Annotated in this window: 189 protein-coding genes, 5 tRNA genes, 1 other RNA gene, 4 pseudogenes and 1 riboswitch; of the genes and pseudogenes, 71 read left to right on the top strand and 128 right to left on the bottom strand. The window is 72.9% G+C overall.

Annotation, left to right across the window (positions count from 1 at the left end; all coding sequences use genetic code 11):
- Nucleotides 1-142 precede the first annotated feature (142 nt).
- Both pgi and ABT048_RS15665 read right to left on the bottom strand, forming a co-directional pair.
- On the bottom strand, nucleotides 143-1,804 hold the full coding sequence (gene pgi, locus ABT048_RS15670; protein ID WP_350521909.1) for a glucose-6-phosphate isomerase: 1,662 nt from the start codon (nucleotides 1,802-1,804) through the stop codon (nucleotides 143-145).
- A gap of 199 nt (nucleotides 1,805-2,003) precedes the next feature.
- Nucleotides 2,004-3,587, bottom strand: coding sequence for a Na+/H+ antiporter (locus ABT048_RS15665; protein ID WP_350521908.1), 1,584 nt, complete (start codon nucleotides 3,585-3,587; stop codon nucleotides 2,004-2,006).
- Nucleotides 3,588-3,756: 169 nt separating this feature from the next.
- Here ABT048_RS15665 and ABT048_RS15660 point away from each other — a divergent pair, with 169 nt between their 5' ends.
- The 4 genes from ABT048_RS15660 (at nucleotide 3,757) to ABT048_RS15645 (ending at nucleotide 6,562) form a co-directional block, all read left to right on the top strand.
- Nucleotides 3,757-4,665 (top strand): NADP-dependent oxidoreductase, encoded by a 909-nt coding sequence (locus ABT048_RS15660; protein ID WP_350521907.1) that lies wholly within the window; start codon nucleotides 3,757-3,759, stop codon nucleotides 4,663-4,665.
- 66 nt (nucleotides 4,666-4,731) lie between these two features.
- Nucleotides 4,732-4,805: transfer RNA gene (locus tag ABT048_RS15655), tRNA-Lys, on the top strand.
- 150 nt (nucleotides 4,806-4,955) lie between these two features.
- Nucleotides 4,956-5,927, top strand: a complete 972-nt coding sequence (locus tag ABT048_RS15650) for a GlxA family transcriptional regulator (RefSeq protein WP_350521906.1) — start codon at nucleotides 4,956-4,958, stop codon at nucleotides 5,925-5,927.
- Nucleotides 5,927-6,562: a DJ-1/PfpI family protein gene (locus ABT048_RS15645; protein ID WP_350521905.1), complete on the top strand. Its 636-nt coding sequence runs from the start codon at nucleotides 5,927-5,929 to the stop codon at nucleotides 6,560-6,562. Before ABT048_RS15650 ends, ABT048_RS15645 begins: the two co-directional genes overlap by 1 nt.
- Nucleotides 6,563-6,636: 74 nt before the next feature.
- On the opposite strand, the gene ABT048_RS15640 is transcribed toward ABT048_RS15645, so the two are convergent.
- The gene (locus ABT048_RS15640) at nucleotides 6,637-7,824 is read right to left on the bottom strand and encodes an MFS transporter (RefSeq protein ID WP_350521904.1); all 1,188 of its coding nucleotides are present in this window, start codon (nucleotides 7,822-7,824) and stop codon (nucleotides 6,637-6,639) included.
- Between the two features lie 111 nt (nucleotides 7,825-7,935).
- Nucleotides 7,936-9,591, bottom strand: a complete 1,656-nt coding sequence (locus ABT048_RS15635; protein ID WP_350521903.1) for a chitinase — start codon at nucleotides 9,589-9,591, stop codon at nucleotides 7,936-7,938.
- A 213-nt stretch (nucleotides 9,592-9,804) separates the two neighbouring features.
- On the opposite strand from ABT048_RS15635, the gene ABT048_RS15630 reads away from it, so the two are divergent.
- Entirely contained in the window at nucleotides 9,805-13,014 is a 3,210-nt protein-coding gene (locus ABT048_RS15630) for a S41 family peptidase (protein WP_350521902.1), read from the top strand.
- 82 nt (nucleotides 13,015-13,096) lie between these two features.
- Here the strand turns inward: ABT048_RS15630 and ABT048_RS15625 are convergent, their stop codons facing one another.
- Nucleotides 13,097-13,327 carry a hypothetical protein gene (locus tag ABT048_RS15625; RefSeq protein ID WP_350521901.1) on the bottom strand — a complete coding sequence of 77 codons (231 nt, stop codon included), beginning with the start codon at nucleotides 13,325-13,327 and terminating at the stop codon, nucleotides 13,097-13,099.
- A gap of 194 nt (nucleotides 13,328-13,521) precedes the next feature.
- Here ABT048_RS15625 and ABT048_RS15620 point away from each other — a divergent pair, with 194 nt between their 5' ends.
- Nucleotides 13,522-14,328, top strand: coding sequence for a phosphoribosyl-dephospho-CoA transferase MdcG domain-containing protein (locus ABT048_RS15620; protein ID WP_350521900.1), 807 nt, complete (start codon nucleotides 13,522-13,524; stop codon nucleotides 14,326-14,328).
- Between the two features lie 122 nt (nucleotides 14,329-14,450).
- The gene (locus ABT048_RS15615) at nucleotides 14,451-15,095 is read left to right on the top strand and encodes a dihydrofolate reductase family protein (RefSeq protein ID WP_350521899.1); all 645 of its coding nucleotides are present in this window, start codon (nucleotides 14,451-14,453) and stop codon (nucleotides 15,093-15,095) included.
- Nucleotides 15,096-15,158: 63 nt separating this feature from the next.
- Here ABT048_RS15615 and ABT048_RS15610 read toward each other — a convergent pair whose 3' ends face one another.
- The 4 genes from ABT048_RS15610 to snpA (ABT048_RS15595) form a co-directional block, all read right to left on the bottom strand.
- A complete protein-coding gene (locus ABT048_RS15610; RefSeq protein WP_350521898.1) occupies nucleotides 15,159-17,240 on the bottom strand; it encodes a phosphocholine-specific phospholipase C in 2,082 nt (693 codons plus the stop codon).
- Between the two features lie 212 nt (nucleotides 17,241-17,452).
- Nucleotides 17,453-18,112, bottom strand: coding sequence for a pentapeptide repeat-containing protein (locus ABT048_RS15605; protein WP_350521897.1), 660 nt, complete (start codon nucleotides 18,110-18,112; stop codon nucleotides 17,453-17,455).
- A gap of 182 nt (nucleotides 18,113-18,294) precedes the next feature.
- Nucleotides 18,295-18,918 carry a snapalysin gene (gene snpA, locus ABT048_RS15600; protein ID WP_350521896.1) on the bottom strand — a complete coding sequence of 208 codons (624 nt, stop codon included), beginning with the start codon at nucleotides 18,916-18,918 and terminating at the stop codon, nucleotides 18,295-18,297.
- 302 nt (nucleotides 18,919-19,220) lie between these two features.
- Nucleotides 19,221-19,880, bottom strand: a complete 660-nt coding sequence (snpA, locus tag ABT048_RS15595; protein ID WP_350521895.1) for a snapalysin — start codon at nucleotides 19,878-19,880, stop codon at nucleotides 19,221-19,223.
- Nucleotides 19,881-20,149: 269 nt separating this feature from the next.
- On the opposite strand from snpA (ABT048_RS15595), the gene ABT048_RS15590 reads away from it, so the two are divergent.
- Nucleotides 20,150-21,124 carry a LysR family transcriptional regulator gene (locus tag ABT048_RS15590; protein ID WP_350521894.1) on the top strand — a complete coding sequence of 325 codons (975 nt, stop codon included), beginning with the start codon at nucleotides 20,150-20,152 and terminating at the stop codon, nucleotides 21,122-21,124.
- 62 nt (nucleotides 21,125-21,186) lie between these two features.
- Here ABT048_RS15590 and ABT048_RS15585 read toward each other — a convergent pair whose 3' ends face one another.
- Complete coding sequence (locus tag ABT048_RS15585) at nucleotides 21,187-22,401, bottom strand: low temperature requirement protein A (protein ID WP_350521893.1); 1,215 nt, start codon at nucleotides 22,399-22,401, stop codon at nucleotides 21,187-21,189.
- A 468-nt stretch (nucleotides 22,402-22,869) separates the two neighbouring features.
- Nucleotides 22,870-24,573: an ABC transporter family substrate-binding protein gene (locus tag ABT048_RS15580; RefSeq protein WP_350521892.1), complete on the bottom strand. Its 1,704-nt coding sequence runs from the start codon at nucleotides 24,571-24,573 to the stop codon at nucleotides 22,870-22,872.
- Between the two features lie 334 nt (nucleotides 24,574-24,907).
- On the opposite strand from ABT048_RS15580, the gene ABT048_RS15575 reads away from it, so the two are divergent.
- The 5 genes from ABT048_RS15575 (at nucleotide 24,908) to ABT048_RS15555 (ending at nucleotide 29,478) form a co-directional block, all read left to right on the top strand.
- Nucleotides 24,908-25,888, top strand: a complete 981-nt coding sequence (locus ABT048_RS15575; RefSeq protein WP_350521891.1) for an ABC transporter permease — start codon at nucleotides 24,908-24,910, stop codon at nucleotides 25,886-25,888.
- Between the two features lie 16 nt (nucleotides 25,889-25,904).
- On the top strand, nucleotides 25,905-26,945 hold the full coding sequence (locus ABT048_RS15570) for an ABC transporter permease (protein ID WP_350521890.1): 1,041 nt from the start codon (nucleotides 25,905-25,907) through the stop codon (nucleotides 26,943-26,945).
- Nucleotides 26,942-29,026, top strand: coding sequence for an ABC transporter ATP-binding protein (locus ABT048_RS15565; RefSeq protein WP_350521889.1), 2,085 nt, complete (start codon nucleotides 26,942-26,944; stop codon nucleotides 29,024-29,026). The genes ABT048_RS15570 and ABT048_RS15565 overlap by 4 nt, the downstream gene beginning before the upstream one ends.
- 60 nt (nucleotides 29,027-29,086) lie before the next feature.
- Nucleotides 29,087-29,160: transfer RNA gene (locus ABT048_RS15560), tRNA-Lys, on the top strand.
- Nucleotides 29,161-29,232: 72 nt separating this feature from the next.
- Entirely contained in the window at nucleotides 29,233-29,478 is a 246-nt protein-coding gene (locus ABT048_RS15555) for a hypothetical protein (RefSeq protein ID WP_350521888.1), read from the top strand.
- A gap of 111 nt (nucleotides 29,479-29,589) precedes the next feature.
- Here the strand turns inward: ABT048_RS15555 and ABT048_RS15550 are convergent, their stop codons facing one another.
- A complete protein-coding gene (locus ABT048_RS15550; protein ID WP_350521887.1) occupies nucleotides 29,590-30,570 on the bottom strand; it encodes an alpha/beta fold hydrolase in 981 nt (326 codons plus the stop codon).
- On the bottom strand, nucleotides 30,567-31,421 hold the full coding sequence (locus ABT048_RS15545) for a DUF998 domain-containing protein (RefSeq protein ID WP_350521886.1): 855 nt from the start codon (nucleotides 31,419-31,421) through the stop codon (nucleotides 30,567-30,569). Before ABT048_RS15545 ends, ABT048_RS15550 begins: the two co-directional genes overlap by 4 nt.
- A 123-nt stretch (nucleotides 31,422-31,544) precedes the next feature.
- On the opposite strand from ABT048_RS15545, the gene ABT048_RS15540 reads away from it, so the two are divergent.
- The 3 genes from ABT048_RS15540 (at nucleotide 31,545) to ABT048_RS15530 (ending at nucleotide 35,528) form a co-directional block, all read left to right on the top strand.
- A tRNA-Lys gene (locus ABT048_RS15540) sits at nucleotides 31,545-31,618 on the top strand.
- Nucleotides 31,619-31,842: 224 nt separating this feature from the next.
- Nucleotides 31,843-34,275, top strand: coding sequence for a transglycosylase domain-containing protein (locus tag ABT048_RS15535; protein WP_350521885.1), 2,433 nt, complete (start codon nucleotides 31,843-31,845; stop codon nucleotides 34,273-34,275).
- A 203-nt stretch (nucleotides 34,276-34,478) separates the two neighbouring features.
- A complete protein-coding gene (locus tag ABT048_RS15530) occupies nucleotides 34,479-35,528 on the top strand; it encodes an EamA family transporter (protein ID WP_350521884.1) in 1,050 nt (349 codons plus the stop codon).
- A gap of 171 nt (nucleotides 35,529-35,699) precedes the next feature.
- On the opposite strand, the gene lepB is transcribed toward ABT048_RS15530, so the two are convergent.
- A complete protein-coding gene (gene lepB / locus ABT048_RS15525) occupies nucleotides 35,700-36,521 on the bottom strand; it encodes a signal peptidase I (protein WP_350521883.1) in 822 nt (273 codons plus the stop codon).
- Between the two features lie 198 nt (nucleotides 36,522-36,719).
- The gene (locus tag ABT048_RS15520; protein ID WP_030060240.1) at nucleotides 36,720-37,055 is read right to left on the bottom strand and encodes a chorismate mutase; all 336 of its coding nucleotides are present in this window, start codon (nucleotides 37,053-37,055) and stop codon (nucleotides 36,720-36,722) included.
- 283 nt (nucleotides 37,056-37,338) lie between these two features.
- Between ABT048_RS15520 and ABT048_RS15515 the strand changes: the two genes are divergently transcribed.
- A complete protein-coding gene (locus ABT048_RS15515; RefSeq protein ID WP_350521882.1) occupies nucleotides 37,339-37,764 on the top strand; it encodes an OsmC family protein in 426 nt (141 codons plus the stop codon).
- A gap of 724 nt (nucleotides 37,765-38,488) precedes the next feature.
- Nucleotides 38,489-40,366 carry a putative bifunctional diguanylate cyclase/phosphodiesterase gene (locus ABT048_RS15510; protein WP_402806400.1) on the top strand — a complete coding sequence of 626 codons (1,878 nt, stop codon included), beginning with the start codon at nucleotides 38,489-38,491 and terminating at the stop codon, nucleotides 40,364-40,366.
- Nucleotides 40,367-40,497: 131 nt separating this feature from the next.
- On the opposite strand, the gene ABT048_RS15505 is transcribed toward ABT048_RS15510, so the two are convergent.
- Nucleotides 40,498-41,589 (bottom strand): LLM class flavin-dependent oxidoreductase, encoded by a 1,092-nt coding sequence (locus tag ABT048_RS15505; RefSeq protein WP_350521880.1) that lies wholly within the window; start codon nucleotides 41,587-41,589, stop codon nucleotides 40,498-40,500.
- 636 nt (nucleotides 41,590-42,225) lie between these two features.
- Between ABT048_RS15505 and ABT048_RS15500 the strand changes: the two genes are divergently transcribed.
- Together ABT048_RS15500 and ABT048_RS15495 are read left to right on the top strand one after the other, a co-directional pair.
- Nucleotides 42,226-42,813: a DedA family protein gene (locus tag ABT048_RS15500; protein ID WP_350521922.1), complete on the top strand. Its 588-nt coding sequence runs from the start codon at nucleotides 42,226-42,228 to the stop codon at nucleotides 42,811-42,813.
- A 478-nt stretch (nucleotides 42,814-43,291) separates the two neighbouring features.
- A complete protein-coding gene (locus ABT048_RS15495) occupies nucleotides 43,292-44,572 on the top strand; it encodes a polysaccharide deacetylase family protein (protein WP_350521879.1) in 1,281 nt (426 codons plus the stop codon).
- A gap of 160 nt (nucleotides 44,573-44,732) precedes the next feature.
- Here ABT048_RS15495 and ABT048_RS15490 read toward each other — a convergent pair whose 3' ends face one another.
- The 6 genes from ABT048_RS15490 to ABT048_RS15465 form a co-directional block, all read right to left on the bottom strand.
- The gene (locus tag ABT048_RS15490; protein ID WP_350521878.1) at nucleotides 44,733-45,638 is read right to left on the bottom strand and encodes an alpha/beta fold hydrolase; all 906 of its coding nucleotides are present in this window, start codon (nucleotides 45,636-45,638) and stop codon (nucleotides 44,733-44,735) included.
- Entirely contained in the window at nucleotides 45,635-46,765 is a 1,131-nt protein-coding gene (locus ABT048_RS15485; RefSeq protein ID WP_502894014.1) for a branched-chain amino acid ABC transporter permease, read from the bottom strand. The genes ABT048_RS15490 and ABT048_RS15485 overlap by 4 nt, the downstream gene beginning before the upstream one ends.
- Nucleotides 46,766-46,884: 119 nt before the next feature.
- The gene (locus tag ABT048_RS15480) at nucleotides 46,885-47,751 is read right to left on the bottom strand and encodes a branched-chain amino acid ABC transporter permease (RefSeq protein ID WP_350521876.1); all 867 of its coding nucleotides are present in this window, start codon (nucleotides 47,749-47,751) and stop codon (nucleotides 46,885-46,887) included.
- Nucleotides 47,751-48,554, bottom strand: a complete 804-nt coding sequence (locus tag ABT048_RS15475; protein ID WP_350521921.1) for an ABC transporter ATP-binding protein — start codon at nucleotides 48,552-48,554, stop codon at nucleotides 47,751-47,753. Before ABT048_RS15475 ends, ABT048_RS15480 begins: the two co-directional genes overlap by 1 nt.
- 56 nt (nucleotides 48,555-48,610) lie before the next feature.
- Nucleotides 48,611-49,408 carry an ABC transporter ATP-binding protein gene (locus tag ABT048_RS15470; RefSeq protein WP_350521875.1) on the bottom strand — a complete coding sequence of 266 codons (798 nt, stop codon included), beginning with the start codon at nucleotides 49,406-49,408 and terminating at the stop codon, nucleotides 48,611-48,613.
- 5 nt (nucleotides 49,409-49,413) lie between these two features.
- Nucleotides 49,414-50,685, bottom strand: a complete 1,272-nt coding sequence (locus ABT048_RS15465; RefSeq protein ID WP_350521874.1) for a substrate-binding domain-containing protein — start codon at nucleotides 50,683-50,685, stop codon at nucleotides 49,414-49,416.
- Between the two features lie 335 nt (nucleotides 50,686-51,020).
- Here ABT048_RS15465 and ABT048_RS15460 point away from each other — a divergent pair, with 335 nt between their 5' ends.
- From ABT048_RS15460 to glxA, 4 genes are all read left to right on the top strand, one after another.
- Entirely contained in the window at nucleotides 51,021-51,671 is a 651-nt protein-coding gene (locus ABT048_RS15460) for a CoA transferase subunit A (RefSeq protein ID WP_350521873.1), read from the top strand.
- A gap of 4 nt (nucleotides 51,672-51,675) precedes the next feature.
- On the top strand, nucleotides 51,676-52,458 hold the full coding sequence (locus ABT048_RS15455; protein WP_350521872.1) for a 3-oxoacid CoA-transferase subunit B: 783 nt from the start codon (nucleotides 51,676-51,678) through the stop codon (nucleotides 52,456-52,458).
- Nucleotides 52,459-52,849: 391 nt separating this feature from the next.
- Nucleotides 52,850-55,087 (top strand): glycosyltransferase family 2 protein, encoded by a 2,238-nt coding sequence (locus tag ABT048_RS15450; protein WP_350521871.1) that lies wholly within the window; start codon nucleotides 52,850-52,852, stop codon nucleotides 55,085-55,087.
- A 16-nt stretch (nucleotides 55,088-55,103) separates the two neighbouring features.
- Nucleotides 55,104-57,035 (top strand): radical copper oxidase GlxA, encoded by a 1,932-nt coding sequence (gene glxA, locus ABT048_RS15445; RefSeq protein ID WP_502894013.1) that lies wholly within the window; start codon nucleotides 55,104-55,106, stop codon nucleotides 57,033-57,035.
- Nucleotides 57,036-57,137: 102 nt separating this feature from the next.
- Here the strand turns inward: glxA and ABT048_RS15440 are convergent, their stop codons facing one another.
- The 6 genes from ABT048_RS15440 to ABT048_RS15415 all read right to left on the bottom strand — a co-directional run bounded on the left by ABT048_RS15440 (nucleotide 57,138) and on the right by ABT048_RS15415 (nucleotide 62,828).
- Entirely contained in the window at nucleotides 57,138-58,190 is a 1,053-nt protein-coding gene (locus ABT048_RS15440; protein WP_350521870.1) for a glycoside hydrolase family 6 protein, read from the bottom strand.
- Nucleotides 58,191-58,404: 214 nt separating this feature from the next.
- Complete coding sequence (locus ABT048_RS15435) at nucleotides 58,405-59,133, bottom strand: uracil-DNA glycosylase (protein ID WP_350521869.1); 729 nt, start codon at nucleotides 59,131-59,133, stop codon at nucleotides 58,405-58,407.
- 78 nt (nucleotides 59,134-59,211) lie between these two features.
- A complete protein-coding gene (locus ABT048_RS15430; RefSeq protein WP_350521868.1) occupies nucleotides 59,212-60,480 on the bottom strand; it encodes a low temperature requirement protein A in 1,269 nt (422 codons plus the stop codon).
- Between the two features lie 91 nt (nucleotides 60,481-60,571).
- Nucleotides 60,572-61,351 carry an HAD-IIA family hydrolase gene (locus ABT048_RS15425; RefSeq protein WP_350521867.1) on the bottom strand — a complete coding sequence of 260 codons (780 nt, stop codon included), beginning with the start codon at nucleotides 61,349-61,351 and terminating at the stop codon, nucleotides 60,572-60,574.
- 194 nt (nucleotides 61,352-61,545) lie between these two features.
- Nucleotides 61,546-62,091 carry a hypothetical protein gene (locus ABT048_RS15420; RefSeq protein ID WP_350521866.1) on the bottom strand — a complete coding sequence of 182 codons (546 nt, stop codon included), beginning with the start codon at nucleotides 62,089-62,091 and terminating at the stop codon, nucleotides 61,546-61,548.
- A 179-nt stretch (nucleotides 62,092-62,270) separates the two neighbouring features.
- Nucleotides 62,271-62,828, bottom strand: a complete 558-nt coding sequence (locus ABT048_RS15415) for a carboxymuconolactone decarboxylase family protein (RefSeq protein WP_350521865.1) — start codon at nucleotides 62,826-62,828, stop codon at nucleotides 62,271-62,273.
- 228 nt (nucleotides 62,829-63,056) lie between these two features.
- Here ABT048_RS15415 and ABT048_RS15410 point away from each other — a divergent pair, with 228 nt between their 5' ends.
- The 3 genes from ABT048_RS15410 (at nucleotide 63,057) to ABT048_RS15400 (ending at nucleotide 65,593) form a co-directional block, all read left to right on the top strand.
- Complete coding sequence (locus ABT048_RS15410) at nucleotides 63,057-63,806, top strand: MarR family winged helix-turn-helix transcriptional regulator (RefSeq protein WP_350521864.1); 750 nt, start codon at nucleotides 63,057-63,059, stop codon at nucleotides 63,804-63,806.
- A 9-nt stretch (nucleotides 63,807-63,815) separates the two neighbouring features.
- On the top strand, nucleotides 63,816-64,904 hold the full coding sequence (locus tag ABT048_RS15405) for a Gfo/Idh/MocA family oxidoreductase (protein ID WP_350521863.1): 1,089 nt from the start codon (nucleotides 63,816-63,818) through the stop codon (nucleotides 64,902-64,904).
- 83 nt (nucleotides 64,905-64,987) lie between these two features.
- A complete protein-coding gene (locus ABT048_RS15400) occupies nucleotides 64,988-65,593 on the top strand; it encodes a hypothetical protein (RefSeq protein WP_350521862.1) in 606 nt (201 codons plus the stop codon).
- On the opposite strand, the gene ABT048_RS15395 is transcribed toward ABT048_RS15400, so the two are convergent.
- Complete coding sequence (locus tag ABT048_RS15395) at nucleotides 65,580-66,002, bottom strand: type II toxin-antitoxin system VapC family toxin (protein ID WP_350521861.1); 423 nt, start codon at nucleotides 66,000-66,002, stop codon at nucleotides 65,580-65,582. The two genes, ABT048_RS15400 and ABT048_RS15395, sit on opposite strands and share 14 nt — an antisense overlap.
- Nucleotides 65,995-66,279: a type II toxin-antitoxin system Phd/YefM family antitoxin gene (locus ABT048_RS15390; protein WP_063349249.1), complete on the bottom strand. Its 285-nt coding sequence runs from the start codon at nucleotides 66,277-66,279 to the stop codon at nucleotides 65,995-65,997. The genes ABT048_RS15395 and ABT048_RS15390 overlap by 8 nt, the downstream gene beginning before the upstream one ends.
- A 368-nt stretch (nucleotides 66,280-66,647) precedes the next feature.
- Here ABT048_RS15390 and ABT048_RS15385 point away from each other — a divergent pair, with 368 nt between their 5' ends.
- Both ABT048_RS15385 and ABT048_RS15380 read left to right on the top strand, forming a co-directional pair.
- Nucleotides 66,648-66,941 (top strand): DUF6412 domain-containing protein, encoded by a 294-nt coding sequence (locus ABT048_RS15385; RefSeq protein ID WP_350521860.1) that lies wholly within the window; start codon nucleotides 66,648-66,650, stop codon nucleotides 66,939-66,941.
- A gap of 80 nt (nucleotides 66,942-67,021) precedes the next feature.
- On the top strand, nucleotides 67,022-67,723 hold the full coding sequence (locus ABT048_RS15380; protein ID WP_350521859.1) for a YidC/Oxa1 family membrane protein insertase: 702 nt from the start codon (nucleotides 67,022-67,024) through the stop codon (nucleotides 67,721-67,723).
- A 48-nt stretch (nucleotides 67,724-67,771) separates the two neighbouring features.
- Here the strand turns inward: ABT048_RS15380 and ABT048_RS15375 are convergent, their stop codons facing one another.
- Complete coding sequence (locus tag ABT048_RS15375; protein WP_350521858.1) at nucleotides 67,772-68,455, bottom strand: HAD family hydrolase; 684 nt, start codon at nucleotides 68,453-68,455, stop codon at nucleotides 67,772-67,774.
- Nucleotides 68,456-68,557: 102 nt separating this feature from the next.
- Nucleotides 68,558-69,133 carry an NUDIX hydrolase gene (locus tag ABT048_RS15370; protein WP_350521857.1) on the bottom strand — a complete coding sequence of 192 codons (576 nt, stop codon included), beginning with the start codon at nucleotides 69,131-69,133 and terminating at the stop codon, nucleotides 68,558-68,560.
- A gap of 450 nt (nucleotides 69,134-69,583) precedes the next feature.
- On the opposite strand from ABT048_RS15370, the gene ABT048_RS15365 reads away from it, so the two are divergent.
- Together ABT048_RS15365 and ABT048_RS15360 are read left to right on the top strand one after the other, a co-directional pair.
- Complete coding sequence (locus ABT048_RS15365; RefSeq protein WP_350521856.1) at nucleotides 69,584-70,351, top strand: CDP-alcohol phosphatidyltransferase family protein; 768 nt, start codon at nucleotides 69,584-69,586, stop codon at nucleotides 70,349-70,351.
- Between the two features lie 208 nt (nucleotides 70,352-70,559).
- A complete protein-coding gene (locus ABT048_RS15360) occupies nucleotides 70,560-71,141 on the top strand; it encodes a hypothetical protein (RefSeq protein ID WP_350521855.1) in 582 nt (193 codons plus the stop codon).
- Between the two features lie 142 nt (nucleotides 71,142-71,283).
- On the opposite strand, the gene ABT048_RS15355 is transcribed toward ABT048_RS15360, so the two are convergent.
- Nucleotides 71,284-71,694, bottom strand: a complete 411-nt coding sequence (locus ABT048_RS15355) for an ArsR/SmtB family transcription factor (protein WP_350521854.1) — start codon at nucleotides 71,692-71,694, stop codon at nucleotides 71,284-71,286.
- Between the two features lie 109 nt (nucleotides 71,695-71,803).
- On the opposite strand from ABT048_RS15355, the gene ABT048_RS15350 reads away from it, so the two are divergent.
- Together ABT048_RS15350 and ABT048_RS15345 are read left to right on the top strand one after the other, a co-directional pair.
- A complete protein-coding gene (locus ABT048_RS15350; RefSeq protein WP_350521853.1) occupies nucleotides 71,804-72,790 on the top strand; it encodes a quinone oxidoreductase family protein in 987 nt (328 codons plus the stop codon).
- A 225-nt stretch (nucleotides 72,791-73,015) separates the two neighbouring features.
- On the top strand, nucleotides 73,016-73,852 hold the full coding sequence (locus tag ABT048_RS15345) for an NmrA family NAD(P)-binding protein (protein ID WP_350521852.1): 837 nt from the start codon (nucleotides 73,016-73,018) through the stop codon (nucleotides 73,850-73,852).
- A gap of 43 nt (nucleotides 73,853-73,895) precedes the next feature.
- Here the strand turns inward: ABT048_RS15345 and ABT048_RS15340 are convergent, their stop codons facing one another.
- Nucleotides 73,896-74,561, bottom strand: coding sequence for a TetR/AcrR family transcriptional regulator (locus ABT048_RS15340; protein ID WP_350521851.1), 666 nt, complete (start codon nucleotides 74,559-74,561; stop codon nucleotides 73,896-73,898).
- Between the two features lie 84 nt (nucleotides 74,562-74,645).
- Here ABT048_RS15340 and ABT048_RS15335 point away from each other — a divergent pair, with 84 nt between their 5' ends.
- Nucleotides 74,646-75,491, top strand: coding sequence for an SDR family oxidoreductase (locus ABT048_RS15335; RefSeq protein WP_350521850.1), 846 nt, complete (start codon nucleotides 74,646-74,648; stop codon nucleotides 75,489-75,491).
- Nucleotides 75,492-75,700: 209 nt separating this feature from the next.
- On the opposite strand, the gene ABT048_RS15330 is transcribed toward ABT048_RS15335, so the two are convergent.
- The 12 genes from ABT048_RS15330 to ABT048_RS15275 all read right to left on the bottom strand — a co-directional run bounded on the left by ABT048_RS15330 (nucleotide 75,701) and on the right by ABT048_RS15275 (nucleotide 86,469).
- Nucleotides 75,701-76,405 carry a DUF5995 family protein gene (locus tag ABT048_RS15330; protein ID WP_350521849.1) on the bottom strand — a complete coding sequence of 235 codons (705 nt, stop codon included), beginning with the start codon at nucleotides 76,403-76,405 and terminating at the stop codon, nucleotides 75,701-75,703.
- A 230-nt stretch (nucleotides 76,406-76,635) separates the two neighbouring features.
- Nucleotides 76,636-76,980, bottom strand: coding sequence for a hypothetical protein (locus ABT048_RS15325; RefSeq protein ID WP_350521848.1), 345 nt, complete (start codon nucleotides 76,978-76,980; stop codon nucleotides 76,636-76,638).
- Nucleotides 76,981-77,090: 110 nt separating this feature from the next.
- Nucleotides 77,091-77,678 (bottom strand): hypothetical protein, encoded by a 588-nt coding sequence (locus ABT048_RS15320; RefSeq protein ID WP_350521847.1) that lies wholly within the window; start codon nucleotides 77,676-77,678, stop codon nucleotides 77,091-77,093.
- 107 nt (nucleotides 77,679-77,785) lie between these two features.
- Nucleotides 77,786-78,556, bottom strand: a complete 771-nt coding sequence (locus ABT048_RS15315; protein ID WP_350521846.1) for an ABC transporter permease — start codon at nucleotides 78,554-78,556, stop codon at nucleotides 77,786-77,788.
- Nucleotides 78,553-79,479 carry an ATP-binding cassette domain-containing protein gene (locus tag ABT048_RS15310; RefSeq protein WP_350521845.1) on the bottom strand — a complete coding sequence of 309 codons (927 nt, stop codon included), beginning with the start codon at nucleotides 79,477-79,479 and terminating at the stop codon, nucleotides 78,553-78,555. The genes ABT048_RS15315 and ABT048_RS15310 overlap by 4 nt, the downstream gene beginning before the upstream one ends.
- A complete protein-coding gene (locus ABT048_RS15305) occupies nucleotides 79,479-80,318 on the bottom strand; it encodes a DUF4097 family beta strand repeat-containing protein (RefSeq protein WP_350521844.1) in 840 nt (279 codons plus the stop codon). Before ABT048_RS15305 ends, ABT048_RS15310 begins: the two co-directional genes overlap by 1 nt.
- A 92-nt stretch (nucleotides 80,319-80,410) precedes the next feature.
- Complete coding sequence (locus ABT048_RS15300) at nucleotides 80,411-80,968, bottom strand: YlcI/YnfO family protein (RefSeq protein WP_350521843.1); 558 nt, start codon at nucleotides 80,966-80,968, stop codon at nucleotides 80,411-80,413.
- Between the two features lie 195 nt (nucleotides 80,969-81,163).
- Entirely contained in the window at nucleotides 81,164-82,303 is a 1,140-nt protein-coding gene (locus ABT048_RS15295) for an adenosine deaminase (RefSeq protein WP_402805108.1), read from the bottom strand.
- Nucleotides 82,304-82,318: 15 nt separating this feature from the next.
- Nucleotides 82,319-83,614: a DUF445 domain-containing protein gene (locus ABT048_RS15290; RefSeq protein WP_350521842.1), complete on the bottom strand. Its 1,296-nt coding sequence runs from the start codon at nucleotides 83,612-83,614 to the stop codon at nucleotides 82,319-82,321.
- Nucleotides 83,615-83,735: 121 nt separating this feature from the next.
- Nucleotides 83,736-84,695 carry an ABC transporter ATP-binding protein gene (locus ABT048_RS15285; RefSeq protein ID WP_350521841.1) on the bottom strand — a complete coding sequence of 320 codons (960 nt, stop codon included), beginning with the start codon at nucleotides 84,693-84,695 and terminating at the stop codon, nucleotides 83,736-83,738.
- A 27-nt stretch (nucleotides 84,696-84,722) separates the two neighbouring features.
- On the bottom strand, nucleotides 84,723-85,613 hold the full coding sequence (locus ABT048_RS15280; RefSeq protein ID WP_350521840.1) for an ABC transporter permease: 891 nt from the start codon (nucleotides 85,611-85,613) through the stop codon (nucleotides 84,723-84,725).
- Nucleotides 85,606-86,469, bottom strand: coding sequence for an ABC transporter permease (locus tag ABT048_RS15275; protein WP_350521839.1), 864 nt, complete (start codon nucleotides 86,467-86,469; stop codon nucleotides 85,606-85,608). Before ABT048_RS15275 ends, ABT048_RS15280 begins: the two co-directional genes overlap by 8 nt.
- A 325-nt stretch (nucleotides 86,470-86,794) precedes the next feature.
- Here ABT048_RS15275 and ABT048_RS15270 point away from each other — a divergent pair, with 325 nt between their 5' ends.
- The gene (locus ABT048_RS15270; protein ID WP_350521838.1) at nucleotides 86,795-89,134 is read left to right on the top strand and encodes a transglycosylase domain-containing protein; all 2,340 of its coding nucleotides are present in this window, start codon (nucleotides 86,795-86,797) and stop codon (nucleotides 89,132-89,134) included.
- A gap of 10 nt (nucleotides 89,135-89,144) precedes the next feature.
- On the opposite strand, the gene ABT048_RS15265 is transcribed toward ABT048_RS15270, so the two are convergent.
- Nucleotides 89,145-90,326, bottom strand: coding sequence for a winged helix DNA-binding domain-containing protein (locus ABT048_RS15265; protein ID WP_350521837.1), 1,182 nt, complete (start codon nucleotides 90,324-90,326; stop codon nucleotides 89,145-89,147).
- A 242-nt stretch (nucleotides 90,327-90,568) separates the two neighbouring features.
- Nucleotides 90,569-90,793: pseudogene (locus ABT048_RS15260) on the bottom strand (co-chaperone GroES); the annotation flags it as partial.
- A 41-nt stretch (nucleotides 90,794-90,834) separates the two neighbouring features.
- Between ABT048_RS15260 and ABT048_RS15255 the strand changes: the two are divergent.
- Nucleotides 90,835-92,439, top strand: a complete 1,605-nt coding sequence (locus tag ABT048_RS15255; RefSeq protein ID WP_350521836.1) for a recombinase family protein — start codon at nucleotides 90,835-90,837, stop codon at nucleotides 92,437-92,439.
- A gap of 142 nt (nucleotides 92,440-92,581) precedes the next feature.
- Here ABT048_RS15255 and ABT048_RS15250 read toward each other — a convergent pair whose 3' ends face one another.
- From ABT048_RS15250 to ABT048_RS15230, 5 genes are all read right to left on the bottom strand, one after another.
- Nucleotides 92,582-94,015, bottom strand: coding sequence for a replication initiator (locus ABT048_RS15250; protein ID WP_350521835.1), 1,434 nt, complete (start codon nucleotides 94,013-94,015; stop codon nucleotides 92,582-92,584).
- A 157-nt stretch (nucleotides 94,016-94,172) separates the two neighbouring features.
- Entirely contained in the window at nucleotides 94,173-94,361 is a 189-nt protein-coding gene (locus tag ABT048_RS15245; RefSeq protein WP_350521834.1) for a hypothetical protein, read from the bottom strand.
- Nucleotides 94,358-95,665, bottom strand: coding sequence for an FtsK/SpoIIIE domain-containing protein (locus ABT048_RS15240; protein ID WP_350521833.1), 1,308 nt, complete (start codon nucleotides 95,663-95,665; stop codon nucleotides 94,358-94,360). The genes ABT048_RS15245 and ABT048_RS15240 overlap by 4 nt, the downstream gene beginning before the upstream one ends.
- On the bottom strand, nucleotides 95,662-95,868 hold the full coding sequence (locus ABT048_RS15235) for a hypothetical protein (protein ID WP_350521832.1): 207 nt from the start codon (nucleotides 95,866-95,868) through the stop codon (nucleotides 95,662-95,664). The genes ABT048_RS15240 and ABT048_RS15235 overlap by 4 nt, the downstream gene beginning before the upstream one ends.
- Nucleotides 95,868-96,215, bottom strand: coding sequence for an SCO3933 family regulatory protein (locus ABT048_RS15230; protein WP_350521831.1), 348 nt, complete (start codon nucleotides 96,213-96,215; stop codon nucleotides 95,868-95,870). Before ABT048_RS15230 ends, ABT048_RS15235 begins: the two co-directional genes overlap by 1 nt.
- A gap of 249 nt (nucleotides 96,216-96,464) precedes the next feature.
- On the opposite strand from ABT048_RS15230, the gene ABT048_RS15225 reads away from it, so the two are divergent.
- A complete protein-coding gene (locus ABT048_RS15225) occupies nucleotides 96,465-97,253 on the top strand; it encodes a GntR family transcriptional regulator (RefSeq protein ID WP_350521830.1) in 789 nt (262 codons plus the stop codon).
- 861 nt (nucleotides 97,254-98,114) lie between these two features.
- On the opposite strand, the gene ABT048_RS15220 is transcribed toward ABT048_RS15225, so the two are convergent.
- The 6 genes from ABT048_RS15220 to ABT048_RS15195 all read right to left on the bottom strand — a co-directional run bounded on the left by ABT048_RS15220 (nucleotide 98,115) and on the right by ABT048_RS15195 (nucleotide 101,245).
- A complete protein-coding gene (locus ABT048_RS15220; protein WP_350521829.1) occupies nucleotides 98,115-98,681 on the bottom strand; it encodes a hypothetical protein in 567 nt (188 codons plus the stop codon).
- On the bottom strand, nucleotides 98,678-99,472 hold the full coding sequence (locus ABT048_RS15215) for a TIGR04255 family protein (RefSeq protein WP_350521828.1): 795 nt from the start codon (nucleotides 99,470-99,472) through the stop codon (nucleotides 98,678-98,680). Before ABT048_RS15215 ends, ABT048_RS15220 begins: the two co-directional genes overlap by 4 nt.
- A gap of 515 nt (nucleotides 99,473-99,987) precedes the next feature.
- Nucleotides 99,988-100,281: a hypothetical protein gene (locus ABT048_RS15210; protein ID WP_350521827.1), complete on the bottom strand. Its 294-nt coding sequence runs from the start codon at nucleotides 100,279-100,281 to the stop codon at nucleotides 99,988-99,990.
- 174 nt (nucleotides 100,282-100,455) lie between these two features.
- Nucleotides 100,456-100,737: a hypothetical protein gene (locus ABT048_RS15205; RefSeq protein WP_350521826.1), complete on the bottom strand. Its 282-nt coding sequence runs from the start codon at nucleotides 100,735-100,737 to the stop codon at nucleotides 100,456-100,458.
- Nucleotides 100,734-100,997 (bottom strand): hypothetical protein, encoded by a 264-nt coding sequence (locus ABT048_RS15200; RefSeq protein ID WP_350521825.1) that lies wholly within the window; start codon nucleotides 100,995-100,997, stop codon nucleotides 100,734-100,736. Before ABT048_RS15200 ends, ABT048_RS15205 begins: the two co-directional genes overlap by 4 nt.
- A gap of 92 nt (nucleotides 100,998-101,089) precedes the next feature.
- On the bottom strand, nucleotides 101,090-101,245 hold the full coding sequence (locus tag ABT048_RS15195) for a hypothetical protein (RefSeq protein WP_350521824.1): 156 nt from the start codon (nucleotides 101,243-101,245) through the stop codon (nucleotides 101,090-101,092).
- A gap of 351 nt (nucleotides 101,246-101,596) precedes the next feature.
- On the opposite strand from ABT048_RS15195, the gene ABT048_RS15190 reads away from it, so the two are divergent.
- The gene (locus tag ABT048_RS15190; RefSeq protein ID WP_350521823.1) at nucleotides 101,597-102,340 is read left to right on the top strand and encodes a DUF5919 domain-containing protein; all 744 of its coding nucleotides are present in this window, start codon (nucleotides 101,597-101,599) and stop codon (nucleotides 102,338-102,340) included.
- A 2-nt stretch (nucleotides 102,341-102,342) separates the two neighbouring features.
- Entirely contained in the window at nucleotides 102,343-102,813 is a 471-nt protein-coding gene (locus ABT048_RS15185; protein WP_350521822.1) for an NUDIX domain-containing protein, read from the top strand.
- A 92-nt stretch (nucleotides 102,814-102,905) separates the two neighbouring features.
- Here ABT048_RS15185 and ABT048_RS15180 read toward each other — a convergent pair whose 3' ends face one another.
- The 3 genes from ABT048_RS15180 to ABT048_RS15170 form a co-directional block, all read right to left on the bottom strand.
- Nucleotides 102,906-103,220, bottom strand: a complete 315-nt coding sequence (locus ABT048_RS15180; RefSeq protein WP_350521821.1) for an immunity protein CdiI family protein — start codon at nucleotides 103,218-103,220, stop codon at nucleotides 102,906-102,908.
- Between the two features lie 2 nt (nucleotides 103,221-103,222).
- On the bottom strand, nucleotides 103,223-103,525 hold the full coding sequence (locus ABT048_RS15175) for a GroES family chaperonin (RefSeq protein WP_350521918.1): 303 nt from the start codon (nucleotides 103,523-103,525) through the stop codon (nucleotides 103,223-103,225).
- Nucleotides 103,526-103,714: 189 nt separating this feature from the next.
- Nucleotides 103,715-104,056, bottom strand: a complete 342-nt coding sequence (locus tag ABT048_RS15170; protein ID WP_350521820.1) for a DUF3618 domain-containing protein — start codon at nucleotides 104,054-104,056, stop codon at nucleotides 103,715-103,717.
- A 173-nt stretch (nucleotides 104,057-104,229) separates the two neighbouring features.
- Between ABT048_RS15170 and bcp the strand changes: the two genes are divergently transcribed.
- On the top strand, nucleotides 104,230-104,703 hold the full coding sequence (gene bcp, locus ABT048_RS15165) for a thioredoxin-dependent thiol peroxidase (protein WP_350521819.1): 474 nt from the start codon (nucleotides 104,230-104,232) through the stop codon (nucleotides 104,701-104,703).
- Between the two features lie 109 nt (nucleotides 104,704-104,812).
- Here bcp and ABT048_RS15160 read toward each other — a convergent pair whose 3' ends face one another.
- A complete protein-coding gene (locus ABT048_RS15160) occupies nucleotides 104,813-107,245 on the bottom strand; it encodes a chitinase C-terminal domain-containing protein (protein WP_502894012.1) in 2,433 nt (810 codons plus the stop codon).
- Nucleotides 107,246-107,509: 264 nt separating this feature from the next.
- On the opposite strand from ABT048_RS15160, the gene ABT048_RS15155 reads away from it, so the two are divergent.
- Together ABT048_RS15155 and ABT048_RS15150 are read left to right on the top strand one after the other, a co-directional pair.
- Nucleotides 107,510-108,373, top strand: a complete 864-nt coding sequence (locus tag ABT048_RS15155) for an HNH endonuclease signature motif containing protein (RefSeq protein ID WP_350521818.1) — start codon at nucleotides 107,510-107,512, stop codon at nucleotides 108,371-108,373.
- A 12-nt stretch (nucleotides 108,374-108,385) separates the two neighbouring features.
- A tRNA-Leu gene (locus ABT048_RS15150) sits at nucleotides 108,386-108,469 on the top strand.
- A gap of 80 nt (nucleotides 108,470-108,549) precedes the next feature.
- Here ABT048_RS15150 and rdgB read toward each other — a convergent pair.
- From rdgB to ABT048_RS15130, 4 genes are all read right to left on the bottom strand, one after another.
- Nucleotides 108,550-109,155, bottom strand: a complete 606-nt coding sequence (rdgB, locus tag ABT048_RS15145; RefSeq protein ID WP_350521817.1) for an RdgB/HAM1 family non-canonical purine NTP pyrophosphatase — start codon at nucleotides 109,153-109,155, stop codon at nucleotides 108,550-108,552.
- A gap of 31 nt (nucleotides 109,156-109,186) precedes the next feature.
- A complete protein-coding gene (locus ABT048_RS15140; RefSeq protein WP_350521816.1) occupies nucleotides 109,187-109,576 on the bottom strand; it encodes a hypothetical protein in 390 nt (129 codons plus the stop codon).
- A 276-nt stretch (nucleotides 109,577-109,852) separates the two neighbouring features.
- Nucleotides 109,853-110,578, bottom strand: coding sequence for a ribonuclease PH (gene rph / locus ABT048_RS15135; protein ID WP_350521815.1), 726 nt, complete (start codon nucleotides 110,576-110,578; stop codon nucleotides 109,853-109,855).
- Between the two features lie 164 nt (nucleotides 110,579-110,742).
- Entirely contained in the window at nucleotides 110,743-110,976 is a 234-nt protein-coding gene (locus ABT048_RS15130) for a PTS sugar transporter subunit IIB (RefSeq protein ID WP_030060521.1), read from the bottom strand.
- 405 nt (nucleotides 110,977-111,381) lie between these two features.
- On the opposite strand from ABT048_RS15130, the gene ABT048_RS15125 reads away from it, so the two are divergent.
- The 4 genes and pseudogenes from ABT048_RS15125 to ABT048_RS15110 form a co-directional block, all read left to right on the top strand.
- Nucleotides 111,382-112,671: a PTS transporter subunit EIIC gene (locus ABT048_RS15125; protein WP_350521814.1), complete on the top strand. Its 1,290-nt coding sequence runs from the start codon at nucleotides 111,382-111,384 to the stop codon at nucleotides 112,669-112,671.
- A 534-nt stretch (nucleotides 112,672-113,205) separates the two neighbouring features.
- Nucleotides 113,206-114,483 carry a PTS transporter subunit EIIC gene (locus ABT048_RS15120; protein ID WP_350521813.1) on the top strand — a complete coding sequence of 426 codons (1,278 nt, stop codon included), beginning with the start codon at nucleotides 113,206-113,208 and terminating at the stop codon, nucleotides 114,481-114,483.
- Between the two features lie 75 nt (nucleotides 114,484-114,558).
- Nucleotides 114,559-114,915, top strand: a pseudogene (locus tag ABT048_RS15115) (LLM class flavin-dependent oxidoreductase); the annotation flags it as partial.
- A pseudogene (locus ABT048_RS15110) lies at nucleotides 114,870-115,988 on the top strand (LLM class flavin-dependent oxidoreductase); the annotation flags it as partial. The pseudogenes ABT048_RS15115 and ABT048_RS15110, both read left to right, overlap by 46 nt.
- Nucleotides 115,989-116,016: 28 nt before the next feature.
- Here ABT048_RS15110 and ABT048_RS15105 read toward each other — a convergent pair.
- On the bottom strand, nucleotides 116,017-116,763 hold the full coding sequence (locus tag ABT048_RS15105) for an MBL fold metallo-hydrolase (protein ID WP_350521812.1): 747 nt from the start codon (nucleotides 116,761-116,763) through the stop codon (nucleotides 116,017-116,019).
- 208 nt (nucleotides 116,764-116,971) lie between these two features.
- Complete coding sequence (locus ABT048_RS15100) at nucleotides 116,972-117,163, bottom strand: MerR family transcriptional regulator (protein ID WP_350521811.1); 192 nt, start codon at nucleotides 117,161-117,163, stop codon at nucleotides 116,972-116,974.
- Between the two features lie 260 nt (nucleotides 117,164-117,423).
- Between ABT048_RS15100 and ABT048_RS15095 the strand changes: the two genes are divergently transcribed.
- Nucleotides 117,424-117,885: a type II toxin-antitoxin system PemK/MazF family toxin gene (locus ABT048_RS15095; protein ID WP_402805127.1), complete on the top strand. Its 462-nt coding sequence runs from the start codon at nucleotides 117,424-117,426 to the stop codon at nucleotides 117,883-117,885.
- A gap of 37 nt (nucleotides 117,886-117,922) precedes the next feature.
- Here ABT048_RS15095 and ABT048_RS15090 read toward each other — a convergent pair whose 3' ends face one another.
- The 7 genes from ABT048_RS15090 to clpS form a co-directional block, all read right to left on the bottom strand.
- On the bottom strand, nucleotides 117,923-118,891 hold the full coding sequence (locus tag ABT048_RS15090; protein WP_189919141.1) for a PLP-dependent cysteine synthase family protein: 969 nt from the start codon (nucleotides 118,889-118,891) through the stop codon (nucleotides 117,923-117,925).
- 88 nt (nucleotides 118,892-118,979) lie between these two features.
- Nucleotides 118,980-119,258 (bottom strand): MoaD/ThiS family protein, encoded by a 279-nt coding sequence (locus tag ABT048_RS15085; RefSeq protein WP_030242903.1) that lies wholly within the window; start codon nucleotides 119,256-119,258, stop codon nucleotides 118,980-118,982.
- Between the two features lie 120 nt (nucleotides 119,259-119,378).
- Nucleotides 119,379-119,498: a putative leader peptide gene (locus tag ABT048_RS15080; RefSeq protein WP_317621128.1), complete on the bottom strand. Its 120-nt coding sequence runs from the start codon at nucleotides 119,496-119,498 to the stop codon at nucleotides 119,379-119,381.
- A 138-nt stretch (nucleotides 119,499-119,636) separates the two neighbouring features.
- Nucleotides 119,637-120,068, bottom strand: coding sequence for a M67 family metallopeptidase (locus ABT048_RS15075; protein WP_350521810.1), 432 nt, complete (start codon nucleotides 120,066-120,068; stop codon nucleotides 119,637-119,639).
- A 146-nt stretch (nucleotides 120,069-120,214) separates the two neighbouring features.
- Nucleotides 120,215-121,669, bottom strand: coding sequence for an amino acid permease (locus ABT048_RS15070; RefSeq protein ID WP_350521809.1), 1,455 nt, complete (start codon nucleotides 121,667-121,669; stop codon nucleotides 120,215-120,217).
- 298 nt (nucleotides 121,670-121,967) lie between these two features.
- The gene (locus ABT048_RS15065) at nucleotides 121,968-122,540 is read right to left on the bottom strand and encodes a DUF2017 domain-containing protein (protein ID WP_350521808.1); all 573 of its coding nucleotides are present in this window, start codon (nucleotides 122,538-122,540) and stop codon (nucleotides 121,968-121,970) included.
- Nucleotides 122,541-122,638: 98 nt separating this feature from the next.
- Nucleotides 122,639-122,932, bottom strand: coding sequence for an ATP-dependent Clp protease adapter ClpS (gene clpS / locus ABT048_RS15060; RefSeq protein ID WP_350521807.1), 294 nt, complete (start codon nucleotides 122,930-122,932; stop codon nucleotides 122,639-122,641).
- 140 nt (nucleotides 122,933-123,072) lie between these two features.
- On the opposite strand from clpS, the gene ABT048_RS15055 reads away from it, so the two are divergent.
- Together ABT048_RS15055 and ABT048_RS15050 are read left to right on the top strand one after the other, a co-directional pair.
- Nucleotides 123,073-124,407, top strand: coding sequence for a nicotinate phosphoribosyltransferase (locus ABT048_RS15055; RefSeq protein ID WP_350521806.1), 1,335 nt, complete (start codon nucleotides 123,073-123,075; stop codon nucleotides 124,405-124,407).
- Between the two features lie 363 nt (nucleotides 124,408-124,770).
- Nucleotides 124,771-125,361 (top strand): isochorismatase family protein, encoded by a 591-nt coding sequence (locus ABT048_RS15050; RefSeq protein ID WP_350521805.1) that lies wholly within the window; start codon nucleotides 124,771-124,773, stop codon nucleotides 125,359-125,361.
- A 28-nt stretch (nucleotides 125,362-125,389) separates the two neighbouring features.
- Here the strand turns inward: ABT048_RS15050 and ABT048_RS15045 are convergent, their stop codons facing one another.
- On the bottom strand, nucleotides 125,390-126,394 hold the full coding sequence (locus ABT048_RS15045) for a hypothetical protein (protein WP_350521804.1): 1,005 nt from the start codon (nucleotides 126,392-126,394) through the stop codon (nucleotides 125,390-125,392).
- A 256-nt stretch (nucleotides 126,395-126,650) separates the two neighbouring features.
- Here ABT048_RS15045 and ABT048_RS15040 point away from each other — a divergent pair, with 256 nt between their 5' ends.
- Complete coding sequence (locus tag ABT048_RS15040; RefSeq protein WP_350521803.1) at nucleotides 126,651-127,310, top strand: hypothetical protein; 660 nt, start codon at nucleotides 126,651-126,653, stop codon at nucleotides 127,308-127,310.
- Between the two features lie 685 nt (nucleotides 127,311-127,995).
- Entirely contained in the window at nucleotides 127,996-128,436 is a 441-nt protein-coding gene (locus ABT048_RS15035; protein WP_350521802.1) for an RNA polymerase sigma factor, read from the top strand.
- A gap of 70 nt (nucleotides 128,437-128,506) precedes the next feature.
- On the opposite strand, the gene ABT048_RS15030 is transcribed toward ABT048_RS15035, so the two are convergent.
- Nucleotides 128,507-129,121 carry a DinB family protein gene (locus ABT048_RS15030; protein ID WP_350521801.1) on the bottom strand — a complete coding sequence of 205 codons (615 nt, stop codon included), beginning with the start codon at nucleotides 129,119-129,121 and terminating at the stop codon, nucleotides 128,507-128,509.
- 224 nt (nucleotides 129,122-129,345) lie between these two features.
- On the opposite strand from ABT048_RS15030, the gene ABT048_RS15025 reads away from it, so the two are divergent.
- Nucleotides 129,346-129,918 carry a GNAT family N-acetyltransferase gene (locus ABT048_RS15025; RefSeq protein WP_350521800.1) on the top strand — a complete coding sequence of 191 codons (573 nt, stop codon included), beginning with the start codon at nucleotides 129,346-129,348 and terminating at the stop codon, nucleotides 129,916-129,918.
- Here the strand turns inward: ABT048_RS15025 and mycP are convergent.
- The 4 genes from mycP to ABT048_RS15005 form a co-directional block, all read right to left on the bottom strand.
- Nucleotides 129,912-131,126 carry a type VII secretion-associated serine protease mycosin gene (mycP, locus tag ABT048_RS15020; RefSeq protein ID WP_350521799.1) on the bottom strand — a complete coding sequence of 405 codons (1,215 nt, stop codon included), beginning with the start codon at nucleotides 131,124-131,126 and terminating at the stop codon, nucleotides 129,912-129,914. The genes ABT048_RS15025 and mycP overlap by 7 nt on opposite strands.
- Before the next feature lie 134 nt (nucleotides 131,127-131,260).
- The gene (locus ABT048_RS15015; RefSeq protein ID WP_350521798.1) at nucleotides 131,261-132,697 is read right to left on the bottom strand and encodes a hypothetical protein; all 1,437 of its coding nucleotides are present in this window, start codon (nucleotides 132,695-132,697) and stop codon (nucleotides 131,261-131,263) included.
- 38 nt (nucleotides 132,698-132,735) lie between these two features.
- Nucleotides 132,736-133,188: a DUF2563 family protein gene (locus tag ABT048_RS15010; RefSeq protein ID WP_350521797.1), complete on the bottom strand. Its 453-nt coding sequence runs from the start codon at nucleotides 133,186-133,188 to the stop codon at nucleotides 132,736-132,738.
- 97 nt (nucleotides 133,189-133,285) lie between these two features.
- Nucleotides 133,286-133,987 (bottom strand): endonuclease V, encoded by a 702-nt coding sequence (locus ABT048_RS15005; protein ID WP_350521796.1) that lies wholly within the window; start codon nucleotides 133,985-133,987, stop codon nucleotides 133,286-133,288.
- Between the two features lie 246 nt (nucleotides 133,988-134,233).
- Here ABT048_RS15005 and ABT048_RS15000 point away from each other — a divergent pair, with 246 nt between their 5' ends.
- Entirely contained in the window at nucleotides 134,234-134,527 is a 294-nt protein-coding gene (locus ABT048_RS15000) for a hypothetical protein (protein ID WP_350521795.1), read from the top strand.
- Nucleotides 134,528-134,563: 36 nt separating this feature from the next.
- On the opposite strand, the gene ABT048_RS14995 is transcribed toward ABT048_RS15000, so the two are convergent.
- Nucleotides 134,564-135,316 carry an RDD family protein gene (locus ABT048_RS14995; RefSeq protein ID WP_350521794.1) on the bottom strand — a complete coding sequence of 251 codons (753 nt, stop codon included), beginning with the start codon at nucleotides 135,314-135,316 and terminating at the stop codon, nucleotides 134,564-134,566.
- Between the two features lie 91 nt (nucleotides 135,317-135,407).
- Nucleotides 135,408-137,027: an RDD family protein gene (locus tag ABT048_RS14990; RefSeq protein ID WP_350521793.1), complete on the bottom strand. Its 1,620-nt coding sequence runs from the start codon at nucleotides 137,025-137,027 to the stop codon at nucleotides 135,408-135,410.
- A 513-nt stretch (nucleotides 137,028-137,540) separates the two neighbouring features.
- Between ABT048_RS14990 and ABT048_RS14985 the strand changes: the two genes are divergently transcribed.
- The gene (locus ABT048_RS14985) at nucleotides 137,541-137,957 is read left to right on the top strand and encodes an SsgA family sporulation/cell division regulator (RefSeq protein ID WP_350521792.1); all 417 of its coding nucleotides are present in this window, start codon (nucleotides 137,541-137,543) and stop codon (nucleotides 137,955-137,957) included.
- Nucleotides 137,958-138,031: 74 nt separating this feature from the next.
- On the opposite strand, the gene ABT048_RS14980 is transcribed toward ABT048_RS14985, so the two are convergent.
- The 4 genes from ABT048_RS14980 to ABT048_RS14965 all read right to left on the bottom strand — a co-directional run bounded on the left by ABT048_RS14980 (nucleotide 138,032) and on the right by ABT048_RS14965 (nucleotide 143,672).
- Nucleotides 138,032-139,423 (bottom strand): glycosyltransferase 87 family protein, encoded by a 1,392-nt coding sequence (locus ABT048_RS14980; protein WP_350521791.1) that lies wholly within the window; start codon nucleotides 139,421-139,423, stop codon nucleotides 138,032-138,034.
- A gap of 221 nt (nucleotides 139,424-139,644) precedes the next feature.
- Nucleotides 139,645-141,225, bottom strand: a complete 1,581-nt coding sequence (locus ABT048_RS14975) for a cellulose binding domain-containing protein (RefSeq protein ID WP_350521790.1) — start codon at nucleotides 141,223-141,225, stop codon at nucleotides 139,645-139,647.
- Nucleotides 141,226-141,525: 300 nt separating this feature from the next.
- Nucleotides 141,526-142,971 carry a sensor histidine kinase gene (locus ABT048_RS14970; protein ID WP_350521789.1) on the bottom strand — a complete coding sequence of 482 codons (1,446 nt, stop codon included), beginning with the start codon at nucleotides 142,969-142,971 and terminating at the stop codon, nucleotides 141,526-141,528.
- On the bottom strand, nucleotides 142,968-143,672 hold the full coding sequence (locus tag ABT048_RS14965) for a response regulator transcription factor (RefSeq protein WP_350521788.1): 705 nt from the start codon (nucleotides 143,670-143,672) through the stop codon (nucleotides 142,968-142,970). The genes ABT048_RS14970 and ABT048_RS14965 overlap by 4 nt, the downstream gene beginning before the upstream one ends.
- Nucleotides 143,673-143,806: 134 nt before the next feature.
- Between ABT048_RS14965 and ABT048_RS14960 the strand changes: the two genes are divergently transcribed.
- The gene (locus tag ABT048_RS14960; protein WP_350521787.1) at nucleotides 143,807-144,349 is read left to right on the top strand and encodes a hypothetical protein; all 543 of its coding nucleotides are present in this window, start codon (nucleotides 143,807-143,809) and stop codon (nucleotides 144,347-144,349) included.
- Nucleotides 144,350-144,399: 50 nt separating this feature from the next.
- Here the strand turns inward: ABT048_RS14960 and ABT048_RS14955 are convergent, their stop codons facing one another.
- A complete protein-coding gene (locus tag ABT048_RS14955) occupies nucleotides 144,400-144,942 on the bottom strand; it encodes a VOC family protein (protein WP_350521786.1) in 543 nt (180 codons plus the stop codon).
- 270 nt (nucleotides 144,943-145,212) lie between these two features.
- On the opposite strand from ABT048_RS14955, the gene ABT048_RS14950 reads away from it, so the two are divergent.
- Nucleotides 145,213-145,695, top strand: a complete 483-nt coding sequence (locus tag ABT048_RS14950; RefSeq protein ID WP_350521785.1) for an Lrp/AsnC family transcriptional regulator — start codon at nucleotides 145,213-145,215, stop codon at nucleotides 145,693-145,695.
- A 113-nt stretch (nucleotides 145,696-145,808) separates the two neighbouring features.
- Here ABT048_RS14950 and ABT048_RS14945 read toward each other — a convergent pair whose 3' ends face one another.
- From ABT048_RS14945 to ABT048_RS14935, 3 genes are all read right to left on the bottom strand, one after another.
- On the bottom strand, nucleotides 145,809-146,615 hold the full coding sequence (locus ABT048_RS14945; RefSeq protein ID WP_350521784.1) for a S16 family serine protease: 807 nt from the start codon (nucleotides 146,613-146,615) through the stop codon (nucleotides 145,809-145,811).
- A 38-nt stretch (nucleotides 146,616-146,653) separates the two neighbouring features.
- A complete protein-coding gene (locus ABT048_RS14940) occupies nucleotides 146,654-147,304 on the bottom strand; it encodes an IclR family transcriptional regulator (protein ID WP_350521783.1) in 651 nt (216 codons plus the stop codon).
- A gap of 401 nt (nucleotides 147,305-147,705) precedes the next feature.
- Nucleotides 147,706-149,538 (bottom strand): DEAD/DEAH box helicase, encoded by a 1,833-nt coding sequence (locus ABT048_RS14935; RefSeq protein WP_350521915.1) that lies wholly within the window; start codon nucleotides 149,536-149,538, stop codon nucleotides 147,706-147,708.
- Nucleotides 149,539-149,847: 309 nt separating this feature from the next.
- On the opposite strand from ABT048_RS14935, the gene ABT048_RS14930 reads away from it, so the two are divergent.
- On the top strand, nucleotides 149,848-150,273 hold the full coding sequence (locus ABT048_RS14930; RefSeq protein WP_350521782.1) for an SsgA family sporulation/cell division regulator: 426 nt from the start codon (nucleotides 149,848-149,850) through the stop codon (nucleotides 150,271-150,273).
- Between the two features lie 130 nt (nucleotides 150,274-150,403).
- Here the strand turns inward: ABT048_RS14930 and ABT048_RS14925 are convergent, their stop codons facing one another.
- Genes ABT048_RS14925 through ABT048_RS14915 form a run of 3 tightly spaced genes read right to left on the bottom strand, consistent with a single transcriptional unit; the run spans nucleotide 150,404 to nucleotide 154,943 of the window.
- Nucleotides 150,404-152,983 carry a bifunctional lysylphosphatidylglycerol flippase/synthetase MprF gene (locus tag ABT048_RS14925; protein WP_350521781.1) on the bottom strand — a complete coding sequence of 860 codons (2,580 nt, stop codon included), beginning with the start codon at nucleotides 152,981-152,983 and terminating at the stop codon, nucleotides 150,404-150,406.
- Complete coding sequence (locus ABT048_RS14920; RefSeq protein ID WP_350521780.1) at nucleotides 152,980-154,302, bottom strand: alpha/beta hydrolase; 1,323 nt, start codon at nucleotides 154,300-154,302, stop codon at nucleotides 152,980-152,982. Before ABT048_RS14920 ends, ABT048_RS14925 begins: the two co-directional genes overlap by 4 nt.
- Nucleotides 154,299-154,943 (bottom strand): class F sortase, encoded by a 645-nt coding sequence (locus ABT048_RS14915; protein ID WP_350521779.1) that lies wholly within the window; start codon nucleotides 154,941-154,943, stop codon nucleotides 154,299-154,301. Before ABT048_RS14915 ends, ABT048_RS14920 begins: the two co-directional genes overlap by 4 nt.
- 403 nt (nucleotides 154,944-155,346) lie before the next feature.
- Between ABT048_RS14915 and ABT048_RS14910 the strand changes: the two genes are divergently transcribed.
- Nucleotides 155,347-156,705: a polysaccharide deacetylase family protein gene (locus ABT048_RS14910; protein WP_350521778.1), complete on the top strand. Its 1,359-nt coding sequence runs from the start codon at nucleotides 155,347-155,349 to the stop codon at nucleotides 156,703-156,705.
- Between the two features lie 3 nt (nucleotides 156,706-156,708).
- Here ABT048_RS14910 and ABT048_RS14905 read toward each other — a convergent pair whose 3' ends face one another.
- Complete coding sequence (locus tag ABT048_RS14905; protein ID WP_350521777.1) at nucleotides 156,709-158,148, bottom strand: MFS transporter; 1,440 nt, start codon at nucleotides 158,146-158,148, stop codon at nucleotides 156,709-156,711.
- 91 nt (nucleotides 158,149-158,239) lie between these two features.
- The gene (locus ABT048_RS14900) at nucleotides 158,240-158,554 is read right to left on the bottom strand and encodes a DMT family transporter (protein WP_350521776.1); all 315 of its coding nucleotides are present in this window, start codon (nucleotides 158,552-158,554) and stop codon (nucleotides 158,240-158,242) included.
- Between the two features lie 44 nt (nucleotides 158,555-158,598).
- Nucleotides 158,599-158,664: riboswitch (guanidine-III (ykkC-III) riboswitch) on the bottom strand.
- Between the two features lie 84 nt (nucleotides 158,665-158,748).
- Here ABT048_RS14900 and ABT048_RS14895 point away from each other — a divergent pair.
- Nucleotides 158,749-158,823: transfer RNA gene (locus ABT048_RS14895), tRNA-Cys, on the top strand.
- Between the two features lie 63 nt (nucleotides 158,824-158,886).
- On the opposite strand, the gene ABT048_RS14890 is transcribed toward ABT048_RS14895, so the two are convergent.
- The 6 genes and pseudogenes from ABT048_RS14890 to ABT048_RS14865 all read right to left on the bottom strand — a co-directional run bounded on the left by ABT048_RS14890 (nucleotide 158,887) and on the right by ABT048_RS14865 (nucleotide 166,381).
- Nucleotides 158,887-161,214 (bottom strand): xanthine dehydrogenase family protein molybdopterin-binding subunit, encoded by a 2,328-nt coding sequence (locus tag ABT048_RS14890; RefSeq protein WP_350521775.1) that lies wholly within the window; start codon nucleotides 161,212-161,214, stop codon nucleotides 158,887-158,889.
- A 695-nt stretch (nucleotides 161,215-161,909) separates the two neighbouring features.
- Nucleotides 161,910-162,461: pseudogene (locus ABT048_RS14885) on the bottom strand ((2Fe-2S)-binding protein); the annotation flags it as partial.
- A gap of 71 nt (nucleotides 162,462-162,532) precedes the next feature.
- Entirely contained in the window at nucleotides 162,533-163,399 is an 867-nt protein-coding gene (locus ABT048_RS14880; RefSeq protein ID WP_350521914.1) for an FAD binding domain-containing protein, read from the bottom strand.
- 358 nt (nucleotides 163,400-163,757) lie between these two features.
- Nucleotides 163,758-165,368 carry a beta-N-acetylhexosaminidase gene (locus ABT048_RS14875; RefSeq protein ID WP_350521774.1) on the bottom strand — a complete coding sequence of 537 codons (1,611 nt, stop codon included), beginning with the start codon at nucleotides 165,366-165,368 and terminating at the stop codon, nucleotides 163,758-163,760.
- Between the two features lie 87 nt (nucleotides 165,369-165,455).
- The gene (locus tag ABT048_RS14870) at nucleotides 165,456-165,734 is read right to left on the bottom strand and encodes a DUF3039 domain-containing protein (RefSeq protein WP_350521773.1); all 279 of its coding nucleotides are present in this window, start codon (nucleotides 165,732-165,734) and stop codon (nucleotides 165,456-165,458) included.
- A 62-nt stretch (nucleotides 165,735-165,796) separates the two neighbouring features.
- A complete protein-coding gene (locus ABT048_RS14865; protein ID WP_350521772.1) occupies nucleotides 165,797-166,381 on the bottom strand; it encodes a YqgE/AlgH family protein in 585 nt (194 codons plus the stop codon).
- A 300-nt stretch (nucleotides 166,382-166,681) separates the two neighbouring features.
- Here ABT048_RS14865 and murA point away from each other — a divergent pair, with 300 nt between their 5' ends.
- On the top strand, nucleotides 166,682-168,022 hold the full coding sequence (murA, locus tag ABT048_RS14860; RefSeq protein WP_350521771.1) for a UDP-N-acetylglucosamine 1-carboxyvinyltransferase: 1,341 nt from the start codon (nucleotides 166,682-166,684) through the stop codon (nucleotides 168,020-168,022).
- A 76-nt stretch (nucleotides 168,023-168,098) separates the two neighbouring features.
- Here murA and ABT048_RS14855 read toward each other — a convergent pair whose 3' ends face one another.
- From ABT048_RS14855 to ftsE, 8 genes are all read right to left on the bottom strand, one after another.
- Nucleotides 168,099-168,383 carry an HU family DNA-binding protein gene (locus ABT048_RS14855; RefSeq protein ID WP_030242980.1) on the bottom strand — a complete coding sequence of 95 codons (285 nt, stop codon included), beginning with the start codon at nucleotides 168,381-168,383 and terminating at the stop codon, nucleotides 168,099-168,101.
- A gap of 508 nt (nucleotides 168,384-168,891) precedes the next feature.
- Nucleotides 168,892-170,364: an NAD-dependent malic enzyme gene (locus ABT048_RS14850; RefSeq protein ID WP_350521770.1), complete on the bottom strand. Its 1,473-nt coding sequence runs from the start codon at nucleotides 170,362-170,364 to the stop codon at nucleotides 168,892-168,894.
- Between the two features lie 369 nt (nucleotides 170,365-170,733).
- A complete protein-coding gene (locus tag ABT048_RS14845; RefSeq protein WP_350521769.1) occupies nucleotides 170,734-173,046 on the bottom strand; it encodes a HelD family protein in 2,313 nt (770 codons plus the stop codon).
- Nucleotides 173,047-173,197: 151 nt separating this feature from the next.
- Nucleotides 173,198-173,579: a transfer-messenger RNA gene (gene ssrA, locus ABT048_RS14840) on the bottom strand.
- Nucleotides 173,580-173,665: 86 nt separating this feature from the next.
- Nucleotides 173,666-174,142 (bottom strand): SsrA-binding protein SmpB, encoded by a 477-nt coding sequence (smpB, locus tag ABT048_RS14835; RefSeq protein ID WP_350521768.1) that lies wholly within the window; start codon nucleotides 174,140-174,142, stop codon nucleotides 173,666-173,668.
- Between the two features lie 64 nt (nucleotides 174,143-174,206).
- Nucleotides 174,207-175,343, bottom strand: a complete 1,137-nt coding sequence (locus ABT048_RS14830) for a S41 family peptidase (RefSeq protein ID WP_350521767.1) — start codon at nucleotides 175,341-175,343, stop codon at nucleotides 174,207-174,209.
- A 111-nt stretch (nucleotides 175,344-175,454) separates the two neighbouring features.
- Complete coding sequence (gene ftsX / locus ABT048_RS14825) at nucleotides 175,455-176,366, bottom strand: permease-like cell division protein FtsX (RefSeq protein WP_350521766.1); 912 nt, start codon at nucleotides 176,364-176,366, stop codon at nucleotides 175,455-175,457.
- 78 nt (nucleotides 176,367-176,444) lie between these two features.
- Nucleotides 176,445-177,134: a cell division ATP-binding protein FtsE gene (ftsE, locus tag ABT048_RS14820; RefSeq protein ID WP_030059730.1), complete on the bottom strand. Its 690-nt coding sequence runs from the start codon at nucleotides 177,132-177,134 to the stop codon at nucleotides 176,445-176,447.
- Between the two features lie 350 nt (nucleotides 177,135-177,484).
- On the opposite strand from ftsE, the gene ABT048_RS14815 reads away from it, so the two are divergent.
- Complete coding sequence (locus ABT048_RS14815) at nucleotides 177,485-177,679, top strand: hypothetical protein (protein ID WP_350521765.1); 195 nt, start codon at nucleotides 177,485-177,487, stop codon at nucleotides 177,677-177,679.
- Between the two features lie 161 nt (nucleotides 177,680-177,840).
- On the opposite strand, the gene prfB is transcribed toward ABT048_RS14815, so the two are convergent.
- The 3 genes from prfB to ABT048_RS14800 all read right to left on the bottom strand — a co-directional run bounded on the left by prfB (nucleotide 177,841) and on the right by ABT048_RS14800 (nucleotide 182,407).
- Nucleotides 177,841-178,956, bottom strand: coding sequence for a peptide chain release factor 2 (gene prfB / locus ABT048_RS14810; protein WP_350521764.1), 1,116 nt, complete (start codon nucleotides 178,954-178,956; stop codon nucleotides 177,841-177,843).
- 58 nt (nucleotides 178,957-179,014) lie between these two features.
- The gene (locus ABT048_RS14805; RefSeq protein ID WP_350521763.1) at nucleotides 179,015-180,268 is read right to left on the bottom strand and encodes a serine/threonine-protein kinase; all 1,254 of its coding nucleotides are present in this window, start codon (nucleotides 180,266-180,268) and stop codon (nucleotides 179,015-179,017) included.
- Nucleotides 180,269-180,556: 288 nt separating this feature from the next.
- Nucleotides 180,557-182,407: a serine/threonine-protein kinase gene (locus ABT048_RS14800; RefSeq protein WP_350521762.1), complete on the bottom strand. Its 1,851-nt coding sequence runs from the start codon at nucleotides 182,405-182,407 to the stop codon at nucleotides 180,557-180,559.
- Nucleotides 182,408-182,818: 411 nt separating this feature from the next.
- Here ABT048_RS14800 and ABT048_RS14795 point away from each other — a divergent pair, with 411 nt between their 5' ends.
- Nucleotides 182,819-185,674 (top strand): FtsK/SpoIIIE domain-containing protein, encoded by a 2,856-nt coding sequence (locus ABT048_RS14795; RefSeq protein ID WP_350521761.1) that lies wholly within the window; start codon nucleotides 182,819-182,821, stop codon nucleotides 185,672-185,674.
- A 147-nt stretch (nucleotides 185,675-185,821) separates the two neighbouring features.
- Here the strand turns inward: ABT048_RS14795 and ABT048_RS14790 are convergent, their stop codons facing one another.
- From ABT048_RS14790 to ABT048_RS14765, 6 genes are all read right to left on the bottom strand, one after another.
- Complete coding sequence (locus ABT048_RS14790) at nucleotides 185,822-186,670, bottom strand: hypothetical protein (RefSeq protein WP_350521760.1); 849 nt, start codon at nucleotides 186,668-186,670, stop codon at nucleotides 185,822-185,824.
- A 204-nt stretch (nucleotides 186,671-186,874) separates the two neighbouring features.
- Nucleotides 186,875-191,821, bottom strand: a complete 4,947-nt coding sequence (locus tag ABT048_RS14785) for an NAD-glutamate dehydrogenase (RefSeq protein ID WP_350521759.1) — start codon at nucleotides 191,819-191,821, stop codon at nucleotides 186,875-186,877.
- Nucleotides 191,822-192,107: 286 nt separating this feature from the next.
- The gene (gene pruA, locus ABT048_RS14780; protein ID WP_350521913.1) at nucleotides 192,108-193,733 is read right to left on the bottom strand and encodes an L-glutamate gamma-semialdehyde dehydrogenase; all 1,626 of its coding nucleotides are present in this window, start codon (nucleotides 193,731-193,733) and stop codon (nucleotides 192,108-192,110) included.
- Between the two features lie 130 nt (nucleotides 193,734-193,863).
- The gene (locus ABT048_RS14775; protein ID WP_350521758.1) at nucleotides 193,864-194,520 is read right to left on the bottom strand and encodes an HAD family hydrolase; all 657 of its coding nucleotides are present in this window, start codon (nucleotides 194,518-194,520) and stop codon (nucleotides 193,864-193,866) included.
- A 111-nt stretch (nucleotides 194,521-194,631) separates the two neighbouring features.
- The gene (locus ABT048_RS14770; RefSeq protein ID WP_350521757.1) at nucleotides 194,632-195,141 is read right to left on the bottom strand and encodes a DUF6912 family protein; all 510 of its coding nucleotides are present in this window, start codon (nucleotides 195,139-195,141) and stop codon (nucleotides 194,632-194,634) included.
- A gap of 117 nt (nucleotides 195,142-195,258) precedes the next feature.
- Entirely contained in the window at nucleotides 195,259-196,437 is a 1,179-nt protein-coding gene (locus ABT048_RS14765) for a patatin-like phospholipase family protein (RefSeq protein WP_350521756.1), read from the bottom strand.
- A gap of 344 nt (nucleotides 196,438-196,781) precedes the next feature.
- On the opposite strand from ABT048_RS14765, the gene ABT048_RS14760 reads away from it, so the two are divergent.
- Nucleotides 196,782-197,264: an Rv3235 family protein gene (locus tag ABT048_RS14760; protein ID WP_350521755.1), complete on the top strand. Its 483-nt coding sequence runs from the start codon at nucleotides 196,782-196,784 to the stop codon at nucleotides 197,262-197,264.
- A gap of 77 nt (nucleotides 197,265-197,341) precedes the next feature.
- Here ABT048_RS14760 and secA read toward each other — a convergent pair whose 3' ends face one another.
- Nucleotides 197,342-200,104, bottom strand: a complete 2,763-nt coding sequence (gene secA, locus ABT048_RS14755; RefSeq protein WP_350521754.1) for a preprotein translocase subunit SecA — start codon at nucleotides 200,102-200,104, stop codon at nucleotides 197,342-197,344.
- A 242-nt stretch (nucleotides 200,105-200,346) separates the two neighbouring features.
- Here secA and ABT048_RS14750 point away from each other — a divergent pair, with 242 nt between their 5' ends.
- Complete coding sequence (locus ABT048_RS14750) at nucleotides 200,347-200,904, top strand: GNAT family N-acetyltransferase (RefSeq protein ID WP_350521753.1); 558 nt, start codon at nucleotides 200,347-200,349, stop codon at nucleotides 200,902-200,904.
- Between the two features lie 65 nt (nucleotides 200,905-200,969).
- Nucleotides 200,970-202,181 (top strand): winged helix-turn-helix domain-containing protein, encoded by a 1,212-nt coding sequence (locus ABT048_RS14745; RefSeq protein WP_350521752.1) that lies wholly within the window; start codon nucleotides 200,970-200,972, stop codon nucleotides 202,179-202,181.
- A gap of 52 nt (nucleotides 202,182-202,233) precedes the next feature.
- On the opposite strand, the gene ABT048_RS14740 is transcribed toward ABT048_RS14745, so the two are convergent.
- Nucleotides 202,234-202,986, bottom strand: coding sequence for a response regulator (locus tag ABT048_RS14740; RefSeq protein ID WP_350521751.1), 753 nt, complete (start codon nucleotides 202,984-202,986; stop codon nucleotides 202,234-202,236).
- Between the two features lie 202 nt (nucleotides 202,987-203,188).
- The gene (gene hpf / locus ABT048_RS14735; protein ID WP_350521750.1) at nucleotides 203,189-203,881 is read right to left on the bottom strand and encodes a ribosome hibernation-promoting factor, HPF/YfiA family; all 693 of its coding nucleotides are present in this window, start codon (nucleotides 203,879-203,881) and stop codon (nucleotides 203,189-203,191) included.
- Between the two features lie 369 nt (nucleotides 203,882-204,250).
- Between hpf and ABT048_RS14730 the strand changes: the two genes are divergently transcribed.
- Nucleotides 204,251-204,973 (top strand): ComF family protein, encoded by a 723-nt coding sequence (locus ABT048_RS14730; protein WP_350521749.1) that lies wholly within the window; start codon nucleotides 204,251-204,253, stop codon nucleotides 204,971-204,973.
- A 138-nt stretch (nucleotides 204,974-205,111) separates the two neighbouring features.
- Here the strand turns inward: ABT048_RS14730 and ABT048_RS14725 are convergent, their stop codons facing one another.
- From ABT048_RS14725 to mtrA, 3 genes are read right to left on the bottom strand one after another with little or no spacing between them, the layout of a single operon-like run.
- Complete coding sequence (locus ABT048_RS14725) at nucleotides 205,112-207,004, bottom strand: LpqB family beta-propeller domain-containing protein (protein ID WP_350521748.1); 1,893 nt, start codon at nucleotides 207,002-207,004, stop codon at nucleotides 205,112-205,114.
- Nucleotides 206,979-209,090, bottom strand: a complete 2,112-nt coding sequence (gene mtrB / locus ABT048_RS14720) for an MtrAB system histidine kinase MtrB (protein WP_502894011.1) — start codon at nucleotides 209,088-209,090, stop codon at nucleotides 206,979-206,981. Before mtrB ends, ABT048_RS14725 begins: the two co-directional genes overlap by 26 nt.
- A gap of 1 nt (nucleotide 209,091) precedes the next feature.
- Nucleotides 209,092-209,769, bottom strand: coding sequence for an MtrAB system response regulator MtrA (gene mtrA / locus ABT048_RS14715; RefSeq protein WP_030061806.1), 678 nt, complete (start codon nucleotides 209,767-209,769; stop codon nucleotides 209,092-209,094).
- A 288-nt stretch (nucleotides 209,770-210,057) separates the two neighbouring features.
- On the opposite strand from mtrA, the gene ABT048_RS14710 reads away from it, so the two are divergent.
- The 5 genes from ABT048_RS14710 to ABT048_RS14690 all read left to right on the top strand — a co-directional run bounded on the left by ABT048_RS14710 (nucleotide 210,058) and on the right by ABT048_RS14690 (nucleotide 215,602).
- Nucleotides 210,058-211,230, top strand: coding sequence for a DUF7847 domain-containing protein (locus ABT048_RS14710; RefSeq protein ID WP_350521747.1), 1,173 nt, complete (start codon nucleotides 210,058-210,060; stop codon nucleotides 211,228-211,230).
- A 5-nt stretch (nucleotides 211,231-211,235) separates the two neighbouring features.
- Nucleotides 211,236-211,943 (top strand): DUF4129 domain-containing protein, encoded by a 708-nt coding sequence (locus ABT048_RS14705; RefSeq protein WP_350521746.1) that lies wholly within the window; start codon nucleotides 211,236-211,238, stop codon nucleotides 211,941-211,943.
- Nucleotides 211,940-213,160 carry a DUF4350 domain-containing protein gene (locus tag ABT048_RS14700; RefSeq protein ID WP_350521745.1) on the top strand — a complete coding sequence of 407 codons (1,221 nt, stop codon included), beginning with the start codon at nucleotides 211,940-211,942 and terminating at the stop codon, nucleotides 213,158-213,160. Before ABT048_RS14705 ends, ABT048_RS14700 begins: the two co-directional genes overlap by 4 nt.
- A complete protein-coding gene (locus tag ABT048_RS14695) occupies nucleotides 213,157-214,170 on the top strand; it encodes an AAA family ATPase (protein ID WP_402805224.1) in 1,014 nt (337 codons plus the stop codon). Before ABT048_RS14700 ends, ABT048_RS14695 begins: the two co-directional genes overlap by 4 nt.
- A gap of 121 nt (nucleotides 214,171-214,291) precedes the next feature.
- Nucleotides 214,292-215,602, top strand: coding sequence for a DUF58 domain-containing protein (locus tag ABT048_RS14690; RefSeq protein WP_350521744.1), 1,311 nt, complete (start codon nucleotides 214,292-214,294; stop codon nucleotides 215,600-215,602).
- 18 nt (nucleotides 215,603-215,620) lie between these two features.
- Here the strand turns inward: ABT048_RS14690 and ABT048_RS14685 are convergent, their stop codons facing one another.
- Complete coding sequence (locus ABT048_RS14685) at nucleotides 215,621-216,778, bottom strand: RNA polymerase sigma factor (protein WP_350521910.1); 1,158 nt, start codon at nucleotides 216,776-216,778, stop codon at nucleotides 215,621-215,623.
- 8 nt (nucleotides 216,779-216,786) lie between these two features.
- Nucleotides 216,787-217,194: a YciI family protein gene (locus ABT048_RS14680; RefSeq protein ID WP_350521743.1), complete on the bottom strand. Its 408-nt coding sequence runs from the start codon at nucleotides 217,192-217,194 to the stop codon at nucleotides 216,787-216,789.
- Between the last annotated feature and the right edge of the window lie 234 nt (nucleotides 217,195-217,428).

Genomic DNA, 217,428 nt, shown 5'->3' with positions numbered 1-217,428 from the left:
CCCTTCGCGAAAGCGAAGGGCCTTCCGGCGTTTCCGGGCCCGTTGCCGGTTCCGGGCCCGTTACCGGTTCCGTTGCCGTTTCCGGGGCCCCGGGAAGCAGGTCGGCCGGGCAGCCCGCCGGAGCGGACGGCCCGGCCGGGGCTCAGCGGCCGCGCAGCGAGCGGTAGCGGGCGACCAGCTCGGCCGTGGAGCTGTCGAGCTGCTCGGCGCCCTCACCGGTGAGCAGCACCGGCTCGATCCGCTTGGCGAGCACCTTGCCCAGCTCGACGCCCCACTGGTCGAAGGAGTCGATGTTCCAGATCGCGCCCTGGACGAACACCTTGTGCTCGTACAGCGCGACCAGCTGGCCGAGCACCGACGGGGTCAGTTCGCCGGCCAGGATCGTGGTGGTCGGGTGGTTGCCCTTGAAGGTCTTGTGCGGGACGAGTTCGGCGGGCACGCCCTCGGCCGCGACCTCCTCGGGGGTCTTGCCGAAGGCCAGCGCCTGGGTCTGGGCGAAGAAGTTGGCCAGCAGCAGGTCGTGCTGGGCGACCAGGCCCGGGAGCAGGTCGGCGACCGGCTTCGCGAAGCCGATGAAGTCGGCCGGGATCACCTTGGTGCCCTGGTGCAGCAGCTGGTAGTAGGCGTGCTGGCCGTTGGTGCCGGGGGTGCCCCAGACCACCGGGCCGGTCTGCCAGTCCACCGGGGTGCCGTCGCGGGTCACCGACTTGCCGTTGGACTCCATGTCCAGCTGCTGCAGGTAGGCGGTGAACTTGGACAGGTAGTGCGAGTACGGCAGCACCGCGTGCGCCTGGGCGTCGAAGAACGCGCCGTACCAGACGCCCAGCAGGCCGAGCAGCAGCGGGACGTTCTGCTCCGCCGGGGCGGTGCGGAAGTGCTCGTCGACCAGGTGGAAGCCGTCCAGCATCTCGCGGAAGGCGTCCGGTCCGATGGCGATCATCAGCGAGAGGCCGATCGCCGAGTCGTAGGAGTAGCGGCCGCCGACCCAGTCCCAGAACTCGAACATGTTGGCGGTGTCGATGCCGAAGTCCTGCACGCCCTGGGCGTTGGTGGACAGCGCGACGAAGTGCTTGGCCACCGCCGCGGGGTCGCCGCCCAGGCCGCCGAGCAGCCAGTCGCGGGCGGAGACCGCGTTGGTGATGGTCTCGATGGTGGTGAAGGTCTTCGAGGCGACGATGAACAGCGTCTCGGCCGGGTCGAGGTCGCGGACGGCCTCGTGCAGGTCGGCGCCGTCCACGTTGGAGACGAAGCGGACGTCGAGGTCGCGCTCGGTGTACGAGCGGAGCACCTCGTAGGCCATCGCCGGGCCGAGGTCGGAGCCGCCGATGCCGATGTTGACGACGGCGCGGATCGGCTTGCCGGTGAAGCCCTTCCACTCGCCGCTGCGGACCCGCTCGGCGAAGGCGGCCATCTTGTCGAGGACGGCGTGCACGGTGGGCACCACGTTCTCGCCGTCGACCTCGATCACGGCGCCGCGCGGGGCGCGCAGGGCGGTGTGCAGGACGGCGCGGTGCTCGGTGTTGTTGATCTTCTCGCCGCGGAACATCGCGTCCCGCAGCTCGGCGACGCCGGTGGCCGCGGCGAGGTCGCGCAGCAGCTCCAGCGTCTCGTCGGTGACCAGGTGCTTGGCGTAGTCCACGTGCAGGTCGCCGACCTGCAGGGTGAGGCGGCGGCCGCGCTCCGGGTCGGCGGCGAACAGCTCGCGCAGGTGGGTGTCGCCCAGTTCGGCCCGGTGCTTGGCCAGGGCGCCCCACTGCGGGGTGCGGTCCAGCGGGGTGCGGGCGTCGGCGCGGGTCTCCGACATCGGTGGGTCCTCGATTCATCTGGGTGCAGAAACCGGCAGGGCCAGGCGTGAGGGTTCTTCGCGAGGTCGTGCGGGTACTGGTGGTGCGCCGACTCCGTTGACGGCCTGCCCGGGCTCAGCCTATGCAACCTCGGGGGCGGTCGCGCACATTCCGCCCGGCGGCGGACAACCCGTCACCTCGGAGCGGCCCGGCCCGCCGTCACTTCCGTTCCGAGCGCAGGTCGAGCCCGCGCAGCACCTGGTCGACCAGCTCCGGGTCGGCACCCAGCTCGCTGCGGGCGACGAGCATCTCGCGGCGGGACGCGGCGATCATCTCCTGCTCGACCTCCCGGGCGGCCCGCCACTGGGACAGGCGCAGCTTGGCCTCGGCGGCCTCCTCCTCGGCGTAGTTCTCCGGGCAGAGCCGGGCCAGCCGGTCGTGCTGACGGTCCCGCAGCCGGTCGGCGACCTCGGCGGGCAGCCGGTCCTGCTCCTCCAGTTCGCCGAGCCGGGTGAGCCCGGCCTTGGCGGCCCGCCACCAGAGCTGACGGACGGCCTGCTCGTGCTTGTCCTGGTCGATGTCCAGCCGGAGCCGCTTGGCCACCCAGGGCAGGGTCAGACCCTGCACCAGCAGGGTGAAGAGCACCACGCTGAAGGCGATGAAGACGAGCCGTCCGCGCTCGGGGAAGTCCGCGCCGGAGTGCAGGGTGAGCGGGATGGCGAGCGCCAGCGCGACGGTGGCCACGCCGCGCATGCCGGACCACCAGAGGACCACGCTCTCCTTCCAGCTGAACGGGGTGTCCTCGTCGTCGCCGCTGCGCACCCGCCGGGACACCCAGCCGGCCGGCAGCAGCCACAGCAGCCGGACCACCACGACGACCGCGATCACCACGGCGGCGTCGCCGATGAAGCCGGTCCAGCCGCGGCCCGCCTCCTTGAGCACGGTGGCCAGCTCCAGGCCGATCAGCCCGAAGGCGACGCCGGTGATCAGGATCTCGACCACCTCCCAGAAGGCGTTGCCGACCAGCCGGTAGGAGACGGCGTCGGCGTCGGAGGCCCGCTCGGCGAGGTAGAGCGCGCAGACCACGACGGCGAGCACGCCGGAGCCGTGGATCTCCTCGGCGATGGTGTAGGCGGCGAACGGGACCAGCAGGTTGAGCGCGACCTGCTGGGTCGGGTCGTCCAGGCGCTCGGCGAGCTTGGCGTTGATCCAGCCGAGCGCGACGCCGACGACCACGGCCAGCACCGCGGACAGGACGAAGCGCAGCACCGCGTGGCCGACCGAGAAGTCGCCGCTGACCACGGCCTCGATGGCCAGCGAGTAGATGACGATCGCGGTGACGTCGTTGAACAGGCCTTCGCTCTCCAGGATCGACACCAGGCGGCGGGGCAGGCCGACGCTGCCGGCCACCGCGACGGCGGCGACCGGGTCGGGCGGGGAGACCAGCGCGCCGACCGCGATCGCGGCGGCGATCGGCAGGGCGGGCAGCAGCCAGTGGACCGTACTGGCCACCACGGCGGTGGTGACCACCACCAGGGCGACGGCCAGCAGCAGGATCGAGCGGATGTTGGCCTTGAAGTAGCGCACCGAGGAGCGCCGGGCGACGGCGAAGATCAGCGGCGGCAGGACCAGCGGGAGGATCAGCTCGGGCTCGATGGTGACGTCCGGGATCTGCGGGACGAGCGCCATGACGATGCCGAGCAGCGTCATCAGGACCGGCTGCGGCACGCCCGTCCTGCGTCCGAGCGGCATGGTGACCACGGAGGCGAGCAGCACCAGGAAGAACAGGGGCAGCTGGCCCACGGGAAGGTTCCTCTCGACGGCGGACGGCTGAGCGCCGCCAGGATAAATCTGACAATGCGCCCATCCGTGAAGACACACCGGACGACGGCTTGACCTCAAGCACGCTTCAGGTTGAAGGATCGGGACCGGTCGGCGAGAGCGGTCGAACGGTCGAGGGGCGGGAGCAGACATGAAGGCGGTCGTCGTCACGGAGTCCGGCGGTCCGGAGGTCCTGCGGGTCCGGGTGGTGCCCGATCCGGAGCCGGGCCCGGGCGAGGTGCGGGTGCGGGTGTACGCGGCCGGGGTGCAGCCGGTGGACCTGGCGGTCCGGGAGGGCTTCCGGCCGCCGGGGCTGACGGTCGAACCGCCGTTCGTCCTCGGCAACGAGTTCGCCGGGGTGGTGGACCGGCTGGGGCCCGACAGCGGGGACTGGCGGGTCGGCGACGAGGTGCTGGGGTTCCGGCTGCTGGACAGCCACGCCGAACTGGTCACGGTGGCCGCCGACCAGCTGGTGGCCAAGCCCGCGGGGATGCCCTGGGAGCAGGCCGGCTCCCTCTCCGCCTCCGGTCAGACCGCGCACACGGCGCTCACCCTGCTCGGGGTCGGCCCCGGCGACACCGTCCTGGTGCACGGCGCCTCGGGCGGGGTCGGCACGGTGGCCGTCCAGCTGGCCCGCACCTGGGGCGCCACCGTGGTCGGCACCGCGAGCGAGCGCAACCACGGGTACCTGCGCGAGCTGGGCGCGATCCCGGTCGCGTACGGCGAGGGGCTGGTCGAGCGGGTCCGGGCGGTCGCGCCGCAGGGGGTGACCGCCGCCTTCGACGCCGCCGGACGGGGCGCGCTGGAGGCCTCGGTCGAGCTGGTCGCCGACCGGGACCGGATCGGGACGGTGGTCGACTTCGAGGGCGCCGGGCGGCTGGGCGTCCGGCCGCTGCGCACCAAGCGCACGGCCGCCCGGCTGGCCGAACTGGTCCGGCTGTGGGAGGCGGGCGGGCTGCGGCTGGAGATCGCCGAGGCGCTCCCGCTGGAGAAGGCCGCCGAGGCCCACCGGCTGGTCGGCACCGGCCACGTCCGGGGCAAGGTGGTGCTGACCGCCTGAGCGGGGGCCGTCCGGGCCGATTGTGTGTTTCGGCCGCTGACCAGGTAATGTTCTCCACGTCAGCAAGCGCCGCTAGCTCAGTTGGTTAGAGCAGCTGACTCTTAATCAGCGGGTCCGGGGTTCGAGTCCCTGGCGGCGCACAGACAGCCGGAAGGCCCTTCGCGAAAGCGGAGGGCCTTCCGGCGTTTCCGGGTCCGGGTCCGTTTCCGGGCCCGGGCCCCGCGAGCGGTGGCAGGAAAGGTGGGAATCAGGTCATTGCTGCCACCACGGCCCGCTGACAGGCTGGCCGCATGAGAGCGCGCAGTGTGCTGGTCCTCCTCTACGAGGGCGTGCAGAGCCTCGACGTGACCGGCCCCGTGGAGGTGTTCACGGGCGCCGGCGCCGCCTCCGGGCAGCCGGGCGCGTACCGGGTGCTCACCGCCTCGCCGGGCGGGCAGCCGGTGCGCAGCACCGGCGGGCTACGGCTGCTGCCGGACGCGGACCTCGCCGAGGTCGGGCCGGTGCACACCCTGCTGGTCCCCGGCGGGACGGGCGCCGAGCACCCGGACGGCGCACTGGTGGCGCGGATCCGGGAGCTGGCCGGACGGGCCGAACGGGTGGTGTCGGTGTGCACCGGGGCCTTCCTGCTCGCCGAGGCCGGACTGCTGGCCGGGCGCCGGGCGACCACGCACTGGGCGTACTGCGAGGAACTCGCCCGGCGCTTCCCGGACGTCGAGGTGGACCCGGACCCGATCCACGTCCGGGACGGGCGCATCGCCACCTCGGCCGGCGTCACCGCCGGGATCGACCTGGCGCTCGCCCTGGTCGAGGAGGACCTCGGGCGGGAGACGGCGCTGCTGATCGCCCGTCACCTGGTGGTCTTCCTGCGCCGCCCGGGCAACCAGGCCCAGTTCAGTACCCAGCTGGCCGCCCAGGTGGCGGCCCGGCAGCCGCTGCGCGAGGTCCAGCGCTGGATCGCCGAGCACCCGGAGGCCGACCTGTCGGTCGACGCGCTGGCCCGCCGCTCGGCGCTGTCGCCGCGGCACTTCGCCCGCGCCTTCACCGCCGAGGTCGGGGTGACCCCGGGCCGGTACGTGGACGGCGTCCGGCTGGAGGCCGCCCGGCGCCGACTGGAGGACACCGACGACGGCATCGAGGAGATCGCCCGCCGCTGCGGTTACGGCACCCCGGAGGCGATGCGGCGCGCCTTCGTCCGGGTGCTGGCCGCCCCGCCCGCCGAGTACCGACGCCGCTTCCACCCGAGTCACCACGGAGGACACTGATGCGCACCGCCATCCTGCTGTACGACGACTTCACCGCGCTGGACGCGGTCGGCCCGTACGAGGTGCTGTCCCGGATCCCCGGCTCCGAGGTGGTGTTCACCGCCGCCCGGCGCGGGCCGGTGCGCACCGACATGCAGAGCCTGGCGCTCACCGCCGACGCCGCACTGGACGAGGTGGACTCGGCCGACGTGCTGCTCGTGCCCGGCGGGCCCGGAACCGAGGCCCGGCTGACCGATCCCGCCGTGCTGGAGTGGGTGCGCGCCGTGGACGCGACCACCACCTGGACCACCTCGGTCTGCTCGGGCTCGCTGATCCTGGCCGCCGCCGGGCTGCTGGAGGGGCGCCGGGCCACCTCGCACTGGTGCTGCCTGGACCAGCTGCCGCGCTTCGGTGCGGAGCCGACCGGGACGGAGCGGGTCGTGGTCGACGGCAAGTACGCGACCGCGGCCGGCGTCTCCGCCGGGATCGACCTGGCACTGACCCTGACCGGCCGGCTGGCCGGCGACCGGGCGGCGGAGGCGATCCAGCTGGTCATCGAGTACGACCCGCAGCCGCCGTACGCGATGGGCTCGACGGCCTCGGCCCCGCCCGAGCTGGTGGCCGAGCTGCTGTCGAACCGGCTGCTGCTCCGTTAGGGTCCGTCCTCGCTGGGGTCCGTCCTCGCTGGGGTCCGTCCTCGAACCCGCGTCTGTGGGGCGCCGCCGGGGGCCTACCGGACCGGCGGGAAGGCGTGGCGGCGGGCGCCGACGACCACGGCGAGGACGGGGAGCATCAGCGCGAGGACCGTCCAGGCCAGGGCGGCGGTGCCGAGTGCGCCCAGGACGACGCCGCCGACCACCCCGCCGGCCGCCATCGCGACGTTCCAGAGGGTCACCAGCACGGACTGGGCGGCGTCCGCGTGCTCCCCTCCCGCGTCGCCGAGGGCGGTCTGCAGCAGGGTCGGGGCGCCGCCCCAGCCCAGGCCCCAGAGCAGCGCCGCGAGGTACACCGCCGGCGCGCTGCCGGACCGCACCGCGAGGACGCCCGCCGTCACCGCGACCAGCAGCGCGCCGCCGATCGTCAACTGCCGCAGCCGGCGGTGGATGTGGGCACCGGTGAGCCAGATGCTCGCCAGCGAGGCCAGCCCGAAGACCAGCAGCACGGTGCCGGTGGCGCCGCCGAGGCCGGCCCGGTCGAGGAGGGGCGCGATGTAGGTGAACAGGACGGTGTGCGCGAGCACGAAGAGCACCGTGACGGTGAGCACCGGCGCCACGCCGGGCACGGTGAGCGCGCGCCGGACGGGCGCACGCTCACCGTCCGGCTGTCCGGGCTGGTCGGGCAGCAGCGCCGCGATCCAGCCGACCACGCCCACCGCCAGTGCCGTCATGGCCAGGAACGGCACCCACCAGGCGGATATCCGGCCGACGAAGGTGCCGATCGGCACTCCGAGCGACAGCGCCACCGGCACACCCGCCATCGCGACGGCCATCGCCCGGCCCTGCTGCCCGACCGGCACCAGCCGGCGGGCGTACCCGGCCAGCACCGCCCAGGCGAGGCCGGCCGCGACGCCCGCGAGGAAGCGGGCGGCCAGGGTGAGCGGGTAGCTGCCGGAGACCGCGGTCACCGTGTTGGCCAGGGCGAAGCCGCCCATCGCGGTGAGCAGCAGCCGCTTGCGGCCGGAGCCGGCGGTGGCCGCGGTCAGCGGGATCGCGGTGACGGCGGAGCCGATCGCGTACACGGTGACGGTCTGCCCGGCCGCCGACTCGCCGACGCCGAGGGACTCCCCCATGCCGGGCAGCACCCCGGCGGGCAGGGTCTCGGTGAGCGCGGTGACGAAGACGGCGGTGGCCAGGGCGAGCAGGGAGGGGAGCGGGAAGGGCCGGTGGGGTGCGGGAGCCGGGAGCTGTGTGGTCGCCATGGGGACCATGCTCGAACCTCACACGGGTGTCAGGTTCAAGCACGGTCCCGCGGCCCTCGGGTCAGCGGCCGACCGCGGCCCTCGGGTCAGCGGCCGACCGTGGCCCTCGGATCAGCGGCCGAAGTAGCCGTCGAAGTTCCTGGAGAACTCCCCGCCGCCGAACCGGTCCCAGTTGATCGACCAGGTCATCAGCCCGCGCAGGTTCGGCTGGGCACCCGAACGCGGCACGTACGGGCCGCAGTTGGCGAGCCTGGTGAGGCAGTCCAGCGCCTTGTCCACCTCGGCGGGGGCGACGTAGCCGTTGCCCGCGTTGGTGGTGGCCGGCATGCCGATGGCGACCTTTGAGGCGGGCAGCGGCGGGAACACGTTGTTCGCGTTGCCCGCCACCGGGAAGCCCTTGAGCAGCATGTCGGTCATCGCGACGTGGAAGTCGGCGCCGCCCATGGAGTGGTACTGGTTGTCCAGACCCATGACGGAGCCCGAGTTGTAGTCCTGGACCTGCAGCAGGGTGAGGTCGTCGCGCAGCGCGTGGATGACCGGCAGGTACGCCCCGGCCCGCGGGTCCTGGCCGCCCCAGGGCCCGGATCCGTAGTACTGGTAGCCGAGTTGGACGAAGAAGGTCTCCGGCGCCATGGTCAGCACGAAGCCGGGGCCGTACTTGGCCTTCAGGGTCCTCAGCGCGGAGATCAGGTTGACGATGACCGGGGTGGTCGGGTTCCTGAAGTCGGTGTCGCCGGTGTTGAGGGAGAGCGAGTGGCCCTCGAAGTCGATGTCCAGGCCGTCCAGGCCCCACTTGTCGATGATCGCCGAGACCGAGCTGACGAAGGTGTCCCGGGCGGCGGCGGTGGTCAGCTGGACCTGGCCGTTCTGGCCGCCGATCGAGATCAGCACCTTCTTGCCCTGGGCGCGCTTGGCGGCGATGGCGGCCTTGAAGTCGGCGTCGGACTCGACGGTCGGGCACTCGGTGACCGGGCAGCGGTTGAACCGGATGTCGCCGGAGGTGACGGAGGTGGGCTCGCCGAAGGAGAGGTCGATGAAGTCCCAGGAGTTCGGGACGTCCGCCATCCGGGTGTAGCCGGCACCGTTGGCGAAGCCGGCGTGCAGGTAGCCGACCAGGGCGTGGCTGCCGGCGGGCGGGCTGGTCGGCGTGCCCGTGGGGGTACCGGTGGGCGTGCCCGTGGGGGTACCGGTCGGCGTGCCCGTCGGCGTCGCGGTCGGCGAGGCGGTCGCGGTCGGTGTCGGGGTCGGCGTCGGGCTGGGGGCGCCCGGGCCGTCGAGCGACACGTCGTCCGCGTAGTAGGTGCCCTGGCCGTACCAGCCGTGGGTGTAGACGGTGGCGCTGGTCTGGGTGGCACCGGCGGTGAAGCTGAGGCTGAGCTTCTGGTACGAGCCGCCGGTGCCGGGCGTCCAGGTGCTGGGGCCGCCGCCGTCGACGCCCAGGTAGACGTACGAGCCGTTGACGTACGCGCTGAGCGTGTAGGTGGTGCCGGGGGTGACGGTGACGGTCTGGCTGCACTGGGCGGTGTCGCCGGCCGTGGCCACGCCGGCGAGCGCGCGGCTGCCGCCGTGCACCGGGCCGGAGACGACGCTGCCGGTGCCGCCGGAGCAGCTCCAGGGGCCGAGCGAGCCGGACTCGAAACCGCCGTTGACCAGGAACTCGCCGGCCGAGGCGGTGGGCGCCAGGCCCAGGGTGACGCCGACCAGGGTGGCTGCGGCGACGGCGGAGGCGGTGCCGGCGGCGAGGCCGTTTCTCAGGGTTCTGCGCATGCGGGTGCTCCTGCGATGGCGCGGTCGTGGGGGACGTCCGAGGGCACGCCGGAGCACGCGCCAGTGGGGGGAGCGGCCCGGCCTGGCACCCTAGTTGGACTAGACCACTGAAGTGGATCCGCCGATGCCCTGTCAATGGTCCAGACCGGTCTCGACGCCTTCCCCGGTCCCCTTCCGGTTGCCGGGTGTGACACCCCGTCGAAGGATGGAGGGGTGACCCCGCCCGGCTACCTCCGCCACCCCCACCTGCACGGCGGCCTGCTCACCTTCACCGCCGAGGACGACGTCTGGATCGCCCCGCTGGACACCGACGGCGCCGTCACCGGCCGGGCCTGGCGGGTCACCTGCGACCGCACCCGGGTCAGCCACCCCCGCTTCTCCCCCGACGGCACCACCCTCGCCTGGACCAGCTGGCTGAGCCTCACCCCCGAGGTGTGGACCGCACCCGTCGACGGCGGCGAGTCCCGCCGGCTCAGCTTCTGGGGCAGCCAGGACACCCGGGTGCGCGGCTGGCTGCCGGACGGCGAGGTGCTCGCCGTCACCTCCTTCCACGAGCCCTTCGGGCACTACACCTGGGCCCACGCCCTGCCGCCGGACGGCTCCCCAGGCCGCCGGATGCCCTGGGGCCCGGTCGGCGACGCCCAGATGAGCCGCGCGCGGACCGTCCTGCTCACCGGCGCCGCCCCGCACGACCCGGCCGCCTGGAAGCGCTACCGGGGCGGCGCCGTCGGCCGGCTCTGGGCGGACGGCGAGCAGATCCTGCCCGCCCACACCGGGCACCTCGCCGCCCCGATGCCGGTCGCCGGGCGGGTGGCCTTCCTCTCCGACCACGAGGGCATCGGCAACCTCTACTCCTGCCGCCCGGACGGCACCGACCTGCGCCGGCACACCGACCACGCCTCCTACTACGCCCGCGAGGCCGCCACCGACGGCACCCGCATCGTCTACCAGCACGCCGGCGACCTCTGGCTGCTGGACGACCTGGACGCCCCCGCCCCGCGCCGGCTGCACGTCCCGCTCGGCGGCGCCCGGGCCGGCCGCCGCCCGTACCAGGTCGGCGCCGCCTCCCAGGTCAAGGACCTCGCCTGCGACCAGACCGGCCGGGCCGGGGTGATCACCGTGCGCGGCAGCCAGTACTGGCTCACCCACAAGGACGGCCCGGCCCGCGCACTCGCCGACACCCCGGGGGTGCGGACCCGGCTGCCGGTGGTGCTCGGGCACACCGGCGAGGCGGCCTGGGTCACCGACGCGAAGGGCGCCGACGCGATCGAGGTGATGCCGCTGCCCGGGCACGAGGGCGCGGAGAAGCACCGCCACCGGATCCTCGCCTCCGGCCGGCTCGGCCGCGTCCTGGAGCTCACCGCCTCCCCCGACGGCAGCCGCCTCGCCGCCGTCGCCTCGGACGGGCGGCTGCTGCTGGTCTCCGCCGCCGACGGCGAGGTGCGCGAGCTGGCCGCCTCCGAGTACGGGCCGGTCTCCAGCGCCCGCTTCTCCCCCGACTCGCACTGGATCACCTGGTCCCAACCGGTCGCCGGGCGCTCGCTGCGCCGGATCCGGCTCACCCGCACCGAGGCGCCCGCCCCCGTCACCGAGGTCACCGACGGCCGCTTCGAGGACGAGCAGCCGGTGTTCACCCGGGACGGCCGCTACCTGGCCTTCCTCTCCTGGCGCGGCTTCGACCCGGTCCACGACGTGCACACCGGCGACCTCTCCTTCCCGGTCGGCTGCCGCCCGTACCTCGTCCCGCTCACCGCCGACACGCCCTCGCCGTTCTCGGCACCGGTCGAGGACGGCGCCCCGCGCGGGGACGGCGGCGGCGACGGCACCGTCCGGGTCGAGCCCGCGGGCATCGGCGACCGGCTGCTGCAGTTCCCGGTGATCGCCTCCAAGTACTCGGCCACCGACGCGGTGCGGGGCGGCCTGGTCTGGCTGCGCTGGCCGATCGCCGGCACCCTCGGGCAGACCTTCGCCAGCCCGGAGGACACCTCGGGCCGCCCCTCGCTGGAGTACTTCGACCTGGCCCGGGGCAGCCGCAGCACGTTGGCGGACAAGCTCGACGGCTACGCGGTCTCCGGCGACGGCGGCTCGATCGCCGTCTACTCGGCCGGAACGCTGCGGGTCATCCCGGTCACCGCCCCCTCCGCCGGCACCGCCGTCGACCTGCGCCGGATCACCCACACCGTGCACCCGGCCGCCGAATGGCGCCAGGCCTACCACGAGGCCGCCCGGATCGTCCGGGACCAGTTCTGGGACGAGCGGATGTCCGGCCTGGACTGGCCCGCGCTGGTCGCCCAGTACGAGCCGCTGCTGGACCGCGTCTGCTCACCCGACGACTTCGCCGACCTGCTGCGCGAACTCCTCGGCGAACTGGGCACCTCGCACGCCTACGTCACCCCGTCGAGGCGCGCCGAGGGGCCCTCGCTCGGCCAGCAGCCGCTCGGCCTGCTCGGCGCCAACGCCCACCGCACCCCCGACGGGCGCTGGCTGGTCGACCGAGTGCTGCCCGGCGAGTCCTCCGACCCGCGCGCCCGCGCCCCACTGGCCGCCCAGGGCGTGCGCGACGGCGACGAACTGCTCTCGATCGGCGGACGCCCGCTGGACCCGGTACGCGGACCGCTCCCGCTGCTGGCCGGCACCGGCGGCACCACCGTGGAACTGGCACTGCGCAGCGGCCCGGACGGCCCGGTGCGGCGGATCGCGGTCACCCCGCTGACCGACGAACGGCCCATCCGCTACCAGGACTGGGTGGCCAAACGCCGTTCCCTGGTACGGGAGTTCAGCGACGGGCGGTGCGGCTACCTGCACATCCCGGACCTCGGCGGCTCCGGCTGGGCGCAGTTCAACCGGGACCTGCGGCGCGAACTGGACAAGCCCGCGCTGGTGCTGGACGTCCGCGGCAACGCCGGCGGCAACGTCTCCGAACTGGTCCTGGAGAAGCTCACCCGACACGTCCTGGCCTGGGACTTCACCCGGGACCGTCAACCGGTCCGGTGGCCGCGGCACGCCCTGCGCGGCCCGCTGGTGGCCCTCGCGGACGAGGCGACCAGCTCGGACGGGGACGTCATCATCGCGGCGATCAAGCTGCTCGGGCTCGGCCCGGTGATCGGCAACCGCACCTGGGGCGGCGTGGTCGGGATGTCCGGGCGGCACACCCTCGGCGACGGCACGCAGATCTCGGTGCCGAAGAACGCCTCCTGGTTCGACGGCGGCCTCGGCTGGTCGGTGGAGAACCGCGGCGTCGAACCGGACGTGCACGTGCTGCGCACCCCGCGGGACTGGGCCCGGGGGCGCCACCCCGAGCTGGTCACCGCCGTCCAGCTGGCCCTGGACCTGCTGGAGGACGCGCCCGCAGCGGTGCCCCCGCCGGAGTCCACGGCCCGGCCGGACCTGCGGCGCCCGCCGCTGCCACCGCGGGAGCGGTGACCAGCGGGGGCGGCAGTGCTTGGCACGTGGGCGGTGGCCGGCGGGGGCAGTGACCGGCGGGGGCGGTGACCGGCGGGCGGTCTCAGTCCCAGGGGTCGCCTTCGGCCGTCATGTTCTCGGCGGCGCGCCGGTCGGCCTCCTCCTGGGAGATCCGTTCCTGGGCCATCCGCTCCTGCGTGTCCCTGCTCCGCTCGACGTCGTCACCGAACGCGTCCGCGGCCTCGTCGTGGGCGAGGGCGGCCCGCTGGGCGGCGCCCTCGCCGGTGGCCTCGTGGTGCGGCGGCCGGTGGAACAACCTGTCGAAGATGCCCATGACTCCTCCTCCGGAGGGGAACGTCGGACTACCGGGCTGCCCCCACTCTCACACCGTGACCGGGCCGACGCACCTCGGGCCCCGGTTGAGCCCTTGGTCCCTGGTGAACGCGCCCAACGGCCGTAGCGGGGCGGTGCGCGCCGGGCGGAGGGTGGAGCCGTCGGCCGAACTGACGCCACCGTCTGGAGCCCGCTGTGACCGTCGTACATTCCGGAAGCCACGCCCGGCGCCCCGCCGAGGACCCGCACGACGGACCGCGCCGGCGGGTCGGCCCGCTGGCCGCGCTGGACGGGCGACTGCCCGGCGCGCACGACCTGTTGCTGATGCAGTGCCCCAGCTCGCTGCGGCCCCTCGCGGGCGGCGAACTGCCGGACTGGGCGCGCGCGGTGCTGCGGGCGCACCCCTGGGTGACGGTCGGCCGGGCACCGGCCGTGGTCGGCGACCCGGCGGACCTGCCGCACCCGCAGCGCTGCACCCGGGACCCCGAGGCCGCGCCCGAACTCTGGTTCCCGGTCACCGTGCGCGGCCCGCGCCACGGGCAGCGGCTGGACGCACTGGCGCCCTGGGCGGCAGTGGCCCGGACGCTGCGGCCCGAGCAGCTGGCCGAGCGGCGCGAGCGGCTGTCCCCCGAACGGCTCACCGGGATCCCGGCGCTGGCGCTGCTGCCGGAGGTCGGCCGGCTGGTGGCGGACCACCGGATGCCCTGGGGCCCGATCGGCGCGGTCGGCTACGAACTGGGCAGCGGGGTGCCGGTGTCCGGCCCGTTGAGCCCGCTCCGGCTGGTGCTGCGCTCCCCGCAGCCGATCAGCCGGCGCGACGCGCTGCAGCTGCGGCGGGCGCTCACCAAGCTGCCGGTGCCCGTGCAGGCCGAGCTGGAGACCCGGCACGGATCGGTGCAGCTGGCCGAGTACGCGGCGGGCGTGCACACCCTCACCCTGCTGACGCCGTACGGGCCCCGGGAGGTCCACGACCCGTGGTTCCCCCGGGGCCCGTACGCCTGACCCGCTCCGGAAGAGCCGGAAAAAAGTCGCGGCCCGGTGTCAAGACGGCCGCGTCCGCTCCGACGACACGGCGTGCGGCGCCCCGCCGCACGAGGACGCGACCGGACCTGGCGAGGACACCCGTGGACCAACTGCTCAGAGTGATGAACTTCAACGTCTCCCGTGACGGCATCGGCGCCGGTGAGCATCAGAGCCTGGAGCAGCCGTTCGGCCTCGACCACCCCGAGAGGCTGTTCGCCTGGGCCGGAGCCACCGCGAGCTGGCCGATGCGCACGGATCCCGGGGGGAGCCGGGGCCTCGACGACTACTTCACCCGGGACTTCGCACGCGGCATCGGTGCCGAGATCATGGGCCGCAACAAGTTCGGGCCGCAGCGCGGGCCCTGGCAGGACCACGAGTGGCGCGGCTGGTGGGGCGACGAGCCCCCGTTCCGCACTCCGGTGTTCGTCATGACCCACCACGGGCGGCCGTCGATCACGCTCTCCGACACCGCGTTCCACTTCGTCGACGGCGACCCGGCCGCGGTCCTCGAACGGGCGCGGGCGGCGGCGGGGGGCAAGGACGTCCGGCTCGGCGGCGGCGTCACCACGATCCGGCAGTTCCTCGCGGCCGACCTCGTCGACACCCTGCACGTGGCGGTCTCACCGGTGGAGCTCGGGTCCGGCCTGAAGCTCTGGGAGTCCCCCGACGAGCTGCTCGACCGGTTCCACCTGGAGGTGGTGCCCAGCCCGAGCGGCGTCACGCACCACCTGTTCTGGCGGAGGTGACGCGGGGCCCCACCACCCGACGGCGGGTGGTGGGGCCCGTGTGCCGTGCGCGGGGAGCGCCCGTCAGCCGCTGATGCTGGCCGCGCCGGTCTCCAGGTGGCCGGTGAAGCGCTGCGACCAACTGGCGTCGGCGTCCACCGTGACGGTGAAGTCGTACCAGCCGTTGGTGTAGGCGACGGCGTTGAAGTAGTCGCTGACGTTGCCGCCGGCCGGGACCTGGTACGTCCAGGGGCCGTCCGTCCGGTAGTTGTTGGGGGCGATGGTGAAGGTCATCGGCGTGCTGCCGCTGTTGGCCAGCTTGAAGTAGACCGCGAGCTTGCCGGTGCCCGGTTCGACCGCGTACGAGGCGGTGACCGCCGCGTTCTTGCCCGCCTTGGTGGCGTCGCCCTTGAAGCGGCGCAGGAAGCGGTTGGGGCCGACCACCGTGAGGTCGTAGGGGCCGCCGCCGAAGTTGGTGCCGCAGTTGAAGAAGTCGCTGGTCCGGCCGCCCGGGTCCACCGTGTACTGCCAGGGGCCGCCGCTGCGGTAGGCGTTGGCGTACGCGGCGAAGTGCGCGGACTTGGACGCCGCGGTGCCGGTGTTCTCCATCGCGATCCAGACCTTCATCACCCCGCCCGAGCCGAACTCCAGGTGGTCCAGGTTGGCGTTCGGCTGGTACGGCAGGGCGCGGGCCGGGCGGGTGCCGGACTCCTGCAGCGGCAGCTGGTTGTTCACCGGGGCCGGGTTGGGCAGCGGGCCGCAGGCGGACAGGCCGATGGTCTGCGAGGTGTCGGGCAGCGCCGGCAGGCCGTACACCGGGTTGGCGAAGTCGAACACGCTCGTGAGGTCGCCGCAGACGCGGCGGCGCCAGTCGCTGATGTTGACGCAGTTCGCCGGGGTCCCGAGGGCGGCCGTCCAGACCTCCAGGAAGCGCAGCACCGAGGTGTGGTCGAAGGTCTCGGAGTTGACCCAGCCGCCACGGGTCCAGGGCGAGATCGCGATCAGCGGGACGCGGAAGCCGAGGCCGATGTTGGTGCCGCTGTAGAACTCGCCCGGGGTGCCGGACGGGGCGACCGGCGGCGGGACGTGGTCGAAGAAGCCGTCGTTCTCGTCGTAGTTGATGAACAGGATGGTGGAGTCGGAGACGTTCGGGTCCGCGTTGAGCGCGTCGATCACCATGTGGACGAAGTGCGCGCCGTCGGCCGGGGTGGCGTACGGGTGCTCGGAGGAGGCCTGGTCGGGGACGATCCAGGAGACCTGCGGCAGGGTGCCGGCCAGCACGTCGGCCTTGATCGCGGCGGCGATGTCGTCCGGGGTCTTCCCGGTGACCTTGGGCACCGAGCCCATGCCCTTGGTCGCGAGGGCGCTGCCGGCCGGGGCGCCGGAGAACTGGCTGAAGTAGGCCAACGCGTTGTCGCCGTAGTTGTCGGCGGCGTTCTGGTAGACCTTCCAGCTCACCCCGGCGGCTTCGAGGGCCTCGGCGTAGGTCTGCCAGCGCAGGCCCTTCTCGTCGCCGCCGTCATAGGCCGGGCCGCCCGCGGCGCCGGACGGGTCGATCTGGCCGGACCAGTGGAAGGTGCGGTTGGGGCCGGTCGCGCTGAGCACCGAGCAGTGGTACGCGTCGCAGACGGTCCAGTTCTCGGCCAGGGCGTAGTGGAACGGGATGTCCTGGCGGGTCAGGAAGCCGAGCGTGCGGACGTTGCCCTTGGCGGCGACCCAGGAGTCCATCTTGCCGCCGTTCCACGCCTTGTGCTGGTCGCTCCAGCCGTGGCTGAGGTCGCCGTTGCACTGGGCGAGGCGCTCGGGGTCGGCGCCGCCGGCCGGCTTGGTCTGGCTGAACTGCCACGGGTACTGGCGGGAGAGCAGGCCGTTGGGCTGGTTGAAGACGCTGTAGCCGCCGGCGATCTGGATCGCGCTGCGGTCGGCGAAGCCGCGCACCCCGCGCAGCGTGCCGAAGTAGTGGTCGAAGCTGCGGTTCTCCTGCATCAGGATCACCACGTGCTGCGCGTCGGTGATGGTGCCGGTCGCGGCGAGCGCGGCGGCGGAGGCGGGGGCGCTGCCCGCGGCACCCGGGGCGGCGCCCGCGGCGCCGGTACCCGCCACGGCGAGACCGGCCGCGGCGGCGCCGGACAGCGTGACGAACTTCCTACGACTCAGCTCGGCCATCAGCCCAGCCCGTCCCTTCACTGGCGATGTTGTGTACACAAGTCGGGCTCATCGATCGCGGAGAAGTCTCCACCGCGCGGGAAGCGGGCCACCAGATGCGTGCACCAGGGTTGGCGGACTGTTCGTCGAAGGGTCACCGGCGTTCGTCCCGGCGTCACCGAGCGACGCCCGGACGAACGGGGAGCCGAGTCGGTGCGGAGGAACCGGGGTGGTCAGCGGTCCTTGACGTCGATCCCCAGCGCCTGGGCGAACTGCGGCGCCAGCTCCAGCAGCTGGGTGGAGCTGATCACCGCGCCCCGCAGCCCCTGGTGCCCGTCGGCCAGCCCGAGCCGGACGGCCCCGCGCAGGTCGGTCTTGCTCAGCGTCGCCCCGCGCAGCCGGACCTCCTCCAGCGTCGAGCCGGGGAAGGACACCGAGGTCAGCTTCGCCTCGCCGAAGTCCACGTCGCGCAGCAGGCAGTCCTCGAAGACGACGTCCCGCAGCACGGCCGACCGCAGGTTGACCGCCTCCAGCTTGCAGCCTCGGAAGACCACCCGGCGCAGCGCCGAACCGTACCCGGCGACCCCGGCCAGCACGCCGCCGACGAACGAGCTGTCCTGCCACTCGGAGTCGCTGAGGTCGCAGGCCACCCAGCGGCCGGCCTGCACCCAGACCTCGTTGAACCGGGCCTGGCGCAGCTTGACCCCGCTGAGCGCGACGCCGGTGAAGGCGCATTCCAGGAAGGCCGCCCCGGCGACCGACTCGTCGGTGTGCTCGCCGCCGTCGAAGTGCACGGTGTCGTACCGCTCGTCGCTGCGCAGCGGCCCGGTGTGCGGGCGCAGCAGTTCGGCGTACGGGAGGTCGTCGAGCCGGTCGGGGACGGAGCGGGTCATGGCGGCACCTTGCGATCGGGGGCGGAGGGGTCTCGCCCGCATGCTCGCACGCGGCACCGACAGTCCCGCCGCCACACGCCACCGCGGCCACCGCCGCCGTCAGTGGCAGCGGCGGCAGCGGGACGCGCGACGCCCCGGGCCGGCCGCAGCGGTGTGCGGCCGGCCCGGGGGTGTCCGGTGGATCAGCCGCGCGCCCAGAGGGAGTTGACGCGGCTGCGCTCGGTGCTGTTCGGGTAGGGGTTGGTGCAGGAGGTGCCGGGGCCGCCGCCCGACATCAGCTCGCTGCACGGGCCGGAGTAGTGGTCCGGCAGGCCGAGCACGTGCCCGGTCTCGTGGGCGGTCACCCGCACCGAGTTGTACTGCCGGTTCTGCTGGTAGTCGAGGAAGACGTAGCCGCGCCCGTGCCCGTCGGTGCTGGCGTAGGAGCCCCGGCTGTCGTTGCCCTCGTAGTAGCGGAAGTCGGCGGCCGAGCCGGACCGCAGCTGGACGTTGCTGACCGAGCTGTTCCAGATCTGCGCGGCCTGGGATATCTGGTTGCGGAAGGACGGGGCCGAGCTGGCGTCGTAGGTCACCACGACGGTCGCCAGGCCCGGGTTGGCGGCCTGCTTGGCCTTCGCGGAGGCCATCACGGCCTGGAAGAAGGCCTGGTTGTCCGCGGCCTCGGCGGCCGAACCGGCGTACGTCGAGGCGGTGTAGCCCTGCGTGGCCGGGGCGGCCGGGGCGGCGGCCGCGGCGGTGGCGGGCAGCACGGCGAGGCCGGCCGCGAGGGCCAGGCCGAGGGTGGCGGACAGCACGGATCGCTTCATGTGGGGGTCTCCGGTTCCTGTGGTGTCGTGGCCGGTTGGGGGCCGGCCCTGGGGGACACCTGGTCAACGGGTGATGTCCCCAGAGCTTCGGACAGCCCGGCGGGCGCGCGGATGATGTCAACCCGCGATAGCTCGGTGCAATACCCCTGGGGCACGGCCGATTTGAGCCGTCTTTCCCTCGTCTTGACCCAACCGTGCCCCTGGCATTCCGTTCCGGTGGCGGCTAGGCTCCGAGGCGGGGAAGTACCCGGAGCGGCGGGCCGCTTGATTCCGGCCGAGCGGCCCGCCGCGCCCGAACTCCCCTACCGGGCCGCCTTGTTCGCCGCCGCAAGACCGTTCGCCCAGAGGTCGTCGACCTGGCTGCGCTCGTTGCCGTCGGGGTAGGGGTTGGTGCAGGACGGGCCGGGGCCGCCGCCCGACATCAGCTCGCTGCACGGGCCGGAGTAGTCGTCGGGCAGGCCGAGCACGTGCCCGGTCTCGTGGGCGGTCACCCGCAGCGAGTCGTACTCCTGGTTCTGCTGGTAGTCGAGGAAGACGTAGCCGTGGCCGTGGCCGTCGGTGCTGGCGTAGGAGCCCCGGCTGTCGCTGCCCTCGTAGTAGGAGAAGTCGCCGTTGCCGCCGGTCTCCTGGAGCTGCACGTTGCGCACCGAGCCGTTCCAGATCCGTGCGGCGCCGGCTATCTGGTCGGCGAAGGAGGGCGCGTTGGCGGTGTCGTAGGTGACGGTGACGGTCCGCAGCCAGGGGTTCGCGGCCCGCTTGGCCTCGACCGAGGCCACCACGGCCCGGAAGAAGGCCCGGTTGTTCGCGGCCTCCGCGGCCGAACCGGCGTACGTGGCCGGGGTGTAGCCCTGGACGGCCGGGGCAGCGGGTGCGGCCGACGCGGCGACGGCGGCGGCGGGCAGGGTCGCGAGGCCGGCCGCGAGGGCGAGGCCCAGGGCGGCGGACAGCACGGATCGCTTCATGTGGGGGCTCCGGGTTCGCGGCGCGCCGCCCCGCCGGGACCGGTGGGGGCCGGGCACGGCGGCGGCGCGCGGTGGGGGACCGCCGGGGCGGTGGCCGCGGCGGGTTGCTGCCCCCGAGCTTCGGACAGCCCGGGCCCGGCGCGGATGATGTCAACCGGCGATAGCACCGCCGCATACCGGCAGGGCCCCGTCACACGTTCCGTCGAGGCACCTTTGACTGCCTGTCATGTCCTTGGCGATCTGGCGCGGAGGCGTCTATGCTCCGGAACGTGGAGCTCGACGTGAGACACCTCCGGGTGCTGTGCGCGATCGCCGACAGCGGCAGCCTCCGCAAGGCCGCGCTCCAGCTCGGCATGACCCAGCCCTCCCTCACCACCCAGCTGCACCGCATCGAACGGGCCATCGGCGGAACCCTGTTCACCCGCGAGCAGACCGGCAGCAGGCCCACCCCGCTCGGCCACTCGGTGCTCTCCCGGGCCAGGCCGGTGATCACCGAGATGGCCGCGCTGGTGGCCGCCGCCCGCCAGGAGGCCCGCGACGCGACGGGGTCCGGCCGGCACCGGCGACTGCGCATCGGCAGCGTCGGCAGCCGCGCGGTCGCGGCCTGGCTGCGCCGGGTGCACGAGCGGCTGCCGGACACCGACACCACGATCCACGTCGACGTCTCGGCCAGCGCGCTGCTGCGGATGGTCGCCGCCGACCAGCTGGACGTGGCCTTCGTGCACGAGAGCGAGGGCTTCCCACTGCGGGTGCCGCCGGACGCCGAGCAGCGGGTGCTGATGGCGCGCGAGCCGCAGTACGTCGAGCTCGCCGCGGGGCACCCGGCCGCGGCCCGCCAGGTCGTCCGCCTCACCGACCTCGCCGAGGACACCTGGATGGTCGACCCGACCGCCGACCACGAGTACGCGGCGATGCGCCGGGTGTTCAGCGGGGCCGGGCTCAACCCCCGCGTGCTGCAGGTGCGGGACAACGCCACCGCCGCCGAGCTGGTCGCCTCCGGCGAGGCCGTCCGCCCCTGTCAGCCGACCTCCCCACCGGGGCCCGGCACGGTCGTCCGCCCGGTGCACGGGGACCCGTTGGCCGTCCGGCTGCTGTTCACCTGGCGTCCGCGCGCGCTGAGCCCGCCCGCGCTGGACGCGCTGTACGGCGAACTGCGCGCCGCCTACCTGGACCTGGCCAAGGTCAACCCGGCCTACCTGGCCTGGCTGTCGCGGCACGAACCCGTCCTGCTGGGGCGGAGCTAGGACACGCCCGCGGCGGAGCCGGGACGCCCCCGGGTCCGGGCCGGGATTCCGCCGCGGCGGGGTCAGGACACGCCGGCGATCCTGCTCTCCCGGCCGTGGATCAGCACGCCCGCCGCCACCATCAGCGCGCAGACCAGGCCCGCCGCGAGCACTCCCGGGCCGCCGAACGCGGTGCAGGCCAGCACCAGCGCGGCCCCGACCGGCGCCACCGCCTGGGCGACCGCGCCGCGCTTGGTGTGCCGGGAGTGCAGGAACCAGACCGTGACCAGGTAGACCGCGGTGGGCACGGTGACCGTCGCGGTCGCGGCGGTGTCGGAGATCTCCGCCTTGTGCACCGCCGACTCCACCGCCACCTCCAGCCCGGCACCGATCGCCGCCGCCGAGGCGAACACCACGTAGTGCCCGTAACCCCAGGCGAAGGCCTGCCGGTTGGAACGCAGGTGCTCGTGGACGGGCCGGGCGAAGTAGATCCACCAGGCGGCGAAGCAGATCAGCAGGCCGCCGGCCGCCACCGGCACCAGCCGGCCCAGCTCCTCGTGCTCGTCCACCGCCGACTGGACCGCGACGGTCGCCGCCGCGACCGTCTCGCCGAGCACGATGAGGGTGAACAGCCCGTACCGCTCGGAGATGTGGTGCGGGTGCCAGGAGGTCTGCATCCGCAGCTCCGCGATCACCGGGACCGCCAGCTCGCACAGCACGCCGATCGGGATGACGTACGGGCGGACGTCCTGCGGCAGGAACACCACCACCACCCAGCCGATCTGGCAGATCGTGATCCCCACCGCGTACCGCAGCGCGACCCGGCGGGCCTCCCCCTGCTCGCCGGCCGCCGCGCGCAGCCACTGCGTGACCATCGCGAGGCGCATCACCACGTACCCGGTGATCGCCAGGGTCAGGTCCTGAGTGGCGAACAGCCGCGGCACCCCGGCGGCGAGGATCAGCACCCCGGCGATCTGGACCAGTGTGGTGATCCGGTACGGCACGTCGTCGCAGTCGTACGCCGAGGCGAACCAGGTGAAGTTCATCCAGGCCCACCAGATCGCGAAGAAGGCGAGGGTGTAACCGCGCAGGCCGTCGCCGTAGTGCCCGGCCGCGAGGTAGTGGGCCAGTTCGCGCCCGGCCTGGCCGACCGCGACCACGAAGCAGAGGTCGAAGAAGAGCTCCAGCGGGGTGGCGACCCGGTGCGGCTCGTGGCGGTCGCGCGGGACCATCCGGCGCACCGGCGGCGGGTCGACGTGGTGCGCGCGGGGTGCCGGGGCGGCGGGATCACTGGCCATCGGGGCTGCTCCGGGGTCGGGAGGGGCGGATCGTCCCCGCGCATCCTGACAGCGCCCCGGGCCCGGCGCACGCACCGGCACGGCGCGTGCGCCGGGTGGTGCGCCCCTGCCGGGACCCGCCGCACCCCGTCGGCGAAGAACCCGAATGTCCCTTTCTTCCCTTGCCGTCAGCCGTAGTTGACGCACCGGTGCGCGAAGTGGGTGACAGCTCGGCGGGTTTCCGGACGCGCCCCGCGTGATGCACCGCGAGGGGCCGGGGCGCCGCTAGATTCATCCCCGGTCGGAAGAGCGCGGGCCCTGCGGGGCCCATGAGACGGGCGGTCTGCGGGCAACGCGGAAGGTCAAGGCGGGTGGCGGGACAGCGGGGGCGGCAGAGCCGACCTTCCCGTGTCCGCACCACCGGCCTCGTGATCACCGCGCTGCTCGCCAGCGCCTGCCGTGCGGCCCGCGTCGCCGTGTCCGCGGCGGCTACTTCTCCCAGCCGACCTTGCTGTAGTCCTCCGCCGCGAGACCGAACGCGCCGTAGTTGGCGAGGCCCTTGCGCGCCGCCACGACCGTGGGCCGCTGGTAGAGCTCGACGGTGTGGCCGAGCTCCCAGATCTTCGCGTCCGCCTGGTTGTAGAGCTTCGCGGCCTCCACCGGGTCGACCGTCCCGGCCGCCTTCTTCAGCAGGCCGTCGATCTCCGGGGTGCCCAGCCGGGAGGGGTTGCTGAAGGTGTTGTCGCCCACCGGCAGCCGGAAGTTGGCCAGGCTCTTGGAGTCGGGGAAGGAGTCGGTGTTGCGCCAGCTCGCGATGTCGAACTTGCCCGGGGTGACGTACTTGGCGAAGTAGTCGTTGGCGGCCACCTTGTCCAGGTCGACCTTGACCCCGACCGTCTGCCACATCGCCGCCGCCGCGGTGGCGAGGTCGAGCTGGGCCTGGGTGGAGCCGTCGCTGAGCACCCAGTGCAGCTCCAGCGACTGCCCGTCCTTGGTGCGCGGGCCGCCGCCGGACTCCTTCCAACCGGCCTCGTCCAGCAGCTTCTTGGCCGCGACCTGGTCGAACTTCGCCCAGTCGCCGGAGTTGTCCTGGTAGCCGGTCTGGTTGGGCATGATGATGTGGTTGCCGAGCGGCTTGAACTCCACCGGCACCCCGTTGTTGGCGATCTTGATCAGCGCCGAGCGGTCGATGGCCCTGCCGAGCGCCTGGCGGACCCTCTGGTCCGCCAGCGCGCCGGTGCCGCCGAAGGAGATGTGCACCTCGTCCCACGGGCTGGCGGCCCGGATCACGGTGTCCTTGGCGCCCTTGAGCTGGCCGTACGCGGTGGCCGTGCCGGCCGAGGCGAAGTCGATCTCGTTGTTGAGGTACGCCTGGATGCTCGCCGACTTGTCCATCACCCGGAAGGTGATCTTGTCGAGCTTGGCCCGGGTGCCCCACCAGGCCGGGTCCGGGACGAGGCTGATGGTCTGCGCGGTCTTGTCCGCCACGCCGATCTTCAGCGGGCCCGCGGTGATCGGGATCTTCTCCACCCAGCCCTTGTTGAAGTCGTCCGGGGTGGCGATGCCGGCCGCCGGCACCAGCGGACGGAACAGGTTCTGCCAGTCCGCGTACGGCTCCGAGAAGGTGACCTTCACCTCGGACGGGTCGGCGCCCTGCTCGACAGCGGAGATCAGCTCGTAGCCGGACGGGTCGTAGCCGTTGTACGCCGGGTCCTTGCCGTTGCTCGCCTGCCAGTCGGCCTTGAAGTCCAGGTAGCTCAGCGGCTTGCCGTCCGACCACTTGGCCTTGGGGTTGAGCTTGTAGGTGATCACCTGCGGCGAGGTCGAGGTGACCTTGGCCTCCACCAGGTAGTTCGGGTTCGCCTGGAAGGCCCCGGAGGCGTCGGTGCCGAAGAGCGTCGGCTCCAGGGCCCGGATCAGGTCCACCGTGTCGGTGTACGAGCCGCCGTCCACCTGCAGCGGGTTCCACTGGCTGATCCACTGGTCCAGCGCGAAGCGCACCTCGCCGCCGTCCTTGATCTGGTCCAGCGGCTTGGCGTTGATGTCCTGGGAGTCCTGCCTCGGCGGCTCGCTCTTGGCCACGTCGCCGGACGAGCCGCCCCCGCCCGAGGTGCACGCGGTGACCGCGAGCGCGACGGCGACGGCCGCGGCGGCCGCCCGGCCGAGACGGCGGGCCGTGGTGGAAGCGTCCATGGGGGTCCCCCTGGTGGCGTGGGTCGGAACGTGAATCGGGCGCGAGAGGCATGACTGGGCTTGAGCGTGGGCACTCAATCCGGCATCGAGCCAGAGGAACGTAACAGCGGATCAGATCCGCCACCAGGGGGAGGAACGCACGCCTGATCCAAACGTCACGGGGGGCAACACCGCCGCAACACCGCCGCCGTCCCCGAATGCTTCACTCTGACCTGCGGTTTCCCAACTGCCGCTCCGAATACGCCACCTGACGGCCCGACCGGGCCCCGACCGAAGGCCGAGACCCGATGCCCACCAGACGCGTCGGCCCCGCCCCCACCCCGGGCGGCCGCTGATGCTCCGCTACCTGGCGAAGCGGCTGAGCTACTACGCGGTGCTGCTGATCGCCGCCGTCTTCCTGGCGTACGCGATCTCCGCGACGGCCCTGCAGCCGCGCGCCTACTTCGACGCCAAGGTCCCCCGCCCGTCCGCCGCATCGGTCGAACGCCAGCTCACCGCCCTCAACCTGAACGACCGCACCCCGGTGCTCGACCGCTTCGGCCACTGGGCCGGCGGGCTGCTGCACGGCGACCTCGGCCGGACCATCCACGACACCCCGGTCACCGACGACTTCGGCCGCCGGGTCTGGGTGTCCCTGCGGCTGCTGCTGATCGGCAGCCTGCTCGGCATCCTCCTCGGCATCGCCGCCGGGGCGTGGAGCGCCGTCCGCCAGTACCGGATCTCCGACCGGCTGCTGACCGTGCTGTCCTTCGTCCTGCTCTCCACACCGGTCTTCCTGGTCGCGCTGTTCCTCAAGAACGGCGCGATCGCCGCCAAGGACGCCGCCGGCCACGAGGTGATCCCGTTCACCGGCTACGAGACCCCCGGGCTCACCGGCGGCCTCGGCGCCCACCTGTCCGACTGGGCGCTGCACCTGCTGCTGCCCACCATCTCGCTGGCCCTCGGCGGCCTCGCCACCTACAGCCGCTACCAGCGCGGCACCATGCTCGACGTGCTCGGCTCCGACTACCTGCGCACCGCCGAGGCCAAGGGCCTCACCCGCGGACGGGCGCTGCTGAAGCACGGGCTGCGCACCGCCGTGATCCCGATGTCGACCATGTTCGCGTACAGCTTCCTGGGCATCTTCACCGGCGCGATCTTCACCGAGACGATCTTCGGCTGGCACGGCATGGGCGAGTGGCTGATCCAGTCGATCAACGAACAGGACGTCAACTCGGTGGTGGCGATCAACCTGTTCACCGCGGTCGTCGTCCTCGTCTCCGGTTTCCTCGCCGACACCCTGCACGCCGCCCTCGACCCGCGCGTGCGGTCCTGACCGGAGGAAACCCGAGATGACCACCCTCTCCGCCCAGCCGGCCGAACCCACCGGGCCCGCCGGGCCGACCGGACTCCCGCTGTCCGCCGGCACCCCCCGGGCCGCCGGCCGCGGCCGGCTCGTCCTGGCCCGGCTGCTCGCCGCGCGCGGGGCGCTCGTCGGAGCCGCCGTCGTCCTGCTGCTGTTCGCGCTCGCCTTCGGCGGGCCGTTCCTCACGCCCTGGGACTACGCCACCCCCGACTTCTCCGCGCTGCACCAACCCCCGTCCGCCGAGCACTGGTTCGGCACCAACGGGGTCGGCCAGGACGTGTTCGCGCAGACCCTCCGCGGGCTGCAGAAGTCGCTCGTCATCGGCCTGCTGGTGGCGCTCCTGTCCACCGTGCTGGCCTCCGTGGTCGGCGCCTGCGCCGGCTACTTCGGCGGCTGGGCGGACCGGGCGCTGATGTTCCTGGTCGACCTGCTGCTGGTCTTCCCCGCCTTCCTGATCATCACCATCGTCTCGTCGCGGCTGAAGAGCGCCGGCTGGATCGCCTTCGTCCTGCTGCTCGCGCTGTTCAACTGGATGATCACCGCCCGGGTGGTCCGCTCGATGACCATCTCCCTGCGCGAGCGCGAATTCGTCCGCGCCGCACGGTTCATGGGCGTACGGCCGCTGCGGATCATCAGCCGGCACATCCTGCCGAACGTCGCCTCCTTCCTCATCATCGACGCCACCATCGCGGTCGGCGGCGCCGTGATGAGCGAGACCGCCCTCTCCTACTTCGGCTTCGGCGTCAAGGCGCCGGACGTCTCCCTCGGCACCCTGCTCGCCGCCGGGACCAGCGAGGCGCCGGTGTTCCCCTGGCTGTTCTACTTCGCCGCCGGGCTGCTGGTGCTGTTCGTGCTCGCCGTCAACCTGGTCGGGGACGGGCTGCGCGACGCCCTCGACCCCACCTCCGGGGCCGCGCCCCGCCGTTCCCGCCGCCGCGGCCGCCCACCGCGGCCCGACCGCTCCCGCCGTTCCGCCGGCGGTCCGCTCGGCAGCAGCCGTTCCGACAGCCGTAGGAAGCGCCCGTGACCACCACCGTCGAAACCCCGCTGCTCGCCGTCCGGGACCTGCGGGTGGACTTCGCCGGGCCGCACGGCCCGGTCCCCGCCGTCCGCGGGGTGGACCTCACGCTGCGGCGCGGCGAGACCCTCGGCATCGTCGGCGAGTCCGGCTCCGGCAAGTCCGTCACCGCACTGTCCGTACTCGGCCTGCTGCCCGGGACGGCACGGGTCAGCGGATCGGTGCGACTGGACGGACGGGAGCTGGTCGGACTGCCCGGCAAGGAGCTGGCGGCGATCCGGGGCCGCCGGGTCGCGATGGTCTTCCAGGACCCGCTCTCCGCCTTCACCCCGGTCTACCGGATCGGCGACCAGATCGCCGAGGCGGTCCGCGTCCACCAGCGGGTGGACAAGGCCACGGCACGGCGCCGGGCCGCCGAACTCCTCGACCTGGTCGGCATCCCGGCGCCCGACCGGGCCCTGGACAGCTTCCCGCACGAGTTCTCCGGCGGCATGCGCCAGCGCGCGATGATCGCCATGGCCGTCGCCAACGAGCCCGACATCCTGCTCGCCGACGAACCCACCACCGCGCTCGACGTCACCATCCAGGCCCAGGTGCTGGACGTGCTGCGCACCGCCCGCCGGGAGACCGGCGCCGCGCTCGTCCTGGTCAGCCACGACCTCGGGGTGATCGCCGGAACGGCCGACCGGGTCGCGGTGATGTACGCGGGGCGGGTGGTCGAGACGGCCGGCGTGGACGAGCTGTTCGCGGCCCCGCACCACCCGTACTCGCTCGGGCTGATCGGCGCGCTGCCCCGGCTGGACGGGCGCGGCGGTCCGCTGGTGCCGATCCCCGGCGCTCCCGCGCCGATGGCCGAGCTGCCGCCGGGCTGTCCGTTCGCGGCGCGCTGTCCGCTGGCGGAGGAGCGCTGCTCGGTGTCGGAGCCGGTCCTGGAGGGCCCGGACGACCACCTGTCGGCGTGTGTGCGGTCGGCAGAACTCGCCGAGCGGCGGCCCGCGCCGGCCGAGGTCTACCCCTTACCGGAGCTGCCGGCCGCCTCCGCTCCCGGGGACCGCGCCGACCTGGCGCCGGTGCTGGCGGTGAGCGGCCTCGGAAAAACGTTTCCGCTCCTCAAGGGCACGGTGTTCAAGCGCAAGGTCGGCGAGGTCTACGCGGTGGACGGCGTCGACCTCGACCTGCGCGAGGGCGAGACCCTCGGCCTGGTCGGGGAGTCCGGCTCCGGCAAGTCCACCACGCTGTTCGAACTGCTGCGGCTCGGCGCCCCGGAGACCGGCCGGATCGAACTGCTCGGCCACGACACCGCGAAGCTCACCCGGGCCGAGGCCCACCGGCTCCGGGGCGAACTGCAGATCGTCTTCCAGGACCCGATGGCGAGCCTCGACCCCCGGATGCCGATCGGCGACATCATCGCGGAACCCCTGCTCGCCCAGCGCTCCCCCCGCGCGGAGATCGCCCGCCGGGTGCCCGAACTGCTCCGCCAGGTCGGCCTCGACCCCGACCACGCCGTCCGCTACCCGCACCAGTTCTCCGGCGGCCAGCGTCAGCGCGTCTCGATCGCCCGGGCACTCGCCGTCCGCCCCAGGCTGCTGGTGCTGGACGAACCGGTCTCCGCGCTGGACGTCTCCATCCAGGCCGGGGTGCTCAACCTACTGCAGGCGCTCAAGGCCGAACTCGGGCTCTCCTACCTGTTCGTCTCGCACGACCTCTCGGTGATCAGGCACCTCGCCGACCGGGTCAGCGTGATGTACCTCGGCCGGACGGTCGAACAGGGCGAGGTCTCCGCCGTCTTCGACCGCCCCCGCCACCCGTACACCCGCGCCCTGCTCTCCGCCGTCCCGTTCCCCGACCCCGCCGCGGAACGCGCCCGCGACCGCATCCTGCTCGCCGGCGACCCGCCCTCCCCCACCGAGCGCCGCACCGGCTGCCCTTTCCGCACCCGCTGCCCGCGCTACACCGCGCTCACCACCCCGGCCGACCGGACCCGCTGCGAGCAGGAACGGCCCGCCCTGACCGGCGGCCCGCCGGGCACGGACCACCAGGCGGCCTGCCACCACCCGGAGGGGCCGCCCGCGGACGGTCACGCCAAGTGACCACCCGCGCACGATTCGGTGGATCGGGCCCGCGCCGTGTAATGTCTTCGACGTCAGCAAGCGCCGCTAGCTCAGTTGGTTAGAGCAGCTGACTCTTAATCAGCGGGTCCGGGGTTCGAGTCCCTGGCGGCGCACATGGCAAGGTCTCAGGCCGCTCACTTCGGTGGGCGGCCTGATTCGTTTCCGAGTGGGGTACGGCTGTTCCCGTGACGCCTTCCGATTCCCGTCCTCTCCCCGAGGAACTGTTACTGCTGTGCGCCCACCCGGACCACGGGCGCTTCCGGGCCCCGGTCAGCGAGTTCCACCACGCGGTCGCCCTGATCGGCGTCAGCGGCCTGGAACACCGCCTCTACCCCGGGCGGCCAGGCGCCCCGATCAGACGCGCCGTACGGAAACCGGCCCGGGACCTGCCCATACCGCAGGCGGTCCGGCGGGTCGGCTCCAGCGACTGAGCCCGGAGCGGGGCCCGGTCCTCCGGCGGCCCGCTCGGCCCCGGTCGATTCCTCTTGCCGGTGCCCCGGCCGGCCCTCCGGCGGCTTCCCGTCGGAGTGCCGGTCCGCACGTCAGCGGGTGTCGAGCACGGCCGAGGCCACCGCGTCCGGGCGGTCGAACATCACCAGGTGCCCGGCCGGGGCCGTGGTGCGGAAGTCGGCGCCGAGCAGTGCAGCGAGTTCCCGCTGCTCGGCCAGCCAGGCCTCGGTCCGGCGGTTCCGGCAGCCGTCGTCGGCGGCCAGCACGGTGATCGGCAGGTCCTCCGGCAGCGGCCGGGTGCGGCGCAGCCCGTCCAGCTCGGCCGCCGTGTCCAGGTAGCGCGCGTTCTCCCGCAGCAGCGCGCGCAGCGCCCGGCCGGTGCGGTAGCAGTGCCGGACCAGCGGTTCCGGGGCGAGGTCCTCGCGCCGGACGGTGGACAGCCGGGCCACCGTCCGGCGGACGGTCGGGCCCAGCAGGTAGGGCACGGCGAGGGCGGTGGCGGCGCCGGCCACCGCCCGGGCCGCCAGGTCTCGGGCGGCGGGCGCCGGGTACGGCCGGGCCGCCGGTTCGACGCTGCCGTCGACCAGGACCAGCCCGGCGGTCCGCTCGGGGTGCAGCCGGGCGAAGGCCTCGACGTGGAAGCCGGCGAGCGAGTGGCCGACGACGGTGCAGGGCTCCCGCAGCCCGAGGCCGTCCAGCACCGCCAGGATCCGCCCGGCCTCGCCGGCCGCCGTCGGAGCGGGCCGACCGGTGGCGGGCTCGCCGGCACTCAGCCCGTAACCGGGGCGGTCGTAGCGGACCACGGTGCGGTAGGGGGTGAGGAACGGGACGACGAGGTCCCAGTCGAACCAGCTGCTGCCGAGGCCACCGCTGAGCAAGCAGACCGGGCCGCTGCCCTCGGTGCGGACGTGCAGCGGCACGCCGTCGATGCGCAGGAAGCGCGCCCGGGTGCCGGGGCCACTCGGACGGCCGGGGCCGCCGGGGCCGCTCTGGCCGCCGGGATCGCTCGGACCGCCGGGGCCGCCAGGGGTTCGGGGGCCGCCGGGCTGTCGGGGGTCGCCGGGTCCGGTCATGCCGGCCTCCGTGCCGGGAGCGGCCGGGCCGGGTCGTGCCGCTCCGGCCGGTCCCGCCGGGCGGACCGGGCGACGCCCACGGCCAGGACGGCCAGCCAGAGCGCGACCAGCAGCACCTGCAGCCGCTGGCCGGCCCCGAGCGCCCAGGTGCCGCGCCCGGCCTGGAAGGCGGCGATCGCGGCGAGGCTCCAGCCGGTGGCGAGCAGTTCGGCGCCCAGCAGCCAGGGCCCGATCCGGCCCACCGGCGGCCACCAGCCGTGACGACGGGCGGCGACGGTGAGCGCGACCAGTGCGGTGAGCGCGCCGAGCACCGCGAGGCTGCTGGTGACGGCGTGCGCGGTGTGGGTCGCGGGGACGAGCCCGGCGGTCTCGCGGGCGGCGCACATCTCGTCGCTGGTCGGGGTGCAGCTGAGCGGCAGCCGGGAGTCGGCGGCGGTCGCGGCGCCGAAGACGGCCAGAGCGGACCAGCCGACGAGCGCCCAGCGGCGGCGCCGGGAGCCCCCGGTCCGCCCGGTAGCCCGCCCGGCCGTCCGTCCGGTGGTCTCCCCGGTGGCCTCCCCGGAGGCCTCCCCGGGGGCCTTCTCCTCGGCCGTCCCGCTCGCGAGTCCGTTCGCGAGGGCGGTACCGGCGGCGGCGAGCAGGCAGAGCCCGGCGACCAGGTCGGTGGCCCGGAACAGGCCGCCCAGCGGCTGGTCCTCGGCGGCGAGTTCGCTGATGTACGCCTGCACCGGGTCGAGACCGGTGCTCAGCACGACCTCCAGCACCCAGGCGGTGTACGCCACGGCACTGAGCAGCAGCAGGACGGCGACCGTCGTCCGCCCGGCACGGTGTCCTGGCTGGGGGCTGGGCACGGTTCCACCCTAACCAGCGGCGAACTCCAACCCAACCCGGAGGAAACGGACGGTTCGGACGGCTGCCACCGAAAGTGGTTCGAGGCACCCCTCCGGACCGTGTATTGTTCTCCAGGTCAGCAGGCGCCGCTAGCTCAGTTGGTTAGAGCAGCTGACTCTTAATCAGCGGGTCCGGGGTTCGAGTCCCTGGCGGCGCACAGACAGTTGGGGAGCCTCTCGCAGCAGCGAGGGGCTCCCCGATTTTTTGGCCCTCGAAGTCCGATTTGCGTGTGATGTCGGTCTCGATTGGTGCCCCGACGGAGCCATCAGGCCCGTCCTGCTCGTCAGGGCAGTAAAACCGGAATCGGGACAAAGGTCCCCGACCGCCGATGTCCCCCGCCCGTGCAGGCTGCTTCGGTCCGCCCGCAGGAAAGGCCGCGCTTTGTCCCGAAACGCCCAGAGCGGCCGTCGCACGCCGCCGATCAGTCTCCGGCCGGTCAAGCGCTTCGTGCGCTCCACCGGCGCGGCCGGCTTCTCCGGCGGACCCGGTGGGTCCGGTGGGTCCGGTGGGTCCGGCGGCGGCAAGCCGCGTCGGCCGAAGCGCACCGGCTGGCGCCGGCTGATACCCACCTGGCGGATGACCCTGCTCGGCTTCGCCTCGGCGCTGCTGCTCGGCATCGGCCTGTTCGTGCTGGGGATCACGCTGGTGAAGGTCCCGGACGCGCACGCCGCCGCGACCGCGCAGAGCAACACCTGGCTCTACTCGGACGGCTCGGTGATCACCCGCACCGGCCAGACCAACCGGCAGAACGTCGCCCTGGACAAGGTCTCCCCCGCCGCCCAGCACGCCGCGCTGGCCGCCGAGGACCGCAACTTCTACAACGAGGGCGCGGTCAACATCCAGGGCCTGGTCCGGGCCGCGGTCAACACCGCCAAGGGCGAGGGCACCCAGGGCGGGTCCACCATCACCCAGCAGTACGTGAAGAACACGTATCTGAACCAGAAGCAGTCGATCACCCGCAAGGTGAAGGAACTCTTCATCGCCATCAAGGTGGACGCCACCGAGAGCAAGGACGACGTCCTCTCCGGCTACCTGAACACCTCCTACTACGGCCGCGGCGCCTACGGCATCCAGGCCGCGGCCCAGGCCTACTTCGGCGTCGACGCCTCCGCGCTCAACCCGGCGCAGGGCGCCTACCTGGCCACCCTGCTGAACGCGCCGAGCGCCTACGACGTGGCCACCGCGACGGCCGCGGGCAAGCAGAACGCCGTCAACCGCTGGAACTACGTGCTCGACGGCATGGTCAAGGAGGGCTGGCTCCCCGCCGAGGAGCGGGCCGCCACCACCTTCCCGGACGTCCGGGACCCGCAGCCCAACCCGGGCCTGTCCGGCCAGGCCGGCTACCTGGTCGACGCGGCCACCCAGTACCTGACCTCGACCAACGTCATCAGCGAGACCGAGCTGGCCAAGGGCGGCTACACGATCAAGCTGAGCATCGACCCGGGCCGCCAGCAGGCCCTCCAGGACTCGGTCCAGGCGCAGCTGCGCGACACCCTGAACCCGGACAAGCGGAAGAAGGACGCCTCCGCCCAGGCCGGCGCCGTCTCGGTGGACCCGAAGACCGGCGCGGTCGTCGCCCTGTACGGCGGTGTCGACTACGTGAAGCACTACGTGGACAACGCGACCCGGCGCGACTACCAGGCCGGTTCGACCTTCAAGGCGATCGCGCTGGCCGCCGCCTTCGAGAACGACGCCAAGACCCAGGACGGCCGCACCGTCACCCCGCGCACGGTCTACGACGGCACCAGCGGCCGGAAGGTCCGCGGCGGCAAGGGCACCCCGTACGCGCCGCCGAACGAGGGCGACAAGAGCTACGGCCAGATCACCCTGCAGCAGGCCACCGACTGGTCGGTCAACTCGGCGTTCGCGCAGCTCGCGCAGGACACCGGGCTGCAGAAGGTCAAGGACACCGGCATCGCCCTGGGCCTGCCCGGCAACACCCCGGGCCTCGACCCGGTGCCCTCCATCCCGCTGGGCGCGGCCACCCCGAGCGTGCTCGACATGGCCGGCGCGTACGCCACCCTGGACAACGGCGGCAAGCAGATCACCCCGTGGCTGGTGCAGTCCGTGGACCGCGAGGGCGAGGCCGTGCCGCTGCCCGCGCACAAGACCACGCAGGCGATCAGCGCGGACACCGCCAACCAGGTCACCTCGATGCTCCAGGGCGTGGTGAGCGACCCGGGCGGCACCGGCTGGCGAGCAAAGGGGCTGGGTCGCCCGGTGGCGGGCAAGACCGGCACCACCGACGACCAGAAGTCGGTCTGGTTCGTCGGCTACACCCCCGAGCTGGTCACCTCGGTCGCCCTGTTCGGCCAGGACCCGGGCACCGGCGCCCAGGTCAGCCTGAGCGGCGTCGGCGGGATCGACGGCGCGGCGGGCGGCCAGTACCCGGCGCAGATCTGGACGGCCTACATGAAGGCCGCGCTCAAGGGCCAGCCGGTCAGCGACTTCCCGACCCCGGCCGACGACTACTCGGGCGCCGACGACCTGCCGACCGCGCCGAGCACGCCGAGCGGCACCCCGTCGACGGTCGCCCCCACCGGCGGCCCGACCAGCGGCCCCACCCCCTCGGGCTCCGGCTCGAAGGCGCCGTCGGACGGAACCGGCGGGGCCACCACGGCGCCGACGGATCCCCCGACCGACCAGCCGACCGGTCAGCCCACCACCCGGCCGACCGGACGACCCACCACGCGGCCGACGCCGACCACGCAGCCGACCACGGACCCGACCTCTCAGCCGACCACCCAGCCCACGGGCGGGACGGACGCGCTCGTCGGGGCGGGCACGGCGGCCTCGTCGCGGTCCGGGGGCTGACCTCAGCCGGTCCGGGGGCCGGCTTCGGGGCTGACCTGCTGGGGGGCTGACCTCGGGGGAAGCGAGTGATCGACTGATCGGGCTCGGCCGACCGGGCCCGATCGGTCGACTCGGTGATTGCGCCAGTGCGCACAGTTGAGTGCAGGACCAAATGCCGAAATGGCGCCTTACCGAACTATCGGTATGACTGTCACAATGCGGCGGTGCACAGATCAACGGCCTCCCCCACCCTCCCCTCGGGCCGAACCCTCGGCCTCGGTCTCGCGCTGGTCTCCGCCTTCGCCTTCGGCGGCTCCGGCACTGCGGCCAAGCCGCTGATCGAGGCCGGCCTCTCCCCACTGCACGTGGTGTGGCTACGGGTCACCGGCGCCGCCGTGGCGCTCCTCCCGATCGCCTACCGGCACCGGGACGCCGTCCTGCGCCGTCCCGGCCTGCTGCTCGGCTTCGGCCTGCTCGCCGTGGCGGGCGTCCAGGCCTGCTACTTCGCGGCGATCTCCCGCATCCCGGTCGGCGTCGCCCTGCTCATCGAGTACCTCGGGCCGCCGCTGCTCATCAGCTACGTCAAGTTCGTCCAGCGCAGGCCGATCAGCCGGGGCTCGGCCATCGGCGCCGGCATCGCGGTGGCCGGACTGGCCTGCGTGGTCGAGGTCTGGAACGGCCTGAGCTTCGACGCCCTCGGCGTGCTGTTCGCGCTCGGCGCCGCCTGCTGCCAGGTCGGCTACTTCGTGCTCGCCGACGCCGGCCGCCGGGGCGAGCGCCCGGTCGACCCGCTGGCCGTCAGCGCGTACGGGCTCCTCATCGGCGCCGTCCTGCTCACCGCCGCCGCCCGGCCCTGGCAGGCCGACTGGAGCCCGCTCGGCGGCGACGTGGTGATGAACGGGCACACCCTGCCCGCGTTCGTCCCGGCCGTGTGGATGGTCCTGATCGCGACCGTGCTCGCCTACCTGACCGGTGTGATCTCCGTCGGGTACCTCTCGCCACCGGTCGCCGGGGTGGTGGCCAACCTGGAGGCCGTGGTCGCCACCGTGCTGGCCTGGGTGCTGCTCGGCGAACACCTGGGGCTGCCGCAGATCGCGGGCGGCCTGCTGGTGCTGGCCGGGGCCTTCGCGGCGCAGGTCAGCACGCCCGGGGCGGAGGAGAAGGCGGCGGTGGCACCGGACGCGACTGCCGCCGTGGCCGGGGCGGCCACCGACCCGGATCCGGAGGACCGAGCGGCCACGACCGCTCGGACGGGATCCGCGACGGCTTCGTAGGAACCGGCGGCGGCCACCGGCTCCCGCCGCCAGCGGGGCCGGCGGGTCGCCGCCGAGCATGAGACCGACGGGGCCGCCGCCGAACGCGGGGCCGACCGGCCCTCCGCCGAACGCGGGGTCAGCGGGCTCACCGCCGGACGTGGGCCGACAGTGCCGCCGCCGAGCGTGGGCTCAGCGGCCGGTCCAGCCGAACCAGTCGAAGTGGTTGATCGGCCAGACGACGGCCGACACCGGCCCGACCACGTTGCTCACCGGCACGGCGCCGCCGCCGGGGCCGCGCTGGTGGTAGCGGGAGTCGGCCGAGTCGCTGCGGTGGTCGCCCTCGACCCAGACGTAGCCCGACGGCACCTTCACCGGACCGAAGTCCAGGCCCGCGCAGGAGTCGTCGCCCGGGTGCAGGTACGGCTCGTCCACCTTCCGTCCGTCGACGCTCAGGGTGGTCCCCTCGCACTGGACGGTCTGGCCGCCGGTCGCGATGACCCGCTTGACCAGGTAGTTGTCGTCCTTCGGCGGCACCAGCCCGACGAAGCTGAGCGCCGAGCTCACGCCGTCGGTGAGCGGGTTCGGGTCGGTGGGCTGGGGCGGCAGCCAGCCCCCCGGGTCCTTGAACACCACCGGCTGCCCCGGCTGCGGCTCCCAGCCGGTCAGCGGCGCCAGCTTGTTCACGCCGACCCGGTCGCCGATCCGCAGGGTGTTCTCCATCGAGCCGGACGGGATGGAGAACACCTGGAACAGGCAGGTCTTGATCAGCAGCGCGACCGCCAGGCCGACCACGATCATCGCCGGCAGCTCGATCCACCACGGGCGGGGACGACGGCCCGAACGGCCTGTCCCGTCACCGCCACCCGGACGGGTGCCCCGGCGCCCGCGCGAGCCACGGGCCCTGCGGCGCGCCTCGGCACGGCCGCCGGACACCCCGTGGGTGTGCGGGGCGTCCTGGGCGGCGGAATCGCCGGGGGCTCCGCTGGGCGTATCGGGCAGGTTCACCGCCATCGTCGCTGCTCCACCTCTCCGGCCGGGGAACCTGCACGGTACGCCAACCGCGGAGCCTGGCGAAATCGGGCATTTAGCCGTCACCGACATCCCGGGGCGCCTCCGTCCCGCCCTGCGCGGGCTGCGGACGGATGCCGGCGGCGCCCCCGGGGCCCCTCCTTCCTGCGGTTCTCCCCCTCAGGAGCCGCAGTTCCCCCTTCAGGCGCGGGCGATGGCCTCGTGGTGCCGGATGACCTCGGCGATGATGAAGTTCAGGAACTTCTCAGCGAAGACCGGGTCCAGCTTCGCGCCGGCGGCCAGCTCGCGGAGCCGCTTGATCTGGTCGCGCTCGCGTGCCGGATCGGCCGGCGGCAGCTTGTGCTCGGCCTTGAGCCGGCCGACCCTCTGGGTCGCCTTGAAGCGCTCGGCCAGCATGTGGACCACCGCGGCGTCGATGTTGTCGATGCTCTCGCGCAGGCTGGTCAGCTCAGCCCGTACGGCGTCGTCGATCCCCTCGGACAGGCCGGCGTCGGGGGTCGTGGAGTGGTCCGTCATCGGGGCGGCTCCCGGTGTCTGGGTGGGCGCCCGACCGTACGGCGGCCGGGCTCGGGCCCGGGCAAATCTAACAGGGCCCCCGCTCACGCCAGGCACCGCTGAGCGGATCCGTCCACGATCCGGACAGCCGTCCGGACCCCCGGAACGCCCCCGGGCGACCGGCACCGCCCGGCCCTGCCGACGCGGCGTGACACGCCGGGCCGGGCACCGGGCTGCCCGTAGGCTGGTGCGTGCATGACCGGAAGTGACCGCTGAGCAGTCCCCTGTAGTGGAGGTACCGATCGTGGCAACCACTCGCACCGCTCGTACGGCCTGGGAGGGCAACCTCCTCCAAGGAAAGGGCCAGACGACCTTCGTCTCGTCCGGGATCGGCACGTACCCGGTGTCCTGGCCGGCCCGCGCCGAGCAGCCCAACGGCATGACCAGCCCGGAGGAGCTCATCGCGGCCGCCCACTCGGCGTGCTTCTCGATGGCCCTCTCGCACGGCCTGGCCAACGCCGGGAACCCGCCCCGCACGCTGGACACCCAGGCCGACGTCACCTTCCAGCCGGGTGAGGGCATCACCGGTATCCACCTGACCGTCACCGGCGACGTGCCGGGCCTGGACGAGGCCGGCTTCGTCAAGGCCGCCGAGGACGCCAAGGCCAACTGCCCGGTCAGCCAGGCCCTGACCGGCACCACCATCACCCTGACGGCGAAGCTGGCCTGACGGACCGACGACTGACGGACCGACGACTGACGGACCGGCGGCTGACGGACCGGCGGCTTCCTCCGCCACTTCGTCCGCTCGTCCGCCCCAGGTGCCACCCCGGCGCGCAACCGGCGCCCGGGGGCGTGACTTCGGCGCACGCGCCCCTGGTGCACATCATGTGATGTGCACCAGGGGCGTCTGCACGTACCGCCACCCATGATCACAAAGCGGGCGAATCACCCTCGCGGCGGTCACCGCGCGTTGCCGTCGCGGCCTATGATCGGCCGAAGCGCCCTGTTCTTCACGCGGGTCCCCGTGCGACAGCGCCCCACGGCGGGCGCGCCGCAGCGGACCGACTCCGAGGACCGCGACAGAGTGCGGAGCCGGCCGCCGGAATCCCGACTGACCGGCCTGACCATCGTCAAGCGTCAGCAGCGGACGGGAGCATGCCGTGCCGGGCCAGAACGAGGGGGCCGACGCACACCACCCGGGCGTGCGGCACGAGGAATCACCACACCACCGCCGCCTCGCCGCGCCGTTCCTCGATCCGGCCGCCGCGCCGGTCCCCGGCGCCGCAGTCGGACCCGTCGCAGGGGTCGGACCCGTCGGCGGAGCCGCGACCGGGCCCGCAGTGGGGCCTGCGGGAGGGCCGGTGGGAGGGTCGGCCGCAGGATCCGGCGCCAGGCCGTCCACCGGAGCGCTCGCCCCGCCCGGTGCCTGCGGGACGCTGGAGGAACCCGAGGTGCTGCTCTGCCCCACCTGCTCGGCCCCGCTCACCGACGGCACCCACCGCGCCGGGGCCGACGGGGCCGACCGGGCGAACGGCGGCGACCGGCTGCTGGCCGCACTGCGGGCCAGCGAGTCCCGGTTCCGGGCAGCCTTCTGCGACGCGGTCATCGGGATGGCCCTGATCGACCCCGAGGACCGGATCATCGAGGTCAACCCCGCCTTCGCCACCCTGATCGGACAGGGTGTCGGCGACCTGGTCCGCACCCACCTGCACGAGATCATCGACCCGGAGGGCATGCCGGCCAGGCTGTTCTCCGAGCTCGTCCACGGGGAGCGGGAACGGTTCCGCGTGGAGAAGCAGCTCAAGCACCGCGAGGGCCACGACGTCTGGAGCAAGGTCACCGTCTCGCTGATCCGGGACGGCGCCGGGGAGCCGCTCTACACCCTCGCGCTGGTGGAGGACATCTCCGAACAGCGCCGGCTCGGCGACCGCCTGGAGTACCAGGCCCTGCACGACCCGCTGACCCGGCTGCCCAACCGGGCCTACTTCTTCGAACGGCTCGACGCCGCCTGCGTCACGGCCGCCGAGGAGCCCGCTCCGGGCCCGACCGACGACGAAGGCCGCCGGGTCGGCGTCTGCTACCTGGACCTCGACGGCTTCGCGGCGATCAACGAGGCCCTCGGCCACCACATCGGCGACCAGCTGCTGATCGCCGTCGCCACCCGGCTGCGGCGCGGGTTCGACGGGTACGACACCCACCTGGTGGCCCGGATGGGCGGCGACGAGTTCGCCGTCCTGGTCACCGACAGCCTGGGCAGCGAGCAGCTGACCGAGCTGGCCGGCCGGATCCTGGAGGTGCTGGAACGTCCCTTCGACGTCGCCGGGCACCGGCTGGTGATCACCGCCAGCGTGGGCGTGGTCGAACGGTCCGTGCACGAGACCACCCCGACCGACCTGGTCAAGGACGCCGACGCCACCCTCTACTGGTCCAAGGCCGACGGCCGCGCCCGCTGGACCCTCTACGACCCGGACCGCGGCGCCCACCAGCTCACCCGCCAGCTGCTCGCCACCGCGCTGCGGCCGGCCCTGGAACGCGGCGAGTTCACCATCGAGTACCAGCCGCTGGTCGGCCTGGCCGACGGCGCCGTGCACGGAGCCGAGGCCCTGGTCCGCTGGCGCCACCCCCGCTACGGGACGCTCTCCCCGGACCGGTTCATCCCGCTCGCCGAGGAGTCCGGCGCGATCGTGCCGCTCGGGAAGTGGGTGCTGGAGGAGTCCTGCCGCCAGGCCCGCCAGTGGCTCACCGAGTTCCCGGACACCGAGACCTTCGTGAGCGTCAACCTGGCCGCCCGCCAGATCTGGGACTCCGACGTCGTCGCCGACGTCGCCCGCGCCCTCGAACGCACCGGCCTGCCCGCCCGGCTGCTCCAGCTGGAGATCACCGAGAGCGCCCTGCTCGGCCCCGGCGGACGTCCGCTGCAGGCCCTCCAGGCCCTCGCGGACATGGGCGTGCGGATCGCCATTGACGACTTCGGCACGGGCTACTCCAACCTGGCCTACCTCTCCAGGCTCCCCGTCCACGTACTGAAGCTGGACGGCACCTTCATCGAGGGCTTCCGCGACCCGGCCCCCGCCGACCGCCCCGGCCTCCCCGAGCTCGGCACCCGCCGCAGCGACGCCGACGAGCAGATCGTCGGCGCAATGGTGCAGCTGGCCCACACCCTCGGTCTGACCGTCACCGCCGAGGGCATCGAGAGCGCGGCCCAGGCCGAGCGGCTGCGGCTGACCGGCTGCGACACCGCCCAGGGCTGGTACTTCGCCCGACCGGGCGAGGCCGCGCTGGTCGCGGCCATACTCCGCGACGGCCGCCCCGCCCTGGACGGGCGGTAGCGGCAGCAGGACGCGGAGGCGGGGCGGCGGGCAGCCGCCGCCCCGGGGCGGTCAGGCGTGCACAGCGGCGGTCGGGGTGGTCAGGCGTGCACAGCGGCGGTCGGGCCCCTGCCGTCAGGCGGCTCCTGCCGTCAGGCGTCTGCCGTCAGGCCGTACGCCTCGGCGATCAGGCCGTAGGAGCGGAGGCGGGCCTCGTGGCCGTGGATGTGCGAGGTGACCATCAGCTCGTCCACTCCGGTCCGCTTGCGCAGGGCCTCCAGTCCGTCGGCGACCCGGCCCGGGTCGCCGAGCACGACGTTGTCGAGCCAGCTGTCGATGAAGTCCGCCTCGGCCGGGCTGTACGGGTACTGCTCGGCCTCCTCCGGGGTGGGGATCGGGCCGGGGTTGCCCCGCCGCAGCCGGAGCATGCCGAGCGCGGCGGAGCGGGCCAGCCGGCGGGCCGAGGGCTCGTCGTCGGCGGCGACCGCGCTCACGCCGATCAGGGCGTACGGCTCGGTGAGCACGGCGGAGGGGCGGAAGGACGACCGGTAGAGGTCCAGGGCCGGGAGGGTGTTGGCGCTGCTGAAGTGGTGGGCGAAGGCGAACGGGAGGCCGAGGCGGCCCGCGAGTCGGGCGCTGAACCCGGAGGACCCGAGCAGCCAGACCGGCGGGCGGCCCTCGCCCCGGGGAACGGCGGTGAGCTGGGCGTACGGGTGCCCGGCGGGGAAGTCGCCGTCGAGGAAGTGGGTCAGCTCGGCGAGCTGCTGGGGGAAGTCGTCCGCGCCCTCGGCCTGGCCGCGGCGCAGCGCGCGGGCGGTCGCCGGGTCGGTGCCGGGGGCGCGGCCGAGCCCGAGGTCGATCCGGCCGGGGTGCAGGGCCTCCAGCAGGCCGAACTGCTCGGCGATGGCCAGCGGGGCGTGGTTGGGGAGCATCACGCCGCCCGAACCGAGCCGGAGCGTCGTGGTGTTCGCCCCGAGGTGGGCGAGCAGGACGGCCGGGGTCGAGCTGGCCACGCCGGGCATGCCGTGGTGCTCCGCGACCCAGAACCGGTGGTAGCCCCACTGCTCGGCCTTGCGGGCCAGCGTCGTGGTGGCCGCCAGCGCCTCGGCGGGCGTGTGGCCGGCGCCGACGGTCGCCAGGTCGAGGATCGAGAGCGGAGCGGGCGCCGTGCCGCGGGCGGTGCCCCGGATCGCTGCGCCGGCCACCGGCCCGGTCCCGTGCTCCTGCTGGTCCTCGCTGGTCATGCCGTCCGCCCTCCTGGCTGTCGTGAGCCGTCCTCCGTGTGGCGACGTGCCGGTCCCGGACGGCCCGGCGGTCGCTGTTGCCGACCGGGGTCAACCACGGCGGGCGGCTCGCTGTTCCCGTGGTCGGGGCACCGTTCGCCCCCGGTCCGAACACGTTTCGGCCATTCCTCCAGGGGCCGCCGACCACTCGTGCAACTGACGGAGAGCCAGCGCACGGACACGGTTGGCGACTTCACGCCAGCGCCGGAAGTCGCCAGGGCCAGGGCTCGCGACGACGGCCGACATCCGGCAGGCTGGTGATCAGGAGCGGATCGCTGAGCGGGATCCGCGCTCCACCAGCAAGATCGTCGGGCTGGACCAGTTCCGGACGATCACTGCGAGCCCTCGGCGCGGCACCCCGCCCCGGGGGCTCGTTCGGTTCCTGGCGGCGACGACGGCAGCCTTCCCCGACGGAGGCTCGTCCTCCGCCCCGCCCGGTGCGCACGGCCCGGCACCCGGCGGAGCGGCCGGAACCGGCGGTCGTGATCTGCGGCATACCGGGGTGCTTCATGCCATGAAAAGTCGAGGCGCTAGCGTTGACCCCTACAGCCACCTGCTCGCTCGGGCGGCGTGGAGGGAGTAAGGGCCTTGAACTTCGTGGCGGCGATCGGATCCTCGTGGATCTGCGCCCTGGCTCTGTTCGCCGTGCTCGGCGACGCCCTCCTCCCCTTCATCCCCAGCGGGACGCTGGTCATCCTGGCCGTGCTCAAGACGGCACAGATCAACGGGGCTCCGCTGATGCTCGGCCTGGGCGTGGCGGTGGCCTCCTTCCTGGGTGATCTGCTGTTGCTCCACCTGGCACGGCGCGGCGCCCCGATGCTGCACCGCCGGCTCGCCCGGCGCCCCAAACTGGCGGCCAGCGTGGCCCGGGTCCAGGAAGCCCTGGTCGAACGCCCGCACGGCGCGGCCGCCGCCATGGTGGTGATCGCACGGTTCGTCCCGGCCGGCCGGACCGTCCTCGACGTGGCGATCGGCCACTCCCCCGCCCATCCGCACCGCTTCCTGCACTGGTCGGCGCTGGCCGCACTGATCTGGGCCGCCTACATCGTCACGCTGGGCTGGCTGAACAGCCACTGGTTCAACACCGCCTGGCTGAGCCTCGTGGTCTCCTGCGCGGCGGCCACCGCCATCAGCACCGCGATCGCGCGGATCGTGCGCCGCAACCGGCGGCTCGCCGCGCTCTGATCGGCCCACCCGGGGTGGCCGGCGCTCGCCGCCCCTGCCGGCCTCGACCCCCACCCTCGGCCCTGCCCTCGGCCGCCGACCTCAGCGGGGCGACCTCCGACCTGCGACCTCCGCGGGGCGCTGTCCGCGCTGGAACGACTGCCCTGGGGGCACACTGCCCATCAAGGGGCAAAAATTTCCCCAAAAGGGCGATCAAACGGGCCGAACGCTGACGAACCGCCACCAACCCCGGACGGACCGGCGGTACCGTACTGCGCGGGCCGCGAGGAATGCGAAGCGTCACAGGACGGCAACAGATACCGGATCCCTGCAGCCCGGCCGGACGCACCCGACGTGTTGAGAGTCGTCGGAGCCCGGCGGCCTTGGAGGCCGTTGCGGCGACATGACATGCTAGCGGCGGAATAATCATCAATTGCCCGATTTGACCGGTGCGGCCGCGGACCGCCCTCACCACCGGTATCGGTACCCAGGGGAGACCATGACCAGCATCTCGCGCAGGACGGTGCTCAGTGCGACCGCTGCGACCGCGGCCCTCGGCGCGGTCTCGGCCTGCTCCAGCGGCGGATCCGGGTCGGGTCAGGGCTCCGCCTCCCCCGGCTCCGGCGGCGCGAGTGGCGCCCAGGACGGCGGCGCCGGCGGTCAGGCCCAGCCGGTGGTGCCCAAGGGCACCCCGATCGGCGACGGCTCCAATGCGGACACCGGCCCGCAGCCCAACCAGCCCAAGCCCGAGAAGCTCAAGCCGGGCGAGCGGCCGCCGCAGTTCGTGGTCTTCTCCTGGGACGGTGCCGGCGGCACCGAGGACGGCCAGTTCCCCCGCTTCCTGAAGCTGGCGGAGCAGTACAAGGCCACGATGACCTTCTTCCTCTCCGGGATCTACGCCCTGCCCAAGGGCAAGGCCGACCTGTACCACCCGCCGAAGCACTCGGTCGGGGCCTCGGACATCCCGTACCTGTCGGACGGCGCGGTCAAGAGCACGCTCAAGCTCATCAGCCAGGCCTGGCTGGCCGGGCACGAGATCGGCACCCACTTCAACGGGCACTTCTGCTCCAGCCGCCCGGACAAGAACGGGGTCAACATGTGGACCCCGGAGGACTGGCAGAGCGAGATCGACCAGGCCATCGGCTTCGTCACCCAGTGGCGGACCAACACCGGTTTCACCGACGTCGATCCGCTCCCGTTCGACTACAAGAAGGAGCTCATCGGCGGCCGCACTCCGTGCCTGGAGGGGCAGAAGGCGCTGCTGCCGACCATCGCCAAGCTCGGCTGGAAGTACGACGCCAGCTCGTCGGGCGGCCTCCAGATATGGCCGCAGAAGGTGCAGGACGGCAAGGTCTGGGACTTCCCGCTGCAGTCCATACCGTTCCCCGGGCACACCTTCCAGGTCCTGTCGATGGACTACAACATCCTGGCCAACCAGTCCAAGGGCAGCACCAAGGGCGACCCGGCCAGCTACAACGACTGGCGCACCCAGGCCGCCGGCTCCTACCTGGCGGGCTTCGAGCGCGCGTACAACAGCAACCGCGCACCGTTCTTCATCGGCAACCACTTCGAGCAGTGGAACGGCGGCATCTACATGGACGCCGTCGAGCAGGCGCTCAAGTCGATCGCCGGCAAGCCGGACGTCCGGCTGGTCTCCTTCAAGCAGCTGGTCGAGTGGCTGGAGGTGCAGGACCAGTCCACCCTGCGCAAGCTGCGCTCGCTCAACGTCGGCCAGGCGCCGGCGGGCGGCTGGGAGACCTTCCTCGGCACGGCCGGCTGACGCACGGCCGGGGTGCGGCGGAGAGCAGCACCGCTGGGGGCAGCACCACCAGGAGGGTGGACCGACGGAAACGGGCCGCCGGGGGCGTGGCGGCCGGTGGGTGTCCTGACCCCGCCGGCCGCTGTCGCCCCGGTCCGCCCCGGTCCGGTCGAGCGGGTGGCTACCCCGCGGCGGGGGCGTCCGCGAGCAGGCTGCGGACGATCCGGTCGGCCCCGGCCTCGCCCCAGAGGATCGAGTAGTGGTTGGAGTCCGGCACCGGCGAGGCCGGAACCCGCTCCGGGTCCAGCCCGGCCAGCCCGATCCGTTGGTGGTCGTAGAGGCCCTGCGGCTCGTCGAGCAGTCCGCGTTCCGCCCAGAGCAGTTCGGCCGGGCAGGGCAGCCGGTGCACGGCGGAAGCCGCCTCCCGGTCCAGGAGCACCTGGGCGCCGTCGGCCTGCACGGCCTCCAGCACGCAGGAGGAGCGCAGTTCGGGCACCGCGCCGACGAGGTCGCGCTGGGTGTAGGCGTCGATCCCCTCCGACCACGCACCTCCGAAGGCCGGGTGCCGGCGCCAGAACTCCCGGTAGGCCTCCTGGTCCGGGAAGGTCATCGACAGCCGGGCCAGTGCGGGCCCGAGCACCGCGGCCAGGGCGTCCTCCTCGCGAACGCCCTCCGGCAGCGGGAAGGTCACCGCGCCGTCCACCAGCAGGACCCGGCGGACGAGTCCGGGGTGCCGCACGGCGGCCAGGGCGGCGACCCAGGCCCCCATCGAGTGGCCGACGACCACGGCGGGCCCCGTGTCGAGGGCGGTGATCAGTGCGGCCACGTCATCGGCGTGCCGGGCCAGTCCGTACGGTCCGGAGACCGAGCGGCTGGCGCCACGGCCCCGCAGGTCGGGCGCGACCAGGGTGACGCGTCCGGCCATCCTGCGGGCGACCTCGAACCAGGCGAGGCCGTTGGCGGTGATGCCGTGCACCGCCACGACCGTCGGCGCCCCCGGTTCGTCGGCGGGCCAGCGCAGGACGGTCAGGTCCCCGCCGGGCACGGGAACGGTCGACTCCTCGGGTTTCAGTGGTGACTGGCTCACGCGGGGGCACCTCCGGTGGGGCGGGCGGTCCGGACGTCGGCCGGCGTCCGGGCGGAGCGGGCGGATCTGGCGGCGTGGATGCGGGCGGGCAGTCCGGCCAGGCCGCCGGGCAGCAGGTAGACCACGGCGACGAACAACGCGCCGAGCAGGAAGAGGGGTTGGGAGAGCGGCACCCGCAGCGCCGCGGGCAGGTCCGCGACGGCCGTGGAGTTGGCGAGGTCGCCGAGCCGGTGGCTCGCCCAGGTGTACAGGACACCGCCGAGCAGTGGGCCCCAGCGGGTGCCGGACCCGCCGAGGACGACCATGACCAGGAGGGCGAGCGTGGCGTCCGAGGAGGCGGCCTGCGGGGTGGCGCCGCCGGTCAGCAGCAGGTAGACCACCCCGCCCAGCCCGGCGAGCGCGCCGGCCAGCACGAAGGCGACCAACTTGTAGCCGTAGGGGCGCAGTCCGAGCACCTCGACCCGGCGCTCGTTCTCCCTGATGCCCTCCCAGACCCGCCCGATCGGCGAGTTGACGGCCCAGTGGACCGCGGCGACCGTCAGCACCAGGTAGCCGACGGCGATCCAGTAGAGGGTGGCGGTGTTCTCGATCCCGAGCAGGCCGGAGGGCAGCAGGTCGGCCGGGGCGGACCGGCCCTCCTCGCCGCCGGTGACGCCACCGGGGTTCCGCTGGACGAGGATGGAGCCGGCCTGGGCGAAGGCGAGGGTGACCATGGAGAAGCCGATGCCGGTGACGCGCAGGCTCACCGAGCCGAGCAGCAGGGCCAGCAGCACGGTGCAGGCGACGCCGAACACCGCGGCGGCGGCGAACGGCAGTTGCAGCTCCAGCATGCCGAGATCGGTGGCGTAGAGGCCGGTCGCGAAGTAGAGCGCGTGGCCGAAGGAGAGCAGTCCGGTACGGCCGAGCAGGAGGTCGTAGCCGGTGGCGAGGGCCCCGTAGAGCAGGCACAGGGCGAGGAGTTGGAGGCTTCCCGGGCTGCCGAGCGGGCCGTCGAGCAGTCCCGGGACGGGAAGCGCACTGTATGGGGCGACAAGGAGCGTGATCAGCAGGGCGATCGGCCACCAGCGTAGCGCTCTGTGCAGCACTGTCCAGCGATGAGTGAATGAATCACCTGTTCGAGTGATCATGGCGGACTCGCGTGTGTGTTCCCTCTGGGTCGTGGGAAGGCCGGTGTCAGTCCCCCCTGCCGGGGCGGCACTGCGGTGGACCGCGGGGCCACCGGTGCTCGTGATCGGAGTTTCGGCGGTCACGCGAGCCTCCCGGTGAGTCCACGGGGTCGGACCAGAAGCAGTACGGCGAGCAGGACGACGACCGAGAGGTCGCCGAGCCCGGCGCCGGTGTAGTAGTTGGCGAACTGCTGGACGAGGCCGACGCCCACCGAGGCGGCGGCGGCCCCGGTCACGGATCCCATGCCCCCCATGACCACGACGACGAAGGCGAAGATGAGCAGACCGGTCCCCTGGCCGGGATTGACCGAACCGAAGTAGAGACCGCCGAGGGCGCCGCCGAGCGCGGCGGCCGCCCCGCCGAGGGCGAAGACGAGGGTGAACGCCCTCCGGACGTCGATGCCGAGCGCCGTGACCATCGCCCGGTCCTCGACGCCGGCCCGGACGACCAGCCCGTAGCGGGTGCGGGCGAGGAACAACCGAAGAGCGAGCAACAGCAGCGCGGCGGCAGCCACCAGCACGAAGCGGTTGACCGGGACGGTCGCACCGAGCACGTGCCAGGTGCCGGACAGCAGGGCCGGCTGGGGGAAGGGGCGGGCGTCCGCGCCCCAGATCCCCATGAGCAGGGCGGGTACGGCGAGCCCGACCCCGACGGTGGCGAGGATCTGATCGCGCGGGCGGCTGTAGAGCGGCCGGATCAGGAAGAGCTCCAGCAGGACGGCGGCGGCCGTCCCGACCAGGGTGCCGAACGGCACCGCGAGCCAGAAGGAGAGACCGGCCTCGGCGCCCGCCCACCAGGTGGCGTACGCGCCGATGGAAAGCAGGGCGCCGTGCGCGAAGTTGAGCACGTCCATCAGACCGAAGATCAGCGACAGACCGGAGGCGACCAGGAAGTACAGCGCACCGAGACCGAGCCCGGTACAGGAAAGGAGGACGACGGTGTCCATCAGGGCTTCACCTCCGCGGTGACGGCAGGAGCGGCCGGGGAGGCCGCGGGCCGGGACCCGCCGGCGAGCGGGTGGCGGGAGCCGACGCCGAGCAGGCGGCGGGCGGCTTCCTCGTCCGCCAACAGCTCGGCGGTGTCCCCGCGGTGGGCGGTTCGGCCGTCGGCCAGGACGGCGCAGGTACCGGCCAGTCGGCGGACGAGGGCGAGGTTCTGCTCGACGAGGAGGACGGGCACGGCCTCGGCTGCACGCGCCAGGACCTCGGCCACCTCGGCGACGATCCTGGGCGCCAGGCCCTTGGTGGGCTCGTCGGCGATGATCAACCGGTTGCGGTTGAGCAGCGTCCGGCCGATCGCCACCATCTGCTGCTGGCCACCGGAGAGCGTCCCGGCCAACTGTCCGGCGCGGTGCTTCAGTTCGGGGAAGAGCTCGTGGACGAGCGGGTAGTTCGGCTCGGTGACACTCTCCCCGCCCGGGGCCCCGCGCTCGGCGAGGCGGAGGTTCTCGGCGACCGTCAGACCGGCGAAGACCCCCCGGTCCTCGGGCGCGTACCCGATGCCATGGCGAACGACCAGATGTGTGGGAAGGGAGGAGAGTTCGGCACCGCCGAGGCGGATGCTGCCCGTACGCGGCACCAGGCCCATGACGGCCTTGACGGTGGTGGTCTTGCCCGCACCGTTGCGGCCGAGGAGCGCGGTGACACCGGTGGGAGCCACGTCGAGGTCGACACCGTGCAGGATGTGCAGCCCTTCGACGACCACCCGCAGGTCACGGACGGAGAGGAGGGGTTCGGCACCCGGCGCCAACGAGGAGGACGGCTGAGGAGAAGCGGACGACTGCGGCGAGGAGAGCGGAGAGGAGGTCACAACGCCTCGCCCAGGTAGGCCTGTTGCACGGTCGGATCGGCCATCACGGCCTCGGGGGTGTCCAGGGCGAGCAGGGTGCCGTGGTGCATCACCGCGAGCCGGTCGGCCAGACCGAGCAGGACGTCCATGTGGTGCTCGACCATCAGGACGGTCCGGCCCAGGTCGCGGTGCACGGAACGGATCAGTTCGGTGAGGGCCGGTACCTCCTCCGCGCTCACGCCGGCCATCGGCTCGTCCAGCAGGATCAGCCGCGGGTCGGAGACCAGCAGGACGGCCAGCTCCAGCTTGCGCTTCTCCCCGTGCGAGAGCGCGCCGGCCAGGGTGTCGGCGCGATCGGTGAGCTCGGTGCGGTGCAGGGTGTCGGCCAGCTGCTCCTCGTAGCGGTCGGCCCGGCGCCAGAGCCGGTACGAGGCGCGCGGGCCGGCGGCCGCCTGCGCGGCCAACCGGACATGGTCGGCGACCGTCATGCCCGGCCAGAGGGAGGAGGTCTGGAAGGTGCGGCCGAGCCCCCGGCGAGCCCGCGCGTGCACGCTCTCGGCCGTGACGTCGGCGCCGTCGAGCCGGAGCCTGCCGTGGGTGGCCGAGTGGATGCCGGAGATCAGGTTGAAGAGGGAGGTCTTGCCGGCGCCGTTGGGCCCGATGAAGGCGATGAACTCGCCTTCGCCGACCGAGAAGGAGACGTCCTCGACGATGGGCACCCCGCGGACGGACCAACCGAGCCCGTCCAGTCCCAGCACCGGGGAGGAGGAGCACACGGCCGACGCGGCAGGAGCGGTGGCGGTACGGGCGGGCATCGGGATCAGCCCGCCATCGGGGCGACCGGCGGCGCCACCTCGTCCGCGGTCAGCGACTTCTCCACCGAGGGCTTGGCAGCGGACCCGGTGCCGGTCAGCCGGACCTGGAACATCGGCTGGAGGAGGGCGTGGTCCTCGGCGCGGACCGTGGTCCTGCCCTTCACCCCGTCGAAGCTCCAACCCTCCAGCGCCTTGACCAGGGCCGACGTGTCGTCGGCGGAGCCGTGGGCGGCCTCGACGGCGTGCACGATCATCTGGGCCGCGGTGAAGCCGTCAGGGGTGAAGATGTCGGTCTTCCCACCGGCAGCGGTGACGGCCTCGTCCATGGCCTTCTCGACCGGGGTGCCCGCGGCACCACCGAAGTAGTGGTTCAGGAAGGAGATCTTCTCGCCGGCCGGTCCGAACAGCGGGTAGGAGGCCGCCAGGTCGAGGCCGGTGACGACCTTGGTGTCGGTGAACACGTCCTGCTGGTTGAGCGCCGTCCACAGGGCCGAGGCGGTGTCACCGGCCCAGGCGACGAACAGCAGGTCGGGTTTGGCGGTCCTGGCCTGGGTGGCGAAGGGCGTGAGGTCGGTGGCGCTCGGCGGGGCGAGCACCTGGTCGACCGTCGCCCCCTCGGCGCCGAGCACCGCCTTGACGGCGGCCACGTTGGCCTGCCCGAAGGCGTTGTCCTGGGCGAGCACGGTGACCTTCTTGCCCTTGGCATCGCCCACGAACGAGGCCGCGGTCCTGATGTCCTGGTAGGACTGGCGGCCGGAACGGAAGGTGTACGTGTTCAGACCGGTGACCTTGTCGGCGGCGGCCGGGCCGCTGATGAAGAGCACCTTGTTCTGGGCGGCGATCGGGCCGACCTGGAGGGCCACGCCGGAGGCGGTGGAGCCGGCCAGCACCTTGCAGCCCTTGCCGATCAGGTCCTTGGCGGCGGACACCGCCTTGGCCGGGTCGCCCGCGTCGTCCTGCTCCTCGAACTCGATCTTGTGCCCGTCGACCGCTCCGGTGCCCTTGGTCGCATAGCTCAGGCCGGCCTTGAATCCCTCCAGGTACTGCTTGCCGTAGGCCGCCAACGGTCCGGTCCTGGAGTACACCAGGCCCACCTTGACCGGACCCTTGCCACCGCCGTCCGCCGCGCCCGTCCCGGCGGTACCGGCCTTGGCGCAGCCCGCGGCGAGCAGGACGCACGCCGCGAGGACGGCGAGCTTCCGGGCCGGTCCGCCGGTCAGGGAATCGCCCGGGCCGACGCCGGAGGCGGTCCCGGTGGGGGCTGTCGAACTGCGCATGGTGACCGACTCCTGAGGTGCGGCGGGGTGGATGCCGGAACCGTAGGTGTGCGGTGGGAGCGGCGACATGTGGCCGGGAGATGCATCGGCCCGGCGGGATGTGGCCCTGGTCGACATACCGCCGGTCCGGCAACGCCCCCGGGGCGCGCGGGTGTGGCCCGCCGACACGGGTCCGCACCCACCCATGGCGGTGGCCGCCATCGCTGCGCCGGCCCGTGAGCGGTGACGGTGGAGAGGGGCGCCTGCGAGCCGGGACGGCCCCGGGAAGGGAGCGGGCCGGGCCCGCGCCCGCTCTCCCCTCCCCCCTTCCATCCACTCCCTCACGAGGTGATCCCTTGGACAAGGTCCTGGACTCCCCCGCCGACGCGGTCGCGGACATCCCCGACGGCGCCGTGCTGGCCGTCGGCGGCTTCGGCCTCTGCGGCATCCCGAGCACCCTGATCGGTGCGCTGGTGGACGCCGGCCCGACCGGACTGCGCGTGGTCTCGAACAACTGCGGGGTGGACGACTGGGGGCTGGGCCGGCGCACGCTGGCCGAACGGCTCCGGGCGGGCGGCGCCGGCATCCCGGCGTTCTTCACCCCGGCCGGGGTCGGCACCCAGGTCGAGGAGGGCGGGCTGCCGTGGCGCTACGCGGCGGACGGTTCGGTGGCCGTGGCCTCGCCGCCCAAGGAGGTCCGGGAGTTCGGCGGCCGCCGGTACCTGCTGGAAGAGGCGATCACGGCGTCCTTCGCGCTGGTCCGCGCCGAGGTGGCGGACCGGCACGGCAACTGCGTGTTCCACGCGGCCGCCCGCAACTTCAACCCGCTCTGCGCGGCGGCGGGCCGGATCACCCTGGTCGAGGCGGACCGGATCGTCGAGCCGGGCGAGCTGCCGCCGGACGCCGTGCACCTGCCCGGGGTGTACGTCGACCGGGTGGTGGCCGCCGACCCCGAGGACCGCCGCATCGAGCGCCGGACCGTCCGCCCCGCGCTCCAGGAGGTCTGAGCCGATGTCCGCCCCGAGCAGTACCCTGCCCGTCCCCGGCACCGGCGCCGGCCCCGCCTCCAGTACCGGCCGCGGGGACGGCGCCGCGACGACCGCCACCGCCACCCCCACCGCCGCCACCCCCACCGCCACCGCTGCCACCACTGCCACCGGCCTCGACCGGCGCAACGCCCTGGCCGCCCGCGCCGCACGGGAGTTGGGCGACGGGCAGTACGTGAACCTGGGCATCGGCCTGCCCACCCTGATCCCCGACCACCTCCCGCCGGGCGTCGAGGTGGTGCTGCACTCCGAGAACGGGATCCTCGGCGTCGGCCCGTACCCGGAGCAGGGCGCCGAGCACGCCGACCTGATCAACGCCGGGAAGGAGACCGTGACGGTCGCCCCCGGGGCCTCGTACTTCGACTCCGCCCTCTCCTTCGGCATGATCCGGGCGGGCCGGATCGACGTCTCGGTGCTCGGTGCGATGCAGGTGTCGGCCGCCGGTGACCTCGCGAACTGGATGGTCCCCGGCAAGACGGTCAAGGGCATGGGCGGTGCGATGGACCTGGTGCACGGGGCCCGCCGGCTGATCGTCGTGATGGAGCACACCGCCAGGGACGGCTCGCCGAAGATCGTCGACGAGCTGTCGCTCCCCGCGACGGGTCGAGGAGTCGTGGACCGGATCGTCACCGATCTCGCGGTGATCGACGTGACCCCGGAGGGGCTGCGCGTGGTGGAGACGGCGCCGGGCGTCGGGTTCGAGGAGGTCCGCGCGGCGACCGGAGCCGCCCTGCTGCCGCCCGGGTGACGCCGCCGCCCGCTCCGACGCGCCACGGGGCTCGCCCTCGAAAGGAATTCGTATCCATATCACCTCCGGCCGCGCGATCGGCCCGGAACCACTGGGTCTTCATGCCTGGGTGGTGATCATTTCTCGGAACGGTTGCAATCACCGTGACGCTCCGGGAGAGTTGACCACCTAGCGGATCTGAGCGCCCGGAGGGGAAGCCGGGAGTTTCGCCGGGTCCCGCATTCGAAGTCACCGTGCAGGCGCACAACTGAACCAGTCGCACACTTCATGTGCCGAACAGCCCGGTGAACTGCCTGGAAAGGCCGCAGTTCACCGGGCCGTGTTCTGTCTGGACGACGACTCCACGACGAGGCCGAGCAGTACCGCAAGGTGAACTCCGGGGGGAGCAGCTATGACCACGCCGTTCTCGCGACGAAAGGGCATCGGAACGGCCCGGGGGCGAGGCGCCGGGCAGCTCGACGGGGCCGCCCTGGGCGAGTTACCCATACCCGAAGCCCCGTACGACTACGGCCACTTCAGCCGCCTCGCCGGCCCGGCACACGATCCGGACGACGACGGCGACCTCGGCGGCGGGATCTACTGCCCCGAGCCGGCCCACTCCGCCCCCGCCCCCGGCCGCATCCCCAGCGCCGGCCCCGGTCGCACCCCCGACGCCGGCTCCAACTCCGGCCCCGCGACACCCCCCCTGGGCGGCCCGGCGGCCCCGCCCGCGGCAGGCGCTTCGCAGCCCGGGCCCTCCGCCGACCCGTACCGCGCGCCCTACCGCGTCCGCTACCGGAGCCTGTTGCGCCGCGAGCCGCACCGGATCCGGGCCGCCCTGCTGCTGGCGGCCGCCCCCGTCGTGGAGGCGGTGCTGCTGATCTGGCTCCTGCTGCCGGAGCACTGGCCGGAGCGGCTGGACGAGACGAACGTCCTGGTGCTGCTCGGCGACAAGGTGATGATCGGGATCATCGCCGTGGTCGAGGTGTTCCGGCTGGTCAACGTGGTCTCCAACGCCCACGCCACCCTCGTCGCCCGCGATCCGATCCCCGTGACCCCGGAACGGGGCACCCGGGTCGCCTTCCTCACCGCCTGCGTGCCGGGCAAGGAGCCGCCCGAGATGGTCCGGGCCACGCTGGCCGCCGCACGCGCCGTGCGGCACGACGGACCCTACGACGTCTGGCTATTGGACGAGGGAAACGATTCTGCAATGCGGGAGCTCTGCGCCGAGCTGGGCGTCCGCCACTTCACCCGGGCAGGCCGGCCGCACTGGAACCGCCCCGAGGGCCGGTTCCGCGCCAGGAGCAAGCACGGCAACTACAACGCCTGGCTCCAGGCGCACGGCGACGACTACGACTTCTGGGTGGCCGTCGACACCGACCACGTTCCGCTGCCGGACTTCTGCGAGCGCATGCTCGGCTACTTCCGCGACCCCGATGTGGCATTCGTGGTCGGCCCCCAGGTGTACGGGAACTACCGCAGCTCGGGCTCCGCCGTCACCAAATTCTCCGAGAGCCAGCAGTACCTCTTCCACGCCCTCATCCAACGTGCCGGAAACCGTTACGGCGCGCCCATGTTCGTCGGAACCAACAACGCCGTCAGAATCCGCGCACTCCAGTCGATCGGCGGGTTGTACGACTCCATCACCGAGGACATGGCGACCGGTCTGGAGTTCCACCGGAGCCGTAACCCGGAGACCGGGGAGCGCTGGAAGTCCGTGTACACCCCGGACGTGCTCGCCGTCGGCGAAGGCCCCTCCTCCTGGACCGACTTCTTCTCCCAGCAGCTCCGCTGGAGCCGGGGCACCTACGAGACCCTGCTCACCCAGTACTGGCGGGTGCTCTGGCAGCTCTCACCGGGCCGGCTGCTCAACTACTCGCTGATGGTGCTCTTCTACCCGATGGCCGCGCTCACCTGGCTGCTCGGCGGCCTGTCCAGCGTGCTCTACCTGGGCTTCGGCGCCTCGGGCGTCCACGTCTCCTCCGAGATCTGGATGATGCTCTACAGCGACGCCGCCGCCCTCCAACTCCTGCTCTACACCTGGAACCGCAAGCACAACGTGAGCCCGCACGAGCCGGCCGGCTCGTCCGGGGTCGCCGGAATGGTGATGTCGGCGCTCTGCGGACCGATCTACGCGGCCTCGCTGCTGCAGGCGCTGGTACGCCGCCGCAGCCGTTTCGAGGTGACGCCGAAGGGCCGCTCGGCCAGCACCGACCGCCTCGGCACCTTCCGTTTCCACCTGTTCTGGACCCTGGTGTTCGGCGGCGCGATCACCGCCTCGTACTTCACCGGCTACGACCACGTCGCAATGCGCACCTGGGCCTGGATCGCCCTGGCGCTCACCCTGCTGCCACTCCTGATCCTGGCCGGGGACACCGTACGCCGCCGCCGCACCCGGCCCACCGCCACCCTCACCGTCACGGGCGGCCCGGCCGCAGACCCGAAGGTCCTGCTGGAGAAGCGCCGCCCGCGCCACGCCCGCGACCCCCGGGCCCCGCAACCCGCCCAGCCCGCTCAGCACCCGCAGCCCGCCCAGCACGTTCAGCACTTGCCGCACCCGCACCCGCACCCGCAGCAGCCGGCGCACCCCGCGCACCCCGCACCGTTCGTCCGGACCCCGCAGCACGAGAGCGGCACCCCCATCCACTGAGGGAGTAGCAACCACCGTGAGGATCCACAAGACCGGCCGCACCAAGCGCTTCGCCCTCGGTAGCACCGTCGCACTGACCGTGGCGGGGATGAACGCGCCGGCCGTCCTCGGCTTCGCGACCCAGCAGTACCACCACTACGTGATCAACCGCCCCGAGTACAAGGCGCAGTACGGCCACTGGCAGACCCTGACGCTGCCCGCCGAGTTCCGGGTCAACGCCGTCCACGCCACCCTGCTGCGCACCGGCAAGGTGCTGATCGTGGCCGGTTCCGGCAACGACGAGAAGCAGTTCAACGCGGGCACCTTCAAGAGCCTGCTCTGGGACCCGGCCCGGAACACCTACAAGCTGGTGCCCACCCCGGCCGACATGTTCTGCGGCGGGCACACCTCGCTGCCGGACGGCCGGGTCCTGGTCGCGGGCGGCACCCAGCGGTACGAGAAGCTGGCGGGCGCGGTGAAGAAGGCGGCCGGCGTCATGCGGGTGCGCAACGAGAGCCCCGAGCGCGCCCGGACCCTCCCGAAGGGCACCGTCTTCGTCGCCCCGAACGGCCGCGAGTACGCCAGCACCGTCCCGGTGACCGTCCCGGCCGCGACCAAGAGCGGCTCCGGCAAGCAGACCGTGATCACCGCCGGCGAGCAGCACGTGTTCGTCGAGGCGGTCGGCACGGGCCCCGACTACGTCGCCGGCTCGCCCGCCCAGTACCGGATCAAGGACCTGAGCGGCGCCGACGCCCGCAACCTCTACGGCCAGAGCGACAAGCTGACCCTGGACAAGCAGGAGTACCAGGGCATCCGCTCCGCCTTCGAGTTCAACCCGGACACCGAACTGTACGAGCCGGTCACCGACATGGCCTACGCCCGCTGGTACCCGACGCTGACCGGGCTGGGCGACGGCCGGGTGGTCACAGTCTCCGGGCTGGACGACGCCGGCCGGATCCTCAACGGCAACGACAACGAGATCTACGACCCGAAGGACAAGACCTGGGCCAAGGCGCCCGACCACTACTTCCCGACCTACCCGGCGATCTTCCTGACCGCCTCCGGCAAGCTGTTCTACTCCGGCTCGAACGGGGGCTACGGCCCCGCCGACAAGGGCCGCGAGCCGGGCGTCTGGGACCTGTCGAACAACACCTTCCAGCCCGTCCCCGGCCTGCGCGACCCGGGCCTGACCGAGACCTCCTCCTCGGTGCTGCTGCCGCCCGCGCAGTCGCAGAGGGTGATGGTCCTCGGCGGCGGTGGCGTCGGCGAGTCGCCGCTGTCCACGGCGCGCACCGACATCGCCGACCTCTCCGCCGCCAAGCCCTCCTTCACCCCCGGCCCGGACCTGCCGGCCGGCGGCACCCGCTACCTCAACAGCGTGATCCTCCCGGACGACACCGTCTTCACCACCGGCGGCTCCAGCGGCTACCGCGGCCGGGGCGACAGCGACCTGCTCAAGGCGCAGGTGTACCACCCGGATTCCAACAGCTTCACCACCGCCGCCGAGCCGACCGTCGGCCGCAACTACCACTCGGAGGCGCTGCTGCTGCCCGACGGCCGGGTCGCCGTGCTCGGCTCCAACCCGCTCTTCGCCGACAAGGCCGAGACCCAGCCCGGCGGCTTCGAGCAGCGCATCGAGATCTACACCCCGCCCTACCTGTACCGCGGCGACCGCCCGCAGGTGGGCACCGCGCCGCAGGCGGCGAAGCTCGGCGGCACCGTCAGCGTCGGCACCTCCCGGCCGGAGGCCGTCGCCACCGCCAAGCTGATCCGGCCGAGTTCGGTCACCCACGTGACGGACGTCGAACAGCGCTCGGTGGCCCTCGACATCACCGGGCGGACGGCGGACGGCATCTCGCTCGCCCTCCCCGGCAACCCCAACCTGCTGCCCCCGGGCTGGTACATGCTGTTCCTGACGGACGCCGCCGGCACCCCGTCGGTCGCCCGCTGGATCCAGGTCACCGGCTGAGCTGAGCTGAGCGGACCGGCCCGGGAAGGCAGCCGGACCGGACGGACAGGCAGCCCAACCGGGCGGACGCACGGTCCCGGGGCACGGGCGCAGCCCGCTGCCTCAGCGCGCCGCCTGCGCCAGCCCGAGCGCGTACGGCAGCCAGAACTCGCCCGCCCGGGGCTCGCCGCGTCCGCAGTCCCCGTCCGACTCGCCCGGGTTCTTGATCCACAGGTAGGCGTCCACCCCCGGCCGGCCGGTCTCGGCGGTCGGCCGCTCACCCAGGGCACGCCCGGGCGGGTTGCACCAGGAGTCGCCGCCCAGCGCACCGTTGCCGCTGCGACTGGTGTCGATGACGAAGTGCTTCCCGCCCAGCGCGGCGGAGAGCCGGGCGCCGTACGCCGCGTTCCGTTCGGTGTCGTAGAAGTTGGCGACGTTCAGGGCGAAACCGTCCGCGGCGGCGATTCCCGCCTTGCGCAGCGCGCCGGCCAGCTCGTCCGGATCCTGCGCCCAGCCGGGGTTGCCCGCGTCCAGATAGACCCGGACGTTCGGACGCTTCTTCAACTCCTGGACGGCGAAGGCCAGCAGGCCAAACCGCTCGGCGGCCAGGTCGCCCTTGATGCCGCAGGTGTCCAGGGTGTGCGCGACGGCGTCCGGCTCCAGCACCACCCAGGCCTTGCGGTCGCCGAGGGCCCGGGCCACGTCGGCGATCCAGGCCCGGTAGGCGGCGGCGTCCGCAGCGCCGCCGGCCGAGTACTGGCCGCAGTCGCGGTGCGGGATGTCGTACGCGACGAAGACCGCCGTCCGGTCCGCCTCGGCGGCCCGCCGGCTCACCTGCTCGGCGATCTCCTTCGCCCCCTGCTCACCGAGCCACTGCGACGAGGGCTGGGAGGCGATCTTCAGCAGCGTGTCCGCCTCCGCCGTCCGGCCCTGGCCGCGCAGCGCCGTCACCTGCAGGGCCGCGTTGGTCCGGTCCGAGACGAAGAAGGTCTGCCCGGGCAGCTGGGCGAGACCACCGGACCCGGCGGCCGTGCCCGCGACGGTGGCTCCGGAGGCGGCTGCGCCGCCCGACGAGGCGGACCCGCCGCCTGCGCCGCCGCCCGAACCGCTGCAACCGGACACGGCCACCAGCACCCCGGCCAGCGCCGCCCCCACGACCCACCGGGAGGCCCTCACCCACCGAAACGTCCTCGCCCGCCCCAGCCCGTGCACGTACCGCCCCTCCCAGGACCGGTCCGGCGACCGATCGGCACCAGCTAAGCACACCCGGTACCGACCGACGGCCGCCGGCCGTGAACGCCAAGTGGCCGTGGGCGAACGGGAGATCGAACCCGTCCGACCACGGCCACCAGACCCCGGGACCCGCCCCCGACGAACCCCGGGCCGAGGCTCAGGCCTGCTTCAGGTCGGGCACCTGCCAGTCGATCGGCTCGCCGCCGAAACCGTCCAGCGCGGCATTGATCTGCGAGAACGGACGGCTGCCGAAGAACAGCTTGGCGGACAGCGGCGACGGGTGCGCACCCTGCACCACCACGTGCTTCTCGGTGTCGATCAGCGGCAGCTTCTTCTTCGCGTAGTTGCCCCACAGCACGAAGACCACCGGCTCCTCGCGCTCGCTCACCGCCTTGATCACCGCGTCGGTGAACTTCTCCCAGCCCTTGGCCTTGTGCGAGTTCGCCTCGTGCGCACGGACCGTGAGCACCGCGTTGAGCAGCAGCACGCCCTGCTCGGCCCAGTGCATCAGGTAGCCGTTGTCCGGAGCCGGGATGCCCAGGTCGGCGTCCAGCTCCTTGAAGATGTTGCGCAGCGAAGGCGGCGTCTTGGTGCCGGGCAGCACCGAGAAGCTCATGCCGTGGGCCTGGCCGTTGTCGTGGTACGGATCCTGGCCGAGCACCAGTACCCGGACCTTGTCGTACGGAGTGGCCTCCAGCGCGGCGAACTCCTGGCCGCTCGGCGGGAACACCTCGTGCTCCGCGCGCTGAGCCGCCACGAAGGCCGCCAGCTCGGCGAAGTACGGCTTCTCCGTCTCGGCGCCCAGCACCCCGCGCCAGGACTCGGGCAGCTCCAGCCCGCCGCCCTCGCCGGCCTCGACCACGCCCGCCTCGACCGTGTCCGTCACGACATCTACCTCCCACACCGCGGCTGCTGCGCCGCACGCCCTCTTTCACCCCGAACGCTACACAGGCCCACCGACAACTCACTCCACAGGAGCGGGCGCGGAGCCGGCGGCCGGGGCCGGAGCAGCCACGGAGGCAGGATCCGAGGCCGAGGCCGAGGCCGCCACCGACACCGAGGCCCCGGCGGCGGAGCGCGCGGCGCGCTCCACCCGGAGGTGCTCCAGCACGTTGAGCGTCACCAGCAGCACCGCCAGTGTCGACAGCACCACCAGCGCCGGCAGCCGCACCATGGCGGGCAGCAGCGCCAGCGCCACCACGGCCGCGGCGATCCGGGTCGACGCGACCTGGCGGAACATCATCCACCGCGTGTACCCGAAGGTCAGCAGGTACAGCCCGCAGCCGCCGTACAGCAACGTCACCGACCCAGGCCCGAGCGCCTGCCACGGATCCGCGACCGTCTCCCCGAAGCCGACCGCCACCCCGATCACCCCGGCGACCAGCGCCAGGTGCCCGTACTGGAAGATCCGCCGGACCACGTCCCGGCGCGAGTCGGCGATCACCACGGCATGCCGCATCGCATCGGCCGCGTACACGAAGTACTGCCACCACAGGCCCGCCGAGATCGTGAACGCGACCGCCACCGCGGCGAGTTCGGCCACGTCCAACCGGGCGGAGGCCGCCGTGCCACCGATCCCGACGATCGATTCGCCGAGCGCCACCAGCAGGAACAGCGCGAACCGCTCCGGCATGTGCTCGGGGTGGTAGGCGACCTTGGCGAGCCGCCGGCGGAACACCAGCGGCGCGGCCAGGTCACAGAGCGCGGCCGCCGTCCACAGCACCAGCCGCGGCCCGTCCGGCAGCAGCCCGCCCGTCACCAGCAGCGGCCCGCTGACCAGCACGCCCACGCCGTACGGGCCGCGCCAGACGCCCGGGACGCGGACCAGCAGGAGCAGCAGCACCAGCCGGGCCAGCCAGTACGCGGCGCCGAGCAGCACGCCCCGCCCGCCGTACGCGCCCGGGATCGCGAGCGCCATGAACAGGCCCGCCAGGCCGACCAGCAGGATGCCGAGGCGGTCCCGCAGGTTGTCCACGTCCCGGATGTTGGCCTGCACGGTGGTGCCCACCCAGCACCAGTACACCGGCACGAAGACCACCAGCGCCCGGACCAGGCCGGCCGCGTCGTGGTGGTGGTGCAGCAGGCCGGAGACCTGCGTGATCGCGAAGACGAAGACCAGGTCGAAGTAGAGCTCCGCCCAGGTGACCCGCTTCTCCTCCGGGCCCGCCTGCTCGGGCTCCCACGGTTCCGTCCCCCGCAGCCCGGGCTCCGGTGACTCCCCCGTCGTGCTCATGCGCGCCTTGCCTCCCCGCATGCCGAACCGTACGAAGCGGGCCCCGCCCCGGCGAACGGCCGGAACGGGGCCCACGACAGCACCGCAGAGGCTAGACCAGCTCGACCAGGTCCGCGATCGACTTGACCACGCGGGTCGGCCGGTACGGGAAGCGCTCCACGTCGGCGGCGGAGGTCAGGCCGGTGAGCACCAGGATCGTCTCCATGCCCGCCTCCATGCCCGCGACGATGTCGGTGTCCATCCGGTCGCCGATCATCACGGCGCTCTCGGAGTGGGCGCCGGCGGTGTTCAGCGCCTCGCGCATCATCAGCGGGTTGGGCTTGCCGACGAAGTACGGCTCGACGCCGGTCGCCTTGGTGATCAGCGCCGCGACCGATCCGGTGGCCGGCAGCACGCCCTCGGGCGAGGGGCCGGTCTCGTCCGGGTTGGTGCAGATGAACCGGGCGCCCTGGTTGATCAGGCGGATCGCCTTGGTGAGCGCCTCGAAGGAGTAGGTGCGGGTCTCGCCGAGGACCACGTAGTCGGGGTTGTTGTCGGTCAGCACGTAGCCGGCCTGGTACAGCGCGGTGGTGAGCCCGGCCTCGCCGATCACGTAGGCGGTGCCGTTCGGACGCTGGCTCTTGAGGAACTTCGCGGTGGCCAGGGCGGAGGTCCAGATGCACTCCTCCGGGACCTCCAGGCCCATCCCGGCCAGGCGGGCGCTGAGGTCGCGCGGGGTGTAGATCGAGTTGTTGGTGAGGACCAGGAAGGGCTTGCCGGACTCCCGCAGCCGCCGCAGGAACTCCTCCGCCCCGGGGATCGGCGTGCCCTCGTGGATGAGGACCCCGTCCATGTCGGTCAGCCAGGACTCGATGGGCTTGCGCTCTGCCACGTAGGTGTCTCCTCGGTCTTGCAACGGTTCTGGTCGATCTCGTAACACCGCTCCGGACCGGACACCCTCGGCCGGCCGGGCGCCACTGGCTGCCCTGACACCGCCCAGCGTAGCCGTCCGTCAGCGCGCCCTGAAGAGCCGACCTGCCCGGCCGTCCGCACCACCGCCGAGGCCGCCCCGGCGGGCGGAACCGGTCACCGTGGAGCCCGCCCGACACTGCACACCCACACGGGAAACGGTGCCACCTCCGGCTCGGGGGCCCGCCCGCACCGGTCGTGCACATCCTCAAGGTCCGCCCCGTCCTCAAGATCCGACAGGTCCTCAAGGTCCGACCAGGCGACGACGCCCGGCCCCCGGTCGCCCAGGAAGCCCTCGATCACGGCGCCGAGGTCGCCGGACGGCACGTAGGCACCGCCGAACGGCAACTGGTCCGCGGCCACCGATCCGGTCGAGCACCGGAGCTGCCCTGCCTGCTCGTCGTGCCACACGTAGAACGTCGCCACCCCGGCGAAGCCCATCCCGCGGATGCGGCGCCGGATGCCTTCGGCGGTCCGCTCGAAGGCGGCGACCACCTCCGGCACCGACAGGGCCCGCCTGTCCTCGTCCTCCGCACCCAGCCACCAGGTGTTGGTCTCCCACTCCACCCGCCGGTCGGTCGGCTCCAGCACCAGCGGCTCATCCGCCACCTCGGCGATCCAGGTCAACAGCACCCCGGAAGTATCCCGGCGGACCTCGGGCACCGGGAAACGGCCGACCCGGGAGAGCGGGCGCCACCTGCGGACCGGACGGTGGGCGCGGAGCGGCACTGCGGGGCACCGGCGCGCCCTTCCGCCGCGGTCGGGAGGGTACGCCGGTGTGCCGCGCCGACACCCAGGGCCCGGCCCGAGACCGGGACCCGGCCGTCGGCCTAGCCGTCGGTCTAGGCGCCGGCCGGCGTCGGCTCGGGCAGCGGAACGACCGGGAAGTCGATCTCGGTCCGGCCGACCGAGTTGAACCAGTTGGTGAAGGAGTTCAGCGCGACCGCGCCGATGATCTCGCCGATCTCGCCGTCCCCGTAGCCGGCCGCGCGCACCTCGGCGAGGTCCTCGTCGGAGACGAAGCCCTTGCTGCGCAGGACGGTGCGGGCGAACCGCAGGGCCGCGGCCTCCTTCGGGTCGGCGGCCCCGGCGTGGCCGCCGGCGGCGAGGTCGGCCGGGCTGACGCCCGCTCGGGCGCCCAGGACGTGGTGGGCGGCGTAGCAGTAGTCACACGCGTTCTCGACGGCGGTGACCAGGGCGATCTGCTCCCGCAGGCCGGCGCCGAGGCGCCCCTTGGCCAGGGCGCCGCTGAAGGCCAGGTAGGCCTCCAGGACGGCGGGCGAGGAGGCCATGGCGCGCATCATGTTGGGCGTCACGCCGAGGGCCCGCTCGACCTTGTCGAGAAGGGCCTTGGCGGCGGGTTCGGCGGTCGCGGGGTCGATCGTGCCGAGTCGGGGCATGGCTGTGCTCTCCGTTCGCTGCGATTGACTTTCATTGGCAGTGCCAAGTGATTGTTGGCAGAGCCAAATATAGTTGGCACTGCCTAGAATGCAAGGGCGCACATCGCACGCCGACCACCCGACCCGAACGCCGGACAGACCCGAAGGCCGAGCGGACCCGACGGCCGGACGGACCCGTTGGCCGAGCCGCCCGGGCGGAAGGCCGACCAGAGGAGAGGACCGGACACCATGGCGGATCCGCTGCCCGGACTCTCCCCCAGCGAGCAACTGCTGATCGGGCTCACCCGACTCGGCCAGGCCGTCCGCCTCAGCACCTGGCACAACGCCGGCCCGGTCCGGCTCACCCCGCTCCAGGCCGACATCCTGCTGTTCCTGGCCGGCGACCGGCGGCCCCGCCGCCAGGGCGAGATCGTCATCGCACTCGCCTCCACCGCACCCACCGTCAGCGACGCCGTCCGCGCCCTCGTCGGCAAGGAACTGGTGGACCGTCAACGCGACCGGGCCGACTCGCGCGCCGTCACACTGGCCCTCACCGACGCCGGGCGCGCCGAGGCCGAACGCCTCGCCGTCGTCCCGCCGCCGCTCGGCGAGGCGCTCGCCGCCCTCGACGGGGCCACCGTGGCCGCGATGCTCCGCGGCACCACCACGATGATCCGCGCGCTCCAGCGCCATGGCGCCGTCCCGGTCTCCCGCACCTGCGTCACCTGCCGCTTCTACCGGCCCGACGCCCACCCCGAGGACCCGCGCGCACCGCACCACTGCGACTTCGTCGACGCCCCGTTCGGCGACGGCCAGTTGCGCGTCGACTGCCCCGACCACGAGCCGGCGGCCCTCCCCGACGACGCCCGCGACGGCGCCCGCGACGACGGCCCCGTCCAGGAGCCGTCCGCGCTCCGGCACCGCGCCCCCGCCCGGGACCGGTCGGCGCTCCCCGACGCCGTGCACCAAACCGGGAGCAACCGGGCGCCCCGTGATTGAGTAGGCCTCATGAACCCGCAGACCTCCCGCCCCCTGCCCGAACAGCCGCTGCGCGTCGGTCTGATCGGCTACGGCCTGGCCGGCTCCGCCTTCCACGCGCCGCTGATCGCCACCACGCCGGGGCTGCGGCTGGACGCCGTGGTCACCGCCAACCCCGAGCGCCGCGAGCACCTGGCACGCGAACACCCGGGCGCCCGCGCCGTGGACACCCCCGAGCAGCTGCTCGCCGACCCGGACGCGCTCGACCTGGTCGTCATCGCCTCCCCCAACCGCACCCACGCCCCGCTCGCCCGCGCCGCCCTGCGGGCCGGCCTGGCCACCGTGGTGGACAAGCCGCTGGCCGGCACCGCCGCGGAGGCGCAGGAGCTCTGCCGGCTCGCCGAGGAGCGGGGCGTCCTGCTCTCCGTCTTCCAGAACCGGCGCTGGGACGGCGACTTCCTCACCGTCGGCCGCCTGGTGCGCGGCGGCGCGCTCGGCCGGGTGCACCGCTTCGAGTCCCGATTCGAGCGCTTCCGCCCCAAGCCCAAGCCGGGCTGGCGCGAGCTGGCCGACCCGTCCGAGGTCGGCGGCACCCTGTACGACCTGGGCAGTCACCTGGTCGACCAGGCGCTCACCCTGTTCGGACCGGTCGAGACGGTGTACGCGGAGATCGACGTGCGGCGCGACGGCGCGGTCGTGGACGACGACGCCTTCCTCGCCCTCACCCACGCCTCCGGCACCCGCTCGCACCTGTGGACCAGCGCCATCACCCCGCTGATCGGCCCCCGGCTGCGGGTGCTCGGCGACGCCGCCGGGTACGTCAAGCCCGGCATGGACCCGCAGGAAGCCGACCTGCGGGCCGGCCTGCGCCCCGACGGCACCCGCCCGTGGGGCGCCGACGAGCCCGGGCACTACGGCACCCTCGGCACGGACGAGTCCGCGATCTCCCTCCCGACCGACCCGGGCGACTACCCCGCCTACTACGCGGGCATCGCCGCCGCCCTGGCCGACCCGGGCACCCCGCCCCCGGTCGACCCGCGCGACGCGGTGGCCACCCTCACCGTCCTGGAGGCCGCCCGCACCTCCGCCGCCACCGGGACGGCGGTCCGCCTGGGCTGACGGGCACCCCGCGCAGGCTCCGGCAGGATCTGCCGCCCGCCGGAGCCTGCCGCTCCCGCCGACCCGCCTCCTAGGATGAGCGGATGAACAGTCAGCGGGGGCGGCAGATCAGCACCGACGAGCGTCGCGAACGCGAACGGGCGTGGTCCGCCGAGCAGAAGAAGCGCGAGAAGGCCTGGACCGCGGAGTTCACGAAGCGCCAGGAGGTCGTCGAGACCGAAGCCCGGGAACACCAGCGGACCGCGTCCATCGCCGCCGAACGGAAAGCCTGGGCAGAGGGCAAGCGGGCCGGGTCGATCGGCTACCTCGACGTCACCGGCCCCGACGACGAGCCCGTACGGATCGCCGTGGTGTGGCTCGGCCGCTTCCGGGCCACCCGCAAGCCGCTGGACGGCTACGACCCCGTCCCGCCCACCGACCTCAGCGGCGGTGGCGTCGAAGGACTCGTCCTGTTCGTCCTCTACGTCGTCCTCGTCGGCCTGAACGCCGGCCTCCGCTGGCTGGCCCTCCGGCTCGCCGACCGCCCGCGCTGGGCCGTCGGCGCCGCCGCGGGCCCCGACCGGGGCAAGGGCGGCGACAACAACGTCATCCTGCTGCGCAGCCGCAGCCGGCGCGCGGCCCTGCGGTTCGCCGCCGCCCTCGCCGACCGGGTCGAACGGGACGGAACCGCCGCCCTCACAACCCGATGACCTCCACCGCCGAACCCAGCCCCCGGAAGTCCGCCACGTTGCGCGTGTACAGCGGCAGCCCGTGGGCGGAGGCCACGGCGGCGATCATCAGGTCGATCCGACGCGGCCGCGGCTGCCGGCCGGCGGCGATGGTCAGGGTCACCAGCGTCCCGTAGCGGGCGGCGGCGGCCGCGTCGAAGGGCAGCGGATCGAAGTCGGCCATCGCCGCGCCCAGCACCTCCAGCCGGGCCGCCCGGCTCGCCGGGTCCCGGGCCATCGACACGCCCTGCTGCAACTCCGCGAACGTGATCGCGGTCAGCTCCGGCACCGCCGGCAGATCCGCCGGGTTGAGCAGCGCCAGGTCGATGTAGACACAGGTGTCCAGCACCCCGGCGGGCCGCCGCCGGGACGCCCTGCGGCGCTCAGCCACGCCGCCGCTCGAACGGGTCGTCGCCCTCGTCCCCCACCAGCTCCTCGGGTCCGAAGTACTCCTCGGCCTCCTTGCGCATCTGCTGGTAGTCCACCCGCGGCAGCTTCACGTGCCGCGCCACCAGCTCCTCCGCCGTGAGCCTCCGTCGCCCGGACACCGGCCGCAACTCCGCCACCTCGACCCCGTTCCTGGTGATGTGGAAGGTCTCCCCCGCCTCCACCGCGTCCATCACCGCGGCGGAGTTGTTCCGGAACTCCCGCTGGGTAATCGTCTTCATGCCATCCACGGTAGCCCCGCGTAGCACCGATGGCTACACCCCGCGCGTCCCCGCGAAAGCGCCTCCTGGCCGTGCCCCGTCCGCTAGGTTCGGGCACCGATGGTTTCACGCAGAGGGGGGCTTCTGCTCATGGCAGGCACCGACGACAAGGACCGGAACCCGTGGCTCTACGGCCAGGACGCACCGCCCACCCCGGGCCCGTCCGTGGCGGCGGAGGCGGAGGCGGAGGCGGGCGGGGGCACGCGTGTGTTTGTGGACGCCCGGGATGTGCCGTGACGGGATTCCGTACGCCGCGGGAACCCGGTGGGTCGTAGGATCGTCGTGCTGTACGTCCGGGAGCCGGCGAGACACTGAGGAGGGCACGGGCCGTGGCTGTTGTCGCGATGTTGCTCGGGCTGCTCCGGGTGCTGACCGGGAACCTGGTGAGCGAGAGCGGGTCGCTGGCGTCCGTTGCCGCCGTTGCTGCCGTGGCGCTGGTGGCCGGGGCGGTTGCCGGGGCGTTGGCCGGGGCCCGGCTCCTGGGGCCGCGGGCGCCGGCGGCGGTGCGCAGCGGGGTGCTGCGGCGCCGGGCGTTCCGTACGGCGTTCCTTCCGCAGCGTGATCCGGACGCCCGGGGCAGGCGACGCCCCAGGGCGCCGGGTGCGGCCCTGGCGGCCGCGTAAGCCCCGGTAGTTCCGTTCGTCTTCGCGGCCGTCCTCCGCCGACCACTCGTGTTCCGAGACCCCGGAGGGCTCGCTCCACCATGTCCGTACTCGCTGTTCTCGACCCGGCCGTCGCCGCCGCGCACGCCGTCGTCGCCGCCATCGCCCACGTCATGCCGACCGCGCTGGCGATCGTGCTGTTCACCGTTGCCGTCCGGCTCGCGCTGCACCCGTTGGCCCGGGCGGCGTCGCGCGGGGAGAAGGCCAGGACGCGGCTGGCGCCGCAGGTCGCCGCGCTGCGGAAGAAGCACGAGAAGCGCCCGGAGAAGTTGCAGGAGGCGCTGACCGAGATGTACCGGAAGGAGCAGGTGTCGCCGTTCGCGGGGTGCCTGCCGATGCTGGTGCAGATCCCGTTCTTCTCGGTGATGTACCGGCTGTTCACCACTCCGAACGACCTGCTCGACCACACCCTGTTCGGCGTGCCGCTGGGCCTGCACGTCGGCGGTGCGCACGGCGCCGGGCAGCTGGCGGTGTTCGGGCTGCTGTACGCGGGGCTGGCGGCGGTCGGGGTCGTCAACTTCCGCCGGGCCCGGCGTGCGACGGCCGCAGCCGCGGCGCAGCCCACCCCCCAGCCGGGGGCGGGGCTGCTGCCGTACCTGTCGTTCGGGTCGGTGCTGTTCGCGACGCTGGTGCCGGTGGCCGCCGCGCTCTACCTGCTGACGACGAGCGTGTGGTCGGCCGCCGAACGGGCGTGGCTGTACCGGGACGGGACGCAGGCCCCGGTGACGGCGCTCACCATCTAGCTCGGCCCGGCCCGGCCCGGCTCGGCCCAGCTCGGCCCGCCGTCCGGATCAGAAGTGGCGCAGCAGCTCGGGGAAGGCCCCGAGCCGGAGCGTCGCCGCGTCCGGGCCGAGCTCCTCGTGCTCCAGCACCCAGGTGTGCTCGTGCGGGATGTAGACGGTGCGCAGGCCGGCCCGGCGGGCGGGGGCGATGTCGGACTTGGGCGAGTTGCCGATCATCCAGGTGCGGTCCGGGTCGAGGTCGAGGTCCGCGGTGAGCTGCCGGTAGGTGTCGGCCGACTTCTCGGCCACGATGTGGATGCCCCGGAAGTGGTGGTCGATGGTGGACGCCGTCACCTTGCCCTGCTGCTCGTCCTGGTCGCCCTTGGTGAGCAGCAGCAGGTGGTGGCGGTCGGCGAGGGCGGTGAGGGTGTCGGCGACGCCGGGGATCAGCTCGACCTGCCGGCTGTTCAGCGGGGTGAGGAGTTCGTCGATGCGGGCGAGCTCCTCCGCGGAGGGGGTGCGGCCGTTCAGTTGCTGCAGGCAGTCGGCGAGGCTCTGCCGGAAGACGGTGGCGCCGTAGCCGAGGGTGGCCGAGTTGGCGGCTTCGATGCCGTCCAGGAGGGAGCGGGTGCGGTCCCGGTCGGCCGGGGTGGCGACCCAGTCCAGGAAGCCGTCGATGACCCGCTCGAAGAGGACGTTGTTCTCCCAGAGGGTGTCGTCGGCGTCGAAGATGAGGATCTGGTCGGTGTGCATCCGGTGGTCTCCAGGGCGAGGGTCGTCAGGTGGACGGGAGCGGGTGGCGGGCGGCGGGCGGCCGTCGGACGCGCGAGGGGCGTCAGACGGGCGCGGGGGCCGTCAGGCGGGCGGGAGCAGGCGGGCGACGCGGGCGAGGGTCTCGCGGAGGTTGTCCTCGGTGGTCCGCTGCACGGCCTCCTCGACGGTGAGCCATTCCAGCGGGGAGGCCGGGTTCTCCGGCCGGGCCCGGTCCGGGGTCCCGGTCGACAGGAGGAACCGCAGGTCGGCGTGCTCGTGGGCGGGCTCGACGGGTGAGGCCGGGACGGGGACCACGACGAGGTGGGCCAGAGCGGCGTCGGGCCACGGGGCGAGGTCGGCGAGGCCGGTCTCCTCCCGGCCCTCGCGCAGGGCGATGTCCAGCGGTCGGGTCTCCCCCGGGTCGCCGTGGCCGCCGACCTGCAGCCAGGCCTGCTGGCGGACGTGCCAGCGCAGCAGCACGCGGCGGGTCGGCGGGTGGACGATCAGCGCGGAGGCGGTGAAGTGGAGGGGGAAGGTGCCGCGGTTCCAGGGGTCGGCGGCGCCGAGGAGGCTGCGGGCGCGCTCGTGGTCGGCCGTCTCCTCCGGGCCCTGCGGTCGGTGGTCGTCCAGCAGTCGGGCCAGGTCGGGGCCGTACGACGGACTGCCCGTGGTCACCATGGATCTGTACTCCTCGTTCTGCTGCGGGCCCGGTCCGGGACTGTCGCCGCCGTCCCGGATCCGGCCGGACGGCTCCGAGGCGGGCCGGAACGGCCCTGGCCTGGTGACGTCGACGGGCCTGATGGCGTCGACGGGCCCGGTGACGTCATCGGGCTTGATGACGTCAACGGGCTTGCGGGGAACGGGTGGTCGGGCTCGGGGATTCCGGTTCCGGCGAACCCGCGAAGCCTAGCCCGGGGCTCGTCGGGGGCCCACCGGTTTTCGCCCGGCCGCACCGGCCATGCCGGCCGGTCCAGGGAGGTCGTGCCGGCCCGGTCCACGGGCGTCGTGCCGGCCCGGTCCACGGGCGTCCTGCCGGCCGGCCCGCAGGTGCCGTACCGGCTGGTCGGGGCGTTACCGGGAGGCCGTAGCCTGTGCTGATCGTCACGGGACAGGTGGAGGGATGTCGTCATGGTGGCTGCTCCGGCACTCGCCGAGCTGCGCGAGGTGTGCCAGCCGCAGGCCAAGCTGCAGAGCCGCAACGGTGAGCACTGGGCGGGTCGGCTGTACATGCGGGCGATCTCGCTGCGGACCACCCGGCAGCTGGTCCGCACCTCGGTCTCGCCGAACACCCTGACCTGGGTGATGGTGGTGTGCGGGGTCGGCGGCGGCGCGGCCCTGCTGATCCCGGGCCTGACCGGCGCGGCCCTGGCGGCCGTACTGTTCCAGCTGTTCCTGCTCTTCGACTGCGTGGACGGCGAAGTGGCGCGCTGGAAGCGCCAGTTCAGCATGGCCGGGGTGTACGTGGACCGGCTCGGCGCCTATCTGGCGGACGCCGCGCTGATGATCGGCGCGGGTGTCCGGGCGGCACGCGGCGGCTCGGAGCTGTGGGTGTCGGCGGGTCTGGCGGCCGCGCTGGGCGTGGTGCTGCTCAAGGCCTCGACGGACCTGGTGGACGTGGCCCGCGCCCGCAGCGGTCAACCGCCGGCGGACGAGGAGTCGACGCAGCCGCGTTCGCAGGGCATGGCGACGGCCCGCCGGCTCGCTTCGGTGTTCAAGATCCACCGGGTGACCAACGGCATCGAGGCCTCGCTGGTGCTGCTGGCGGCGGCCATGGTGGATTCCGGGCTCGGCAACCTGGACGCGACGCGGGCGACGCTCGCGGGGATCACGGTGATCACCTGGGGCATGGTGGTCGCGCACCTGGCATCGATCCTGTCGTCCTCGCGGCTGCGCTGAGCGCACCGCCCCGCGGCGGCACGGCCGGGCGCCCTCCCGGCACCGCAGGTGAGGCACCCCGGCAGCCGGGGTGAGGCGCCCCCGGCACCGCAGGTGAGGCGCCCCGGCAGCCGGGGTGAGACGCCCTCCCCCGCCCGGGGGAGGAGCGCCGGCGAAGCCCGTCGCCGGGTGGACGCGGCGGGCCGGGGCCCGGCGGGAGGGTAGGGGCATGACGACGCCCCAGCCCTCCGCCGACACCCGGCCCTCCTCCGCCGCCGCTCGCGCCCTCGCCGTCGTGCCCGCGCCGCCCCGGTGGGCCGTGCGCGCCGCCCACGTCGCGGCCGTCACAGCGCTGCCGGCCGGGCTGTGGCGGCTCGGGCTGGTCGCGGGCTGGCACGGCGGGTACACCGACGCGGGGTACCGGGCGATGGGATTCAGCGGGTGGGGCGCGGTGTGGCCGGTCTTCCTGAGCCTGTTCACGGAGGCGCTGGCCCTGCTCACCATCGGTCTGGTCCGCCCCTGGGGCACGGTGCCACCGCGCTGGGTCCCGTTCGTCGGCGGGCACCCGGTCAATCCTCGTGCGGTGGTCCTCGCGGCCTCGCTCGGCGCCGCCGGGCTGGCCGTGCTCTGGACGCCGTTCGCCGGGTGGTGGGCCATGCCGGGCACGGACATGACCCGGCTGGGCCACTTCCTGGTCGGCTTCCTCTACCTGCCCACCGTCGCCTGGGCCCCGCTGCTGGCCGCCGTGACGGTGTCGTACCACCGCCGCCACCGGGTCGCGGCGACGGCGCCGCTCCCCCGCTCGGCCTGACGGCCCGCCGGTATCGACGGGCTCGGAGACAGTGGCCCGCTGCCGACCGCTCCTGCACCGGCGCGCGCGGCGGAGCCCGGCCGTACGGCGACCCCGGACCGCACGGCGACGGCGGACCGTGCGGCGACGGCGCCGAGGTCCGCTAGCCCTTCTCGCCGCCCACGTCCCCGCCGCCGCCACCACTGCCACCGGCACCGCCACCGGCACCGGGCACGGAGTCGTCCCCGGTGCGGCCGTGGGCGGCGAGGACGGTGTCGAGCAGGCCGGGGAAGCGCCGCTCCAGGTCGACCGTGCGCAGTGCGGAGAAGCGCCGGTTGGCCTCCTCGCGCTGGCTGATCAGGCCGGATTCGCGCAGCACCTTGAAGTGGTGGCTGAGGGTCGAGGGCGCGACGTCCACCGGGAAGGTGCCGCAGGCCCGTTCGGGTTCGGCGCGCAGGACCCGGACGATGGTCATCCGGGTGGGGTCGGAGAGGGCGTGCAGGACGTCGAAGAGGTCGATCTCCTCGGTCGCGGGGTGGGCGAGCGCCGGTCGGCGGCGGGTGCTGCGAGGCATGGTCAGACCTCCCTGATCTGCGATGTTCGACATCCATAGAAATGGCGTGGTACCACTGTGCCGCGTCAATTTCGTAGTTCGTCGAACATCGTATCGGAGGGGGACCGACATGCGTGCACTGGTGATGACCGCGCCCGGCGGAGGCGAGAACTCGCAGATCCGGGAGGTCGAGGCACCGCGCCCCGGACCGGGGCAGGTGGCGATCGACGTCGCCTACGCCGGACTGAACTTCGTGGACGTGATGACCCGCCGCGGCGACGCCGCGTACGCCACCGAGTGGCCGCACCGACCGGGCAAGGAAGTGGCCGGAACGGTCCGGGAGGTCGGCGAGGGAGTCACCGGCCTGGCCGCGGGCGACCGGGTCGTGGCCGCTCCGGTCGGCGCCGGGCTCGCCGAGGTGGTCGTCGCGGAGGCCGCGCTCACCGTGCCGCTCCCGGACGGCGTGGCGCTGCGCGAGGCCGCCGCCGTACCGCTCGGCCTGGCCACCTCGGTGCTGCTGCTGACCGACGCCGGCCGCTTCGACGCCGGTGACACCGTCCTGGTGCACTCGGCGGGCGGCGGGATCGGCCACGCCGTCGCCCAACTCGTCCCGCTGCTCGGCGGCGGCCGGTTGATCGGCACCGTCGGTCGGCCGGAGAAGGCCGCCGCCGCGATCGCCTCCGGCTACGACCACGCCTTCGCCCGCGACGAGGCACTGCCCGAAGCGATCCGGACCGCCACCGGCGGCCGGGGCGTCGACCTCGTCCTCGACCCGCTGGGCACCGAGGCCCTGGAGCTCGACCTCACCGTGGCCGCCCCCGGCGCCCGGATCGTCCTGTTCGGCAACGCGGGCGGCGGAGCCGTCGCCGACCTGCCGCCGCTCGGGCGGCTGATGGCGGGCAACCTGACCGTCACCGGCTTCAGTCACCGCTTCCTGGCCGCCACCGCGCCGGAGCGCCTGGCCCGGGCCATCCGCCGGGCCGTCGACCTGATGGCCGACGGCGGCCTGAAGCTGCCGGTCACCGAACTGCCCGACCTGGCCGCCGTCCCGGCCGCCCACGACGCGATGGCGGACGGGCGGGCGACCGGGAAGTACGTGGTACGGGTGGGCGGTTGAGCCCACCGGGCGCGGCGGACCTGGGCGCCGCGAGCCCGGGCGCCGTGAGCCCGGGCACCGCGCAACTCTGACCCGGCGCGCCGGGAACACCCGCAGGGCCTTGCACGGGAAGTCGGTCTGGCCGACTTCCCGCGCAAGGCCCTCGGCGTCGGATGCCGGGGGCCAGGGGTGCCGGGCCCGGGGCCGGGGGGCATACCTTCCGCCCGGCCCGCGTTGGGGGCGGGCATGACCAAGATTCTGGTGATCGGCGCAAACGGCAGTGTGGGCAGGCACGTTGTGGCCTCGCTGGCCGAAGGCGGCCACGAGGTACGGGCGTTGGTGCGGGACCCCGCAAAGGTCGTGCTGCCCAAGGGAGTCGAGCCCGTACGGGGCGATCTGACCGCGCCGGAGAGCCTGGAGCCGGCACTGGCCGACGGGGTGGAGGCGGTGTACCTGATGTGGCCCGGGCTGCCCGTGGAGCCCCGGGTCGTCGAGCTGATCGCCCGGCACGCCGAGCGCGTGGTCTACCTGTCGGCGGACGTCGCCGACCTCGCGGACGACGAGCCGGCCGTGATCTTCCACCAGGAGATCGAGCGGCTGATCCGCCGGTCGGGCCTGGGCTGGACCTTCGTCCGGGCGATCGACTTCGCGGGCAACCTGCTCGCCTGGGCCGACCAGGTGCGGGAGGGCGTGGTCCGCTGGCCGTACGGGCAGGCGCGCCGTTCGCTGGTGCACGAGCGGGACATCGCGGACGTCGCGGTGCGGGCGCTCACCGAGGACGGGCACGACGGCGGCGCGTACGTGGTCACCGGGCCGCAGTCGCTCTCGCACGCCGAGCTGGCGCGGATCATCGGCGAGGAGCTGGGCACCGAGGTGCGGTGGGAGGAGCTGGCGCCGCAGACGGCCCGCGAGCGGCTGACGGCGGCCTGGGGGAACGCGGCGTTCGTGGACTCCCGACTGCGGGCCTGGGAGTCGTTCACACGCGCGCCGGAGCGGGTGACCGACACCGTGGAGCGGGTGCTGGGACGGCCGCCGCGCGACTTCCGCAGCTGGGTGCGGGACCACGCGGCGGACTTCCGCTAGGCGCCCGCCGTGCAGGTCGGGCCCAGCGCCGCGCGGGCCAGGCTCAGCGACTCACCTCAGGCGCCTCAGGAACCTCCGGCGCCTCAGGAACGTCAGGTACCTCAGGCGCCTCCGGCATCGCCGGCACCGCCAGCGCGTCGAGCCAGCGCAGCAGGCGGGCGCCCTCGCGGGTCATCACGTCCGGGTCGCGCAGGGCGTTGGCCAGCAGCGACATGCCCTGGTAGCCGGCGACCAGGGTGAGCGCCAGGTCGTCCGGATCGGGCAGGCCCAGCAGTCGGAACTGGCTCCCGACCCAGTCGAGCAGGCGCCGGATCACGGCGCCGGCCTCCGCGTCGAGGACCCCGTCGGCCCGCTTGTCGAGTTCGGCGGCGAGGGTGCCGGTCGGGCAGCCGAACCGGGCGGCGACGTCACGCTGGTCGATCCAGGCCCGGACCAGCGCCTTGAGGCGCTCCCGCGGGTCCTCCGACCGCTCCAGCGCGTCGGCCAGTTCGTCCAGGTGCGCGCCGTGCTCGGACAGTGCGGCGCGGACCAGCTCGTCCTTGGTCTTGAAGTAGTAGTAGACGTTCCCGACCGGGACGTCCGCCTCGCGCGCGATGTCGGCGAGGGTCGTGCGCTCGACGCCCTGCTCATGGAGGACGCGGGCCGCGGCCGCGGCGAGTCGCCGGCGCTTCTGCGACGCCCGGACACGTCGATTCACTGAGTCAGTCACCCAACTGACTATAGACAGCCGCCGGTGGCCGCGTGCTACGGTCTTTCCAAGTCAGCCAACTAACTCACTTGGGAGGGGATCTCGATGATCACAGTGACGGGAGCCACCGGAAACATCGGGCGGACGCTGGTGGAGCTGCTGGCGGGGGCGGACGAGGAGGTGGTGGCCGTGTCGCGGCAGCCGCAGCCCACCCCCGCGCAGACCGGTGTCCGATGGACCCAGGGCGGCGTCGGTGACGCCGCGAGCATGCGACCCGCCCTCGAAGGAGCCCGTGCGCTCTTCCTGCTGCTGGCCGGCGAGCTCAACAGTCGGGGCGAGAGCCCGAACGCCCTGCTGGACGCCGCCGCGGACGCCGGGGTCGAACGGATCGTCCTGGTCTCCTCGCAGGTCAGCGCCACCCGGCCGGACGCGCCGTCGCACGCCCGCCTGCGGGAGTTCGAGGCCGCCGTGCGCGGCTCCGGACTCGACTTCACCGTGCTGCGCCCCAGCGGGTTCGCCTCCAACGCCTTCGCCTGGGCCGAGACGGTCCGCACCGGGCGCACGGTCCACGCCCCGTTCGGCGACGTGGCCCTGCCCGTCGTCGACCCGGCGGACATCGCGGCGGTCGCGGCGGTCGCGCTGCGCGAGGACGGGCACGCGGGCCGCACGTACGAACTGACCGGCCCCGAGCCCATCAGCCCGCGCCGACAGGCTGCGGCCCTCTCCGAGGCCCTGGACGAGGAGGTGACCTTCGTCGAGCTGTCGCGCGAGGAGGCCCACGCCCACCTGGCGCGGTTCATGCCGGAGCAGGTCATCCCCGGCACCCTGGACGTCCTCGGGGTCCCGCTCCCGGCCGAACTGGCGGTCAGCCCCGACGTCGCGGCGGTGCTCCGGCGCCCGGCCGCGCCGTTCGACGCGTGGGTCGAACGCAACCTGCCCGCGTTCCGGTAACGGCGGCGGCTCACGGCGGGACCAGCCCGCCCTCGACGAAGGACCCGCCCGCCCGGAAGCCGGGCGGGCGGGTCGAGCGGGCGTCCGGACAGGCCGGTGGCCGGTGGCCGGACAGTCGGACAGGCGGACAGGCGGATGGCCGGACCGGCGGGCGCTGCGAGCAGGTGGGTGGAACGGGCGGGCAGGCGCGGGCGGTCGGGCTCCGAACGCTAGTCGGCCGGCGGCGGAACGACCGGGGCGAGGATCATGCGACTGGTGGCGTTCACCGCCCCGGCCATGGCGGTCAGCTGGACCTGGTACTTGACGGGGTTGTTCCGCGCCTCCCAGAGCTGGGTGGCGTTGAGCCAGGCGACCTCGCGGGCCGACGACATGCTGAAGGCGGCGACGGCGTGCTTGAGCTGCTCGGCCGGCGCGGTGGCGACCTTGACGATCTGCAGCTCGAACTCGGCCCGGATCTCCGCCTCGACACTGGCGAGCAGGTCGTTGACCTTCTCGAAGTCCTCGTGGACCGGCGCGACTTCCGGGGCCGTGCTCCGCTCCTTGCAGGTCTCCACGACGGCCAGGGCGAGGTCGTGGTTGATGTGGGCGTTCATGCCGGCCAGGGCGAACTGGATCGGCCAGATGACCCGGTTGCCGCGCGCCTCGAACAGCGGCTGCCAGGGCAGTTCGGTCGGACGGCCGGCCTTGGCCGCGTCGACGTTCTTGAGGTAGTGCCCGGCGAAGATCACGTCCATCCGCTCAAGGAACGCGGGGTCCTTGAAGGTCCCGGCGGTGACGTGCTCCTTGACCAACTTGGTGACCTTCAGATAGACGCGGTTAAAGCAGGCCACGCCGTCGTGGCGGTCGAGTTCGGCGTCGATCTCCTCCATGCGGGAGATCACCCCGTCGATGGTGGTGGGGAGTTGGGCGGTCATCACAGGCCTTCCGTGGGGCGGATCGTGCGATTACGGAACATGTCGACACGAGCACGAAAGATAGTGCACGGACCACCGGAAGCCGGGGAGGCTCTGCGACGGAGCCCGCACATTCACGCCGGTCGACGTCCTCGCCGCCTGCGCGGTGCGCCTCGACCCGGCACCGGCACCGGCACCGGCCCCGGCCCCGGCACCTGACAGCCGGCGCCCGACACCCGACGTCACCGCCCTCACCGGCCGCGGCGGCGCCTCAACTCGGCCAGCCACCCCCGTACCTGCGCGTCGTCGTGCAGGTACGGTCCGCCGGGCCCGGCCGGCAGGTCGATGCCGTACAACAGGCCCAGCGCCCACAGGGACAGCTCGTCCCAGCGCAGTTCGTCGTCGAGGAACCAGCGTCCCGCCCAGCGATCGGCCTCGTCCCGACTGACCCGGCCGTCCGCCACGGCGGCGAACCAGCGCTCGATCTCGTCCAGGCCGGGCTGCTCGGCACTCCCCTCGGCATCATCAAGGCCGAGGTCGGGCCCGGCGTCGGGGCCGAGGCCGGGAACGAGGTCGGGGCAGCGCTCGGGTTCCATCCCGCCAGTATGGCGACGCCACCCTCGCAGCCCCACCCGTACCCGGCAGCCCGCACCCGCACCCGCACCCGCACCCGCAGCCCACAGCCCACACGGCAACTCCGGGGCACCTAGCGGGGCGTGACCTCCGGCTCGCCCAGTCGGCCGTCCCGCTTGACCGGGTACTCCCTGATCTCGTTCCTCGTGATCACCGTGATCCGGTTCGACCCGGACCACTCGGCCCGCAGGAAGCCGTCGCCGTCGTCCCAGGTGCCCAGGTTCCAGTGGCGGGCCGTCCAACCGCTGCCGGTCAGCAGCTCCACGCGGTAGACCGGGTCGATGGAGAAGGCCATGTCGGTGATGGTCAGGACGTGCTCGGGGTTGCCCGGATCGGGCTTGCGCTCCATCAACCGGCCGTCGCCGCCGAGGAAGTAGGTGACGGCACCGATCGCCACCGAGACCATGATGAGCGGGGACAGGATGGCGGCGCAGCCGAGCTGCGCCCACCGCTCTCGGAACTCGAACTGGACCAGCATCGACACCATGAGCATCACCGCTGCCGCCCCGAGCAGCAGCACCGGGTGGTTCAGCCAGCGCTCGACCTCCACCAGCCCGCCCGAGCGGGAGGCTTGGTGGCCCGACAGGTACGCCAGGAACGCGACCAGCGCCGCCCCCCTGAACCACCACTCGATCCGTCTGTGCCACGCGACCACTGCCATGTGCTCCCCCTGGGTGAACTTTTGCCCGGACTTTACTACGGGCACACCCTGCGGCCCGGGCGACGGTGGTTCCGTCACCCGGGCCGCGGCCGCCGGCCGTACCCCCGTCACCGCCGGTGGAAGACGCTCCGCGACCAGAGGTAGCCGAGCAGCGTCAGTCCGGCGCACCAGGCGAGGGCGCTCCACCCGCTGGTGCCGATCCCGGTGCCCGTCAGCAGGCCGCGCAGGGTCTCGATGATCGGTGTGAAGGGCTGGTACTCGGCGAACCAGCGCAGCACCGTCGGCATGGAGTCGGGCGGGACGATCGCGCTGCCGATGAAGGGCAGGAAGGTCAGCGGCAGCGGCGTGTTGCTCGCGCTCTCCGGGGTCTTGGACACCAGCCCGATGCCCGCCGATATCCAGGTCAGCGCCAGCGTGACGAACATCAGCAGGCCCGCGGCCGCCAGCCACTCCAGCGGCCCGGCACTCGACCGGAACCCCATCGCGAAGGCCGCGCCGATCACCAGCAGCAGGGCGATCATCGTCTGGACCACGCTGCCGACCACGTGTCCGGCGAGGAACGCCGACCGCGAGATCGACATCGTCCGGAAGCGGTTGACGATGCCCTCCGTCATGTCGACGCAGACGCCGACCGCCGTGGCGACCGAGCCCGCCGTCGCCGTCATCAGGACGATCCCCGGCGTCACGTAGTCGATGTAGCTGCCGCCCCCGATCCCCGCTCCCAGCGCGCCCCCGAAGGCGTAGTTGAAGAGCGCCAGCATCATCACCGGCATCACCACGACCGAGAAGGTCATCGCCGGGTACCGCTGCGCGCGCTTCAGGTTGCGGCGCAGCATGGTCAGCGAGTCGCTGACCGCGTAGCTCGTCGTCGCGCTCATCGCGCGCCCTCCCCGGTGAGCGTGAGGAACACGTCGTCCAGATCGGCCGTCTCCACGACCAGCGACTCGGCCCGTACGGAGGCGTTGTCGAGGGCGTCCAGCACGGCCTTCACCGTGAGGACGGAGTTGTCCCCCGGGATGTCCAGCCGCAGTGCCTCGGTGTCGGCGGCGGCGTAGTCGAACAGCGTGGTGGCGGCGGCCAGTTGGCGGGCGTCGGCGAACTGGAGCCGGATCCGCCCGCCGGGGACGATCCGCTTGAGCTCCTCGGCGGTGCCCTCGGCGACGATCCGCCCGCCGTCCAGGACGGCTATCCGGTCGGCGAGCTGGTCGGCCTCGTCCAGGTACTGGGTGGTGAGGAGGATCGTCACCCCGTGGTCGGCGACCAGTCCGCGGATGATCTCCCACATCGTGCGCCGGCTGCGCGGGTCCAGCCCGGTGGTCGGCTCGTCGAGGAAGATCACCTCCGGGTCGCCGACCAGGGTCATCGCCAGGTCGAGCTTGCGCCGCATGCCGCCGGAGAAGGTGGCGACGGGCTTACGCGCCGCGTCGGTGAGTTCGAACGCCCGCAGCAGGTCCTCGGCCCGCCTCCGCCCCTCCCGACGGCGGAGGTGGTTGAGGTCGGCCATCAGCATCAGGTTCTCCTCGGCGGTGAGGAGGTTGTCCACGGCCGAGAACTGGCCGGTCACCCCGATCGCCTTCCGCACCCCGTCGGCCTGCCGGGCCACGTCGTGTCCGGCCACCCGGGCGGAGCCGCCGTCGGCGGGGACCAGGGTGGAGAGGATCTGCACGGTGGTGGTCTTGCCGGCGCCGTTGGGCCCGAGCAGCGCGAACACGCTGCCCGCCGGGATGTCCAGGTCGATGCCCTTGAGGACGGCCTTGTCCCCGTAGGACTTGGTCAGCCCGACGGCGGAGATCGCCGCCATCAGGCCCTCCGGATGGTGATGCTGCCGACCTGGGTCTGGCCGCGGACCTCGACGGTCTCCCGGGCCTCGCCCGGGCCCTCGGCCGCACCGAGGGTGTTGCGGACGGCGCCGAACTTGCTGTGCACGTCGAGCCAGGCCGCCGTGCCCTCCGCGATGCCGACCTCCACGTCCCCGACGCCGGACTGCACGGTGACCTTGCCCCGGACCACCCGGCCGATCCGGATGTGGCCGTTCGCCGTCTTGGCGTCCACTCCCGCCCCGGCGTCGCCGACGTGGATCCGGCCGTTGGAGGCGTTGGCCGCCAGCTCGCCGTGCACCTCGTCGATCTCGGTGTCGCCGTTGCTGTTCTTGACCGTGAGCCGGCCCTCGACGGTGCCGACCTCGATCCGGCCGGCCCCGAACACCTCGGCGTCGCCGGTGGCCGCGCCGAGCCGGATGTCCCCGTGGTCGGTCTTGAGCCGCACGTTCTCGGCCCGGTCGACCTGGATCCGGCCCATGGAGGCCTTCACCCGGCAGTCGCCGAGCGGGCCCTCGGTAACGAAGTCCGCCATCGGGGACTCGGCGTGCACCTCGGAGCCGGCCGGCAGTTCGACGACGACCTCGATCGAGCCCTTCTTGTTGGAGAACACGGTGCGCTGCTTGGGGCCCTTGATGGTGAGCCGACCGCCGGAGAAGTCGACCTGGGTCAGCCCGGCGGCCTTGATGTCGGCGTCCCTGGCCGCGTTGGCGGGGCGGATCTCGACCGCGGTGTCGGTGCGCTTGCTCGCGCGGATCCACACCGAGCCGATCTCGAACTCCAGGGTCGCGGAGATCGGTCCGTCGGTCTCGTACGTAGGCATGGCTGTCCCGTCCTCTTGGCTCGTGTAGGTGTTCCCGCTGGTCGGAGCGGGGGTGACGTCGAAGGTGCAGGGGTGTGGGTCGTGCGCAGGCGTCAGTGGACCCAGCCGGTGAAGCCCTGGCCGCCGACGCCGCGCGGGGCTCGGGCGCCGGGGTCGGCGACCGGGCGGGCCGGCTGGCGGCCGCCCTCCAGGGCGCCGGCGACGGCCCGGACCAGCCAGGCGTTGAGGGAGACGCCCTCCTGTCCGGCGGCCTCCTCCGCCCGGGCCTTGAGGTTGGCGGGCAGGCGCAGGTTGATCCGGGCGGTGCCGCTCTCGTCCGACTCCGGCACCGCCGACACCACCGATGGCACCACGGGCGGCATCGGTGGCACCGCCGTCGGCGCGTCGCCGTGGAAGCTGTCGGAACCGGGCGGAGCGGTCACCACGAACTCCGGGTCAAGCCCGCGCAGGCGCACGTCCACCGAGCCCGGCGCGAGGTCGCGGGTGACCTCGCCCATGGCGGCCGAGAGCGCGTTGAGCAGGGTGAGCCGTACGGCCGACTCCAGCGGGAGCGTCAGCCGGTCGGCCAGCGCGCGGGCTTCGTCCCCGCCGGCGGCAGCGGCCACCGCGAGCTCGTTCCGGAGGTTTTCGACGTACGGCGTGAGGTCCATGGCTCAAGCATGGCACAGGGATGGCGCCATGTCGAGTCACTTGTGGCACCACTTTGGCACCATCGGCCGGAGGGGTGCGGCACCGAACGGGAACCACCCCGCCGAAACGTGAACCGCCCCGCCGAAACCGAACCGCCCCGCCGACCGAGGTCGACGGGGCGGTTCACGACGGGGGCGTCGGCCCCGCGGGGAGGGTCAGCGCTGCCAGCCCGCCAGGTAGGCGTCGATCTCGCCGACCAGCCGGGCCTTGCCGGCCGTGTCCAGGAAGGAGGCCTCGACCGCGTTGCGGGCCAGACCCGCCACCCCGGCCTCGTCCAGGCCCAGCAGCCGCGCCGCCACCGCGTACTCGGTGTTGAGGTCGGTGCCGAACATCGGCGGGTCGTCGCTGTTGACCGTCACCAGCAGGCCCGAGTCCACCATCTGCTTGATCGGGTGCTCCTCGATCCGCTCCACGGCCCGGGTGGCGATGTTGGAGGTCGGGCAGACCTCCAGCGGGATCCGGTGCTCGCCCAGGTAGTCGAGCAGCGCCGGGTCCTTGACCGCCTGGGTGCCGTGCCCGATGCGCTCGGCACCGAGCTCCCGGATGGCGTCCCAGACCGTCTGCGGCCCGGTGGTCTCGCCCGCGTGCGGGACGCTGCGCAGGCCGGACGCCCGCGCCCGGTCGAAGTACGGCTTGAACTGCGGGCGCGGCACGCCGATCTCCGGGCCGCCCAGGCCGAAGCTGACCAGGCCCTCGGGGGCCAGCTCGGTGGCCAGCCGGGCGGTCACCTCGGCCGACTCCAGACCGGCCTCGCCCGGGATGTCGAAGCACCAGCGCAGCACGACGCCGAGTTCCTTCTCGGCGCGCAGCCGGGCGTCCTCGATCGCCTCCATGAAGGCGACGTCGGGGATGCCGCGCTTGACCGAGGAGTACGGGGTGATGGTCAGCTCGGCGTACCGGATGTTCTGGCGCGCCATGTCCTCGGCCACGCCGTAGGTCAGCGCCCGGACGTCCTCGGCGTCGCGGACCAGGTCCACCACGCTCAGGTACACGTCGATGAAGTGCGCGAAGTCGGTGAAGGTGAAGTACTCGGCGAGCGCCGCCGGGTCGGTCGGCACCTTGGACTGCCCGGCGTGCCGGGCGGCCAGTTCGGCGACGACGCGCGGCGAGGCCGAGCCGACGTGGTGGACGTGCAGTTCCGCCTTGGGCATCCCGGCGATGAACGCCTCGATGCCGCTGCTGCTACCGGTGTTCCCGGTGGGGTTTCCGATCCGACTTCCGTCCGGCTGGACCACGGCGGTGCCCTTCTTCCTTCTCCGCGCCTCTACGCGCGTTCCGACTGTGCTGGCAAGCATAGGCCGACTCCCGGCTCATCCTCCGAGCGCGACCGTCACGGTGTGGATCAGCAGCCCGGCCAGGGCGCCGACCACGGTGCCGTTGATCCGGATGAACTGCAGGTCGCGGCCGACGTTGGCCTCGATCTTGCGGGAGGCCTCGTCGGCGTCCCAGCCCGCCACCGTCTCCGAGATCAGCGAGGTGATCTCGGCCCGGTAGGTGTCGACCAGGTACTGCGCGGCGTCCTGCACCCAGCCGTCCACCTTGGCCTGCAGCTTGGGCTCGGTGGCCAGGCGCTCGCCGAAGCGGCGCACACCCTCGCGGATGCGCCGGCGCAGCTCGCTGTCCTCGTCCTCGGCCGCGCCCATCACCAGGCCGCGCACGGCCGCCCAGGTGGAGTTGATCAGCTCCTGCACCTCGGGGCGGGCCAGCAGCTCGCCCTTGGCCCGCTCGACCCGGGCGATGGTCTCCGGGTCGGTCTGCAGCTCGGCCGCGAAGTCGACGAGGAAGTTGTCGATCGCGCCGCGGGCCGGGTGGTCGGGGTCGTCCCGGATGTCGGTGACGAAGCGCAGCAGCTCCTTGTAGACCCGCTCGCCGACCTGGTGGTCGATGAACCTGGGCGTCCAGCCCGGCGTCTTCTGGGTGACCTTCTGCACCACCTCCTCGTGGTTGGCGGTGAGCCAGCCGTGCGCCCGGACCGCCACCAGGTCCACCACACCGTGGTGCCCGCCGTCGGCGACCACCTTGCCGAGCATCCGGCCCATCGGCTCGGCCACCGAGGTCGCGGCCGCCCGCCGGGTCACCGCCTCGGCGACGACCGCCCGCACGTCGTCGTCGCGGAGCACCGCGAGCAGGCCGCGCAGCGCCGCCGAGGCCTCCTTGGTGACCCGCTCGGCACTGCCCGGCGCGGCCAGCCACTCCCCCAGCCGGCGGCCGATGCCGAGCGCCGCGAGTCGCCCGCGCACCACCTGGCCGGAGAGGAAGTTCTCGCCGACGAAGTCGCCCAGCGAGCGGCCGAAGGCGTCCTTCTTGGTCGGGATGATCGCGGTGTGCGGGATCGGCAGGCCGAAGGGGCGGCGGAACAGCGCGGTCACCGCGAACCAGTCGGCCAGCGCGCCCACCATGCCCGCCTCCGCGGCGGCCGCCACGTAGCCGGCCCAGGAACCGGCACCGGCCGCATCGGCCCAGGTGGAGAGGGCGAAGACCAGGGTCGCGAAGGCCAGCAGGCCGGTCGCGATGGTCTTCATCCGGCGGACGCCGCGTCTCTTCTGCTCGTCGGCCGCGGTGAACCGGAACCCGGGGCCGGTCCCGCGGAAGGCATCGTCACTCACCCCGCCAGTCTGCCCGGTACCCGGCGCGTACGGGGGCGTCCCCCGCGATCACGCGCCCCGGGACCGCTCCCGGCCGCCGTGCGGGCGGCACGGCGGCCGGGAGGCGCGGGCGGCGCGCCGCTCAGCCGATCGCCACCTCGGCGTACATCCGGGCGATCACGTCCTCGATGGCCGGCTCACGCACCGACAGGTCCACCAGCGGGTACCGCTCCGCGACCGCCGCCACGATCGGCGCGGCGCTCTGCTGCGCCGGGAAGGCCAGCCACTGGCGGGGCCCCTCGACCTTGACCACCCGCGCCCCGGCCACCTCGATCGGGGCCCGGGACTCGGCGAGGTCCACCACCAGCGTCCGCTCGCTGCGCCCGGTGGTGTGCAGGCCCTCCAGCCCGCCGTCGTACACCACCCGGCCGTGGTCGATCACCATGACCCGGCCGCAGAGCTGCTCGATGTCGGTCAGGTCGTGGGTGGTGAGCAGCACGGTGGTGCCCCGGTCGCGGTTGACCTCGCGCAGGAACTCGCGCACCTTGCCCTTGCTGACCACGTCCAGGCCGATGGTCGGCTCGTCCAGGTAGAGCACCTGAGGGTCGTGCAGCAGTGCGGCCGCGAGGTCGCCGCGCATCCGCTGGCCGAGCGAGAGCTGGCGCACGGGGGTGTCCAGCAGGCCCGCCAGGTCGAGCAGTTCGACGCAGCGGTCGAGGTTCTCGCGGTACCGCACGTCGGGGATGCGGTAGATCCGGCGGGCGAGTTCGAAGGAGTCGCGCAGCGGGAGGTCCCACCAGAGGGTGGTGCGCTGCCCGAAGACGACGCCGATCCGACGGGCCAGCGCGACGCGTTCGCGGGCCGGGTCGACCCCGGCCACGCGCAGCCGCCCCGAGCTGGGGACGAGGATGCCGGTGAGCATCTTGATGGTGGTGGACTTGCCGGCCCCGTTGGGCCCGATGTAGCCGACGCACTCGCCGGCGTCGACGGTGAAGCTGAGCCCGTCCACCGCGCGCACCTCGCGCTTGGTGCGGCTGAACCGGCCGGCGCGGGCCCGTACGGTGAAGCTGCGCCGGACGTCCTGGAGTTCGATCAGTGCCATGGAAGCTCCTCGAAGGCGACGGGGGTTTCAGCTGCCGGTGCCGCGGTAGGCGCGCAGCCCGGCGCGCCAGGCGAGCCCGGCGGCGGCGACGCAGACCGCGGCGGCGACCGGGGAGGCGTACTGGAAGGCGGTGGGCAGGCCGAGCGGATCGGGCCGGCCGAGGATGCGCAGGGCCGGCAGCCAGTTGACGAAGGCCAGCGGCACGCCGAAGACCACTCCGGCGACCAGTTCCTTGGCGAAGATGGTCGGCGGGTAGTGGAGCAGTGTCGCCCCGCCGTAGGTGAAGGAGTTCTGGATCTCCTTGGACTCGCCCCACCAGAACTGGACGGTGGCGCCGCCGATGTAGATCGCGCCGAAGATGACGCTGCCGCAGACCAGCAGGACGGGCACCAGCAGCACCCGGTCCCAGGTCCAGTGCACGTCCAGGGCGGCCAGCGACCAGACGAGCACCGCCGCGGCCTGCAGCGGCCGGCCGAGCCGGCGCAGCGAGAAGCGTTCGGCGCACAGCTGGGAGAGCGCGGGCGCGGGGCGGATCAGCATGGTGTCCAGCGTGCCGTTGACGATCCGTACGCCGAGGCCGTCGGCCGAGCCGACCAGCAGGTTGGCGACGCCGAGGGAGAAGGTCGCGGTGGCGTAGAGGAAGGCGATCTCCGGCAGGGTCCAGCCGCCGAGCCGGTCGGTGTGCCGGAACATGATCACCAGCACGACGAAGTCGAGGGAGTGGGTGACCAGGCTCGCCAGCAGGTTCAGTGCGAACGAGGCCCGGTAGGCCATCATCGAGCGCATCCACATCCGCGCGCACAGCCACCAGGAGCGGACCGCCCAGGCGGTGCGGGGGACGAGGCGCTCCCGTACGGGCGGCGGGCCGGCCGCGCGGTGTCCGTCCGGGCGGGGCCCGGCCACGAGGTGCTCAGCCACCCTGCACCACCACCCGGCGGGTCGCGAGCCACTGTGCGCCCCGCCCGGCGGCGAGCAGCGCGGCCGCCCACGCGAGCTGGAAGCCGAACGCGCCGAGCAGCCCGCCGCCGCTCGCGCGTTCCAGGAAGACGTCCGTCGGCTCCTTGATCAGCGCCGCCCAGGGCAGCACCGCGCCGAGGTCGCCGAGCAGGCCGGGGAACAGCGCGATGGGCAGCAGCATCCCGGAGAAGAACATCGAGACCACCAGCATCACCGCGCGCACGCCCTCGGAGTCGTGCAGCCAGAAACCGGTGATCGAGACCAGGAAGCGCAGCCCGAAGCTGACCACCACCGCGAGCAGCACCGAGAGCAGGAAGAACACCCAGGTCAGCGGGTGTTCTGGCATCCGGGTGCGGAACACCAGGGCGCCCACGAGCAGCGGCACGGTGCCGCGGACCAGCAGTTGGAAGGCGGCCCGGCCGAGGTCGCCGGCCAGCCACCAGCCCTGGAAGTCGACGGGGCGGTAGAGGTCGACGGCGATGTCCCCGCTGCGGAAGCGGTCCTGGAGGTCGTCCTGGAAGCCGCCGCCCCACACGGCGACGGTGACCAGCAGACCCTGGCTGACCCAGATGTAGGTGACGGCCTGGCTCTGGTCGTAGCCGCCGAGGTGGGGGCGGGCCTGCCAGAGGGCGAGGAAGGAGGAGGCGAGGATGATGCCGAAGACGGTGTTGGTGAAGGTGCCGGCCAGGGTGGCGGCCCGGTAGGTGGAGTAGCGGCGGAAGGCACCGCGGGCGACGGCCGCGTACAGCCCGAGGGAGGCGGCGAGGGCCGCCCCGGGATCGGGGGGCCGCGCCTCGGCGGGGGCAGCGTTCAGCATATTGTCTCCTTGTCGACAAATACGGGCACAGGAGTGCCCGCACGCGTCCGCACACACCCCAGCGGCTCCGACCGGCCGAACCCGGGGGTACCGGGCCGGACAAGCGGAGCTGACGAAGTGGGCGCGCTATGAAGTTCGCATCTTTCACCGTACCTCCGGGCACCCACGCCCGCACCCGGTTTTCCGCCACTCGCAACGGCACTCACAACGGCACCCGCAACAGCCCCCGCACCCCGGCGCCAGAAGCAGCAGCCGAAGCACACAACAGCCCACGTCAGCCGCCCACACACCGCTGATCCGACGTCAAATAGCACATAATCACGGCATGACCTTGAGCACCCGACGCCAGGCCAAACGGGCCGCCCGCCGCGAGGCCCGCCGCGCCCTCCCGCTCTGGCGCCGGCTCCTGCCCACCTGGCGCATCACCCTCGGCACGCTCACCGCACTGTTCCTGCTCGCCGTCGGCAGCTTCGCCGTGCTCTACGTCATCGTCCCCGTACCCGACCCCAACGCCCACGCCGTCGCCCAGAACAACATCTACCTCTACGCCGACGGCACCACCGAGATCGCCCGCACCGGCGCCGTCAACCGCACCGACGTCACCATCGACCAGATCCCGCTGCACACCCAGCAGGCCGCCGTCTCCGCCGAGGACCGGACCTTCTACCAGAACCGCGGCATCGACCTGAAAGGCATGATCCGGGCCGGCTGGAACACCCTCACCGGCAAGGGCATGCAAGGCGGCTCCACCATCACCCAGCAGTACGTCAAGAACTACTACCTGACCCAGAACCAGACCATCGAACGCAAGGGCCGCGAACTCCTCATCGCCCTCAAGGTCGACCAACAGCGCGACAAGAAGGACATCCTCGCCGGATACCTCAACAGCAGCTACTACGGCCGCGGCGCCTACGGCATCCAGAGCGCCGCCCACGCCTACTACGGCGTCGACGTCTCCGGCCTCACCCTCACCCAGAGCGCCTACCTCGCCTCCCTCCTCCAGGCCCCCAGCCTCTACGACGTCAAGACCGCCACCCCCGCCAACCGCGAAAAAGCCGTCGCCCGCTGGAACTACACCCTCGACGGCATGGTCCAACTCGGCTTCCTCACCACCGCCGACCGCACCGCCGCCACCTTCCCCGACCCGATCGACCCCCAACCCACCACCGGACTCTCCGGCCAGGCCGGCTACCTCGTCGGCGTCGCCGACGACTACCTGATCTCCTCCGGCACCATCGACGCCGCCACCCTCAAGGCCGGCGGCTGGCGCATCACCACCACCTTCGACAAACCCCGACAGGACGCCTTCACCAAAGCCGTCCAGGACGAACTCGCCGGCGACCTCGACCCCGGATCCCGCCCCACCACCGACACCGACGTCCGCGTCTCCGGCGCCTCCGTCGAACCCGCCACCGGCCGCGTCGTCGCCGTCTACGGCGGCCCCGACTACGCCAAACAGCCCTACAACGACGCCCTCCGCCAGGACAACCAGATCGGCTCCACCTTCAAACCGATCGACCTCGCCGCCGGCCTCCTCGCCCAACACACCCTCGACGGACGCCCGATCACCACCGAGTCCCACTACGACGGCACCAGCGAACGCCCCGTCACCGGCGGCCCCACCCCGTACGCACCACCCAACGAGGACGACACCGACTACGGCAACATCACCCTGCGCTACGCCATGGTGAAGTCCGTCAACTCCGTGTACGCGCAGGAAGGCGTCGACGCCGGACTCGCCCGCGTCCGGGACACCGCCGTCAAACTCGGCATCCCCGACAGCGTCCGCGGCATGGACCCGGCCAACACCTCGATGACCCTCGGCACCGCCACCCCCAGCGCCCTCGACCTGGCCGGCACCTACGCCACCCTCGCCAACCACGGCCAGGCACACACCCCGTGGTCCGTCCTCAAACTCGAACGCGTCGCCCCCGGCGGCGCCGTCGACGTCCCCAAGATGCCCGAACACAACCCCACCGACGCCGTCGAACGCACCGTCGCCGACTCCGTCACCGACGTCCTGCGCGACGTCGTCAGCCCCCGCGGCACCGGCGCCGCCGCCCTCGACCTCGGCCGCCCCGCCGCCGGCAAGACCGGCACCACCGACTCCAACCTCTCCGCCTGGTTCGCCGGCTACACCCCCGAACTCACCACCACCGTCGGCCTGTTCCGCGAGAACCCGAAAACCCACGCCAAGGAACCACTCGCCGGCACCGCCGGACTCACCCGGATCAACGGCGGCACCATCCCCACCAAGATCTGGACCGCCTACATGACCGCCGCCCTCGACGGCACCCCCACCCGACAGTTCGACCTACAAAGCGGACACGACACCCCCGGCACCGACACCTGGCCCACCACCACCGGCAGCACACCCCCGAACACCGGCGCCACCCCGCACCCCGGCCCCGCAGCACCCAGCGCCACCATCCCCGGACTCATCACCACCATCCCCACCCACGCCCCCAGCGCACCCCCCGCCGCCACCGGCAACCCCGCACCCGGCCCGACCGCGCCCAGCCCGCCGGCCCCCCAGCCCACCACCACCCACGAACAACCCAGCCCCACCACCAGGCCCACCCAGACCCCACCGCCCAAGCCCACCGACCCACCCACCGCCACCGGCGGACCCGCCACCCACCCCGCGGCGACACCCACCCCGTGAACCCGGCGGACTACCGCCCCGCCACCAACTCCCGCTCCACCGGCGTCCGGAACCGCGGCGTCACCCGCACCTCCCCCAACCAGCCCGCCAACCGCTCCGCCTCCGCCGCGACCGCCCGCTCCGCCTCAACCCCGACATCCCGGAACAACCGCCACACCAGCTCACCGTCCGCCCGCTGCGCCCAGCCGCCCACCACCTCGCCGCACCACCACACCGTCGGCCCGGCGTTCCCCGCCCGGTCGAACAGCGACGGCACGTCCTCCGGCCGCAGGTACCAGTCCCGCCCCCGCCAACCCATCACCGCCGGGTCCAGCGCGGGCAACAGCGCCGCCCACGGCTCCGGCTCCGCCACCGGAGCGTCATCGCCCGGCAGCACCAGCCCGGCCGCACCGCCCGCCAGCTCCACGTCCCGCGCACCGACGTCCGCCAGCGCCTTGCGGACGTCCCCCAACGTCCAGCCCGTCCACCACTTCACGTCCTCGACCGTCGCCGGACCGTACGCCGCCAGCCAGCGGCGCACCACCTCCGCCTTCGCCTCCCGCACCGCCACGTCCGGCCACTGCGGCACCAGCGCCCACGGATAGCTGCTGCTCAACCACGAACCGTGCGGACGGCAGCGGCGCACGTGCCCGTCCGAGGCCAGCAACCGCAGCAGCCGGCTGCCCACGCTCTGCTTCGCCTCGTACGCCTTGCCCGCCGACATCAGCATCGTCTCGCGCAACTGCGGCACGTCCTCGCCGAGTTCCTTCGTCGTCGCCTCACCCCGCGCCGCGAGCGCGGCCAGCACCTCGCGCTCCGTCACCGCCAGCCGCGCCTCGTCCCAGCCCTCCGCGTGGTCCCGCAGGTGCTTCAGCAGCGTCGCCCGCTCCTTCGCCGCGATCGCCCGCGCCGCCGCCGAACTCACGTACGGGGCGAAGCCCTCCGTCACCGCGAAGATCGTCCGCCGCATCGACAGCAGCTTCACCAGCGAGACGTCCTCGTACAGCGCCCGGTCCACCTCTGCCGCCGAAGGCTCGACCAACCGCGCGCACGCCGACAGGTACACCGTGGCCGCGTCCGTCGCGTGCAACCCGACCACCGCGTCGGCCACGTCCTCCACCCGCGCCACCCGCACCGAGGGCGCCAACAACTGCCGCCGGCCCAACCGGGCCCGACGCTCCCCGTCACCCATCACCGGCACACGCCTCGTCATGCCGGGACCCTAACGCCTCCCACCGACACAACCGGTCCGGCGCTCCCGGCCGCCGGCTCCGCGAACCCCGCGAGCAACGGCGCCGTCCGCCCGTGCCACCCACGCCGGACAGACCCGGTGAGTCACGGCCGGTCGGCCGAAGCCCGTCGCACCGGGACGGCGGGCGCCCAGCGGGCCGGCCGGAACCGGTCGCGCAGCCGCCGACCGGTCACGGGTGGAGACCGATCACAGGTACAGCCCGATCACAGGTACAGCCCGGTCGAACCCTCGGTGTCACCGAACCGCGCGGCCGCGACCGCGTGCAGGTCGCGCTCGCGCAGCAGCACGTAGGTCGCGCCGCGGACCTCGACCTCCAGCTTGTCCTCGGGGTCGTACAGCACCCGGTCACCCGGCTCCACCGCGCGCACGCTCTGGCCCACCGCGACCGCCTCGGCCCAGGTGCAGCGCTTGGACAGCTCCGCGGTCGCCTAGACTTCTAAAAGATTCGCTGCGTTGAAGGGGAACAGCAATGGCAGCAAAGTCTTTGACGCGTCGCCAGACACTCCGGGCCATCATCTACATCCGGGTCTCGACCGCACGCGAGGACATGATCAGTCCGGAGCTCCAGGAGCACACCTGCCGAAAGTTCGCGATCGGCGAGGGCATGAACGTGATCGACGTGGTCCCCGATCTTGACCTCTCGGGCGGGGACTTCGCGAAGCGCCGTATCGGCGAGATCATCGCGCGGATCGCCTCCGGCGAAGCCGATGTGGTGCTGGTCTACCGATGGGACCGCTTCGGCCGGAACCTCGAACAGTCGTTGATCAACCTGAGCACCCTCGAAGGCGTCGGGGGCACCGCGAAGTCAGCGACAGAAAACTTCGACACCAAAACGGCGGCCGGCCGCTTCGCCCGGAACAACATGCTCGGGTTGGCCGACCTCCAGCGGGAGCAGATCGGCGAAGGATGGCAACGCACCCTCGCTCGCCGTCTTCGCAACGGCCTGCCGCACAACGGGCACCCCCGATTCGGCTACCGGCTGTGCGCCACGTGCAAGCCGCCGAAGCCCCGAGCCGCCAACGGCCACCGCCGAGCGCGGGAGGACATCGAGACGTGCGACGACTGTCGCTCAGGAATCCAGATCCCGGACCCGGAGTACGGCCCTGCCCTGACCGACGCGTACGAGCGCTACGTGAGCGGCATGAGCCTGGGCAAGATCTGCGATGAGATGCGAGAGCAGGGGCTGACCACGTACGCCGGTCACGCCATGGAGATCCACCGCCTGCAAGGGATCATGGACACCGGGTTCGCCGCCGGGTACATCCGGGTTCGCTCGGAGTCCAGCAGCTACCAGGAAGAGCCGCCGGAGTCAGCCCTTGAGCCGACAGGCGTCGGCAAGCTCGACCGGTTCGTCTTCGTCCAAGGAGCGCACGACGCGATCATCTCCCAGGAGACGTGGGAGAAGTACCTGGAGAAACGGCAGGCTGGCCGCCACAGCAAGCGCGACGGCAAGGCGAAGTATCCCGCAAGCGGTCTCGTCTTCTGTGGCGACTGCAAGCATCCCGCGCCGATGCGAGCAGGCCTCTCGGGCGGGAGTCGTCAGCCCGTGTGGCGCTGCCAGGGCATCCAACTCCGGAGCTGCAACCATTCGAACGCCCACCGGGAGACGCTCGACGCAGTGATCTTCGCATGGATCAACGAACGGGCATCTGGCGAAGAGACCGCCCGAGCAACTGCACAGGCTGCCGTGGACGCCGCCCGCGAGGAACCCGATGAGTCGTGGCGATGGGAAGCCGAGATCCAAAAGCTCAAGAAGCAGCGAAAGAACCTGATCCGGATGGCGGCTTCCGAGGACATCACCCGTGAGGACTTCCTCGAACAGCGCGACGACGTCGATACCGAACTCGCCAAGGCGGAGGCCCAGCTTGCGCGCTGTGGCCGAGTGAAGGCCAATCCCAGGCCACCGCGCGAGGTGTTCGAGGGGCTTGCCCAAGAGTGGCCCACCATGGCCGACCACCTCAAGCAAACCGCTCTGCGAAGCGTAGTCGGAAAGATCATCGTGCAGCGCGGGCCCCTTCGTGATCCGCACCGCTACACGATCATCCCTCGCTGGGAGATGACCGAGGCAGCCTAGACAGCCTCGGAGGGGCCGAGTTCAGGATCTTCGCCATCTCGAATCTCAGCCCATTCCCGCAGGTAGCGTTCGGCCGCAGCTCTGCCTACAACCTTCCAGAACTCAGCCCAGCACTCTTCCTCAGTGGGAGGACTGTCGACCATCACTCCCCCTCCCCTGACGAGAGCTCTCCATGGTGTGAACGCGCGATCTCCCGGTTGATGGCGAGGTCTTCGGCGATCCCGGCGGCGATGAGGGCTTCGGCTGGGGTATGTCCGGTGCCAGCGAAGCGCCAGGCCCCTTTGGTGATGGTCTCGCTGTCCCAGTCGGTATACAGGCCGCGGGCGTGGTCGGCGCGGGCGGCTCTGAGCTGTCCGTAGGTGGTGGAGTAGGCGCGTGTCTTGGTGAGGCAGTGGCCTCGGTAGCCGAGCATGTGTGCCCAGGCGCGTAGGCGGAGGTGGTGCAGTTCGGGCAGGCCGCCGAGGCGCCAGGCGGTGGCGATGAGGGCCCGGACGTGTGGGGTGACGTGCAGGGCCCGTATCTCCGCGGGGGACTCGATGCGGCGGTCGACGGCGCCGGCGGCTTCCACGCTCTTGCTCGTGTACTTGGCGACGTAGGCGGCGACGGCGTCGTCCGTGATCCGTCCGCCATCCCCGTTAATCAGCGGGTGGGCGTCGAGCTGTGTGCCGAAGCCGAGCAGTCCGCCGCTGTAGGCCGGTGAGTCCGGGCACGGTAGGGCTACGGCGGCGGCCGCCGAGTGGACGGTTTCCAGGAGGAGGTTCGCTGTCGCCCAGGGCGGAGGCGCCGAGGTGGGGCCGTCCGGGCCGTCGAAGCGGATGACGGCGTGGAAGTGGACGGCGCCGCGCTTCTGGTACTCGGCGACCTTGGCGGCGGAGACCCGGACCAGGCTGCGTACCTCCGACCTGCCGAAGCCTGCCCGAGCGGCGACGTGGTGGTACAGGTTGTCACGGAAGGCCTTCCACAGCACCGGGGCCATGGCGTTCCACATGACGTGCCCCGGGTAGTCGTAGCAGTCGGCGCAGAGCGGTTGCCCGATGAGCGGGTCCGTGTCCGGGTGGGTTCGGCCGCAGCCGTGCCAGCCGCCATGTTCGCAGCGTCGCCGTCGGATGGGGTGGCACTTCTCGCCTCGGTGGACCGGGCCGAAGGAGGGGGCGGTGAGGGTGAGGAACAGCCGCGGATGCGCCCGTACTGTGCCCGGAACTCCCTTGCCGCCGATGAGACCGGAGCGGACCAGGTGGAAGGTGTCGCCGCTGTGTTCGCGGGAGCAGGGCGCGCAGCGGGTGGCCCGGCGGTTGCGGCAGCGGACCGCGAGTCGGCCGCCGGGTTCGGTCGCGGTTGAGTAGTGGCGCAGGACTTCGCCGGTGGCGGCGTCGAGGGTGGTGCTGTACCCGGTGAGGTAGATCGGTTCGGCGCATCCGCCGGTGGCGCGGAGCTGATCGATCCACCGGTGCAGCTCCGGCATCTCGCCGAGGCGTACCAGGTCGCGGTCAGTGAGAGGCAGTTGGCGCAGCCGCGCCTCCCGGTCGAGGAGGGCGCGGCGTGCGGTGGGGTCGGTGTGCGGGTTGGTGTGGGTCATGGTGGGTGTCTCCAGGGCCAGGGGTTGCCGGGCCCCGGCCGGGCCACGTGGGTGACGGCTCGGCCGGGGGTGGCGTGGGGGCTGGTGGAGCGGGGCCGGCGGCCGGAGGTGGGGCCGTCGGCGTGGGTTGGGTTGGCTGGCACGGTGATCACGTCTTTCAGGTGGTGTGGGTGAAGCCCTGGACGATCCAGGTCACGGCGGAGACGACGGGGTCGGCCCAGCCGATGCGATCGAGGTAGATGCCGAGGACGCCGATGAGCACGACGTGCCAGATCTTGAGTTCGCCGGAGCGGACCAGGAGGTAGGTCACGACGGCCAGGAAGAGGATGAGGATGCCGACCGTCACTGGTAGACCCCTTCGGTCGGCTCGTCCGCGTGCAGGAGGCCGGGCCAGGTCGGGGCCAGCCGGGCGTGCTTCCTGGCGGCGCGCCGGGCCTGTTCGGGGGTGACGTGGATTGAGCGGGCCCGGACCCACCGGCCGTCGGTGTCGGCCGTGATGGCGACGCCCTGTTCGGCGAGGGTGATCCGCTGGGCGGCTTCGAGCGCTTCCTTGCTGAGGTCGCCGAGCGCCATCTCCGCTGTCCCCGCGTCACTCACCCGGTGGCAGACCCGGCCGGCCAGCTGTGCCCGGAGCGCGGTCACTCCCGGGCCAAGGTCGGAACCAACCCGCTGCCCGGCGATGATCAGGTGGACGCCGAGGGCGGCGCCGAGTTGGCCGAGCCGCAGCAGGTTCGTGGCGATCTCCCCGACCTGCGCCTTGTCGTCCCGGGTGGCGACGAGGTACAGCTCCGCAACCTCGTCCACGATCACGACGATCGGCATCTTGCGGAGCTTGGCCGGCAGGTCCCAGATCGAGCGGGCCCCGACCGAGCGGCACAGCTCCATCCGCGCTTCGGTCTCGGCCACCAGCTCCGCGAGCAGGTGGGCGGCTTCGGCCCGGGTCGAGGCCAGTGCGGAGAGCCGGTCCTCGAACAGGGACAGCTCCATACCGCCTTTGAGGTCGATCCCGAACAGGGCCACGCGCTGCGGCGCGAGTTCCTTCATCAGGGCGGCGACCAGCGTGGACTTGCCGGAGCGGGTCGCGCCGACGATCAGCCAGTGCGGTGCCCGCCGCAGGTCGATCGTCCAGGCCCGGCCGTCTTCCAGTAGCCCGACCACCGACCGCAACAGCCGCGCCTTCAGCCGGTACGGCACCACGGGAGTGATCAGCGGATCCCAGGCGAGCGCCGAGAGCGTGACGAACCCGCGCTCGTCCGAGACCAGCCGTACCGCGTGCACCCGCCAGGCATGGGTGAGCGCGTCGAGGGCTTCGGCGAAGTGCTCGGGCACCTGCCCGGGGTGGAGGCGAACCCTCACATCGAGGCCGCCACGCCGGTACTTCGCCACGCCCAGTCGAGGGGGCGTCGGCCGCAACGGATCCCCGCGGACCATCAAGTCCCCCACTCGGGCCCGCCCCGGGCGCTTGGCCACCGCCAGACCGAGGTTCGTGGTCAGGCGCCGCCACGTCACCCGGACGCGGATCACCGTGGCCGGGTAGCCGAGCAGGTACCACCACACGTAGGGGTGGGCTCGCCGCAGCCCCGGCGCGACGCTTAGCGCCAGGAGCACCGAGGCCAGCAGGACCACCCACAGCAGTTGGAGCACGATCACGGGAGCCTCCCGTTCTCCACCGCGGTGTTGTGCGCCTCGGTCTCCAGGTCACGGGCTTGACCAGCGGCCTTGGTGGCGACGAGGGCGATGTGGTCGAACAGCGGGGCGCCGCTGTCGTCGGGGGCGAACGGGTCGACCTCTTCGGCCAGGTCGCCGAGTTCGCGCAGCAGGCCGCGCAGCTTCACGCGCGTCGCGCTGCTCATCAGGCGTCGCCGCCCTTGCGGGAGACCGCGGGGGCGGGGACGGGGGTGATGGCGTCGGCGCGGAAGGACAGGCCGTGCCGGTCCCCCATCGCCCACGAGAAGGCCGTCAGGCCAGTGACGTGCACCCGCACGCCTTCCACCACCCCGGCCGGTTCGCCGGACACGCTGATCTCGATGATCGAGGCCCGCCGGCCGTCCTGCCGGACCGCGACGCCGACCGTGTAGACGGTCTGCCCCTCCCGGTCCTTCCTCACCTCTCCGGTCTCCCGGTTCGCCACCCGCGCTTCGGGGGCGACGATGCAGGTCATCGTGCCCAGCCTGGTTCCGTCAACGGGAATGGACTGCATGAGCGCACGCTCCTAGGACACCAAGGCCGCCTGACGTCAGTCGTCAAACGTACTTACCTTTGGTCAGTCGATGATGCTCCTCCTTGACGCCTCAGCGCAAGCAATTCATGCTTACGTTTAACGGCTACTGACTGACGACAGACCCACAAAGGCCGCCCGAACTGGGCAGACATCACCGACGAAGCACCCGACCACGACACGGCACACGCGAAGCGGGCCCCCCGGCGCCCGCACCAAGGGGTCAACACGATGGCGATCATCCGGAACGAGGCACTGCACAAGCAGGTGGCGGCGGCGATGCGAGAGTCCATCGCTGCCGGCGAGTGGCCGCCCGGCACGCAGCTGCCCACGGAGACCGACCTCGCCCAGAAGTACGGCGTCTCTCGACCAACCGTCAGGCTCGCCGTCGCCGCCCTGCGCAGCGAGGGCCAGTTGGACGTGAAGCAGGGCCGCGGCACGTTCGTCCGCACCGCCGTGCACGGCCCCTCCAGCATTTTGGACCGCACCATCGCCACGGAGGCAAACGGCTACTCAACGCCCCTCGACGCATGGTTCGAGCAGAGCGAAGAGCCCACGGTCTACCGCACCCGCACCGATGCCATCACCGCGCCGCTCCTGGAGATGGAGCAGGAGGAACTGATGCTCGGCTGCGACCGTCTCATCGCAGACCCCGCTGGGGAGGGCCGTGCCCTCCATCGCCTCCTGCTCCCCATGGAACGCATCGAGGCCACCCAGCTCGCCCAACAGCCCGCGGTTACACCGACCGAGGCCTACACAACGCTGGCCGCCGCCGGCCACGACCTCGTCTGGCACGACCGAGTCAGCGCCCGAGTCCCCCAGCCCGACGAGCGCGAAGCCCTCCACCTCTCCGAAGCCGCGGTGCTCCTAGTCGTTCACCGCACCACCCACGACCAGACCACAAGCCTCCCCCTCATCCTCGAAGAGACCCGCCTCGGCGCCGAAACAGCCGCCCTCACCTACGCCATCGAAGCCACCAAACCCAAGCGCACCGCCCGGCCCGCCAAGGCCACCCGCTAACCACCCCGAAAACGCCTCAGCCCCCACGTCCACACCGGGCAAGGGGGCTGTCGCAACTCTTCTTCACTTACTCAAGGGCGCCCACAGCGCGCCAGCGCGCGGCCCAGCCGCTCGCCGCCGCTCCTGTCTGCGCCCCGCTTCGGCGGCGGCCGGCCGCGCACGTCGAACGTGCGGCCGGGAGGGTAGCCGAGGTTAGAGCCCGTCGTGGCTGGGGTCGGGCGGCTCCACGGTTTTACCCACCTCCCAGGCTCGGGACCCGAGTCGAGCAAGAACGGGGGGCCACTCGGCCAAATTGCGGACAGGCCCAGAAGCCCTGACCGAGTCGCAGCAGCTTACGGCCCCCCGATCATGCTCGACCCCAAACCAGGCAGGACACCGGCCAAAACCGCTCCTCCACCCGAGTTGGCGAGCTCGCCTTCCCGCCAGCTGGATCGCTACACAATTCGCCGGGACGCAGCAGCGAGTGCCTCTGACACTTGGCGGCGCCTCGGTTTAGAAGGCCGGGGCACCTCACACTGAATCAGCGCATGGGCGATTCCCGCTGGCGGATCGTCAGGCTGAGGGTCATCGATGACACCAGCGCCACATGAGCGCGGCACCAATGCCGCAAAGCCAAATACCATCTGGGTTGACTTACGGAGGATGCTGTCTGGCTTCAGCCCCTCTGCCTCCAGTGTCGAACTCCTGTGGACAGATATTCCGTCATCATCCCACTGAAAAGCGGTTCGAGTCGGCTTCAACTCTCCGCTGATCAGATCTGGAGCCAAAAAATCTGGAACATCGGGAACTCTGCGATATATGGTCTCGTCGTCGGGAATGGACGAGTCATCCCAGGCCAAATCTCCCCCTCAGTCGAGGCCGCTACGAAAAGAGGGTTCGCCAGGTTGGATTTTCGGCCCAGACCCGCCCAGAAAGAACCTCAAGAAGTCTCTTTGTCTTGGCGAGAGAGGTACTTGAGTTCAAGTATTCGTCGATCCGCGTGATCCCGTCACTGCCAGCTGCAAACCCATATGGCGGATCATCAGGGCTGAATTCAACCTCGATCCGCTCGCGGCCGGCTCGCCACTCGGCAAGGACTCCCCCGTCGTCCGTTGGAGTCAAGAACGGGAAAACGCTTCGGGAGGTTGTCAGGTGATCTAGCACGCGATAGGCCTGGTGGGTGACGGCTTGGGCGACAGCCCTGCCGCTGCCTCCATCCCAGCCCTCAGGAAGCGTGCGCAGCTGCTGGAGCTTCGCGCTGATATAGGTTTGAAGGTCAAGTTTGCTTGGGTGCGAGGCGGCGGCCCTGAGGTCGTCGCTGGCTTCCCGGCGCGACTGTTCGCTCCGGATGACCCAGATTCCTTCGCGCTCCGGACGAAGACCGCGAGGTGCGAAGTCGTGGCCGCTTCGGTCGCGCGCATAGGGTGGTGCATACACCCACGACTTCATTGCCCCTCTCCCCACTCGCGGCGCATCTTTTCTGATGTCACATCGCGAAATGCAGTCACGAGAACATCGTGTGCGGAAGCGAGCAACTCGTTGTGATTGGCACTCTCAGAGATGTCGGCTTCGGCACTGAGAGTGAGTGACGAGCTGCTCGGAATCTCCGATTCGTCAGTGTCGCCCACAATGGAATCAACGCCAACAAGGACGGAAATTAGCGGATTCTCTTCAGACTCGCAATAGTGGACTCTGAATCCACAGTAGTCGGGATTCCTGAAGGGGAATCGCGATTCCTCCTTCCAGCCTGAAAGAATTCCGGCCATTGCCCCGTGAGCGGGGATTCCGGCGAGATGGTTGACATATTCAACGTCAACTCGCATGGGCTTAACGGAAATCCCTGATGATTCTTTTACGAGAGTTTCGAACCTGGAGAACTTGTCACAGATCTCCGTCATCAGCGCTTCGAATCCGGGGTACTTGTTCCCTGCATCCTCAAAGCTCCACGAAAGGGCGAATCGGTCATGCTGAAACATGATCTTTCGCCCTCCTCCGCTGGTGGAGAAGGAGCAGAGGGGCATGGGCCACGAGCGGCCGGATCGAACGAACTGTACGGAATCGCTCCCGTCTGGGCCCCAGGGCGAAAGCGGTGCTACTTCCTCTAGGATGGGATACTCGTTCTGCCATTCGACGCGAAGCGGAGCAAGATCCAGTGTTTGCAGCTTTGCCAGCGGCTGGATCAATATACTTAGCGTGACCTCCCGCACGGGCGGCAGGTTGAAGCGCAGCGTGTCACCCATCTCGGCACCCCTCCTTAAACTGTAGCGATTGTCCCAGTCCTGAGAACAGGGTTTGCCTGAGGCCGCTTCGTCCAGTCTAGAACCCCACCCCCGTTTGCCCCTGTTTGCCCGCCTTGGTTCACTGGTCTGGGCTATGAAGATGCGAATCTGTGACATCGCCTGCGCGGAGGTGTTCGCAAGTGATGTGCCACGACAACCTGGCTTGGACTCGCGAGTACGGTTGATGGACACGACCCCAGAAACGTTACGTGGGGCCGAGGGGATGCCGCTCGCTGCACGGTAGGCGGCTCGTGCCACAGGCGTGCCAGATCGGGCGGTACGTGGCGGTCAGTCGTGGGCGCCGGCGGTGCGAGGGCCGGGGAACCAGCAGGGTGGCTGACCCGCAGGTCACGCAGGGTGGCGGACGGCCGCTCTTGCAAAGCAGGAGTGACACAGCCTGTTTCTCCGCCCTTCATCGTTGGGCACCGATCCGGGACAAACGACCAGAGCGGGCGGGGTGGCTTGCACTGTCGCTGTCACGTCGCGTCGCCGCGGACGTTGGCTGCCAAGCAGAGCAGTTCCTTGAGGCTCATCCACCCCTCCAAGACGCCCTCAAGCCGGACCATCGCGCCGCCCTGAGAGTCAGTGTCGGCGATCGCCCGCAGTTGCGAACGATCCACGCCGCACGCTGCCAGCAACGTGTTCACCTCGTCCGCCGTCCGTCTCGCCGTCCGCCAGCCCGCGGCGTAGTCCACTCCTGGCAGCCACACCCATGAGTCCGGGTCGAGGCTCGCCGCCAACTCCGCACCGAAGTCGTCGTCCTCGTCCAACTGCGCTTCAACTCCCCTGGTCAACAACCGAACCAGCCATCCGTGCACGGACATGCCGAGGTGCCCGATACCATCGGCATCGGGTTCCGACCCACCGGACCACCCCTGTTCCCGCCAAGGTCGCGGGGTGGTCCGGTACATCTTCAGTTGTCCCTGATCAAGTCAGGTGCGGTCTCACGCGAGCCCTTCCTCGTCGCGTCCGAAGATCCGCCGGAACAGCTCCGCCTCACTCAGTCCGAGCAGCGGATCATCAACTCCTGTCTTCTCCCGCCAGATCCGGTGCATCAGCCCCAACCGCACGCCGTCTGCGAATCCAGGTTCAGCGCACCACGCCACCACCAGGCGATGCGCGGCCCGCCGCCCCGGCGAGATCGCCCGCACCAGCGGCGAGAACTGCCCGCGCAGTAGCCACCAGGTCAAGGCCCGGTCACGCCAGGCCCGCAGCCGCCGGATCACGAGGACTCCCCAGGGCCAGCCGGGTACACCTTGACCATGTGCGGCGTCAGACCCAGGAAGGCCAGCGACCGCACCTCCCCGTACATCGCCAGGCGATGCCCGATCGTCTCCACCTCCGACGGCCCGAACAGCTCATCGAAGTAATCCCGCTGCTCCGAACTGAGCGGCAGCGCCCGCAACGCGTCCAGGAGCGCGGCCAACGCGTCCGGCAACTTGGAGAACTGTGCGGGCTCTGTGACTCCCCGAACTTCCACCACCACTGGGAATGGGTACGGTGCGGTTCCCGTCGAGCCCCCACCTCCGCCGGCCAGGACCCGGCCCGCCGCTGACTCTCCGTGCTCTCGAAGCGTCATCACTTCGCCGACACCTCCCCCGGGCGGCGCGGGTGGTGCGCGTGCACGGCCGCCACCCGGTTGCCGAGCCGGATCCACCGAATCCCCGACTTGGCCAGGCCCGAACCGCAGTACTCGCACCGCCGCCCGGCCAGGGGCCACTTGACCCAACCCATAGCTCACTCCCCCCGAGCCGCAGGCAGACAGTTCAGCGCCTGCGCAAGGCGAAGCGCGGTGGGGGCCGGGACCCGGCCGAGGTCCACGAGCGCCGCGCCCGTGCAGGCGGGCCAGTCAGAACGGAGCGAGGGGAGCGTAATTCCGAGACGCTCCGTGGCGTCGCGCAGCCGATTTGCGGCCTCGTCTGCTTCGCGGAGGCTGTCTGCCATGTGTGTCTGCTCAGTCGATCCCATGCTTCGAGGATCGCTGCGCGCGTGGGACCTCGGAACTTCGGACAACCGACACATGGGGACGTCCCTTCGCGGTACAACGTCCCTTGGAGGGTTCGTGTCGGCCAAGGGAGTTGAGACATGACCAACGAGCGGCTTCGGGCTGCCATGGCGTCAGGCGGGTGGACCTGTGCCACCCTGGCCGACCGGGTGGGCGTGGACACCAAGTCCGTGGAACGGTGGGTGAATCAGGGCCGTACGCCGAGAAGAGACACGGCGATGAAGGCCGCGGAAGCCCTCGGGGAAGACGCCTTCGTCCTGTGGCCGGGTTTACGGCAGTCGGGCCGAGCCCGCTCCGCCAGCCCGGAGTTGGTCGCGCTGTACGAGCAGCGAGCAGACCTGCCGGTCTCCGCGATCACGGATGTGTTCCGGCAGGCCCATCACCGGATCGACGTGCTGGTGTACGCGGCGGTCTTCATTCACGAGGCGTACCCGCGTCTCAACGAGATGCTCAGGGACCGGGCCCAGCAGGGCTGCACCATCCGCGTCGCGCTCGGTGACCCGGACAGCCCTAACGTTCGCCAACGCGGCGAGGAGGAACGCTTCGGCCACGGCATCGAATCGCGTTGCCGCCTTGCCCTCATGCACTACCGGCCCCTGCTCGGCGTGCCGGGGATCGAGATCCGTCAGCACGGGACCACGCTCTACAACTCCCTCTACCGGGCGGATGATGAGCTGCTGGTCAACGCCCACGTCTGGGGAGCCAACGCCTTCGCCGCCCCGGTCTGGCACATCCGGCGCAACGGCAGCGGGGGCATGTTCGACACGTACGCTGAGAGCTTCGATGCCGTCTGGGAGACGGCCCGGCCGGTCGAGGAGCAATGAACGTGGCCCGCACCGAGTACTACAACGACCCCCAGGCGCCGAAGCCGAATTCTCTGGTCGTCGCCGCCAGCGCGGTCGTCGTCGACGAGGCCGGCCGGATCCTCCTCCAGCGCCGACGTGACAGTGGGAACTACGCACTGCCCGGCGGTGTGATGGATCTCGGCGAGTCCCTGCCACAGACAGCTGTCAGAGAAGTCCGCGAGGAGACCGGGCTGGACGTTGAGATCACCGGCCTGGTCGGCACCTACACCGACCCCGGCCACGTGATCGCCTACACCGATGGCGAAGTCCGCCAGCAGTTCAACGTCTGCTTCACCGCCCGCGCGGTCGGCGGATCACTGGCGATCTCGGACGAGTCCACCGACCTCCGCTTCGTCGCGCCCACCCAGTTGGACACGCTCCCCATCCACCACACCCAGCGGCTCCGGCTGACCCACTTCCTTGAGCACCGGGAGCGCCCCTACCTGGGATGACTCCGCAAGCAGCCAACGTATGTTGAAAAGCAGCTTGCGACCTCACCGTGGACGGCGGCACCCTGCTCGCCTGACCACCCGCGGCCGACCGGTCACGCCCCCGGCCCGAACCGGTCCACCACCGTCCAACCCGGGCCGAGCTCCCGGCGCACCGCGTCCAGGGCAGCCCGGGCCCGGGCGTTGAACCGGTCCCTCTCGTCCTGCGACCAGGGCGACAGGCCGCCCGGGTCGTCCCAGTCGATCACGGACTGGAACCACTCCGACAGCTCGTCCAGCTCGGCCGCCAGCGCGGCACTGATCGGCAACCGGTCCAGCTCGGCCGGGTAGCCGTACGGGCTTTCCACGTCATCCGGCCACAGCGCCGTGCCGACGACCCCCGCCTCGAAGAAGTACCGCAGACGCTCCATGGTCAGAGGTACAGCCCGGTCGAGCCCTCCGTATCACCGAAACGCATCGCCGCCACCGCGTGCAGGTCACGCTCACGCAGGAGCACGTACGTGGCACCCCGGACCTCGACCTCCAGCTTGTCCTCCGGGTCGTACAGGACGCGGTCACCAGGCTCCACCGAGCGCACGCTCTGGCCGACCGCGACAGCTTCCGCCCACGTGCACCTTTTACTTAGCTCCGCGGTCGCCGGGATCAGGATGCCGCCGGTCGAGCGGCGCTCGCCCTCGGCTCCCTCGATGCGCACCAGCACGCGGTCGTGCAGCATCCGGATCGGCAGCTTCTCGCCCAGCCGGTCGTGCCGGGCGGCCTCGTGCCGGTGGTCGGAGTGGGTCTCGTCGTTCGTGCTCACGATCCCGAAGGTACCGCCCCTGGGCGCGGAGCGTGACGCTGGCCCGGCACACGGAAGGCCGGGCGCGCACCGCGCCCGGCCTCCACCCGCGTTCCGCGGTCCGCGTCAGCCCTTGCGGCGCTTGCGCGACGAGGCCACCAGCAGCACCAGGCCCACCCCGACCAGCGCCGCCGGAACGATCCGCTCCCGGCGCGGCTGGCCCTTCTCGTCCACGAACTGCGCCTTGACCTTGTCCACCATGCCGCTGGCGGCCACGTACGCCCGGCCGGCCCGCTCCTCGACGGCGGCCGCCGCCTTGGCCTTGACCTGCGCGGAGATCGTGCTCGGGTGAACGCGCACGGCCAGCTCGTCCAGGGTCGTCGCCAGCCGGTCGCGGGCGCTCGCGATGTCTGCCTCGATCTGGGCGGTCGTCCGCGCCGACTTGTCCTGCGTGCTCGCCTCGCCCACTCGGGCCACCCCATTCACTTGCCGATGTCGATCCGTGCGATCGGTTGCGCTCTGTGCGACTGACCCAGTGTGTCAGCTGCCGCGCACGGTCGCGCGGCCCCACCCACCATCGGGGGTAAGTTTGCCGTGGTACGACCGCCCGCCCCAGCAGCACGCACCAGGAGAGTCCACCCATGACTGAGCGTCTCCAGCCCGGCGACACCGCGCCCGCCTTCAGCCTGTCTGACGCCGACGGCAACCAGGTCTCCCTCGCCGACCACGCGGGCCGCAAGGTCGTCGTCTACTTCTACCCCAAGGCGCTCACGCCGGGATGCACCAAGCAGGCCTGCGACTTCACCGACAACCTGGAGGTCTTCGCGGGCGCCGGCTACGACGTCATCGGCATCTCGCCGGACCAGCCGGAGAAGCTCGGCAAGTTCCGCGAGACCGAGAACCTCAAGGTCACCCTGCTCTCCGACCCGGACAACAAGGTCCTGGAGGCGTACGGCGCCTACGGCGAGAAGCAGAACTACGGCCGCACCTACCAGGGCGTGATCCGCTCCACGGTCATCGTCGACGAGCAGGGCAAGGTCGAGCGCGCGCTCTACAACGTCAAGGCCACCGGCCACGTCGCCAAGCTGCTGCGCGACCTCAAGATCGAGGCCTGAAGCGGCCGGCCGGGAACGCCCGGCAGGCCCGGAACGCAGCGGTGGCGGCACACCCCCCGACCGGGCGCACCGCCACCGCCGTCCCTCACCTCGGCGGACCGCTGTCGGCTCAGCAGGTCCCGAGGTCGCTCCAGACTCCCCACGCACCGCTCGCCGCGGGGTCGTCGCCCTTGGTCCACCACTTGTTCTGGTAGTAGTGGCCCTTCCAGGACACCTTGGTGGGCGTCGCGTAGGTGGTGCCCGCGTCCCAGCCCGGCGCACCCGCGCAACCTGCCGGCGGCGTCGTCGGCGGGGTGGTGGGAGGCGTGGTGGGCGGGGTGGTCGGCGGCGTCGTGGGCGGCGTCGTCGGCGGGGTCGTGCCGCCGTCCGTCGCACCGCGGGTCAGGTCACCCTTGATCCCGTACAGCGTGCCGCCCACGTTGACCGTCCAGTTCGACGGCGTGGACACCGGCAGGTAGTAGACGAAGTCCATGTCCACCGACGCGCCCGGCGCGAGCGACTGCCAGCCCGGCAGCTTGACCGACACCCGGTTGTAGGTGCCCTTCAGCCCGCCCACGTTGCCCGGGCCCGGGTTGTCCTGCCTGATCACCTGCAGCCCGAAGCCGGACTGGTCCTTGGCGTTGCCCGGGGCCGAGTTGCCGTAGTCGAACTGGAACTCGGTGCCGCCCGGCAGGGTCAGCGTCGAGTTGTTGACGATGTGCAGCTTCGGATTGATCGGGTAGTTCGAGTCGCCCAGCGCGAAGTTGGTGAACGACACGTCGACCGGCAGGGTCTGCTGCGGCAGCGCGACCGTCGAACGGGTCGCACCGTACGGGGCCGCCGACTTGAACTTGTCGTACATCAGCGACGTCAGCGTCGAACCGGGCACGTACTCGCCCTTGCCGCCGTTCGCGGTGGCGTCCCACCGGTAGTCGCCCGCGAGCTCCCAGATCATCGCGCCGCCCGCGCCCTGGTTGACGATGTAGTCCGCCTTGGCGCCCACCGACTGCTCGTCCTCGGTGGAGAGGAACACCTTCTTGGTGTCGTTCCACAGCCACGGCGCCACCAGCGAGGAGCTGTAGTTGCGGGCGTAGGTGCCCTGCAGCGCGGTGTCCGTCACGCCGTACTTGGCGAGGTAGTCGGGCAGGATGCCCTTCTCCAGGTTCTTGGCGTGCCACATCGGGTTCGACCCGGCCGGGGACTCCTTGCCCGCGTCGTCCTTGTCGTTCCAGATGTTGTCGATGCCGACCGCGCCGTCGCCGCACGAGGTCAGACCGGAGCCGACCGGGCAGGTGGTCGCGGACGCCGTGCCCCAGAGGCCGTTGGTGCCGCCCTGGACGTTCTTGAAACCGCGGGTGTAGTACGGCAGGCCGACGTTGATCCGCCCGCCGGGCATCGCCCCGCGGAAGTAGTGGTACGACCAGTCGGCGTTCAGGTAGCCGATCCCGCCGTACTGCCCGGTGCCGTAGACGTTGGCCGCCGCCAGCTCGCCGTCCTTGCCGTCGTCGAACAGCGAGGCGTTCGGCCCGACGTACTTGTTCCAGGCTCCGTGCAGGTCGTACGACATGATGTTGACGTAGTCCAGGTACTGCGCCACCTGGAACGTCTCCATGCCGCGCAGCAGATAGCCGGACGACGGCGCCGCGACCGACAGCAGGTAGTGCTTCCCGTCCGCGGCACCGGCCTTGTCCAGGCTCTCCCGCAGCGTCTTCATCAGCGCCGCGTAGCCCTTGGCGAGCGAACCGCGCTTGGAGTTGGCGAGCTGCCAGTCCAGCGGGTTGCCGGCGTCCTTCATCGAGGTCGGGTACTCGTAGTCGACGTCGACGCCGTTGAAGCCGTACTTGCGAATGAAGTCGACGGACGACGCGGCGAAGGTGTCGATGCCCGCCTGGTTGACGCTGCCGTCCGGGTTGACGGTCATCGAGTAGAAACCGCCGGAGTCCACCCGCTTGCCGTCGTCCCCGAAGTAGCCGCCCGTCTCGGTCCAACCGCCCACCGAGATCAGGGTCTTGACGTTCGGGTACTGCTTCTTGAACTTCGTCAGCAGGTTGAAGTGGCCCTTGTACGGCAGTGTCGGGTCCAGCTCGGCACCGGGCACGCCCGGGAAGGAGATCCCGGTGGCCTCGTTCGTCGGGCCGTCCGTGCCGACCGACAGCTTGTTGTCGCCGCCGACGTGCCCGAAGGCGTAGTTGAGGTGGGTGACCTTGTCCCAGGGGACGTCGCTCACCAGGTACGGCTGGTCGCCGTTCTTGCCGGTGCGCCAACCGGTGAAGTACCCGATGATGCGGCGCTGGTGGTCCGCACCCATCTTCTCGCGCCCGCCGGTGTCGTAGACGGAGCAGTACGGGACGTCCACCCCGGGGGTCCGGTACAGCCCGTCCGGCCGACAGGCCGCGTTGTCGACGGCCGCCGACGCCTGCGAGGGCGCCGCACCCAGCGTCGCCATCAGCAGCCCGGCCAGGGACGCCGCGGCCAAGGAGGCCACGCCCGCCCGGCGCACCGGACTCTTGTGACGGCGGGTGGCGGCGGTGGGACGCCGCTCCGCCGTGCTTCGGATCAACACTCGGTCCTCCAGGAGAGAGTGTCGGCGCGTGCCTGTGGGGGAGCACGCACGTGGGGGATTGCAATTGGCGCAGAAGCTATGTGGTCTGAACCACATAGGTCAATAGGTCTGTACCAATTGGTAATCAGCAGTCAAACATCACAGGTCGGAGCCCCCGACAACCGGTCAGCCGATGGCCGAAACCCGCCCCACCCGTAACCGAACCGCCCGCCGCTCGTTCACACGCACGGGAAGAAGGGGTCCACCAGCTCGAAGGGGACTCCCATGCCGGTCAAGTACACCCGCGAACTGCTCGCCTCGCTCGCCGCGGAGTCCAGCAGCGTCAACGAGATGATGCGCAGACTCGGCGTGCCGATGGCGGGCGGCACGCACAGCTACCTGAGCCGGCGGCTCCGCGACTGCGGCATCGACACCTCGCACTTCACCGAAGGCTGTCGCACTTACAGGCAGCGTCCGTACTCGAAGGAACTGCTGGCCGAGGCCGCAGCCGCCGCGACCACGCTCGACGAGATGCTGATCGCCCTCGATCGGAAGCCGAACGAGTACAACCGAAAGTACCTGCGGCAGCGGATCAAGGCGTACGGCATCGATGCCACGCACTTCCCTGCGCCAGGGACCGTCTACACGAAGGAGTTGCTCCAGGAGGCCGTCGCCGCGTGCCACAGCGTGGCGGGAGTTGTGCGCTACCTCCACAAACGCCAGGCAGGCGGCACCCAGGCCCACATCGGCCGCCGGATCAAGGCGCTCGGAATCGACACCTCTCACTTCACCGGGCAGGCTCATGCCCGCGGCAAGCGAATCCCCACCCGGATCCCGGCCGAGCAGCTCCTGGTCAGGCGGCCCACGGACGCGAAGCGACTGCCCGGAACGCGGATCCGCCGCGCCCTCGCCGAACTCGGCCGACCCGAGTTGTGCGAGGCCTGCGGCACCGGTCCCGAGTGGCGAGGGAAGCCGATGACGCTGGAAGTCGACCACATCAACGGCGACTGGTCGGACAACCGGCCGGACAATCTCCGCCTGCTCTGCCCGAACTGTCACGCCGTCACCGACACGTATTGCGGACGAAACAAGAACAAGCGCTCGGCACCGCCTGAAATCGCGGTGTTCCCACCGGAAGCGAGGCCCTAGACTAGAGGCCACGCGGCCTTGGCGGAGCTGGCAGTCGCGCCGGACTTAGGATCCGGTGGGGGAAACCCCGTGAGGGTTCGAGTCCCTCAGGCCGCACTAGCCTTTCACCTAAGATTCGACGGCCCGCCCCCGAGAGTGATCTCGGGGACGGGCCCTTGTCGTTTTCACATCCGCCGTCAGCCGACGAGGTCCTTCACCACCGGTGCCAGGGCCCTGAAGGCCTGGCCGCGGTGGCTGATGGCGTTCTTCTCGTCCGCGGTGAGCTCCGCGCAGGTGCGGGTCTCGCCGAGGGGCTGGAGGATCGGGTCGTAGCCGAAGCCGCCGTCGCCGGCCGGGGTGGTGCGGAGGGTGCCGAGGAGGCGACCCTCGACGACGCGCTCGGTGCCGTCGGGGAGGGCGAGGGCGGCGGCGCAGAAGAAGTGGGCGCCGCGGTTCGGCTCGGCGATGTCGGAGAGCTGGGCGAGCAGCAGGTCGAGGTTGGCGCGGTCGTCGCCGTGCTTGCCGGCCCAGCGGGCGGAGAAGATGCCGGGTGCGCCGTTCAGCACGTCGACGCAGAGGCCGGAGTCGTCGGCGACGGCGGGCAGGCCGGTGGCGCGGGCCAGGGCATGGGCCTTGAGCAGCGCGTTCTCGGCGAAGGTGACGCCGGTTTCGGGGACGTCCGGGATCTCGGGGTAGGCGTCGGCGCCGACGAGTTCGACGTCGAGGCCGGCGTCGCCGAGGATGGCGCGCAGCTCGGCGACCTTGTGCTGGTTGCGGGTGGCGAGGATCAGACGGGTGGACATATCGCCCACCCTACCGAGCGCCGGTGGTCCGTCAGCCGGTGCACGCCTTGGTGAGGTTGCCGGCGGCGTCGCCGAGCGGCTTGAGGTCGGGGACCTGGTTCTTGTCGGCGGCCTGCTGCACGTTGTCGACCTGCTTCTGCAGGTCCGTCACGGCCTTGGCGACGTCGGTGTTCTTCGAGTTCTTGCCGACCTGGTCGAGGTCGGTCTTGAGCTTCTGCAGCGCCTTCCCGGCGGCGGCCGAGTCGTTGCTGGCGTTGTCGTAGGCCTTGGTGACGTCGGCGATGTCGCCGGTGATCCGTACGGCGGTGCTGCCGCAGTCGATCGCCTTCTGTGCGGCGGAGCAGCTCACCATGGAGAGCGGGAGGATCGCGATGAGTCCGGCCACGGCGAGGGCGGCGGGGCGGGCGATGCTGGACGGCATCCGGTCCTCCTGTGGGGCGCGGGTTCCGTGGTGGGGACGCGCGCCGGGGGGTGCGCGGTTCCCGCAGCGGGGGTGCTGCGGGAACCGTACGGGCTCGGGGCCCGGCGTGTACAGCAGGCTGTCCGGTGGGCCGTGTGGCGGGGTGTCGGTCCCGGGTCGCGGTTGTGGGGCCGCGCCGGTTCGGTCGGCCGACAGCCCCTCAGCCCGCCGGCGCCCGCTCCGCTCGCGCCGCCCGGCCCGCCTGCCCCGGCCTGCCCCGGCGCGTGTCAGCGTGTGTCAGCCGCCGAGGGCCTTGCGCTGGATCTCGTCGAGCTCCGCGCAGCCGAGGCTGCCGAGGTCGAGGAGGCGGTCGAGCAGCTCGCGGTCGAAGGGTGCGCCTTCGGCGGTGCCCTGGACCTCGACGAAGCGGCCGTCGGAGGTGCAGACGATGTTCATGTCGGTCTCGGCGCGCACGTCCTCCTCGTACTGGAGGTCGAGCATCGGGACGCCGTCGATGATGCCGACGCTGACGGCGCTGACGCCGCCGGTGATGGGCTGGCCCTTGGCGCGCAGGAGCTTCTTGTCGCGGGCCCAGGCGACGGCGTCGACGAGGGCGACGTAGGCGCCGGTGATGGCGGCGGTGCGGGTGCCGCCGTCGGCCTGGAGGACGTCGCAGTCGAGGACGATGGTGTTCTCGGCGAGGGCGCGGTGGTCGACGACGGCGCGCAGCGAGCGGCCGATGAGGCGGCTGATCTCGTGGGTGCGGCCGCCGATGCGGCCCTTGACGGCTTCGCGGTCGCCGCGGGTGTTGGTGGCGCGGGGGAGCATGGAGTACTCGGCGGTGACCCAGCCTTCGCCGCTGCCCTTGCGCCAGCGGGGGACGCCTTCGGTGACGCTGGCGGTGCACAGCACCTTGGTGTCGCCGTAGGAGATGAGGACGGAGCCTTCGGCGTGCTTGCTCCAGCCCCGTTCGATGGTGATCGGGCGGAGCTGTTCGGGGGTGCGGCCGTCGATGCGTGACATAGGCACTGAGCGTAGTGGTTCGGGGTGGTGGTTCGGATGCGGCTCGGCCCGGTTGCGGGGGGCTCGCGGGGTGTGTCCGGCGGGGTGTGCCCCGGGTAGCCCGCGGCCCGCCGTTCCCCTGGGTGGGGCGGCGGGCCGGGGCGGGTGAGCGCGGGTGGCTCAGCTCACATCATGTCCTCGATGTCGGCGGCGATCGGGTCGGCGTCGGTGCCGATGACGACCTGGATCGCGGTGCCCATCTTGACGACGCCGTGGGCGCCGGCGGCCTTGAGGGCGGCCTCGTCGACCAGGGAGGCGTCCTTGACCTCGGTGCGGAGTCGGGTGATGCAGCCCTCGACCTCTTCGATGTTGTCGATGCCGCCCAGACCCGCGACGATCTTCTCAGCCTTGCTGGCCATCTGCTCTCTCCCTCTGTCTCGGCTCGCCGGCGGCTCTGCCGGGTGCCGTCGTGCGTGGTGCTGTGGGGGTCGTTCCTCGGCCGGGTGCGGCGAGGTCCGTGCCGGTGGCTGACGCGGGGTCAGTCGTGGCCGTGCTGCCGGGCAGCGCGACCAGCATCACCCGTGCAGGTCCGGTTTGCCACGTTAGTGCACATTCGGCCCATTCCGGCGGGCAGGCCCCCGGCCGTCGCCCGAGGATGACGATCAGCGGGGCCGGCGTCCCGGAGTGCGGCCTGCGTCCCAAGGTGGTCTACACCAATATATGTGTACTCCGATGAACGCAGGACGGACCCCGGGTGTTCCCGGGCCCTGCCCGAGGGTCCCGCAGGGGCCACCGGCCGGCAACTGCTTCCCGGAGGGCGAAGGATGAGTTCGGCAGGCGCCACCGCCCCGCAGACGACGTGGTGGCACACCGTCTACGGCGGCCTCCAGAAGATGGGCCGCTCGCTGCAGCTGCCGGTGGCCGTGCTCCCCGCGGCGGGTATCCTCAACCGGCTCGGCCAGCCGGACGTGTTCGGCAAGGACGGCCTGGGCTGGGACAAGGTCGCCAAGGTCTTCGCCGCGGCCGGCGGCGCGCTGCTCGACTCCTCGCTCGGCCTGCCGATGCTGTTCTGCATCGGCGTGGCGATCGGCATGGCCAAGAAGGCGGACGGCTCGACGGCCCTGGCGGCCGTGGTCGGGTTCCTCGTCTACTACCAGGTCCTGCGGGCCTTCCCGGAGAAGTGCGCACCGCCGACCGTCCTGGTCAGCGACCAGTGCGTGGACTACACCTCGGCGAAGGCGGCCGTCGCGACCTACCAGAATCCGGGGGTGCTCGGCGGCATCCTGCTCGGCCTGATGTCGGCCTGGCTGTGGGTGCGGTTCCACCGCACCAGGCTGGTCGACTGGCTGGGCTTCTTCAACGGCCGCCGCCTGGTCCCGATGATCACCGCGCTGGTCGGCATGCTGCTCGCCGTCGTCGCGCTCTGGGTCTGGCCGCCGATCGGCCGCGGCCTGAACGACTTCTCGCAGGATCTGGCCGACCTCGGTGCGGGTGGCGCCGGCATCTTCGGCGTGGCGAACCGCGCGCTGCTGCTGATCGGGATGCACCAGTTGCTGAACACCTTCGTCTGGTTCCAGTTCGGTGAGTTCACCAAGCCCGACGGCATGATGGTGCACGGCGACATCCCGCGTTTCCTGGCGGGCGACCCGACGGCCGGCCAGTTCCTGTCCGGATTCTTCCCGATCATGATGTTCGCGCTGCCCGCCGCCGCGCTCGCGATCGCGCACTCCGCCAAGCCGCACCGCCGCAAGGAGATCTACGGGCTGATGCTCTCGGTCGGCCTGACCTCCTTCGTCACCGGCGTCACCGAGCCGATCGAGTACTCCTTCGCCTACATCGCCCCGGCCCTGTTCGCCGTGCACGCCCTGCTGACCGGCGCCTCGATGGCGGTGACCTGGGGACTGGGGGTGCACGACGGGTTCAGCTTCTCGGCCGGCCTGATCGACTACGTGCTCAACTGGGGCCTGGCCACCAAGCCGTGGCTGATCATCCCGATCGGCCTGGCCTTCGCCGCCGTCTACTACGCCCTCTTCCGGTTCATCATCGTGAAATTCAACCTGAAAACCCCGGGCCGGGAGGACGAGGACCAAGTCGAGGACGTCACCAAGGCCTGATTCCCGCGCCCTCCGGACATCTCCGGCGAAGGCCCTCGGACCGTACGGCCCGGGGGTCTTCGGCATTTCGGGAAAGGGCCGAATTCCCGGCCGGACAGCCGCCGGAAAGGCAATTCGGCCGCGGTCCGGCCGTGCCGGGCTCGCTTCGTACGGGGGTCCACCGCGCGCGGGGGTGCCACATCGTGCACGTCCGCGACGTCGCGGTCACTCTCAGCAGCCTCCGGGCGGGCCCCGGAGCGGCGGGATCACCCCGGGACCGCCCCGGGCGTCCGCCCCGGCCGGGCCGCTGCCGGGGCGCGGCTCTTTTTGTTGCGCAAATAGCCAAAATCGCAATCCCGCCGCTAATCATGATCGTCGTTCCGCGACTAGGTTTCGATTTCATAGCGCTTCCCGGCGGCGGCGCTTTCCGGGGTTCCTTGCCTTGTCCGCCCGTGCTACAAAACTGGTCTACACCACCCGTGGTGTAGACCAGTTCGCGGTTCGGCCCCTGTGCCTTCCCCCGACCGACCGCCATGCCGTTAGGAACCCACCCCCATGAGTCAGTCTGCGCAGGCACCGGCGCCCGCCGCGGCTCCGGCCACGCCAAGCCCCGCCAAGAAGTTCGGCCAGAACCTCCTCCAGGGTCTGCAGAAGATCGGCCGCAGCCTCCAGCTGCCCATCGCGGTGCTCCCCGCCGCCGGCCTGCTGCTGCGACTCGGCCAGGACGACGTGTTCGGCAAGGACGGCCTCGGCTGGGACAAGGTCGCCTCGGTCTTCGCCACCGCCGGCAGCGGCGTCTTCGACAACCTGCCGCTGCTGTTCGCGGTGGGCATCGCGATCGGCTTCGCGAAGAAGGCGGACGGCTCCACCGCCCTCGCCGCGCTCGTCGGCTTCCTGGTGTACAAGAACGTGCTCACCGCGTTCCCGATCACCGAGGGCCACATCGCCGACGGCAAGTGGGTCGCCCCGACCTACCAGAACCCCGGGGTGCTCGGCGGCATCGTGATCGGCCTGCTGGCCGCCGTGCTGTGGCAGAAGTACCACCGCACCAGGCTGGTCGACTGGCTCGGCTTCTTCAACGGCCGCCGCCTGGTCCCGATCCTGATGGCCTTCGTCGGCACCGCCGTCGGTGTGCTGTTCGCCCTGACCTGGGGCCCGATCGGCGACGCCATCAAGAGCCTGAACGACTCCCTGATCGGCGCCGGCGCGTTCGGTGCGGGCGCCTTCGGCCTGGTCAACCGCGGTCTGCTGCCGGTCGGCATGCACCAGTTCGTGAACTCCTTCGCCTGGTTCCAGACCGGTGACTTCACCAAGGCCGACGGCACCGTCGTGCACGGCGACCTGACCCGCTTCTTCGCCGGCGACCCGACCGCCGGACAGTTCATGTCGGGGTTCTACCCGATCATGATGTTCGCGCTGCCCGCCGCCGCGCTGGCCATCGCCCACTCCGCCAAGCCGCACCGCCGCAAGGCCATCACCGGCATGATGGTCTCGCTGGCCCTGACCTCCTTCGTCACCGGTGTCACCGAGCCGATCGAGTTCGCCTTCGTCTTCATCGCCCCGGCCCTGTACGTCATCCACGCGCTGCTCACCGCCGTCTCGATGGCCGTCACCTGGGCTCTCGGCGTGCACGACGGCTTCACCTTCTCCGGCGGCCTGATCGACTACCTGCTGGCCTGGAACAAGGCCACCGACCCGTGGATGATCATCCCGCTCGGCCTGGTCTTCGCCGCGCTGTACTACTTCCTCTTCCGCTTCGCGATCACCAAGTTCGACCTCAAGACCCCCGGTCGCGAGGACGACGACGAGATCGAGGACGTCACCAAGGCCTGACGCCCGCACCGCTCCGCCCGAAGGCCCCGCCCCGCCGCTGCTCCCCCAGCGGCGGGGCGGGGCCTTCGGCGTGCCTTGTCCGCCGCCCTCGACAGCCCCGGCCGCTTCGACGCCGGGCACTACGCCGCCCTCGCCGGGCTCGCCGAACGGGCCACCCTGGACTTCGTCACCCTCGACGACTCCTTCGCCGCCGAGCCGGGCCGACCCGACGCGCTCGCCGCGCTCGCCCGGATCGCCCCGCTGACCGGCCGGATCGGACTGGTGCCGACCGTCACCACCACCCACACCGAGCCCTTCCACACCTCGATCTCGGTCAACACCCTGGACTGGGTGAGCCGCGGCCGGGCCGGCTGGCTGGTCGGCGTCTCCGCGACCGAGGCCGAGGCGAGGGCCTGCGGCTGCGCGAGTCCAAGGGCCGCATCCACGACCTGGACGTGGTCGGCCGCCCCGAGTCGATCACCGTGCTGAACGCGCCGGCCGCCGTCCCCGCCCGGCTCGGCCTGGCCGCCACCGTCAACGCGACCTTCAACGAACCGTACGAACTGGCCCGCCGCTTCGCCTCGTTGGACCACCTCTCCGGCGGCCGCGCGGCCTGGAACGTGGTCACCTCCTCGGACGCCTTCACCGGCGAGAACTTCCGCCGCGGCGGCTACCCGGACCACGCCGACCGCTACACCCGGGCCGCCGAATTCGTCCGGCTGGCACAGGAGTTCCGGGACGCCGGGGAGGACGGCGTCCGGCACCGCGGCCCGCAGTTCGAGGTCGAGGGCCGGCTCTCGCTGCCGCGCCCGCCGCAGGGCCACCCGGTGGTGATCCAGGCCGGGGACTCCGAAGAGGGCCGGGAGTTCGCCGCCGCCACCGCCGACGTGGTCTTCACCAGGCACTCCACCCTCGCCGCCGGCCAGGCCTTCCACGCGGACGTCAAGCGCAGGCTCGCCGCGTACGGGCGCGGGCCGGACGAGCTGAAGATCATGCCCGGGGCCACCTTCGTCCTGGGCGACACCGACGCCGACGCCGACGAACGCGCCGCCGAGGTCCGCCGGGCCCAGGTCGGCCCGCAGACCGCGATCGCCTTCCTGGAGCAGGTCTGGGGCGTGGACCTCTCCGACCACGACCCGGACGGACCGCTGCCGGACGTCGATCCCGAGCCGGACAGCACGCTCGTCCAGGGCCGGGTCCGGTTCGGCGACCCGCGGGCCGTCGCCGAACGGTGGCGGGCCGTCGCCGCGGAGAAGGGACTGACCACCCGCGAACTGGTCATCGAGGTGACCGGCCGGCAGTCCTTCGTCGGCTCCCCCGCGACCGTCGCCGCGCAGATCGACCACTTCGTGCAGAACGACGCCGCCGACGGCTTCATCCTCGTCCCGCACCTCACCCCGGGCGGCCTGGACGAGTTCGTCGACCGGGTGGTGCCGCCGCTCCAGGAACGCGGGGTGTTCCGCGCCGACTACACCGGCCCGACCCTGCGGGACCACCTCGGACTGCCCGTCCCCCGGCGGCCCTGAGGCCCGTCGTCGAGCCCCCTCCGGCCGGTCAGACCTCGTACACCGCGCCGGCGCGGGCGATCTCGACCGGGCCGGCGTAGGCGGCGGCCGCGTCGCGGCGGTTGTGCTCGGCGTCGGTCCACGGGGGGATGTGGGTGAGGACGAGCCGGCGGGCGCCGGCGGCGGTGGCGTGCTCGCCGGCTTCGCGGCCGTTGAGGTGGACGGCCCGGTAGGTGTCCCGACCGTCGATGTAGGCGGCCTCGCAGAGGAAGAGGTCGGTGTCGCGGGCCAGTTCGACGAGTTCGGTGCTCTCGCCGGTGTCACCGCTGTAGACGATCGAGCGGCCGCCGTGTCCGAGGCGGAAGGCGAAGGCGTCGACGGGGTGGTTGACCTGGGCGACGTCCACCCGGAACGGGCCCAGGTCGAAGCCGCCCGGCGTGAGGGTGCGGAACTCGAAGACCTCCTTCATGCCGGGGTTCTCCGGCATGTCGTAGGCGCGGGCGAGTCGCTCGGCGGTGCCGGCCGGGCCGTACACAGGGAGCGGGTCGGGGCAGCCCTCGGCGCGGTAGTTGCGGGCCACCCAGTACGCGCACAGGTCGATGCAGTGGTCGGCGTGCAGGTGGCTGAGCAGGACGGCGTCGACGTCGTAGAGGCCGGTGTACTTCTGCAGGGCGCCGAGGGCTCCGTTGCCGAGGTCGAGGACGACGCGGTAGCCCTCGGCCTCGACCAGGTAGCTGGAGCAGGGCGAGTCGGCGGACGGGAAGCTCCCCGAGCACCCCACCACGGTCAGTTTCATCCGAGCCCCTCCGCCCCGACACGTCCTGGCTGCTGCTGGAAAACGGCATGGAAAACGGCAGGCCGGGCCGGTGGACCGGCCGGTAGCACTGCATTGGTGTGTCGAGGGTAAGGGTGGAGCGGCACTTTGCCCCCGTCCCCGTGCCGGGCTGTGGCTGGAATCACCAGAACGCCGGGGACGGCGGCGGGAGGCGGGGGCGCGGGTGGGATCAGCGGTGCCGGGGGCGGTTGCGCGCCCAGGCGCGGATGGTGTCGGGGTACCAGCGGGGGTGGCCGCTGCCGTCGGTCGCGTCCGGGTCGGGCAGCAGTCCGTGCCGCCGGTAGCTGCGGACGGTGTCGGGCCGGACGCCGATGTGCCGGGCGATCTCGGCGTAGGACCACGGTTCGTCGTCGCGGCTCACGCGCGCCCCCCGACCGTTCTCCGGTCGGCCGTTCGCTCGTCGACCGTTCGCTCGCTTCGTTGACGTCGCTCACTCACGAGGCACCTCCGGGGCGGGGCGGGCGTTCGGGACGCAGCCTCCCCGGAGCGGGGCGGGCGTTCGGCACAGAACGGGCACCGTGGCGGTTCCGTGACGAACCGGGAGCAACGCGGGGACAAATACTCAACTGTCACGGTCGGCACGGTGGTGGCGTCCGCCGTCGGCCCGGTACGGTTCGCCGCATGAACGGCATGACTGGTACCTGGGTCGTCCTGGCGCTGGCCGGCATCGCGCTGGTGGCGGCCGTCGCGGCGGTGCTGGCGCGGCGCACCCGCCCGGCCGCGCGCCCGGCGGGGCCGACCGGCCCGCGGCCACGCCCGAGCACCCGGGCGGCCCGCCCGGAGCCGCAGGAGATCTGGTGGGCGGAGGTGCCGTTCGAGGACGGCCCCGGCGCCAAGGACCGCCCGTGCCTGGTGCTGCGGGTGCACGGCCGGACGGCCACCGTCGCGAAGATCACCAGCAAGCACCACGCCGAGCGACCGGGAGTGCTGCCGCTGCCGCCCGGTTCGGTCGGCGACCGCCAGGGCCGGGCCAGCTGGCTGGAGACCGACGAGCTGCGCGAGGTGCCGCTGTCGGCGTTCCGCCGCCGGGCGGGCACGGTGGACCGGCAGGTGTGGGCCCGGGCGCAGAAGGTGCTGAACTAGCCGGGTCCGGGTCCGGCGCTGGGGCCGGGGCCGGGCCTCAGGCCCAGAGCTGGCCCTGCAGCGCCTCGACCGCCGCCTCGGTGGACTCGGCGGTGTAGATGCCGGTGGACAGGTACTTCCAGCCGCCGTCGGCGACCACGAAGACGATGTCCGCGCGCTCCCCCGCGGCGGCGGCCTTGCGGCCGACGCCGATCGCCGCGTGCAGGATGGCGCCGGTGGAGACGCCCGCGAAGATGCCCTCCTGCTGCAGGAGTTCACGCGTGCGGCGGACGGCGTCCGCGGAGCCGACGGAGAAGCGGGTGGTGAGCACCTCGGCGTCGTACAGCTCGGGGACGAACCCCTCGTCGAGGTTGCGCAGCCCGTACACCAGGTCGTCGTAGCGCGGTTCGGCGGCGACGATCTTCACGCCGGGGACCTTCTCGCGCAGGTAGCGGCCGACGCCCATCAGGGTGCCCGTGGTGCCGAGGCCGGCCACGAAGTGGGTGACGGTCGGCAGGTCGGCGAGGATCTCGGGGCCGGTGCCGGTGTAGTGGGCGCCCGCGTTGTCGGGGTTGCCGTACTGGTAGAGCATGACCCAGTCGGGGTGCTCGGCGGCGATCTCCTTGGCGATCCGGACGGCGGTGTTGGAGCCGCCGGCGGCCGGGGAGGGGATGATCTCGGCGCCCCACATGCGGAGCAGCTCGCGCCGTTCCTCGCTGGTGTTCTCGGGCATGACGCAGACCATCCGGTAGCCCTTGAGCTTGGCGGCCATGGCGAGCGAGATGCCTGTGTTGCCGCTGGTGGGCTCCAGGATGGTGCAGCCCGGGGTGAGCCGGCCGTCGGCCTCGGCGCGCTCGATCATGTGCAGCGCCGGGCGGTCCTTGATCGAGCCGGTCGGGTTGCGGTCCTCCAGCTTGGCCCAGAGGCTGACCAGGCCCTCGGTGTTGCCGGGAACGGCGGCGGACAGCCGCGGCAGGCGGACCAGCGGGGTGTTGCCGACGGCTTCGAGCGGACTGTCGTAACGCAAGGGAGGCCTCCGGCCACGGCGGTGAGGGTCACACGGCGGTGAGGGTCACGAGGGTGGTTCCCCCGCCGGCGGCGGGGGAACCGGGAGGTCAGCGGGCGCCGCCGGCCACGGCGGGCAGGATCGTGACGCTGTCACCGTCGGCGAGGGCGGTGGAGATGCCCTCCAGGAACCGCACGTCCTCGTCGTTCAGGTAGACGTTGACGAAGCGGCGCAGCTCGCCGCCCTCGACCAGGCGGGCGGCGATGCCCGGGTGCCGGGCGTCGAGGTCGGTGAAGAGTTCCCCGAGGTTGCTGCCGTTGCCCTCGACGGCCTTGGCGCCGTCGGTGTAGGTGCGGAGGATGGTCGGGATGCGGACCTCGATGGCCATGGGTGCGCTCCTGTGCGAGTCGTGGAGTGGGTGGGCCGCAGCGGGCGCGGCAGGGCGGACGGGTGCCCGGGGCTCGGCGCCGCCGCAGGGGTGGCGGGCCCGGGTGGGGTGCGGCGGCTCTCAGCGCGAGCGCGCGGGCGTGCCTGGACAGATCGCGCCGGCGTGCCGGCACAGGTCGATGTGCAGGCGCGCCACGAGGCGGGTGCCCGGGGCCTGGTTGCTCACATCGACGGAACGCATGGGCTCATCGTATAGATTCCCGGGCCCGCTTAGACATGCCCGTCTCGGGATCCGGATGTTCCCGTCCCCGCTGCTGAGACGGCGCGGGCCGCCGACCGCTCGTCGGCGGTCGGCGGGCCGCGTCCGGGCGGGTGCCGGTCAGGCCTGGTACGTCTCGACGACCTGGACGTCTTCCTCTGTGATCTCGCCGTCCACGATGCGGAACGAGCGGAACTGGTAGGGGTCGTCCTCCCCGTTGCCGTCCGCGGTGGAGACCAGGACGTAGTGGGCGAACGGCTCGGAGGCGTAACTCACGTCGGTGCGCGAGGGGTAGGCCTCGGTCGCGGTGTGCGAGTGGTAGACGATCACCGGCTCCTCGTCGCGGTCGTCCATCTCACGGTAGAGCTTGAGCAGGTCGCCCGAGTCGAACTCGTAGAAGGTGGGCGAGCGGGCGGCGTTGAGCATCGGGATGAACCGCTCGGGCCGTCCGCTGCCGGCCGGTCCGGCGACCACGCCGCAGGCCTCGTCCGGGTGGTCGGCGCGGGCGTGGGCCACGATCCGGTCGCGGAGTTCTCGGGTGATGGTCAGCATGCGGTCAGGATAGCCACGCCCCGGCGGGTGTCCGCCGGGGCGTCCGAGGCGCGGTCGGCGGGCGTCCGCGGGGTGGGCGACGGACACCGGGCCCACCCGGCGGGGGCGCCCGCCGGGTGGGCCCGGTGTCCGTACGAAGCGCGGGATCAGCCGCCGTTGGCGACCTGCGCGTGGTCGCGGCCGGCCTCCTGGGCGGGGCCGTCGACGGCCTGCGGGTCGCGGCGCCGCAGGAAGCGGTAGCCGACCACCAGCACCAGGGCCCAGCCCGGGAACACGTAGAGCGAGATGCGGTTGTCCTCGTCCAGGCCGATCAGGACCACGACCAGGGCGAGGAAGGCGAGCGCGGTCCAGCTGACCCAGGCGCCGCCGGGGGCCTTGAAGCTGGGCGCCGGCAGGCGGCCGGCCTGCCAGGCCCGGCGGTAGCGGATCTGGGAGATCAGGATCATCGCCCAGGTCCACAGGCCGCAGACCGTGGCGACCGAGGTGATGTACTCGAACGCCCGTGCCGGGACGAGGTAGTTGAGCACCACGCCGAGGCCCATCAGCAGGCTGGAGACGGTGATCGCGAAGGCCGGGGTGCGGCGGGAGTTGAGCTTGGTGAGCTGTCCCGGGGCCTGGCCGCGCAGGGCGAGGTCGCGCAGCATGCGGCCGGTGGAGTACATCCCGGAGTTGCAGGAGGAGAGCGCGGCGGTGAGCACCACGAAGTTGATGATGCCGGCCGCGGCCGGGATGCCGATCTTGCCGAAGGCGGCGACGAACGGGCTGACGCCGGGCTGGAACTCGGTCCACGGCACGAGCGAGAGGATGACGACCAGTGCGCCGATGTAGAACAGCGCGATGCGCCAGGGCAGGGTGTTGATGGCGCGCGGCAGGGTCTTCTCGGGGTTCTCGCTCTCGCCCGCGGTGACGCCGACGAGTTCGACGCCCAGGTAGGCGAACATGACGATCTGAAGGGTCATCACGGTGGCGCCGATGCCCTTGGGGAAGAAGCCGCCGTCCTGCCACAGGTGGGTGATCGACGCGGTGTCACCGGCCTTGCTGAAGCCGAGGGTGAGCACCCCGATGCCGATCAGGATCATGCCGATGATGGCGGTGACCTTGACCATGGAGAACCAGAACTCGATCTCGCCGAACAGCTTCACCGAGATCAGGTTGGCCGCGTAGAGGACGACCAGGAAGGTCAGCGCGCTGGCCCACTGGGGTATGCCGGGTGCCCAGAACTTCACGTACACGGCGGCGGCGGTGGTCTCCGCCATGCCGGTGACGACCCAGAACAGCCAGTACGTCCAGCCGGTCACGTAGCCGGCGAAGGGGCCGAGGAACTCCCGCGCGTACTCGGCGAAGCTGCCGGAGACCGGTCGGTAGGTGAGGAGTTCACCGAGGGCGCGCATGATCACGAAGATCACCACGCCGGCGACGGCGTAGGAGAGGATCAGGCTCGGGCCGGACTTGGAGATCGCGGTGCCGGCGCCGAGGAAGAGCCCGGTGCCGATCGCTCCGCCGATCGCGATCATCTGGATCTGGCGGCTGCCGAGTCCCCGCTCGTAGCCCTCCTCGTCCGGTTTGGTGTCGACCACGTGGTCGTACGACTTCTCGGCCATGGTGCACCGTCCTGCTCGGTCTCGGGGGTGGAGAAGTCGTACCACGCACGATCCGGATAACGGTGTCCATCTGAGCGATATTTGAGCATGCCCTGGCAGGGTTTGCCCGATTTTGGAGGGAAAAGCCGCGGCTGATCGTCCACATGCTGGACCGAACCGCCGGGGCCTGCCCGAAAGCGGGCAGGATCACCCCGGAAGTGCGAACGGGAGAGAACCGCGACGCCCCGCGTACACGCGGGAACTCCCTTGGGTTCAGGCCCCGTTCACCCGACCGGGGCCGTCCGCCCGCCGGCGCCGCTCAGTCGGCCATCGCCTCCAGCAGCGACTCCTGCAGCGCGCCCAGCCAGAGGTACGCCATCACCAGCGGCTTGCGCTCGTCGCCGTCCGGCAGCGCGTAGAGGCCCTCCTCGTCGTCCTCGGTGACCTCCAGCCGCACTCCGAGGGCCAGCCGCAGGTCGTTCAGCGCACCCAGCCAGCGCAGGACGTCGGGAGCGCCCAGCTTGAGCACCCCGGCGCCGCCGAGGCCGTCCAGCGCCCGGACGACGAACAGCGCGTCGTCCCGCTTGCGGGCCCGCAGGTCCAGCTCGGTGAAGCGGCGGAACTCCCCGGACGCGGCCCGGGCCTCCTCGTCGTCCGGCTTCTCCGGGTCGCGGTAGGCGTCCGGGAAGAAGCGGTTCAGCACCGGGTCGGCGGGTGCCTCGGTCGGGCCCTCGGCGAACAGCGCGGCCAGCGGGTCGCCGCCCTCCCCGCCCGGGCCGGGGCCGATCAGCTCCAGCAACTGCACTTCCAGCGAGCGGAGGATGGAGGCCTCCCACTCGTCCAGCGCGATCGCCGCGCCGCCACCGCCGGTGCTCTCGAACAACCCAGCCATCTCTATCGGTCAGCCCGTCTTCGTCGTCTTCGTGTCGTGCGGTCGGCGGTCGGCGTTCGGCCGGTCGGCGCGCGGCCGCCCGACCCGTCGGCCCGGCGTCAGTCGTGCTGCAGCGTCGCCCAGAGGCCGTAGCCGTGCATCGCCTGGACGTCGCGCTCCATCTCCTCGCGGGAACCACTGGAGACCACCGCCCGCCCCTTGGTGTGGACGTCCATCATCAGCTTCCTGGCCTTGTCCTTCGGGTAGCCGAAGTAGGCCTGGAACACGTACTGGACGTAGCTCATCAGGTTGACCGCGTCGTTGTGCACGATGGTCACCCAGGGCGTGTCCGGCTCTGTCACCGGCAGCCCCTCGACCTCAGGGCGCTCGATCTCTGCGGGCGCGACACTCACGCCGGGTCCTCCTCGCTGCACACTCGTCCGTTGGTCCTCAAGCCCCATGCTGCCATCCGGGGGACACCCGGGCGATTCCGACCCGGCCCACTCGGCGAGAAATCGTCACTCTGACGCTAAGTGGTAGTAGCATCATCCTCATGGACGCCACTTCAGTGCGCGCGGCCGGCTCGACCGCGCTGCTCACCGACCGCTACGAGCTCACCATGCTGCAGGCCGCCCTGCGCAGCGGGGCCGCGCACCGCCGCTCCGTCTTCGAGGTGTTCACCCGCCGCCTGCCGAACGGCCGCCGCTACGGCGTCATGGCCGGCACCGGCCGGGTACTCGACGCCGTCGAGAACTTCCGTTTCTCCAGCGCCCAGCTCGACTGGCTGTCCGGACAGGACGTGGTCGACGAGGACACCCTGCGCTTCCTCGCCGACTACCGCTTCCGCGGCGACATCCAGGGCTACCCCGAGGGTGAGGTCTACTTCCCCGGCTCGCCGCTGCTCACCGTCGAGGGCAGCTTCGCCGAGGCGGTGATCCTGGAGACGGTGATCCTGTCGATCCTCAACCACGACTCGGCGATCGCGGCCGCCGCCTCCCGGATGACCGCCGCCGCCGGCGGCCGCCCGGTGATCGAGATGGGTGCCCGCCGGGCCCACGAACACGCCGCCGTCGCCGCCGCCCGGGCCGCCTACGTGGCCGGGTTCGCCGCCACCTCCGACCTGGAGGCCGGCTTCACCCACGGCATCCCCACCACCGGCACCGCCGCGCACGCCTTCACCCTGGTGCACGACAGCGAGCGGGACGCCTTCCGCGCCCAGATCGCCTCGATGGGCAAGGGCACCACGCTGCTGGTCGACACCTTCGACCTGCACGAGGCCGTGCGCACCGCCGTCGAGGTCGCGGGCCCCGAGCTGGGCGCCGTCCGGATCGACTCCGGCGACCTCACCCTGCTGGCCCACCGGGTCCGCCGTCAGCTGGACGAGCTGGGCGCCGGGAACACCCGGATCATCGTGACCTCGGACCTGGACGAGTACGCGATCGCCGCCCTGGCCGCCGCGCCGGTGGACGGCTACGGCGTCGGGACCAGTCTGGTCACCGGCAGCGGGCACCCGACCTGCGCGATGGTCTACAAGCTGGTCGCCCGCGCCGGGACGGACGGCGGTCCGCTCGTGCCGGTGGCCAAGCGCGCGGCCGGCGGCAAGACCAGCATCGGCGGCCGCAAGTGGGCCGCCCGCCGGCCCGACGCCGACGGCGTGGCCGAGGCCGAGGTGGTCGGCACCGGGCCCGTCCCGGACGAGCTGCGGCCGCACCTCGTGCAGGTGCCGCTGGTGCGGGCCGGCGAGACGGTCGGCCGGGAGCCGCTGAGCGCCGCGCGCGAGCGCCACGTCCGCGCCCGGGCCGCGCTGCCGCTGTCGGCCACCCAGCTCTCCAAGGGCGACCCGGTGCTGCCGACCGAGCTGCTCCTGCCGGCCGACGTGGTGCTCTGACGGGGCGCGGCCCCGACCGACGCACCCGTCCGACGCAGCCCGTCCGACGTACCCGTCCTACGCACCCCGTCCGGCGACCGACGTACCCCGTCCGGACGGACGACCCGCCCGAGGACGGACGCGGACGCCCGCACGGGCGCCCGCACGGAGGCACCGGTCCGACCACCGGACCCGCCTCCGGTCCGGCCACCGGACGGGCCCCGGGGCTTCCGCCCCCGCGCGGCACTCCCTAGAGTCAGCCGTAGAGTTCCCCGGAGCTCCCCGAGAACCCCCCGAGCCCGCACCGCCGGGCCGAGTACTCCCGAGGGCTCCCCCACCGGGGCGCCGCCTCCCGCGGGCCCCCGACATCCGAGGATGCGAGCCATGCACCGGGCACTGATCGTCGTCGACGTTCAGAACGACTTCTGCGAGGGCGGCAGCCTGGCCGTCGCCGGCGGCGCCGAGGTGGCCGCCGCCATCACCGACCTGATCGCCGAGTCCTCCCCCGGCTACCAGCACATCCTCGCCACCCGCGACCACCACATCGACCCGGGTGCGCACTTCTCCGCCGAGCCGGACTACGTCGACAGCTGGCCGCCGCACTGCGTGGCCGGCACCGAGGGCGTGGGCTTCCACCCCAACTTCGCGCCCTCCGTGATCTCCGGCGCGGTCGAGGCGGTCTTCGACAAGGGCGCCCACTCGGCGGCGTACAGCGGCTTCGAGGGGCTGGACGAGAACAACCGCGGTCCGGTGGAGTGGCTGCGCGAGCGGCAGGTCGACGCGGTCGACGTGGTGGGCATCGCCACCGACCACTGCGTCCGTGCGACGGCGCTGGACGCCGCCCGGGCGGGCTTCGCCACCCGCGTCCTGCTGGACCTCACCGCCGGGGTGGCTCCGGAGACCACCGCCGCCGCGCTGGAGGAGCTGCGGGCGGCCGGGGTCGAGCTGGTCGGCGCGCCGGTGGTCCGTTCCTGACGCACCCGGCGCCCGCGGCACCTCCGGTTCAGACCACCAGCAGCTCCACCACGTCCGTGCCGCCGGCCCGGTGGGCCTCGCGCAGCTCGCCGCCGACCGCGTCCGGGTCGGCGGCGAGCCGGGCGCCGGAGACGTACACCACCCGGATGCCCAGGTACTCCATCCGGTGCTGGCCGCCGCGCACCCAGGCGGCCTCGCCCTCGCTGACGCAGCGCAGGTCCGAGTCCACCTCCACCGCGACGCCGCGCTCGGGCCAGTAGAGGTCCGGGACGGCGATGTACGTACCGCCGCGCATCCGCAGCTCGGGGGCGTTCAGCGGGACCGGCAGCAGCCACTCGTCCACCAGGTGGCCGAGTCGCTCCAGCACCGAGTCCCGCTCGGCCGCGAGGAGTTCGTCCAGCGCGGAACGCACCCGGGGCTCGTCGGTCAGCCCGGACTCGATCAGCTCCACGGCCAACTCCCGCACCGTGCAGCCGTTCTCGCGGCGGGAGACGGCCTCGCGCAGCACCTCGCGCACCGGTGCCGGGGCTCCCGGGACCGCCGTCCACTCGCCGAGCGCGTCGGCGACCGCCCGGGCCACCGGCGCGCAGGCCAGGCCGTGCACCGAGTGGGCCACCAACTCCCGCTCGGTGCGCCGGATCCGCACCTCGCCGACGTCCTTCAGCCGGCGCTGACGGGGGACCAGGACGTCCACCCCGGTCACCGCCGGCAGCCGCGGCACGGCCGCGAAGCCGTACAGCGCCAGCGCGGCCGCACCGGTGATCACCGCCCCCTCGCGACGACCCTCCTCACGGCCGTTCTGCGCGGCGTACAGCAGCGCGGCCCAGATCCGCTGCTCCGGGGTCGGCCCGTCGGACTGCAGCAGGTAGACCCGCGGCAGCATCCGCTGCCAGGGGCCGCCCCGACGGCAGTGCTCGGTGATGACGCGGGCCGGCACGCCCCGGGCGCGCAGCTGACTCGCGGTGACGACGTTCTGCTGACGCTTCGCCAGCTCCTCCAGCGACGGCGGAGGCGAGGGAATCCGGTAGCTCATGCCGACACCATCCCCAACCACCCCGACCCGCGACCGGGAGCCTGACGCACTGTTACGCAACCGTCGCTAAACCGGGATCAGCCCGCACTAAAGTCCTCATACCCTCACTCATTTGGAGTAATTGACGCCCAGCCGGTTGCCATATCTGATCGAAAACGATCGCCGACCTGGTCGCCTGACCCAGAGTGACCAAAGGCATACGGCGAGGGACCCTCCAGGCGTCAATCCCGCCCCGGGGATTGCCTAGGCTTACGTCATGTCACGTGACGAGACCGCCGGCCTCCGCGCGGCCCAGCTCCGCCTCGGCCGCCTGCCCGGATACGTCCGCCGCCCGGACCCCGCCCGCCGCAGCGGCGAAAAGGGCCATACGTACAAGAAGGGCTGGGAGGTCCGCTTCACCGCCCGCAGCGAGGCCGAGATAGCAGAGATCCGCGACCTGGTCGTCGCCGCCGGGTTCGCCCCGGCCAGACCGTTCTTCAAGGGCCACCAGCTCATCCAGCCGGTCTACGGCATGGCGGCGGTGCAGGCCTACCTGGCCGCTAGACAGGCGGCCGAGGAACACGCCGCCCGGGCCGCGGTCGGCGGCCGGCGACGGGCGTCGGGGCGGGGCTCCGGCGGGCACGCACCGACGGTTCACGCGGGCGGGGCGCATCCGGGCGGGGCGCACGGCCCCGGTACACACACCACCGGGGCGCACACCGGCGGGCCACACGCCGGCGGGACGCACGCCGGCGGGACGGCGCACCGCTGCGAGCGCGAGGAAGCGGCCGCCGGGGCAGCCGTGGCGGCTGCGGCCGCGGCAGCCACGGCCGCACAGGCCGCCCGGCGGCGGGCCGTCGAGTCCTTCCCCGCCCAGATCGAGCGGGACACCGCCGCCGACCGGATCTCCCCCTCGGAGGCCCGCACGACCACCTGACGACCGCCCCGACGGACGCCCCCCGACGGACGACCGCACCGTCCGTCCGCACCGCCCCGGCCGCCGAGGCCAGTTCCGGCCGCCGGGGCACGATCGACGGACGTCGGCGGACATCGACGGACGTCGACGGACACCGGAGGACACCCCGTGCACCGACGGACACCCCCCGCACGCCGCCGCCCGCGATGGCGCACGGCCCGCACCCACTCCGCGAGCACGGCCCCGGATAGGGCCATGCGTGTGGTCGTGGTGACGCCCGTACCCGCATCCGCATCCCTCGTCACGGTGATCGCCGCTGTGGTCGTGAGTGCGGTTGTGCGGGTGGTTGTGCGGGCGCGGGTTCGCGCCGTGGGCGTGGACGCCAGCCTCCGGAGGGCCTACGGTGGCACATCAACTGCCTTGCAGCCACAGCCGTTCCACACCCTCTGACCAGCCGCGACGCACTCGCACCTACGCTTCCCACGTCACTGCGCAGCACCACCCCGCCGGACCGGCGCCGGCCCCCGCCAGCCCCGCCCGACCGCTCCACCGCCCCTTCACAACCCGGTCGCCACCGGAACCGGCCGGGCGGCAGCGGGTTCCGGGCATTCCATCGGATTGGTCACCCAGCGCACCGAGGGCCTACCGTAGAGTGAGCACAGATGATCGACCGTCAGAAACCCATCTCCCTTTCCGAGAAGACGAGATGACCAACCGTCACGCGACTTCAGCCGAGCCACCCCCGGGGCCCGGCGAGCCGGAGGACGTACCGCTGGAGTTCACGGCCTTCTGTGAGCTCCACCGCCCCCGGTACCTCAGCTACGCCAGGGTGTGGCTGACCGAGCACGGCGACGCGGCCATCGCCGTCCAGCAGGCGTTCGCCGAAATCGCCGTGCACTGGCGCGAGTTGATGGGAAGCTCCAATCCGACCGCGCACGCCTGGGAGATCCTGCGCGGCACCGTCGCCGAGCGCACCCGCCGGGAGCCGCCGGACCCGGACCGCCACCCGGCCGACGACGACCTGGCGATCCTGCACTACGTCGTCGGTCTCGCCGCCCCCGAGATCGCCGACGTCATCGGCACCGACGCCGCCAGCGTGGCCGGACGGCTGCGCCGCACCATGCTGCGCGAGGCCTCCGGCTGGTGACCTCGGGCGCCACGCGAACCACGCGCTCCCGCGGCCCCGCCGTGCGGCCCCACGCGCCTTCCGGACGGCCTCAGACCCGCTCGCCCGTCACGTCGACCAGGTGGTGCACCGGGTCGTGGATCAGGTACCGGGAGAACGACTCGACGGTGAACCGCGCCCCGTCGCTCCGGTTCCCGGTCCGCCGCCACTGCTCGCCGGTCACCCGCTCGAAGCCCGCGGCCAGCGTCTCCGCCGCCTCCGCCAACTCCCCGGCCACCACCCGCGGCAGCTGCTCCCCGTAGCGCTCGGCGACGGCCGTCTCGTCCTGGTCCCAGTTCGAGAACAGCGGGTCGTCCTGGTCGAGCATCAGGTTCAGCCGGACGTGGAACAGCCGGAAGACGTCCCGGACGTGGCACGCGTACTCCAGGTCCGACCAGACCCCCGGCTCCGGCCGGCGACGCAGCCCCTCCTCGTCCCCGGCCAGCACCGCCAGCCAGCCCTCCGCGTTCGCCCGGATCATCCCGGCGACGTCCTCGCGCACCACCCGCGGCGTGTCCAACCCGCAGTCGGGGCAGGGCCGTTCGAGCACCCAGGTCCAGTCCTTGGTGTCGGGGACGATCTCCCCGGCGGCGGCGTTCACCGGAGTCCCGGCGGTCTCGGAAGTCCCGGCGGTCTCGGAGGTCCCCGCGTTCTCAGAAGTGCTCATGGGCCCAGCATGGCCGCCACCGCGGACACCCCACCAGCGGCAGGAACGCCAGCGGCCACCGAAATCCTGCCAGTCCGCCCCCGGGTCCTCGGTCCCCGCATCGCCCAAGCCGACCTCGCCGTCGCCGAATGACCACCCGGGCCGACCGGACCGCCCGGACCGCCCGGACCGCCCGGACGAAAATGCGTGGACGAACCGGAAACCGGCCGACCATCCTGAACCGCATGACCGCCGACCCCGCCGACCTGGCCGCACTCGCCGTGAAACCCACCCTGCACGGGCCCACCGTCCGCCTGGTCCCCCTCGACGGACGCCACACCGACCCGATGTGGGAACTCTGCTCCGACGAGACGACCAACCGGCTCACCGGCACCCGCACCAGCTTCACTCACGACCGGATCCACCAGTGGTGCACCACCCGCGCCGACCGACCCGACCGCCTCGACCTCGCCGTCGAGGACCCCGCCACCGGCCGCTTCCTCGGCGAGACCGCCCTCACCGACGTCGACCCCGACAACGCCTCCGCCGAGTACCGGATCGCCCTCACCCCGGACAGCACCGGCCGCGGCATCGGCACCGAGACCACCCTCCTGGTCCTGCGCCACGCCTTCGAGACCATCCGCCTCCACCGCGTCCGGCTCGAAGTCTTCGAGTACAACGAACGCGCCGCCCGCACCTACCGCAAGTCCGGCTTCACCCTGGAAGGCCGCGCCCGCCAGGCCCACCACTGGGACGGCCGCTACTGGGACGTCCTCCACATGGCCGCCCTACGGGAGGAATGGCTGAGCACTCACTGATACGTCCCGCCGTACGGAGGCTGCTGGTACGGCGGCTGGGCTCCCCCGCCCGCCGCCCGCCTCCGCCGCCGCGCCTGGACCACCGCCACCACCGACAACCCCAGGACCACCGCACCGGCCGCCACCGCACCGATCACGAGCCCGGTGTCGCCCCCGCTCCCACCACCGGCGGCCGCGGGCACCGGGGGCTCCGCGGACGGCTGGTCCGTGTCGTCGCTCGCGTCGTCGCCGGGCGGCGTCCCCTTGGTCTCCGGCCGCTTCGCCAACGGATTCTCCCGAGGCCCGCCGTCCACGGACGGGTTCGCCTCCAGCGCCTTCGCGGGCGCGAGGATCCCGTAGCCGTAGTGGCTGTTGGGCACGACCGTCCCGTTGGCGGGAGGGGTGGCCGACTTGATCATCCGATTGATGACCTGCCCGGCCGACAGGTCCGGGTACTTGGACCGGATGAGCGCGGCAGTGGCGGAGACGTAGGCGGTCGAGTCGGAGGTGCCGTTCGCGACCCCGTAGCTCGTCGGCGACTTCGCCGTGGCCCGGTAGATCTCCACTCCGGGAGCGATCAGCGTGGTCTCGGATCCCGATGTGGAGCCGTCCCACACGACGCCCTTGGAATCCGAGGCTCCTACTGCCACCACCCCGGGAAAGGCGGCGGGATACTCGACGCCCCTGTCGGAGCCGTCGTTGCCCGAGCCGGCCACCAGGACGACGTCCTTCGACACCGCGTACTGAACGGCCTTTCGAACCTGCGTCTCGAAGCGGGAGGACCCCGAGATGGACATGTTGACGACCCGCGCTCCGTGATCCACCGCGAAGCGGATCGCCTCCGCGAGATCGTTCTGTTCGGGAATGGGTCCGCCGTCGCTCGTCCGCACCTTCACCGGGAGGATCTTCGCCTTCGGGGCAAGACCCATCACGCCGGTCTGCGCACCGTGCCCGTGTCCTGCGATCAGGCTCGCCATGCCGGTGCCGTGGCCGTCGGTGTCGATGCGGCCGTCCGATTGGGTACCGGAGAAATCAGCCCCCGGAAGAACCTGACCGGTCAGGTCCTGATGCTCCGAGTTCACCCCGGTGTCGACCACCGCGACGATGACGCCCTCGCCCTGGCTGACCGGCCAGACCTTGGCATCGGCCTCGAAGGACTTCAGCGCCCACTGCTGATCCCTGATCTGGTCGGCCGATGCCGCCGGTGCGACGACGCCCCAGATCAACATCCCGGCGGCAAGGGCCGCTGTGCCACGCGCCAACCGACGGCTCGCCAAACCTGGTCACCCCACTCAACGAGGCATCCCGCAGATCACCGACCTGCGGGATGCGATCAGATCACCCGTCCGTCCACGGACCGGCCTCATTCCACCACGTTCGGGTTGGTCGGCTTGTCCGACGCCCAGGTCTCCTCGTCCTCGACGAGGTAGTCCGGCCGCTTGCCGTCCTTCTCCCGGTCCTTCCGGCGTCCTTGTGCCCCGCTCAGCGGAACGCCGGGAGACATGCCGTTCGCGCTCGCGGCACCCGGCTCGGCCCTGAGCCGGTTTCGCGCCCCCAGCCCGGACCCGCCTTCCGTGAACGCCTGCTTGCCGCGCGCTCCGGCGTCGGACGGAGCCTGTCGGACGGGGACCCCAGGGCCTGCCGGGGCCCCGGCGACCTGCTTGGCGCCGGATGCCCCGCGGCCCCCGACTCCGATACCTGGATGAATCTCACCGCCACCACCGGTGCCGGCGGCTCGACCCCCGCGGGGACCGGCACCTTCCACGGGTGTCTCACGGCTGCCGCCGAATCCGGCCCTGCTCCCGTCGAATCCGGGCGGGCCCGACGGATTCTGCTGGGTCGGCCCCGCAGGGCTGACGATCGTCTGCCCGCCTCCCCCCGAGACCGGTCCGTTCGCGGGGCCTGCAGCAGGTACCCCGGTCAAGCCGGAGGTCTGGGTCCCGGAAGTCGGGGTGCTCGGCACGCTACCGCTCGGACGTGACACGGGAGTACCGGAGATGCCCTCATCGGAGCCACGGCTCGTCGTATTCGACGGCTTCGGCGGGGCCTGTGCCGCACCCCCCTTGATCCCGGAGTCGGTCGGGGCGGCCGCGCTCTTGGCCATCGATCCGGCCACCGTCGGGGCTTGAGAGGTCTTCGACCGCGGTGGCGCAGGGACCGCTGTTGCCCGCGACGACGCTCCCCCGACTCCGAAGGACGTGCCCGACACCATCGCGGCCGCCGCGGCTGCAGCAGCACCGGTCGGGTCGTTCTGCGGTCCCACATCACGAATGTCATCGTTCGGCGGCCGCAGATACATCGGCGGAGCCTTCAGCGCCGGGGTCGCGATGCGGTAGTGCATGGCGAGGGTCTGCATGACGGTGGCGGCTTCGGCCTTCTTGCGGTCGGCGATGGGGATGTGTTCGTCGTCGCCGCCGCCGAACACGGAGGCGAGGCCGTCGCCGACGTGGTCCTTGAAGGTGTCCCAGTTGCCCGGCTCCTCAGGCATCTCGCGTTTGGCCTTGGCCATGGCCTCGGAGACGCTGTGGAGGATGTTGGCCGCGTCGTTAGCGTAGGCGGCGGCGTTGTTGATGCCGGCGGCCAGGTTGAGCATGCGGGTGTGGAAGGCGTCGCTGGTGGTGCCTTCCCAGGTGGTGGCGGCTTCGGTGCTGGCTTTGGTGAGGGTGAGGCGGATCTGCTTGAGGGTGTCGGCGGCCGCGCGCCAGGGGTCGCCGGCGGCCATGACCGCGCCGGGGTCGAGGGCCTGTGCCATGGTGCGGAGTTGGGCGTGGCTGTACTTGGTGAAGTCGGTGTAGACCACGGGCGGTTCGCCTCCGTTCGGGTCCGGGCGGGCGGCCGCTAGATGGTGGCGTTGCCGCGGTTGGACGGGGTGAGGTTCTTCTCGTGCGCGGCCTGGCTGGTGGCGGAGGGCTGTGCGACGGACCAGCCGTCACCGTTGAGCTTGAGTTTGAGCTTCTGTGCGGTGTGCTGGTCGTGTTCCTCGTAGTTGGTGGCGGTGAGGTCGGCGTTCAGCTGGGCCTCGTTCACGGCTTCCTGGAGCTGGTTGAGGACGTCGCGCAGCGCGTCCCGCATGGTGCTGTAGCGGCCGTGGATCTCGGTGGCTTCGGCGAACTCGCCGAAGGCGTTCTTGCCGACGCCGCTGCGCCCGTGGGTGTCGGTGCCGTCGGCGTGTTTCTGGAAGTCGGCGAGCAGGAGCCGCACTTGGCCGGCGAAGGCGCGGAGTTGTTCGATCTCGACGCGGTAGCCCTGGCCGGCTCCGCCGGTCGAACCGGTACCCGTGCCTGATCCCATGTCGGCGCCTCCCCCGTGCGTCCGTCCCTGGCGGTCGGGGCCGGGCCCCGGTGCCTCATGTCTAACACACCGGTCCCGAATCCTGCCCCGGGCTTGGTCAGTTCGCGGTCGTCCCGTCGCGCAGGGCTTCGGCGAGGGCGCGGCGGCACAGGGAGTCGGCGTGCCGGGTGGTCTCGGGGAGGCGGTAGCGGCGGGCGAGGTCGAGGGTGGTGCGGACGGCGGTGTCGAGGCCGATCCGGTGGCCGACGGAGACGAAGACGGGTTTGACGCCGGGTCGGGTGCGGACGGCGCGGCCGACTTCTTCGCCGGTGGCGGGGTCGGTGAGCGGGGTCCAGGAGCCGCGGGGCGCGTCGGGTTCGTGGTGGTCGAAGGTGAAGGGGGTCTTGGCGACGCCGAGGGTGCGCAGGCCGGTGACGACGCCGAGGTGGCTGGCGAGGCCGAGGCGGCGGGGGTGGGCGAGGCCGTAGCCGTCGCAGACGACGGTGTCGGGGGTGCGGGTGAGGGCGGCCAGTGCGTCGAGTACGGCGGGGAGTTCGCGGAAGGCGAGGAGTCCCGGGAGGTAGGGGAAGGCGATCCGGCCGACGGCGGTGGCCTGTTCGACGACGTCCAGGGTGTCCCGGTCGAGCAGGACGGCCGCTGCGACGACGAGGTCGCGGTCGTCGTCGTAGGCGACGTCCACGCCGGCGATCAGGTCACCGGGGGCGTCCTCGTCGTCGTGGGCCCGGACGAGCGGGCGCAGCCGCTGCTGTTCGGCGAGTGCTGCAGCCTCGGTGGTGGGCCAGTCGGCGGGCACGGGCACGGTCGGTTCCCCCGGGGAGTGGTGGTGCTGCGCGGTGGGCGCGGCGTTTGCGTGGTGGTGCGTGTCGTCGACGCGCTGCGGTTCACCGTACAGACCGGGGCGGACGACCCCGGGGTGAGCCCGTGCGCCCCCTGTGCTCCCGGGCGGGGGGACTAGCCTGGACGTATCGAACTGCCTTGCCGGGTAGGACTCCTGGAACCGGCACCACTCCCGCCCGTTTCCCCCGACGTGCGAAGGACCCCCGCCATGCCGCGTCCCTCCGCTGCCCAGGCCTGCCTCGGCTCGTTCACCGTCGTCGCCGCCACGGTGGCGCTGCTGGCCGTTTCGGGCGCCTCGGGCGTCCTGGCGGTCGCGGTCGTGGTGGTCTTCGCGTTGGCACTCGGCACCGTGGTGACGGTGCTGTCACTCTCCCGCTCGGCGGCGACCGCCACCACGGCCACCACCGCGGCCACCACCACCGAGCCGGGCCCGGCCGAGACGCCCCGCGCCAGCCCGGCGGGCCCGACCGCCCCCGAGCGCGCGTACGCCCGGCAGCGCTGATCCGCCGCCGGGCGCAGGAGCGTTCCGCGCCGCCGCTCAGACTTCCGTGGTGACCACCACGGTCTTCGCGGCCTTGTCGTGGATGCACTGCCGGTACGGCTTGTCGAAGACGCCGAAGAGCAGGTCGATGACCCACCAGAGCGCGGCGCAGCAGAGCAGGGCCGGGAGGATGAAGACCGCCGAGCGGGTCCAGGCGGCGGACTGGGTCGGGATGTTCCCGTCGATGAGCATGGCGACGCGGACCTTCGTCGCCTTCTTGCCGAGGGTCTGGCCGTCCCGGCTGAGCATCAGGGCGTCGTAGACGAGGTAGATGAGGCAGGCGAGCCAGAAGGCCTCGGCGGAGCCGCTGCGCGCACCGAGGTCGACGAAGGGGCCCACCACGATCAGGGCCACGGCCTGCACGAGGAGGTAGTCGATCAGCCGGGCGAGGATCCGCTTGGGCCAGGTGCCGAGCGGCGGCATGCCGGGGACGGGTCCGCCGCCGGGCGTCCCGTACGCGCCGGGGCCGTAGCCGGTGCCGTAGCCGGGCGGGGGCTGGTCGTACGGATTGTGGTCGTACGGGGTCCGGCCGTGGGCGGGTCCGCTCTGCGCGCTCCCGCCGTAGGTGCCCTGGTAGGCGCCGGGGCCGCCGGGCTCACCTCCGGGCGGGCCTTGCGGCGGCTCTTCGGGCGGGGTCGGGCCTGACGGCTCGCCTTCCGGCGCGCCGCCGCCCGGCTGGGGGGACTGCTTGTCGAAGGAGGGCTTGCCGCCCCCCTCCGGCTGGGGGCCTGAGGGGTCGTGGGTGCTCATGCCCCGAGTAGAACATCACACATTCTCAGGGTTCGGGATATTTCGCCCGTTTTGCCGTCGCCGCCACGGAAGGGCCGAGGGGCTCGGCGTCTCAGACCCGCACCACCCGGGTGCGGGCCGCGCGGTCCTGCCAGCCGCGCCTCGCCGGACGGTCGAACACCGGCCAGACCAGGCCGAGCAGCAGCACCGCGCCCACCTGTCGTACGGTCCACCGGAGCAGTGACCGGCCGAGGCTCAGCCGGGTGCGGGCGGGGGCCGCGGCGTCGACCACGCGGATCCGGGCCAGCCGCTTGCCGAAGGTCTGGCCGGTGCGGGCGATCGGCAGCACCTCGTAGAGCAGGCCGGCGAGGAGCAGGATGCCGATCAGTACGGCGATCTTGCCCAGCACCACGTCGTCCACCAGCCAGACCTGGACCTGACGGCGGGTGAGGGCGCTGGCCATCCGGGCCTGGTCGAGCTTCTGCTGGAGGTGGTCGGAGACCGAGCGTCCGAGCGGGATGGCGGCGGCGACGGCCACCACCAGCAGCACGACGGTGTCCACTGCCCGGGCCGCGAGCCGGCGCCCCAGCCCGGCCGGCACCGCGGCGGGGGCGGCGGAGCGACGACGGGCGGCGGCCTTCCGGGCCGGCCCCACGGCGGGCAGCGGAGCGGTGGGGGTGACGGCGGCGGGTGCACCGCGCCTCGCGGACCCGGTGGACGCGGCGGACTTGGTGGACGCGGCGGACTTGGTGGACCCGGCGGACTTGGTGGACCCGGCGGACTTGGCAGGTGCAGCGCCCGAGGCGGACCCACCGGGGCCCGCCCCCTCGGCCGACGCCTCCTCCACCACCGGCACCGCGCCCGAGGCCTCGACGGACGGGACCTCGGCGGGCGCGGATTCAACGGGCGCGGCTTCGACGGGTGCGGCCTCGACGGACGGAGCCGGGGCCTTCCGCAGGGCCACTGCCGCGGCGGGTGCGACGACGGCAGCCGGCGCCACGGCTGCCGGAGCGCGCTCCGGTTCCGCACGCCCGTCCTCCTCGTCGGGCGCCCCCGGAAGCACCCCCCAGGAGACCCAGCGCGGCGCGCCGCCGGTCTCCATCAGCCCACGTTGCGCCCCCGGATCGGCCTGCCATCCCGACTCCCCCGGGGCTGCCTCGGACAGCGGCACCGGCGCCGGCCCGGGCAGCGCGGCCAGCGCCGGCTCCGCGAAACCCCCGGCCGGGAACGCCGCGCCCGCCAGGCCCCCCTCCCCGGACGACGGGTCCGACATCACGGAGCCCCCGGCGCCCGCGCCTGCGGCCGACGACGTCGACGGTGCCGGCCCGACCGTCCGGAACACCGGACCGCCGATCACCTCCGCCACCCGCGGCCCGATCACGAAGGACGCCCCGCCCGTGGTCTGGTCGAAGTACACCGGTCCGGTGTCGCCCCCGCCCGCCGGCGGCCGCCCCTCCGGCACCGGCGTGGGCGCAGGCGCCGGCACGACGGCCGCCGGAACCACCGGTGGCGGCACCGCCCGCGCCGGCGGTCGGCCCGGGGCGGGCCGCCGGGCCGCGTACCGGGGCGGCTCCAGCAGCTCGCCCTCGGCGGGCGCGGGCCGGCTGGTGCCGGGCACCCAGGCCGAGCCGCCCCAGTACCGGACGAAGCCGGGGATGGAGGGGTCGGGGTAGTAGCCCGGCTGGGGCGCGACGGCCGGGTCGCCTCCGTCGGCGAAGGAGCGGTCCGTCATGGGGGTCTTCTTTCCTGGCAGGTCCTGACGAGGGCAAGGAGAAGGACGGTGGCGGGCGGCGAGGGCCGCGGGAGAGCCGGATGCGGCCGCCCGGGACCGACGAAACCAGTGGAGCGGTGGAGCCGGTGGAACCGACGAAGCCAGTGGAGCCGGTGGAACCGTGAGTCGACATGCGCCGCGTCCGCCCGCGTGCACGACCCGGCGCGCCCGGCGCTCGGCGCGCGTGGGGGCACCACCGATGGGCGGACAGTCGCCGGGCAGTCACAAAGGGTAGTACCTCGCCGGAGCCCTGACGGGAAGTTCGCGAATCCCCGGACAGCGCCGGGCCGCTCGCGATAAAGAACCAGGCGCGCGGCGAACGCTCGCACGCCGCGCGACCGCCCCCTTCACCACCCCTCGTCGAACTTCCCGAAGAAATCCCGGAAACGTGTGTAAGAGCCGGTGCGGACCGCCCTCTCAAAGGTCACAGGGCCCGGAACCGGGCACGCCCCGCAGGCAGAGAGGAAGACGATCATGGAACGCCACGTCAGCGTCGTCGAGCACGAGCTGGAGCTCAACCTGGTGCTCTCGCCCGAGCACAGCGTCCCCGTCCCGGCGCGGCTGTCCTACGGCAGCCACGACCCGTACGCGGTCTACATCACCTTCCACCTGGACACCGGCTCCCCGGTGACCTGGGTGTTCGCCCGCGAGCTGCTGGTCGAGGGCACCTTCCGCCCGTGCGGCCAGGGCGACGTGCGGATCTGGCCGACGCGGTCGGGCCGGCGCAGCGTGCTCTGTCTGGCGCTGAGCTCGCCCGCCGGCGACGCGCTGCTGGAGGCGCCGCTGCCGGCCGTCGCGGCCTGGCTGGAGCGGGCGCACCGCCTGGTGCCGCCGGGCAGCGAGCTGGCCGCGCTGGACATGGACGGCTCGCTCGCCGAGCTGCTCGCGTAGGCGTGCGCCGCAGCATGCAGCGCAGGCAGCACCACGCACCGGAGCGAGGAAGCAGGAGCGGCGCCCCCGTCGGCTCAGCGGGCCGCGGGGGCCTGCTGACGACCACGGGCGGCGTCGGGGCCGTCGGCGTCGCGCTGTCCGGGCAGCCGGACCGCCGGCACGCCGGCGGAGCGTCGCCGCGCCCCTATCCGGATCGCGGCGGCGAGCAGGAAGCAGAGGCCGACCCAGGGGTAGACCGAGGTCGGCAGCTGGCGCCACGGTGACATGTGGAGGACGGCCACGCCGACCGGCTTCGCCGCCCACATCGCGAAGGACAGGAAGGCGACCAGCGTGGCCCAGAAGACCGCCCGCCAGCGCAGTCGCCGGACGCCGACCGGGCGGGCGTGCTCGACGGAGGCCTCGGCGGCGAGCAGGACGAGCAGCGGCACGCACCAGACCCAGTGGTGGGTCCAGCTGATCGGGGAGATCAGCACGGCGGTGACGGCCGCGCAGCAGACGCCCCAGGCCTCGGCCCGGGGCAGCCAGCGGGCGCTGCGGGCGGCCCAGGCGGCGACGGCGAGGCCGGCCACCGCGACCAGGCCGGCCCCGAGGGTGGCGACGGTGCCGGGGTCGGCGCTGTGCAGCAGGCGGGCGAAGGCGCCGCGCAGCGACTGGTTGTCGACGATCCAGGTCTTGCCGACCCGGGAGGAGTCGTAGAGGTACTTGGTCCAGAAGCCCCAGGTGGCGTCGGGCAGCACCAGGGCGCCGAGCAGGAAGGTGCCGAGGAAGGTGAGGCCGGCCACGAAGGCGGCCCGGATCCGGCCGGTGACCAGCAGGTAGACGGCGAACAGGCCGGGGGTGAGCTTGATGCCGGCGGCGATGCCGATCGCCACGCCCTTGCTGCGGCGCCCGTCCGGGCGGGTGAGGTCCCAGAGGACCAGGCAGGCGAGCGCGAGGTTGATCTGGCCGTAGCGGAGCGTGGTGAAGACGGGCTCCAGCCAGACCCCGAGGCCGGTCACCAGGATCACGCCGATCGGCCGCAGCTCGCGGCGCGGCCAGCCGACCAGCTTGAACGACAGGTGGGTCAGCAGGGCGAGCAGCCCGACGTTGCCGAGAGTGATCACGATCCGGAGGACGGGGACCGGGAACCAGGTGGTCGGGACGAACAGCATCGCCGCGAACGGGGGGTACGTCGCGGGCAGGTTCCACTCGGTGACGCGCAGCCCGTACAGGTCGGAGCCGTCGGCGACGGCGGCGCCCTCGGCCCGGTAGACGATCATGTCCACCATCGAGGTGTGGACGAAGTGGCGCACCACTGCGTACACGACCAGGGAGAACAGGGCCAGCGCGGAGGCGGCCAGCAGCGGACGGCGGGGAGCCTCGCGCAGGGCCCGGACGGGAGCGCCGAGCACGCGGCGCAGCTGGTCCGACAGGGGCTCGGGCGAGGGGTCGGGTGCGGTCCGCACCGGGCTTCGCTCGTCTTGCACCGCTGTCACTGTTCACTCCGTCCACCGCTCGGCCAACCAGCGACGATACCGGATGCCACCCGAACGGCACGGGACTCGTTCGACTACGGAACGTGACAAAGGTGCCCCGACCGGCCGCGCAGTGGCTCGGGGTGGAGCTCGGAGCGCGGACGGCCGGGGCCGGGAGGGCCACCAGGGACCGGGAGAGGCGGGGAGGCCGGGGGGCGGGGCCCGGCGGGCGGTCAGCCCGTGTACGCCCCCAGGGCCCGGGTGAAGTCCAGCGGCTGCTGGACGATGCTGCTGCAGGTGGCGTCGGCGTAGCCCTTGGCGCCGCCGTCGCAGGCCTTGTCGCGGGTGCCGGACCACATGGCCAGCCAGGCGAGGTGCTTGGCCTTGGCGAAGTCGGCGAGCTGCTTGGCGTCGGCCACGGTGAAGACCTCGCTGGCCACGTCGTTGACGCCGATCATCGGGGTGACCGCGACCCTGCGCCAGGCGGCCGCGTCGTCCAGCCCCAGCACGCTCTTGACCTGGGCCTGGGTGGCGGTGGCCGCGGCGATCGCGTACTTGCCCATCTGGCCCTGCGGGTTGGGGGCGACGCCGTCGCCGAAGTCCATCGCCATGATGTTGACGGCGCCGATCGCGACGCCGTTGGCCTTGGCGTCGGCGACGAGGTTGACGCCGTCCTGGGTCAGGCCGGAGGGCAGCGCGGGCAGGGTGTAGGAGACGTCGAGGGCCTTGCCCTTGGCGGCGGCGTTCTTCTGCAGCTGGGCGACGGCCTGGGCGCGCCGGGTGTTGGCGGCGGCGTTGGCGATCGCGCCGCCCTCGACGTCGAAGTCCAGCTTGGTGGCGCCGTACGCGTCCACGACCTTCTGGTACGCGGCCGTGAGGTCGGCGGTGGAGGAGCAGGCGAGGGCCAGTTCGCTGCCGTTGGCGCCGCCGAAGGAGATCCGGACGTCGCCGCCGATCGCCCGCAGCGCGCCGATCTGGGCGGCCACCGCGTCGGCCGACAGGTCGCTGACGCCGCCCCACTTGGGCACGCAGCCGCCGCCGGACACCACGAAGGCGAGGTTGACGTTCTTCACGCCGCTCGCCTTGGCGGTGGCGACCAGGTCGTACGGCGGGTACAGCGAGGTGTCCACGTACGGGGCGAAGCCGGCCCCGGCGCCGACCGGAGGAACGGGCACACCGGTCGCCGTGGGGGTGACGGTCGGGGTGGGGGTCGGCGCCGGGGTGGTCGGCTTCGCCGTGGCGGTGGGGCTGGGCTTGGCGGTGGCGGTCGGGGTGGCACTCGCCGTCGCGGTGGGGGAAGCGGTCGGGGTGGCCGTGGCGGTGGCGGTCGGACGCCCGGAGGGGGTGGGCGGCGTGCCGTCGCCCGCCTTGCAGGAGACGTTGTTGATCAGGCAGTTCCCCGGCTCGGCCTGGGCCGCGCCCGCGCCCTGCGCGACGAAGCCGACCACCACGCTCTTGCCGGGCTCCAGCCGCTTGCTCCAGGACTCCGGCTTGACCGTGACGTGCTGCCCCTGGGTGGTGAAGGCGGCGTTCCAGAGCGAGTCGATCTTCGCGCCGGCCGGCAGGTCGAAGCTGAGCGTCCAGTCCTCGATCGGGCGGCTGTCCGGGTTGGTGACCAGGTACTGGCCGGTGTAGCCGGCGTCCCAGGTGCTGGTGCGGCTGTAGACGGCGCCGAGCGAGGCGGCGCTGGCCGAGGAGGCGAGGACGACCGTCCCGCCCGCGACCAGGGCGGCGGCGACCGCGGCGGCCCCGACGATCGCGCCCTTGCGGCTGCGCCTGCGACGGCCGGAGCGGCGGGTGGGCTGGGTGGTCATGGCGCGTTACCTCCGCGGGTGACGTCGGTCGGCCGCCGTCCGGGGCACGGGGTGCCTGCGGACGTCCGGGCGGCCGGCCCGGCTCGGTCGGGTGACCGGCGCGACCGACGCTAGCGGCGACCCGGGGGCCGGAACGGCTTGCTGAGCGAGGGGTAGAACTCCCTTAGGCCGCAGTTAAGGAAGACCCCTCCACTGACCCGCCGTCACCACCGGAACCACCGTCAGCACCGGAAGCCGCCGGAAGCCGCCGGAGCCCGCCGGAGCCCGCCATCAACCGCCGGAACCGCGACCGCCGGCCCGTCACCGCTGGAAGAGCGCTCCCCGGCTCCGCCGCCGTCCGGTCCGCGCGCCCGCTGCCTCCTGCGGCCGGGTGCGCAGCCGCAGCCTGGTCTCGGCGCCGCCGAGGACGGCGGAGCGGCCGAGCGCGAGGTCCCCGCCGGTGGTCTCGGCGAGCTTGCGGACGATGTCCAGGCCGAGGCCGGTCGAGCCCTCGCCGCCGTGGCCCTCGCCGCGCTTGAGGGCGGCGGCCGGGTCGCTGTACCCGGGGCCGGCGTCGCCGACCAGCACGATCACCGAGGAGTCGGTGGCCAGCACGTCCACCGAGAAGGCGGTGCCGATGGCGGTGTGCCGGAAGACGTTGCCGAGCAGCGCGTCGACGACGGCCGCCAGGTCGCCGCGCTGGACGGGTACGGGTGCCGGGCGCTCGGCACCCGCGAGCTGCCAGCGGCGCCCCTCGTCCTCGGCCAGTGCCGACCAGAAGCCGACCCGCTCGCGGATCACCTCGGCGGCGTCGCAGCCGACCGTGACGGCGGGCGCGTCCTCGGGGGCGCGGCGGGCCGAGCGGATGATCTGGTCGACCTCGCGCTCCAGTTGGGCGACCGCGTGCCGGGTGGCGTCGGCCGCGTCGCCGTCGCCGAGCGAGGCGGCGTTGAGCCGCAGCACGGTCAGCGGGGTGCGCAGCCGGTGGGACAGGTCGGCGGCCAGTTCCCTTTCGGCGGCGAGGAGTTGGACCACCCGGTCGGCCATGGTGTTGAACGCGTGGCCGGCCTCGCGCAGTTCCTCGGGGCTGCCGTCGACCTGCTTGCCCGTCACCGGGACCCGGACCGCGAGGTTGCCGGCGCCCAGGGAGCGGGCGGCGCCGGCGAGGCGCCGGGCGGAGGCGACGATCCGGTTGCCCATCCGGTCGGCGACCAGCACCGAGATGGCGACCAGGGCGAGCGCGACGGCGGAGAGCACCAGCCAGGCGGTGGAGACGCCCCGGGTGAGGTCGCTCTCGGCCACGAACACCTCGACGACGGCCGTCCGCCCGGTGTCCACCGCGACCGGCTGGAGCAGGGCGTAGCCGCCGGGCACCTGCACGGTGAAGGAGCGGCCCTGCCCGCCGGCGGTGGCCACGTCGCCGGCGGCGGCCCGGCCCTCCCCCAGCGTCGGGCCGCCGGGCCCGCCCGTCCCGGGGGTCTCGGGGGTCTCGGGCCGGCCCGCGGCCGGCAGGTGGACCGCCATCCGGCCCTGCCCGCCCGCGTCCGTACTGGCCAGGGCCCGGGTGACGGCGTCCTGCTCGGTGGTGATCGCGAGGGCCGGGCCGAGCGCCGCGGCCTGGCGTTCGGCGGCGGTGAACGCCCGGTCCCGGGCGGTCTGCTGGACCATCAGGCCGAGCGGGATGAGGAAGGCCAGCGCGACCATGGTGGTCCCGGCGACGGCGGCCTTGATCAGGGCCCAGCGCAGCGAGTGCCCGAACCTCCTCATGTCCGGTGCCCCGCCGGGCCCCCGACGGCTTCCAGCCGCACCCCGACGCCCCGGACGGTGTGCAGGTAGCGGGGGTTGGAGGCGGTCTCGCCGAGCTTGCGGCGCAGCCAGGAGAGGTGGACGTCGATGGTCTGGTCGCCGCCGTAGGTCTGCTGCCAGACCTCGGCGAGGATCTCCTTGCGCGGCACGACCACGCCGGGGCGGGCGGCGAGGAAGGCCAGCAGGTCGAACTCACGGCGGGTCAGGTCGAGCAGCCGGTCGTCCAGGGAGGCCTCGCGCCGCTGGAGGTCGATGGCCAGTCCGCCGACCCGCAGCACCTGGGCGACGGGTGCGGCGCCGCTGCCGAGCCGGCGCAGCACGGCGGCCATCCGGGCGCTGAGGTGCTCTCCGGAGAAAGGTTTCACCAAGTAGTCGTCGGCACCGTCGTTGAGCAGCCGGACGATCTCGGCCTCGTCGTCCCGGGCGGTGGAGATGATCACCGGCACGTTGGTCAGGCCCCGGATCATCTTGAGCGCCTCGCTGCCGTCCAGGTCCGGCAGGCCGAGGTCGAGGATCACCAGGTCGCAGCCGACCTGGGCCACCTCCCGCAGCGCCTCCAGCGCGGTGCCCACGCTGCGGACCGCGTGACCCGTGTCGGTCAGGTGGCGGATGAGGGCGGAACGTACGAAGGGGTCGTCCTCGACCACGAGCACTGTTGCCATGGGCCTGCACGGTACGCCATCGGGGGGCAGTGGTCTGTACCTCGGGGCCACGTCCGGACATTGTGCAACTGCCCTGAGGAATGGCAGGGGTGCCGGTCTCGGGCGGGGCGGAAGTACGGCAGGATGTGCGCACGATGCGGAACGGACTGGTACAGCTCGGCGCCTGGGCGGCGGCCACCGGGGCGGCGGTGGCGCTGTCCTGGCTCGGCGTGCACGCGGTGCTGACCGGCGCCGCGTTCGAGCAGCCCACGGCGCTGCCGCTGCCCTCCCCGAAGGCCGACGGAACGCCGTACTCCCCCACCGCCGCCCCCGAGCAGCCGCGGCCGACCGAGCAGTCGGCGACCCCGACGCCGACCCAGCCGACGTCCCCGCCCGCCACCGCGACGCACGGCACGACCCCCGCCGCGACCGCCCCGCCGCCCACCCGGCGGCCGACGCCGACGCCCACGCCGACGTCCACGGTCAAGAGCTACCCGATCCCGGGCGGCAAGGTCGCGCTGGACCTGATGCCCGACCGGGCCTCGCTGGTCTCCGCCACCCCGGACCCGGGCTGGCAGATGCAGGTGTGGAACGGCCCGCAGTGGATGCGGATCGACTTCACCAGGGACGCCCAGGCCAACTCGGTCTTCGTCTACTGGAACGGGCACCCGCCGATCGTGGAGACGGCCGTCCGCTGACGAACCGTGCGCCGATCGTCCCCGGGGCCTCCCCGCCCGGCGGCGCTCCGTCAGAACCCGTCGTGCGGCACGTAGCCCGGCAGGTACGGCCCCGCGTACCCGGCCCGGTCGACCAGCGTGTGCCTCGTCCCGCCGGGCACTCCGATGGTGGCCAGCACCACCGTGCCGTACGCGTCCCGTGCCCGGTACGGCTCGGCCAGCGACAGCGCGCCGCGGTCGACCGCGTAGTCGTAGGCGTAGTAGACGTCCGGCACGCTCACCGCGACGTCCAGCACCCCGTCCCCGTACCGCTCCAGGTACGCGGCCAGCTCCCGGCCCCGCGGGCCGATCGCCTGCACCAGCGAGGTCAGCACGATCCGCGTCCCCGGCGCGGCGAGCACGTACGAGGTGGTCTCCGGCTCGCCGGTCTCCGGCCCGGCGTACGCGGTGCACCGCAGCCCGAGCGCGGCGCAGTAGCGACGGGCCGCCCGTTCGGCGTCGCCGACCGCGAAGACCACCGCGTCGGCGCGGCCCGCCGGCAGCGGCCCCGGTTCGCCCGCGTCCGGTGTGACGCCTGCCCGGAGCAGGACGGGTTCGGCGGCGGTGTCGGTCATGACGGCCCTCCCGGTGGGCGTACGGACGACGCTGGGGCCCCGGCGCCGGGGTGGAGGCCCGGGGCAGGGGGTGGTGGCTGGAGGGTGGCGCCGAGCCGACCTGCGCGCAACTGTTCCGTTTCCTCCTGGTCAAGCTGTGCCCCGGGGCGGGAGAATCGGCCGCACAGCTGTACAGAATGCCCACCGGAGGACGGTGCCGCGATGCCCCCCGCCCACTCCCCGAGCCCCCACGACTCGCCCAACACCGCCGCCCCGCAAGGTACTTCGATCGTGGGCAGCACGAACGACACCATCGACGCCCTGGACGGCCGGCTGATCCGACTGCTCGCCGAGGAGCCCCGGATCGGGGTGCTGGAGTGCTCGCGCCGGCTACAGGTCGCCCGGGGCACCGTGCAGGCCCGCCTGGACCGGCTCCAGGCCAAGGGGGTGATCGGCGGCTTCGGCCCGGAGGTGGACCCGGCGGCGATCGGCTACCCGGTGACGGCCTTCGCGACCCTGGAGATCTCCCAGGGCCAGGGCACGGACGTGCGCGCCCACCTGGCGAGCGTGCCGGAGGTGCTGGAGCTGCACACCATCACCGGGATCGGGGACATGATGGTGCGGATCGTGGCCCGGTCCAACGCCGATCTGCAGCGGGTGATCGACCGGGTGGTCGGCTTCGACGGGATCGTCCGCTCGTCCACCGCGATCGTGCTGGAGAACCCGGTGCCGTACCGGATCCTGCCCCTGGTGGACCAGGCCGCCGCCGAGTAGTCGCCGAGGCGGCACGCGCCGACACGCCACGCTCCGAGGCGGCACGCGCCGACACGCCACGCTCCGAGGCGGCACGCGCCGGAGCGTCCCGGACCCGGACCGTCCCGGCCGGATCAGCAGGAGGGGACGCTGCCGCCGCTCTTGAGCGCCTTCAGCGCCGAGACCGACTCGTCGAGCGTGCCGACCGGCACCAGCCGCAGTGACTTCGGCGTGTTCACCTTGGCGTCCGTGCACTCGTCCCTGGGCAGCAGGAACACCGTCGCGCCGTCCCGGGCGGCCGCCTGCGTCTTCAGCGGGACGCCGCCCACCGGGCCGACGGTGCCGTCCTTGTCGATGGTGCCGGTGCCCGCGATGGTGAGCCCGCCGGTGAGGTCGCCGCCCATGCCGTCCCCGGCCAGCTTGTCGACGATGCCCAGCGCCAGCATCTGGCCGGCGCTGGGGCCGCCGATGTCGCCCAGGTCGACCTTGACCTTCACCTGGTCAGGCGACAGGTGGAGGTAGCTCAGCGCGGCCGCGGTCGCGCTGTCCTGCGACTCGGCCATCTGCTGGGCGGTGACCTCCTCGGCCTTGGCCGGGTCGCCCTGCGGGTACACGGTCTCGGTCGGGCGGACCGCCTCCTTCGGGTCGAACCAGGACTGCATCGACCGCAGGAAGGTGTTGCGCTGGTCCGGGTTGGTCGCCGTGATGGTGACCATCCGCAGCTGCCCGTCGGTGGTGCGCAGCGGGGCTCCGGTGATGGTGAGCACCGGCTTGTCCTGGTAGGTGCCCAGGGTGTCCGCGGTCAGGCCCGGCCAGGTGAGGGTGTACGGCAGCGGGACGAAGGCGGCCACGCCGAACAGCGCGGCGACCAGCGCCCCGCACAGCGCGAGCGCGCGGGTCCGCGGGGAGGTGAGGGCCTTGGAGAGCTTGGTGTCGGACACAAGGGGAATCCAAACACACCCGGCGCCCCGCGCGGGCGCTACCTCAGGGCGTCCGCCACCTCGGTCGCCGCCTCCACGACCCGGGGTCCGACCCGCTCGGGCACCATGCCGTTGAGCATCACCACGCCGACGCTGCCCTCGATGCCGCTCAGCCCGAGCAGCGCGGCGGCCGCCCCGCACGCCCCGGACTGCTCCTCCGCACGGGTGATGACGAAGCCCTGTTCGGGACGCCGCTGACTGGGGAAGGCGCGCGCGTCCAGGATCGCCCGGCCGGCCGCGCTCTCGGTGAGCGGGTGGCGCAGGCCGGTCCGGTAGGCGACGTGGAAGTCGGTCCAGCTCGGCTCGACCACGGCGACGGCCAGCGCCTCGTTGCCGTCCACGAGGGTGAGGTGGGCGGTGGCGCCGAGGTCCTCGGCGAGGCTGCGCAGGGCGGGCAGCGCGGCCTCGCGCAGCAGCGGGTGCACCCGGTGCGCGAGCCGCAGCACGCCGAGTCCCACCCGGGCGCGGCCGCCGATGTCCCGGCGGACCAGGCCGTGCTGCTCCAGGGTGGCCAGCAGCCGGTAGACGACGGTGCGGTTGACGGCCAGCCGGGCCGCCAGTTCGGTGACGGTCAGCCCCCGCTCGGAGTCGGCAAGGAGCTTGAGGACCCGGACGCCGCGGTCCAGGGTCTGGGAGGTCTCGGCTGTCACGACGGGCAATCCTTTCCGCGGCGCTCGCGGGGCGGGCGGCGCCGGTCCAAGGTCGGTGTCGCGCGCAGGTGGGGGTGGCCGCGCTCGGGCCGTGCGCGACGTCGTCCTTGACGCCGGGTACGGCCCTGCGGCGCCGTCCCGCGGGGGTTTGCCCGACGGAAGAGCGTGGGGGAAAGGTAGTGAAGGAAATGTCGCGGCGGAAGTGGTTGTCCAAAATTCGGGCGTGATCGACTTCAACAGCGTCGCGAAATCCGGACGAAGCCCCCCAAAGCACCGGGCCGGTCAGCGCACGGGTTCGATCCGGGTCCGATGTCCGGACACCTCGGGCCGCGGGCCCCGCCCGGGGCCGGGCGGGGCCGGGCGGGGCGGGGGAGGCCGGCCCGGGAGGGCCCGTCGGGGTGTTACTTCGCCCACTCCCGGATCCGGGCGATCCGCGCCTTGAGCTGGTTGGCCGTGGCCTGCGCGGTGAGCGGCCCGCCGCACTGGCGGCGCAGCTCGTTGTGGATGGTGCCGTGCGGCTGGCTGGTGCGGTGGTGCCAGGCGGCCACCAGCGCGTTCAGCTCCTTGCGCAGCTCCCGCAGCTCCTGGTGGGTGACGACCGGCCGCTCCTCGGCGGGCAGCTCCAGCAGGTCGGCCTCCTCGGCCGGCTTGGCCTTGGAGCGCTGGATCTGGCGGTGCTGGCGCTTCTGCAGCAGCATCTGGACCTGGTCCGGCTCCAGCAGGCCCGGGATGCCGAGGTAGTCCTCCTCCTCCTCGCTCCCCGGGTGGGCCTGCATGCCGAACTCCATGGCGTTGTACAGCACCCGGTCGAAGACCGCGTCGGAGCCCAGCGCCTCGTAGGAGAACTCCTCGCCGCCCGCGCCGTCCGGCCCGTCGTTGGCCCGTTCGGCCTCGGCGAGCAGCCGGTCCTCCTCGTCGAAGAGGCCGTCGCCCTCCTTCTTCGGCCGGTCCAGCACGTGGTCGCGCTGGACCTCCATCTCGTTGGCGAAGCTCAGCAGCATCGGGATGGTCGGCAGGAACACCGAGGCGGTCTCGCCGCGCTTGCGGGCGCGCACGAAGCGGCCGACGGCCTGGGCGAAGAAGAGCGGGGTGGAGATCGAGGTCGCGTACACCCCGACGGCCAGCCGGGGCACGTCGACGCCTTCGGACACCATGCGGACCGCGACCATCCAGCGGGAGGTCCCGGCGGAGTAGTCGGAGATCCGCTTGGAGGCCTCGGTCTCGTCGGAGAGCACCAGGGTGACCTTCTCGCCGCTGATCTCGCGCAGCATCTTGGCGTAGGAGCGGGCCACGGTCTGGTCGGTGGCGATGACCAGCCCGCCGGCGTCCGGGATGGCCTTGCGGACCTCGGTCAGGCGCCGGTCGGCGGCCTGCAGCACGGCCGGGATCCACTCGCCCTGCGGGGACAGCGCGGTGCGCCAGGCCTGGGCGATCAGGTCCTTGGTCATCGGCTCGCCGAGCCGGGCCTCCAGCTCGTCGCCGGCCTTGGTGCGCCAGCGCATGTTGCCGCTGTAGCTGAGGAAGATCACCGGGCGGACGACGTGGTCGGCGAGCGCGTTGCCGTAGCCGTAGGTGTAGTCGGCCACGGACTTGCGGATGCCGTCGCTGCCCGCCTCGTACTGGACGAACGGGATCGGGTTGGTGTCCGAGCGGAACGGCGTACCGGTCAGCGCCAGTCGGCGGGTGGCCGGCTCGAAGGCCTCGAAGCAGGCCTCGCCCCAGGACTTCGAGTCACCGGCGTGGTGGATCTCGTCCATGATCACGAGGGTCTTGCGGGCCTCGGTCCGGTTGCGGTGCAGCATCGGGTTGACCCCGACGCCCGCGTAGGTGATCGCGATGCCGTGGTACTCCCGGGACAGCGGACCGGAGGAGTACCCCGGGTCCAGCTTGATGCCTATCCGCGCGGCGGCCTCGGCCCACTGCTTCTTCAGGTGCTCGGTCGGCGCGATCACGGTCACCTGCTGCACCAGGTGGTTGTGCAGCAGGTACGAGGCCAGGGTGAGCGCGAAGGTGGTCTTCCCCGCGCCCGGGGTGGCGACCGCGAGGAAGTCGCGTGGCTGCGTCTCGATGTACTTGTCCAGCGCACCCTGCTGCCAGGCCCGCAGCTTGCCCGCGGTGCCCCAGGGGGCGCGGCCGGGGAAGGCCGGGGAGAGGTGGTGCGAACCGGCGGTCGCGGCGTGGCCGGCGGACCGGGCGGGCGCCTGGGTCTCCGAGGCGTCGGAGAACAGCGGCATCGAGGAGGCGGCGGCAGTACTCACGGTCTCCGAGGGGGGATCATCGCAGGTCAGAGGCGGTTTAGCGGCCCCGTCCCGCGGTCGGGCGGCGATCGGACAACCCGCCCAGCCTACCGGCCCGGCGCCGTTCGGGCCTCCAGGCGAGCCCCTTCGGCGGGCCCGCACGGCCGGATTTCGATGTGACGCGGATCACGCCGGATCGCTCGCGGAACCGGGTAATCACGACCGTCGGGACGACTCTCACCGGGGTGAGGCCGCACCGACCACCCCTGCCGAAGCGCGGCCCGCACCCGACCGAAGGGACCGCCCGTGCGCACCGTCGAAGAGACCGTCCAGGCCCGCCTGATCCTCTCCCCCCACCGCTCCGTCCGGCTGCGGGTCGTCCTGTCCTACCTGCCCGAGGACCCGCTGGCCGTCCGGATGACCTTCCCCGCCGAGTTCTCGCTCGACGACGACACGGAGGACGGGGCCGCCGAGGACATCGTCTGGATCTTCGCGCGCCAGCTGCTCTCCTCCGGCATCGAGGTGCCGGCCGGCGTCGGCGACGTCCTCGTCCGGCCGTCTCCCGCCCGGCGCACCACGGTCGAGCTGCGGGCCCCGGAGGGCACCGCGCTGCTCCGGTTCGACACCGCCGACCTGCGCCGCTTCCTGTGGCGCAGCCGGCTGCTCGTCCCCGAGGGCGACGAGCACCTGCACCTGGACGCCGACCGGGCCCTCGCCCAGCTGCTCGGCTGAGCGGCGGCACGGGCGGCACGGGCGGCGCGGCCAGCGCGGCTGGCACGGGCGGCACGGGCGGCAGGGCGGGAGCGGCAGGAACGTGCGGCGGGGCGGACACGGCACGCGCCCCGTCCGCCCCGCCCCGCCCTCAGCCCGACAGCTTGCGCATCAGCCGGACGCCCTGCGCGGCCGTCAGGTGCGGCAGGTACGCCTTGCCGATCGCCCGGGTGATGCCGGGCAGCGCGGCCGGGTCGGGGTAGGCCATGTACATCGGCCGGTACTCCGGCTGGAACTTCGCCTTGAACGCCAGCAGCGAGCGGAAGCCGTACACCGGCTCCAGCACCTTGCCCATCCAGTCCAGCATCCGCTGCAGCCCGGTGGGCTCCTCGTCCTGCCCGGTGCGGGCCAGCGGTGCACCCGACAGCGACAGGAAGCGGGCGCCCTCCTCCTTGAAGCCGAGCGCGGCCGAGGCGATCAGGAACTCGTTGACGCCGCGGAAGCCGTCCGAACGGCGGCGCATGAAGTCCAGCGTCCAGCCGACCGGCACGCCGTCCTCGTACACCGGCATCCAGCTGGTCAGGCCGTGCACGACCCGCTGCTCGTCGACCGCGACCAGCACCCGGACGTCCGGGTCGTCCAGCTCCTCCAGCCCGCCGAGCGTGAAGCCCATCTCCGGCAGGCCCTTCTCGGAGACCCACTCCTCGGAGATCGCCCGGATCTGGTCCCGCAGCGCGAGCGGCGCCTCGGGGTACGCCCACCACTCCGCGCTGATGCCCTGCTTGCCGGCCTTGTTGAGGGCGGTGCGGATGTCCTGCCACTTGCGGCCGGTGAAGGCCAGCTCGGGCAGCGGGACCACGGTGTCCTCGGCGACCTGCACCGAGCGCCAGCCGAGCTGCGCGGCGGCCTCCCTGGTCTGCCCGCAGACGCTGTAGAAGCAGGGCGTCCAGCCGCGCGCGTCGCAGAACCGGGCGAAGCCCGCCACCGCCCGCGCCCGGTCCTCCGGGGCGCCGAACGGGTCGCCGGTGGTCAGCGCGACGGTGCCGATCACCCGGTAGGCGACACCCGCCCGGCCCTGCTCGTCGAACCAGTAGTGGTTGCCGTCCCAGGTGGTGATGAACGACAGCGTCCCGCCGCCGTGCTCGGTGAGCAGCGCCCTGGCCCGGGCGGCCGCCGCCGCGTCGGTGTGCAGCACCGGCCGGCGGAAGGCGGTCAGCAGCGCGACCAGCGCCACCACCCAGAACGCCAGCCCGCAGTAGGTCTCCAGGAAGCGCGCCAGCGGGCCGACCGCGATCGGGTAGTCCGGCGTCAGGTCGTTGTACGCGGGCGGCAGGAACTGCGCCGGCAGCCCGTGCAGCAGCCGGCGGACGTTCGCCCCGGGCTCGAACTGGTCGGCCACCAGCCGCCCGAGGCCGACGTACGCGGCCGAGGAGACCAGCGCGGCGCCGCCGAGCACCAGGGCGAGCCGGCGCACCGCGGGGCCGGACAGCCGCAGCCGGAACCGCTTGCGGGTGGCCAGCAGCAGGCCGGTGGTCAGCAGCGGCAGCAGCATCGCCTCGACGAAGTACTGCACCACGTCCCGGCTGACCGGCCCGGCGTCCAGGTACAGCCAGCCCAGCAGTGCCGTCCAGAGCAGCTCGGTGGCGATGGTGACCAGCCAGGCGAACCGCAGCCCCCGGCGCAGCCCCTCGGCGAGCACCAGCAGCAGGGCCGGGAACAGCGCGGCCATCAGCCGGCCGGGGGTGTCGAAGATCCGGACGACGGCGTGCGCGCGGGCGCAGTCGTGCGCCGACTGCGCGCAGAGGTCGGCGACCTCGTCCGGGCTCAGCCGGTGCGAGAAGTACAGCTCGGAGAAGGTGTTGAACGGGCCGCTGGCGTTGTCGTACAGCGAGGCGATCAGCGGCCCGAAGGCGGCGGCGACCAGGCAGAGCGCGACCAGCACCCGGGTCTCGGAGTGCGAGGAGCGGTGCGAGCGCAGGTACGGGCGGCCGTGGCTGAGCAGCGCGCCCGCGCCGACTCCGACCAGGGCTGCGGCGCACCGCTGGACGCTCTGCAGGTGGCCCACGTACAGCGTCATGACCAGCGGGACGAGCAGCACCAGCAGGTGCAGCCGGCGGCGCCAGAGCACGGTGAGCCGGTACCCGAGCACCCCGGCCAGGGCGAAGAGTCCGACGCCGGGGCCGACCGAGATCTGGTCGGCCACCGAGGCCGTCCACTGCTCGCCGGCCGAGGAGCCGAAGGCGACCAGCCCGACGCCCAGCAGGGTGCCGACGACCTGCCCGCCGACCAGCACCGCGAGGGTGCGCAGCCGGCCGAGCCGGTGCTCGGCAGCCGGGCCGACCAGGAGCAGCAGCAGGCTGCTGAACACGTACGAGCCGATGCCGGAGCACCAGGCCGTCGAGGTGACCGGCGACCACCAGTGGCCCTCGGCGAGCGTGGGCAGGCCGACCCCGGCCCGGTCCAGCAGCCGCTCGGACGGTCCGTGGCGCAGGCTGCCGGTGGCCGCGCCGACCAGCCAGAGCCCGGCCAGCAGGGTGAGCGTCAGCGGCGCCGCGCGCAGCCGGGTGCCGAGCACGCGGGCCGCCCGTCGGACCCGCTGCGGGCGCGGCTCCTGCGTCCGGGCGACCGGCGCCCGGTCCGTGCCCCGCTCGGAGCCGCGCTGCGCGACGACCCGCTCGGACTTCTGATCGTTCTCGCCGACGGCGACGACCGCGGTCCCCGCCCCGCTCACCGGGTCAGACCGGTCTGCTGGGCGAGCCACGGGATCTGCTGGACGATGCCGGGGCGGAAGACGACCCACCCGTGGCCGCCCGGCATCAGTTCGAACTTCGCCTTCATCCCGGCCCCCTGAACCGCGCGGTAGATCTTCTCCATCTGAGGCTTGAACTCGTCGTCGGTCGCGCCGACGAGGAGCGCGACGTTGGTGTCCGTGAACTTCTTGCGGCCCATCACCTGCACCGGATCGACCGCGTCGAACTTCTTGCCGTCCCCGCCGAAGGCGGCCTTGACGGTCTGCTCCCGGGTGCCGAGGGTCGGCTCCTCCTGGCCGGACATGTCCAGGACGGTGCCGTACACGTCGGGCGCGTTGACCCCGAGCTGGAGCGCGCAGGTGCCGCCCATCGAGGCGCCGCCGATCGCCCAGGACTGCCGGCCGGTGGCGGTCTGCAGGTTCTGGTGGATCCAGTAGGGGACGTCCGACGCCAGGTAGGTCTGCGTCTTGGCGATCTTCGAGTCCATGCAGAGCGAGTTGCCCCAGGTCGAGCCGTTGTGGTCGGGCATCACCACGATCGGCGCGAGCCCGCCGTGCTTGGCGGCGAACGCGTCGAGCACCTCGTTGATCTGCCCGGAGAGCACCCAGTCCCCCGGCTGCCCGGGCTGGCCGGTGAGCATGACGACCACGGGCAGCAGCGGCCGCGGGGTGGCCTGGTAGGCGGGCGGGAGGTAGACGTACGCGTCGCGGGCCTTGAAGCCCGACCGCAGGCCGGGGATCGGCACCACGGAGACGGTGCCCTTGTCGGGCAGGTCCGCCGGGGGCTGCCAGACCTCGTCGAGCACCTTGTCCGGCGGGGCGGCCACGGTCTGATCTGCCTTGGGGACGAGCCCGTCGGTCTTGGTCAGCCACGGCGCCAGCATCACGCGCCCGCTGGGGAACTGCCCGAAGCCGATGTTGACCTCGGAGGCGGCCATCAGCAGCACCAGCCCGCTCAGGCCGAGCGCGATGCCGCGCCGGCGCCAGGTGAGCCGGCCGAACCGGTAGCCGACCAGGCAGAAGCCCAGCAGGGCGACGGCTATCCACCAGGTGACGTACTCCGGTGTGCCCTCGGGGAAGGGGTGCCACCAGCCGTCGACGACGGCTTCGAGCAGCAGGCTGAGCGCGGCCGCGGTGAACAGCGCGGCGGGCAGGCGCACCCGCCACCAGGTGCGGCGGCGGCCGACGGCGAGCGCGAACAGCGCGAGCCAGCCGGCTGCGAGGACGGCGTGCGGGATCGGGCCCTCGGTGAGCGGCCAGTCGATCGGGTTCCAGCGGGTGGCGAGCGTGAGCGTGGTCATGCGGCTTTGCCCGGATGGGTGGTGTCGGCCAGGAACCCGTAGGCCACGACGTTGCCGTCGTAACCGTGCTCCTCGCTGTAGGCGCCGCCACAGGTGATCACCCGTAGTTGCGCGTCGGCGGCCTGACGGTAGACCCGATCGTCCGGGAAGTCCTTTCGGTCGTGCACTTCGATGGCGTACAGCTGGTAGACGGCGGTGGCCCCGTCCGCCCGGGCGATCTCGATCCGGTCTCCTCTACGGAGCGCGCCCAGATGATAGAAGACGGCCGGACCCGCCTTGTTGTCGACGTGCCCCGCAAGGATCGCGGTACCGCGCTGACCGGGGCTGGCCCCGCCGCGGTACCAGCCCGCCAGGTTCCGGTCCGCCTCGGGCGGGGCCTGGAGGTGGCCCTCGGCGTCCAGCCCGAGCGCGGTGACCGGGGCGTCCAGGCGGACGGCCGGAATGCGGATCCGGGTGGGCGCCGACGGCCCCAGCGGCGGGACGACGGAGACCGGCGCGATGCCGGCCTGGGCCTGGCCGACGCCCGGGGCGGGCGGCAGCACGGGCGAGCCGCCGTCGTGCAGCAGCCAGGCACCGAGCACCAGCGCGGAACCCGCCGCCAGGGTGCCCGGCCACGGGCTCCTGCTCTGCTGGACGCCCACGGGCGCTCCCCTCTGCCGACGGAATCCCGCTTTCTGGGAGTTTCCTGGGAACAATTCAACCGGATCGGACTGTAAGGCACGTCCATACGACGGTCGTACCGACACCCGCCGATCGGCAGGGCTGCCGGCCGCGTTCCTGCGCCGGGTGCACGTGCGGTCGCGGAGCGCGATGACCGCCCCCCATCGGCGGTCACCGCGGGACCACGTCCCGACACGAGCATCCGACGGTTCTACGGCCGGGATCGGTTGCGGCGTTCGGGCGATCACTTCCGACCGTCCGCTGCGCCTCTTCGACCGAATCCGCCCGCGTGCCATGCTGACGCGGTCACGGGTTCGATCCGCCGGACATCCGATCGGACCCACACTCCCGCACGTTGACGAACGCCCGATGAACGGAGTGATCATGGACGCTCTCTCCCGCCGCACCCTGCTGACGGCCGGCGCCGCCACCGCCGCCACCCTGGCGGCCGGCTGCGGCAGCAACCACGCCGGCGGCGGCGGCGAGCGGGCGACCGGTTCCACCGGCGTGGACACCGAGCAGAGCGCCACCCCCGCCCCGGCCCCGGCCCCGGCCGTGAAGCCGCAGGCCGTCCTGATCGGCGACGGCTCCACCTCCGACACCGGCGCCCAGCCCCACCAGCCCGTCCCCGAGCGGCTGCTCCCCGGGCAGCGCCCACCGCAGTTCGTGGTCTTCTCCTGGGACGGCGCCGGCGAGCTCGACAACGGCCTCTTCGGCCGCTTCCGCCGGCTGGCCCAGGAGCACGACGCGAAGATGACCTTCTTCCTCAGCGGCCTCTACCTGCTGCCCGAGACCAAGAAGGACCTCTACCGCCCGCCGCAGCACAACGTCGGCGCCTCCGACATCGGCTACCTGAGCGACCGGCACATCCACGACACCCTGGAGAACGTGCACGCGGCCTGGCTGGAGGGCCACGAGATCGGCACCCACTTCAACGGCCACTTCTGCGGCGCCACCGGCGTCGGGAGGTGGTCCCCGGAGGAGTGGGACAGCGAGATCCAGCAGGCGATGGACTTCGTGACGAACTGGCGCACCAACACCGGCTTCACCGACCTGCCCGCGCTGCCCTTCGACTACCGCAAGGAGCTGATCGGCAGCCGCACCCCCTGCCTGGAGGGCCAGCGCAACCTGCTGCCCACCGCGGTCAAGCGCGGCTGGCGCTACGACAGCAGCGGCAACGGCACCCAGGTGTGGCCGCAGAAGATCCAGGGCGGCGCGCTGTGGGACCTCCCGCTGCAGTCCATCCCCTTCCCCGGGCACACCTTCCAGGTGCTCTCGATGGACTACAACATCATGTACAACCAGTGCGGCACCAACACCAAGGCCGACCCGGCGCTCCACCCGGGCTTCCAGGCCCAGGCCCGCGACGCCTACCTGATGGGCTTCGACCGCACCTACAACGGCAACCGGGCGCCGTACATCATCGGCAACCACTTCGAGGAGTGGAACGGCGGCATCTACATGAACGCCGTCGAGGACGCCCTCAAGGCCATCGCGGGCAAGCCGGAGGTCCGGCTGGTCTCCTTCCGCCAGCTGGTCGACTGGCTGGACGCCCAGGACCCCGCGGTGCTGCGCAAGCTGCAGACCCTGGCCCCGGGCCACTCCCCGACCGGGGGCTGGGAGGCCTTCCTCGGCACGCCGGCGGCGCCGCCGGTCCCCTCCCCCGACACCGCCGCCACCGCCACCGGTGCCGCCACCGCCACCGCCACCGCAGCCGTCACGACCGGCGCCACCGCCGGCTGACCGTCACGACCGGGTGCGGACCCGGCCGGCGAGCAGCGCTCCCAGCAGCGCCACCCCGGCCATCACCAGCAGGATCACCGCGAAGGCGCCGGGCGAGCCGGCGCCTTCGGCCTGTTCGTGGCCGGCCGCCAGTGCGCCGCCGCCCAGCGCCGCGAACAGCACCCCGGCGAGGCCCGTGAGCAGCACGTTGCCCAGCGCGTCGCTCATCTGCAGCGCGGCCGAGTTGGCGCCGGCGTCCTCCGGGGCGGAGAGCTTCATCATCAGCACGCTGACGCTCGCGATGGCCAGGCCCATCCCGACACCGCCGATCCCCCAGGCCACCGAGGCCACCCAGGCCGGCACCGCCGGGACGAGCACCAGCGCGGCGCCCGCGATCGCCAGCGCGGTCAGCAGGAAGCCGCCCCGGATCATCGCCCCGCGGTAGCGCTCGGCCCCCGGCCGGCCCTGCAGCCAGGAGCCCAGCGCCCAGGAGAGCCCGCCACTGGTCAGGGTGAGCCCGGCCAGCGTCGGCGACAGGCCGCGCTGGGTGGTCATCATCAGCGGGATGAAGGCCTCGGCCGCGAAGAACGCCCCCGCCGCCACCCCGCGCAGCAGGATCACCGTCGGCAGCCCGCGCCCGGCCCGCAGGGTCCGCTTCGGCAGCAGCCCCAGGACGGCCGGCACCAGCAGCGCCGCCCCGGCGATCCCGGGGAGCAGGCCGATCAGGTCGCGGCGCTGGCCCGCGTACTGCAGCAGGCCCGCGCCGAGCGCCGCCATCGCGGCGAGCAGGGTGCGCCGGCGGTCGAAGTCCGCGCCCCTGAGCACCGGGTGGTCCTGCTCGGAGCGGGCCAGCGCCGGGCCCATCACGGCCAGCGGCAGCAGGATCAGCACCGGGACGGCCAGGAACACCCAGCGCCAGCCGAGCTGCTGGGTGACCGCCCCGGCGACCAGCGGGCCCACGATCGAGGGCAGCACCCAGGCCGAGGAGAAGGCCGCGAACACCGACGGCCGCAGCCGCTCCGGATAGGCCCGGCCGACCACCACGTACAGCGCGACGATCACCAGCCCGCCGCCGAGGCCCTGGATCGCCCGCCCGGCCACGAACACCCACATCCCGGGTGCCGTCCCGGCCACCAGCAGGCCGGCGCCGAACACCGCGATGCCGGTGAACAGCGGCTGCAGCGGTCCGCGCCGGTCGCACCACTGGCCGGAGACGACCAGGGCGAACAGCGTGGTGGTGAAGTAGCCGGAGAAGGCGAAGGCGTACAGCCCGAGGCCGTCCAGCTGGCGGGCCGCCGTCGGCATCGCGGTGTTGACGGCCGTCGCCTCGAAGGCGATCACCAGGACCACCGAGACGATCCCCAGCGTCAGTGCGCGGTAGCGACCGCTGAGCACCCCGCCGCCGGGGTCGTCGTCGTGGGGTATCGGTACCGGGTCGACCGAGGTGGGGGAGGCTGTGGTCATACGGAACATCGTAAGAGCCGTCCGCCCCGATGACCCCTGACCGGGGTCGGCGACCGGCTCGGCCGGTGCGACCCCGGCCAGGGGCCACCGGTCAGTGCAGCACCTTGAGGCCCACCACGCCGGAGACGATCAGCAGCAGGCAGCCGATCCGGGCCACGGTCACCGCGTCCCCCAGCGCGGCCATGCCGTAGAGCGCGGTGCCGACCGCACCGATGCCGACCCAGACCGCGTAGCCGGTGCCGATCGGAATGGTGCGCATCGCGTACGCCAGGCCGCCCATGCTGAACAGCAGCGCGACGCCGAAGACGAGGGTGGGAACGAGGCGGGAGAAGCCCTTGGACGATTCCAGGGCGACCGCCCAGACGGTCTCCAGGAGACCCGAGACGATCAGAACGAGCCAGGCCATGACGGCGATGCCTCCGCAGTCCACAGCGGCCGGGTTGCCGCTGAACTGCGCCGTCTTGTCGTCACCGGGTACGACGCGCTCGTCCGGGGTGGCGGGAATTCGCCACCGGCCTTCGACCGTAGCACACATTGCCACACAGAATTTACAAAACTTCGTTGACCCCCTTCCCCCGGATCCGCCACCATGAATTCACTGGCCGTGTGCCCGAGTGGCTCAGGGAACCGTCTGCAAAGCGGTTAACGCGGGTTCGATTCCCGCCACGGCCTCCACGAAAAGGAATTGCCGGTCGACCCGGAAAAGTCGACCGGCAATTCCTTTCCGCATTTCTCCGCTCAGGCGGTGACGGCGTCCTCCGCCCGGATCGGCAGCCGGCCGACCGGCAGGCCGGTGGCCGCGCGGACGGCCGCGGCGACGGCCGCCGGGGCGACCACCGCGGGGGCGGCCCCGACCGCCTTGGCGCCGAACGGGGCGACCACGTCACGCTCCTCCAGCAGCGCGGCGATCCGCACCTCGGGGGTGTCCAGCGCGGTCGGCAGCCGGTAGCCGGTGAGCGAGGGGTTCTGCAGCACACCGCCGGCGGTCTGCAGGTCCTCCAGCAGCGCCAGGCCCACGCCCTGGGCCACGCCCGCCTCGATCCGGTCCTCGATCTGCCGCGGGTTCAGCGCCCGGCCGACGTCCTGGGCCACCGTCATCTCGACCACCCGCACGGCGCCCAGCTCGATGTCCACGTCCACCACCGCGCGCATCGCGCAGAACGAGATGGAGACGAAGGCGTCGCCCTGCCCGGCCTCGTCCAGCGGCTCGGTGGGGTGCGGGCGGCACTGGGCGGTGGCCCAGAGCTCCTTGCCCTCCAGCGCCTCGGCGACCGGCATGCCGAGCACCCCGTCGTAGGAGGTGATCTTGCCGTCGGCGATCTGCAGCAGCTCCGCCGACATCCCGAAGTTGGCCGCGATCGGCTGCAGCAGCTGGTGGCGGACCATCAGCGCGGCCCGCTCGACGGCACCGCCGGAGACCCAGGTGTGCCGACCGCGGGCGGAGGGCCCGGCGATCGACTGGTCGCTGTCGGCCGGCGCGATGTAGACCTCGCTGACCCCCAGCACGGTCTGCACGATCTGCCGGGCCAGCGTGGCGAAGCCCTGCCCGGAGTCGACGGCCGCGCAGATCACCGTGGCGTGGTCGCCGCTGACCCGCACGGTCGCGGTGGACACCTCGTCCTCGCCCTCGGCGCCCAGCATGTGCACCATGCCGACGGCGTAGCCGATGCCGCGCCGCACCGCCGCCGGGTCGCCCGCACCGCCGGGCCCGCCGGGCAGCAGCCACTCGGCGTCCGGGTCGTCCACCGGCAGGGCCGGCAGCGGCTCGTCCGCGACCGCGTCCAGCAGCGCACGCACCGGCGCCGGGCAGGTGACGGCCTGTCCGGTGGGCAGCGGGTCACCGGTGGACATCGCGTTGCGCCGGCGGATCTCCACCGGGTCCACGCCCACCCGGGCGGCCAGCTGGTCCAGCTGCGACTCGTAGGCGAAGCAGGCCTGCAGCGCGCCCTCGCCGCGCATCCGCCCGGCCGGCGGGTTGTTGGTGCGCACCGCCCAGGCGTCCACGAAGACGTTGGGGCAGAGGTACGGTCCGACCGAGAACGCCGTCGCGGCGGCCAGCGCCTCGGCGGAGACGTCCGCGTAGGCGCCGCCGTCCAGCAGGATCTGCGCCTCGACCTTCACCAGCGTGCCCTCGGCGTCGGCGTGGTGGCGGTAGCGCAGCAGCGCGGGGTGGCGCGAGGCGTGGGTGTGGAAGGACTCCTCGCGGGTGAGGGTCATCTTCACCGGGCGGCCGGTGCGCAGCGCCAGCAGCGCCAGGGTGACCTGGAAGGAGAGGTCCTCGCGGTCGGTGGTGGCTCCGGGCACGCCGGTGACCACCAGGCGGACCCGGTCGGGCTCCAGGCCGAGGCAGGCGGCGGTGCGGTCGCGGTCGCCGTGCGGGTCGGTGGAGGACAGGTGCAGCTCGACGCCGCCGTCCGGGCGCGGCACGGCCAGCCCGGCCTCGGCGCCGAGCGGCGCCGGGTCCTGCCGGCCGACCTGGTAGAGGCCCTCGACGACGATCTCGCCGACCGCGTCCGGGTCCCCGGTGCGCAGCGGCAGGTGGCGGAAGAGGTTGCCGTCCGGGTGCAGCGCCGGAGCGGTGAAGGACTGCTCGGGGTCGGTCACGGCCTCCATGGGCTCGTAGTCGACCGCGATCAGACCGACCGCCAGCCGGGCGGTGTCCGGGTGGTCGGCGGCCACCGCGGCGACCGGCTCGCCGTGGTGGCGCACCACGCCGGCGGCCAGCACCGGCCGGTCGGCGACGACCGGGCCGGCCGGGGCGCCGTCGGGGGTGCCGTCCGGGCCGGGCGGCAGGTCGGCGGCGGTGACCACGGCGTGCACGCCGGGCAGCGCCAGCGCGGCCGAGGTGTCGATGCCGCGGATGCGGGCGTGCGGGTGCGGCGAGCGCAGCACCGCGCCCCACAGCAGCCCCTCGGCCCACAGGTCGGCCGCGTACGGGTAGATGCCGAGCGCCTTGGGCAGCGCGTCACTGCGCAGCGGGGAGCTGCCCAGTCCGAACGGCTCCGGTGCGCCGCCCTCGCCGCCGTCCTGCTGGAGTGCTGCGCCGATGTCGGTAGGCGACGTCATGATGCGTGGTCGTCCTCGGGGAGCCGGATGCCGTGGGCGGGGGTGGCGCTGTACGGGACGCCGGCCGGGGCACCGCCCTCGACCGGGGCACCGTGCGGGTGCGGGGCGTACGGGGTGCCGTGCGGCGGCGTGCCGTCGTGGACGGCGCCGGGCAGCGGGGTGCCGTGCGCGGGGGTCGGCTCGTAGACCGGGGCGTCGTAGCCGGTGTCGTAGCCGTTCTGCTGCTGGTGGCCGTCCGGGTAGGGCAGGTAGGTGCCGTGGGCGGGGGTGCCCTGGTACGGCTGCTCGGGGTAGCCCTGCGGCGGGTAGTAGACCTGGTCGTCGGCGGTCGGGGCGGGGACGGCGCCCTGGACCTGGATCGGCACCGTGTCGTAGACGCCGGTGTCGTAGCCGCCCGTGTCGTAGCCGCCCGGCACGTCGCCGTAGGGCATCCCGACCGGGGCGTGGGGCTGCTCGACGGGCGGCGGAGCGACCGGATGGGTCTCGGCGGGGTGGGCCGCGAGGTGCTGCGGCTCGACGTGCTGCTGCTCGGCGTACTGGGGCTCGGCGTACTGGGGCTCGACGTGCTGCTGCTCGGCGGGCGGCTGCGGGACGTGCTCGATCCACGCGTCGGCGTCGGTGTAGACCGGCGGCTCGACGGCGGGCTGGGGTTCGGCGGGCAGCGCGGACAGGGCCTCGGCGGCCGCCTCGGCCGCCGGGTCGGCCGGTGCCCCGGTGGCGGTCTCCCCGGCCTGCGCGGCGGTGGCCTCGGCCTCCTCCTCCGCCTCCTCGGCCTCGACCGCACGGGCCTCCGCGACGGTCTGCACGGCGGCCAGCACGCCCTTGTAGCCGGTGCAGCGGCAGAGGTTGCCGCAGAGCGCCTGCCGGGCCTCGACGTCGGTGGGCCGGTGGTTGCGCTGGAGCAGGTCGTGCACCGCCATCGCCATGCCGGGGGTGCAGTAGCCGCACTGCACGGCGCCGGAGGCGGCCAGCGCCTGCTGGACGTCGCTCGCGCCGCCGCCGGCCGACAGGCCCTCGACGGTGTTGATCTCGCTGTCGGCGGCCAGCGCGGCGGGCACCAGGCAGCCGGCCACCAGCTGGCCGTCCACCTGGACCGAGCAGGCCCCGCACTCGCCCTGCTCGCAGCCGTCCTTGGCGCCGGCCAGGCCGAGCCGCTCGCGCAGCACGTAGAGCAGGCTCTCGCCGATCCAGGCGTCGGTGACGGGCCGTTCGAAACCGTTGACCCGCAGCGTGTAGGAGGCGCACGGGCGCAGCTCGCGGCTGACCTGCGGGGAGAGGCCGAGCGGGTCGGCGTCGAGGGTCTCGATGGGGTCTGTGGTCACTTCAGCGCCCTTCCCAGTGCCCGTCGGGCCAGCACCGCTACGGTACGCCGCAGCCGAACGGCCGCCGCGGTCGGCCCCTCGGTCACGGCTTCCCAGGCCCCCTCGGCGCCGTAGTTGTCGGGGACGCAGGCGGTGGCCACGTACTCGCCGAAGGCGGCGTTCGCGGCCGGGTCGATCTCGCGGCTGCCGTCCCAGTCGATGCAGCCGGCCACCCAGGCCTCGGCCTCCAGCGGGCGCAGCGGCACCGGGGCGACGGCGCCGACGGCGCAGCGCACCGAGCGCCGGGCGGGGTCGAGGACGAGGGCGACGGAGGCGGTGGCGCGGGCCGGGCCGCTGCGGCCGGTGGCCTTGAGGAAGACCTGCGGGGCGTGCAGCAGCGGGACGCGCACCCAGGTGAGCAGTTCGCCGGGGCGGACCGGGTCGAGGCCGGTGAGCAGGTGGCTGACCGGCACCTCGCGGCTGGCGCCGGCCCGGGCGAGGGTGACGGTGGCCTCCAGCGCGGTGAGCACCGGGAGGGTGTCGCCGGCCGGGGCGGCGCTGACGATGTTGCCGCCGAGGGTGCCGACGTTGCGGACCTGCGGCGGGCCGGCGGTGCGGGCGGCGTCGGCGAGGGCGGGGATGAGCGCGGCGAAGTCGGGGCGGTCCATCCGGGCGTGGGTGAGTCCGGCGCCGAGCACGGCGGTGCCGCCGTCCTCGTAGCGCCAGCCGCGCAGTTCGGTGATCCGGCCGAGGCCGACCAGGGCGGCGGGGCGCAGCCGTCCGGCGTTGACGGCCTCCATGAGGTCGGTGGCTCCGGCCACCGGTACCGCGGCCGGGGCGGCGGCCAGCGCGTCGACGGCCTCGTCGAGCGAGGCCGGCAGCATGATCGTCCGGTTCACCTGGGTCCCACCGTGCTCCACTTGCTCATCGATCGCCTGCCGCCCGCGGCCTTGGGCCGTGGTGTCCGCGTCAGCAGCCCGGCCTGGCCCGTAGGGTACGGGCGATCGGGCCGGGTTGGGCAACTCTGGCACACAATGCTCGATGATCATTTCGGGGCCGCTGAACGGGACTGCCCGATTGGGACCGTTACCGGGCGGTATCTGCCCCGGCCCGGATGGGGCCAGGGCAGATGTTCATCTGTTCTTGACGTCCGACGACCACTCAGAAGTTCCCGGCGGGTGGCACCCGTACCCGTCGCCGCCTCCCGTGGACAGCAGTGCGACGCCCCGGCGACGCCCTCGCCTACCGCACCGGCGGCGGGCCCTCGATCGGCCGGCCGGCCACCCCGGGGCGGCGCTGCCAGGGCAGCGGCCCGTCCGCCGGGCGGTACTCGACGCCGAGCGCGTCCAGCGCCTTCAGGTGCGTGGCCAGCCGCCGTTCGAAGCCGGCGAAGTCGCGCTCGGCCGGGCGGACGGGCAGCTCGGACCAGGCGACCTCGGCGAAGGCGACCAACCGGGGGAAGGCCCGGTAGTCGATGTCCCGGGCGCTGTCCGCGAACTCGCTCCACAGGTTGGCCTGGGTGCCGATCACGCGCCGCGCCGCGGCCCCGTCCAGCTGAGGGGGCACCGGCTCGAAGCGGTAGACGTCCTCCAGCGTGCGCACGAATCCGACCGGGATCGGCTCGTCCGGCCCGTCCGCCTGCCGGTGGTCGAAGTAGACGTGCTGCTCGGGGCACATCACCACGTCGTGCCCGGCCTTCGCGGCGGCGATCCCGCCGCCGAAGCCGCGCCAGGAGGAGACGGCCGCGCCCGGGGCGAGCCCGCCCTCCAGGATCTCGTCCCAGCCGATCAGCCGGCGGCCGCGCTCGGCGAGCCAGCGGTCGAAGTGCCGGATGACGTGGCTCTGCAGCTCGTCCTCGTTGGCCAGGCCCAGCTCGCGGATCCGGGCCTGGGCGGCGGCGCTGTCCTTCCACTGCTCCTTGGGGCACTCGTCGCCGCCGAGGTGGACGAACTCGGACGGGAAGAGCTCCAGCACCTCCTCCAGCACCCCCTCGAAGAAGCGCAGGGTCTCCTCGGAGGCGTTGAGCACGTGGTGGCTCACCCCCCAGTCCGTCCAGACGCCGAGCGCGGTGGTGTCCACCACGTCGGTGTTGCCCAGTTCGGGGTAGGCGGCGACGGCGGCCTGGGTGTGGCCGGGCAGGTCGATCTCCGGGACGACGGTCACCCCGCGCGCGGCCGCGTACGCGACGATCTCGCGCAGGTCGTCCTGGGTGTAGTAGCCGCCGTGCGGGCGGTCGTCGCGCCGCTGACCGGAGCGGTAGCCGACCATCGACCGCTCCCGCCAGGCACCCCGCCGGGTCAGCCTCGGGTAGCGCTTGATCTCCACCCGCCAGCCCTGGTCGTCGGTCAGGTGCAGGTGCAGCACGTTGAGCTTGTGCGCGGCCAGCAGGTCGACGAAGCGCAGCACGTCCGCCTTGGGCAGGAAGTGCCGGGCGACGTCGAGCAGAGCGCCGCGCCAGCCGAACCGGGGTGCGTCCTCAATGTCGGCGCCGGGCAGCACCCAGCCCTCGTGGCGCAGCGGCGACCGCCGGTAGGCGTCCGGCCCGAGCAGCTGCCGCAGGGTCTGCGCGGCCCAGAGCGCGCCCGCCGGGCCGCCCGCGGCGAGCAGCGCGTGGCCGGGGCGCACCGTGATCCGGTACGCCTCGGCGGCGAGCGCGTCGTCCCGGACCAGTTCGATGCCCGCGCCCGGCCGGCCGGGGCCCAGGGGCAGCCCGGTGGCGGCGGACAGCGTGCCGCGCAGCCAGCGCTCGGCGTCGGCCAGCGCGGGCGGTGCGGTCAGCGTGGTGGCGGCGTCGAGCGGGAAGTCCTCGTCCGGGCGGCGGACGGCACTCGAAGGTGCGGGAATGAGGTCCATCCCGACATCCTGCCCACGCCCGGAACGATTGGCATAGACCACCGCGCGATCGCGGTGCCATGCAAAACGGCCCTGCGGAACCGCGGACTACTTGTCGTCGCCGTCGCCGCCCTGCGGCTTGCCGATGCCGTCGTAGATCTCCTTGCACATCGGGCAGACCGGGTACTTCTTCGGGTCGCGCCCGGGCACCCACACCTTGCCGCACAGCGCCACCACGGGAGACCCGGAGAGGGCGCTCTCCATGATCTTGTCCTTCTGGACGTAGTGCGCGAAGCGCTCGTGGTCGCCGTCCCCGTTGGACACCTGCGGGACGGGCTCGACCAGGGTGCCGGTGCCGAGGCCGCGCTCGGGCTCAAGAGTGCTCATGAGTGCCAAGTCTATGGGCGCCTCGGGAAACCGGGCCAGTGTCGCGCCGCGGGGCCCGTTCCTCAGTTCATCGTGGGGTCGTCCGGGTAGGTCGCCAGCAGGGCGAGCGGACCGCGCTGGCGGCGCAGCACCGAGCGCCACAGCCGCTCCGGCTCGGGGCTGGAGACGTCCCCCGGCTCGCAGTCCACCAGGAACCAGGCGCCGCTCTCCAGCTCGGCCTCCAGCTGCCCGGGCGACCAGCCGGCGTACCCGGCGAAGATCCGCAGGCTGCCCAGTTCGCCCGCCAGCACCTCGGGCGGCGCCTCCAGGTCCACCAGGCCGATCGCGCCGTGCACCCGCCGCCAGCCCAGCGGCTCGCCGGTGCCGGGCTCCCCGGGCGCCACGGCGAGGCCGAGCGCCGAGTCCAGCGCCACCGGCCCGCCCTGGAACACCACGGCCGGCTGCCCGACGAGCCTGCCCCAGCCGTCCAGCACGGCGCCCACCTCGACCGGCGTCGGCCGGTTGAGGACCACACCGAGCGCCCCCTCGGCGTCGTGGTCGAGGAGGAGCACCACCGCCCGCGCGAAGTTCGGGTCGGTGAGCAGGGGCGTCGCGACGAGCAGACGGCCGGTGTGGGACCGGCCTCCGTGCGAATGGGCCGCCGTCATGCCTCACATGATCCCGCAGAACGGCCGCTCGGACACCGCAACGCGCGAAACCCCGCCACGCCGAACGAACACCCGTACGGGCGCACCGGCGGGCGCCGCCGACCCCGGAGAGAGCACCATCACGGGAGAGGCTCACGGGAACCATCGGGACGCCCACTACCATCTACGTCTGGTGGACGCCCTTATGCGGTGCCGACTCGGTCACACCGGGGGCCCGAACGCGCCCGTACGACCGGTCCACCACCGGCTCTCTACCGGAGCCCTTCCCCAACTCCTCTGGCACCCCGGATTGCGAGAACGATGACCGACGACGTCCTGCTGGTCCACGGCGGAAACCCGCTCGAAGGCGAGATCCGCGTCCGCGGTGCGAAGAACCTGGTCCCCAAGGCCATGGTCGCCGCCCTGCTCGGCCAGGGCCCCAGCAGACTGCGAAACGTCCCGGACATCCGCGACGTCAAGGTGGTTCGCGGTCTGCTGCAGCTGCACGGCGTGACGGTGCGCGCCGGCGACGAGGACGGCGAGCTGATCCTCGACCCCTCGCACGTCGAGAGCGCCAATGTCGCCGACATCGACGCACACGCCGGTTCCTCGCGGATTCCGATCCTCTTCTGCGGCCCGCTGCTGCACCGCCTCGGCCACGCCTTCATCCCGGGCCTCGGCGGCTGCGACATCGGCGGCCGCCCGGTCGACTTCCACTTCGAGGTGCTGCGCCAGTTCGGCGCCACCATCGAGAAGCACCCGCAGGGCACCTACCTGGTCGCCGCGCAGCGCCTGCGCGGCACCAAGATCGAGCTGCCCTACCCCTCGGTCGGCGCGACCGAGCAGGTGCTGCTCACCGCGGTGCTCGCCGAGGGCGTCACCGAGCTGCGCAACGCGGCCATCGAGCCGGAGATCGTCGACCTGATCTGCGTCCTGCAGAAGATGGGCGCGATCATCACGCTGGGCACCGACCGGACCATCCTGATCACCGGTGTGGACGAGCTGAACGGCTACACCCACCGTGCGCTGCCGGACCGCCTGGAGGCCGCTTCCTGGGCCTGCGCGGCGCTCGCCACCAAGGGCGACATCTACGTCCGCGGCGCCCGCCAGCTGGAGATGATGACCTTCCTCAACACCTTCCGGAAGGTCGGCGGCGCCTTCGAGGTGGACGACGAGGGCATCCGCTTCTGGCACCCGGGCGGCGAGCTCAAGGCGATCGCCCTGGAGACCGACGTGCACCCCGGCTTCCAGACCGACTGGCAGCAGCCGCTGGTCGTCGCGCTGACCCAGGCCACCGGCCTGTCCATCGTCCACGAGACGGTGTACGAGTCGCGGCTCGGGTTCACCGGCGCACTGAACCAGATGGGCGCGCACATCCAGCTCTACCGCGAGTGCCTGGGCGGTACCCCGTGCCGCTTCGGCGCCCGGAACTTCCTGCACTCCGCGGTCGTCTCCGGCCCCTCCAAGCTGATGGGCTCCGAGCTGGTCATCCCGGACCTGCGCGGCGGCTTCTCGTACCTGATCGCGGCGCTGGCGGCCGAGGGCACCTCGACCGTGCACGGCATCGACCTGATCAACCGCGGCTACGAGAACTTCATGGACAAGCTCCGTGACCTCGGCGCCCACGTCGAGCTGCCCAGCGAGCAGCTGGTCGACGCCTGATCAGCGGTCCGACACACGGCGAGAGGCCGGGCTCCCCACGCGGGGAGCCCGGCCTCTCGGGCGTTCAAGGGGTGGCTCAGGCAGCGCCCTTGGCGGCTTCCTTCAGCTTGGAGCCGGCGCTCACCTTGGCGCTGTAGCCCGCGGCGATCTGGATCGGCTCGCCGGTCTGCGGGTTGCGGGCGGTGCGGGCAGCGCGGTGGGTGCGCTCGAAGGTCAGGAAACCGGGGATGGTGACCTTCTCGTCGCCCTTGGCGACGACCTCGCCGACGATCTCGGCGAAGGCGGCCAGAACGGCGTCGGCGTCCTTGCGGGTCACCTCGGCGCGCTCGGACAGCGCGGCCACCAGCTCACTGCGGTTCATGTGTACTCCTGTGGTCTGTTCGCTTGCGGTGTGCGGGGGCCCATCGGTGCTCCCACCGGGGGGCACCCGGATGGGCCGCAGGTCCGCACACTGTGCTCATGCAGGCAATGCGTGGTCGCAGGCCGGGTCCGTACCCGATGCCGCGCGCCGGAGCCTTCGAAGGCCCGCCCGCCCGCCTGGATACGAATCCTGCCCCGACCGGCCCCGAGAAAGCCAATCGGGCCCCGGCCGGGCCACCCGAACAACGCCCGCCCGTTGGAGGTGTGACGCTCCGTCGGCTCCGGCGGACCGGGCGCGGGCGGCGGTCGGGACGACTCGCCGGAAGACCAGGGGGACGTTCCGTACTTGTCGGACACGCCTGCCCCGTGCAGGGCTACCGTACGCCCTACGACTGACAAGCCCAAACACGCCCCTCGCCCTTGTGTCGCAAGGGTTCGGGGCGGGCTGGGCGGGTATGACCGCTATTCGTGCGTTTGAGCGACCGACGACACGTCCGCCGGTCCGGTCGTCAGAGCTTGACGGTGGGGAAGGCGGAGGTGTCCAGGGTGCCCACGATGCCCGGGGTCGGACGGGCCGGCGCGGGGGCCTCCTGACCGCCCGCCAGGGCCGCCTCGCGCACCGCGGCGGCGACGGTCTTGGCGACGTCCTTGTGGAAGACGCTCGGGATGATGTAGTTCGCGTTCAGCTCGTCGTCGGCGACGGTGGTGGCCAGCGCCCGGGCGGCGGCGATCATCATCTCGGTGTTGACCGTACGGCTCTGGGCGTCCAGCAGGCCGCGGAAGACGCCCGGGAAGACCAGCACGTTGTTGATCTGGTTGGGGAAGTCGCTGCGGCCGGTGGCGACCACGGCGGCGGTCTGCCGGGCGATCCCGGGGTCGACCTCCGGGTCCGGGTTGGCCAGGGCGAAGACGATCGCGTCGGGGGCCATGGTGGCCAGGTCGTCGCCGTCCAGGACGTTCGGGGCCGAGACGCCGATGAAGACGTCCGCACCCGCCACGGCCTCCTTGAGGCTGCCGGTGCGGCCCGAGCGGTTGGTGTGCTCGGCGATCCACCGCAGGTTGTCGTTGAGGTCCCCACGGCCCTGGTGGACCACGCCCTGCACGTCCGCCACGGTGGCGTGCTCGACGCCGGCCGCCATCAGCAGCTTGAGGATCGCGGTGCCCGCGGCGCCGGCGCCCGACATCACCACGCGGATGTCGGCGATCTCCTTGCCGACCACCTTGAGCGCGTTGGTGAGGGCGGCCAGCACCACGATCGCGGTGCCGTGCTGGTCGTCGTGGAAGACCGGGATGTCCAGGGCCTCGCGCAGCCGGGCCTCGATCTCGAAGCAGCGCGGCGCGGAGATGTCCTCCAGGTTGATCCCGGCGAAGCCCGGGGCGATCGCCTTGACGATCGCGACGATCTCGTCGGTGTCCTGGGTGTCCAGGCAGATCGGCCAGGCGTCGATCCCGGCGAACCGCTTGAAGAGGGCCGCCTTGCCCTCCATGACCGGCAGTGCGGCCGCCGGGCCGATGTTGCCCAGGCCCAGCACCGCCGAGCCGTCGGTGACCACGGCGACGCTGTTGCGCTTGATGGTGAGGCGGCGGGCGTCCTCGGGGTTCTCGGCGATCGCCATGCAGACCCGCGCGACACCCGGGGTGTAGATCATGCTGAGGTCGTCACGGTTGCGGATCGGCAGCTTGGACGACATCTCGATCTTGCCGCCGAGGTGCATCAGGAAGGTGCGGTCCGAGACCTTGCCGATCGACACGCCGTCGATCGCCCGGAGCTTCTCGACGATCTCCTCGCCGTGTGCGACGGAGGAAGCCGCCACCGTGACGTCGATCCGCAGCGCCTCCAGGCCGGAGGCGGTGACGTCGAGGCCGGTCACCGATCCGCCGGAGGACTCCACGGCCGTGGTGATCGCGCTGACGGCGTTGCCCCGGGCCGGGACCTCCAGCCGTACCGTGATCGAGTTGGAGACACTGGGCACCGTCGCCATCGACGCTTCCTTCTTCCGTCTGTCCCGCAGGCTCAACATTTTGTTGAAGGCATCGCCTGCGCATGCTAGACCTCGATCGTCGCACCTTCCAAGGGGTAGCCAGAAATATCGTTCATTGAGTGTGCGGATCCGACAATCCGGCCGGCTCCCGCCGACCTTCCGCCGACTTCCGTCGCCGACTCCTTGCCTCTCCGGGCCGATGCGTTACATTGGACGGGCACCGGCTCGATCCAAGCCCCCGGGCCCAACCTTCGTCCCTTCGAGGGACCACTTGCCGCGAGGCGAGCATGGCGGGTCGGTGTACTAAACGTCTGAAGGCCCCTCACCGAAGCGGTGGGGGGCCTTCTTCCGTGGCTCCGACAGGGTCCGTCAGCTGCCGTCAGCCGTTTGCAGCAGCGCCGGCACGCCGGCCGCGTCCGGCAGGTCGTCCGGGCCGGACAGCACGGTCAGCCGCTGGGTCGCGCGGGTCAGCGCGACGTACAGCACCCGCAGGCCGGCCTCCGACTCGCCGGCGATTCCGGTCGGGTCGGCCACCACCGTCGCGTCGTACTCCAGGCCCTTCGCCTCCAGGCTGCCCAGCGGCACCACGCGCTCGCCCAGGCCCTCGGCCCAGCCGGCCGCCTCGGCCCGGCGGTCCATCGGCACGACGATCGCCACGGTGCCGTCCACCTCGGCCAGCAGCCGCTCCAGCTCCGCCCTGGCGGCCTTGCCGAACGCCGCCGGCGAAGGGTCGGTGACGGCCGCGAAGCGCGGCTCCACGCCCACGTGGCGGACCGCGCTCGGCGACGGCGTGCCCGGCGCGGCCAGCGCCAGCACCTTGGCCGCGACCTCGGCGATCTCGGCCGGGTTGCGGTAGTTCACGGTCAGCGTGAAGCGGCGGCGCGGCTTGCCGGACAGCACCTCGTCCAGCGCGGACTGGGCCTCCTGCGGGAACGGCCAGGAGGACTGCGCCGGGTCCCCGACGATCGTCCAGGTGGCCATCCGGGCCCGGCGGCCGATCATCCGCCACTGCATCGGGGTGAGGTCCTGGGCCTCGTCCACGATGATGTGGGCGTACTCCTTGCGCTCCACCGGCTGGCGCTCGCGCTGGCGGGTGGAGCGGTCGGCGAAGGTGGTGACCTCCTCCAGGCCGGTCAGCAGGTCCATCGCGTCCACCTCGCGGACCTTCGGCCGGGACGGCTCGCCGAGCAGCACCTGGAGCTCGTCCACCAGCGCGACGTCGTGCGCGGACAGCGCCCCCTCGCCCTCCGGGGACAGGTGGCGCCAGGAGGCGGCCAGCAGCCGCGCCTCGTCCGGAGTGACGACGCGGCGCGCGATCCGGTTGATGTGACGGTGCTGCCTGAGCGTGCCCAGCACCCGCCGCGGGGTCACGGCGGGCCACCAGGCGTCCAGGAAGTCCAGGAACGGCGCCTCGTCCGAGACGTACTCGTCGAAGCTCTCCTTCTCCTCCTGGCGCTGCTCCCGGGCGTAGTGGTCGGTGGGCTTCGGGAGGTCCTTGACGACCTCCTGCCACAGGGCGTCCAGCAGCAGCCGGCGGGCCCGCGGGCGCAGCAGGTTCAGCGGGGTGCCGCCGGAGCCCACCACGTTGCCGCGGACGGCCTTCAGCCGGCCCGCGTCGAGCTTCAGCACCTCGCCGCGGGCGACGACCTTCAGCTCCTGCGGCGCGCCCAGTTCCAGCGCCCCGCGGGCGGCCCGGCGCAGCAGCTGCGCCATCCGGGCCGAGCCCTTGACCCGGGCCGCCTCGGGGGTGTCGTAGGTGCCCGCCTCGATGCCGTCCACCAGGGAGCCGACGGCCCGGATGGCGACCTGGCCCTCCTCGCCGAGCGAGGGCAGCACGCCCTCGGTGTAGGAGACCAGCAGCGGGGTCGGCGAGACGACCAGGATGCCCCCGGCGTAGCGGCGGCGGTCCTGGTACAGCAGGTAGGCGGCGCGGTGCAGGGCGACGGCGGTCTTGCCGGTGCCGGGGCCGCCGGTGACGAGGGTGGCCCCGGCCGCGGCGGCCCGGATCACCTCGTCCTGCTCCTTCTGGATGGAGGAGACGATGTCGCGCATCGAGTGGCTGCGGGCGCGGCCCAGCGAGGCCATCAGCGCGCCGTCGCCGACCACGGCCAGCTCCTCGCCGTCCAGGGTCGGGGTGAGGTCGGGGCGCAGCAGGTCGTCCTCGACGCCGATCACCTTGCGGCCCTTGGAACGGATCACCCGGCGGCGGATGACCCGGCCGGGCTCGACCGGGGTGGCGCGGTAGAACGGGGCGGCGGCGGGCGCGCGCCAGTCGATCACCAGCGGGCCGTACTCGGCGTCCAGGACGCCCAGGCGGCCGATGTGGAGGGTCTCGGCGACGACCGGGTCGGCCGGGTCCATCGGGGTGTTCGAGGGGATGCCGTGCTCCTCCGGGGCGTCCGCCTGCTGGAGGTCGATCCGGCCGAAGAGGAAGTCCTCGAACTCGTTGTTGAGGCGCTGGAGGTGCGCGCCGGCCCGGTAGACCTGGGCGTCTCGCTCGGCGAGCGCGCCCGGGGTGCCGACCTGGACCCGCTTGGCGGCGTCCTCCAGGATGTACTCGGCCTCGGCGAGCTTCTCCTCCAACCGGTGGTAGACGGTGTCGAGGTGCTGCTGCTCACCGGCGATCTCGCGCGCGCGGACGGTCTCGTGATCGGCGGTGGGGGTGGTGTCCGTGTTGCTCATGGCCTCGGTGGTTGCGGCGGAATCCGGCTCCGGAAAACGAGCGGACGGATGATCCTACGCCGCGACCCCCGGGGCGCGCTGCTCCGGAACGTACAAAAGTTGAAGGCCGCCCTCCGCGGAGCGGTGGACGGCCTTCGGTGTGAACATGGGGTGGTGGAGATGCCGGGAATCGAACCCGGGTCCAGTGGAGTTAATTCAGGGCTTCTCCGAGCGCAGTCCGCTGTGATTTTCTCGGCCCTGGCGGTCACGCGGACAAGCCGCCAACAGGCCCAGCTGCTGTTTGATTTCCCATCCACCCCCGCAGCCCGGGCGGACGGTTGAGTTCCCTAGATTATGCCAGGGTCCGGGTCGGGAACTCCCCGGTCTGACACCCAAGCGCTATCGGTGCTTATTAGGCAGCGAGAGCGAACTGCTGGGAATCGCGCTTAGAGTTGGCGATTATTTTTTTGCGACACGTGGTTTACGAGATCATTGCCGCGTTCCTCGGCTCGCTTCCCCTGTTTCAACATCCCCTGTCGAAACCGATCATCCCCATGTTTTTTTGAGAAACAGCTCGGACGGTGACCGTCCGTGTTGCTTGCGCCATAGTACGCGAGGCGACGGGCGAGGGTCCAGCGGATTAACCCTGGCGCCGCCGCGCCGCCGCCACCGCGCGGGCCGTCTCGCGGGTGTCCTGCTTCTCGCGGAGCGTCTGGCGCTTGTCGTACAGCTTCTTGCCGACGGCGAGCGCGAGCTCCAGCTTGACCCGGCCGTCCTTGAAGTACAGCGAGAGCGGGATCAGGGTGTGGCCCGCGTCGCGGACCTTGGTCTCGATCTTGCGGATCTCCAGCTTGTGCAGCAGCAGCTTGCGCTTGCGCCGGGCCGCGTGGTTGGTCCACGTCCCCTGGGTGTACTCGGGGATGAAGACGTTGTCGATCCACGCCTCGTGGTTCTGGATGTAGGCGTAGCCGTCGACCAGGTTGGCCCTCCCCTCGCGCAGCGACTTGACCTCGGTGCCGGTGAGTACGAGGCCGCACTCGTAGGTGTCGAGGATCATGTACTCGTGCCGCGCCTTCTTGTTCTGCGCGATCAGCTTGTGTCCGGTTTCCTTTGCCATAGCGCGGTCATTCTCGCACTTCGGGGCGGGATCGGGCAGCTGCTTTAGCCGCGGGTTCCGGCGCTCAGGCCCGGGTGCCGAGCCCCGCGAGGACGCGCAGGGCGAGCGCGTCGGCGTCCTCGCCGGTGGCCGCCGGGACGTCGGGGGTGAGGCCGGTGCCGTCGAGGGAGCGGCCGGCCGGGGTGAAGTAGCGGCCGACGGTCATCTCCAGCACCGCGCCGTCGGCGAGCCGGCTGGGCTGCTGCACGGTGCCCTTGCCGAAGGTCCGCGCGCCCACCACGACGGCGCGGCTGCGGTCCTGGAGGGCGCCGGCGAGCAGTTCGGCGGCGCTCATCGTGCCGCCGTCCACCAGCACCACCAGCGGGGTGCGCTGGTCGCCGCCGCGCGGGGCGGTCAACTCCCTGGTCCCGCCGCGCTCCTGGTACGAGCCGACCGGGCCGCCGTCCAGGAAGATCCCGGCGGTGCCGGCGGCCTCGTCGACCAACCCGCCGGAGTTCCCGCGCAGATCGAGCACCACGCCGGTGTGCGGGGTGCGCAGCGCGGCGCGCACCCGATCGGCCACGCCGCTGGTGAAGGCCCGCACGGTGATCCGCAGGACGCCCCCGTCCAGGTGCTCGGCGGCGACCTGCTGACTGTCCAGCAGGGCGCGCCGCAGCCGCAGTTCGCGCACCTCGCCCCCGCCGCGCCGGACCTCCAGGGTGACCTCGGAGCCGGCCCTGCGCTCGCCGCCCTGGCCGCGCAGCCGCGCGACCACCTCGGTGACCGGCAGGTGGTCGGCCTGGTCCTGGCCGACCCGCAGCAGCCGGTCGCCGGGCGCGATCCCGGCCGCGGCGGCCGGGCCCTCGGGCGCGACCTGGGAGACCTCGGTCACGCCGTCCTCGCCGCGGCCCACGGACAGGCCGACGCCCAGGTACCGGCCGTCCAGGCCCTGGCTGAACTCGGCGTACTCCTGCGCGCTGTAGTACGCGCCCCAGCGGTCGCCGCTGGCCCCGAGCAGGTGCTCGGCCTGCTGCTCGGAGAGCGTGCTGCCGGCCGGGTCCGCCGGGAGCCCGCCGCCCGTGGCCCGGGCGGCGTCGACGGAGGGGCGCGGCAGGTCGCTCGGGTCGCCCCAGGCTCCGGTGGCCGCGCCGACCAGCAGGACGGCACCGAACACCAGGCTGAGGGCGGCCACCTGACGTGCCCTGCGCGGAGTTTGCAGCATGGCATCGGAGTGTAGACACCGTGCCGCGCGCGACGGGCCGGAACGGGGAGCGCGGAACGACGGCGGCCCCGGACGGCGCAGTGCCGTCCGGGGCCGCCGAGGCGTCCGGGATCAGACCTTGAGGTACTTGCGCAGCGTGAAGAACGCCGCCACGCCGGCCATGCCCATACCCACCACGACCAGCAGCGGTATCACCGCGAGCACCGAGCCGAGGCCGATGAAGTGGATGAACTGCACCCGGTCGGCCAGCCAGTTCTGGACGAAGAAGTGGCCGCCGATCAGCAGCCCGGAGGCCATCGCCGCGCCGAGCAGCGCGGCGAACGCGGCCTCGGCGATGAACGGCATCTGGACGTAGAAGTTCGAGGCACCGACCAGGCGCATGATGCCGGTCTCGCGCCGCCTGCTGTACGCCGACACCCGGACGGTGTTGACGATCAGCAGCAGGGCCACGAAGAGCATCAGCACCATGATCACGAAGGCCGCCGTCTGCAGGCCGTTGAGCAGGCCGAACAGGTTCTCCAGGATCTTGCGCTGGTCCTCGACCGACTTCACGCCCGGCTTGCCGGCGAAGGCGCTCTGGATCACGTCGTACTTGGTCGGGTCGTTGAGCTTGACCCGCCAGGACTGCGGCATGGCGTCCGGACCCAGGACGGAGATGAGCGGGTTGTCCGGGTTCATCTCCTTCCAGTGCTTGTACGCCTCGGGCGAGCTCTCGTACGTGGAGGACTGGACCACCGAGGTCATCTTGTCCAGCTGGTCCTTGATGTCCTGGACCTGCTGGTCGGTGGCCGCGCCCTTGTCGCACTGGGGCGAGTTGCGGGCATCCGCCTTCGTGCAGAAGTAGATGCTCACCTCGACCTTGTCGTACCAGTACCCCTTCATGCTGTTCACCTGGTCGCGGACCAGGAGCGAGGAACCGGCGAGGGCGAGGGAGAGCGCGACACTGACGACGACCGCGATGGTCATCGTCAGGTTGCGTCGGAGACCCACACCGATCTCCGACAGGACGAACTGGGCACGCATGCGGAACAACTCCAGGGTCGGTACTGCTCTGGGTCGGGCGGTTCGGGCCGGCGGCCCTACGGGGTCAGCGCTGGTGGGTCAGTGCTGGTACCCGTAGACGCCGCGGGCCTGGTCGCGGACGAGCAGTCCCTTGTCGAGCTCGATGACGCGCTTGCGCATCTGGTCGACGATCGCCTGGTCGTGGGTGGCCATCAGCACCGTGGTGCCGGTGCGGTTGATGCGGTCGAGCAGCTTCATGATGCCGACCGAGTTCTGCGGGTCGAGGTTTCCGGTGGGCTCGTCCGCGATCAGCAGCATCGGGCGGTTCACGAAGGCGCGGGCGATCGCCACGCGCTGCTGCTCACCACCGGAGAGCTCGCCCGGCATGCGGTCCTCCTTGCCGCCGAGGCCGACCAGCTCCAGCACCTCGGGCACCACCTTGTTGATGGCGCTCTTGGGCTTGCCGATGACCTCCAGGGCGAAGGCGACGTTCTGCGCGACCGTCTTGTTGGGGAGCAGGCGGAAGTCCTGGAAGACGGTGCCCAGCTGGCGGCGCATGTGCGGCACCTTCCAGTTGGACAGCTTGCCCAGGTCCTTGCCCAGCACGTGCACCGCGCCGGTACTGGGCCGCTCCTCGCGCAGGCACAGGCGCAGGAAGGTGGACTTGCCCGAGCCGGACGAGCCGACCAGGAAGACGAACTCGCCCTTCTCGATCTCCAGCGAGACGTTGTCCAGGGCGGGACGGTTCTGCTTGGGATAGGTCTTGGAGACGTTGTCGAATCTGATCACGGCTGCATCACGGAGGCCATCCTAGGCGGCGCCAGTCCTCGGTCGGTCCGCCCCGGGGGCCCGGTCCGGGCGCGGGCGAAAGGAGCGCGGAGGGCGGCTCCCGGTCTGGGACCATACGCGAATCGGCAACCGGCCCGCAGGGGCAGCCCATGACAGTTCTCGGAATCTGCGGGAGAATGTCCGTTTATGCCCCGAATATTGCGAGGCATCTCACAGCCCGGGAGCCGGAAGCGCCGGAACCTGGCAGAGTGGAGGTGGCGACCGTGACCGGCCGCTCCCCCGTACAGGGCAAGAAATGGAACCAAAGCCCCGTCCGGTGCGTTTGCAGTAAGCAGCGAGGAGGAGATCGCATGACCTGCGACCATCTGGTGTGCGCCAACTGCAACGGCCGCGTCAGCGACGGGCGTTGCCCGGTGTGCCGCGCCAACCGGGCCCGGCTGCAGGAGCAGCAGGGGCCGTTCGCCGCGCTCTCCCCCGCGCTGCTGCTGGCCCTGGTGGCCGGGCTGCTCGCGGTGGCGCTGATCGCCCGGCAGGCGCTGGCCTGATTCCGTCGACCGACGACGAAGGGCCCCCGACCGCTGCGGTCGGGGGCCCTTCGCTCTGTGTTCTGCCGTGTGCCCGGCGCGCTACCCGGCGCCGGTCCCGCGCTGCTCGCGCCGGCGGACAGCGGCCTCGATGCCGTGCTCGGTCATCGAGGCCGACCTGCTCACGCCTCGGTCGACGTCTCGCGCTGCTTGCGCCAGCGGATCCCGGCCTCGATGAAGCCGTCGATGTCGCCGTCCAGCACGGCCTGCGGGTTGCCGGCCTCGTACGCGGTGCGGACGTCCTTGACCATCTGGTACGGGTGCAGGACGTAGGAGCGCATCTGGTTGCCCCAGGAGCTGCCGCTGTCCTTGAGCGCGTCCATCGCCGCCTTCTCCTCCTGGCGGCGCCGCTCCAGCAGCTTGGCCTGGAGGACGTTCATCGCGGACGCCTTGTTCTGGATCTGCGAGCGCTCGTTCTGGCAGGAAACCACGATGCCGGTCGGGAGGTGCGTGATGCGCACCGCCGAGTCGGTGGTGTTGACGCCCTGGCCGCCGGGGCCGGAGGCGCGGTAGACGTCCACGCGCAGGTCGCCCTCGTCGATGTCGACGTGGTCGGACTGCTCGACGACCGGGAGCACCTCGACGCCGGCGAAGGAGGTCTGCCGGCGGCCCTGGTTGTCGAACGGCGAGATGCGGACCAGGCGGTGGGTGCCCTGCTCGACCGAGAGGGTGCCGTAGGCGTACGGCGCCTTCACGGTGAAGGTCGCGGACTTGATGCCGGCCTCTTCGGCGTACGAGGTGTCGTACACCTCGGTGGGGTACCCGTGCCGCTCGGCCCAGCGCAGGTACATGCGCATCAGCTGCTCGGCGAAGTCGGCGGCGTCCACGCCACCGGCCTCGGCACGGATGTTGATCAGCGCCTCGCGGGCGTCGTACTCGCCGGACAGGAGGGTGCGGACCTCCAGCTCCTCGACCGCCTTCTGGAGGGCGACGAGCTCGACCTCGGCCTCGGCGCGGGTGTCCGCGTCGTTCTCGGCCTCGGCCAGCTCGAACAGCACGCCGAGGTCGTCGATGCGACCGCGGAGGCCCTCGACGCGGCGCAGTTCGCCCTGGAGGAAGGAGAGCCGGCTGGTCACCTTCTGCGCGTTCGCGACGTCGTCCCACAGGGTGGGGGCGGCTGCCTCCTCCTCCAGGACCGCGATGTCGGCCCGGATCTTGTCCAGGTCGAGGACGGCCTCGATCGACCCCATGGTCGTATCGAGGTTCTTGAGCTCTTCGGAAGGATCGACGGCTGCCACGCCCCCCAGGGTAATGGTTCCGGGGGTGGTCATGACGACACCCCCGTTCCCACCGGGGTCAGGGCGCCCGCGGGGCGGTGCTGTGGACGACCGGACGGGCCGGCCGGCCGCCGTCCGGCCCGGTGGCCGCGAAGGCCGTCCAGGCCGCGGCGGCGCCCGCCAGCAGCAGGACGGTGGCCAGCAGGACGGCCAGCAGCCGGCGGCGGCGCAGCAGGGCCTGGCGGTCCCGGCGATGCCCCGGGGCGGTGCGCTGGGCCCGGGACTCGGCGGCGTACGCGGCCAGCTCCTCCGCGGACGGGCGGCGCAGGCTGGTGTGGGTGTCCCGGGTGGAGTCCGGGGCGGCGCCGGGGACCAGCGGGACGGCCGGGCCGCGACGGCGCTTGTGCAGGCCCGGGCCGGTGTCGGCCTCGGCGTAGACCGCCTCGCCGGGGGTCAGCTGCTCCTCGGCCGGGGCGCGGCCCTGGGCGGGCAGGGCGATCACCGGCAGGCCGGCCAGCGACGGCAGCTGCTCGCGCAGCCGGGCGGCCAGCTCGGCGGCCCGCAGCCGGGAGGCGGGGGCCTTGGCCAGGCACTCGGAGATGATCCGCCACAGCCCGTCCGGCAGGCCGGGGATCGGCGGCACCTGCTCGGTGACGTGCCGGCGCAGCACCGCGCCGGTGTGGCCGCCGCCGAAGGGGGTGAAGCCGGCCAGCAGCTCGTAGAGGACGGTGGCGAGGGCGTAGATGTCGACGGCGGCGCGCGGCTCCAGGCCCTCGATGATCTCGGGGGCGAGGTAGTCGGGGGTGCCGATGATCCGGGTGGCGCGGGTGCGGCGCGGGGCGTCGACCAGGCGGGCCACGCCGAAGTCGGTCAGCTTGGCGCGCGGGGCGCCGCCGGGGCCGGGGGCGGCGGCGAGGTCGAGCAGGACGTTCTCCGGCTTGACGTCGCGGTGGACGATCCCGGCCGCGTGCGCGGCGGCCAGGCCGTCGGCGACGTCGGCGATGATCGAGGCGGCGGTCTGCGGGGGCAGCGCGCTGTCCCGTTCCAGCCGGGAGCGCAGGTCGGTGCCCTGGACCAGCTCCATCACCAGGGCGAGGTCGCTGCCGTCCACGACCATGTCGCGCACGCCGACCACCCGGGGGTGGTCGAGACTGGTCAGCGCGGTGCGCTCCTGGACGAAGCGGCCGACCAGCACCTGGTCGGAGGCGAGGTCCTCGCGCAGCAGCTTGACCGCCACCGGGCCGTCGGGCCCCTCACCGAGCCAGACCGTCCCGGCCGAACCCCGGCCGATCACCTGGTGGACGGTGTACCGGCTGCCGATCTTGCGTGCCAATGCTGCTCCGTGGGCGGCGGGAGCGCTCCGGGGGTCCGGTTCGCTCGGTGGGGCGGGACAACAGCGACCAACCTACGCGCCCGGAGGCCCCGCGGGGGCCGCCTGAGGGGCCCGGAGCGGGAGTCTCGGGCAGGAAATCTCGTGAATTGTCGACAAAGCGTCAATCTTGCCGTCCGGCACGGGTTCGAAGGCCCGGAACGGTCCGCCACGGCCCGGTCCGCAGCCCGAACCGGCCCGAAGCGGGTCGTTCCGGGCTCCCCGACCGGGCCGGACCGGGCCCCGGCGGCGCTACTTGCCGAAGACGCTGTTCACCCAGTCCCGCGCCGAGTCGAACCAGCCCACGGCGTTGTCCCAGTAGTGCGGCAGCGGCGTGAAGTTCCACAGCGCCAGCGCGGCCACGGCCAGCACCAGCAGCACCATCAGGCAGCCCTTGAGGCAGCCGAGCCCCGGGATGTACATCCGGTTGCGGCTGCGCGGGCGCCGCTCGCGGGCCGGCGCGGGCTCGCGGCGGGCGGGCTCGCGCGGCGGCTCCTCGCGGCGCGGCGGCGCCTCCCGGTACTGCGGCGCGGGCGGCTCGGCCCGGCGCGCCGCCGGGGCGGGCGGCGGCGGGTAGCCGCCCTGCGGCCGGCCGTACCCGGCCGGGGCCTGCCGGTTGCCACCGGGCGGCTGGGCCTGCGGCTGCCGGCCCTGGCGTCCGCCCTGGGGGTCCTGACCGCCAGGCCGGGCCTGGTAGGGCGGCGGGGCCACCGGCGGGCGCTGCGCGTAGCCGGGCGGCGGCGGGGCCTGCCGGTAGCCGGCCGGCGGCTGCCCCTGCGGCGGACGGCCCGGCGCTCCCCGGCCGGGCTGCCCCCCGTGTCCGGCCTGGTAGGGCGGCGGGGCGACCTGCGGCTCGCCGTACTCCTCGTAGTCCTCCGGGCCGAAGTACCCGACCTCGGTCTGCTGGTTGCGGTCCCGCGCCGCGCGCAGCTGGGTCTGCCACGGGTGCGGCGCCTCCTCCTGCGGGCCGGGGGGCGCGGTGGGCGGGGGCGGCGGCACGGCGACGGGCGGCATCACCCGGGTGCGATCGGGGGCGCCGTACGGGGGCGCGGGCGGCTGCTGGGTGCCCATCACCCGGGTCGCCGCGGCCGGGTCGTGGTGCGGGGCGCCGGGGGCGGTCGGCGGCAGCACCTGGGTCCGGTCGTCGGTGCCGGGCGGTCCCGGGACGGTCCCGGGGACGACGGTGGGCTGCGGGTCGGGCTGCAGCAGGGCGGCGACGGCCAGCGCCTCGTCCACCGCCGCCGGCGAGGCGTGCACGCCGACACCGGCGGCGACCACCCGCAGGGCGCGGGCCAGCGAGGTGGCGCCGGGCCGCTGGGCCGGGTCCTTGCGCAGGCAGCGCTCGATCACCGTCCAGAGCGGCTCGGGCATGGTGCTGGGCCGCTGCGGCTCCTGCGCCAGGTGGGCCTGGAGGACCGCGAGCGCGCCGTCGCCCTGGAACGGCTGGCGTCCGGTGACCAGCTCGTACAGCATGATCCCGGCGCCGTACACGTCCACCGCGGAGGTCTGCGGGCGGCCCTCGGCGGACTCCGGCGCGACGTACGCGGGGGTGCCGACGAACTCGTGGGTACGGGTGACGCCCGGGGAGTCGGCGAGGCGGGCGATGCCGAAGTCGGTGAGCAGCGGGTGCATCCGCTCGACGCCGTCCACCACGGTGGAGGCGAGCAGCACGTTGGCCGGCTTGAGGTCGCGGTGGACGATGCCGTCCGCGTGGCTGGCCGCCAGCGCGTCCGCCACCTGGGCCATCAGCAGGGCGCCCGCGATCGGGCTGAACGGGCCGTTGGCGCGCAGGTAGCGGGCCAGGTCGGGGCCCTCCACGAGGTCCATCACCAGGGCCAGCAGCTCGCCCTCGACGACCAGGTCGCGGACCCGGACGATGTTGGGGTGGGACAGCCGCAGCAGCAGCGAGCGCTCGCGCAGGAAGCGCATCACGACGTCGGGGTCGGCCGCCAGCTCCTCGCGCAGCACCTTGATCGCCACCCGCTGCCCGGGCTCGCTGCCCGGCGCCTGGACGTCGTCGCGCACCACGCCGCGCCAGACGGTGCCGGTCGCACCCCGTCCGAGGGTCTCATCCAGCAGATACTTGCTGCCGACTGGCCGCACCTGTCGCACTCCTCGCCGTGCCGCCCGCGCGGGGCGCTCCTCCGCCGGTGCGGTGAGCCTGCCGGGCCCGTGTCTGCGGCCACTCTAACGGTGTCCGTTCGGGTTTTCGGGGTGACCGGCAGGGCATCCGAGCAGGGTTGGGGGACATCCCCTAGGGGAGTGCCCGGAGCCGGTCGGCGGGCCTGCCCGGGGGCCGCGAGGGGGGCGGTTGACCTGACCCACCGTCGCCTCCACCATGGCGATGATCGCAAGATCGTCAAATCCGGTACCGTGCGCGGACCGTCCGTGCCGGATGGCAGGATGGACACTCGCCACTCGTGTGGCCCAATGGGGTCGCCGCGGCCGCCCGGTGCGTCCGCGACGGCGCCGGGGTACCAGGCTTCACACCAGCAGAAGGGACCCGCGGGCGAGATGCAGATCCGGCTGACCGTCCTCCGACCGCGCAGCGGCCCGACCGCCGCCGGCTCCGCCATCCCCTACGTGGACGTGCTGGTCACCGCTCCCGTCGGCACCGCGCTCGGCGCCATCGCGGGCGCCCTCGCCGGCGCGGTCGGCGTGCGCGGACCGCGGGCCGCCACCCATGTGCACCTGTACGCCGGGGCACACCGGGTGGACGAGCACACCCTGCTCGGCCACCCCCCGCTGCTCGACGGAGCCGTCCTCAGCCTCAACGAGCCCGACCCGACCGCCGACGACTCCGACGACACCCCCGCCGTCGCCGAACTGCGCGTGGTCGGCGGACCGGACGCCGGCGGCGTGCACCGGCTGCACGGCCGGGAGATCCGGATCGGCCGTTCCGGTGAGGCCGACGTCCCGCTCGACGACCCGGACGTCTCCCGGCTGCACCTCGCGCTGCACCTCACCGAGGACGGCCGGGTCTCCGTCCGCGACCTCGGCTCCACCAACGGCACCACCCTGGACGGCCGGCTCGTCCCGCCCGGCCCGCCCGAGGCCGCCGTCCCGCTGGAACCCGGCGCCCTGCTGCGGATCGGCGAGTCGACCCTGCAGGTGACGGCCCCCGACCCGGCCGACGCCACCGGGGCCGTCCGCGCCGCCCTGCCCGACGGCCACGGCCACCTCCAGCTCGCCGCGCCGGGCCCCGTCCGGCCCGCGCCGCCGGCGGCCGAACCGCCCGCCGCCCCCGAGCCCGCCGCCGGCCGCGGCCGCGGCCTGTTCTCCCTGCTGCCCGGCCGCACCACCGAACCGCCCGGCCAGGAGAGCGCCGAACGCCACCACGCCGCCGTACGGCTGCGCCAGACCGCCGCCCAGCGCGAACGCTGGCCCGACCTCGCCGCCCTGCTGCTCGGTGCCGTCGGCCCCGGCCCGCGGCTGTGGGAGCGCGGCCCCGGCCACCCCGACGCGCTCACCCTGCGCCTGGGCACCGCCGACCGCCCCGGCGGCCCCGGCACCACGCCCGGCACCCTGTTGCCCGCCGTCCCGGTCACCCTCGACCTGCAGACCGCCGGCAGCCTCGGCCTCTGCGGCCCGCGCGAACGCCTGGACGCGCTCACCCGCGGCGTCGTCGCCCAGCTCGCCGCACTGCACCCGCCCACCGGCCTGAGCCTGGTCGTGGTCGACGCCGACCCGACCCGCGCCCCCGAGGAGCGCGCCGACACCTGGGCCTGGGCCCTGTGGCTGCCCCACCTGCGCCCGGCCGACGGCCAGGACTGCCGCCTGCTGCTCGGCCTCGACGACGAACAGGCCACCGCCCGGCTGACCGAGCTCACCGCCCGGCTCAGCGGCCCCAGCGGCCTCGGCGGCCACCCCGCCACGGTGGTCGTGGTGGACGGCCGACCGGCCACCGAGACCGCCCGGCACGCGCTCGACCTGCTGCTGCGCCAGGGCCCCGCGGTCGGCATCTTCCCGATCTGCCTCGCCGAGCAGCCCGAACTGCTCCCCCGCGGCCTCGGCGCCACCGCCCTGATCACCGGCGAGGTCGGCACCCAGCTCTCGCTCGACCGCCCCGTCGCCCGCGGCCGCGAGACCCTGCACGAGGTCTCGCTGGACGCCGTCTCCGACGCCTGGGCCGAACGGCTGGCCCGCGTCCTCGCCCCGTTGCGCGAGGCCACCCCGGCCGCCCGCGGCCCGCTGCCCGACGCGCTGCGCCTGCTCGACCTGCTGCAGCTCGACACCGTCACCCCGGCCAAGCTGTCCGCCCGCTGGGCCGCGCACGCGGGCGGCATCGGCGCCGCCACCGCGCTGCTCGGCACCACCCGGGACGAGCTGTGCACGCTCGACCTGGCCGACCCCGAGCTCGCCCTCCCCTCCCCCGACCCCGGCGGCCCGCACCTGCTGATCGGCGGCGGCCGCGGCTCCGGCAAGACCGAGCTGCTGCGCACCCTGATCGCCTCGCTCGCCGTCTCCGAGCGCCCCGAGCGGCTGACCGTCACGATCGTCGAGGGCCGGGCCACCGAGGACGGCCTGGACGGCTGCACCGAGCTGCCGCACGTCACCGGCCTGGTGAACGCCGCCACCGACCCGCGCGCCGCACTCCTCGCGGCCGAGGCGCTGGAGGACGAACTCACCCTGCGGGAGCGGTTGTTCGACGGCCTGGACTTCGCGTCCTGGCACGCCGCACGGATCCTGGACGGCCAGCACGGCCGGCACGGCCTGGACGAGCAGCCGGCGGACCATCCGCAGGTGCCGGTGCCCGCCACCGTCGGAGCCGCGGCCGCCTCGGCGCCCAGGATCATCGCGCCGCGCAGCGCGGACGGCCCCCGGCCGGGCACCCCCGCGACGCCCGCCTCCGCCTCGCCCGTCCCGGCCCGCCTGGTCGTCGTCGTGGACGACTACGACGCCCTGCTCTCGCCCACCTCCCCGGCCGGCCGGCCGCTCGCCCGCGCGCTCGCCGGCATCGCCCGCCGCGGCGGCCCGCTCGGCGTCCACCTCGCCGTCGCCACCGGCCGCCCGGAGGAGAGCGCCGGCACCGAGGTGGACGAGGCCGCCCTGCTGCGGATCGCGCTGCGCACCGACGACCCGGCCGACTCCGACCTGCTGATCCACCTCGGCGACGCCGCCGCCCTCCCCGAGGACACCCCCGGCCGCGGCTACCTGCGGCTGCCGGACGGCGGCGTCACCGCCTTCCAGACCGCCCGGATCAGCGGGCGCATCCCGCGCACCGCCACCCTGCGCCCGACCGTGGTCGCGATCGACCCGCTCCAGCTCGGCGCCCCGCCCGCCCGTCGGCCGGTCCGCGAACTCGGCAACGGTCCCACCGACCTCGCCCTGCTCGCCAGCGCCCTCCAGCGCGCCGCCGCGCAGCGCTGATCCGACGGCGGCCCGCTCCCCGGCGTGGCCGCTGCCGGTTCCGGCAGCGGGCCTCCCCGACGGACAGCCCCGCCCGGACGACGGAGGGCCCCGGCGAACCATCCGGTTCGTCGGGGCCCTCCGCGGCCGGTCAGCCGGTCGGCCCGGTCAGACGCACTTCAGGTCGCGGTTCACCACGGCCATCCCCGCGACCTTGCCGTCCGCCATGGTGAACTCGTACTGCCAGCCCTGCTGACCCTCCACCGGGAACACGTACTTCCCGCTCTTGGCCGGCTGGAGGCCCTTGGCGCCGTACGCCGCCTGCAGGGCCTCCAGGGTGGTGCCGGCGCCGATGCCCTCGGCCGTCTTCGCCTCCGCCGGGGCGACCAGCTCGCGCAGGCCGGCCGCGGCGAAGGAGACCCGGCCGGTGGCCAGGTACGCCTTCTCCTTGGTCTCCCGGGCGACCATCATGTCGACGATGGACTGCGTGGCGTCCGCCATCAGCTTGGCGGTGGCGGCCGAGTCCTTGGCTGCGGCGGCCGAACCGGCGGCGGCCGCCGCCGCGTCCTTCGCGGAGGCGTTCGGCGGCAGGGTGCCCCCGGGGGCGGGGGTCTTGCCGGCGGCCGCGTCCGCCTTGGCGTTGAGGTCCTTGTAGCGGGCCTCGGTGGCCGCCTCGGCGGTCATCCGGGCCTGGTCCGGCGCCGGGCCGCCCTTGTAGACGAAGTCCGTGCAGCCGTCGAGCAGCGAGACGGGCGCGGCCTCCAGCGCTCCGGTGGCCAGACCCGCGTCCTTCGCCATGCCCGGCTTCAGGCCGCGGTAGCCGGCCGCCGTGAAGGCCTCCGGCCCCTTGGGCGCGGGCGCCGCCGAGGACGCGCCCGGCTGGGCCGTCGCCGCGGTGTCGGCCTTGGCCGGGTCCTTCTTCTTGTCGTCGGACGAGCAGGCGGCCGCTCCGGCGACCAGCAGCGCCACCGAGATGCCCACGCCGACCGCGCGGACCGCGGCCCGGTTCTTCCCCATGTTCTTTCCCCCCACTTGGTTGTTCGAGGATCACCGTAGCGAAGGGCCACCCGTGATCCACAATCGGTTTCCGGGGGTCGCTGGGGCGGCCGCGCGAGCGGTGGGGTCGGGGCGCACGGCACGGGGCCCGGGGACGCGCAATGGCGTCCGGACACGCGGAAGGGCCCGCGTCCGGGGACGCGGGCCCTTCCGTGCGGCTGTCCGTCAGCGCATCGAGCCGGTGCGCAGCAGGGTGCGGATGACGCGCATCGCGACCGAGAGGCTGGACAGCTCGTAGTTGTCCGAACCCCTTATGTCGTCGAGGGTGCTCTTGGCCCGGTTGAGCAGCGTGGCGTTGAGCTCGGCCCAGGCCGTGTAGCGCTCCTCCGGGGTGGCGCCCTCGGGGCCGCAGGCCAGGATGTCGGCGGTCAGCGCCGCGTGCGCCGCGAAGAGGTCCTCGCGGATCGCGGCCCGGGCCATCGACGACCAGCGGTCGGTGCGGGGCAGCTCGATGATGCGGTCGAGCAGGTGCGAGATCTGCAGCCGGTCGCCCAGGTCGTAGTACAGCTCGGCGACGTCGGCGACGTCCTTGCCGGAGCGGTCCGCGACCTCGGTGATGTCCAGGGTCGGGAAGACCGAGGAGAGGCCGGCGATCCGGGTGGCCAGCTCCTCCGGCACACCGGCCGCGGCGAGCTCGTCGTACACGGACTCGAACCAGGTGAGGTCCTCGCCGCGCAGCGGCTTGGGCAGCGAGCCCCAGACCTGGTTGACCCGGTCGTGGAAGAACTCGATGGTGCCGGCGATGTCGAGCGGCTGGCGGCGGTTGTTGAGCATCCACCGGGTGGCGCGCTCGACCAGGCGGCGCGAGTGCAGGCGCATCTTGGTCTGCACCCGGGCCGGGACCTGGTTGTCCAGGCCCTCGATCTCGCCCCAGATCGTCTCCAGGCCGAAGACGGCCCGCGCGGCGGTGTGCGTCCGGGCGATCTCCTCGTAGGTCGCGCCGGTCTCCTCCTTCAGGCGGAAGGCGAAGGTGCAGCCACCGCGGTTGATCGTGTCGTTGACGATCAGCGTGGTGATGATCTCGCGGCGCAGCGCGTGGCTGTCGATCGCGTCGGCGAACCGGGCCCGCAGGGCGCTGGGGAAGTACTCGTGCAGCGCGGCGTGGAAGTACGGGTCGTCGGGCAGGTCGGTGGCGAGCAGCTCGTCGGCCAGGATGATCTTGGTGTAGGCGAGCAGCACGGACATCTCGGGCTGGGACAGCCCGCGGCCGTTCTGCTGGCGGTCACGGATCTGGCGCTCGGTGGGCAGGAACTCCAGCGCCCGGTCCAGGCGGCCGGCCGCCTCGAAGCGGTTGATCATCCGGGAGTGGACGTTGACCATGCTGTGCGCCTGGGCCACGGCGTTGGCCAGCACCACGTTCTGCGCGTAGTTGTTGCGCAGCACCAGGTGGCCGACCTCGTCGGTCATCTCGGCCAGCAGGGCGTTGCGCTGCTTGACCGTCATGTCGCCCTCGGCGACGACCTGGTTGAGCAGGATCTTGATGTTGACCTCGTGGTCCGAGGTGTCCACACCGGCCGAGTTGTCGATCGCGTCGGTGTTGATCCAGCCGCCGGTGCCCTCCGGGCCGCCGGTGGCCGCGTACTCGATGCGGCCGAGCTGGGTGCAGCCGAGGTTGCCGCCCTCGCCGATGACCCGGGCCCGGACCTGCTCGCCGTTGACCCGGATGGCGTCGTTGGCCTTGTCGCCGACCTCGGCGTTGGTCTCGGCGGAGGACTTGACGTAGGTGCCGATGCCGCCGTTCCAGAACAGGTCGACCGGCGCCTGCAGGATCGCCTTCATCAGCTCGGCCGGGGTCAGCTTGCCCGCCTCGACGCCGAGCGCGGCGCGGACCTGGGGGCTCAGCTGGATCGCCTTGGCGGACCGCGGGAAGACCCCGCCGCCGGCCGAGATCAGCGACTTGTCGTAGTCGTCCCAGGAGCTGCGCGGGAGGTCGAACAGGCGGCGGCGCTCGGCGTACGAGGCGGCCGCGTCCGGGTTCGGGTCGAGGAAGATGTGGCGGTGGTCGAAGGCGGCGACCAGGCGGATGTGCTCGCTGAGCAGCATGCCGTTGCCGAAGACGTCGCCGGACATGTCGCCGATGCCGATGACGGTGAAGTCCTCGGTCTGGGTGTCGACGCCGAGCTCGCGGAAGTTGCGCTTGACCGACTCCCAGGCGCCGCGGGCGGTGATGCCCATGCCCTTGTGGTCGTAGCCGGCCGAGCCGCCGGAGGCGAACGCGTCGCCCAGCCAGAAGCCGTACGACTCGGCGACGCCGTTGGCGATGTCGGAGAAGGTCGCGGTGCCCTTGTCGGCCGCGACGACCAGGTAGGTGTCGTCCTCGTCGTGGCGGACCACGTCGGCCGGGTGCACGACCTCGCCGCCGACCAGGTTGTCGGTGATGTCGAGCAGCGCCGAGATGAACGTCTTGTACGAGGAGACGCCCTCGGCCAGCCAGGCGTCGCGGTCCACCGACGGGTCCGGCAGCTGCTTGGCGACGAAGCCGCCCTTGGCGCCGACCGGGACGATGACGGTGTTCTTGACCATCTGCGCCTTGACCAGGCCCAGGATCTCGGTGCGGAAGTCCTCGCGCCGGTCGGACCAGCGCAGACCGCCGCGGGCGACCTTGCCGAAGCGCAGGTGCACGCCCTCGACCTGCGGCGAGTAGACCCAGATCTCGAACGCCGGGCGCGGGGCCGGCAGGTCCGGGACGGCCTTCGGGTCGAACTTCATCGACACGTAGGTGTGCCAGTCGCCGTCGGCGGCGTGCTGGAAGAAGTTGGTCCGCAGGGTGGCCTTGATGAGGTTCAGGAAGGAGCGCAGGATGCGGTCCTCGTCCAGCGAGACGACCTCGTCGAGGGCGCCGGACAGCTCCTCCAGGATGCCCTCGGTCAGCTCCAGGGCGCCCGAACGGTGGCTCGGGCTCAGCCGGGCCTCGAACAGGTTGACCAGCAGGCGGGTGGTGTGGGTGTTGTTGCGGAGCGCGTCCTCCATGTAGTCCTGGGAGAACGTGGAGCCCGCCTGGCGCAGGTACTTGGCGTACGCGCGCAGCATCATCGCCTGCCGCCAGGTCAGCCCGGCGGTGAGGACCAGCTCGTTGAAGCCGTCGTTCTCGGCCTTGCCGGTCCAGGTGGCCGCGAAGGTCTCCTGGAAGCGCTCGCGGGCCTCGTCGCTGAGCCCGGTGGCCTCGCGCAGCTTCAGGCCGAAGTCGATGACCCACGCGGTGGTGCCGTCGGAGCGGCGCAGCGCGTACGGGTGCTCGTCGAGCACCTCGACGCCCAGGCGCTGGAGGACGGGCAGGACCTCGGTGAGCGAGATCGGGCCGCCGACGCGGTAGATCTTGAAGCGGCGCTCGTCGTCGCCGGCGCCGACCGGCTGGTACAGGTTCAGGCGGAAGTCGCCCGCGCCGTGCAGCGACTCGATCTGCTTGATGTCGGAGACGGCGGTGCGCGGCGGGAAGTCGGCGCGGTAGCCGTCGGGGAAGGCGTTGGCGTACTTGTGGCCGAGCTCGGCGGCCTTCTCCTCGCCGAGTTCGAGGTGGAGCTGGTCGTGGAAGCCGTCCATCCAGAACCGGGCGGCCTCGGCCAGGCGGTTCTCGATCCGCTCGATGTCGGAGTCCGAGAGCTGCGGCAGCTCGGTGCCCGGGGCGACCCGGACCACGAAGTGCAGACGGGTCAGCACCGACTCGGTGGCGTACACCGTGTAGTCGATGGTGGCGCCGTTCAGCTCCTCCTTGAGGATGTCGGTGAGCAGCAGCCGGATGCGCGTGGTGTAGCGGTCGCGCGGCAGGTAGATGAAGGCGGAGAAGTAGCGCCCGTACTCGTCCTGGCGCAGGAAGAGGCGCAGCTTGCGGCGCTCCTGCAGGTACAGCACGCTCGTGGCGATCGAGAGCAGCTCGGAGGCCGGGGTCTGGAAGATCTCGTCCCGGGGGAAGGTCTCCATGATCTGCAGCAGGTCGCGGCCGTCGTGGCTCTCGCTGGAGAAGCCGGAGTCCTCCAGGACGGCCTGGACCTTGCGGCGCACGACCGGGATGCGGGTGACCGACTCGGTGTAGGCGGCGGAGGAGAACAGGCCGAGGAAGCGGCGCTCGCCGATCGGCTCGCCGGCGGCGTTGAACTTCTTCACGCCGACGTAGTCGAGGTAGGCCGGGCGGTGCACGGTGGCGCGGCTGTTGGCCTTGGTCAGGACGAGCAGCTTCTTCTCGTGGGCCTTGGCGCGCACCGGCGCGGAGAGGCGGCCGAAGGCCTCGCTGACCGAGTGGTGGCGGTCGTCGTGGCTGTGCGGGTCGGAGCGCAGGATGCCCAGGCCCGTCCCGGCGACGGCCTTGAGGACCTCTTCGCCCTCGTGCTCGACCAGGTCGTACTCGCGGTAGCCGAGGAAGGTGAAGTGGTCGTCGGCGAGCCAGCGCATCAGCTCCCAGGCCTCGCCGACCTCCTGCTCGGGCAGGCCGGCCGGGGGCTCCTCGGCCAGCTCGTCGGCCAGGCGCAGCGCGCTCTCGCGCATCTTGCCCCAGTCCTCGACGACCTCGCGGACGTCGCCGAGCACGCGGCGCAGGTCGCCCTCGATGGTGCGCAGGTCGTCGCGGTCGGTCTCGCGGTCGATCTCGATGTGCATCCACGACTCGACGGTCGCGTCGGCCGGCCACTCGGTGCCGGCGGCCTGGCTGCGGGAGCAGGCGTCGACGTCCAGGATCTCCAGCAGCTTGCCGGTGATGTCACGGCGGACGACCAGCTGGGGGTGGATCACGATGTGGATCGCGCGGTCCTGGCGGGACAGCTCGTTGGTGACGGAGTCGACCAGGAACGGCATGTCGTCGGTGACCACCTCGACGACCGTGTGGCCGCAGGACCAGCCGTTCTCCTCGACCGAGGGGGTGTGGACCCGCACCTCGGCGGTGCCCTGCGGGCGCTTGAGGCCCAGGCGGTAGTGGGAGGCGGCCGCCCCGTAGACGTCGACCGGGTCGCGGTCGACCAGGTCCTCGGGCGCGGTGTGGAGGTAGTAGTGGTGCAGGTACGCGGTCAGAGCGCCGTTGCTCAGACCCTCTCCCGGCGCCGCTCCCCCTACCTGGCTGTTCTCAGCGGCTGCGGCTGCCTTCTTGAGCAGTTCGGCCTTGGCTGCGTCCAGCTTGGTCTGCATGACTTCTTGGCTCCTGTCGCGCGCCGTTGCGTGACTCGGTGGTGTGTGGATGTACACCGACGGGTCAGCCGCAATCCTGCCGCACCATCCGACTGAAAGGGGCTCATGGCGCGCATGAAACGTCCTCCCAGTGGGTAGGACGTCACGTTCGTCCTGCAAGCCACCCGACGACGCCAGCCAGCCTAACCGGATCAATCGAAGGTGCACAGGGACAGGGAGGCGCAAACCTGCAGGATGTCGGGTCCGTCCTGGACAGCATGTCCAAACCGGAGGCTGATGTTCACTCTCAGCCCATGTGGGGGTAGCCGTGGTGGGTCGGCGGCACGAAGGACTCCTTGATCGACCGTGCCGAGGTCCACCGCAGGAGGTTCTGGGCGGCCCCCGCCTTGTCGTTGGTGCCCGACGCCCGGCCCCCGCCGAAGGGCTGCTGGCCGACCACGGCGCCGGTGGGTTTGTCGTTGATGTAGAAGTTCCCGGCGGTGAAGCGCAGCTCCTCCACGGCCTGGGCGATGGCGTAACGATCCTGCGCGATCACCGAGCCGGTCAGGCCGTACGGGGCGGCATCGTCGATCCGCCGGAACACGTCGTCCCAGCGGGAGTCCTCGTAGACGTGGACGGCGAGGATCGGGCCGAAGTACTCGGTCCGGAAGATCTCGCCGCGGTGGTCCGAGGAGACCAGCACGGTGGGCCGGACGAACCAGCCGATCGCGTCGTCGTACTGGCCGCCCGCCGCCAGCTCGACCGTCGGGTCGGCCTTGGCGCGGTCGATGGCTTCCCGGCTCTTCTCGAAGGCGCGCCGGTCGATCAGGGCGCCCATGAAGTTGGACAGGTCGGTCACGTCGCCCACGGCGAGCGCGTCCACCTCGGCCAGGAGGTCGTCCTTGATCTTCTGCCAGAGGCTGCGCGGCAGGTACGCGCGGGAGAGCGCGGAGCACTTCTGGCCCTGGTACTCGAAGGCGCCGCGGATCAGCGCGGTCCTGAGGATGTCCGGGTCGGCCGAACGGTGCGCGAGCAGGAAGTCCTTGCCGCCGGTCTCGCCGACGATCCTCGGGTACGTGCGGTAGCCGCCGATGTTGGCGCCGACGGTCTGCCACAGGTGCCGGAAGGTGGCGGTGGAGCCGGTGAAGTGCAGCCCGGCGAGCGCCGGGTCGGCCAGCGCGACCGGGGAGACCTGCAGGCCGTCGCCGGTCACCAGGTTGATCACCCCGGGCGGCAGGCCGGCCGCCTCCAGCAGCCGCATCAGGTGGTACGCGGCCAGGGTCTGGGTCGGCGCGGGCTTCCAGACCACGGTGTTGCCCATCAGCGCGGGGGCGGTGGGCAGGTTGCCCGCGATCGCGGTGAAGTTGAACGGCGTGATCGCGTAGACGAAGCCCTCCAGCGGGCGGTGGTCCGTGCGGTTCCAGACGCCGGGCGAGGAGATCGGCTGGTCGGCCAGGATCTGCCGGGCGAAGTGGACGTTGAAGCGCCAGAAGTCGATCAGCTCGCAGGCGGAGTCGATCTCGGCCTGCTGAACGGTCTTGGACTGGCCGAGCATGGTGGCCGCGTTCAGCGTCTCCCGCCAGGGACCGGAGAGCAGGTCGGCGGCGCGCAGGAACACCGCGGCACGGTCGTCGAAGGAGAGCGAGCGCCACTGCCGCCCGGCGGCCAGCGCCGCGTCCACCGCCGCCCGGGCGTCCTCCCGGGTGGCGTTGCCGAGCACGCCCAGCTTGGCCGCGTGGTGGTGCGGCTGGACCACCTCGATCCGCTCGCCGCCGCCGAACCGCTGCTCGGCGCCGATGGTCATCGGCAGCGGGACCTGTTCGGCCGCCAGCTCGTCCAGCCGCCGGACCAGCCGGTCCCGCTCCGGGCTGCCGGGCGCGTACGCGTGCACCGGCTCGTTGACCGGGGTCGGCACCTCGGTGACTGCGTCGATGGGCATGGCGGCTCCGTCCTGCTGGCTGATCGGCTGTCGGTCCAGCCTGACCAGCGACGGCCCGATCCGCCCGCTCAGACACGCGGACGGCGGACGTGGCGCCCGCCACTGCGGCCCCGGCCGGGCGCGCTCAGCCGGTGATCCGGCCCGCCAGCTCGACCGCCTCGGCGAGGGTGTCCACCACCGGGACGCCGACCGGCTCCAGCTTCTCCCTGGTGTGCGAGCCGCCGGTGTACAGCACGGCGTGCGCGCCCACGCTCAGCGCCGCCAGGGCGTCGTCCGCGGCGTCGCCGATCAGCACCGTACGGGCCGGGTCCACCTGCTCGCCGAGCGCCGCCAGGTGCCGGACCAGGTGCTCCGCCTTCTGCCCGCCGGCCGGGCCGCTGCGGCCGTCGACCCGCAGGAAGTGGCCGGTCAGGCCGAAGGTGTCGACCAGCGGCACCAGCTGCTCGTGCACGTACAGCGACAGCAGCGACTGGCTGTGGCCGGCCGCCTCCCAGCCGGCCACCAGGTCGCGGGCGCCCTCGGTCAGCCCGCAGGACGGGCTCAGCTCGCGGTAGCGGTCGTGGAAGGCGTCGTCCAGCTTCAGCCACTCCTCCGTGGAGGGGTCCCGGCCGAGCAGGCGCCGGTAGAAGCGCGGGATCGGGATCTCGTACTGCTCGCGGTACTCCTGCAGGCTCATCGGCCCGACGCCGATGGTGGCGAAAGCGGCATTGCTCGCCCCGAGCACTGCTTCCATGTCGTGGAAGAGAGTGCCGTTCCAGTCCCAAACGATGTGAGTGCGCACGGGGGACAACGGTAACGCCGGGCACGGGCACGCCGGTAGGGCGGAGCTCACGCACCCGCCCCGGGGCACCCCTCCGTCGGGCACCCGTCGCGTACTGGCTGTGCACCCGCCTCAGGCGAGCAGCGCGGGGATCTCCTGGGTCGCGAACCAGAGCAGGTCGTGGTCCTCGGCGCCGTCCACGGTGAACTGGGCGTCCTGGTCGCCCGCATCGGCCGCGGCGACCGCCGCCACCGCCGCGGCGACGTCCGTGACCACCTCGTCGTCGGACACGTCCGCGTGCACCGCCGCCGCCTTGGCCAGCCGCACCGGACCGGCCAGCACCACCCGGCCCAGCGAGGCCTGGTCCTGGTACTCGTCACCGGGGAACGGCCCCACCGAGCCGTCGGCCACGTCCAGCGCCACCACGACCCGGCGGCGCGGGGCGTCCGGGTCGGCGGCCAGCAGCCGCAGCGAGGCCTGGGCGGCGCGGTTCAGCGCCGCGTACTCCAGCTCCTCGATGTCGTCGCTGACGTACCACTCGCGCAGCGCGGGCGTCACGGCGTACGCCGCGGACTGCTCCAGGGCGCCGCCCTCGTGCGCCGCCGCCAGGCCGGTCAGGGTGGTGGGCACGTACACGCGCATCGGTGGCACTCTCCGGTTCGGTCCAGCGGGCTTCGTCCAGCGGAACGGATTCTCCAGCGCCCCAAGAATAAGCTCCGCCGGGCTCCCGTGATCACCTCCGGTCCCGGGTCCGGCCGATCACCGCACGGCCCGCAACGCCTCCCGGCTGGTGCGCAGGGCGCTCTCCAGGACCGCGCCGCGGCGGGCCGGGTCCATCATGTTCGGGCCCATCACCGCGAGGTCCGCCAGGGTCGGCGCGAGCAGCTGCACCCGGACGCCCTCAGCCCGCAGCAGCACGGCCTCGCGCAGCAGCTGCCGGGTGACGGCGCGGCGGTAGCGGCTGACCAGCTGCGCCAGCACTCCGCGCGGACGGTCCCGGGCGCGCCACTCGCGCAGCGCGGCCAGGGTGTCGCGCCCGCGTGCCGCCGGCCCCGACCCGTCGGCGCGCACGGCCCGCTCCACCCGCTCGGGCCGGGGATCCAGCCGCAGGGCCATCGGGGCCAGCACGTACACCTCGTCCAGCCCCCGGCCGAGCAGCAGGTCCGCGTTGGTCGCCGACCAGCAGCCGCCGTCCACGTAGGCCGAGCCGTCCAGGCGCACCGGAGCGAACCACCCGGGGATCGCGCAGGAGGCCATCACGGCGTCGGCGACCGCGACCGCCGGAGCGTCCGGGTCGCCGAAGACCACCCGGCGGCCGTTGCGGTAGTCCACGGCGGCGACCCGCAGGGGCGAGCCGGCCGCGTCACCGGCGCCCACGGCCCGGGAGTCCACGTCCGCGGCGCACGTGTCCGGAGCGGCCGCGCCCGGCCAGCCGCCCGGTCCGAGCAGGCCGCGCACCAGCTCGCCGACCGGCGCCAGCGAGCCGCGGCCGTGCGGCGCCATCGCCGAGACCATGGTCAGCAGGGGGTACTCGCGCGGGTGCCGGACGGCGTCGCGCAGCAGGTCGGGCGAGCCGATGCCGGCCCGGGGGCGGGGCGGTGTCGCACCGCCGACCGCCGTTTCGTAGTCGAAGGCGATCCCGGCCAGCGGGCCGTCCTCGATCGGCAGGCCGCGCTGGTGGTCGCGCAGCTGCTCGGGACGGACACCGCCGGACAGCATCGCCGCGAGGATCGCGCCCGCCGAGGTGCCGAGCAGGACGTCGGCGTCGCCCGGCTGCCGACCGGTGGCCTCCTCGACGGCGCACAGCGCGCCGACCGTCCAGGCCGCTCCGAGCATCCCGCCGCCGCCCAGGACCAGGCCGCGACGGGGTGCGCCCCCGGCGCGCGCGGCGGTGTCCGCGCCCGCCGGGGTCGGCACCACTACTGCCCGTGTCGTCATTCCGGCCGCCCGTCGTCGTGGGGAGGCGGCTGCCCCGCTCCCCTCGGTTCCCGGTCAGGCTCCGATGGTGCGCGCCGGGCAGGGACGGCGCAATGCGACAGCCCGGCGCCGCCACCCGGTCCGCCCAGTCGGAGCGTCCCCTTTTGGGCCGTACGGCTCGCCGCCGCACGTCAACCGGGCGCCACGGGGCCACCGCGCCGACCCGTCGCCGCACTGGCCGGTTCACCCGGATAGGTGAACTCGCAGACCGGCTCCGGCCGCCCGGGAAAGGCGTTGCGGCCCCGCGCGGCACGCCGCCAGCCTGAGACCCGTCCGTACTCGCACCACCCAGTCGAGGAGCCCCCGTGACCGCCCGTCCCCACGCCCGCCCCGAGGCCCGTCCCGACGCCCGCCGCGCCGCCCACCCGCACCACCGCCCGCGCACCGCCGACGGCGGCGCCTGCGACCCGGCCGGGCGCCGTCCCCGGCACCCGCGCGCCGCCTGCACCGGCACTCCCGGGCACGACCCCCGGGCGCTGGCCTCCCGGTTCGCCCACCAGCTGGTCGAGGTGCTGACCGGCGTCCGGCCCTCCGGCCAGCTGATGCGGCACACCAGCCTGGACGGCTACGGGCAGCTCGCCTCGCTGGTCCGGACGGGCGCGCTGCGCCGCGGCGGGGCCGCCGACCGGCCGAGGCTCGGCCCGGTGCACGACCGCTCGCCCTCGCCCGACGCCGTCGAGGCCTGCGTCCGGGTCGACCTCGGCCGGCGGCACCACATGGTGGCCTTCCGGCTGGAGCAGCGCGGCCCGGCCGGGCAGTGGCAGTGCACCGCCGTGGAGGCCCGGTGACCGCGCACGGCCCGGGAACGGCGCAGGGCGCCGCCCCCGTCCGGGAGCGGCGCCCTGCGTGGCGTCCTGCGGCCTGCTCAGGCCTTGCGGCGACGGCCCTTGGCCGACTTGGCGGCCTTGCGGCGCTCGGCGCGGGTCATCCCGTCGCCCTCGTCCTCCGGCGCGAGGTCCTCGAAGTCGCCCTCGACCACGCCGCCGCCGATCTCGTCCGAGGGGGCGGTGTAGTGCAGCCGCTGCGGCTTCGGGGCCTCCAGGCCCTTGGCCTTGATCTCCGGGCGGGCGGCGTCCTTCTCCAGCTTGTCGAGCACCACCTGGGCGTCCTCGACCGGGACCTCCTCGACCTGCTGCTCGACCTGGACCTCCAGGTTGAACAGGTAGCCGACGGACTCCTCCTTGATGCCCTCCATCATCGCGGTGAACATGTCGAAGCCCTCGCGCTGGTACTCGACCAGCGGGTCGCGCTGCGCCATGGCCCGCAGGCCGATGCCCTCCTGGAGGTAGTCCATCTCGTAGAGGTGCTCGCGCCAGCGGCGGTCCAGCACCGACAGCACGACCCGGCGCTCCAGCTCGCGCATGATCTCCGCGCCGAGCTGGTCCTCGCGGGCGCCGTACTGCCCCTGGATGTCCTCCTGGACGACCTTGACCAGGAACTCCGGGGTCAGGCCGGCCGTGCCGCCGGCCTCCTCCTCCAGGTCCGCCAGGTCCAGGGTGACCGGGTAGAGCTGCTTGAGCGCGGACCAGAGCTTGTCCAGGTCCCAGTCGTCCTCGAAGCCCTCGCCGGTGGCCGCCTTGACGTAGGCCTCGACGGTGTCGTCCATGAAGTGGCCGACCTGCTCCTGCAGGTCCTCGCCCTCCAGCACGCGGCGGCGCTCGCCGTAGATGACCTCGCGCTGGCGGTTGAGCACCTCGTCGTACTTGAGGACGTTCTTGCGGATCTCGAAGTTCTGCTGCTCGACCTGGGTCTGCGCGGACGCGATCGCGCGGGTGACCATCTTGGACTCGATCGGCACGTCCTCGGGCACGTTGGCCATCGAGAGCACGCGCTCGACCATGCCGGCCTTGAACAGGCGCATCAGGTCGTCGCCCAGCGACAGGTAGAAGCGGGACTCGCCCGGGTCGCCCTGACGGCCGGAGCGGCCGCGCAGCTGGTTGTCGATCCGGCGGGACTCGTGCCGCTCGGTGCCGAGGACGTAGAGGCCGCCGGCCTCCTTGACCTCGTCCTGCTCGGCCTTGACCGAGGCCTTGGCCTTCTCCAGCGCGGCCGGGAAGGCGGCCTCGTACTCGTCCGGGGTGTCCGTCGGGGTGAGCCCGCGCTGCGCCAGCTCGGCGGCGGCCAGGTGGTCGGCGTTGCCGCCCAGCATGATGTCGGTGCCGCGGCCGGCCATGTTGGTGGCGACGGTGACGGCGCCCTTGCGGCCGGCCTGCGCGACGATCTGCGCCTCGCGCTCGTGGTGCTTGGCGTTCAGCACCTCGTGCGGGATGCCGCGCTTGCGCAGCTCCTGCGACAGGTACTCGGACTTCTCGACCGACACGGTGCCGACCAGCACCGGCTGGCCCTTCTCGTGCTTCTCGGCGATGTCCTCGACCACGGCGGCGAACTTGGCCGGCTCCGACTTGTAGATCAGGTCGGGCTGGTCGATGCGCAGCGGCGTCTTGTTGGTCGGGATCGGCACCACGCCGAGCTTGTAGATCTGGTGGAACTCGGCGGCCTCGGTGGTGCCGGTACCGGTCATGCCCGCGAGCTTGTCGTACAGGCGGAAGAAGTTCTGCAGGGTGATGGTGGCCAGGGTCTGGTTCTCGTTCTGGACCTCCACCCCCTCCTTGGCCTCGATCGCCTGGTGCATGCCCTCGTTGTAGCGGCGGCCGGCCAGGATGCGGCCGGTGTGCTCGTCGACGATCATGACTTCGCCGTTCATGACGACGTAGTCCTTGTCCGCCTTGTAGAGCTCCTTCGCCTTGATGGCGTTGTTCAGGAAGCCGACCAGCGGGGTGTTCACCGACTCGTAGAGGTTGTCGATGCCGAGGTAGTCCTCGACCCGGCTGACGCCCTCCTCCAGGATGCCGACGGTGCGCTTCTTCTCGTCGACCTCGTAGTCGCGGTCGATCTTCAGGCGCTGCACCAGCTTGGCGAAGTCGGCGTACCACTTGGTCGCCTGGTCGGCCGGGCCGGAGATGATCAGCGGGGTGCGGGCCTCGTCGATGAGGATCGAGTCGACCTCGTCGACGACCGCGAAGTTGTGGCCGCGCTGGACGAGTTCGTCCTTCGACCAGGCCATGTTGTCGCGCAGGTAGTCGAAGCCGAACTCGTTGTTCGTGCCGTACGTGATGTCCATGCCGTACTGGCGCTTGCGCTCGGCGGGCGTCATGTTGCCCAGGATCACGCCGACTTCGAGGCCGAGGAAGCGGTGCACCCGGCCCATCCACTCCGAGTCGCGCTCGGCGAGGTAGTCGTTGACGGTGATCAGGTGGACGCCCTTGCCGGTCAGCGCGTTCAGGTACGCGGGCAGGGTGCCGACGAGGGTCTTGCCCTCACCGGTGCGCATCTCGGCGACGTACCCGAAGTGCAGGGCCGCGCCACCCATGAGCTGGACGTCGTAGTGCCGCTGTCCGAGCACGCGCTTGGCGGCCTCCCGGACGGTGGCGAACGCCTCGGGGAGGATGTCGTCCAGGCTCTCGCCGTCGGCGAGGCGCTGCTTGTACTCGTCGGTCAGCGCGCGCAGCTCGGCGTCGGTGAGGTTGACGAAGTCCTCTTCGATGGAGTTGACCTGGGCAGCAATCCGCTGCAGCTTGCGAAGGATCTTGCCTTCGCCTGCGCGCAGGATCTTGTCGAAGACGGACACTTGAGCGGGCTCCTTGCCTGTATTGGCACTGGACGACTGCACGGCGGGTCCACCCCACCGCACGGGCCATCGTATGCGAGGAGTCCAATGCCCCGGGAGGTGCGTCAGCACGGTATTCCCGTGTCACCCGCGCGAGCACATGGCCCGATAGCACCGTCCACCGGGACAAATCGGTCGACGGGCCGAGGAGTTGGCCACAAAAGCGGATGCCCGCTATTCCGTTCCGGAGAAATAATCCGTTCATGGAAGAGCCCCGAAGCGAACCGGCCACCCTCACCACCGAGCGCCTCGTGCTGCGCGCCCCGGGGGAATCGGACATCGACGCCGTCTTCGCCGCCTGCCAGGACGCGGAGATCCAGCGCTGGACGGTCGTCCCCTCCCCGTACCGGCGCGAGGACGCGGAGTTCTTCGTGCGCGATCTCGCCGTCGACGGCTGGCGCACCGGCGCGAACCGGATCTGGTGCGTCTTCGAGCGCGGGTCCGGCGCCCTGGTCGGCTCGCAGGGCCTCGTCCTGCGCGAGAACGACCCGGGCTGCGCCGAGATCGGCTGGTGGGCCACGAAGGAGTTCCGCGGCCGCGGCTACACGGTCGAGGCCGCCCGCGCGGTCTCCCGCTTCGGCCTGCGCGTACTCGGCCTGCGCCGCCTGGAGTGGATGGCCTACGTCGGCAACGACGGCTCCCGCGCGGTCGCCGAGCGGGTCGGCTACCGCTTCGAGGGCACGATGCGCTCGTACGCCGAGCAGCGCGGCGTCTTCCACGACGCCTGGGTCGCCTCGCTGCTGGCCTCCGACCTGGACTGAGGCGGTCCCGGGGCCGCCCCCGGCGCCCGGGACGGCTGTCAGCGCCCGGGGCTACGCTCGCCGGCATGACCGCCGCAGCCCCGTACAGCGCCCCCGTCACCGTCCTGAGCGCCGACGACGCCCGCCGGATCGCCCTGCGGGCCCAGGGCCTGCTCGGCGCGCCCGACCGCCGGGCCGGGGTGCGCGGGGTGCTGCGGCACCTGGGCGCCGTCCAGCTGGACACCATCTCGGTGCTCGCCCGCTCGCACGAGCTGGTGCCGTACGCCCGTCTCGGCGCGGTCGGCCGCCCGGCGGTCGAGGCGGCGTACTGGGGCGGCGGCACGAGCTTCGAGTACTGGTCGCACGCGGCCTGCGTCCTGCCGGTCGAGGAGTGGCCGCTGTTCGCGTTCCGGCGCCGCCGCTACCGCGACCGCGGCCACCTCTGGGGCCACCAGGTCACGCCCGAGGCCTACCGGCTGGTCCTCGACCGGCTGCGCGCCGAGGGGCCGCTGACCTCCACCGAGCTGGGCGGCGCCAAGAAGACCGCCGAGTGGTGGGACTGGTCCGACACCAAGATCGCGGTCGAGCGGGCGCTGGCCTTCGGCGACGTGGTCTGCACCGAACGACGGAGCTGGAAGCGGGTCTACGCGCTGGCCGAACAGGCCATCCCGGACGCACTGTTCGGGCAGGAGCGGTCGGACGAGGAGTGCGTGCGCACCCTGGTCGCCCAGGCCGGCGCCGCGCTCGGCGTGGCCACCCGGGCCGATCTGCTGGACTACCACCGGCTGCGCGCCGAGGAGTTGGACCCGGTGCTCGCCGACTGCGGGCTCGTCCCGGTCGAGGTGGCCGGGTGGGGCCCGGACGGCACCCCGGCCCCGGCCTGGGCCGACCCGGCCGCCCTGGCCACCACCCCGCGCGGACGCCACCGCACCACGCTGCTCTCACCGTTCGACTCGCTGATCTGGGACCGCGCCCGCACCGAGCGGATCTTCGGAATGTCGCACCGGCTGGAGGCCTACACCCCCAAGCACAAGCGGGTGCACGGCTACTTCGCGATGCCGCTGCTGGCCGGCGGCCGCCTGGTCGGCCGGGTCGACCCGGCCCGCGAGGGCCGCACCCTGATCGCTCGACAGGTCTCGCTGACCGACGACCGGGGCCGCGGCGCCCGGCACCTCGAACCGCTGGCGACGGCCCTGCGCGAGGCGGCGGCCTGGGTCGGCTGCGACACGGTACGGGTCGAGGCGCTGCACGACGAGCGGCTGCGCCCGGCCCTGGAGAAGCTGCTCGCGGACGGGTGAGCCCGGCCGCGCGGGAGCGGCCGGCCGGACGGGTGTGCCCGGCCGGCCCGGCTCACCCTATTTCGAGGATCTTCTCCCGCATCGCGTACACCACGGCCTCCATCCTGGAGTGCAGTTGGAGCTTCTCCAGGATGTTGCGCACGTGGTTCTTCACGGTGTTCTCGCTGATGAACAGCTCCTTGGCGATCTCCCGGTTGTTCATCCCGGTCGCCACCAGCTTGAGCACCTCCAACTCCCGGTCGGTGAGCCGGGGTGCGGGCACCAGGTCCCGGTCGTCGGAGCGGCGCTGGATCATCGACTTGAACTCGGTGAGCAGCTTGGAGGCCATCGAGGGGCTGATCTGCGACTGCCCGTCGGCGACCGCGCGGATCGCGGTGGCGACCTCGTCGGTGGAGATCTCCTTCAGCAGGTAGCCGGTGGCACCCGCCTTGATCGCCTCGTAGAGGTCGGCCTCCTCGTCGCTTATCGTCAACATGATGATCTTGGTGCTGGGCGCCACGTCCTTGATCGCCGTGCAGGCCTCGATCCCGCTGCGGCGCGGCATCCGGACGTCCATCAGGATGATGTCGGGCAGCAGGTCGGCGGCCTTCAGCACTGCCTCGGCGCCGTCCCCCGCCTCGCCGACGACCTTGATGTCCGGCTCCTCCGCCAGGACGATCTCCAGCCCCCGCCGGAACAGCGCGTGGTCGTCCACCACCAGCACACGGATCGGCTCACCCCGGTGCGGCGCGTACGCGGGCTCCTCCTCCGGCCCCAACGGCAGCCCGGGCCCAGCCGCGGGCCCCAGCCCGAAGTGATCCCCCATCCGCTCCTCCCCCTTCGCGGGTCGTCGTGCGCCAATCATTCCACGCCCGGGCCCCGCCACGGTCACCCTCCGGTGCCAATTCCCTCGCATCGGGTGACCCCTGCCCCGAGACCCGACCGCGGTCGAACCATCCGACCCCCGAACGCCGGTGACCCCGGCGGCCGCGGCCACCGGGGTCACCCCTCCATCGCTGCTCGGACGGTCAGTCCTCGTCGTCGGCCCCGCCGATCGCGCCGCCCGCGCCACTGCCCGGCCCGGCCTGCAGGTCCGTCTGCAGGTGGATGACACCGTAGTTGTAGCCGTGCCGGCGGTAGACGACGCTGGGCAGGCCGCTGTCCTTCTCCACGAAGAGGTAGAAGTCGTGGCCGACCAGCTCCATCTCGTAGAGCGCCTGGTCCAGCGCCATGGGGGCGGCCGGGTGCGTCTTCTCCCGGACCACCAGCGGGCCTTCGCCCTCCACCTCCAGGGATCCCATCATGGTCTTGCGGACGGCGCCGTTCGTGCCGCCCTCCAGCGACGGCTCCGGCAGCGCGGCCAGGGCCGCGGTCGCCTCGGCGACGCTGATGGGGGTGCGGCCGTTCGCGCCGCCCTTGTGCACCCGGCGCCGGTCTGCGGACTTGCGCAGCTGCGCGTCGAGCTTCGCCGAAGCCAGGTCGAGCGCCGCGTACGGGTCACCGGCGGCGGCTTCGGCCCGGATCACCGGCCCACGGGTACGGAGGGTGATCTCCACCCGCTCCGACCGGTCGGCCTGCCGCGGGTTGTGCTCCTTGGACACCTCGACGTCGAGGCTGATCACCTTGCCGTCGAACTTCTGGACCTTCTCCAGCTTCTCGGCCACGTGCTCGCGGAACCTCTTGGGCACCTCGGTCTTGCGGCCCTTGACGACGATGTCCACGCAGAACTCCGATCCCTCGTGCTGACGCCGATCCGGGTGCTACCGGATCGGGCTGAGACCCAGCTGGACCAGCCCATCCACTGCCGGCCCCCCGCCCCCCGCCAGCGGCGGGAAACGACTGGCCCTCACCTCACTTCCTCCCCACCAGGGACGGTTGAAACCCCCCTGGTGCCTTATCGAACACCTCGCGCGGGGTTTTCGCCTCCCCGGGCGGGAAGGGGGGTATGACCCGATACTGCGATCGGGCGGTCAAGCTGTTGCACCCTGTCTACCCTCCCCAGGGTGAAGTATGGGTAAATACCTGGACAACGACCCCCATACGGCGCATCCTTTGCTCACTCCCCGTGCCTGTCGCCGCCAGGAGCAGCCGTGCCGCCGCATCCCCCCACCATCCGTCCACCGTCCGCACACGGACCGTTCGGCCACGCACTGGCCGGGCTGCTGGACGTCCTGCTCCCCGCGAACTGCGCCGGCTGCGGCAGCGAACGCACCCAGCTCTGCCCGGCCTGCCGACGGGTCCTCGCCACCGCGCGGCCCGGCCCGACCCTGCTGCCCTGGGCGCACGCCGCCGCGCCGTACGCCGACCCGGTCCGGCAGTTGCTGCTCGCGCACAAGGAGCGGGGCGCCCTGCGGCTGGCCGGTCCGCTCGGCGAGGCCCTCGGCCGGGCGGTGCGCTCCGCGCTGGGGCCGCGGGCCGGTGCCGCCCCGCTGCTCCTGGTGCCGATGCCCTCGACCCGCGCGGCCGTCCGTGCCCGCGGACACGACCCGACGCTGCGGCTGGCCGGGGCCGCCGCCCGCTCGCTGCGCCGGGCCGGCCTGGACGCCCGGGCCGCGTCGATGCTGCGTCACGCCCGACCGGTCGCCGACCAGACCGGGCTGAACGCGGCGGAGCGCCGCCGCAACCTGCACGGAGCGCTCACCGTGCTGCCGCGCGCGCGGGCGGGACTGGCGGGGCGTCACCCCGTCCTGGTGGACGACCTGGTGACCACCGGGGCCAGCCTCGCCGAGGCCGCCCGGGCGCTGGCCGACGCCGGCCTGCCGGCCCGGGCCGCCGCCACGGTCGCCGCGACCGAGGTGCACCCGGCGGGGTGACGGGGGCCGAGCGGCGCCCGCGGGGGCGTCAGCCCGTACGGACGCTGCGTCGAACCGGCCCGGACGGCGTGTCGGCCCGCGCGGACGCGGCGTCAGCCCGCGTCGGGACCCGCCGTCAGCCCGCGTCCGGACCCGCCGTCAGCCCGCGTAGAAGAAGGACCGCGGCTTGTCGATCAGCGGGGCCTCCCGCCACTGGTTGTTGACGAGGCGGTAGGCCTTGAGCTCGCTCGGCTTGCCGTCCGGCTGCTTGACCTCCGCCATCGCGAGCACCGGCGGCGCCTGGGTCAGGCGGTCGCCCCGGGACTCCGAGGCCGCGACGGTCATCATGCTCTCGGCGCTCTGCAGCTGGGTGTCCGTGCTCTGCGACCCGTCGGTGCTGATGAAGTAGAGCTGCTGGGTCCGGTCGGCCTCCTTGCCCAGCACCAGCAGCTGGTCGGTCTCCGCCCAGGACACCGAGGCGACGTCGGTGAGCGTGGGGGCCGCCCGGCGCAGCCCGGTGATCTTCACCGTCGGTGCCTGCGGGGTGCCGCCGTGCACCACCAGGCCGAACATCAGCGAGCGGATGGCCACGCCCGGGGTCTTGACCACCAGGGCCACCCGGACGCCGTCCGAGGAGATCTTCAGCGACTGCACGGTCTGCCCGGTCAGGCCCTCGACCGGAACGGTGTACGACTTGTTGCCGCGCACCATGACCACCCGCTGCCCCTGCTGGTTGCGGTCCACCACCCACAGGTCGCTGCGGCCGTCCCAGCTGGGCGAGGCGAAGCCGTCCTCCTTGTCGCCGGACTTCGCCTGCGAGGTGAGCACCGGATCGCCCAGGCCCACCGCGGCGTCCGTCAGCGGCACCGAGTAGACCTGGTGGCCGTCCTCGCTGATCGCGGCGGCCTGGGAGCCGCTCCGGCTGACCGCGATGGCGCCCAGCCCCGGCTTGGTGTTCGACTGCGGTCGGCCGAGGATCCCGTGGACCGGGTCCCCGGGGCGGCCCTCGTCGGTCGCCACCAGGGCGCCGTCGGCACGCTGGTAGTACTGCGTCGTGGGCGTCGGCCCGGCCAGGGCGCCCGGGCCGGTGGCCGGCACGTCGGTGCGGCTGGCGGTGCAGGAGCCGCGCTGCCCCTTCAGTTCCAGCCGCTCGACCTGGCCCTTGCCCTGGTCGGCGAGGGTGTAGAAGAGCTGGGTCGCCATCCGCCGGCACGCCATCGGCTCGCTGACGTCCGCCTCGCCGAGCTGCACGTGGGCGATCCGGCTGTCGTCGATGGTCACCCGGTCGACCCTGGCGCCGTTCGGGAAGGCCGTCCGGACCACCGGCGAGAGCCAGGTCGAGGGCCCGTCGGCCAGCGCCTGGGCGGCCGTGGTCAGCGGGTCTATTCGGCGCCGCAGGTAGATCGGGTCGGCGACCAGCACCTCCTGGCCGGCGTTGCCGGAGGCCACCGCGGACGGGTCCGGCGCGGTGTAGAAGAACCGCTCGACCTGCCGGAAGCTGTTCCGGAAGTTGGTCTCGTTCATGATCACGCCGGGCGGCAGCTTGTCGATCCGCCACTCGCCGTCCTTCTCCCGGACGAAGGTGAAGTCGGAGGAGACGTTGTTGTTCTGCCCGGCCACCTGCAGGTACGAGCGCTTCTCGTCGACGCTGGCGACCAGCTGCCCGCTCACCGTCACCGTGGCCTGGGCATCGGTGTCGACGACGTCCTGGCCACCGGGGATGGTCGTGGACGAGAGCACCCGGATCCCGGCCTCCGGCTTCCAGGCCGCGGCGGCGCTCTCGGTGAGGTACTTGCGCGCGGTCTCGTACCCCTCGTCGGCGGTCACCGCGTCCAGGAACCCGGTCAGCAGCTCGCGCGGCTTGGCGCCCTTGCCCGGCGCCACCGGGTAGACCCTGGCCTGCAGGTTCTTGTCCGCCGAGCCTTGGGACAGCTCCACCTTGGTGATGCCGCCGGAGTCGGGCATGGCCGCGCAGCCGCTCGCCGTCAGGGCGAGCAGCGCGCCGGCCACCGCGAGGAGCCGCGGCTCAGTCCTGTTGCTCGTCCCTCGCACGCTGCGACCCCTCCACGTCCGTCCCACCCGTCATGTCCGGCTCCGCCGTCCGCTGTGCCACCGACGGCCGTCCGGGCGTCGGGTCCACCATGACCTGGGCGCCGGTCGCCCCGTAACCCGCCCCCGCCGTCCGCACGTCCGAGGGGTCCGAGCGCGGGCCCTCGGGCATCCGGCTCCGACCGAGGCCGGGGCCGATGTTCAGCACCCCGCCGAGCCCGCTGCCGAAGCCGAAGCCGGCTCCGCCGCCGTCCGGCGCCTCCGTGGGCTCCTCGGCGACGGCCATCGCCGTCGAGCCGACCGGGCTGATCGCCCGACGGTACGGCATGCCGTACGTGCCCAGGCCCCGGTTGTTGCGGGAGTCCTCCGGTTCGAGGCGGAACGGCGCCCGGGAGATCTCGCCGCCGCGGGTGCGCGGCAGGGTGAGCCGGAAGTGCGACCCGCCGCCGGGCTCGCCCCAGGCCTGGAGCCAGCCGCCGTGCAGGTGGGCGTCCTCGACCGCGATGGACAGGCCGAGGCCGGTGCCGCCGGTGGTCCGCACCCGGGACGGGTCGGCCCGCCAGAAGCGGTGGAACACCCGGGACGCCTCGCCCGGCTTGAGGCCGATGCCGTAGTCGCGCACGCCGACCGCGACCGCGCCGTCCGCCGAGCCCAGCCGGACCACCACGTCGCGGCCCTCGCCGTGCTCCAGCGCGTTGACCACCAGGTTGCGCAGGATGCGCTCGATCCGGCGGGAGTCCACCTCGGCCAGCACCGGCTCGCCGTCGCCGCGGATCACCACCGCGCTGCCCTTGGCCTCGGCCAGCGGCTCGGCGGCCTCCACCACCCGGCCGACGATCTCCCGCAGGTCGACCGGCTCGGCGTCCAGGATGGCGGCGCCGGCGTCGAAGCGGCTGATCTCCAGCAGGTCGGCGAGCAGCGACTCGAAGCGGTCCAGCTGGCCCTGCAGCAGCTCCGCGGAGCGGGCCGCCATCGGGTCCAGGTCCTCGCGGCTGTCGTAGATGAGGTCCGCGGCCATCCGCACCGTGGTCAGCGGGGTGCGCAGCTCGTGCGAGACGTCCGAGACGAACCGCCGCTGCACCCGGGACAGCTCCTCCAGCTGGCGGATCTGTGCCTGCAGCGCGTTGGCCATCCGGTTGAACGACTCCCCGAGGCGGGCGATGTCGTCCGTCCCGGTCACCTTCATCCGCTCTTCCAGGTGCCCGTCGGCGAGCCGCTCGGAGATCCCGGCGGCCATCCGGACCGGGGTGACCACCTGGCGCACCACGACCCAGGCGATGCCGCCCATGAGGATCACCACGAACACGCCGGCGGTCGCCAGGGTGCCGGTGACCAGGTTGAGCGTGTCGGTCTCCTGGCCGAAGGAGAACACGTAGAACATCTGGTAGCTGTTCCCGGCCGGGCCGACGAACTGCATGCCGAGGGCCAGCCCGGGCTCGGACTTCACGCTGCTCTCGGGCGCGCGGTGGATCCGGGTCGGCTGGTCGAACATCTGGCCGGGCTCGGACATGAGCTTGGCCCGCAGGGTGTCCGGGATGCTGCTGGGCTGGATGTCGCCCGAGTAGCGGGGCGCGAAGCCCCCGGTGTCCGGGACGACGGCGCCGGTGCCGGGCGCCATCGCGATCACCGAGTAGACGGTCTGCCCGCTCCCGGCCAGGTCGTTGACCTGCCGCAGCAGCCAGGTGCCGGTCTCGTCGACGGTCGGGTCGGCGGTGCCCCGCAGCTTCTGGTCCCTGGCCTCGTCGATCTTCTTCTGCTCGACCTGGAAGCCGATCCTCGCCTGCGCCCGCGCGGCGTCCATCTTGGTGTCGAGCAGGCCGGTGCGCACCTGCGCCACCACGACCACGCCCAGCACCAGGACCACCGCGATGGAGGCCAGCAGGGACACCGCGACCACGCGCAGCTGGATCGACCGCCGGTACAGCGCGGTCACCCGGTGGGTGGGACGGCGCAGCTGGCGCTTCACCAGTCCGATCAGGCCGGACGGGCCGCGTCGGCGGCGGGTGGTCGAACTCAGCACGTCCCCGCGCACGGCCCCGGCCCCGTCGGTCGCGGTACCCGACGGGGTCTCGTCAGCCCGGTCCGTCACGTCAGCTGGGTCCGGCCTTGTAGCCGACGCCGCGGACGGTCACCACGATCTCGGGGCGCTCCGGGTCCTTCTCGATCTTGGAGCGGAGGCGCTGCACGTGGACGTTGACCAGGCGGGTGTCCGCCGCGTGGCGGTAGCCCCAGACCTGCTCCAGCAGCACCTCGCGGGTGAACACCTGCCAGGGCTTGCGGGCCAGCGCGACCAGCAGGTCGAACTCCAGCGGGGTCAGCGGGATGCCCCGCCCGTCCCGCTTCACGGAGTGACCGGCCACGTCGATCACCAGGTCGCCGATGGTCAGCTGCTCGGGCGTCGGCTCCTCGGCGCGGCGCAACCGGGCGCGCACCCGGGCCACCAGCTCCTTGGGCTTGAACGGCTTGGTGACGTAGTCGTCGGCACCCGACTCCAGGCCCACCACGACGTCGACCGTGTCGGTCTTCGCGGTCAGCATGACGATCGGGATGCCGGACTCGGCCCGGATCTGCCGACACACGTCGATGCCGTCCCGGCCGGGCAGCATCAGGTCGAGCAGGACCAGGTCGGGCTTGGTCTCCCGGAACGCGGCTAGTGCCTTGTCCCCGTCGGCGACGAAAAACGGCTCAAAACCCTCACCACGCAGCACGATGCCGAGCATCTCGGCCAGTGCGGAGTCGTCATCAACGACGAGGACGCGTCCCTTCATGCGTCCATCTTCTCATTACCGGATTGTGACCTGCCGCACAGCAGTGCCATTGCTCCAGAACGGCCAACTCCGACTGCCGGTGAATTCCGGCCATACCGGGCGAATGACCCCCGGTGGAGCACCGCCGAACCGTCCGCGGCGCGCCGCCCGCGCCACCTCGGCGCCCCGTTGCCGATCAGCAACCGGATCCCCATGGGGCCTGCTCCGACCCCATGGCACGATTGGCGCTGCGCGCGGGTGGAAGATCCATCCGCAGTCGCGCCCACGACGCCCCTCCGAGGAGCAGTGATGACCGACACTCCGGGCTGGGCCTCGCCCGGCTCGTCCGAGCCACCCCGCGACGGCGTCCGGCCCCCGGTCGATGCGCCCGCCGCCGTGCCCGGGCCGTCGGCACCACCGCAGGCCACCCCCGGCTGGAACGCCCACCCGGGCGAGCAGGCCCGTCCGCAGTGGGGACAGCAGCCCCCCGGCAACCGGCAGCCGTACGGCTGGGGCGCGCCGCAGAGCCCCAAGCCCGGCGTCATCCCGCTGCGCCCCCTCGGCATGGGCGAACTGCTCGACGGCGCCGTCAGCACCGTCCGCCGGCAGTGGCGGACGGTACTCGCCCTCTCGCTCGGCATGGCGGTGATCGCCCAGGGCGGCACCGTCGTGGTCGACCTGCTGGTCAAGGGCAAGACCGGCACCGCCACCCAGGCCCTGCGACTGGTGGCCGCCCTGCCGCTGCAGCTGCTGCTCGACGTGCTCGCCGCCGCGCTGCTCACCATCGTCGTCAGCCGCGCCGTGCTCGGCCGCTCCGTGACCGCCGGCGAGGCCTGGCGCGACGCCCGGCCGCGCCTCCTGCAGCTGCTCGGGCTCACCCTGCTCACCGCCCTGATGGGCCCCGGTGTGGCCCTGCTCGGCTTCGCCCCCATGTTCGGCTACAGCGCCGGAGGCGCCGACGAGCCCGCGACCACCGCGCTGCTGTCCCTGGTCGGCCTGCTGGCCCTGCCGGTGGCCGCCTGGCTGTGGATCCGCTACAGCCTCGCCGCCCCCGCACTGATGCTGGAGAAGCAGGGCGTGGCCGCCGCGCTGTCGCGCTCGCGGCGCCTGGTCCGCGGCTCCTGGTGGCGGATCCTCGGCATCACGCTGGTCAGCAAGGTGCTGTCGATCGTCGTCGCGGTCGTCATCGCCGTCCCGTTCCGCTTCCTCGGCGTACTGCTGGGCCTCGACAGTTTCGCCGGCCAGGGCCTGACCGCTGCCGCCCATGAGGGCGCCGGGATGGTCGCCCTCATGGCGGTCGCCGGGATCATCGCCGGCACCCTCACCACCCCCTTCATGGCCGCCGTCGGCGTCCTGCTCTACGTCGACCAGCGGATCCGCCGCGAGGCCCTGGACATCGAGCTCGCCCGCGCCGCCGGCCTGCCCGAGTACGGCGGCACCGGCTGGGGCGGACAGGCCGACCAGACCCCGGCGGGGCGCTGAACCGGATGCCTACCTGGGGGGACAGGCTCCTCGCCGCGGGCGGCACCCCGGTCACCGTTCCGCGCGACCCCGCGCGCGACGCCGCCCGGGACGAACTGCTCGACGCCGAGTACCACAAGCACGACCCGTCGGTCCTGCAACGGGCGATGGACTGGTTCTGGGACCACATCTCCAGCGCGCTCAGCGGCATCTCCGGCGACGGCACCGACGGCACCACCGGCCTGGTGCTCTTCCTGATCGTCGCGGTGCTGATCGGCGCCGCACTGTGGTGGCGCCTCGGCGCGCCCCGCCGCGCCGCCCGCACCCTCGGGGACGTGTACGGCGTCGAGGGCCCGCGCAGCGCCGCGCAGTACCGGGCGGACGCCGCCGGACACGCCGCCGCCGGGCGCTGGACCGAGGCCGTCCGCGAGCAGATGCGCGCCCTGGTGCGCGCCCTGGAGGAGCGGACCCTGCTCGACTCCCGCCCCGGCCGCACCGCCGACGAGGCCGCCGCCGAGGCCGGCCGGGCGCTGCCCGAACACGCCGCCGCCCTGTCCGCGGCCGCCCGGACCTTCGACGACATCGCGTACGGCGAGCGCACCGCCGACCAAGCCGCGTACCGGCTGCTGCACGAGCTGGACCGGACGCTGGAGCGCTCCCGTCCCGTCCTCGCACCGGGCCCGCCGGCCGTCCCGGCCCCCGTGCCGAACCAGGCCCCGGGAGGAACGGCATGACCGCCACCACCCCCGCGCCGCCGGTGGCCGGGACGCCCCCCGGCGCCGCCCCGACCAGCCTCGCCCCCACCGGGCGCGGCCTGTGGCGCCGCGCCCGCTGGTACCTGGCCTTCCTCGGCGCCCTGCTGATCGGCGCCCTCCTCGTGACCTCCCTCGGCCGGGACCACCTCTACCCGCCGCTCGACCCGCGCTCGTACGACGCCGACGGCGCCCACGCCGTCGTCGCGCTCCTCGAACGCCAGGGGCTCACGGCCGAGTTCACCACCGACCCGACCGGCAACCCGACCGGCCCGGACACCCTCGTGCTGCCCGAGCCCGACCTGCTCTCCGCCGACCAGCTGCGCGCCGTCGCGGCCGCCCGGCACCGACGGCTGGTCCTGATCGCCCCGGGCCCGGCCGCCCTCACCGCGCTCGCACCCGGCATCCGGCTGTCCGAGGAGGACGGCGGCCTGCCGTACGCCTCCGTCCGCAGCACCGACGCGGACTGCTCGCTCATCGAGGCCGCCCGGGCCGGCAGCGCCCACCTCGGCGGCATGCTCTACACCAGCGGCAGCCGCGGCGAGGGCTGCTACCCGCGCGGCCACGGCTACCCCCTGGTCGGCACCCGGAACGACGACGGCGGCGACGTCGTCGTGCTCGGCAGCGGCGCCTTCCTGCAGAACGGAAAGCTCGCCGCGGACGGCGACGCCGCCCTCGCGCTCGGCCTGCTCGGCTCGCAGCCCCGCCTGACCTGGCACCTGCCGGACTACTCGGCCCCGCTCGCCGAGGGCAACGGCTTCAAGAGCTTCGAGGACTACATCCCGAGCGGCTGGCACTGGGCCTACTACCAGCTCGTCGTCGCCGCCGGGCTCGCCGCCCTCTGGCGCGGCCGACGGCTCGGGCCGGTGGTCAGCGAGGACCTGCCCGTGGTGGTCCGCGCCTCCGAGACCACCGAGGGCCGGGCCCGCCTCTACCGGCGCGCCAAGGCCCACGGCCACGCCGCCGAGGCCCTGCGCCGCGCCGCCGCCCACCGCCTCGCCCCGGCCCTGGGCGTCCCGCTCCGGGCCGGCGCGCCCGACCCCGAAGCACTCTGCGCGGCCGTGGCCGACCGGCTCCCCGACCGGCCCGCCGGGGACGTCCGGGCCCTGCTGTACGGCCCGCCCCCGACCGACGACGCCGCACTGCTGCGGCTCGCCGACGACCTCGACACCCTCGAAAGGCAGGTACGGAACCCGTGACCGACCAGGCAACCGCCCAGCTCCGCACCGTTCCCGGCACGGCGACCGCCACCCCCGGCAGCACCGACCCGCGGGCCGCGCTGACCGCCCTGCGCGCCGAGATCGGCAAGGCCGTGGTCGGCCAGGACGCCGCCGTCACCGGGCTGGTGGTCGCGCTCCTCTGCGGCGGCCACGTGCTGCTGGAGGGCGTCCCCGGCGTCGCCAAGACCCTGCTGATCCGCACCCTCTCCACCGCGCTCAACCTGGAGACCAAGCGCATCCAGTTCACCCCCGACCTGATGCCCGGCGACGTCACCGGTTCGCTCGTCTACGACGCCCGCACCGCCGAGTTCTCCTTCCAGCCCGGCCCGGTCTTCACCAACCTGCTGCTCGCCGACGAGATCAACCGCACCCCGCCGAAGACCCAGGCCGCCCTGCTGGAGGCCATGGAGGAGCGCCAGGTCACGGTCGACGGCGAACCGCGTGCGCTGCCCGTCCCGTTCCTCGTCGCCGCGACCCAGAACCCGGTCGAGTACGAGGGCACCTACCCGCTGCCCGAGGCCCAGCTGGACCGCTTCCTGCTCAAGCTGGTCCTGCCGCTGCCCGACCGCGACCAGGAGTTCCAGGTCCTCGCCCGGCACGCCGCCGGCTTCGACCCCCGCGACCTCGCCGCCGCCGGCGTCCGTCCGGTCGCCGGCCCCGAGCACCTCGCCGCCGCCCGCGCCCAGATCGCCAAGCTGACCGTGTCCCCCGAGGTCCTCGCCTACATCGTCGACCTCTGCCGGGCCACCCGGCAGTCCCCGTCGCTGTCCATCGGCGTCTCCCCGCGCGGCGCCACCGCCCTGCTCGCCGCCTCGCGGGCCTGGGCCTGGCTGGCCGGCCGCGACTACGTCACCCCGGACGACGTCAAGGCGCTCGCCCTGCCCACCCTGCGGCACCGGGTCGCGCTGCGCGCCGAGGCCGAGATGGAGGGCGTCACCGCGGACTCCGTCATCCAGGCGGTCCTCGCCCAGACGCCCGCACCGCGCTGACCGGACCGGTCCACCCGCCCCTCCCGATCCCGCCCGATCCGCCCGATCCATCGCCCGCGCCCCGTCGCCCGTCGTCCCGTCGCGGGCCCCGGGGCGACGGGTCTCCGAAGGAGCGCACCGCATGGCCCTCACCGGGCGAACCGCCCTGCTCGCCGCGCTCGGCGCGCTCGTCGTGGGCCTGCTGCTGCCGTCGACGTCCGGGATCTGGCTGGTCACCGGCGTGGTCCTGCTCGCCGCCGCGGTCGACCTGGTGCTCGCCGCCCCCGTCCGCGAACTGCGGTTCGAGCGGGGCGGCGACACCACCGTCCGGCTCGGCGAGCCCGCGTCGGTCGAGTTGACCGTCACCAACCCCTCCGGGCGCCTCCTCCGCGCCCTGGTCCGGGACGCCTGGGCACCGTCGTCCTGGCGCCCCGGCACCGCCGAGACCGCCTCCCGGCACACCCTCACCGTCCCGGGCGGCGAACGGCGCCGGACCGTCACCGTGCTCGGCCCGACCCGCCGCGGCGACCACCACGCCCACCGGGTGACGGTCCGCTCGTTCGGCCCGCTCGGCCTCGCCGCCCGCCAGGGCTCCCACCTGGTCCCCTGGACGGTCCGCGCGCTCCCCCCGTTCGCCAGCCGCAAGCACCTGCCCTCCCGGCTCGCCCGCCTGCGCGAACTCGACGGCCGCACCTCGGTGCTGACCCGCGGCCAGGGCACCGAGTTCGACTCCCTGCGCGAGTACCTGCCCGGCGACGACGTCCGCTCCATCGACTGGCGCGCCAGCGCCCGCCGCAACACCGTCGCCGTCCGCACCTGGCGCCCCGAACGCGACCGCCACATCCTCGTCGTCCTCGACACCGGCCGCACCTCGGCCGGCCGCGTCGGCGACGCCCCGCGACTGGACGCCGCCCTCGACGCGGCCCTGCTGCTCACCGCGCTCGCCACCCGCGCCGGGGACCGCGTCGACCTGCTCGCCCACGACGCCGTCAAGCGCGCCACCGTGGCCGGTTGTTCGGCCCACGAGGTACTGCCCGCCTTCACCAACGCCATGGCCGGCCTGGAGCCCGCACTGCACGAGACCGACATGCGCTCGCTGGTCTCCACGGCCCTCAAGATGGCGCCGCACCGCTCGCTGATCGTCCTGCTCACCGGCCTCGACGCGGCGCCGGTCGAGGACGGCCTGCGCCCACTGCTGCCGCTGCTCACCAAGCGCCACGAGGTCGTCCTGGCCTCCGTCGCCGACCCGCGGCTGGACGTCCTCGCCGCCGGCCGCGGCACCGTCGAGGCGGTCTACGGCGCGGCGGCCGCCGAGCAGACCCGCGCCGACCGCCGCACCACCGCCGACCGCCTCACCCGGCACGGCGTCACCGTCCTCGACGCCCCGCCCGCGCGGATCGCCCCGGCGCTGGCCGACACCTACCTGGCACTGAAGGCGGCCGGCCGCCTCTGACCCGCCCCGGCAGGCGCCTCAGCGTGGCCCACGGGCGTTCAACCCCGCATTGAGCCGGGCCGCCTGACGCGTCAGGTAGTCGCGCTCGGCGAGGTTGGACGCCTTGTGCGCCGCCTCGACGTACAGCCGTGCCGCCGTCCCCGGGTCGCCGTCGCGCTCGTGGAGGTACGCCGCCACCGCGGTGTGGCGGGGCAGCGAGTCGTCGAGCTCCGCGAGCGCCGCCAGCCCGGCCCGCGGACCGTCCGCCTCGCCGACCGCCACCGCACGGTTGAGCCGGGCCACCGGACTGTCCGTCAGGCGCACCAGCTCGTCGTACCACTCGACGATCTGCACCCAGTCCGTCTCCCCGGCCGTGGGCGCGTCGGCGTGCAGCGCGGCCACGGCGGCCTGGGCCTGGAACTCGCCCAGCCGGTCGCGCCCGAGGGCCCCCTGCAGGATCCGGACACCCTCGGCGATCAACCCGGTGTCCCACCTGCTCCGGTCCTGCTCGGCCAGCGGCACCAGGCTGCCGTCGGGCGCGGTCCGGCCGGCCCGCCGGGCGTGGTGCAGCAGTATCAGGGCCAGCAGTCCCGCCACCTCGGGGTGGTCGATCGCGGCCGCGAGCTGCCGGGTGAGCCGGATGGCCTCGGCAGCGAGGTCGACGTCCCCGGAGTAGCCCTCGTTGAACACCAGGTACAGGACCCGCAGCACGGTGGAGAGGTCACCGGGCTGGTCGAACCGCACGCCGGAGACGGTGCGCTTGGCCCGGCTGATGCGCTGGGCCATGGTCGCCTCGGGCACCAGGTAGGCCTGAGCGATCTGGCGGGTGGTCAGACCGCCCACGGCCCGCAGGGTGAGCGCCACCGCCGAGGACGGCGTCAACGACGGGTGGGCGCACAGGAAGTAGAGCCGGAGCGTGTCGTCCACCTCGGTCGCCGGCCCCGGCTCCGGCTCCTGGTCGACCAGGTCCTCACGCCGGCGTCGAGCGGTGTCCGACCGCGCCGCGTCGAGGAACTTGCGCCAGGCCACGGTGACCAGCCAGCCCTTGGCATCACGGGGCTGATCATCCGGCCAGACGCGGACCGCCTCGACCAGCGCTTCCTGCACGGCGTCCTCGGCCGCCGCGAAGTCGGCTCCGCGGCGGACGAGGATCCCGAGCACGCTCGGTGTGAGGCTCCGGAGCAGGGCCTCGTTCATCGGGAGGGTCACTCCGTGATGGTCGGCGGCTCGGCCAGGAACGGACGCAGCTCCAGCCACTCGTGGATCGGCTCGCCACCGGCCCCCGGCGCCGCCGACAGCTCACCGGCCAGTTCGACGGCACGCTCGTAACTGTCGACGTCGATCACCATCCAGCCGGCGATGAGGTCCTTGGTCTCCGCGAACGGACCGTCGGTGACCGGCGGCCGGCCCTCGCCGTCGTACCGCACCCACGTCCCCTCGGGGGCGAGCGCCTGGCCGTCGACGAACTCGCCGGTCTTCTCCAGACGGGCCGCGAAGTCCTGCATGTACCGGATGTGCGCGGAGATCTCCTCCGGCGTCCACTGGTCCATCGGCACGCAGTTCACCGCGTCCGGGGCGCCTCGGTAGTGCTTGAGCAGCAGGTACTTGGCCATCGTGCTTCTCCCTCGATGCTGGTGCCACCCATTGTGGGCCGCTCTCACCCCGGGGACGGAGCGGACCACGGGTTCTCGACATCGCCGACCAAGATTTTTTCGAGAAGCTTCCGTCCCGGCCCCGCACAGGTCCGGAAACGCAAAGAACCCCTGATCCGAGTGGATCAGGGGTTCTTTGGAATGATTGTTCGGCGGCGTCCTACTCTCCCACAGGGTCCCCCCTGCAGTACCATC

Origin of the sequence: Kitasatospora sp. NPDC096140 (assembly GCF_040303045.1) — a bacterium.
GTDB lineage: Bacteria > Actinomycetota > Actinomycetes > Streptomycetales > Streptomycetaceae > Kitasatospora.
Note: the sequence above shows the minus strand (reverse complement) of the source record. Positions and strands in the feature narration are given on the sequence as shown.

What these genes read in the sequence shown, in the direction of transcription:
- ABT048_RS14985 (WP_350521792.1), top strand. Translation starts at nt 137,541, where the DNA reads ATGGAACGCCACGTCAGCGTCGTCGAGCACGAGCTGGAGCTCAACCTG.
- bcp (WP_350521819.1), top strand. Translation starts at nt 104,230, where the DNA reads ATGACTGAGCGTCTCCAGCCCGGCGACACCGCGCCCGCCTTCAGCCTG.
- ABT048_RS15455 (WP_350521872.1), top strand. Translation starts at nt 51,676, where the DNA reads ATGTCCGCCCCGAGCAGTACCCTGCCCGTCCCCGGCACCGGCGCCGGC.
- ABT048_RS14765 (WP_350521756.1), bottom strand. Translation starts at nt 196,437, where the DNA reads ATGACGACACGGGCAGTAGTGGTGCCGACCCCGGCGGGCGCGGACACC.
- ABT048_RS14910 (WP_350521778.1), top strand. Translation starts at nt 155,347, where the DNA reads ATGGACGCTCTCTCCCGCCGCACCCTGCTGACGGCCGGCGCCGCCACC.
- ABT048_RS15410 (WP_350521864.1), top strand. Translation starts at nt 63,057, where the DNA reads ATGGCGGATCCGCTGCCCGGACTCTCCCCCAGCGAGCAACTGCTGATC.
- ABT048_RS15335 (WP_350521850.1), top strand. Translation starts at nt 74,646, where the DNA reads ATGATCACAGTGACGGGAGCCACCGGAAACATCGGGCGGACGCTGGTG.
- ABT048_RS15320 (WP_350521847.1), bottom strand. Translation starts at nt 77,678, where the DNA reads ATGGCAGTGGTCGCGTGGCACAGACGGATCGAGTGGTGGTTCAGGGGG.
- ABT048_RS14700 (WP_350521745.1), top strand. Translation starts at nt 211,940, where the DNA reads ATGACCGCCACCACCCCCGCGCCGCCGGTGGCCGGGACGCCCCCCGGC.
- ABT048_RS15140 (WP_350521816.1), bottom strand. Translation starts at nt 109,576, where the DNA reads ATGCCGTCCAGCATCGCCCGCCCCGCCGCCCTCGCCGTGGCCGGACTC.
- ABT048_RS15075 (WP_350521810.1), bottom strand. Translation starts at nt 120,068, where the DNA reads ATGCTGACCATCACCCGAGAACTCCGCGACCGGATCGTGGCCCACGCC.
- ABT048_RS15310 (WP_350521845.1), bottom strand. Translation starts at nt 79,479, where the DNA reads ATGGCGGCGATCTCCGCCGTCGGGCTGACCAAGTCCTACGGGGACAAG.
- ABT048_RS14900 (WP_350521776.1), bottom strand. Translation starts at nt 158,554, where the DNA reads ATGGCCTGGCTCGTTCTGATCGTCTCGGGTCTCCTGGAGACCGTCTGG.
- ABT048_RS15195 (WP_350521824.1), bottom strand. Translation starts at nt 101,245, where the DNA reads ATGGGTTGGGTCAAGTGGCCCCTGGCCGGGCGGCGGTGCGAGTACTGC.
- rdgB (WP_350521817.1), bottom strand. Translation starts at nt 109,155, where the DNA reads ATGTCCACCCGTCTGATCCTCGCCACCCGCAACCAGCACAAGGTCGCC.
- ABT048_RS15345 (WP_350521852.1), top strand. Translation starts at nt 73,016, where the DNA reads ATGACCAAGATTCTGGTGATCGGCGCAAACGGCAGTGTGGGCAGGCAC.
- ABT048_RS15300 (WP_350521843.1), bottom strand. Translation starts at nt 80,968, where the DNA reads ATGGACCTCACGCCGTACGTCGAAAACCTCCGGAACGAGCTCGCGGTG.
- ABT048_RS15660 (WP_350521907.1), top strand. Translation starts at nt 3,757, where the DNA reads ATGAAGGCGGTCGTCGTCACGGAGTCCGGCGGTCCGGAGGTCCTGCGG.
- ABT048_RS15315 (WP_350521846.1), bottom strand. Translation starts at nt 78,556, where the DNA reads ATGAGCGCGACGACGAGCTACGCGGTCAGCGACTCGCTGACCATGCTG.
- ABT048_RS15025 (WP_350521800.1), top strand. Translation starts at nt 129,346, where the DNA reads ATGACCGCCGACCCCGCCGACCTGGCCGCACTCGCCGTGAAACCCACC.
- ABT048_RS15175 (WP_350521918.1), bottom strand. Translation starts at nt 103,525, where the DNA reads ATGCTGCACGACCGCGTGCTGGTGCGCATCGAGGGAGCCGAGGGCGAG.
- rph (WP_350521815.1), bottom strand. Translation starts at nt 110,578, where the DNA reads ATGTCACGCATCGACGGCCGCACCCCCGAACAGCTCCGCCCGATCACC.
- ABT048_RS15270 (WP_350521838.1), top strand. Translation starts at nt 86,795, where the DNA reads ATGACCTTGAGCACCCGACGCCAGGCCAAACGGGCCGCCCGCCGCGAG.
- ABT048_RS15225 (WP_350521830.1), top strand. Translation starts at nt 96,465, where the DNA reads ATGGCGATCATCCGGAACGAGGCACTGCACAAGCAGGTGGCGGCGGCG.
- ABT048_RS14785 (WP_350521759.1), bottom strand. Translation starts at nt 191,821, where the DNA reads ATGCAGACCAAGCTGGACGCAGCCAAGGCCGAACTGCTCAAGAAGGCA.
- ABT048_RS15105 (WP_350521812.1), bottom strand. Translation starts at nt 116,763, where the DNA reads ATGAAACTGACCGTGGTGGGGTGCTCGGGGAGCTTCCCGTCCGCCGAC.
- lepB (WP_350521883.1), bottom strand. Translation starts at nt 36,521, where the DNA reads ATGGCGGTGAACCTGCCCGATACGCCCAGCGGAGCCCCCGGCGATTCC.
- mtrA (WP_030061806.1), bottom strand. Translation starts at nt 209,769, where the DNA reads ATGAAGGGACGCGTCCTCGTCGTTGATGACGACTCCGCACTGGCCGAG.
- ABT048_RS14815 (WP_350521765.1), top strand. Translation starts at nt 177,485, where the DNA reads ATGACCTGCGACCATCTGGTGTGCGCCAACTGCAACGGCCGCGTCAGC.
- ABT048_RS15055 (WP_350521806.1), top strand. Translation starts at nt 123,073, where the DNA reads ATGGACGCCACTTCAGTGCGCGCGGCCGGCTCGACCGCGCTGCTCACC.
- ABT048_RS15355 (WP_350521854.1), bottom strand. Translation starts at nt 71,694, where the DNA reads ATGCCTCGCAGCACCCGCCGCCGACCGGCGCTCGCCCACCCCGCGACC.
- smpB (WP_350521768.1), bottom strand. Translation starts at nt 174,142, where the DNA reads ATGGCAAAGGAAACCGGACACAAGCTGATCGCGCAGAACAAGAAGGCG.
- ABT048_RS15575 (WP_350521891.1), top strand. Translation starts at nt 24,908, where the DNA reads ATGCTCCGCTACCTGGCGAAGCGGCTGAGCTACTACGCGGTGCTGCTG.
- ABT048_RS14960 (WP_350521787.1), top strand. Translation starts at nt 143,807, where the DNA reads ATGCGGAACGGACTGGTACAGCTCGGCGCCTGGGCGGCGGCCACCGGG.
- mycP (WP_350521799.1), bottom strand. Translation starts at nt 131,126, where the DNA reads ATGTTGATCTGGGGCGTCGTCGCACCGGCGGCATCGGCCGACCAGATC.
- ABT048_RS14750 (WP_350521753.1), top strand. Translation starts at nt 200,347, where the DNA reads ATGGAAGAGCCCCGAAGCGAACCGGCCACCCTCACCACCGAGCGCCTC.
- ABT048_RS14770 (WP_350521757.1), bottom strand. Translation starts at nt 195,141, where the DNA reads ATGCGCGTGTACGTGCCCACCACCCTGACCGGCCTGGCGGCGGCGCAC.
- ABT048_RS14690 (WP_350521744.1), top strand. Translation starts at nt 214,292, where the DNA reads ATGGCCCTCACCGGGCGAACCGCCCTGCTCGCCGCGCTCGGCGCGCTC.
- ABT048_RS15180 (WP_350521821.1), bottom strand. Translation starts at nt 103,220, where the DNA reads ATGGAGCGTCTGCGGTACTTCTTCGAGGCGGGGGTCGTCGGCACGGCG.
- ABT048_RS15450 (WP_350521871.1), top strand. Translation starts at nt 52,850, where the DNA reads ATGACCACGCCGTTCTCGCGACGAAAGGGCATCGGAACGGCCCGGGGG.
- ABT048_RS15570 (WP_350521890.1), top strand. Translation starts at nt 25,905, where the DNA reads ATGACCACCCTCTCCGCCCAGCCGGCCGAACCCACCGGGCCCGCCGGG.
- ABT048_RS14685 (WP_350521910.1), bottom strand. Translation starts at nt 216,778, where the DNA reads ATGAACGAGGCCCTGCTCCGGAGCCTCACACCGAGCGTGCTCGGGATC.
- ABT048_RS14845 (WP_350521769.1), bottom strand. Translation starts at nt 173,046, where the DNA reads ATGAGCAACACGGACACCACCCCCACCGCCGATCACGAGACCGTCCGC.
- ABT048_RS15255 (WP_350521836.1), top strand. Translation starts at nt 90,835, where the DNA reads ATGGCAGCAAAGTCTTTGACGCGTCGCCAGACACTCCGGGCCATCATC.
- ABT048_RS15190 (WP_350521823.1), top strand. Translation starts at nt 101,597, where the DNA reads ATGACCAACGAGCGGCTTCGGGCTGCCATGGCGTCAGGCGGGTGGACC.
- ABT048_RS15085 (WP_030242903.1), bottom strand. Translation starts at nt 119,258, where the DNA reads ATGGCCATCGAGGTCCGCATCCCGACCATCCTCCGCACCTACACCGAC.
- murA (WP_350521771.1), top strand. Translation starts at nt 166,682, where the DNA reads ATGACCGACGACGTCCTGCTGGTCCACGGCGGAAACCCGCTCGAAGGC.
- ABT048_RS14795 (WP_350521761.1), top strand. Translation starts at nt 182,819, where the DNA reads ATGCAGATCCGGCTGACCGTCCTCCGACCGCGCAGCGGCCCGACCGCC.
- ABT048_RS14890 (WP_350521775.1), bottom strand. Translation starts at nt 161,214, where the DNA reads ATGACGTCGCCTACCGACATCGGCGCAGCACTCCAGCAGGACGGCGGC.
- ABT048_RS14965 (WP_350521788.1), bottom strand. Translation starts at nt 143,672, where the DNA reads ATGGCAACAGTGCTCGTGGTCGAGGACGACCCCTTCGTACGTTCCGCC.
- ABT048_RS15080 (WP_317621128.1), bottom strand. Translation starts at nt 119,498, where the DNA reads ATGCGTTCCGTCGATGTGAGCAACCAGGCCCCGGGCACCCGCCTCGTG.
- ABT048_RS15350 (WP_350521853.1), top strand. Translation starts at nt 71,804, where the DNA reads ATGCGTGCACTGGTGATGACCGCGCCCGGCGGAGGCGAGAACTCGCAG.
- ABT048_RS14830 (WP_350521767.1), bottom strand. Translation starts at nt 175,343, where the DNA reads ATGCTGCAAACTCCGCGCAGGGCACGTCAGGTGGCCGCCCTCAGCCTG.
- ABT048_RS15155 (WP_350521818.1), top strand. Translation starts at nt 107,510, where the DNA reads ATGCCGGTCAAGTACACCCGCGAACTGCTCGCCTCGCTCGCCGCGGAG.
- ABT048_RS15295 (WP_402805108.1), bottom strand. Translation starts at nt 82,303, where the DNA reads ATGCTTGCCAGCACAGTCGGAACGCGCGTAGAGGCGCGGAGAAGGAAG.
- ABT048_RS15585 (WP_350521893.1), bottom strand. Translation starts at nt 22,401, where the DNA reads ATGGCCAGTGATCCCGCCGCCCCGGCACCCCGCGCGCACCACGTCGAC.
- ABT048_RS15070 (WP_350521809.1), bottom strand. Translation starts at nt 121,669, where the DNA reads ATGGCCGAGAAGTCGTACGACCACGTGGTCGACACCAAACCGGACGAG.
- ABT048_RS15125 (WP_350521814.1), top strand. Translation starts at nt 111,382, where the DNA reads ATGAGTTCGGCAGGCGCCACCGCCCCGCAGACGACGTGGTGGCACACC.
- ABT048_RS15120 (WP_350521813.1), top strand. Translation starts at nt 113,206, where the DNA reads ATGAGTCAGTCTGCGCAGGCACCGGCGCCCGCCGCGGCTCCGGCCACG.
- ABT048_RS15030 (WP_350521801.1), bottom strand. Translation starts at nt 129,121, where the DNA reads ATGAGCACTTCTGAGAACGCGGGGACCTCCGAGACCGCCGGGACTTCC.
- ABT048_RS15505 (WP_350521880.1), bottom strand. Translation starts at nt 41,589, where the DNA reads ATGACCAGCGAGGACCAGCAGGAGCACGGGACCGGGCCGGTGGCCGGC.
- ABT048_RS15010 (WP_350521797.1), bottom strand. Translation starts at nt 133,188, where the DNA reads ATGGGATCAGGCACGGGTACCGGTTCGACCGGCGGAGCCGGCCAGGGC.
- ABT048_RS15480 (WP_350521876.1), bottom strand. Translation starts at nt 47,751, where the DNA reads ATGGACACCGTCGTCCTCCTTTCCTGTACCGGGCTCGGTCTCGGTGCG.
- ABT048_RS15305 (WP_350521844.1), bottom strand. Translation starts at nt 80,318, where the DNA reads ATGCCTACGTACGAGACCGACGGACCGATCTCCGCGACCCTGGAGTTC.
- ABT048_RS15625 (WP_350521901.1), bottom strand. Translation starts at nt 13,327, where the DNA reads ATGGGCATCTTCGACAGGTTGTTCCACCGGCCGCCGCACCACGAGGCC.
- ABT048_RS15400 (WP_350521862.1), top strand. Translation starts at nt 64,988, where the DNA reads ATGAACAGTCAGCGGGGGCGGCAGATCAGCACCGACGAGCGTCGCGAA.
- ABT048_RS15360 (WP_350521855.1), top strand. Translation starts at nt 70,560, where the DNA reads ATGACGACGCCCCAGCCCTCCGCCGACACCCGGCCCTCCTCCGCCGCC.
- ABT048_RS14905 (WP_350521777.1), bottom strand. Translation starts at nt 158,148, where the DNA reads ATGACCACAGCCTCCCCCACCTCGGTCGACCCGGTACCGATACCCCAC.
- ABT048_RS15265 (WP_350521837.1), bottom strand. Translation starts at nt 90,326, where the DNA reads ATGACGAGGCGTGTGCCGGTGATGGGTGACGGGGAGCGTCGGGCCCGG.
- ABT048_RS15465 (WP_350521874.1), bottom strand. Translation starts at nt 50,685, where the DNA reads ATGCGCAGTTCGACAGCCCCCACCGGGACCGCCTCCGGCGTCGGCCCG.
- ABT048_RS15430 (WP_350521868.1), bottom strand. Translation starts at nt 60,480, where the DNA reads ATGAGCACGACGGGGGAGTCACCGGAGCCCGGGCTGCGGGGGACGGAA.
- ABT048_RS14850 (WP_350521770.1), bottom strand. Translation starts at nt 170,364, where the DNA reads ATGGCGACGGTGCCCAGTGTCTCCAACTCGATCACGGTACGGCTGGAG.
- ABT048_RS15035 (WP_350521802.1), top strand. Translation starts at nt 127,996, where the DNA reads ATGACCAACCGTCACGCGACTTCAGCCGAGCCACCCCCGGGGCCCGGC.
- ABT048_RS15130 (WP_030060521.1), bottom strand. Translation starts at nt 110,976, where the DNA reads ATGGCCAGCAAGGCTGAGAAGATCGTCGCGGGTCTGGGCGGCATCGAC.
- ABT048_RS15580 (WP_350521892.1), bottom strand. Translation starts at nt 24,573, where the DNA reads ATGGACGCTTCCACCACGGCCCGCCGTCTCGGCCGGGCGGCCGCCGCG.
- ABT048_RS15405 (WP_350521863.1), top strand. Translation starts at nt 63,816, where the DNA reads ATGAACCCGCAGACCTCCCGCCCCCTGCCCGAACAGCCGCTGCGCGTC.
- ABT048_RS15640 (WP_350521904.1), bottom strand. Translation starts at nt 7,824, where the DNA reads ATGGCGACCACACAGCTCCCGGCTCCCGCACCCCACCGGCCCTTCCCG.
- ABT048_RS14990 (WP_350521793.1), bottom strand. Translation starts at nt 137,027, where the DNA reads ATGACGGACCGCTCCTTCGCCGACGGAGGCGACCCGGCCGTCGCGCCC.
- ABT048_RS14870 (WP_350521773.1), bottom strand. Translation starts at nt 165,734, where the DNA reads ATGAGCACTCTTGAGCCCGAGCGCGGCCTCGGCACCGGCACCCTGGTC.
- ABT048_RS14705 (WP_350521746.1), top strand. Translation starts at nt 211,236, where the DNA reads ATGCCTACCTGGGGGGACAGGCTCCTCGCCGCGGGCGGCACCCCGGTC.
- ABT048_RS15380 (WP_350521859.1), top strand. Translation starts at nt 67,022, where the DNA reads ATGTCCGTACTCGCTGTTCTCGACCCGGCCGTCGCCGCCGCGCACGCC.
- ftsX (WP_350521766.1), bottom strand. Translation starts at nt 176,366, where the DNA reads ATGCGTGCCCAGTTCGTCCTGTCGGAGATCGGTGTGGGTCTCCGACGC.
- ABT048_RS14970 (WP_350521789.1), bottom strand. Translation starts at nt 142,971, where the DNA reads ATGAGGAGGTTCGGGCACTCGCTGCGCTGGGCCCTGATCAAGGCCGCC.
- ABT048_RS15495 (WP_350521879.1), top strand. Translation starts at nt 43,292, where the DNA reads ATGACCAGCATCTCGCGCAGGACGGTGCTCAGTGCGACCGCTGCGACC.
- ABT048_RS15330 (WP_350521849.1), bottom strand. Translation starts at nt 76,405, where the DNA reads ATGACCGCCCAACTCCCCACCACCATCGACGGGGTGATCTCCCGCATG.
- ABT048_RS15375 (WP_350521858.1), bottom strand. Translation starts at nt 68,455, where the DNA reads ATGCACACCGACCAGATCCTCATCTTCGACGCCGACGACACCCTCTGG.
- ABT048_RS14790 (WP_350521760.1), bottom strand. Translation starts at nt 186,670, where the DNA reads ATGGGGAAGAACCGGGCCGCGGTCCGCGCGGTCGGCGTGGGCATCTCG.
- ABT048_RS15220 (WP_350521829.1), bottom strand. Translation starts at nt 98,681, where the DNA reads ATGAAGTCGTGGGTGTATGCACCACCCTATGCGCGCGACCGAAGCGGC.
- ABT048_RS15645 (WP_350521905.1), top strand. Translation starts at nt 5,927, where the DNA reads ATGCGCACCGCCATCCTGCTGTACGACGACTTCACCGCGCTGGACGCG.
- ABT048_RS14920 (WP_350521780.1), bottom strand. Translation starts at nt 154,302, where the DNA reads ATGACCACGCTCACGCTCGCCACCCGCTGGAACCCGATCGACTGGCCG.
- ABT048_RS15285 (WP_350521841.1), bottom strand. Translation starts at nt 84,695, where the DNA reads ATGGCACTGATCGAACTCCAGGACGTCCGGCGCAGCTTCACCGTACGG.
- ABT048_RS14855 (WP_030242980.1), bottom strand. Translation starts at nt 168,383, where the DNA reads ATGAACCGCAGTGAGCTGGTGGCCGCGCTGTCCGAGCGCGCCGAGGTG.
- ABT048_RS14745 (WP_350521752.1), top strand. Translation starts at nt 200,970, where the DNA reads ATGACCGCCGCAGCCCCGTACAGCGCCCCCGTCACCGTCCTGAGCGCC.
- ABT048_RS15040 (WP_350521803.1), top strand. Translation starts at nt 126,651, where the DNA reads ATGTCACGTGACGAGACCGCCGGCCTCCGCGCGGCCCAGCTCCGCCTC.
- ABT048_RS15415 (WP_350521865.1), bottom strand. Translation starts at nt 62,828, where the DNA reads ATGCCCCGACTCGGCACGATCGACCCCGCGACCGCCGAACCCGCCGCC.
- ABT048_RS14710 (WP_350521747.1), top strand. Translation starts at nt 210,058, where the DNA reads ATGACCGACACTCCGGGCTGGGCCTCGCCCGGCTCGTCCGAGCCACCC.
- ABT048_RS14935 (WP_350521915.1), bottom strand. Translation starts at nt 149,538, where the DNA reads ATGCCGCTGTTCTCCGACGCCTCGGAGACCCAGGCGCCCGCCCGGTCC.
- ABT048_RS15610 (WP_350521898.1), bottom strand. Translation starts at nt 17,240, where the DNA reads ATGGCCGAGCTGAGTCGTAGGAAGTTCGTCACGCTGTCCGGCGCCGCC.
- pgi (WP_350521909.1), bottom strand. Translation starts at nt 1,804, where the DNA reads ATGTCGGAGACCCGCGCCGACGCCCGCACCCCGCTGGACCGCACCCCG.
- ABT048_RS15470 (WP_350521875.1), bottom strand. Translation starts at nt 49,408, where the DNA reads ATGCCCGCCCGTACCGCCACCGCTCCTGCCGCGTCGGCCGTGTGCTCC.
- ABT048_RS15250 (WP_350521835.1), bottom strand. Translation starts at nt 94,015, where the DNA reads ATGACCCACACCAACCCGCACACCGACCCCACCGCACGCCGCGCCCTC.
- ABT048_RS14875 (WP_350521774.1), bottom strand. Translation starts at nt 165,368, where the DNA reads ATGGACCTCATTCCCGCACCTTCGAGTGCCGTCCGCCGCCCGGACGAG.
- ABT048_RS14955 (WP_350521786.1), bottom strand. Translation starts at nt 144,942, where the DNA reads ATGACCGACACCGCCGCCGAACCCGTCCTGCTCCGGGCAGGCGTCACA.
- ABT048_RS15605 (WP_350521897.1), bottom strand. Translation starts at nt 18,112, where the DNA reads ATGACCCGCTCCGTCCCCGACCGGCTCGACGACCTCCCGTACGCCGAA.
- ABT048_RS15650 (WP_350521906.1), top strand. Translation starts at nt 4,956, where the DNA reads ATGAGAGCGCGCAGTGTGCTGGTCCTCCTCTACGAGGGCGTGCAGAGC.
- ABT048_RS14995 (WP_350521794.1), bottom strand. Translation starts at nt 135,316, where the DNA reads ATGAGCACCCACGACCCCTCAGGCCCCCAGCCGGAGGGGGGCGGCAAG.
- ABT048_RS15390 (WP_063349249.1), bottom strand. Translation starts at nt 66,279, where the DNA reads ATGAAGACGATTACCCAGCGGGAGTTCCGGAACAACTCCGCCGCGGTG.
- ABT048_RS15215 (WP_350521828.1), bottom strand. Translation starts at nt 99,472, where the DNA reads ATGGGTGACACGCTGCGCTTCAACCTGCCGCCCGTGCGGGAGGTCACG.
- ABT048_RS15045 (WP_350521804.1), bottom strand. Translation starts at nt 126,394, where the DNA reads ATGAGCTACCGGATTCCCTCGCCTCCGCCGTCGCTGGAGGAGCTGGCG.
- ABT048_RS15275 (WP_350521839.1), bottom strand. Translation starts at nt 86,469, where the DNA reads ATGCTGAACGCTGCCCCCGCCGAGGCGCGGCCCCCCGATCCCGGGGCG.
- ABT048_RS15000 (WP_350521795.1), top strand. Translation starts at nt 134,234, where the DNA reads ATGCCGCGTCCCTCCGCTGCCCAGGCCTGCCTCGGCTCGTTCACCGTC.
- ABT048_RS15065 (WP_350521808.1), bottom strand. Translation starts at nt 122,540, where the DNA reads ATGGCTGGGTTGTTCGAGAGCACCGGCGGTGGCGGCGCGGCGATCGCG.
- ABT048_RS15230 (WP_350521831.1), bottom strand. Translation starts at nt 96,215, where the DNA reads ATGCAGTCCATTCCCGTTGACGGAACCAGGCTGGGCACGATGACCTGC.
- ABT048_RS15635 (WP_350521903.1), bottom strand. Translation starts at nt 9,591, where the DNA reads ATGCGCAGAACCCTGAGAAACGGCCTCGCCGCCGGCACCGCCTCCGCC.
- ABT048_RS15550 (WP_350521887.1), bottom strand. Translation starts at nt 30,570, where the DNA reads ATGACCGGACCCGGCGACCCCCGACAGCCCGGCGGCCCCCGAACCCCT.
- ABT048_RS14865 (WP_350521772.1), bottom strand. Translation starts at nt 166,381, where the DNA reads ATGACGGCGGCCCATTCGCACGGAGGCCGGTCCCACACCGGCCGTCTG.
- ABT048_RS15370 (WP_350521857.1), bottom strand. Translation starts at nt 69,133, where the DNA reads ATGGTGACCACGGGCAGTCCGTCGTACGGCCCCGACCTGGCCCGACTG.
- snpA (WP_350521895.1), bottom strand. Translation starts at nt 19,880, where the DNA reads ATGAAGCGATCCGTGCTGTCCGCCGCCCTGGGCCTCGCCCTCGCGGCC.
- ABT048_RS14680 (WP_350521743.1), bottom strand. Translation starts at nt 217,194, where the DNA reads ATGGCCAAGTACCTGCTGCTCAAGCACTACCGAGGCGCCCCGGACGCG.
- ABT048_RS15520 (WP_030060240.1), bottom strand. Translation starts at nt 37,055, where the DNA reads ATGACGGACCACTCCACGACCCCCGACGCCGGCCTGTCCGAGGGGATC.
- ABT048_RS15095 (WP_402805127.1), top strand. Translation starts at nt 117,424, where the DNA reads ATGAACGGCATGACTGGTACCTGGGTCGTCCTGGCGCTGGCCGGCATC.
- ABT048_RS14740 (WP_350521751.1), bottom strand. Translation starts at nt 202,986, where the DNA reads ATGGGGGATCACTTCGGGCTGGGGCCCGCGGCTGGGCCCGGGCTGCCG.
- ABT048_RS15365 (WP_350521856.1), top strand. Translation starts at nt 69,584, where the DNA reads ATGGTGGCTGCTCCGGCACTCGCCGAGCTGCGCGAGGTGTGCCAGCCG.
- ABT048_RS15050 (WP_350521805.1), top strand. Translation starts at nt 124,771, where the DNA reads ATGCACCGGGCACTGATCGTCGTCGACGTTCAGAACGACTTCTGCGAG.
- ABT048_RS15325 (WP_350521848.1), bottom strand. Translation starts at nt 76,980, where the DNA reads ATGGAACCCGAGCGCTGCCCCGACCTCGTTCCCGGCCTCGGCCCCGAC.
- ABT048_RS15485 (WP_502894014.1), bottom strand. Translation starts at nt 46,765, where the DNA reads ATGATCACTCGAACAGGTGATTCATTCACTCATCGCTGGACAGTGCTG.
- ABT048_RS14975 (WP_350521790.1), bottom strand. Translation starts at nt 141,225, where the DNA reads ATGACCACCCAGCCCACCCGCCGCTCCGGCCGTCGCAGGCGCAGCCGC.
- ABT048_RS14880 (WP_350521914.1), bottom strand. Translation starts at nt 163,399, where the DNA reads ATGCTGCCGGCCTCGCTCGACGAGGCCGTCGACGCGCTGGCCGCCGCC.
- ABT048_RS15235 (WP_350521832.1), bottom strand. Translation starts at nt 95,868, where the DNA reads ATGAGCAGCGCGACGCGCGTGAAGCTGCGCGGCCTGCTGCGCGAACTC.
- snpA (WP_350521896.1), bottom strand. Translation starts at nt 18,918, where the DNA reads ATGAAGCGATCCGTGCTGTCCGCCACCCTCGGCCTGGCCCTCGCGGCC.